This window comes from Micromonospora sp. WMMC264, from assembly GCF_027497275.1.
Classification (GTDB): Bacteria; Actinomycetota; Actinomycetes; order Mycobacteriales; family Micromonosporaceae; genus Micromonospora; species Micromonospora chalcea.
Genome location: NZ_CP114907.1, coordinates 6,236,017 through 6,462,798, shown reverse-complemented (window position 1 = coordinate 6,462,798; position 226,782 = coordinate 6,236,017). Strand labels below are relative to the sequence as shown.

Genomic DNA, 226,782 nt, shown 5'->3' with positions numbered 1-226,782 from the left:
GGCGGAACTCCGGCGGCCCGGACCCCTCGATGCGGTGCCGGTAGTCGCCGTCGGCCACCTCACGCACCTGGCCGACCAGGGCGGCCAGCGGGCGGATCAGGATCCGGTCCAGCGAGAGCAGCATGACCACGCCGGCCGTCGTGACCACCAGCGCGGCGATGATCAGCAGCACGACAAGCGTGTTGCTCGTCGCGTTGACGCGGTCGGCGGTCTCCTGCCGGACGGTGAGGATCTCGTCCTGGAGCGTGTTCACCGACGAACGGATGCCGTCGAACTGCTGCCGCGTCGCGTCGGTGATCAGCGCCTGGCCCGCCGCCGCGCCGTCCCGCTCGACCGTGCTGATCACCGGCTCGGCCACCTGGCTCCGCCACTGCGCGGTCTTCTGCTCCACCACGTCCAGCGACCGGCGCACGTCCGGGTAGTCGGCGGAGAGATCGCGGATCGAGGCGGCCAGGCTCTGCTCGCGCTTCACGCCCTCCTGGTACGGCTCCAGGTCGGTACGGTCGCCGTTCACCGCGTACCCGCGCACCGAGGTCTCCTGGTCGAGCAGCGCGCTCATCAGCTCCTGCGCCTGCACCCGCAGCGGACCGGTCTTGAGCAGCACCGCGTCGATGTTCTGGCGGTTCTGCGCGGCGACCGCCGCCTCCGCGCCGGCCAACCCGAGCAGCAGCACCACCACCACGCCGAGCAGCGCGGCCACCCGCCGCCGCAGGGTCCACCCCTGCTGGTACGCCTTCACCGGTTCCTCCCCGTCGCCCTTCGCGCTCGCGCTCACCGGCCGCTGCCCCGCGTGACCAGCAACATCGCCACGTCGTCGGCCAGCGGGCCACCGTTTATCTGCTCGGCGCGCCCCACCAGCCAGGCGGGCAGCTCGGACAGCGGCACCGCCCGGTTGGCCGGGTCGGCGAGCAGATCGGTCAGACCGGGCACGTCGAGGCGTTCGTCACCGCCGTCCACCCGGCCCTCGATGAGGCCGTCGGTGTACATCAGCAGGGACCAGTCGTCGGTGTCGAACTCCAGGTCGAAGGCGATCGGGCGGCGCGGCCGTACGCCCAGCAGCAGCCCGCCCCTGGCCGGCACCGGCGCGACAGTGCCGCCGCTGAGCAGCAGCGGCGGCGGGTGACCGGCGAGGCGTACGGTGGCCCGCGCCGACGCCAGGTCGAGCCGGGTGGTGGCCACCGTCGCGAAGATCTCCTGGAGGCGGCGCTCGCTCATCAGCACCTGCTCCAGCGCGGGCAGCACCTCGTCGTCCGGCACCCCGGCCAGCACCAGCGCCCGCCAGGCCACGCGCAGCTCGACGCCGAGCGCCGCCTCGTCCACGCCGTGCCCGCAGACGTCGCCGACGATCAGGTCGATCCGGTCCGGCCGGGTCTGCACCACGTCGTAGAAGTCGCCGCCGATCAGCGCGGCGTGCCGGCCGGGCCGGTAGAACGTGTGCACCGACACCTCGTCGGTGGTCATCAACGGCTGCGGCAGCAGGCCGCGCTCCAGGCGGGCGGACTCGGCCTGGCGCAGCTCCACCTCACGCAGCCGGCGAGCGTTCTCGTCGGCCCGCTTGCGCTCCACCGCGTACCGCAGCGCCCGGGTCAGCAGGACCCCGTCGACCTGGCCCTTGACCAGGTAGTCCTGCGCGCCCTCGGCGACCGCGACGATGCCCAGGTGCTCGTCGGACCGGCCGGTCAGCACGCAGACCGCCGCGCCGCTGGCCATCTCCAGCACCCGGCGCAGCCCGTCCAGGCCCTGCGCGTCGGGCAGGCCCAGGTCGAGCAGCACGCAGTCCACGCCCATCACCCGCTGCCGGGCCTCGCTGAGACTGGTCGCCACCAGCAGGTCGATCATCGAGTTGGTCTCGGCGAGCAGCTCGCCGACCAGGAAGGCGTCGCCCTCGTCGTCCTCGACCAGCAGCACCCGTAGCCGCTCGCCCGGCGGTACGCCGCCGTGCAGCCCCGCCCCGGCCGACGGCACGTGGACGGCGCCCGATGCGCCGGAACCCCGCTGCGGTCGGGTAACCGCCGCGAGTCGCGGGAGTTCGCTGGTGATGTCGGGCTCCTTCCGAATGCCCTGCTGATCCTGACTCAGACCACAGTCATACACAACGCGGCCGACACCGGCGCGGCGGAGCGGGTGACCGGTCCACCTCCACAGCGGCACGGTCGACAGACGATGTTACGCCGGGAGCGCTGTCACGCCCGCAGCGCACCGTCCGAGGACTGCCGCCGCAGCCCCCGGGGGTGCAGGATGATGCCCACCCCGTTGATCCACCCCGAGGAGTCCCCGTGGGCGCACCCCCCACCCGTCCCGCCGACCGGGCGCTCACCAAGCCCCGCCGCCGGCTGACCAGCGCCGTCGCCGCGCTGATCGCGCTGCTCGCCGTCGGGGCGGGCGTCCTGGTCGGCCTCTCCACCCCGGCGCCGGCCCCGGCGGACGCGCCCGAGCGCGAATTCAGCGCCGCCCGGGCGTACCGGAACGTCGAGGTGATCGCCGCCGAGCCGCACGTGGCGGGCAGCGCCGCGAACGACCGGGTACGCGAGCACCTGGTGGCGACGCTGCGCGGGCTGGGCCTGCAGACCGAGGTGCAGGACGCGGTGGCGCCCGAGGCCGGGCAGCTGTCCGGCGCGGCCGGCGGGGCCACGCTGGCCCGGGTCCGCAACGTGGTGGCCCGGCTCCCCGGCACCGACCCGACCGGGAAGGTGTTCCTGGTCTCCCACTACGACTCGGTGCAGACCGGGCCGGGCGGCAACGACGACGCCGCCGGCACCGCCACGATCCTGGAGGTGGCCCGGGCGCTCACCACCGGCCCGCGCCCCCGCAACGACATCGTCTTCGTGCTCACCGACGCGGAGGAGGCGTGCCTGTGCGGGGCCGCCGGGTTCGCCGGCGACCACCCGCTCGCCCGTGACGGCGGGGTGGTGCTCAACCTGGAGGCGCGCGGCTCCACCGGCCCGGTGATCATGTTCGAGACGTCCCGGAACAACGCGAAGCTGGTGGAGGTGTTCGGCAAGGCCGCGCCGCACCCGGTGGGCACTTCGTTCGCGGTGGAGATCTACCGGGCGCTGCCGAACGACACCGACTTCACCGCGTTCCTGGACCGGAAGTTCGTCGGGCTCAACTCCGCGTACATCGACGGTGGCGCGATCTACCACACCCCGCTGGACGTGCCGGCCCGGGTGGACCGGGGCAGCCTCCAGATGCACGGCGACAACGCGCTCGGCCTGGCCCGCGAGTTCGGCCGCACCGACCTGGGCGACCTGAGCGCCGGCCACGACGACACCTACTTCCCGGTGCTCGGCGGGCTCGTCCGCTACCCCGGCTGGCTGACGCTGCCGCTCGCCGTCGCCGCGCTGCTCGCCGTCGGCGCGCTCGGCTGGCTCCTGCGCCGCCGGGGCCGCGCCACCGCCGGCACGCTCGCCGCCGGCTTCGGCCTGACCCTGCTGCCGGTCGTCGTGGCGCCGCTCGGCGCGTGGCTGCTCTGGGCCGCGATCACCACGATCCGCCCCGGGTACGCCGAGTTGCTCGACCCGTACCGCCCGGTCTGGTACCGGCTCGCCGTGGTGGCGCTCTCCGCCGCGGTGCTGTTCTGCTGGTACGCGCTGCTGCGCCGCCGCGTCGGCCCGGCCGCGCTGGCGTTCGGCGGGCTGGCCTGGCTCGCCGTGTTCGGAGTGCTGCTCGCGGTGGCGGTGCCCGGCGGGGCGTACCTGACGACACTGCCCGCCCTGGCCGGCGCGCTCGCCGGTTTCGCCGCGCTCGCCACCCGGCGCGACGGACCGTGGCCGGTGGTCGCGGTGACGCTCGCCGCCGCCGTGGCGGTGGTGATCCTGCTGCCGCCGGTGGTGCTGCTGTTCCCGGCGCTCGGCATGGGCATGGGCGCTGTTGCCGCGCTCGTCGCGGTGCTGCTCGGCCTCGCCGTACTCCCGGTGGTGGACCTGCTGCACCCCCGGGCCGGCGGCCAGCGCGGCCTGCTCGCGCTGCGCGCACGCCGGCTCGGCGCGCTGCCCGCCGCGGCCGCCGCGCTGGCCGCGGTGGTGCTCGCCGGGGTCGGCCTCGCCGTGGACCGCTTCGACGCTGCGCATCCCGTGCCGACCCACCTGATGTACGCGCTGGACGCGGGCACCGGGAAGGCGGCTTGGCTCACGCGCGAGGAGAAGCCGCAGCCCTGGACCGACGGCTACGTCGACCGGAGCATCGCGGTGGCCGACGACTTCCCCGGGCTGGGCAACAGTGAGATGCGCGCCGGGCCGGCCGCCGCGGCGCCCCTGCCCGCCCCGAAGCTGGACCTGCTCTCCGACACCCGCACCGGTGACCAGCGCGTGCTGCGGGTGCGCGTGACGCCGCAGCGGCAGGTACGCCTGCTCACGCTGCACGTCGACACCAGCACCGCCACCGTGCGGTCCGCCTCGGTGGCCGGGCGGGACCTGCCGGTCGAGCCGGGCGGCGGGAAGTGGGGGTTCGGGATCGTGTTCCACGCCCCGCCGCCGGAGGGTGTCGAGGTGACGCTGACGCTCGTGCCCGGCGCCGGCGCCGTTTCGGTGCGCGCGATGGACGCCAGTGACGGGCTCTCCGGGGTGCCCGGGTTCCGGGAGCGGCCGGAGGGTGTGGGCGTGGTCGGCTCGCACAGCTCGGAGATGCTGGCGGTGGCGCGCACGTACCCGCTCTGACCGCCACTTACTTGCACCACCTCGCCGAAGTGGCGGTATCCCCGCGCCGGGATACCGCCACTTCGGCGTACTGGAGTGGATCAAGCTAGAGCAAGCCGCGCCCGATCGTGCTGACAGCGATGGGGCGGCCGGTAAACGGCCTGATGTTGAACGGCACTCTCCCCCGACTGCGCCATTAGCCATCCAGGAGTGCCTGAGCGCAACAACCAGGAAATGCTTACGAGCGGTAGCGCTTCGTGACAGACATCATGCCCTTGCGCCCGCTCATCTTCCTCGATAGCTTGCTACGAGCAACGGGCACCGGCCGCTCACGGAAGGTGTGTGGCCCAACTATCGGGGGATTCCTTGCGTCTGATTAAATTGCGGTCCGCTGTTGCGTCGATTCTCATAGCCGCAGGTCTGGTTGGAGTCGCGTCTCCTGCGAATGCCGCCGCAACCGCTTACCTGACCAAGTCGACGAAGCTTGCGCGGATCCCGGCGGAGGGCATGGCCACTGCGTGCATCTCCAGGCAGATCCAGCTCGCCTCGGGTACCTACTCGTGGGGTCACGTCATGCTCAACCAGGAAGGCTATCAGGAAAGAAGTATCTATCTCACTGCCGCGAACTACAACTGGAAAGAGTGCATTGATCCGCGTTCCGGATACTACACTCTCACCGGCTCCCTGCAAGTTATCGTAGACTCGGACCCCCTTCCGGCGGCCCACCTCGAACCGCTCGATATTGATATCCGCGGCATGAGCGATGAAGACCAGAATTGGACCTGGGGTAGCTACATAAACCCCAAGTTCTGACACGGACGGCGGTACGTGCCGGAGCACCCGGAAACGGCATGATCTTGCTTTCGGCCCCCTCTGAACGACCCAGGGGGCATGCCGGTTCTACTTCCAGCGGAAATGCACGAACAAACGGCCGAAGTTCTTCGAGTCCTTCTCGACCCGGTGGTAGAGCTGCTTCACGTCCTTCTGGTCGAGGAACCGCAGCACCTTCTTCTTCAGCGCGCCCGACCCCTTACCCGGGATGATCTCCACGAGGGTGGCCTTCTTCGCCACCGCCTCGTCGATGATCCCGCGCAGTGCACGATCGATGTCGTGGCCCTTGTTGTAGATGTCGTGGAGGTCGAGCTTGAGCTTCACGGTCCCATCCTAGGTACGCGGAAGGGCAGCCCGGGCGGGCTGCCCTTCCGCGTGATCAGTCAACGGCCGACCTTGCCCTCCACCCGGCGCAGCGCGGTGGCGTAGTCGGTGTTCGTCGAGTACATCGCGGCCGCGATGCGCAGGTGCCGCAGCGCGTCCACGGGCCGGTTCATCCGCTCCAGCGTGCGGCCGAGCACGTGGTGCGCGTAGTGGTCGCTCGGGTCCCGGTCGACCAGCTCGCGCAACTGCTCCTCGGCCCGGTTGAGCTGAGCCGACTGGAAGTAGGCGCGGGCCAGCAGCTGCCGGACCGACGAGTTGTCCGGCTCGGCCTCGATGATCGGTTCGAGCAGCCGGGCCGCTCCGGTCGGGTCACCCGCTTCGAAGAACATGGTCGCCCGCCGGTACTCCGCCAGAAGATCCACTCGACCCACCTCCTCGTGTCGCGCCAGGCCCTTGGTCCGACGCTGGCACAACACCGGCGGGAGCGCGAGTGTTCCTGCGGGGCGAAAGATCAGGTTGTGGGGTCGTACCGGCCGCCGACCAGGTCCCAGGCCCGGACACCGCCCACGATTCCGGCCGTGTTCGGGACGATCACCACGTCGTCGCCCATCCGGGCCACCTGCTCGGGCCGGATCAGCCGGGAGTTGCCGCCGCCGAGGTAGAGCCGGTCCCAGCGGAACACCGGCCGCAGGCCGTCCACCACCTGCCGGATCCGCCGGGACCAGAACGCGTCGCCGAGGCGCCGCCGTTCCGGCTCCCCCACGTACGTGTCGTAGGTGGTGTTCCACCGCACCGGCGCGTGCGACAGCTCCAGGTGCGGCGCCAGCACCCCGCCGTCGAACAGCGCGCTGCCCAGCCCGGTGCCGAGTGTCAGCACCAGCTCGCAGCCGGCCCCGGCGACCACGCCCGCGCCGTGCACCTCGGCGTCGTTGAGCACCAGCGCCGGTACGCCGAACGCCTCGGCCAGCGCGGTGCGCGCGTCGTAGCCGGACCACTCGGCCAGCAACTCGGGGTCGACGCGGCTGCGCGGCCCGGAGCGGGTCACGTAGTGCGGCGTCGCCACCACGACGCCGTGCCGGATCATGCCGGGCATGCCGACGGTGAGCCGGTCCGCCGTGGGCAGGCGGGCGCCGAGATCCAGCAGCGTCTTGACGAACAAGGCAGGCGGCAGCGGGTACGGCGTGGGCACGCGCAACGGCCGCGCGCGCATGGTCCCGGCGGCATCCAGCACGGAGGCCTTGATCCCGCCGCCACCGCAGTCGATCGCCAGTGTGGTCACCACGGCTGTGAGTCTCCCTCAGATCGGTGCCGCCGCAAGCGTGGGTCGCGGTAATCCGGATGCGCACGCCGGTAGGCTCGGTGCCCTGATGAGCGCCACGTTGATCGCCAAGGACCTCACCGCCGGCCACGGTGACCGCCTCCTCTTCGAAGACCTCGACCTGGTCGTCGCGCCCGGCGACGTGGTGGGTCTGGTCGGGGTCAACGGCGCGGGCAAGTCCACGCTGCTGCGTACCCTCGCCGGGCTGGTCCCACGCGAGCAGGGCACGGTCTCGCTCAGCCCGCCCACGGCGACGGTCGGCTACCTGCCGCAGGAGCCGGAGCGCCGGCCGGGCGAGACGGTCCGCGAGTTCCTGGCCCGGCGCACCGGGGTCAGCGCCGCGCAGGCCGCGCTCGACGCCGCCACCGAGGCGCTCACCGCCGGGGCGGCGGGCGCCGACGACGCGTACGCGAATGCTCTGGAACGCTGGCTCGACCTCGGCGGCGCGGACCTGGACGAGCGGGCCGCGCAGGTCGCCGCGGAGCTGGGTCTCGACGTCGGCCTCGACCATCCGATGACCGGCCTGTCCGGCGGGCAGGCCGCCCGCGCCGGGCTCGCGTCGCTGCTGCTCAGCAGGTACGACGTCTTCCTGCTCGACGAGCCCACGAACGACCTCGACCTGGCCGGGCTGGACCGGCTGGAACGCTTCGTCACCGGGCTGCGCGCCGGGACCGTGGTGGTCAGCCACGACCGCGAGTTCCTCACCCGCACCGTCACCCGGATCGTCGAGCTGGACCTGCATCAGCGGCAGGTCAACCACTTCGGCGGTGGCTACGCGGCCTATCTGGAGGAGCGGGAGGTGGCGCGCCGGCACGCCCGCGAGGAGTACGAGGAGTACGCCGACACGAAGGCCGACCTGGAGGCGCGCGCCCGCACCCAGCGGGCGTGGATGGAGAAGGGCGTCAAGAACGCCCGCCGCAAGGCCACCGACAACGACAAGATCGGCCGCAAGTTCCGCACCGAGTCGACCGAGAAGCAGGCCGCGAAGGCCAAGCAGACGGCCCGGCTGATCGAGCGGCTGGAGGTGGTCGAGGAGCCGCGCAAGGAGTGGGAGCTGCGGATGGAGATCGCCGCCGCGCCCCGCGCCGGCGCCGTCGTGGCCTCGCTGCGAGGAGCAGTGGTACGCCGTGGCGGCTTCACGCTCGGCCCGGTGGACCTGCAGATCGACTGGGCCGACCGGGTGGCGATCACCGGGGCGAACGGCTCCGGCAAGAGCACCCTGCTCGCCGCGCTGCTCGGGCGGCTCCCGCTGGACGAGGGGCACGCCGCGCTCGGCCCCGGCGTGGTGGTCGGCGAGGTCGACCAGGCCCGGGGACTCTTCCTCGGCGACCAGCCGCTGCTCGACGCGTTCGGCGCCGCCGTACCCGATCTCGCCCCGGCGGACGTGCGGACGCTGCTGGCGAAGTTCGGGCTGCGGGCCGACCACGTGCTGCGGCCGGCGGCGACGCTGTCCCCCGGCGAGCGGACCCGGGCCGCGCTGGCGCTGCTGCAGGGGCGAGGCGTGAACCTGCTGGTGCTCGACGAGCCGACCAACCACCTCGACCTGGCCGCGATCGAGCAGCTCGAATCGGCGCTGGCGAGCTACCCGGGCACGCTGCTGCTGGTGACCCACGACCGGCGGATGCTCGACGCGGTGAGCGTCAACCGGCGGCTGCGCGTGGCGGACGGACGGATCGCCGAACACTGATCCATGCCGAGTCGCGCGTGCGGGTCCACAATGAGCGCATGCTCAAGTGGGAGTACGCGCTGCTGGTCCGTCGTCGTCAACCCGCGTCGACCGACCTCGGGTTCGAGGTCGTCTTCATCTGGTACGGCCCGGACGGCTCCATGATCGACGTGACACCGTACGGCGACACCGCGCTGGCCCACCTGAACCGGGCCGGTGACCAGGGCTGGGAACTGGTCGCGATGAGCGAGGACCCGTCGCTGCCCGGCAACAACGAGCTGCACCGCTACCACCTCAAGCGCCCGAAGGCAGCGGCCGCCCAGCCGCGCCAGCGGATGCGCAGCTCCCGCACCATCCGCCGAACCCTCTCCCCCTGACCCTCCTCCCTCCCTCCCTCCCGCCCGCCCGCCGCCCCTCCCTCCCCGCCCCTCCCGCCCCTCAGCGCGTCGATCTTGCAGTTGCGGCCCCTCGCCTGCCCCTTTTGCGAGCTTGGCCCGGGCCACAACTCCATGATCGACAGCGCCCGCCCCCAAGCCTCCCGTCGGAGCGTGCACCCCGCCCCGAAACCGGCGGTGATCAAGGAGTTCGTGTGGACGTCGCCCTCGAAAAAGGACACAAACTCCTTGATCAACGGGGTGGGGGGTGGCCTCTCGCGATCGAGGAGTTCGGGTCCATCCACGCCGACGCCAGCACGAACTCCTTGATCCCCGAGTCGCGGGAGATCTTGGAAGGAAAGTGCCCCCATGACGGCCGAAATCTTCCAAGATCTCGGGCGCGCCCCGGTGATCAAGGAGTTTGTGTCCTCGCGGGCGTCTTCTGGTGACACAAACTCCTTGATCAACGGGGTGGGGCGGGGCGGACGGCGGGACGGGGTGGAGGAGGACGGCGGACGGGTCGGGGCATATTGGGGTGAAATGGGGGTAACGGGCCGCCGGAGGTGGCGCATGGTGGCGATGGGGCAGACCGCGCTCTCGGGTGAGCGACTCCGGCAAACCGACGAGTTTCTCGCCGAGGCATGGGCCGACCTGGTCCGGCACGACGAGCGGCTACGCGGGACGACCGTCGAGGTGCGCTTCGACCGGGGGGTGGCGCACCTGACCGGCGCGGTCGCCGACCCGGCGCAGTTGCGGCTGGTACGGGAGTTGATCGGCCGGCTGTCGGGCGTACTCGGGGTCTGGTGCCGGGTCGCCGTGGGCGGGCGGGCGCCGGTGGTGGTCGACCTGGGCTGCGGTGCGACCAAGCAGTGGCCGGGCAACCTGGGGCTGGACATCTATCCGGCGCCGGGGGTGAACGCGGTCGCCAATCTCGCCGGCTCGCTGCCGCTGCGCGACGCCTCGGTGGACGTGTTCTTCGCGGTGCACATCGTCGAGCACCTGATCGACTTCCTGCCGCTGTTCGACGAGTGCCACCGGGTGCTGCGGCCCGGCGGTGTGCTCCACGTGATGAGCCCCTGGTGGCGGCACGTGAACGCGGTGGCCGACCCGACCCACGTACGCCTGCTGGACGTGCAGACGTTCAAGGGCATCTGCGGTCAGCGCCCGCCGGGTACGCCGCGCTGGTATCCGCTGCACGTCGGCTGCGACGGCGCGTCGGTCTTCGCCGACCTCACTCCCCTGCCCCCGGACGCGCCGCCCCCACCCGCATCCCACCTGGCCCGCTTCTTCGACTGACCCCGGCCGAGCCGGCCCCACCCCGGACCCGGACCCACCCCGTCGATCATGAAGTTGGCGGCACTCAAGGAGATCGACATCGCCGCCAACTTCATGATCGACGCGGCTGAGACGCGGCCGGGACGCGGCTGGGACGCGGCCGAGACGCGGCCGAGACGCGGCTGAGACGCGGCTGAGACGCGGGGCTAGAGGGGGGCGGACTCTCGCAGGGCTAGGTGGTGAGGGGTTACCAGCTCGCGGGGTGGGGAGTCGCGGTCGGGGCCGAGACGTCCGGCCAGGAGCTCGACCGCCAGGCGGGCGATGCGTTCCTTGTCGGGGGCGACTGTGGTCAGCGTCGGGATCGAGAAGCGGCCGTCCTCGATGTCGTCGAAGCCAGCCACCGCGACGTCCTCGGGCACGCGCAGGCCCGCCTCGTGCAGGGCGCGCAGCGCGCCGAGCGCGAGCGTGTCGTTGAAGCAGAAGACGGCGTCGGGGCGTACCCCGGTGGCGAGCAGGTGCCGCATGGCGGCGGCGCCGTCCGCGCGGTGCCAGGCCGGCGCGGGCGCCACCAGGCGGTCGTCGTACGCGATGCCGGCCTCGGCCAGCGCGGCGGTGTAGCCGGCCAGGCGGAGCCGGGCGCTGGCGCCCTCGGGGGTGCGCTGGGAGCCGATCGCGGCGATCCGGCGGCGGCCGAGCCCGATCAGGTGGGCGGTGATCTCCCGGGCGGCGGCCACGTTGTCGATCATGATGTGGTCGGCGGGGCCGTTGTCGACCCGTTCGCCGAGCAGCACCACGGGCAGGCCGTGCAGGGCGGCGAGGTCGTCGGAGGTGAGCGCGAGCGGGCTCAGGATCAGGCCGTCGATCATGTGGTCGCCGATGCCGCTGGCGGCCTTGCGCTCCTGCTCGGAGCCGCCGCCGGTCTGGTGTATGAGCACCGTCCAGTCGTGGTCGGCGGCGGCGGTGACGACGTGCCGGGCCAGCTCGGCGAAGTAGGGGATGTCGAGCTCGGGCACGGCCAGGGCGATCACCCCGGTACGCCCTTTGCGCAGGTTGCGGGCCGACAGGTTGGGCCGGTAGTTGAGCGCGGCGATGGCCTCCTCGACCCGGGCCCGGGTGTCGGCGCGTACGTGCTGGTAGCCGTTGACGACGTTGGAAACGGTCTTCACCGACACTCCGGCCCGCTCCGCGACGTCCTTGAGCCTGTGCCGCACTGAACTGTCCTCCCGGTGAACGCTGGCCGCACTGTACCGCCTCACGACGACGTGACGACCTCTTCACACGGAGAGTTACAACGTTGCAGAAATTCACGGTCGATCAGGGCGGAGCCCTCCCGACCCGCGCGTCGGGAGGGCTCCGCGGTGCCCGCCTCAGGGGGTGGGGGCGGGCTCGGGGGTGTCCGAGTGCTCGCGCCGGGCGAGCCGGTTCTTGCGGTGGCCGTACCCGAAGTAGATGACCGCGCCGATCAGCATCCAGGCGAGGAACCGCAGCCAGGTCTCCACCGACAGGTTCAGGCTCAGGTAGAGGCACGCCACGGCGGTGAGGATCGGCAGCACCGGCGAGAACGGCACCTTGAACGGCCGCTCCAGGTCGGGCCGGCGCTTGCGCAGGATCGGCACCGCGATCGCGACCAGCGTGAACGCGCAGAGCGCGCCGATGCTGACCAGGTCGGCCAGCGCCGACAGCGGAAGGAAACCGGCGAGCAGCGCCACCGCGACGGTCATGATCCCGGCGATCCGGTACGGGGTACCCCAGCGCGGGTGCACCTTGGCGATGGCGGGCGGGATGAGCCCGTCCCGGGCGATGGCGAAGCCGATCCGGCCCATGGCCACCAGGTCGACCAGGATCACGCTGGTGAGCCCGGCGACGGCGGCGATGGAGACGAGCACCGCGGCCCAGCCGGCGCCGACCGCCCGGAACGCGGACGCGATCGGCGCGCCCTCGTCGATCTCGGTGTACTTGACCATGCCGACCACGACCAGCGAGACGCCGATGTAGAGCACCGTGGAGATGAGCAGCGTGCCGAGCAGACCCAGCGGCAGGTCCCGCTTGGGCTTGCGGGTCTCCTCACCCAGGTTCGCCACGGCCTCGAACCCGGTGTACGCGAAGAACACCACTGCGGCGGCGGTGAGCACCCCGACGAAACCGAAGACGGAGGGCTCCAGCCCGAAGATGACCTGGGTGACCGGCTGCTTGATGCCGTCGTCCCCGGCGCCGGCCGGCTCGGCGGCCGGGATGAACGGGCTGAGGTTGGCCGCCTTGACGAAGAACAGCCCGGCGATGATCACGAAGGCGCAGATCGCCACCTTGACCAGCACCAGCAGGTTGGTGACCCGGGCGGACTCCCGGATGCCGACGATGGCGACCACGCCGAGCACCAGCACGATGCCGATCGCGCCGAGGTTGACGACGCTGCCCTCCTCGGCGAACCAGGCGCTGGGCAGGCCGAACAGGTCGGCGAGGTAGCCGGACCAGCCGCGGGCCACCACCGCCGCGCCGAGCGCGAACTCCAGCAGCAGGTCCCAGCCGATGATCCAGGCGACGATCTCGCCCATCGTCGCGTACGCGTAGGTGTAGGCGCTGCCGGCGGTCGGCACGCTGCTGGCCAGTTCGGCGTAGCAGAGCGCGGCGAGCAGCGCGACCAGGCCGGCGATGCCGAACGAGATCACCACGCCCGGCCCGGCGCTGTTGCGCGCCTCGACACCGGTGAGCGTGAAGATGCCGGTGCCGATCACGATGCCGATGCCGAAGCCCATCAGGTCGACCGCGCCGAGCCGGCGCCGCAGTCCCGGCTTGCCGTCCTCGCCGTCGGCGTCGCCCTGGGCGAGCACGTCCCCGATCGGCTTGGTTCGCAGGACCGACATCTGATCACCTCCCCCGCCGTGTGGCCGCCACGGTGGCGGTCTGTGACCGGGCTAGCTACCCAGCCGTTTTCCGCTCCAATCCCGCACGGCAGGTATCGGAATCGTCACGATCCGGCCGAGGTCGGACGGCGCGGGACATCGATCACCGGTCAAGGTCTTGCGCCGGACACGGATAGATGAAAGTTTCCTACCGGAGGCGTGGGCAGTGCGGCGAATCTTGCCGCAACCCCGCCCGCCGATCGTCCCCCCGGACCCGACGAAGGGACCGCACCGCATGAAGGCAACTCGGCTCGGAGCCGCCGCGCTGGCCGCGGCGCTGCTCAGCGCGCTGGTCGCCGGCACGCCGGCGCAGGCCGCACCCGACGACACCAGCACCGCCACTTCCCCCTCCACCGACTGCGTCACCGACCCGGCCACCCCCAAGCGCCAGTTCCGGGCCATGTGGATCGCCTCGGTGACGAACATCGACTGGCCCACAAAGGACTCCTGGACCGCGCCGGACCAGGTGGCCAAGCAGAAGGCCGAATACCTGGCCTGGCTCGACCTGGCCCAGAAGCTCAACCACAACGCCGTCGTGGTCCAGGTCCGCCCGACCGCCGACGCGTTCTGGCCCTCGCCGTACGAGCCGTGGTCGGAGTACCTGACCGGCGTACGCGGCAAGAACCCCGGCTGGGACCCGCTGGCCTTCCTGGTCGACGAGTCACACAAGCGGAACCTGGAGTTCCACGCCTGGTTCAACCCGTACCGCGTCTCCATGCCCGCCCCCGGCGGCGCCGGCGCCGACCTGTCGCAACTGGCCCCGGACAGCCCGGCCCGCCAGCACCCCGACTGGGTCTTCGCCTACCCGCCCGCCGGCGTCGCCGGCAGCCGGCTCTACTACAACCCCGGCGTCCCCGAGGTCCGCGAGTTCGTCCAGACCGCGATGATGGACGCGGTCAAGCGGTACGACATCGACGGCGTGCACTTCGACGACTACTTCTACCCGTACCCGAGCGGCACCTACCAGGTGCCCGACGACGCCACGTTCGCGGCGTACAACAGGGGCTTCACGGACAAGGCCGACTGGCGGCGGGACAACATCAACCTGCTGATCCAGGAGATGAACGCCAAGATCAAGGCGGTCAAGCCGTGGGTGAAGTTCGGCGTCAGCCCGTTCGGCATCTGGCGCAACGCGTCGGCCGACCCGAACGGCTCGGACACCACCGGCTCGCAGTCGTACGACATCATCTCCGCCGACTCCCGCAAGTGGGTCAAGGAGGAGTGGATCGACTACATCGTGCCGCAGCTCTACTGGTACATCGGCCAGTACCCGGCCGCCGACTACGCCCGGCTCGTGCCGTGGTGGGCCGAGCAGGTGCGCGGCACGCGGGTGCAGCTCTACATCGGCCAGGCCGACTACAAGAGCGGTGACCCGGCGTACGGGTCGTTCTGGATGAACCCGCAGGAGCTGTCGAACCACCTGACGCTCAACCGGTCGTACCCGGAGGTGCTCGGCAACGTGCACTTCTCCGCGGTGCAGGTACGGGCGAACCGGCTTGGCGCCACCGACATCTACGCCGTCGAGCACTACTCCCGCCCCGCGCTGGTGCCCACCATGACGCACCTGCCGCGCAAGCCGCTGCTGTTCCCGGTGGTCACCAAGGCCCAGCGGGAGGCGGACGGGGTACGCCTGAGCTGGCGTCAGCCGGCCGACGGCAAGGGCCCGCTCGGCACCGCCGCGTCGTACGCGATCTACCGGTTCGACGGGCACGGCCTGGCCGGGCGCTGCGACTTCGCCGACGCCTCGCACCTGGTCGGCACCGTGCGGGCCACCGACGGCACCGTGCAGTCCTGGGTGGACACCACGGCGGCCGACGGCGCCCGGTACACCTACTACGTGACCGCGCTGGACCGGCTGGCGAACGAGAGCCCGGCGAGCCCGCCGCGCTTCGTCCGCTGATTCACCCCGAATGCCCCCGGGCCGCCTCGCCGGTCCGGGGGCATTCGTCTGTTCAGGCGGATGTCAGCGAGCCGTTCCCCGGGGCATCGCCCCAGCTCACCCCTTTGATCGACACTTGTCGACACCCGGAGATCCCGGCCACCACCACGCGGAGGTTCCCGTGTCCCGTCGCCTCGCCACCACCCTCGCCGCCGGCGCACTCGCCCTGCTCACACTGCTCGGTCTGGCCACGCCGGCCGCCGCCGCGGTGAGCACCCAGCAGAAGCTGTCCGTCCTGACCAGCTGGACGCAGACCAGCGCGTCCAGCTACAACGCCTGGAACAGCGCCCGGCAGAACCGGTCCCCCTGGACCGAGTACGGCTTCGACTGGTCCACCGACTACTGCTCGTCCAGCCCGGACAACCCGATCGGCTTCAACTTCAAGCTCTCCTGCTACCGGCACGACTTCGGCTACCGCAACCACAAGGCGATGGGCGTCTTCTCCGCCAACAAGGCCCGTCTGGACAACGCCTTCTACGCCGACCTGAAGCGGGTCTGCGCCACGTACAACGCGGTGGTCCGGCCCGCCTGCTACAGCCTCGCCTGGACGTACTACCAGGCGGTGAGCGTCTTCGGTTCGGTCGCCGCCGTGTCCCCGGCCGACCTCGACCGCGCCGCCCGGATGAAGGCCGACGCCGAACGCCACGCCGCCGCCCGCGCCTGACGCACCACGCGGGGAGTCCGCCGCACGGCGGGCTCCCCGGCGCAGTACGGAACGGTCGCCCGCCTCAGCCCGCCGTGCTGCGCGGCTGGAACGCCGGCCAGGAGCCCTGCGCGGGAACGCCGAACCGGGGCGAGTCGGCGGCCAGGTCCGGATGCTCGACGTGCAGCGCCAGCGCAGCCACCTCGTCCAGCCGCAGCCCCGCCCCGGCGCCGTAGGCGGCGTCGAACGCCTCGTCGCCGAGCACCCGGCGCAGCTCCGCCTGCCGGGCCGCCCAGTACGGGCCGTATATCCCCGGCGTGGCCCGCAGGTTCGACCGGGTGGCCTGCGCCGCGCCGAACAGCCGGGCCGCGGAGAGCGCGTCCCCGGCCAGCGCGCAGCGCACCGCTATCGCGTTGATCGTGTCGCAGGCCCGGCCCAGGTAGCCGTGGCTCATCCGCGACCGCAACGCCACCAGCAGGTGCTCGTGTGCCGCCACCAGGTCACCCCGGGCCAGCGCCACCATCCCGAGCAGCATGTCCACCGAACGGCCGCCCCGCTCCGCCGGCCGCGACGCCTCGACCGGGCGGGCCGCGGCGAGCACCTCGGCGGCCTCGTCCAGCGCGCCCCGGCGCCAGAGCAGCTCGGCCAGGTTGTAGACGGCGAGCAGCGCGTCCCCGACCACGTCCTGCGCGTACGCCCAGTCGATCACCTCGCGGCAGACCCGCTCCGCCTCGGCGAACTGGCCCATGTCGACGAGCGGCGCGGCGCGCCCGGCCAGCACCCGGGCCAGCAGCCCCCGGTCACCGGACTGCCGGGCGGCCGCCTCGGCCCGCTGCGAGTACCGCAGCTCCTCGCCGAACTCGCCGTCCGCGCCCGCGTGCAGCGAATGCATGTGGTACGCGGCGGCCAGCTCGGCCTCCGGCATCACCTCACCGGTCTCGGCGAGCCGGCCGTAGAGCCGGAACAGCCAGAGCCGCCCCTCCCGGGCCAGCCCGCGTTCCCGCCACCACTGGTCCAGGTCGCCGGCCAGGCGCAGCCCCGCCCGGGCGCTACCGCCGGTCGCGCACCAGCGCAGCGCGGCCCGCAACTCACCGGCCAGCGGATCCAGCGCGTACAGGGAGAGCGTCACCGGACGGCCGTCCGGCCCGAGGCACGCCCGGTCCAGCGCGTGCCGGCACCAGTCCACGTGCCGGTCCCGGGCGCTCTGCTCCTCGCCCGCCTCGACCAGCCGCCGGGCCGCGTACGCCCGGATCGGGTCGAGCATCCGGTACGTGCTGCCCGAGGCGTGCGGCTCGGCCAGCACCATCGACTTGTCCACGAGCACCGAGAGCGGGTCGAGCGGGTCCTCGCCGAGCAGCCACTGCACGGTGGGCAGGTCCACCGGTCCGGCGAACACCGCCATCCAGCGCAGCAGCCGGGCCGAACGCGCGCCGAGCGTCCGGTACGACCAGGTGACGGTCGCCTGGATGGTCAGGTGCCGCTCACTGGCCGAGCGCTGCACCGCGCGGGTCGCCGGCGTGGGCGGTGCGGCGCCGGTCGCCGCGGCCACCAGGTCCACGGTGTCCTGCTGGTTGCCGCTCCAGCCCGCCTCCACCGGCGGCGGCTCCGCCGTCTCCCGTCCCGCGTCGAGCGTGCCCAGCATGTCGTCCAGCCGCTCCGCCAGCTGCCCGGCGGAGAGCACCCGCAGCCGGGCGGCGGCCAGCTCTATGGCCAGCGGCAGCCCGTCCAGGCGGCGGACCACCCGGTGCAGGTCGGCCTGCTCGGCCGCCTCCGGCGCCCGCCCGCCCCGGGCCACCGCCGTGCGGTCCAGCAGCAACGCCACCGCGTCACTGCCACCGTCGGGCCCCTCGTCCACCGACAGCGGCGGGATCCGCCACACCACCTCACCGGGTACGCCGAACGACTCCCGGCTGGTCGCCAGCACCCGTACGCCCCGGCCACCGGCCAGCAGCCGGCTGATCACCTCGGCCGACGCCGCGGTCTGGGCGTCACAGGTGTCCAGCAGCACGAGCATCCGGCGCGGCGCCGCGTACTCGACGAGGGTGTCGAGCATCGGCCGGCCGGGCTCCGGGCGGAGGCCGAGCACGGCGGCGATCTCGAACGCCACGAGCCCCGGGTCGGTCACCGCGGCGATGTCGACGAACCAGACCCCGTCCGGGTAGTCCTCCACGATCCCGGAGGCCAGCTCCACGGCCAGCCGGGTCTTGCCGGCGCCGCCCGCGCCGAGCACCGTCACCAGGCGGTACGCCTCGACCAGCCGGCCCAGCTCGGCGCGCTCGGCCTGCCGGCCGACGAACGAGGTGACCTGGGTGGGCAGGTTGTGAGCCGCCGCGTCGGCGGTACGCGGGCGCGGGAAACGCCGCTCCAGACCGGGCGCGACGAGCTGGAACAGCCGCTCCCGGTCGTCGAAGCCACGCAGCCGGTGCAGGCCGAGGTCCAGCAGGGACACACCGTCCGGCAGCGGTTCGGCGTGCTTGGCGGTGGCGGCCGAGCAGAGCACCTGCCCGCCGTGCGCGGCGGCGGCCACCCGGGCGGCCCGGTGCACCTCGGGGCTGGCGTACTCGCCGTCGCGCGGCTCGGCGTAGCCGGTGTGCAGTCCCATCCGGACCCGGGGCGTGGCGTCCGGGTTGGGCCAGTCGTGACCGGCGAGCGCGCGCTGCGCGGTCAGGCAGGCGTGCACCGCGGCGGCGGCGTCCGGGAACGCGAGGAAGAACGAGTCGCCCTCGGTCAGCAGCTCGGCCCCGTCGGTGCCGGCGAGGGTGTCCCGCAGCAGCCGGCGATGCTCGTGCAGCACCGGCCGGTAGACCGGGCCCAGCATCCGGGCCAGCCGGGTCGAACCTTCGATGTCGGTGAACACGAAGGTCACCCACCCGCTCGGGAGGTGGTGTTCTGGCGACATACGTCGAACCTCCGCCCGCTGACGTCGGATCCATGCTGCCCTATGATCGCGCCGTCACGCATCGTGAGAACGGTTGGGCGGATTCCGACCCAAGGTGCCAAAAGATCACACGGGCGGCAAGAGCCGGTTCGACCCGCGGGACGAGCGGCGGAAACTCAGCAGCCGCAGGAGCCGCCGCAGCAACCTCCACCGCTGGGAATCCCACCAGTCGGGCCGGAACCACCACGCCCGGTGACGGCGACAGCGGAGAGCAGCTTCACCGTGTCGGCGTGACCCCGCGGGCAGGTGGCCGGCTGGGCGGCCTCGGCCATCGGGCGGTTGACCTCGAAGGTGTCGCCGCAGGCGCGGCAACGGAACTCGTACCGGGGCATGACATCAGCGTACGGCGGACCTGACGCCGTCACACGGATGGGTGATACTCGACGGGTGGTGGACGGCGAACGGCGAGCGACGGCCCGGCCCCTGCGACCCGCCGTGCCGCCCGACGGCGACGCCCGGCCCGTCCCGCGTCCCCGCCGCGAGCGCGACCCCATTCCCCCGAAGCCGCCCGCCGGCCCGGCCCGCGACCCGGACGCCACGGCTGGCGAGCCGAGCACGGACCCGGGCGCGAAGCCGCAGCCCGAGCCGGACGCGAAGCCGGGGCGCACGCCCGACGCCGGAGCCGACACGGACACGAAGGCTGACGCAGGCGCCCCGTCCGGCGAGAAGCCGGAGGCGAAGGCCGAGGCGGCGGACGACGCGCAGCCGGCCGGCGGGCGACGTCGGCGCGTGCCGTTCGCGCACGCCGTCCGCACCCGCCCGCGGCAGCTCGCCGTCGGCGCGGCCAGCGCCACCCGCGCCTGGTCCCGCCGCCCCGCCGGGCGGACCACGCTGCCGGCGCTGTTCCTGCTCGCCCTGGTCGGCGCCGCCACCACGGCCGGCGCGGTGATCGTGCCGGCCGCCGTCGGCAGGCCGGCGTCGGTCGACGAGGCCCTGCCGGAGCCGACCGTGGCGCGGACCGCCGCGCCCGCCGCGACGCCCCTGTTCCCGGACCCGTCCGGGCTGTCCGGCACCGCCGCGCCGACCGGAACGCCGCTGCCCGGCGGCGTGACTGTCGCACCACCCACCGGTCGTCCCGCCGACGCCCTCGCCGACTGGGCGAGGCGGGTCAGCGCGGTCACCGCCATCCCGGTGGTGGCGCTCCAGGCGTACGCCTACGCCGAGCTGGTGCTCGCCCAGACCAACCGTGCCTGCCAGCTGAGCTGGACCACGCTCGCCGCCATCGGGCACGTCGAGTCCGGGCACGGCTCGGCCAACGGCGCCACGCTCGGGCCCGACGGCCGGGCCCTGCCGGAGATCAAGGGGCAGCCGCTCGACGGGCAGGGCGGCCGGTCCCGGATCCTCGACACCGACCAGGGGCAGCTCGACGGCGACCGCGTCTACGACCGGGCGCTCGGGCCGATGCAGTTCATCCCGACCACCTGGCAGGAGATCGGCGCCGACGCGGACAACGACGGCGTGAAGAACCCCCACGACATCGACGACGCGGCGCTGGCCGCCGGCCAGTATCTGTGCAAGGGCGGCCGGAACATGACCATCCCGGGTGACTGGTGGGGGGCCATCCTCTCGTACAACGATGTGCGCCGGTACGCCCAGGCGGTCTTCGACAAGGCCGACGAGTACGGCAGGCTCAGCCGCAACGTGAGGTGACCGCTCGCGTACATTCGCGGACTGAACCCTTCCCCCCGGCAGCGGTTGACGGCAAGCTAGACGGGTGATGGTGCGCGAGTGGAACCCTCGGACCGCCTCGTCCGCCGAGATCGCGTCCCTGCTGGACACGCTGAACGCGGTCCTGGCGGCCGACCTGCCGCAGGACCCGCCCTGGCAGGAGAGCTCCATGCGGGAGTACCTGTCCGAGGTGATGCCCGGCGAGCGGCGGATCTCCTGGGTGGCGCAGGAGGACGACGCTCCGGACGGCACGCCCGGAGCGATCGTCGGGCATGTGCACGTGCTGCTGCTGGGCGGCATCGGCGTACTGGAGGTGCTGGTGCATCCGGCGGTCCGGCGCACCGGGCTCGGCCGTGAGCTGGTCCGGGTGGCCGCCCGCCGGGTGTGGGACGAGGGCTTCCAGTCGATCGGCGTGGAGGTGGTCGGCGACACCCCGGCCGTGGCGTTCTACGAGTCGCTGGGCTTCACCCGCGACTATGTGGAGACCCGCAGCGTGCTCGACCTGCGTACGGTGGACTGGCCGGCGCTGACCGAGATGGCCGCCGAGGTGGGCGCGGGCTATCACGTGGAGTTCTGGCCCGGCGGGCCGCCGGACGAGCTGCTCGAGGCGTACGCGCGGGCCAAGGCCGAGGTGCGCGACTCCGACGACGTGGAACTGCGGCCCAGCTCCTACGACCCGGACCGGCTGCGGGACAGTCTCGCCACGTTGCACCGGCGCGGCATGAAGCCGTACATCGTGCTGGCGTTGCACGAGCGGACCGGGGACGTGGCCGGGCTGACCGAGGTGGTGGTGCCGGCGCAGCACCCGACCCGGGCCGACCAGTACGACACGATCGTCGTCCACGACCACCGTGGTTACGGCATCGACCGGGCCATCAAGGCGCGGATGCTGCTGGAGCTGCGCTCGGCCGAGCCCCAGCTGGTCGAGGTGCAGACCTGGAACGCGCAGGACAACGAGTCGATGCTAAAGGTCAACGCCGAGCTGGGTTACCGCCCCGACCGCGACTGGTGCGAGTACGGGGTGGACGTCGCCGAACTGGTGCACCGGCTGGACAGTCACCGCTGACCGTTCACCGGACGGCCACCGAAGGGCTGGACGGTGGACCCACGAGACCCTTAACGTTCGTTAGTTCCTGTCCACCCACCGTGGAGGCCCCATGCGCCCGCGCCGCACCCTCGCCGCGCTCGCGACCACCGCCGCCGTCACCCTCACGGCGATCGCTGTCGCACCCCCCGCGGCCAGCGCCGCGCCCACCGACCTGCTCATTTCCGAGTACGTCGAGGGGTCGTCCAACAACAAGGCCGTCGAGCTGTACAACGGCACCGGCGCCCCGATCGACCTGGCTGCCGCGGGCTACCAGCTCCAGCTCTACTTCAACGGCGCCAGCACGTCGACGAACATCGCGCTGACCGGCACCGTCGCCGCCGGGGACGTGTTCGTCTTCGCCGCCGCGTCGGCCGCGCCCGCGATCCTCGCCCAGGCCGACCAGACGTACGGCGGGTCGCTGTTCAACGGCGACGACGCGATCGTGCTGCGCAAGGGTGACACGGTGGTCGACTCCCTCGGCCAGGTCGGCGTCGACCCGGGCACCGAGTGGGGCAGCGGGCTCACCAGCACCGCCGACAACACGTTGCGCCGGCTGCCCTCGGTGACCGCCGGCGACACCGACCCGGCGGACCCGTTCGACCCGGCCGCGCAGTGGGCCGGCTTCGCCACCGACACGTTCGACGGGCTGGGCAGCCACACCGTCGGCGGAGGCGGCCCGGTCGACCAGCCGCCGACGCTGGCCTGCGGCGGCGCGCTGACGCTGTCGGCGGGCGCCACCGCGACCCGCGAGGTGACCGCGACCGACGCCGACGACACGATCACCGACCTCGCGGTCACCGCCGTCGTGCCGGCTCCGGCGAGCGGCTCGATCAGCCTTACCGCGTTCACCCCGGCGGCCGGGGACGGTGGCACGGCCACCGCCACGCTGACCGCCACCGGCCTGCCGGCCGGCAGCTACGCGGTCACGGTGACCGCCACCGACGACGACGGCGACACCGCCACCTGCACGCTCTCCGTGCAGGCCACCAGCGTGCTGTCGATCGGCGAGGTGCAGGGCCGCACCGGCGACGACGAGGACGGCCGCGCCGACCGGTCGCCGCTCGCCCCGGCCAGCGGCAACGGCACCAGCTCCCAGTTGTACGACGTGCGCGGCGTCATCACCGGCATGTCGCTGACCCGCAGCTCGGCCGGGGCCGACCAGTGGGGCTTCTACCTGCAGAGCCGGCTCGGCACCGAGGACGGCGACCCGCTCACCTCCGACGGGCTGTTCGTCTTCATGGGCTCGTTCACCACGCTGATCGGCGGGTACGCCCCCACCGTCGGCGACGAGGTAGTGCTGCGCGGCCGGGTCTCCGAGTACTTCAACCAGACCCAGCTCTCCGGCGCCTCGCTGGTCCGCAAGCTCGACTCCGGCCTCGACGTGGACACCGCGGTCCGGGTCGACGACGCGGTCCCGCCGGCCGAGGCGGCCGCCGCCGACCTGTACTGGGAGCGGCACGAGGGCGAGCGGATGCGGGTACGCGCCGGCAGCGGCGTATCCGCGCCCCGGCACATCTACTCCTCCACCGCCGACTCCGAGATCTACGTGCTGGACCGGGAGGACCCGGTCATGAAGCGGTCCGACCCGTACGCCCGCCGGGTGTTCCGGGACGCGCACCCGCTCGACGACATCCCCGGCACGCTCTTCGACAACGGCAACAACCAGCGCATCCTGCTGGGGGCGGGCGGCGTGAAGGCGGCCGCCGGTGACTCCCGCGCGCTGCTGCCCGAGGCGCGCACGTTCGACACGCTGACCGAGGACGCCTACGGCTCCGTGTCGTACGCGTTCAGCAAGTACAGCGTGCAGCCCGAGCAGCTCACCCTGACCGGTGGCGCGGACCCGGCCGCGAACCACCCGCCGCAGCCGGCCGACCGCGGCAGCGAGGTCGCGATCGCCACCTACAACGTGGAGAACCTGTACGACTACCGGGACGACCCGTTCGACGGCTGCGACTTCGCCGGCAACACCGGATGTACGGGGGTCAGCCCGCCGTTCGACTACGTGCCGGCGAGCCAGGAGGCGTACGCCGCCAAGCTGGCCGCGCAGGCCCGGCAAATCGTCAACTCGCTGCACAGCCCGGACCTGATCCTGGTGCAGGAGGCCGAGGACCAGGACATCTGCTCGGTGGTCGACGGCGCCCTGGCGTGCGGTGACACGAACAACGCCGACGGCGCGCCGGACACCGTGCAGGAGCTGGCGCTGGCCATCGCGGCCAACGGCGGCCCCGCCTACGCCGCCGCGTACGACCGCACCGGCGCGGACGCCCGCGGCATCGCCTCGGCGTTCCTCTACCGCACCGACCGGCTCACGCTGGCCGAGGCGACCGCCGCGGACCCGCTGCTGGGCTCCGCGCCGACCGTCCAGTACCGCTCGGCGGCGCTCGCTTCCAACGCGGACGTGCAGAACCCGAAGGCGTTCAACGCGGTGCTGCCCGCCGACGTGGACCGGTCGACCGGCGTGGACGGCAGCAACGTCTACACCCGCGCGGCCCAGCTGGCCCGGTTCACCGTCAAGGCCGCGCCCGGCTCGACCGAGCGGTTCGCGCTCTGGGCGGTCGCCAACCACTTCTCGTCCGGGCCGGACAGCCGGGTCGGGCAGCGCCGCGAGCAGGCCGCGTACGGCGCCGCGATCGTCGCGGCGGTCGAGGCGAGCGACCCGAACGCCCGCGTGGTCTACGGCGGCGACCTGAACGTGTTCCCCCGCCCGGACGACCCGATCGCCACCGCACAGAACCCGACTCCGTCGGACCAGCTCGCCCCGCTGTACGAGGCCGGGCTGCACAACCTCTGGGACGACCTGGTGGCGGACGCGCCCGCGTCGGCGTACTCGTACACCTTCAGCGGCCAGGCGCAGACGCTGGACAACCTGTTCGTGAACGACCCGATGCACGACGACCTGGTGCAGGTACGGACGGCGCACATCAACGCCGACTATCCGACCGACGCGCCGGAGCTGGGTGACCGGGGCGCCAGCGACCACGACCCGCAGGTGGCCCGGTTCCGGTCGCGCGCCTCGCTGCGGGTGGCCGACACCTCGGTGGCAGAGGGCGACAAGGGCACCCGCGCGATGACGTTCACCGTCACCGTGTCCCGCCCGCTCTCCGAGCCGGCATTGATCTGCGCGACCACCTACGGCACGACCGCCCAGGCCGGGTCGGACTACGACCCGTACGTGGGTTGCAAGCTGCTCCCCGCGGGCCAGACCTCGCTGGCGTTCCCGGTCACCGTTCGCGGCGACCGCAAGCGCGAGGCGGACGAGAAGCTCACGCTGTACGTGGCGGGTGTGCCGGGCCTGCGGCTGGCCGACCCGTCCGGCGTCGGGACGATCCTGAACGACGACTGACAGGTGTTCCGGGCGGCGGCCCGTCGATTCGCTCATGGGCGGATCGGCGGGCCGCCGCGGTATCCGCACCGCTGCGGATCGGGCGGGGGCGGCACGTTCCGGTACTTGGCCACCCGCACCTCCCACTGGCTGCGGCGGCGCAGCGCGTCCCGGACCGCCGGTCGCGGTAGAAGGTCTCCGGCGGGCGGGCCAGCCCGTACCGGTCGGCCCACCACTCCCCCGGCTCCGGGTCGGTGACGACGTCGAGGTGGGACGGGTACCGCCGCTCCGCGCCGTCACGCAGGTCGGCCCGGTCACGCATCGGCTTGAGCACCGTGCCGGCCTCGTCGACGACCACGAGCCGGAAGCCGGCCGTGCCCACGATGCGCGACAGCATGGCCAGGCTCGGCGTCAGGCTGCCCGCCTCGATCCGCCCGACCGTGCTCGGATGCACCCGGGCGAACCCCGCTCCGCACCCCTGTGGAAAACCTGGAATCCGCCGCCCGACCAGACCTCGCCGTGCGTCAACCGCCCCACTCAAGGCACACGGAGCGTGACATCACTGTGCGTTAGCCAGTACTGCCGAAGCGAACGCCGCACACTCAAGACAAATAACAACCAATCCGGACACGACGCTCGGAATAGCCGAGCCAAGGAAGACCACCTCAGTCGACTTTGCTCTGCAGCCTTCGAAGCGCTGCTTACGCTTCGTGACAGTTGCACCCGTGGCTGCAGAGCAAAGTCGGCTGAGGGGCATAGCGCCTGCCGCCCTGAAAACTACTGTGAGCTACCGCGTCTGGCTGTGGACAACTTGAGGCAACGCACCGCCCGCGGATCTCACCGACGCGCCACAACACGCGCGCCGGCGCCAGCCCGCCCCGGGTCCGACGCCGGGCGGCCGGGTGGGGGTCAGTAGCGCTCGCGCAGCAGCTGGGCCGCCTCGACCGCCCAGTAGGTGAGGATGATCTGCGCGCCGGCCCGGCGGATCGAGGTGAGCGTCTCCAGCATCACCCGCTCCCGGTCGATCCAGCCGTTCGCGGCGGCCGCCTCGACCATCGCGTACTCGCCGGAGACCTGATAGGCGGCGACCGGCACGTCCACCGCGGCCCGGACCGCAGACACCACGTCGAGGTAGGGCAGCGCGGGCTTCACCATCACCATGTCGGCGCCCTCGGCCACGTCCAGCTCGACTTCGCGCAGCGACTCGCGCAGGTTCGCCGGGTCCTGCTGGTAGGTACGCCGGTCGCCCTCCAGCGCCGACTCCACCGCGTCGCGGAACGGGCCGTAGAAGGCGGAGGCGTACTTCACCGCGTACGCGAGCACCGAGACGTCCTGGTGCCCGGCGGCGTCGAGCGCCTTGCGGACCACGCCGACCTGGCCGTCCATCATCCCGGACGGGCCGACCACGTGGACCCCGGCGGCGGCCTGGGCCACCGCCATGTCGGCGTACGCGGCGAGCGTGGCGTCGTTGTCGACCCCGCCGTCCGGGGTGAGCAGGCCGCAGTGCCCGTGCGAGGTGAACTCGTCCAGGCAGAGGTCGCTCATCACCACAGTCGCGTCACCGACCTCGGCGACCACGTCCCGGATCGCCACGTTCAGGATGCCCGCCGGGTCGACACCGCCGGAGCCGGTCTCGTCGCGCGTCGCCGGCACCCCGAACAGCATGATCCCGCCGACCCCGGCCTGGACCGCTTCGACGGCGGCCTTGCGCAGCGAGTCCCGGGAGTGCTGGAGCACTCCCGGGAGCGACGCGATCGCCCTCGGCTCGGTCAGCCCCTCCTTGACGAACATCGGCACGACCAGTTCGGCCGGGTCGACGCGGGTCTCGGAGACCAGCCGCCGCACGGCCGCGTTGCGACGCAGCCGGCGGGGCCGGATCTCGGGGTACGGCATGAGGGAGCCTCCTGTCAGCGGAACCTCAGGGCGGTCGGGCCCTGCACCTTGGAGCCCCGGCGCTGCTTCGCCGGCATGGCGGCGAGCTTCTCCCGCAGTTCGACGGCGTAGGCGGCGAGCGCCTCCACCAGGTCGGGCACCGAGGCGTGCGGCGGCTGCACGTCGACCCGCAGGCCGAACTCGGTGGCGGTCTCCGCCGTCTTGGGCCCGATCACTGCAACAACCGTGCGCGCATGCGGCTTCCCGGCGATACCGACGAGGTTCCGCACCGTGGACGACGAGGTGAACAGCACGGCGTCGAACCCGCCCGACTTGATCGCGTCGCGGATCTCGGCCGGCGGCGGGGCCGCCCGCACCGTCCGGTACGCGGTCACGTCGTCGACCTCCCAGCCCCGCTCGGTGAGCCCGGCGGCAAGCGTCTCGGTCGCGATGTCGGCGCGCGGCAGCAGCACCCGGCCGACCGGGTCGAGGACCTCGTCGTGCGGCGAGAACTCGGCCAGCAGGCCCTCGGAGGACTGCTCCCCGGAGGGGATCAGCTCCGGCTGGATGCCGAACGCGCGGACCGCCTCAGCGGTGGCGTCACCGATACAGGCGATCTTGACGCCGCCGAAGTGGCGGGCGTCGAGGCCGTGCTCGGCGAACTTCTCCCACACCGCCCGGACCGCGTTGACCGAGGTGAAGATCACCCAGGCGTAGCGGCCGTCGACCAGGCCCTTGACCGCCCGCTCCATCTGCGCCGGGGTACGCGGCGGCTCGACCGCGATGGTCGGCACCTCGCACGGGATCGCCCCGTACGCGCGCAGCCGGGCGCTCATCACGCCGGCCTGCTCCTTGGTGCGGGGCACCAGCACCTTCCAGCCGTACAGCGGGCGGTTCTCCCACCAGCTCAGCTTGTCGCGGTCGGTGACGGCCGCGCCGACGGTGAGCACCACCCGGCCGGTGAAGCCGAGCGCCGCCGCGACGAAGGAGTCGACAGTCGACGTGGTGGTGTACTGCGTCTCGCCGGTGCCGTCGCCGGTCACCCCGACCGCTGTGGTGCCGTCGACGCCGGCGGCCAGCAGGCCGTCCCGGACAGCGGCCAGGTCACCGGCGTCCACGGCGAGCGCCAGCGAACCCCGGCCCACGGCCGTGGCGAGCGCGTCGAAGTCGAGCGCGGTGACGTCCTCGACGTCGGCGGCGGTGCGTACGCCCGGCAGCGGGACGCCCGCGTAGGTGGCGACGCCCTCGGCCTGGCCGACGCCCGGCACCACCTCGAAGTGCGCTGCGGTACGCGCGACCGCCTGCACCTCCTTGACCACCGAGTCGTGGCCGAACGGGTCACCGGCGACCAGGTGCACGGCGTTCTGCCCGGACCGGGCCGCGGAGATCAGCACCTTCGCCACGTCCCCCGGCACACCCTCGGCGGGGCTGAACTCGGCGTCGGGCCGGGCCTGGGCGCGTACGTGCGCCAGGAGCGACTCGGGTACGCCCCGGTCGTAGACCACCTGGTCGGCCTCGACCAGGGCGTCCAGCGCCCGGCGGGTCAGCAGGCCGGGGTCGCCGGGACCGGCCCCGACGAAAGCGATCTGGCCTACGGGCTTACGGGTGCGGGTCATTCTGTGCTCCCAAGTTGCTGGGTCCCCGGGCCGGCCTGTGCGTCCTGGCCGAGGATCGAGTCGGCGCCGAGTTCGAGGAGTTCGGCGGCGAGTGCCTTGCCGATCTCCGCCGCGTCGGCGGGCGTTCCGGTGCGGGACAGCCGGAGGTCACGCGAACCGTCCGGGCTGATCACCGCACCGCGCAGGTAGATCTCCTGAATCACGTCGCCCTCGTCGGTGGGCTCGCCTTCGGCGAGGACGGCGTACGCGGCCACGGGTGCGCTGCATCCTGCCTCCAGGGTGGCCAGCAGCGCCCGTTCCGCGGTGATCGCGGCGCGGGACGGCTCGTGGTCGAGCAGCGCGAGCATCTCGATCACGTCCTGGTCGTCGGCCCGGCACTCGACGGCCAGCGCGCCCTGAGCGGGCGCGGGCAGCATGAGCATCGGGTCGAGCGTCTCGGTGATGACGTCGGCGCGGCCGATCCGGTTGAGCCCGGCGCGGGCCAGCACGACGGCGTCGAGGTCGGCGTCCGGGCCGAGCACCCGGCTGAGCCGGGTGTCGATGTTGCCCCGGATCGGGGTGACCTCCAACTGCATGCCCAGCGCGTGCAGCTGGGCGATCCGGCGCAGCGCGCCGGTGCCGACGCGGGCGCCGGGCGGCAGCTCGGCGAGCGTACGGCCGTCGGTGGCCACCAGCGCGTCGCGCGGGTCCTGCCGGGGCGGCACGGCCGCGACGTGCAGGCCGGGCGCCGCCGCGGTGGGCAGGTCCTTGTACGAGTGGACGGCGAAGTCGATCTCACCGGCGGTCAGCGCGTCGCGCAGCGCGGACACGAACACGCCGACGCCGAGTCGCTGCACCGGGGCGGTCGACTTGTCCCCGGCGGTCACCACCTCGACCAGCTCGACCGGGCGGCCGGTGGCCGCGGTGAGGGCTTCGGCCACGTGGCCGGACTGGGCCATCGCCAGGGCGCTGCCCCGGGTGCCGAGGCGCAGTGGGGCGGTCATCGCGCACCTCCGGTGGGCGGGATGTCGGCGGCGTCGAACGACGGCCGCCCGTCGAGATCGGTGGCGACCACGTCGGGAACGGTGTCGACCGGGGACGTCTGCGGAACGTCCAGGTCGAACAGCTCGCGCAGCAGCGCCGCGTACTGGTCGCCGCCGGGCTCGGCGGCGAGCTGGCGGACCCGTACGGTCGGCTGGTGCAGCAGTCGCTGGACGACCCGGTGCACGGTCCGGGCCACCTCGGCGCGCTGGTCGTCGCTGAGGTCGGGGCGGCGCTGGCCGAGCCGGCGCAGCTCGGTGGCGACCACGTCGTCGGCCCGGCCGCGCAGGGCGGCCACCGTCGGCGCCACGTCGGCGCCGCGCAGCCAGCTCAGGAACGACTCGACCTCACCGGCCACGATCCGGGCCACCTCGGCGGCGTCGGCGGCGGCCGGCCCGTCGGCGAGCACGGCGGCCATCCGGTCGATGTCGACGACCTCGACGCCGGGCAGCTCGGCGACGCCGGGCTCGACGTCGCGCGGTACGGCCAGGTCGAGCAGGACCAGCGGGCCGCGGTCGGCGTCCCGGCGGGCCAGTGCCCGGGTCACCACGTCGCGGGTGAGCACCGGCTCGGTGGCGGCGGTGGCGGCGACCACGACGTCGACGTCGGCGAGCGCGGTGATCAGCTCGGCCATCGGCACGGCGGACGCGCCGTACGACTCGGCGAGCCGGACGGCACGGGCGGCGCCCCGGTTGGTCACGGTGAGCGGGCCGGCGCCCAGCCGGGACAGCGTGGCCACGCCCAGCGAGCCCATCGCGCCCGCGCCGACGATCATCGCGGGCCGCCCGGCCAGCTCGCCGTCGAGCATCTCGGCGGCGAGGTCGAGGGCGGCGGTGACGACGCTCTGCCCGGCCCGGTCGATGTTGGTCTCGGCGTGCGCGCGCTTGCCGACCCGCAGCGCCTGCTGCATCAGCTCGTGCAGCAGGCGGCCGGCCGAGTCGGCGCCACCGGCGGAGTGGTAGGCGTCGCGGAGCTGGCCGAGGATCTGCGCCTCGCCGACCACCATCGAGTCGAGCCCGGCGGCCACCCGGAAGACGTGGTCCACGGCGGCGGCGTCGTAGTGCACGTAGAGGTGCGGGGCGAGCGCCGCCGGCTGGCAGCCGGCCTGATCGGCCAGGACCGCGCAGATGTCGCCGAGTCCGCCGTGGAACCCGGAGACGGCGGCGTAGACCTCCACCCGGTTGCAGGTGGAGACCAGGACGGCCTCGGCGACGTACGGCTGGGCGATCAGGCGGTCCAGCGTCCGGGTGAGGTCGGCGGGCGGGACGGCGAGCTGTTCCAGGGTGGCGACCGGGGCGGTGCGGTAGGACGCGCCGACGACGAGCAGTTTCACGTGCCGATCGCCTCCTGGGTGTCGGTGGCCGCGAGTCCGCCGGGCAGGGCGGTGAGGGCGGTCCCGCCGGTGGCGGGGAGCGCGGTCAGCGACGCCTTGCGGTGCTCGTGGAAGGACAGGATCTGCAGCTCGATGGCGAGGTCGACCTTGCGCACGTCGACCCCGTCCGGGACCGAGAGTACGCAGGGCGCGAAGTTGAGGATGCTCGTCACGCCGACGGCGACCAGCTGATCGGCGACCGCCTGGGCGGCCGGGGCGGGCGTGGCGATGACGCCGATCGAGATCGATTCCTCGGCGACCACCTGGGGCAGGTCGTCGATGTGCTGGACGACGAGTCCGTTGATCCGCTCGCCGACCCGGGACCGGTCGGCGTCGAGGAGCGCGGCGATACGGAAGCCGCGGTTGGCGAAGCCGTCGTAGCCGGCCAGCGCGTGACCGAGGTTACCGACGCCGACGAGCGCGACGGCCCGGCACTGGGTGAGGCCGAGCACCGAGGAGATCTGGTCGACCAGGAGCGCCACGTCGTAGCCGACGCCCCGGGTGCCGTACGAGCCGAGGTGGGACAGGTCCTTGCGGAGCTTCGCGGAGTTGACGCCTGCCGCGTTGGCGAGCCCTTCGCTGGACACCGTCTCGTGCCCGGAGTCGGCGAGCGTGTGCAGCGCACGCAGGTATTCCGGGAGCCGGGACACGGTCGCCTCGGGCAGGTCCGGAAGCGCCGGTACGGCACCGGTGCGGCCGGGCGCGCCTGGTTGACGGTGCTGACTCATGAGACTCCGTGCGGTGCGATCCTCGACCAGCGACGGGGGCCGGTCGTTTCGGGACTCCCGCTGGCGACCGAGATTGCCGGCTGTGCTAGCAGGGCGCGTCGGAACTACAGAGTAGGCGCTTGTGAAGAGGTGCACAAATCGCGATCTTGAAAGCTCGCGACGCGCCTTCACCTGCCCCTCCATTCCCGCAAGATCGATCGACCGCCTCCCTTGGCGGCGCGTGGCGATTATTGCTCAATCCCGACTTCCCTGACCAATCGCGCGCGGCTCGTAGCGCTCCGTCACCGGCGTGGCGAGGCGAGTCTCACGTTTTGCAGTAGGGAGAACCCCACCCCCAAGAGGCCAGCGTGCGGGATGGGTCGGCGGGGCACGCGCCCATAGCCTCGAACCATGACCGCCGCACCACTGGCCACCGCGCCCACTCCGCTGTCCCCCGTCCACGGGCTGCTGCGCCGCCTCGCCCGCGACACCACCTACGTACTCGTGGGCTTCCCGCTGGCGATCGTCGGCTTCGTGCTCGCGGTGGTGGGGATCTCACTCAGCGCCGGGCTGCTGGTGACCACGCTCGGCCTGCCGATCCTCGCCGGCTTCCTCTACGCCGCCCGTGGGCTGGCCGACATCGAGCGGCTCCGGCTCGCCGCGGTGCTGGACCGGCCCCGGGTACGCCCGGTCTACCGCCGGCCGGAGCCGGGCGCCGGGTTCTGGCGGCGGGTGTTCACCCCGATCCGGGACGCGCAGTCGTGGCTCGACCTGCTGCACGCGTTCGTCCGGCTGCTGGTGGCCCTGCCCACGTTCGTGCTGCTGGTGGTCTGGTGGGTGCTGGCCCTGGGCGGCACGCTCTACGTCGTCTACGACTGGGCCATCCCGCGCGGCGTCGACGACCAGGACCTGAGCCAGCTCCTCGGGATGGGTGACGGCGCCGGCGCCCGGATCGCCCTGAACACCGCGATCGGGCTGTTCGCCCTGTTCACGCTCCCGCTGGTGGCGCGCGGCTGCGCCCGCCTGCAGGCCGGGCTGGCGTACTCGCTGCTCACCGGCGTGGCCGAGATGCGGCAGCGGATCATCACGCTGGAGGAGCAGAAGCGCGCCGCCGCCTCGGCCGAGGCGGTCGCGCTGCGCCGGCTGGAGCGCGACATCCACGACGGCCCGCAGCAGCGGCTGGTCCGGCTCGCCATGGACCTCGGCCGGGCCCGCCACCAGCTCGCCGACAACCCGGACGCGGCCCGGCAGACGCTCGACGAGGCAGTGGCCCAGACCCGGGAGACGCTGGACGAGCTGCGCGCGCTGTCCCGGGGCATCGCGCCGCCGATCCTGGTCGACCGGGGCCTGCCCAGCGCGCTCGCCGCGCTGGCCGCCCGGGCGCTGGTGCCGACCGAACTGGTGGTGGACGACGACCTGGGCACCGCCGCCGGCCGGCTCGATCCGGGGCTGGAGAGCACCGCGTACTTCGTGGTGGCCGAGGCGCTGACGAACGTGTCGAAGCACAGCCGGGCGAACGCCTGCCGGGTGGAGGTCACCCGGAAGGTGGGCCGGCTGGAGATCACCGTCACCGACGACGGCGTCGGCGGCGCGCACCTGGCCAAGGGCCACGGGCTCAACGGCATCGCCGACCGGGTCCGGGCGGCCGGCGGCACGCTGGAGGTGACCAGCCCGGCCGGCGGCCCGACCCGGGTCCACGCCGAACTACCGAGGTGATCCGGACCACCGGGTCGGGGCGTGATAGACACCGGACCCATGCGGGTGGTGATCGCGGACGACGCCGTACTGCTCCGGGAGGGGCTGATCCGGCTGCTGACCGAGTACGGGCACGAGGTGGTGGCGGCCGTCGGTGACGGTGACGCGCTGGTCGAGGCGGTGGTGGCGCACCGGCCCGACGTCTCGGTGGTGGACGTGCGGATGCCGCCCTCGCACACCGACGAGGGACTGCGCGCCGCGGTGGAGGCCCGCCGCCGGGTGCCGGGTACGCCGATCCTGGTGCTGTCCCAGTACGTCGAGGTGTCGTACGCCGACGACCTGCTGGACACCGCGGGCGGGGCCGGCGGCGGCATCGGCTACCTGCTCAAGGACCGGGTCGCCGCGATCGACGAGTTCCTGGACGGCCTGGCCCGGGTGGCCGCCGGCGGCACCGTGCTCGACCCGGAGGTGATCAGCCAGTTGCTGGTCCGGCGGCGGCGCGACGATCCGCTGGCGTCGCTGACCCCGCGCGAGCGCGAGGTGCTGGCGCTGATGGCCGAGGGCCGCTCGAACACCGCCATCGCCCGGGCGCTGGTGGTCAGCGACGGCGCGGTCGAGAAGCACGTCCGCAACATCTTCACCAAGCTCGACCTGCCGCCGGACGCGACCACGCACCACCGCCGTGTCCTGGCCGTCCTGGCCCACCTGCGCGCCTGACCGGGCCGGGTCAGGCGAGCGTGCGGGCCAGCGCCACCGCCTCGGTGAGCGTGTCGGCGGCCGGGTGGCCGCTGCCGCGCAGCCGGTCCGGGTCGGACAGGCCACCGGTGTAGAGGACGCAGCGGGCGCCGACCGAGGCGGCCGCGTCGGCGTCGTCGAGCGAGTCGCCGATCAGCACCACCTCGTGCCCGCCCAGCCCCAGCTCGGCCAGGTGCTTCTCCAGCCACTCGGCCTTGTGCCCGCCGCCGACTGTGGCACGCAGCCCGTCCACCCGGCGGAAGTGCGGCGTCAGCCCGTACGTGTGCACCGTCGGCACCAGCTCGTCGTGGAACCACATGGACAGCAGCGACTGGCTGCCCTCCCAGGACTCGATCGCGGTGGTGGCGTCGGCGGCCAGGGCGCAGGTGGTCAGCCCGGCCCGGTAGGCGTCGTGGAAGACCCGGTCCAGCGTGCCGAACGCCTCGGCGTCCACGGCCCGGCCGAGCATCTCGGCGTAGTAGTCGGCGATCGGCCGCCGGAACCGGACCCGGTGCTCGGCCGCGGTGACCGCCGGCCCGCCGGCGCTGGCGAAGGCCACGTTCGTGGCCTGGACCACCAGGTCGAGGTCGTCGAGGAGCGTTCCGTTCCAGTCCCACACGAGGTGGCGTCGCATACCCGTCACCCGAGCACTCTAAGGCTAGAGCTGCGGCGTGGTCAGGTCGCGCAGCAGCCGGTCCTCCTCGACCCGCCAGTAGCCGTGTTCCTTGCCGTCGAGCAGCACCACCGGCAGCCGGTCGCCGTAGTCGCGCTCCATCTCCAGGTCGCCGGTGACGTCCCGCTCCACCCACCGGTCGCCGGTGACCGCGACCACCCGGTCGAGCGCGGCCTTCGCGTCGTCGCACAGGTGGCAGCCGGGCCGGGTGATCAGGATGAGCCTCGGGTCACTGGACATCGGATACCTCCGTGCGGATCTCGGTCGGCGACGCCGGCGACGGCACCACGGGCGCCGGGCGCAGCTCGGTCTTGCGCACCTTCCCGATCGCCGAGTACGGCAGGCTGTCGACGAACTCGACGGCGGTCGGGCACTTGAACCGGGCCAGGTTACGCGCGCAGTGGGCGAGCAGGTCGTCAGCCGTCACCGGCGGACCGGCCGCCCGGACCACGTACGCCCGCACAGTCTCGCCGGTCCGCGGGTGCGGCACGCCGAGGACCGCCGACTCGGCCACCCCGGGGTGCGCCTGGAGCACCAGCTCCACCTCGTGCGGGTAGACGTTGAAGCCGTTTACCAGGATCAGCTCGCCGAGCCGGTCGACCAGGAACAGGTCGCCGTCGCCGTCGGCGTACGCGACGTCGCCGGTGGCCCACCAGCCGTCCGGGTCCGGCCCGCCCCGCCCGGCCGGCCAGTAACCGGCGAACAGGTTCTCCCCGCGTACCATGATCTGCCCGGGGTCGGTGCCGGCCAGCTCGTCGGAGAGGTCCATCTCGTCCTCGTCGGGGGCGTCGGCTGGCACTCCGTCGCGCCACAGCTCGACGCCGTCGGCCCCGGTCAGGCGCAGCTCGACGCCGGGCAGCGGACGGCCGATCGAGCCGGGTTTCGGCTCGCCGCCGACGAGCGTCGACGTGAGCACCGGCGCGGTCTCGGTGAGCCCGTAGCCGACGTGCACCGGGTGCCCGGTCAGCTCGGTGAAGCGCGCCCCGACGGCCGGCGGCAGCGGCGCCGCGCCGCACACCGCGACGCGCACCGAGGCGAGCGCCGCGGCCGGGTCACGCTCCGCCTCGGCCCAGGTCAGGAACATCGACGGTACGCCGACGAGCACCGTGACCCGGTGTCGGGCGATCTCGTCCAGCGCCCCGGACGGGCCGGGCTCGTCGACGAGCACACCCGTCGCGCCGTGCCGCACCACGGCGCCGAGCACCGTGTTCAGCCCGTACGCGTGGAACAGCGGAAGGGCGAGCAGCACGACGTCGTCGGGGCCGACCACCGGCGGCTCGATCCGGTCGGTCTGGTCGTGGTTGGCGGCGAGCGCGCGGTGCGACAGCATCGCGCCCTTGGGCCGTCCCTCGGTGCCGGAGGTGTAGAGCAGGACGGCGAGGTCGTCGCCGGCGCGGGCCGGGAACCCGTCCGGCCCGGTGTCGCCGCGTACCGGCGGCGCGGTGTGCACGGCGCGCAGCCCGGGCAGCTCGGCGCGGTCCACCCGGGCGGTCACCTCGGGGGCGCCGACCAGCACCGTCGCGCCGGAGTCGGTGAGCACGTGCCGCAGCTCGCGGGCGGTGAGCGCGGGGTTGACCGGTACGGCGACCAGGCCGGCCCGGAGCGCGGCGAGGTAGGTGACCACGAAGTCCGGGGTGTTGCCGAACGCGACAGCCACCCGGGGCGGATGTCCCGGTCCGGCGGCCGGCGGCGCCTCGGCGAGCAGCGCGCGGGCGGTGGCGGTGACCGCGTCGTCCAGCTCGGACCAGGTGAGCGTCCGCTCGCGCCAGCGCAGCGCGGCCCGGTCGCCCCGTTCGGTGGCGGCCCGGCGGAGCCGGTCGGCGAGGTTCGGCGCGGAGCTTTCGGCGGCGTCCTGCACGGTGGCTGAGTCTGGCACAGCGGCGTCCGCCGGACCATGCCCGGACACGGCACCGGGTCCGCCACACGGGACTGGGAATGCAGTACGGTGGGATTCCCGAGCGCGGGATAACGATCTCCAGCGGCACGAGCCGAGCGACCCGGGGCGACCCGTGCGAGCCGCCCTCGCGACACGCCGAGCGGAAAGAAAATCCGCTCCGACCAGGACTTTCCACTGCGGACCACGATCCGGCGCGAAAGTCAACCACACGCGACGGACAACGGGTCCGCCATTCGTGCGATCCGGCGGGAAATACTTCCGCTCTGTGTAACGGACTTGCCACGCGTGGGTGACGTTGGCCCTATCATCACTCGGGTCGGCTCACCCCATTTGCCGTGAGTCGACACCCCTCAGCCCGAGGAGGCCCCCGTGCCCGTCAGCGCATTGGACCAGCACCTCAAGGGGATCTGCCGCCCGTCGGCACGTCCCGACCCGGCCGTGCCCGGCCGGGTTCCACCCGGTCCCCCGGCACCACAGTGGCGCCCGGTGCGGTCGCTGCCCACTCGGACCGGGGAGGCGCGGTGACCACCTTCGGTTACGCCGAACGGCCGGCCGGCGTCACCGGCCCGACCCAGCGCAACCCGCTCAACGAGCGCGCGGACCCGCCTCCACGCAGCGCCGAGAGCCAGCTCGCGGTACGCGGCGAGGGGCGGCGCGTACGCAGCCGCGCACACCACACGAACGAGGCGCCGGCGCGTCCCGCGACGCCCGGCGGCAACGCGAAACCCGCGGCCGGCCGCCTCGGCAGCCCGGCCCGCCCGACCATGCCGGCCCAGGCCCGGCGCGGTGACGCGGCCACCGGCGCGGAGCCGTCCGCCGCGGAGACCGCGATCCTGCCGGCGGTGACCACAGGCGACACCGCCGTCCTGCCCGCCGTGCCGGCCGCCACGCCCGCCACCGGATTCCCCAGCCGCCCCGACCCCTCCGACCCGGCCACCGAGGTGTGGACGCTCGTCGAACGCGCGCAGGCCGGCGAGTCCGAGGCGTTCGGCCTGATCTACGACAGGTACGTCGACACCGTCTTCCGGTTCGTCTACTTCCGGGTCGGCAACCGCCAGCTCGCCGAGGACCTCACCTCCGACACGTTCCTGCGCGCGCTCAAGCGGATCGGCAGCTTCACCTGGCAGGGGCGCGACCTCGGCGCCTGGCTGGTCACCATCGCCCGCAACCTGGTCGCCGACCACTTCAAGTCGGGGCGCTACCGGCTGGAGGTGACCACCGGCGACGTCCTCGACGCCGACCGGGAGGACCGCGGTCCGGAGGGTAGCCCGGAGGCGGCGGTGGTGGAGCACATCACCAACGTCGCCCTGCTCACCGCCGTCAAGCAGCTCAACCCGGAGCAGCAGGAGTGCATCGTGCTGCGGTTCCTCCAGGGCTTCTCGGTGGCCGAGACGGCCCGTGCCATGGGCAAGAACGAGGGCGCCATCAAGGCCCTCCAGTACCGCGCGGTACGGGCCCTGGCCCGCCTGCTGCCCGACGGCTTCCACTCCTGACCGGCAGCCACCGTCCCGTTTCCTCACCGGCGCCACCGCCGGGCGCTGTCGCGTGCCCGACGCCCCACGCAGGCCGATCACTCTTGGTGATTTCGCCGCCGTCCCAGCCGTAACCGGCGACCGGCGCGGTCCGTTTCTCCGGGTGCGACCAGTGGTTGTCCCGGCGTCCCCCGGGCCACCCGGTCCGGCGGGTCGGGTCGGCCGTTCCGGTCGACTCGGTGCCACACGCTGCCACCGGTCGCTGGTGACGACGACGGCCGCCCGGCCGTGACCAGCGAGAGGGGGTGCCGCGGTGGACAGCGACCTCTTCTCCCGTCGGCGGGCCGAGCGCTTCGCGCAACTCCTCGACGAGGCCAACGGCGGACGCCGGCACCACGTCCGGTCCAAGGCGGACGGTGAACTCACCGCGCTCGTCGAGGTGAGCCGCCGGCTCAGCGCCGAACGGCCCGACGTCGAGCCCGGCGCCGAGTTCCGCACCGGACTGCGGGCGATGCTCGTGGCCACCGCCGAACGTGAGGGCGTCGGCACTCCGGCCAAGACCACCACCGGGGTACGCGGAACGCTGCTGCCCGCGATCACCGGACGCCGGGCGCGGGCCCGGGGCGCGATCCTGGTCGGCGTGGCCGCCGGCGCGGTCGCCCTCTCCGGCATCTCCGCCGCCAGCGAGAACGCGCTGCCCGGTGACGCCCTGTACGGCATGAAGCGCTCCACCGAGCGCGCCCAGCTCGCGCTCGCCAGCTCGGACATCAGCCGTGGGCAGCTCTTCCTCGACTTCGCCCGCACCCGGCTGGACGAGGCCGCCTCGGTGCGCGGCGACCGGCTCGGTTTCAGCGCCGTCCTGGACGACATGGACGCGGACACCCGGCAGGGCGTACGCCTGCTGACCACGGTCGCGGCGCAGCGTTCCGACCCGGTGGCGCTGGACGCGGTGGACACGTTCCTGGCCGGCCAGCGCCGGGTGGTCAGCGGCCTGCTGGACCGGCCCGACCACGCCGAGCGGGACCGCACCCGCCGCTCGCTGGCGCTGCTCGACGCGGCCGGCAAGCGCGCCGACGCGCTGCGCGAGGCGATCGCCTGCGGACTGCCCGCGCCACAGGCCAGCGACGCGCTCGGGCCCGCCCCGGCGGCCTGCCCGGCCGACCGCTGAGCGCGTACGCCGACCGCGCCACACTTCTCCCGGCGGACACCCACCCGTCACACCGTGCCGGATACGCTCGACGCGGAGGGCGTACGCGGTCGTCGAGGCAGGGAGGTCACCGTGGCCGGAACCCGGAAGGTGACCGTCAGCACCGACGCGCACGGGCACACCACGGGCTGGTCGGAGGCCCCGTCGGCGCCCGCGACCACGATCCCGCCGGACCCCACCGCCGCCGCCTTCTTCGACGTGGACAACACGATGATGCAGGGCGCCTCGATCTACTGGTTCGCCCGCGGGCTGGCCGCCCGGAAGTACTTCACCACCGGTGACCTGGCCCGTTTCGCCTGGCAGCAGGCCCGGTTCCGGCTGCTCGCCACCGAGCACGCGGGCGACATGTCCCAGGCCAAGGAGGCCGCGCTCGCGTTCGTGCAGGGCTGGCGGGTGGACGACATCGAGCGTCTCGCCGACGAGATCTTCGACGAGCTGATGGCCCCGCGCATCTGGGCCGGCACCCGCCGCCTCGCCCAGCGTCACCTCGACGCGGGCGAGCGGGTCTGGCTGGTCAGCGCCGCCCCGGTGGAGATCGGCCGGGTGATCGCCGCCCGGCTCGGCCTTACCGGCGCGATCGGCACGGTGGCCGAGGTGGTCGACGGCGCGTACACCGGACGGCTGGTCGGTGACCTGATGCACGGGCCGGCGAAGGCCGAGGCGGTGACCCAGCTCGCCGCCGTGGAAGGGCTGGACCTGGCCCGCTGCGCGGCCTACAGCGACTCGGCGAACGACCTGCCGATGCTCTCCGCCGTCGGCCGTGCGGTCGCGGTGAATCCCGATCCGGCGCTGCTGCGGCAGGCCCGCGAGCGGGGCTGGGACGTGCGCGACTTCCGCACCGGGCGGCGGGCCGTACGCATCGCCGTGCCCTCCACCGCCGCCGCCGGGCTGCTGGCCGGCGCGGTCACGGCCGGACTGGCGCTGCACCGGCGCCGCCACCGCGAGGCCTGAGCCGGCGCGCGTTCGCTCAGGGCCCGAACGGGTCGGGGCGGCGTTCGAGCAGCTTGTGCAGCGTCTGCTGGATCGTCTCCCGCACCTGGTCGGCGAGGTTGAACACCACGAGCGGGTCGTCGGCGGAGTCACGCAGGTGCGCGGTCGGGATCGGCGGGCAGAACTCGATCAGCCACTTGCTCGGCAGCGGCACCATGCCCAGCGGCCCGAGCCAGGGGAACGTCGGCGTGACCGGGAAGTACGGCAGTTTGAGCAGCCGCGCGAGGGGCTTGATGTCGGCGAGCATCGGGTAGATCTCCTCGCCGCCGACGATCGCGACCGGCACGATCGGCGTGCCGGTGCGCAGCGCGGCGGAGACGAATCCGCCCCGGCCGAAGCGCTGGAGCTTGTAGCGGTCGGAGTAGAGCTTGCCGACCCCCTTGAAGCCCTCCGGGAACACGCCCACCAGTTCGCCGTTGCCGAGCAGCCGCTCCGCGTCCGGGTTGCAGGCGACGGTGCCGCCGGTCTTGCGGGCTATCTCGGAGACGACGGGCATCCGGAAGACCAGGTCGGCGCCGAGCAGCCGCAGGTAGCGGCGCGCCGGGTGCCGGTCGTGCAGCGCGGTGGAGAGGATCAGCGCGTCGAGCGCCACGGTGCCGGAGTGGTTGCCCACGACCAGGCCCGCGCCCTCGGCCGGTACGTGCTCGATGCCGCTGACCTCGGTGCGGAACCAGTCCCGGTAGAGCAGCCGGACCAGCGGGTGGACAACCGCGTCGGTCAGGTCGGGGTCGAAGCCGAACTCGTCGACCTCGTAGTCACCGGCGAGCCGCCGCCGCAGGAACGCCAGGCCCTGGGCCACCTTGCGGTCCCAGTGGTCGCCCGGCCGGTCGGCCACCGCCGGTCCGGGCGGCGTGTCACCGGCCGGCGCGTCGCCGGCCACGGCCTTCTTCGCCACGGCCTTCTTCGCGACCGTCTTCTTGGCCACGGTCTTCTTGGCCACCGTCTTCTCGGCCGTCGGGCGGTGCGCGGCCGGACCCGGGGCGGCCGACCCGGCCGGGGTGCCGGGCTCGTCGGCGGAGGTGTCCGGCTCGACCGGCGCGGCCGGGCGGGCGGACGGCGCGGTCACCCGGCGGTGTCCGTTGCGCCGTGCCGGCTCCGCGCCCGGCCCGGGCACGTCCAGCGGTACGTCGTAGCGCGCGTCGCGCCGCTCCTCCGGGCTGGTCACGAACGCTCCCGTACGGTCGAGCGGACCTGCCGGATACTCTCCAGCACCAACCGCTCGGCCGCGGCCAACTGGTCCCGGGTCACCACGACGCCGCCGTGGTGGGCGCGGATGAAGTCCTCGAACGCGGCGGCGGTCGAGCGGGGCGTGAAGCCGAACTCCCGCTCCAGCCGGCTGGTGTCCACCACCCGGCCGTGCACGAACAGGTCCACCTGGTCCAGGCCGTACCGGCCGAAGCCCAGGCTACGGGCGATCGCGGCGACCCCGGCCAGGCCCGGTTCCAGCACCGGCACCGCCACCCGGCCGGCCCGGCGGATCGCCTGCGACAGCGACAGCACGCCCGGCCCGGCGACGTTGTACGTGCCCGGGTGGTCCTCGGCGACCGACCGGTGCAGCACCTCCAGCGCGTCGTCGAAGTGCACGAACTGCAGGCGCGGGTCACGGCCGAAGACGGTGGGCACCACCGGCTGGGAGAAGTAGCGGGTGAGCGTGGTGTCGGCGGCGTAACCGATGAACGGCGCGAAGCGCAGCACGGTCGCGGTGACGTCGGGCCGGCGGCGGCGGAACCCGCGGACGTACCCCTCGATGTCGAGTATGTCGCGGCCGAAACCGCCGCGCGGCACCTCGCGCGGCTCGGTCTCCTCGGTGAAGACGGCCGGATCGCGGAACGACACCCCGTACGCGGCGGTGGACGATCGGACCACGAGCTTGCGCAGCCGGGGCGCGCGCTGCGCGGCGGCGAGCATCTGCATCGTGCCGATGACGTTCTGTTCCTTCATCGCCGACCGGCCGCCCTGCTGCGGGTCGGGGGACGTGACGAGCGCCAGGTGCACCACGGCGTCGACGTCGAGGTCGGCCAGGAGACCGCCGAGCGAGTCCAGGTCGAGACGGACCCGTTCCACGTCGGTGAGCAGGTCGGCCAGCTCGGGGTTGGGCGGCGCCGGATCGACCCCGATGACCCGCTCGATCCGCGGGTCGGCGGCGAGCCGCGCGGCGACGTGCGCGCCGAGCCAGCGACCGACCCCGGTCACGACGACGACCCCCGGGGCACCGGAGGTGTCACCGGGGGTCATGTCGTGCGCCTTGCGCGGCAGGCGGGATCGAGCCGGGACGTCCACGGCCTGATCACCTGAGCCTCCGAGGGTCGACAGTTGGCAAGTGGTGCCGGGTGCCGGGCCAGTGCCCGGCCCCGGTCACTTGCCGAGACGGCGACGCTGGACGCGGGTCTTGCGCAGCAGCTTGCGGTGCTTCTTCTTAGCCATGCGCTTGCGGCGCTTCTTGACCACCGAGCCCATACGACAGCCTTTCGATGCAACGTTCGGGGCGGACCGGAAGACGCCACCGCCGGTGGCGTCTTGACCGCTTGCGGACAACGGACCGGACCAGCGTGGTGGGCAGGGCACACCAGAGGGCGATCACGGTCGTGGTCCAGCCTAACCGGAGTGCGTCAGCAGGACCAACGCGCCCCCGTCGATGCCCCTTTTCGTCGCACTCGGCGGACCGGCACGCCGAGTGCTCAGGCGGACTCCTGGAAGGCGCCCCGGAGGTATTCGTGCACGGCGTGCTCGGGCACCCGGAACGAGCGGCCGACCCGCACCGCGGTCAGCTCACCGCTGTGCACGAGACGATAGACAGTCATCTTGGAGACCCGCATGACCGTCGCCACCTCGGCGACGGTCAGGAACCTGACATCCGACAGCCGTGCGTCGGACTGCGACCCGGCCATGGCTCACCGACCCATTCCCGTGCCCGGCGCGTGTCACCGGGCAGGTGCTCCCGCCTCGACGAGCGACGCGCGTGTAACCAGTACGGTAGCGGGACGGCTGTGACCTGCGCGATCCCTTCCACCCTTTGATCATGGCGGGACAGCCGTTCACCCGATGTCCACCAGGGGTTTTTCGCCCGGACGGGTGTCTCGTCCGTAACGCCTACTCGGCGCGCAGCGCCACCACCGGGTCGAGCCGGCCGGCCCGCTGCGCCGGCACCACGCCGAAGACGATGCCGACCGCCGCGGAGACGCCGAACGCCAGCGCCAGCGACCACCAGGTGATCGCCGCCGGGATCGGCGAGAGCGCGTCGACGAGCAGCGCGGTGCCCACGCCCAGCGCCATCCCGGTCAGGCCGCCCACCGAGGTGAGCAGCACCGCCTCCAGCAGGAACTGCACGCCGATGTCCCGGGGACGCGCGCCGACCGCCTTGCGCAGGCCGATCTCGCGGGTCCGTTCGCGTACCGAGACCAGCATGATGTTGGACACGCCGACGCCGCCCACCAGCAGCGAGATGCCCGCGATGGCGGCCAGCACACCGGTGAGCACGCCCAGGATGTCGCCGAGCACGCCGAGGATCTGCCGCTGGGTGACGGCGCTGAACTCGGTGTCCGGGTGCCGGCGGGACAGCTCCGCGACGATCCGCTCGCCGAGTTCGTCGATCCGCTCCCGGTCCGGCGCCTTCACCGCGATGCCGTCGATGCGCTGGGTGCCCCACAGCCGTTGCGCCGCCGTCACCGGTACGTGCACCTCGTCGTCGCGGTCCACGCCGAGGCTCTGCCCGAGCGGCGCGAAGACGCCGATCACCCGGAACCGCACCCCGGCCAGTGTGACCTGCTGGCCGAGCGGGTCCCGGTCGGGAAACAGCGCCCGGGCGACCGAGTCGCCGAGCACCGCGACCCGGCGGCTGGTGTCGACGTCCGCCCCGGTGAGGTAGCGGCCCCGCGACAGCGACCTGGTGAACACCGACGGGGTGGTCTCCAGCACGCCCTGCACGGTGGTGAAGTCGGACCGGTTGCCGGCCCGCGCGGTCGCGCCGGAGGCCACTGTCACCGCGACCCGGTCGGGATCGCCGACCACGCGGGAGACGGCGTCCGCGTCGCTGAGGTCCAGCGGCGAGACCACCGGCGCGTTGCCCACCTCGATCCGGCCCGGCACCACCAGCAGCAGGTTCGATCCGAGCCCCTCGACCTGCTGCTCGACCTGCTGTTTGGTGCCCGTGCCGATGGCCACCAGGATCACCACCGAGGCCACCCCGATGATCACCCCGAGCATGGTCAGCACGCTGCGCAGCCGGTTGGCCCGCAGCGCGTCCCACGCCACCCGCCACGCCTCGGCCAGCCTCATCCCGCGTTCCCGCCGGCCCGCGGAAGGCGCTGCTCGGGCCGCGGAAGGCGCCCGGTGGCACCGGCGGCGCCACCGGAGCCACCGGGCGGGTGCCCCGGGCCGCTTCCGGACACGGACCGGGGCTCCGCGCTGGGAGCGGGGTCCAGTGTCGCAGGTACGCCGGAGCCGTCCGACGGCGGTCGATCATGAGCGCTGTCCGAGCGGATCAGGCCGTCCCGCACCGCGATCCGCCGGCGCGCCCGGGCGGCCACCTCCTGGTCGTGGGTCACCATCACCAGCGCCACCCCGGACTCGGCGTTCAGCTGTTCCAGCAGCTCCAGCACCGCCTCGCCGGTGGCACTGTCCAGATTGCCGGTCGGCTCGTCGGCGAGCAGCACCGCCGGTTCGGTGACCAGCGCGCGGGCGATCGCCACCCGCTGCTGCTCGCCGCCGGAGAGCTGGTTGGGCCGGTGGTGCAGCCGGTGGCCGAGACCGACCCGGCCCAGCATCGCCGCCGCCCGCTCCCGCCGCTGCCGCGCCCCGACGCCCCGGTAGACCAGCGGCAGCGCCACGTTGTCCACCGCCGACGTACGAGCCAGCAGGTGGAACGCCTGGAACACGAAGCCGATCGTCTCGTTGCGCAGCGTCGCCAGCTCCGGGGCGGTGAGCGTGGTGACGTCCCGGCCGCCGATCACCAGCCGGCCGCCGCTGGGCCGGTCCAGCCCGCCGAGCAGGTGCATCAGCGTCGACTTGCCCGAGCCGGACGGGCCGATCACCGCCACGTACTCGCCCTGGTCGATGGTGAGCGACACCCCGCGCAGCGCGGACACCGAGACGCCGTCCAACTCGTACGTGCGCCAGACGTCGACCGCCTCGATCGCCGGTTCGGTCACGGGAGTTCCTGGCCGTCGCGGACCTGGTCGGCGCCGCGTACCACCACCCGGTCGCCGGCCCGTACGCCGTCGACGATCTGCACCAGGTCCTGCCCCTGCACGCCCACCGTCACCGGCACCCGGTCGGCGCGACCGTTCCGCAGCACCCAGACCGCGTCCCGCCCGTCGGCGGAGAACACCGCCGACGCCGGCACCGCCACCGCGTCGGCGGCCTCCCGCACCCGCAGCCGTACCACAGCGTTCATGCCGGGGCGGGGCGCCGGAGCGGCCTCGGCCTCACCCATTCGTCCGGCACCGAGGTCGAGCCGGACCCGGTAGGTGACGCCACCCCGCGCCGAACTGGTCGGCAGCACGTCCACCGACCGCACCGTGGCGTCGTACGTCGCGCCGGTCACCGCGTCCAACTCGACCGAGGCGGGCCCCCCCGCCCGCACCAGCAGCACGTCCGTCTCGTCCACCTCGGCCAGCAGGCCGAGCCGGCCGGTGTCCACCACAGTCAGCACCGGCGTGCCGGCGGTGACCCGGCCACCGGCCGGGATCGCGTCGTCCACGCCGGGCGGCGGTCCGCCCTGCCCGCCCGCGCCGAACGCCGACGGGTCGAGACCGGGCACCGCAGCGCCACCGGCCGCACCGAGCAGCCCGGCCAGATCGGCCGGCGCCGCCGCCCGGGTGCCGCCCGGCTGCACCACACCGGAGATCGGCGCGCGCAGCGTCAACGCGTCCACAGTCGCCTTCGCCAGGTCGTACGCCTGCTGGGCCTGGAGTCGCTGCGCGGCCGACAGCGCGCCGACGGCGCTGTTCAGCCCGGCGACCCCGCGCTGCACCTGGGCGACGGCCCGGTCGGCGGCGCGGGCGGCCGACTCGTACTGCCGCTGCGCCGAGGAGACCTGGAGCAGCAGCGCGGCGCGTACCTGCGGGTCGCCGACCTTTCCCGCGGCGGCGCGGGCGGCGGCGAACGCCTCGTCGGCGGCCCGGTCGGTGCCCCGCCGGCTGCCGCCCAGGTCACCGGTGCCGGTGCCCCGGCCGGCCCGCTTCGCCGCGCGCAGCGCCTCCCGGGCCTGCGCCAGGCGCTCCCGGGCGGACGGCGAGTCGATCACCGCGAGCACCTGCCCGCGGCTGACCCGCGCGCCGGGGGCGACCCGCAGGCTGGCGAGCGTGCCGCCGGCGGGCGCGGTGAGCGTGGCCGCGGCCCGTGCGGTCACTGTGGCGGGCGCGTCGATCACCTCGCTGACCGGGGCGCGGCCCACCTCGGCGACAGTCACCGCCGGGGCGTCGTCGCCGCAGGAGGCGGCGGTCGTGCCGGTCAGGGCGACGACGGCGAGCAGCGCGGTGACGAGACGGGGGCGGCGGGCCGCGGGCAGCCGCGGCGAGGGAGTGCGGGCCACCCGGCCCATGCTACGACCCCGTCGACAGGCGTCGACGTGTCAGCCGACGACGGCCCGCACGTACGCGACGCACTCGTCGTGCAGCATCGACCACGGGTCGCCGAGCACCTCGTCGGCGGCCTGCGCCGGTGACCGCCGCTCGTGCACCACGGCCCGGTAGAAGTCGAGCATCCGCTGCTCGCCGTAGCGGTCGACCAGGTGCCGCACGGCCAGGTAGCCGACGCCGTAGGCGCCGCCGACCCGGCTGTCACTCGCGTCCGCCTCCGGCGCCACCGCCTCCAGCCGCCCGGACCAGCCGCCGCGCAGCAGATCGCGCACCTCGGTCAGTCCCTCGTAGCGGTGGACCGGCTGGCCGTCGGCCCCGGCGTACTCGGCCAGCCCCTCCACCAGCCACCAGTCGGCGCGGTCGGCGTACCCCCGGTCGGGCAGCGAGGCGGCGTGGGTGAGTTCGTGCCGCAGCAGGTCGTCGACGCCGTCCGGGGTGAGGGTCTGGGCGTTGAGCACGACGTCGTGGCGTCCACCGCCGACGCCGACCGCGTACCCGGCGGTCCACTTCGGCCGGCCGCCGCCGTACCAGCGCCGCCACTCGGTCTTCCCGGCGTAGTAGACGAGATACCGGTCCGGCCGCGCGTCGCCGACCGCGTACCGGTCCGCGACCCGGGCGGCCGCCTCGGCCTGGGCGAGCAGGCCGGGCAGCTTGCTCCGCTGGGCGGTGGTGGTGGCCACCACCACCCGCTTCCCGACCGTCACGGCCAGGTCGTTCGCCTGCCACGGCCGGACGCCGGCCGGGTCCGTGCCGGACGGTTCCAGCGCGGTCAGCCGGGGCTCCTCCCCCACCAGCCGCCAGCGCGCGTCCAGCTCCACAGTGCTCGGCGCGCAGTCCGGCGCCACGAAGCAGTACCCCACTGTGATCGTCTGCCGCCACTGTCCGGGCTGCCCGTCGGCCGCCTCCGGCACCCCGTCGGCGGCCGGCCGCCACACGGTGACGCGCAGCGCCCGCAGCGCCGCGTACCGCCGGCTCAGGGCCGGCCGTGCCGCCGGTTCGGCGATGGCGAGGAAGCCGGCCCGGTCGGCGCCGACGAGCGCGGTGGCCTGCCGGTCCAGCAGCGCGAGCATCCGCTCGCCGAGCCGCCGCTGCGCCGCCGTGCCCGGGTCGCTCTTCGCGGCCGACCGTCCGGCCGCGTCCGGCGCGGGCCCGCGCAGGAGTACGCCGGGCACCGCGCCCGCCACCAGGCCGAGCGCGAGTCCGAGCGCGGTCCAGAGCGGCCAGCGCCGCCGTTTCCGCACCGCCCGCGTCGGCTCGCCCACGTGCGCCATTGGTACGGGGTACGGCGCGGGTACCGCGACGGGGTGCGGCAACGACGCCGCGTCCGGTGCCGGTGCCGGTGCCGGTGCCGGTGCCGGTGCCGGTGCCGGTGCCGGTGCCGGTGCCGGTGCAATGGTGTCAACGGCGGCGTCCACCTCGGCGCTGTCGGCGCCGGCGTCAGCCGCGCGGGCGGTCTCGGCGCGGGTGTCGTCAGCGCCGGCGTTGGCGCTGACGTTGGCCGCGACCACGTCGGCGGCGCTCGCCTTGTCGACGGCATCGACGGCATCGACGGCATCGACGGCATCGACGGCATCGACGGCATCGACGGCGGGACGATGCTCGTCGCCGTCCGTCGTCCGGCCGGGAGGCTGCTCGTCGCCGTCGGTCACCGGCGAAGGGTACGACCAATCGGGCGTTCCGGGAAAGAGTCCCGCCGCTGTTCCGCCGCGCTCCGAGATCTTGGAAGGAAAGGGCCCCCAGAGGGACTGTTCAGTCCCATGACATCTGTCAGCGTTGAAGTCCCGATACATGTGTCACGTGGTAGGGATCTTGGGTCGGGTGGTATGTGCTGCCGGGCATGGCTTCTCGGCGGCATGTGATGAACCTGCTGGACGCGCTGCTGGCGGCGGGGGTTCGGGTGAACGCGGCCGAGTTCGCGCGTGAGCACGGGGTGTCGGTGCGCACGGTGTACCGGCACCGCGCACGTATCCGGGCCGAGGGTCAGTGGCAGGAACGATCCCGGCGGCCGCGTACCAGTCCGCGGGTCACGCCGCCGGAGGTGGACGCGTGGATCTGCAAACTGCGCGCTGAACTGGGCCCGGACAACGGGGCTGACTTCATCCGAGACGCGTTGGACGATGTGCGCCGGCGCACCGACGCGTCCTGGTCGGTGCCGTCACGCTCGACGGTCAACCGGGTGCTGGCCCGGCATGACCTGCTCGTGGCTACTCCGGCTAAACGACCGCGTAGCTCGTGGCGGCGTTTCAGCTATGCCCGGCCCCGCGACTGCTATCAGATCGACGCCACCGAAGTGAAACTCGCCGACGGCCGCACTGTCGTCGTCTTCGACGTCCTGGACGACTGCACCCGCACCCTGGTCGCCTGCCACGCCGCCGCCGCGGAGACCGCCCGAGCCGCGATCACCGCGATCAGACAGGCGTTCACCGCCTACGGCGTGCCGGCCATCGTGCTCAGCGACAACGGCATCGCGTTCACCAGCCGCCGCACCCGACCCGGATCAATCTCCACCTTCGTGCAGACCCTGATCGACCACGGCACCCGCCCGATCAACTCCAGCCCCTACCACCCACAAACCTGCGGCAAGGTCGAACGCCACCACCAAACCCTCAAAAAATGGCTGAGCACCCAACCCCCACCACAGACCCTCACCGCCCTGCAAACACTCCTGGACACCTACCGCCGCTACTACAACACCCAACGCCGCCACAGCGCCCTACCCCACCGCACCACACCCGCCCACGCCTGGACCCACGCACCCACCCTCGGCGGACCCACCAGCCCACCCCTGCAAACCGACGCCACCCTGCACCACTGCCCCGTCGCCAGCAACGGCGCCATCGCCGTCGCCGGACACCGCACCAGCGTCGGCACCACCCACGCCGGCACCACCGTCACCGCCATCCGCGACAACAACCACGTCACCATCTACCACCCCGACGGCCAACCCATCGGCTACCTCCACCTCAACCCCGACAAGAACTACATCCCCCTCACCCCCACCCCCACGATCCACAACCCCTGACACATCTATCGGGACTTCCCGTTGACACATGTCCCGGGACATGACAGCCCCCAGAGGGACCGAATTCTTCCAAGATCTCTCAGATCGGGGTGCCGGTCAGCGTCAGCGTGGCCTTGTCGGCTGCCCAGAGGGCCACCAGGGCCACGCCGGGTGCGGCATGACCGGCCAGGGCGAGCAGCACGCCGCCGGTGAGGAAGCAGGCGGCCTGGACGGCGAGCTTGGCCGGGTCGGGCAGCGTCACGGCGGCGCGCGGTGAGCAGAACAGTCCCCACACCACGGCGATCACCAGCGGCGCGCCGAGCCCGGCCAGCAGGCGCAGCGGCCAGCCGGCGTCGAGCGTGAAGCCCCAGTACCCGGCCGAGCCCAGCAGGGCCAGCTCCAGCAGGAAGATCACGCCCAGCAGCAGCGCGGTCATCGGTCTCCCCAGGAACGGTAGGCGCGGTCCAGGCCCGCGATCAGCTGGTCGAAGGAGCGGTCGGTGTCGCGGGGCAGCCCGAATCCGCCGGCCGCCTCCAGCGCGACGAAGCCGTGCACGGCGGCCCGGAACATCCGGATCGCGTCGATCGCGTCGTCGCCGTCGAGGCCGTACCCGAGCAGGATCGCCCGGATCGCGCCGACCGCGCGCTCACCGGCGGCGAGGTGTTCGGCGTCGGCCGGGTCGGGCGCCCGCTGGGCGGCCGGGTAGCGGCCGGGGTGCTGCCGCGCGTACGCCCGGTAGGCGGCGGCGACGGCGCGCAACGCGTCGCCGCCGGCCCGGCCCGCGGCGGCGGTGGTGAGCACGTCGGCGATCTCGGCGGTGGCGAGCACGGCGAGCTGCTGGTGCAGCGCGTCCACGCCGCGCACGTGCTTGTAGAGGCTGGGCAGCGCGACGCCGAGCCGGGCGGCGAGCGCGGCCAGCGTCAGCTTCTCGTAGCCGACCTCGTCGGCGAGCACGGCCGCCTCCCGCACGACTGTGGCCGGGGTCAGGCCGGCCCTAGGCACGCGCGGTCACCGCCAGGAACTCGACCAGGTCGGCGGCGGTGGCGTCGGGCTGGTCGGCGTGCGGGTAGTGGCCGGAGTCGGCGATCATGCGCGCCTCGGCGACGGCGAACAGTCGTCGCGCGGCCCGCGCCTCCGCGCCCGGGTCGGGGAAGTCCGGGTCCTTGGTGCCCATCAGCACCAGCACCGGACGGCGCACGTCACGCGCCCGCGCGGTCCAGTGCGGGTCGGCCGGCGCGACCACGCCGCGCACGGCGGCCATCCGGCCGCGCAGCTTGGCGACCAGCTCCTTGCGGTACGCGGCGTCGTCCGCCGGGCGTCCGCAGGGGAACAGCGTGCGGTGGAACAGCCCGAACAGCCGAGGGCTGCGCAGCACGACGGCTTGCGCGACCCGCATCAGCGGGTTCGGCTTCGGCGTGCCGACGAACGCGCCGATCTGCACGATGCCGCTGACCAGTTCCGGCGCCTCGGCGGCGGCGAAGACGATCGCGGCGGCGCTGGACGAGCTGCCGACCAGGGTGGCCGGGCCTCCGCCGAGCGCCCGCACCACGGCGAGCAGATCACCGCCGACGTGCTCCGGGGCGTACGTGGGCCAGCGCGGGCTGGAGTCGCCGTGCCCGCGTACGTCGACAGCCGCCACCCGGTAGCCGGCCGCGACCAGCCGGGGCGTCAGGTGCCGGAAGGCGGCCCGGTTCTCGCCCATGCCGTGCGCGAGCACCACGAGCGGGCCCGATCCGTGCACCTCGTACGCGATAGTGCCGCCGTCCCGCGCCAACTGGCTAACTGTCATAGCCTTAAAGCTAATGCTATTAGCCAAGACGCGTCAAGCTTGACCTCAACCCGGGATGAGGTCGCACGATCCCGCACATGCCGATCACCGCCGACACCCACGTACGCCTCGCCCGCCCGAGCCGCGACCTGGTGATGCTCGGCCTACCCGGGGCCGGCTGGCACCTGGAGCTGGTCGGCGGCTCGACGCTCGCGGTCGAGCCGCGCCCCACCGGCGAGGACCTCTTCGTGCTCTACCTCGACGGACCACCCGACGACGAACTGGTCCCGAGACTGGAACGGGCCGGCGGGACCAGGGTCTCCGCCGGCCCGTACTGGGACAGGTGGGGTGTCACGTTCGCCGACCCGGACGGCTACCGCCTCGTGCTGTGCACCCGGGCCTGGTCGAACGACTGACTCACTTCTTCGACAGCACCGCGCGGCCGAAGAACGCCAGGTTCGCCGGGCGCTCCGCGAGCCGGCGCATCAGGTAGCCGTACCACTGGTCGCCGTAGGGGACGTAGGTCCGCACCGTGTAGCCCTCGCCGACCAGGCGCTGCTGCTCCTCCGGCCGGATGCCGTAGAGCATCTGGAACTCGAACCGGGCCGGGTCGCGGTCGAACCAGCGGGCGCGGTCCTCGCCGATCGCGATCAGCCGCGGGTCGTGCGTGGCGAGCATCGGGTAGCCGTCGCCGGACATCAGCACGTTCATGCAGCGCACGTACGACTTGTCCACCTCGCGGGCCGACTGGTACGCCACCGACTCCGGCTCCTTGTACGCGCCCTTGCACAGCCGCACCCGCGACCCGGCGGAGGCCAGCTCCCGGCAGTCCGACTCGGTCCGCCGCAGGTACGCCTGGAGCACCGCCCCCGTCGACGGGTGGTCCTTGCGCAGCTTCGCCAGGATGTCCAGCGTCGAGTCGGTGGTGGTGTGGTCCTCCATGTCCAGCGTGACGGTGGTGCCCGCCGCGTCGGCCGCCGCGCAGATCGCCCGCGCGTTGTCGTACGCGAGCTGCTCGTCGAACATCTGGCCCAGCGCGGACAGCTTCACGCTCACCTCGGCGGCCGGGGTGAGCCCGGCGGCGCCGAGCCGGCTCAGCAGCGTGAGGTACTCGTCCCGGGTGGCGTTCGCCTGCTCCGGGGTGGTGGTGTCCTCGCCCAGGTAGTCGAGGGTGACCGCTTGGCCGTCGGCGACCAGCTCGCGGGTGGCGCGCAGCGCGTCGTCGGTGGCGGCGCCGGCGACGAACCGGCGGACGACGTCCCGGGTGAACGGGGCCGTCGCGACGAGCCGCTCCACCTGGGAAGACCGGGAGGCGGCGAGGATGACGGAACGGAGCATGAGCCGAGCGTAACGCTCATCACCGGCCCTCCGCCGGGCGCGTCCGAGGCCCGCTCGGGTCGGCGCGCGGACCCGGGGCGGGCACCCCCGGCTGGCGTCGATCGGCTACAACGTTCACGTGGATCGACGACACCCCCGGCGGCGGCTCCGCTCGGCCTCCGTGCAGCTCGGCGCGCTGACCGCGCTCGCCCTCGCGCTCTCCGGCTGCAACAACGGCTACGACGACGACGATGACGACTGCGCGCTCGGACCGGCCGGCGGGGGCGGCGACACCGTCGCGGTCGCCCTGCGTGTGCCGGCGACCGCCACCGCCGCGCGCGGCGAGCCGGCCCCGACGACCGCCGCGCTGCCCGAGCGCGGCGGCTTCGGCAGCCACCTCGCCTCCTGCGGCGGCTGACGTGCGCCGCGAGGCCAGCACGCCGCGCCCCGGCTGGGACGAGACCATCCGGGCCCAGGGCCTGGTGTACGTCGACACCGAGCTGCCCGACGGCAACGTCATGTCGTACTGGGACGAGACGGCCGCGTACTCGTTCACGCTGGACGAGGTGCTCCGCCTGGAGGAGGCGACGGAGGAGCTGCACCGGATGTCGGTGGCCGCCGCCGAGCACGTGGTGGCCCGCAACCGGTACGCCGAGTTCGGCATCCCCGAATGGGCCGCCGAGGCGGTCGCCCGCTCGCTGCGGGAGAGCCCGCCGACGCTGTACGGCCGGTTCGACCTCTGGTACGACGGCAGCGGCCCGCCGAAGATGCTGGAGTACAACGCCGACACCCCGACCGCGCTGGTCGAGGCGAGCATCGTGCAGTGGTACTGGCTGGAACACACCCGCCCGGACGCGGACCAGTGGAACAGCCTGCACGAACGGCTGGTCGGCGCGTGGGCCAAGATCGGCGCCGGGCTGCACGAGCGCCGGACGCACGTGCTCTGGTCCGAGGAAGAGGAGTCGGGCGAGGACCAGATCACCGCCGGCTACCTGGCCGAGACGGCCCGCCAGGCCGGGCTGGACGTGACGCTCATGCCGATCCAGCAGGTCGGCTGGGACGGGCGGCGCTTCGTCGACGCCGACGACCGCCCGATCACCACCTGCTTCAAGCTCTACCCCTGGGAGTGGATGCTGGCCGAGCCGTATGGGCGCCCGGCGCTGGACCCGGGCACGCCCACCACCTGGATCGAGCCGGCCTGGAAGCTGCTGCTGTCGAACAAGGCGCTGCTGGCGGTGCTCTGGGAGCTGTACCCGGGGCACGACTACCTGCTGCCCGCGTACCTGGACTCACCGCGCGGCATGACCGAGTACGTGGCCAAGCCGCTGCTCGGCCGCGAAGGCGGTTCGGTACGGATCGTGACCGCCGACACGGAGATCACCAACCCGGGGATCTACGGCGACGAGGGCTTCTGCTTCCAGGAGTTCCGCGCGTTGCCCGAGTTCGAGGGCAACCGGACGGTGCTCGGCAGCTGGATCGTGGACGGCGAGTCAGCCGGCGCCGGCGTACGGGAGAGCGAGAGCCTCATCACTGACGGTTACGCGCGGTTCCTGCCTCACTACATCGACGCACCGCGTCTGCCGTGAGTCGTCTACCGTTGGTGTCGTGAACTTCGACGCGTACGCCCGGACCGGGGTCGAGCTCGTCAACGCCCGGCTAGACGACCTGGACGGCCTACGGGCTGTCTTCTCGGACGAGCAGGGCTGGATGCGCGACGAAGTCGCGGAACGGGACCTGGCGATCTTCCGGCGGGCGCAGAAGCGACTCCGGGACGTCTTCGAGTACGGCACCTCGGGCCGGGACAACGAAGCGGTGGCGGAGCTGAACGCGCTGCTGGAGGCGTTCCCGGTGCAGCCGCGCATCTCCGGCCACGACTCCTCCGACTGGCACATGCACGTGACCAGCCGGGGCGCGTCGGTCTCCTCCGAATACCTGGCCGGGGCGGTCTGGGGGCTGTCGGTGTGGCTCTGCGAGTACGGCAGCGCCCGCTTCGGCGTCTGCGCCGACGACCGCTGCGGCAACGTCTACCTGGACACCTCGTCCAACTGCTGCCGGCGGTTCTGCTCCGAGCGCTGCGCCACCCGCTCCCACGTGGCGGCGCATCGGGCCCGCAAGCGGGCCGCGGTCGGCGAGCAGGCCGTCCCCGCGCAGCCGCTGTCCCCGGTGAGCTGACCTCCGGGGCGGCGCGCCCCGGTCAGGCGTCGACCGGCGAGGCGGCGGTCAGGTTCGCCCGGGCGAACTCCAGCGACTCACGCAGGTCCGCCTCCCGGACCGCCCGGCTCTTCGCGCCCCGGGTGGTCACCTCTACCGCCACCGTGCCGCTGAACCCTCGGCCGGCGAGCGAGCGGAGCATCTCCGCGCAGGGCTGCCCGCCGCGACCGGGCACCAGGTGCTCGTCACGCCCCTCGCCGGTGCCGTCGCCCAGGTGCACGTGCGCCAGGCCGGAACCCATCCGGTCGGCCATCGCCATCGCGTCGGTGTGCGACGCAGCGCAGTGCGACAGGTCGAGCGTGTACGAGGCGTACCCGATCTCGGTCGGGTCCCAGCCCGGCGCGTACGGGACGAACTGCCGCCCCGCCATCCGCACCGGGTACATGTTCTCCACCCCGAAGTGCAGGCCGCCGAACTGCCCGGCGATCGTGTCGAGCCCGTCGGCGAAGGTACGCGCGTAGTCACGCTGCCAGGTGAACGGCGGGTGCACCACGACGGTCGGCGCCTCCAGCGTCTCGGCCAGCTCGGCGGCCTTGCGCAGCCGCTCCCACGGGTCGGGGCTCCACACCCGCTGGGTGACCAGCAGGCAGGGGGCGTGCACCGACAGCACCGGGACGCCGTAGTGCTCGGCGAGGCCGCGCAACGCGCCCGCGTCCTGGCTGACCGGGTCGGTCCAGACCATCACCTCGATGCCGTCGTAGCCGAGTTCGGCGGCGAGCTGGAACGCCGCCGCGGTCCGTTCGGGGAAGACCGAGGACGTGGACAGGAGTACCGGAACGCGGTAGGTCACGCCTCCGAGGGTAGCTCCAACCGCCAGCGAGCATCGGGACGAGCAACCGCAAAGCAACCCAGAGCGCTCGTACGGTCACATTGGCGCGAGCTGATCCAGCCGACGCAGGATGACGCCCTCGCGCAGCGCCCACGGGCAGATGTCCACGCCGTCCACACCGAGCCGCCGCATCACCGCCTCGGCCACCACCGCGCCCGCGAGCAACTGGTGCGCCCGCTGCGCGCTCACCCCCTCCAGCTCGGGCAACTGGGCCGGCGGGATGTGCCTGATGAACCCCAGCACCTGCCGCAGGCCGGTACGGGTCAGGCTGCGCCGCGCCCACAGGCCCGCACCGGAGGGAGCGGCCCCGGCCAGCCGGGCCAGCGTGCGGAACGTCTTCGAGGTGGCGACCGGACGCTCCCAGCCCACCGCCGTCAACTGCTCCACCACCGGGTCGAGCTGCGCGTCCACGTACGCCCGCAGTTCCTCCACGGCCTCGGCCGACGGCGGCGCCGTGCCGGCCGGGTCGACCGCCAGCCGCTCCCGGCTCAGCCGGCCCGCGCCGAGCGGCAGCGAGATCGCCACGTCCGGGTGCTCGTCGATGCCGGCCGCCAGCTCCAGCGAGCCGCCGCCGATGTCCATCGCCAGCAGCCGCCCGGCGGACCAGCCGAACCACCGCCGCACCGCGAGGAACGTCATCCGCGCCTCGTCCGCCCCGGAGAGCACCTCCAGGCGTACGCCCGTCTCGTCGCGGACGCGGGCCAGCACGTCGGCGGCGTTCGTGGCGTCGCGAACAGCGCTCGTGGCGAACGCCAGCAGATCCTCGGCGCCCAGCCCGTCCGCCGCCGCCCGGGCCATGCCGACCGCCTTGACCAGGCCGTCCGCGCCGCCGACTGTGAGCGCGCCGTCCGGACCGATCTGCTCGGCCAGCCGCAGCACCACCTTCTCCGAGTGCGCCGGCCAGGGATGCGCGCCGTGGTGGGCGTCGACCACCAGCAGATGCACCGTGTTGGAACCGACGTCGAGGACACCCAGTCGCATGGGAAAGACCCTAGGGCCAACACGTTTCGTCGGCTCGGCGGCCGGGCGGGGTCACCGCGCGTACGCTGGTCCGAGTGACAGGGCAGATCGAGCTTCACGTGCTGGTGGACGACCCCGAGGACCCGCGCAGCCGCGAGGTCGGGCTGGACTTTCCCCGGGAGTGGATCGAGTTCGTCGACCCGGCCGACCCGAAGCACGTCGTCCGCGCCGACCTGACCTGGCTGCTCTCCCGCTGGACGTGCATCTTCGGGCAGGGCTGCCACGGCATCATCGCCGGACGGGCCGCCGACGGGTGCTGCTCGCACGGCGCGTTCTTCACCGACTCCGACGACGAGAAGCGGGTCCGGGCCGCGGTCAAGCGGCTGACGCCGGAGACGTGGCAGCACTTCCGGCGCGGGTTCAAGAACTGGACCGAGAACGACACGGTCGACGGCAAGACGCCGGCCCGGCGTACCGCCACCCGCGACGTGGACGCCCCGTGCGTGTTCCTCAACGACGCCGACTTCGCCGGCGGAGGCGGCTGCGCGCTGCACGCCCAGGCGCTGCGCGACGGGGTGCACCCGCTGGAGTACAAGCCGGACGTGTGCTGGCAACTGCCGGTACGCCGCGACCAGGAATGGCACAAGCGGCCGGACAACACGAAGGTGCTGATCTCCACGCTGGCCGAGTTCGACAGGCGCGGCTGGGGCGCGGGCGGGCACGACCTCGACTGGTGGTGCACCTCCTCGACCGACGCGCACGTCGGCGCCGAGCCGATGTACGTCTCGTACGGGCCGGAGCTGACCGCGCTGATCGGCGCGCCCGCGTACGCGAAGCTGGCCGAGCTGTGCGCCGCCCGGCAGCGCCAGGGTCAGATCGCCCCGCACCCGGCAAGCGAGTGAAGGCCGGCACCCCGTCTCGGGGTGCCGGCCTTCGTATCTCTTACTTGTTCCAGTGCTCGGCGACCAGGTCGGCGGCCTGCTGCTCCCACTGGGCGTAGTGGTCCGGGTACGCGGACACCTGGACGGTCTGGGCGGCCTTGGTCAGCGGCATGTCCTGCCAGCCGTCGACCTGCTTGAGGCCCTTCAGGAACGCGGTGGTGGAGTACTCGGGGTCGGTGATCTGCTCGACCGTGCCCCAACCGCTGGAGGGGCGCTGCTGGAACAGGCCCTGCGAGTCGTGGTCGTTACGGTCACCGAGGTGGCCGAGGTTCTCCAGCTTCGACTCCTGCAACGCGGTAGCGATCGACACGACCGCGGCACGCTCGTCCATGCCGGCCTTCTTCGTCGCGGCAATGATCGCCTTCACGTTCTTGGTCTGCTCGTCGTCGAGGTCGATGCGGGACTGGGCGCCCTGCACGCCGTGCGGGATCAGCTTGTCGGACTGCACCGTGGCCGTGACCGGCTTGACCGCGTGGGTGGTGTCAACGGCGTGAGCGGCGACCGGGCCGGCGAACACGCCACCGGTGAAAGCCAGACCAGCAATACCCAGAACGCTCTTACGCAGAATCGTGTTCATGATGGGGGCTCCATTCGGGGGTCGACACACCCCCCGGGGGGACCGGGGGTGCGTGGGCACCGTCAGGCGCTCAAGAAAGTCTCAAGGGGGATCCCGGCTGCTCGCGGGGCGGGGGCCTCTACGCGGCGCCGGAAGGATGTCCAACGACCATCGGCCCGGCATCATTCCCGGGCCAGCTCACGCTGTCGGGGGTACGGCGCGGGGCTCACGTCGTCGGAACCATGCTCAACGACCAGCCGGGCGGGATCATTCCCCGCGGCTCACGCCGCCGCACGTACTCAACGGCCTGAGGTCTGTCCCCACAGCCGACGCGCTCGGGGGCGCGGCCTTGCTCGGTCGTTCACCCGGTTACAACGCCACCGGCCCGCCCACGATTCCGCCACCAAAGTGCCGCCCACCACCCCCAAACCCGACACCCCGCCCACACACGCCAAACCCCACCGCGCCCAGCCCGGCCGCCTCGCTCCACGCCCTGTTGATCAAGGAGTTTGCGGCCCTTTCCGGCACCCACGAGCCCACTAACTCCTTGATCACCGCGATCTTGGAGTTGCGGCACCTCACGAAGGGCGTCAAGCCGGGCATCCCGGGCACCACAACTCCAAGGCCCAACAAACCTCCACCAGGCCCCCACACCGGGTTGATCATGAGGTTAACGGCGACAAACCGGACACCAAGTGCCGCCAAGTTCATGATCGACGCGACCGGGCAGGACGGTGCGTTGGGCGGGAGCGAAGCGGCCGCGACCGGTCCCGCGATCTTGCAGTTCGCGCCCTCCGAGCACCCGATTCGCCCGGTTTGCGGGGCACCAAAGTGCAAGATCGCGCGATCGAGGGAGGGTCGGGCGGAGAGTGGGGGTCGAGACCCCCCCGGGAGGCCCCGAGGGTCGGCGATCTTGGAGTTGTGGTGCCTCGCGAAAGGCGTCAAGCCGGGCATCCTGGGCGCCACAACTCCAAGATCGACGGGGGCGTGGACGGGTGGACGGCGTGGACGGGGGACCAGGGGACGGGGCGGGGGCGGGGGTTGGTCAGGGCTCGAACTTGTAGCCCAGGCCTCGGACCGTGACGATGTAGCGCGGCGCGGACGGCTCCGGCTCGATCTTGGAGCGCAGCCGCTTCACGTGCACGTCCAGCGTCTTGGTGTCGCCCACGTAGTCGGCGCCCCAGACCCGGTCGATCAACTGCCCGCGGGTGAGCACCCGCCCGGCGTTGCGCAGCAGCAACTCCAGCAGCTCGAACTCCTTGAGCGGAAGCTGCACCCCGGCGCCGCCGACCGTCACCACGTGCCGTTCGATGTCCATCCGGACCGGGCCGGCGGCGAGCGTCGGCGCGCCCGTCTCGTTCGACTCGGCGCTCTGCCGGCGCAGCACCGCCCGGATGCGGGCGACCAGTTCACGCGGCGAGTACGGCTTCGTCACGTAATCGTCGGCGCCGATCTCCAGGCCGACCACCTTGTCGATCTCGCTGTCCCGCGCGGTGACCATGATGATCGGCACGTGCGAGCGCTGGCGGAGTTGCCGGCACACCTCGGTGCCCGACATCTCCGGCAGCATCAGGTCGAGCAGCACGATGTCGGCGCCGGTCCGGTCGAACTCGGTGAGGGCGTCGGTGCCCGTCGCGGCGACGGAGACCTCGAAACCCTCCTTGCGGAGCATGTAGGACAGGGCGTCGGAGAACGACTCCTCGTCCTCGACCACCAGTACGCGGCTCAACGGGTGTTTCCTTTCCTGTGGTCAGACCTGCCGGAGCTCGGCCGGGCCGGCCTCGATCCCAGCGGAGGCGAGTGTCGTCTCCAGGTCGTCCGGGGGGCGGGCGGGCAACCGGAGGGTGAACGTCGACCCCCCACCAAGAGTGCTCGACACGTCCACCCGGCCGCCATGGTTGCTGGCGATGTGCTTGACGATGGCCAGTCCCAGGCCGGTGCCGCCGGTCGCGCGGGAACGGGCCTGGTCGGCGCGGTAGAACCGCTCGAAGATCCGGTCCACGTCGTTCGGGGCGATGCCGATGCCCTGGTCGGCCACGGCGATCTCGACGTGTTCGTCGGTTCCGGTGACCGTCACCCGGACCGTGGTGTCCTCGCCGGAGTAGGTGATCGCGTTCTCCACCAGGTTCGCCACCGCGGTGGCGAGTTGGCTGTCGCTGCCGTACACGGTCAGGCCCCGCTGCCCGCCGACGGCGATCTCCACCCGGCGGGCGGCGGCCGCGGTGCGGGTGCGGTCGACGACCTCGGCGAGCACCCAGTCCACCGAGACCGGCTCGGGCGCGGGTTGCGGCTCGGCGCCCTGGAGGCGGGTCAGTTCCAGCAGCTCCTGCACGAGGCGGCCGAGCCGGGTCGACTCGTGCTGGATCCGCTCGGCGAACCGCCGCGCGGCGACCAGGTCCTCGGACAGGTCGGGCGCGCCGTCGGAGGCCGGTTCGGTGGCGTCGACGAGCGCTTCGGCGAGCAGTTGCAGCGCGCCGATGGGTGTCTTCAGCTCGTGGCTGACGTTAGCCACGAAGTCCCGGCGTACCCGGGCGAGACGGTGCGACTCGGTGACGTCGACCGCCTCGATCGAGACGTAGCCGGAGCCCAGTCCCATCGCCCGCAGGTGCACGCCGAGCGGGTTGTCGCCACCGCCGTCGCGGCCCCGGGGCAGGTCCAGCTCGATCTCGCGCCGCACGCCCGTGCGGCGGACCTGCCCGGCGAGGGTACGGATCAACGGGTGCGCCGCGATCGAGCCGGGTGTCGCCCCGGTACGCAGCAGACCCATCGCCCGGGCGGCCGGGTTGACGAGGACGGGCACGTCGTCCGGGCCGAGCACCACCACGCCGGCACGCAGCGAGTCGATCGTCTTGCGTCCGAGCCCGGATAGGCCCCCCTGCTGGTCGTCCGGAATCGTCGGCCTCCCTGCGTCACGACGGGTGGTCCCGCCGCCCCGCGACGCCCGCCGGCGCCGCCACTGCTCAACCGGTCCGGACAGCGTCGCCCCGGCGACCAGCCCGGTCACCAGCGCCACGGCCACCGCGACCGCCACCGCCCATTCCACCCGGCGATCGTAGGGTCATTGTTAACCCAGGGATCGGGCACAAAGGGACGAACCACTCTCGCTTCCGGCAAAGTTCACCTGCGGGCCCCGCGTCGTTCACCCACGTTCATCCTGGTGCCGACCGTTCGGCCTAGCGTGGGGCGCGCACCTGCTCCCGCCGTACCCCTCGGGGTCACGGCCACCGACCTCAGGAAGTGACGATGCGCGACGAGTTCCGGGCCGACCTGCAGATTGTCAGCCAGTTGCTGGTGGACATGGCCGAGGCGGTACGCGCGGCCATGCGGCAGGCCACGAAGGGTCTGCTGACCGCCGACCGGACGGCCGCCGAGACGGTGATCGCGCGGGACGCCGAGATCGACGAGCTGTACCGGCACGTGGAGGAGCGGGTCTGCGACCTGCTGGCCCGGCAGGCGCCGGTCGCCTCCGACCTGCGTGCCATGATCACCGCGCTGCACGTGGCAGCCGATCTGGAACGGATGGGCGACCTGGCCGACCACGTGGCCAAGACGGCGCTGCGCCGGCACCCGTCCCCGGCCGTCCCGGCGGAGCTGCGGCCGGTCTTCACCGACATGGCCGGGATCGCCGACCGGATGGCCGAGAAGATCGGCGCGGTGCTGGCCAAGCCGGACGCCGACGTGGCCGCCGAGCTGGACGGCGACGACGACGCGATGGACGACCTGCACAGGAGCCTGTTCGGTGTGCTGCTCGGCGACGACTGGCCGTACGGGGTGGAGACGGCGATCGACGCGACGCTGCTGGGCCGCTTCTACGAGCGTTTCGCCGACCACGCGGTGAACGCGGGCGAGCACGTGGTCTACCTGATCACCGGTTCGACGTCCGCCTGACCTGCCCCGCGTGCAAGGAAGGGCCCCTTATTAACAGCGAGCGTTAATAAGGGGCCCTTCCTCTACCGCAGACGTTAAAAAGGGGCCCTTCCTTACACCAAGCTCAGCGGCCCTGGTTGGCTACCGCGGCGGCGGCGTCCTTCGCCGCGTCCGGGTCCAGGTACGTGCCGCCGAGCACCTGGGGACGCAGGTCGGCGTCCAGGTCGTAGCGCAGCGGGATGCCGGTGGGGATGTTCAGCTTGGCGATCGCCTCGTCGGAGATCTGGTCGAGGTGCTTGACCAGGGCGCGCAGCGAGTTGCCGTGCGCGGCCACCAGCACCGTCCGGCCGGCCAGGATGTCCGGCACGATCGAGTCGTACCAGTAGGGCAGCATCCGGTCGACGACGTCCTTCAGGCACTCGGTGCGCGGCATCAGCTCGGTCGGCAGCAGCGCGTACCGGGGGTCGCCGACCTGCGACCACTCGTCCGCGTCGTCGATCGGCGGCGGCGGCGTGTCGTACGACCGGCGCCAGAGCATGAACTGCTCCTCGCCGTACTCGTCGAGGGTCTGCTTCTTGTTCTTGCCCTGCAGGGCGCCGTAGTGGCGCTCGTTGAGCCGCCACGACCGGCGCACCGCGATCCAGTGCCGGTCGGCGGCGTTCAGCGCCAGCTCGGCGGTGCGGATGGCCCGGCGCAGCAGGCTCGTGTGCACCACGTCCGGCAGCAGGTCGTGCTCGCGGAGCAGCTCGCCGCCGCGCCGCGCCTCGGTCTCCCCCTTGGCGGTCAGGTCGACGTCGACCCAGCCGGTGAAGAGGTTCTTGGCGTTCCAGTCGCTCTCGCCGTGCCGCAGCAGGACCAGCGTCCCGACGGTGGGCCCCTCGCTCGCAGTCATGCCGATCATCCTGCCGTACCGGGGCGACGGGCACGCGCCGACCTGTGGTGACGACCACCACGTGGAAAACCTGATGACCACGGCTCCGGCCCGGCACTAGGTTGTAAGGCGTTCTAAACAGATCGGTCATTACCACACGGGGGCGTCGGGATGCGGACGGTACGAGGCTGGTTCCAGGACACGGCGGGTGGCCTGCCACGGACGTTCTGGTACCTCTGGGCCGGCACGCTGATCAACCGGCTCGGCTCGTTCGTCCTGATCTTCCTGGCCATCTACCTGACCCAGGAACGCGGCTTCTCCGCCGCCCAGGCCGGTCTGGTGATCGGTCTCTGGGGCGCCGGCGGCGCGGTCGGCACCACCATCGGCGGCACCCTGACCGACCGCTGGGGACGGCGGCCCACGCTGCTCGTCGCGCACGTCGGCGCGGCGGGCATGATGATCGCGCTGGGCCTCGCCCGGCCGCTCTGGGCGGTCGCCGTGGGCGCGCTGCTGCTCGGCGCGTTCGCCGAGGCGGCCCGCCCGGCCTTCGGCGCGATGATGGTCGACGTTGTGCCGGACAAGGACCGGCTGCGCGCCTTCTCGCTGAACTACTGGGCCATCAACCTCGGTTTCGCCTGCGCCGCCGTGCTCGCCGGCTTCGCCGCCCAGGGCAGCTACCTGCTGCTGTTCCTGGTGAACGCGACCACCACACTCGTGACCGCGCTGATCATCTTCGCCAAGGTCGGCGAGACCCGCGGCCCGGTCACGGTGCTCCCGGTCAAGGGGATGCCGGCGCCGGCCGGCGCGCTGCGCACCATCCTCGCCGACCGGGTGTTCCTCGGCTTCGTCGCGCTCAACCTGCTCGCCGCGCTGGTGTTCCTCCAGCACATCTCGATGCTGCCGATCGCCATGGGCGACTCCGGGCTCAGCCCCGCCACGTACGGCTCGGTGATCGCGCTCAACGGCGTGCTCATCGTGGTCGGCCAGCTCTTCGTACCCCGGCTCATCAAGGGCCGCAGCCGCTCGCACGTGCTGGCGCTCGCGTCGCTGGTGATGGGCGCCGGTTTCGGGCTCACCGCGTTCGCCGACACGGTCTGGCTCTACGGCCTGACCGTGCTGATCTGGACTGTCGGCGAGATGCTCAACTCGCCGTCCAACGCCACCCTGATCGCGGAGCTGTCGCCGGCCGCGCTGCGCGGCCGCTACCAGGGCGTCTTCTCGCTGTCCTGGCAGCTCGCCGGCGCCGCCGCGCCGATCCTCGGCGGCCTGGTCCGCGAGCAAGCCGGCAACAGCACGCTCTGGCTCGGCTGCGCGGGCATCGGCGTCGTGGCGGCCGTCGCCCACCTGATCTCCGGCCCGGCCCGGGAGCGCCGCGCGCTCGCGCTGCGCGCAGTGGGCACGCCGGTCGCGCCGGTCACCGCCACCGCATCCCCGGCGCCCGAGGCGGCCGAGGCCGCGGCCACCGCACCCGCCGCGCCGGTCCGGGCCGGTTCCTGAGTACGCCCCGACGCGACCGCCCCGAGGCGGGTGGATACCGTACGGGACGGAATCGGTAAGGAAACCTTCCTGGAGGACTGGTGCACGGCCTGCGGCGCTGGTGGGACGACACGGCCGGCGGGCTCCCCGCCACGTTCTGGTACCTCTGGTCCGGCCTGCTGATCAACCGGGCCGGCGCGTTCGCGCTGCTGTTCCTGTCGCTGTACCTGACCGTCGCGCGGGGCGCCCCGCCGTCGCTGGCCGGGCTGGTGGTCGGCGCGTACGGGATCGGCGGCGCGGCCGGCACGCTGCTCGGCGGTGTGCTGGCGGACCGCTGGGGACGGCGGGCCACGCTGCTCGCCGCCCACCTGGTCGCCGCCGGGCTGATGGCGGCGCTGGCGTTCACCACGCACCTGGCGGTGATCGCCGTACTCGCCACGCTGGTCGGGGTAGCGCACTCGATGCCCAGCCCGGCGTTCGTGGCGGCCATCGTGGACGTGGTACCCGAGGCGCGCCGCTCCCGCGCGTTCAACCTGCAGTTCTGGGCGTTCAACCTGGGCATGGCGGTGGCCTCGCTGCTGGCCGGAATCCTCGCCGAGGCCAGCTTCACCGCGCTGTTCCTGGTCGACGCCGCAGCCACGCTGGCGGCGGCGGTGGTGATCGCGCTGAAGGTGCCGGAGACGCTCACCCGGCGGCCGGCGCTTACGCCACGGGCAGTGATGGGACGCCGTCCCGGGCTGCACACCGCGCTCACCGACCGCACGTTCCTGGTGTTCGTCGGGCTGACGTTCCTGCTGGCCGTGCTGACCATGCAGACCTCGACGATCATGCCGCTGGCGATGCGCGCGGACGGCCTGCGCCCGTCGGCGTACGGGCTGGTGGTGGCGCTCGGCGGGGCGCTCATCGTGGTCGGGCAGCTGTTCGTGCCCCGGCTCATCGAGCCGTACCGCAAGTCGACGGTGCTGGCCGCCTCCACCGCTCTGATGGCGCTCGGGTTCGGCACGCTGACAGTCGCCGACGGGCTGCCGCTCTACCTCGGCGCGGCGGTGGTCTGGACGGCCGGGCAGATGCTCGCCGCACCGCCGAACGCGCAGATCAACGCCGACCTCGCCCCACCCGAGCTGCGGGCCCGCTACCAGTCGGTGTTCTACCTGACGTTCCCGGCCGCGTCGTTCGTCGCGCCGGCGCTGGGCGGGCTCAGCCTGGAACATCTGGGCGAGCGGCACTGGCTGGTGGTCGGCGCGCTCGGGCTGCTGGCCGCCGCCGGGCACCTGCTCGCCGGGCCGCCCCGGGAGCGCCGGGTCGCCGCGCTGCGGGCGGCAGCCGTGGAACCGGTCTCGTCTGCCCGCTGAGCGCCGACAACGGCAGAGCGCCCATCCCGACCCCCGTCGAGATGGGCGCTCTGACCGTACGCCCGGCGGCGGCGGGCGACACTCACCCCCGTAAGCGTCGCCCGCTCGCGCCGCCGGTTCCACGGGTGGCACCGTCCCCCAACGGCGTGCTCCACCCGATCTTCGCATCTCGCCTGCGCGGATCTGATCGATCCACCGCTCCCCCGAACGGAAACAAGCGTGACGCGGTGCAATAAAGTTAGTTCGCCCAGATTCCGGATTCAACCCAGATCGCTGTCTTGCCCGTCACAGCGTCCGTGTCGGGAATCCGGCTGTCCGTGCTGCGGTCCCTGGGATGGCAAACACCGGGTTCCCGGGGTCCATTCCCGTAAACCTCAGCCGTCCTCGCGATTCGGGTTCTCGGTCCGGAAGAAGTTGCTCTGCCGCCCGTCCCGCATCTGCTCCTGGTAGATCAGGTTCAGCCGCCGCAGGTCGAACGTCCGGAACCAGTCGTCCCAGGTGATCTCCCGGATCCGGCTGCTCTCCCGGTAGCCGGGGATGTTGAACGTCAGCACCCCGGGCCGGCCCGCACGTTCGGTGCCGGCGATGGTGGCCGGCTTCGCGCCCCGCGCCCGCGCCCAGCGCTGGATCACCTCGTGGTTACGGGTGACCAGGCTACGGCCCGGACGCTCCGGCCGGTCCGCGAGCGACGTGATGAGCTGCGACGATCCGATCGACCGGCTGGACGCCGGCCCACGGGTCGGCGCGCTCTGCGCCCGAGCCGACGTCGCCTTCCGGGCCGGTGCCGCCTTGGCGCGCGAAGGAGCGGCCTTCGCCCTCGACGGAGCCGCCTTCTTCGCCCGGGCGGGCGCGGCCTTCGCGCGGGACGGAGCCGCCTTCGCGCGCGTCGCGGTCGCCCGCGACGAGGTGGCCTTGGCGCGGGCGGGGGCCGCCTTGCGCGTACCCGTCGCCTTGGCCCTGGCACCGGTGGCCCGCGCGGCCGGCGCGGACTTGGCCGGCGACGTGGCCCGGCGGGCAGTGGTCTTCTTCGCGGCGGTGCTCTTGCGGGTCGCGGCCGGCCGCCCGGCCGGTCCGGAGCTGCGCCGCGCGGCGCCGCCCTCCCCGCGCATCGTCCGCGCCAGGGTCTTCACCAGTTCCGGCTTCCGCAGCGCGGAGATCCCGGAGACCCCGCGCCGCTTGAGCTGGCTGCGGATGTCGTCCACCTTCATCCGGGAGATCGCCGACTCCGACACCCTCGGGGTGTTCGGCGTCTGGTTGCCGCTTTGCCGCTTGGTCCGGGTCGCAGTCGTGCCGCGACCTGAGCTGTTGCGCTGAGCCATGGGACACGCTCCTCGACAGTCCGTCCTCGGCCCGCGGTGGGTCCCAATGCTCCGCACCGCGCGGGGCGGCATACCCGTCAGGAGGGCTCCGAACCTCCGGCGGGCGATCCGGCAGTGGCGGACGGCTCGAAGAGGTGCGCGAACGCGGCCAGGTTGGCAGTCGACTCGCCGCGCTTGACCCGCCACTCCCACTCCCGGCGGATCGCCGTGCCGAAGCCGATCTCCAGCATGCTGTCGAACGACTCGTCGGCGTACGTCAGCACGGAGCCCAGCAGCCGGTCCAGCTCGTCGGCGTCGACCCCGGCCAGGTTGACCCGACCGGTCAGGTAGACGTCGCCGACCGCGTCGATGGAGAACGAGACGCCGTACATGCGGGCGTTGCGCTGCAGCAGCCAGGCCCACAACTCCTCGCGGCGCTCGTCGGGCTGGCGCATCACGAACGCCTCGACCCGCAGCGCGTGCTCGCCCACGATCAGGTTGCAGATCGTCTTGAGCTTGTGCGTGCCCGGCAGGGTCACCGCGTACGACGCCTCGCCGGTCGACTCCCACTCCAGCTCGCGCTCGGCGCAGACGGACTCGATCAGCGCGGCGACCTCACTCCTGCGGCTCATCGCACCCACTCTACGACCGGTCGACCGGGGCCGCCGGACGGGTGATCACCAGGAGCACAGCATCGCCGGGTCGCCGAGCCGCCGCGCCAGCCGGGCCCGGTGCTCGGTGATCGCCTCCCCGTAGACAGCGAGCAGGCCGGAGGCGGTGCGGTGCCAGGAGAAGTCCCGGGCGTGCCGCTCGGCGCCCCGGCCCAGCGCGGCACGGCGTACCGGATCGGGCAGCAGGCGCGCCAGCGCCCGGGCCCAGTCGACCGGGTCGTGGCCGTCGATGAGCATGCCGCTGACGCCGTCGCGTACCGCGGTGACCAGGCCGCCCACGGCGGCGGCCAGCACCGGCGTGCCGCACGCCTGGGCCTCCAGCGCCACGAGGCCGAACGACTCGTTGTGCGACGGCACCGCGACCAGGTCGGCGGCGCGGTAGAGAGCGGGCAGGTCCGCGCCGGTCTGCGGCGGCAGGAAACGCACCCGGTCGGCGATGCCGAGCGCGTGCGCCAGCTCGATCAGGGCGGTGGGCCGGTCCAGGCCACTGCCGCTGGGCCCGCCGCAGATCACCACGGTCAGCTCGTCGGCCAGCGCCGGATCCCGTTCACGCAGCGCGGCGGCGGCACGGACCAGCACGTCCGGCGCCTTGAGCGGCTGGATGCGGCCGACGAACGCGACCACGTACCCGTCGGCCGGCAGGCCGAGCCGGCGGCGTGCGGCCCGGGTCGCGGCGTCCCGGTCACCGACGGCGGGACGGAACCGCTCCAGGTCGACGCCGGGTTCCACGATCGCCACCCGGTCCGGGTCGGCCGCGTACCGGTCGAGCAGGTCACGGGCCTCGACCCGGGTGTTGGCGACCAGCCGGTCCGCCTCGGTGACCACCTGCTCCTCGCCGATCACGCGGGCCTTCGGCTCGGGGCGGTCCCCGGCGGCGAGGCGGGCGTTCTTGACCTTCGCCAGCGTGTGCGCGGTGTGCACCAGCGGTACGCCCCAGCGCTCCTTGGCCAGCCAGCCGACCTGGCCGGAGAGCCAGTAGTGCGAGTGGATCAGGTCGTAGTGGCCCGGCGGGCGGGCCGCCTCGGCGCGCAGCACACCGGCGGTGAAGGCGCAGAGCTGACCCGGCAACTCCTCCTTGGTCAGCCCCTCCAGCGGCCCGGCGGTGACGTGCCGGACGGACACACCGGGCGTCACCTCGACCACCGGGGGCAGGTCACCGGCGGTGGCCCGGGTGAAGATCTCCACCTCCACGTCGGCCTCGGCCAGCCGCCGGGCCACCTCCAGGATGTAGACGTTCATGCCGCCCGCGTCGCCCGTGCCGGGCTGGTGCAACGGCGACGTGTGCACCGAGAGCGTGGCGATACGGCGCGGCCGCGGCCACGGCAGGGCACCTCGCTGACGACCGACACCGGTGTGCAAATCCGCCACGTCCGCTCCCTCTGTCACGGTTGATGCCGTCCCGCACGACCGGCGCTTCTCGGTCAACCCGTGTGCCGGATCTCATCTTCCCCATCGGGGTTCGGAAATGCCCTTCGCCGGGTCCCCGGCGTGACGGACCTCATCACCGCGCGCGGCCGGGCGGCGGTGGACAATGTCCGGATGACTTCAGTCGCCATCGTCACCGGGGCGTCCAGCGGGATCGGCGCGGCCACCGCCCGCCGGCTCGCCGCCGAGGGATTCCACGTGCTCGCCGCCGCCCGGCGTACCGACCGGCTCGCCGCGCTGGTCGCCGAGATCGAGGCGGCCGGCGGCGCGGCGAGCGCGGTGGCCTGCGACGTGACCTCGGACGAGTCGGTCGCCGGGCTGGCCGCCGCGGCCGAGGCCGCCCCCGGGCCGGTCACGCTGCTGGTGAACAACGCCGGCGGCGCGCGCGGCCTGGACCCGGTCGAGACGGCCGACGTGGGCGACTGGCAATGGATGTACGACGTCAACGTGCTCGGCACGCTGCGCGTCACCAAGGCGCTGCTCCCGGCGCTGGAGCGCTCCGGGGCCGGCACCGTCGTGATCGTCAGCTCCACCGCCGGGCACGTCGTCTACGAGGGCGGCGGCGGCTACACGGCCGCGAAGCACGCGCAGACCGCGGTCGCCGGCACGCTGCGGCTCGAACTGTGCGGCCGACCGGTCCGGGTGATCGAGATCGACCCCGGCATGGTGAAGACCGAGGAGTTCGGCCTGGTCCGCTTCGGCGGTGACGCCGACCGGGCCGAGGCGATCTACGCCGGTGTCGCCGAACCGCTGGTGGCCGACGACGTGGCCGACTGCGTGGCCTGGTGCGCGACCCGCCCGCACCACGTCAACATCGACCGGCTCGTGGTCCGCCCGCTGGCCCAGGCCGCGCAGCACAAGGTGCACCGGGCGTCCTGATGGAGCGTCCGCTCGGCGTGGCCACCCGGGGCACCACCAACCCCAACCGGCTCCGGCGGGTGGACAACTGGATCGTCGAAACCTGCGGCGACGCGCTGCGCGCCGCCGCCGACCCGCTGGTGGTGGACCTCGGCTACGGCGCCACCCCGGTCACCCCGGTCGAGCTGCGGGCCCGTCTCGCGGCCGGGGTCCGCGCCGACGTGCGGGTGGTCGGCCTGGAGATCGATCCGGTACGCGTGGCTGCCGCCCTGCCCGCCGCCGACCCGCCCGGCCTGACGTTCGCCAGGGGCGGCTTCGAGCTGGCCGGACTGCGTCCCGCGCTGGTGCGGGCGTTCAACGTGCTCCGCCAGTACGACGAGAGCGAGGTGGCCGCCGCCTGGCACACAGTCACCGGGCGGCTCGCGCCGGGCGGGCTGCTGGTCGAGGGCACCTGCGACGAGCTGGGGCGGCTCGGCTCCTGGGTGCTGCTGGACGCCACCGGCCCTCTCACGCTCACGTTGTCGGCGAAGCTGACCACGCTGGAGAGCCCGGCCACGCTCGCCGAGCGGCTGCCGAAGGCGCTGATCCACCGCAACGTGCCGGGCGAACGCATCCACGACCTGATCGAGGCGCTGGAGCAGGCGTGGCGCGCGGCCGCCGGCTACGCCCCGTTCGGCCCCCGGCAGCGCTGGCTGCGGACGGTAGAGGCGGTGAAGGAGTCAGGCTGGCCGATCCAGGACAGCCCTCGTACGTGGCGCCACGGCAACCTCACGCTCCCCTGGCCCGCCATCTCCCCCCGCTGACCCCGCCCCCACCGCCCCGCCGATCTTGGACTTGTGGCGCCCACCTTGCCTCGTTTGGCCCAGTTCACGAGGCACCACAACTCCAAGATCAAGGGAGACGTCACCCCTCCCCTGGAACCCTCGGCGGGACCCTTCGAGTCCAGCGTTGATCTTGCACTTGCTGCCCCGGCAATACGGGTCAGACCGCTCGGACCGAGGGCCGGAAGTGCAAGATCGCGGGGGTGGGAGGGGGAGTGGGAGGGGGCGGGGGCGCGGGTCAGATGGTGCAGTTGACGAGGACTGGTTCGGGGTGGAGGGTTACGCCGAAGCGGGACTGGACGCCGTCTCGGATCTCGCGGGCCAGCGCCACCAGCGCGGCCGTGCTGGCGCTGCCGGAGTGGTTGGTGAGCGCGAGCGTGTGCTTGCTGGAGATGGCGACGCCCTCCGGGCCCGCGTACCCCTTGCCGAAGCCCGCCTTGTCGATCAGCCAGGCGGCGCTGACCTTCACCGTGCCGTCGGCGCCCGGCCAGTGCGGCGGCTCACCCACCTCGGCGGCGCGTTCCCGTACCTGCTCGAACACCTCGCCCGGCAGCACCGGGTTGGTGAAGAACGAGCCGACCGACCAGGTGTCCGGGTCGGCCGCGTCCAGCACCATACCCTTGCCGGCGCGCAGCTTCCGCACGGTGGCCCGGGCTTCGGCCAGCGGCACCCGGTCGCCGACCTCGACGCCGAGCGCCCGGGCCAGTTCGGCGTAGCGGACCGGGCCGGAGCGCGGGGACCGGGTGAGCCGGAAGTCGACCGAGAGCACCACCCAGCGGTCGCTGTACTTGAAGATGCTGCCCCGGTAGACGAACCCGCAGTCGGCCGCCGCGATCCGCGCCACCCGGCGTTCGGTCCGGTCGTACGCCTCGACGGCGACGATGGTCTCGGCGACCTCCTGGCCGTACGCGCCGACGTTCTGGATCGGTGTCGCGCCGGCCGAGCCGGGGATGCCGGAGAGGCACTCCAGCCCGGACCAGCCGCGCTCGACGGTGGCGGCGACGAAGTCGTCCCAGGGCTCGCCGGCTTCGACACGTACCGTGACGGTGTCGCCCTCCTCGGCCACGGCCTGGAACCCGCGCGAGCGGACGAGCACGACGGCGCCGGGGAAGCCCTGATCGCCGATCACGACGTTGCTGCCGCCCGCCAGCACCAGCACGGCCTGCTCGCGGGCCTCCGCTTCCTGCACTTTTCGCACGATCTGGGCGGCGTCCTCGGCGATCTCCAGCCGCCCGGCGGGTCCGCCGAGCCGGAGCGTGGTGTAGCGCGCCAGGGTGGCCGGATCGGTCGGTTCACCGGCAGTAGCCGGTTCGGCGTAGACGTCTGACACGCCTTTCACCCTAGGCTGAGGGGTAGCCGGCGCACCCACTGGTGGCCCGGTCACCCCCGGGAGGATGGCGATGAGCAGACTGCACCACACGAAGGACTTCTGGATCGGCGCGCTGCGCACGGAGGGTCCCGCCTTCGCCGCGGCGGTTTCGGAGGCGCCGCCCGAGACACCCGTGCTGTCCTGTCCCGGCTGGACGGTCACCGATCTCGCCCATCACCTGACCCGCGTGTACGTCTGGGCGGGCACCGTGCTGACCGCCGGTGGCACCACCCGCCCGGAGCGGCACGACCCGGAGCCGCCGGCGGACCTGACGCCGGCCCAGTGGTACGTGCGGGAGTACGAGCGGATCACCGCGCTGCTGGAGGCGGCGGATCCGGAGGCGCCGGCCTGGAACTTCGCGCCGCAGCCGAAGAAGGCGGCCTTCTGGCCGCGCCGGATGGCGCACGAGACGGCCGTGCACCGCTGGGACGCCCAGCTCGCGATCGGTGCGGGTGATCCGATCGAGGCGAAGCTCGCGGCCGACGGGGTGAGCGAGGTACTGGACACCTGGCTGCCGGCGGGCCGGCGGGTGCAGCCCGGGCAGTGGCGCGGCGTGGTGCAGCTGACCGCGACCGACGCGGCCCAGGAGTGGTACCTGCGGTTGCGGGGTGAGGGGGTCGCGCTGCTGGACACCGCGACGATCCTGGACCACGACGACCACCGGGCCCGGGCACAGGTGGCCGGCACGGCGAGCGATCTGCTGCTGGCGCTGATGGGCCGGATCAGCTTCGACGCGCTGGACGTGGCGGGCGACCCGGCCCTGCTGGGGGGCCTGCGGGTCGGCTGACGACGGGCACCGGACGGAGAGGGGCGGCGGCCGCCCCTCTCCGTTTCTTTTCGGACAGCTCTGAGAGCGCTCTCTTGACAAGGTCCGTGACCCTCCACCACGCTGTCGTGAGAGCGCTCTCTAAGTTCCGGAACCGCCTTCCACCACCCGTTTCGACGACCCGAGAGGTCAGGACAGCATGCTCACCTTCACGCGCCGCCGCCTGGCGGCGGTTGCAGTGGTCGCCGCCACCGCGCTGCTCGGCACCACCGCCTGCGGCGGCGGCGACGATGCCGCCGCCGACGGGCCGATAACGCTCACCGTCGACGTCTTCGGCCAGTTCGGTTACGCCGATCTCTACCAGGAGTACATGGCCAGCCACCCCGGCGTGAAGATCGTCGAGCGCGGCACCGGCGGCAACCTCGACGAGTACTCCCCGAAGCTCACCCAGTGGCTCGCCGCGGGCAAGGGCGCCGGCGACGTGGTCGCCATCGAGGAGGGCCTGCTCGTCGAGTACAAGGCCAACCCGCAGAACTTCGTCAACCTGCTCGACCACGGCGCGGCCGACCTGAAGGGCAACTTCCTCGACTGGAAGTGGAACCAGGGGCTCACCGCCGACGGCAAGCAGCTCATCGGCCTCGGCACTGACGTCGGCGGCATGGCGATGTGCTACCGCACCGACCTGTTCGCCAAGGCCGGCCTGCCCACCGACCGGGAGGCCGTGTCCAAGCTCTGGCCCACCTGGCAGGACTACATCAAGGTCGGCGAGCAGTTCACCGCGAAGAAGACGGGCGCGTCGTTCCTGGACGCCGCGACCAACACCTTCAACACGATCCTGCTCCAGACCGCCGGCAACAGCAGCGGCTACAGCTACTACGACACCAGCAACAACCTGGTCGTCGGCAGCAACCCGGCGGTGAAGCAGGCGTACGACACCACGATGGACATCATCGACTCGGGGCTGTCCGGCAAGTACGGCTCGTGGTCCGAGGAGTGGGTGTCGGCGTTCAAGCAGTCGAAGTTCGCCACCATCGCCTGCCCGGCCTGGATGACCGGCGTGATCGAGGGCAACGCGGGCGCGGGCGCCAAGGGCAAGTGGGACATCGCCCAGATCCCCGGCAACGGCGGCAACTGGGGCGGCTCGTTCCTCGCGGTGCCGAAGCAGAGCAAGCACCAGGCCGAGGCGATCGAGCTGGCCAAGTTCCTGACCAGCGCCAAGGGTCAGATCGGCGCGTTCAAGGCGAAGGGTCCCCTGCCCTCTTCGCCGCAGGCGCTGGAGGACCCGGCGATCCTCGACTCGAAGAACGCCTACTTCTCCGAGGCGCCGGTCGGGAAGATCTTCGCCGAGGGCGCCAAGAGCCTGAAGCCGGTCTACATGGGACCGAAGAACCAGGCCGTACGCACCGAGGTCGAGAACGCCGTCCGCAGCGTCGAGCTGGGCAAGCGCTCCCCGGAACAGGGCTGGAGCGACGCGGTCGCCAACGCCGAGAAGGCCGCCGCCAAGTAACCCGAGCAGCGCGTGCGGGCGGCCACCCGGCCACGGGGGCCGCCCGCACGGCGGAAAGGAGTCCCGGGTCATGGCCGTCCAGCTCGACGCCCGCCCGCCGGTCGCACCGGCACCCCGCCCCACCCGTCCCGGCCTGGGCAACCGGCTCAGCCGACTCGACACGAAGTACTCGCCGTACCTGTTCATCGCCCCGTTCTTCCTGCTGTTCGGCGTCTTCGGGGCGTACCCGCTGGCGTACACGTTCTGGGTCTCGCTGCACGACTGGGACCTGCTCGGCGCCGAACACCCGTACATCGGCTTCGACAACTACACCCAGCTGCTCGCCGACTCGGACTTCTGGCACTCCGTGGTCAACACGCTGGGCATCTTCGTGATCTCCACGGTCCCGCAGTTGCTCGCCGCGCTCTGGCTGGCCAACCTGCTCAACCGGCAGTTGCGCGCCCGTACCACCTGGCGGATGGCGGTGCTGATCCCGAACGTCACCTCGACCGCCGCCGTGGCGATCGTGTTCGCAGTCCTGTTCGGCCGCGAGTTCGGCATGATCAACTGGCTGCTCGACCACGTCGGGATCAGCGCGATCGACTGGAAGGCGAACCGGTTCGCCGCCTGGGTCGCCATCTCCACCATGGTCGACTGGCGCTGGACCGGCTACAACGCGCTGATCTTCCTGGCCGCCATGCAGGCCATCCCGCGCGACCTGTACGAGTCGGCGGCGATCGACGGCGCCGGCCGGGCCCGCCAGTTCTGGTCCATCACGGTGCCGCTGCTCAAGCCCACGATCATCTTCGCGGTCATCATCTCCACCATCGGCGGCCTTCAGCTCTTCACCGAGCCGCGGATGTTCAACTCCGGCACCAACGCGATCCGCGGCGGACCGCTGCGCGAGTCGCAGACGGTGACCATGTACATGTTCGAGAACGCCTTCGCGCCGCACTACAACTTCGGCTACGGGTCGGCGGTCGCCTGGCTGCTGTTCGCGCTGATCGCCGTGGTCGCGGCGATAAACGTCCTGCTCCTGCGCCGGCTCGGCGGCGGCTCCCGCAAGGAGGTCTCCCGATGACCCGCCTCTGGTCGGCAAGCCGGCTCACCTACCTGGCGCTGACGCTCTCGGCCGTCCTGTCGATCTTCCCGATCTACTGGATGTTCGTGGTGGCCAGCCGCACCAGCGACACGATGGGCCAGGTGCCGCCGCCGCTCACCCCCGGCGGCAACCTCGGCGCCAACATCGCCCGGCTGTTCGACAACACCGACGCGTACTTCCTGACCGGCCTGATCAACTCGGCGATCGTGGCCACCACCGTCACGATCTCGGTGGTGTTCTTCTCCACGCTGGCCGGGTTCGCGTTCGCCAAGCTGCGCTTCCGGGGGCGCAACGCGCTGCTGCTGGTCATCGTCGCCACCATGATGGTCCCGACGCAGCTCGGCGTGATCCCGCTCTACCTGCTCATGACGAAGCTGAACTGGAACGACCGGCTGCCCGCCGTGATCGTGCCGGCGCTGGTCACCGGCTTCGGCGTGTTCATGATGCGCCAGTACGCGGGCCAGGCGGTCAGCACCGAACTGATCGAGGCGGCCCGGATGGACGGCTGCAACACCGCCCGGATCTACTGGAACGTGGTGCTGCCCGCGCTGCGCCCGGCCGCCGCCGTGCTCGGCCTGCTCACGTTCATGACCACCTGGAACGACTTCCTGTGGCCGTACGCGGTGCTGAACGACCCGGAGAACCCGACGGTGCAGCTGTCGCTGCGGGCCCTCTCCGACGGGTACTACCAGGACATGTCGCAGGTGTTCACCGGCACGGCCATCGCCACGCTGCCGCTGCTGCTGGTGTTCATCGTCTTCGGCCGCCAGATCATCGGCGGCATCATGGAAGGTGCGGTCAAGGCATGAGCAACGTCCGATTCCCGGAGGGCTTCGTCTGGGGCGGGGCCACCGCCGCGTACCAGATCGAGGGCGCCGCCCGCGAGGACGGTCGCGGTCCGTCGATCTGGGACACCTTCAGCCGTACGCCGGGCGCGGTGTTCGCCGGCCACACCGGCGACGTGGCCTGCGACCACTACCACCGGTACGCCGAGGACGTCGCGCTGATGGCCGAGCTGGGGCTGCGGGCGTACCGGTTCTCGGTGTCCTGGCCCCGAGTGCGGCCGGACGGCACCGGCCCGGTCGAGCCGCGCGGGCTCGACTTCTACGACCGGCTGACCGACGCGCTGCTGGACGCCGGCCTCGACCCGATCGTCACGCTCTACCACTGGGACCTGCCGCAGGCGCTGGAGGACCGGGGCGGCTGGACCGTCCGGGAGACCGCCGAGCACTTCGCCGAGTACGCGCTCGCCGTGCACGGCCGCCTCGGCGACCGGGTCCGCACCTGGACCACGCTCAACGAGCCGTGGTGCTCGGCCTACCTCGGGTACGGCTCCGGGGTGCACGCGCCGGGGCGGCGGAACGCCGGTGACGCGTTCCGGGCCGTACACCATCTGCTGGTCGGCCACGGCCTGGCGGCGCGGGCGCTGCGCGCGGCCGGCGTGGAGACGCTGGGGATCACGCTCAACCTGGCCGACGTGCAGCCGGCGGACGCCGCGAGCGCCGCTGACGCCGAGGCGGTACGGCTGGTCGACGGCCTGCACAACCGGATCTTCCTGGACCCGCTCACCGGCGGTGGCTACCCGGCGGACGTGCTGGCCCACGTCAGCCGGATCGTCGCGCCGGACTTCATCAGGGACGGGGACGAGAAGCTGATCGCCGCGCCGCTGGACCTGCTCGGCCTGAACTACTACGCGCCCACCTACGTGGCCGGGCGGGCGGGCGGCGCGGGCGGGGACGCGTACCCGGGCACGGCCGGGACCGTCGAGTTCCTGCCGCCGGCCGGGCCGCTCACCGACATGGGCTGGTCGATCGAGCCGGCCGGGCTGACCCGGCTGCTGGAACGGGTGGCCGCCGACCACCCCGGGCTGCCCCTGATGATCACCGAGAACGGCGGGGCGTTTCCGGACACCGACCTCGACGAGCAGGGCGGGGTGGCGGACACCGACCGGGTCGCCTACCTCGACGGGCACCTGCGCGCCGCGCACGAAGCCATCGCCCGCGGCGTGGACCTGCGCGGTTATCTCGTATGGTCGGTGCTGGACAACTTCGAATGGGCCGAGGGTTACCGGAAGCGATTCGGGATCGTCCACGTCGACTACCTGACCCAGCGGCGCACACCAAAGCACAGCGCCCGCTGGTACCAGGAGGTGATCGCCCGGAACGGGCTGTGACGAGGTGGTGGTTACGGGGATGACGACGGCACAGCGACCGACCCTGGAGGCGGTGGCCCGGCTGGCCGGCGTGTCCCGGGCCACCGTCTCCCGGGTGGTGAACGGCTCGACCACTGTGGCCGAGCCGATCCGGCAGGCGGTACGCCGGGCGGTCGAGGAACTCGGGTACGTCCCGAACCTCGCCGCCCGCAGCCTGGTCACCCAGCGGACCGACTCGGTGGCGCTGGTGCTGCCCGAGGCGGCCACCCGGGTCTTCTCCGACGACCAGGTGTTCCCGGGCATCATCAGGGGCGCGGCGCAGGAGCTGGAGGCGGCGGACAAGCAGCTCGTGCTGATGCTCGCCGGCTCACCGGCCGGACACGAACGGGTCGAGCGGTACACCACCGGGCGGCACGTCGACGGGGTGCTGTTCGCCTCGCTGCACGGCGAGGACCCGCTGCCCGGCCGGCTGGCCCGCCTCGGCATCCCGGTGGTGTGCAGCGGACGGCCGCTGGACGGCGCCGACGTGCCGTACGTGGACGTCGACCACGAAGGCGGCGTGAGCACGGCGGTCCAGCACCTGATCGCGAGCGGACGCCGTCGGATCGCCACCATCGCCGGGCCGCAGGACATGGTCGCCGGAATCGAGCGGCTGATCGGCTACCGCAGCGCGATCACCGAGGCCGGGCTGCCGGAGCTGGTCGCGTACGGCGACTTCACCCGGGAGTCGGGCACCGCCGCGATGCGCGAGCTGCTCGCCGCCGACCCGGAACTGGACGCCGTGTTCGCCGCCTCCGACCTGATGGCGCACGCCGCCCTGCGCACGCTGCGGGAGGCCGGGCGGCGGGTGCCCGAGGACGTGGCGGTGATCGGGTTCGACGACATCGAGACGGCCGCGTACACCGAGCCGCCGCTGACCACCGTGCGGCAGCCGATAGTGGAGCTGGGCCGGTCGATGACCCGGCAGTTGCTGCGCATAGCGGCGGGCGAGGAGGTCGAGCAGGCGCTGGTGCTGCCCACCGAGCTGGTGCTGCGCGAGTCCGCGTAAGGAAGGGCCCCCTCTTAACGCCTCAGGTAGAGGAGGGGGCCCTTGTTAACAGCCCGCTCCGCGTTAACCGGTCGCGGGGCGGGTGGCGGCGGGTCTAGGGTCCGCCGGATGAACGCAGCCGAGATCCGTCCCGCCCGCCCCGACGACGCGCCCGCCGTGGTGGCGTTGCGCGCGCTCGTCTTCCCCTATCTGGTGCGCGGCGTCGAGTCGACCCGCCGCATGATCGCCGAACCGCCGCCCGGCGAGGACTGGGCGGCCTGGGTCGCCGAGGCGGACGGCGAGGTCGTCGGCTGGGCGTCGGCGTACCGCAACACGCAGACCTCGACGCCCGGCGTGGGGATGATCTCCCTGCTGCACGTACACCCGGCGCATCGCCGCCACGGCACCGGCGCGGCGCTGTTCGACACCGCGCTCGGGCACCTGCTGACGCTCGGGTCCACCGAGGTGCTCACCTACGCGCATACCGAGTCGCTGCCGTTCGCGCAGCGGCACGGCTTCACGCCCAGCCGGGAGGTGCGTTACTCGGCACTGGACCTGAGCACGCCCCCGCCGATGCCGCAGCCGCCGCCGGGCGTACGGCTGGTGTCCGCCGCCGGGCTCGACCCGCGTCTGGTGCACCGGGTCGACGCCGAGGCGTCCCGGGACGAGCCGGGGGACGTGCCGACGGACTCGCTCGGCTTCGACCTGTGGCGCCACGAGTGCTGGGACAACCCCGGGCTGGACCGGGCGGCCAGCACGCTCGCCGAGGTGAACGGGGAACTGGTCGCGCTGAGCCTGGTCAAGCGGGACGGCGACCGGATGTGGTCGGACTTCACCGGCACGCTGCCCGCCTACCGGGGCCAGGGCTTGGCCCGGCTGACCAAGCAGGCCGCGCTGCACGCCGCCGCCGCTCGCGGGGTACGGACCGCGTACACCTCAAACGACGAGGCGAACGCGCCGATGCTGGCGGTGAACGAACGGCTCGGCTACCGGCCGGTGGACAGCCAGTGGTCGTGCCGGCGCGCGCTCAGCTGAGCCCGGCGGCCACCCGCACCGCAGTGGCGTACGTATCGGCGCCGAACAGCACCAGCCGCGCCTCGGTGACGTGCGCCGGGGTGGCCGCGTGCAGCACGGTGAGCGCCTGCGCCACCGCGTCGTCGACCGGCCAGCCGTAGATCCCGGCGGAGATCAGCGGGAACGCCACCCGGGTCGCGCCCAGCCCGTCGGCGACGCGCAGGCTGTTGGCGTAGCAGTCGCGCAGCAGCGCCGAACGGTCCTCGCGCGGCGAGAAGACCGGCCCGACCGTGTGCACCACCCAGCGCGCGGGCAGGTTGCCGGCGGTGGTGGCGACGGCCTGGCCGGTGGGCAGCCCGCGCCCGTACCGGGAGGCGCGCAGCGCCCGGCACTCCTCCAGGATCGCCGGGCCGCCGCGCCGGTGGATCGCGCCGTCCACGCCCCCGCCGCCGAGCAGCGACGAGTTGGCGGCGTTGACTATCGCGTCGACCTGCTGCGCGGTGATGTCCCCCTCGATCAGGACCGTGTCCATCTCAGCTCTCCTCGATCGGCTGGCCCAGCGAGCGGCGGGCCAGCAGCGCGGCGCCGGCGACGGCGGCCGGCATCACCAGCACCGCGCCGAGCGGGATCAGGAAACACAGGAAGACCGCCACCCCGAAGCCGAGCACCGTCGGCCGGTCGGCCCGCAGCCGCGACCGCCGGTCCGGCAGCCGCATCCCCCGCCGGTAGAACGGCGCGCCGACCAGCTCCAGCGCCAGGAACCAGCCACCCACCAGGGCACCGACCACCGGGACCACCGTCTGTCCCACCACCGGGATGAAACCGGCGGCGAACAGGGGTACGCCGATCAGCGCGGACAGCGCCACCAGGCGCAACGAGTCGGCGAGGCTGCGCCGCAGCGAGGACCAGAACGGCACGTCCACCGCGCCGGGGGTGCCGCCGAGCCGGTCCTCGACCCGCTCCGAGATCGCCTCGTAGAACGGGTCGCCGACGACGAGCGTGACGGCGGTGAACGTGAGCACCCCGACCAGCCCGGCGACCCCGACCACCGCCAGCCCGGCGGCGACCCGCAGCAGATTGCGCCAGGGCGACGACCAGTCGTCGGCGAACGGGGTGAGCCAGCCCGCCAGGTCGCCGACGAAGTAGAGCAGCGTGGCGAACAACGCCACGTAGAGCGCGCCGGTGATCAGCGCCGGGATCACGCCGAGCAGCATCAGCTTCGGGCTGCGGACGTACATGCCGAAGCCGCGCAGCAGCAGCCCGGCGCCGCCGAGGAAGCGGGTGGCCGCGCCGGTGACCGGCGCGATCGTACGGGAGGCGTTCACGACGGCACAGCCTAATCTGCCGGTGCACCACAATGGGCCGGTGCGTGCGTCCCGGCTGATCTCGCTTGTGCTGCTGCTCCAGTCGCGGGAGACGATGACCGCTGCCGAGCTGGCCCGCGAGCTGGAGGTGTCCGAGCGGACCGTCTACCGGGACGTGCTGGCGCTCTCCGCCGCCGGTGTCCCGGTGTACGCGGACCGGGGCCGGGCCGGCGGCTACCGGCTGCTGGGCGGCTACCGGACCCGGCTGACCGGGTTGAGCCGGGACGAGGCCGAGGCGCTGTTCCTGGCCGGGCTGCCCGGACCGGCAGGGGACATGGGACTGGCCGACTCGGTGGCCGCCGCCGAGCTGAAGGTGCTCGCCGCGCTGCCGCCGAGCCTGCGGGACGCGCCCGCCCGTACCGGGCAGCGGTTCCACCTGGACGTCCCCGGCTGGTTCCGGGAGACCGCGCCGCCGCCCGCCCTCGCCGAGCTGGCCCGGGCCGTCTGGCGGGACCTGATGGTGGAGCTGCGCTACCGGCGCGGGGACCGGGAGGTGACCCGCACGCTGGCGCCGTACGGGCTGGTGCTGAAGAACGGGGTCTGGTACCTGGTCGGCCGGGTCGGTGACGGCTGGCGGACGTACCGGGTGGACCGGGTTGTCTCGGCCGAGGTGAGCGCCGACGGCTTCGACCGGGACGAGGACTTCGACCTCGGGGCGTACTGGCGGGAACAGGCCGGCGCGTTCCTGCGCGAGCTGCTGCGGGAGCGGGTCACCGTGCGGCTCGGCCCGGCCGGGCTGCGGGCGCTTCGGCACCTGGTGGACGCGCCGTTCGTCTACACCGAGGCGGTCGACGCGGCCGGTCCGCCGGACGAGCAGGGCCGGCTGGTGCTGCGGCTGCCGGTCGAGTCGGTCGACGTCGCGTACACCCAGTTGCTGGCGCTGGGCCCGGAGGTGGAGGTGCTGGCGCCGCCGCAACTGCGGGCGCGCTTCGCCGAGGCGGCCCGCCGCGCGGCGGCGCTCTACACCGATCCGCCGTCAGACGGTCAGCGGTAGCCGTCCGGGTCGGCCGGCTTACCAGGCTTGACCACCTCCTCGTAGTAGCGGGCCCAGTGCGGGCGGCTGCCGTCGACGTCGGTGAAGCCGTACACCTGGGCCAGACCGCCGCTGTCCAGCGACTTGCCGTTCCAGCGGGCCCGGTCCGGGTCGGCGGCCAGGGCCGCCACCGCGCGCCCGACGAACGCCGGCGTCTCCGACATGACGAAGTGGGGCTCGGTCTTCGCGCCGTCACGCCAGTTCGCCTCGGTGACGCCGTAGTGTTCGAGCATCGCCTCCGAGCGCAGCCAGCCCGGCGTGAGCGCGACGGCGGTGCAGCCGTGCGGGGCCAGCTCGTGCGCCTGGCTGAAGCCGAGCCGGTTCACCGACACCTTCGCCAGGTCGTAGAAGACCGACAGGCGGTACTCGCTGTCGTTGTGCTCCTTGGTGCCGTCGCCGACCTCGACGACCAGGCCGCCCGGATTGCGGATCAGCAGCGGCAGCGCGAAGTGGCTGGTGATGATGTGCGTGTCGACAGCCAGCCGCAGCGTACGGAAACCGGCGTCGAGCGGCTGCTCCCAGACCGGCTTCTCCCAGGTGATCAGCGGGTCGGCGCCCCAGACGTCGTTCACCAGCACGTCGAGGCGGCCCTGCTCGGCGTCGATCCGCTCGACCAGGGCGCGTACCTGCTCGGGGTCGAGGTGGTCGACAGCGACGGCGATTCCGGTGCCCCCGGCGGCCGTGACCAGCTCGGCGGTCTCCTCGATGGTCTCCGGCCGGTCCATCTCGGAGCGGCGCTCGCGGGTGGTGCGGCCGGTGGCGTAGACGGTGGCCCCGGCGGCGCCGAGCTGCACGGCGATCTGCCGGCCGGCGCCCCGGGTAGCGCCCGCGACGAGCGCGACAGTTCCGGTCAGTGGTGAGTTCATGGGATCACCGTGTCAGCGATACCTGACAACGGAAGTCCGGTTTCCCGAACGAACCGGATGGGCGATCATCACCGGTATGCACCTGCTGCTGTCCGGGATCGTCGGCTCGGTCGCGTACGGGCTGGCCGGACCCGGCTCGGACACCGACCGGCTCGGCGTGTTCGCCGCGCCCACAGTCGCGTTCCACGGCCTGCGCCCGCCCCGCGAGTCGGTGGTCACCACCGACCCGGACGTCACGCTGCACGAGGCCCGCAAGTACGCGCTGCTGGCGCTGAGCGGCAACCCCACCGCCACCGAGCTGATGTGGCTGCCCGACGACTGCTACGAGACCCGTACCGGGTTCGGTGAGGAGCTGATCGCGATCCGGTCGGCGTTCCTCAGCGCGCCGCGCGTCCGTGACGCCTACCTCGGGTACGCCGCGCAGCAGTTCCGCAAACTCGCCGGCCGGCCCGCCGACGCCGGTGGGCGGCTGCGCTCGGCGAAGCACGCCCGGCACCTGGCCCGGCTGCTGCACCAGGGCCGGGTGCTGTACGCGACAGGCGTACTGGAGATCCGCCTCGCCGACCCGGAGTGGTTCCGCGCGTTCGGCGAACGGGTTTCCGGCGGCGCGCTGGAGGAGGCGCAGGCGCTGGTGGCGGACGCCGAGGCGGAGTTCGACCGGATCCGCTCACCGCTGCCGGAGCGCCCGGACGAGGAGACGGTGGAACGCTGGCTGCTCGCCGTCCGGGCGGCGTACCTGCCGCGCTGAGCGGGTCAGTCCGCCAGGCGTACGCGTACCCGGCGGTTGGCCCGCCCCTTGCTCTCCACCTTGACCACTTGGACCTTGCCGATCTGGGCGGTGGAGGCGACGTGCGTGCCGCCGTCGGCCTGCACGTCCAGCCCGACGATGTCGACGATCCGCACCTCCTGCTCCTCCGGCGGGATCAGGTTCGACTGGGTACGGATGATGTCCGGCAGCGCGAGCGCCTCGGCGCGTGGCAGCACCCGCACCGCCACCGACCGGTCGGCGGCCACCTCGGCGTTCACCAGTTCCTCGATGCGGGCCTTGAAGTCCGGCGGCACCTCGGGCAGGTTGAAGTCCATCCTCGCCTCGCCCGGCTCCATGTTGCCGCCGGTGACGAGCGCGCCGAAGTCACGGAACACCACGCCACAGAGCACGTGCAGCCCGGAGTGGGTACGCATCAGCATGGTCCGGCGGGCGTCCTCCACCGCGCCGACCACCTCGGTGCCGACCGGCGGCACCGGGTCGCCCTCGGCCGGGATCAGCCACAGGTCGTCGCCCTTGCGGGTGCCGACGATCCGGGTCTGTACGCCCTGCCAGAGCAGCACCCCGTGATCCGGCGGCTGCCCGCCCCCGCCCGGGTAGAACGCGGACCGGTCCAGCACGATGCCCTGCTCGGGATCGGCCGCCAGCACCCGGCAGGTCCACTCGCGCAGGGTCGGGTCGGCGAGGTCGAGCCGGTGCGTACGGCCGTGGTGTGTGACGCCCATGGACGGCGACGTTACCCGTTCAGGAACTCCGAGACGCGCCCCCGCAGGTCGGCGCGTTCGGTCCAGAGCACGCCGGGCCTGTCGTACACGTGCAGTGTGGCGTTCGGGAGCGCGGCGGCGAGCCGTTCGGCGACGGCGACCGGGTGCAGGTCGTCGTCGGCGGCGGCGATGACCAGCGCCGGCGCGGTGACCGCGGCGAGCGACCCGGCGTCGTCGAGCGGGGCCTGGGCTGGCAGGTCGGCCAGCCCCGGCGCAAGCCCGTCGCGCAACAACTGGTCGAGCCGCTGCCGCAGGTAGGCCCAGCCGGCCGGGGTGTTGCGCACCGACGGCGGCAACTCCAGCGACACCACGTCGGCCAGCGCCGAGGCGTCGCCCTCGGCCACCGCGTCGAGCAGGCCGGTGAGCCGGGCGCGGGCCACCTCGCCGCGCGGTGTGTCCAGCACGGCGGGCAGGAAGAAGACGAGTCTCTCGAAGCGTTCCGGGCTCTCCGCGAGCAGCCGGCAGAGCGCGCCCGCGCCGAGGCTCGCGCCGAACGCCCGGGTCGCGCCGCTCAGGTCCGCCATCGCGCGCAGGTCACGGGCGAGGTCCAGGTAGGTCCACGGGCCGGGCGGGGAGTCGGAGCGGCCGTGCCCGCGGAACTGGAAGAAGACGCGCCGCCCGGCGACGCCGCTGCCGAACGGGCGGGTGGTGGCGATGCCACTGCCCAGCCCGTGCGCGAACACGGTGACGGGGTCACCCGTGCCGGTGACCAGCCGTTCCAGGCTCACCCCGTGCGGGGTGGCGACCAGCTCCGTCTCCGGCTCGGGCAGCGCGGGACGCCCGGTTCGGGGCGCGCCGGGGCCGGGCCCCCAGGTGCGGGGACCGCCGTCCGGCGGCGGAGGCCAGCGGAAACCTCTCACCAGGACCCTCGGCCGTCGTGCAGGTCCCGCAGGCCGGGCCGCACGTCGAGCAGGTAGATCAGACCGGCGGCGATGCCGATCAGTCCGAACAGGCTGATCGGGCCGAAGCCGAGCAGGGTCAGCAGCAGGCAGACCGCCAGGATGGCGACCCAGCCGCCCTTGGGCAGCGTGCCGAGCGCGGCGAAACCGTCGCCGCGCTGGGTGACCGCGTGCACCAGCGCCACTCCCTGTACGACCAGGGCGAAGACGAGCAGGATCAGCTGGATCACGTCTTGGACTGCGAACGCGAAGATCGGCGCGGCGATGGCCATGGGGGCAAGCTTATGCCGAGACCCCGGAAACGTCCGACAAGACGTTGTCCGGGGTCCGGTGGAGCATCAGGTCACTCGGCGGCCGGGCGGGTCCGCTTCGTGGCCTTCGGCAGCTTCGCCGACGGGGTGGCCGGCTTGGTGGCCTTGGTGGCGGTCGTCTTGGCGACGGCCTTGGTGGCGGTCGCCTTGGTGGCGCGGGTGCGCTTCACCGCGGCCGGCTTGGCGGCCACCGCCTCGGCCACCTCGGCCGGGCTGGGCACATCGGTCGTCGCGGCCGCGGTGTCCGGCTTCGCGGCCACCTCGGTCTTCGTCGCGACCGCGACCTTCGGGGTGACCTCGGCCTTCGGGGCCACGTCGGTGCCGGTGGCCTCGGTGGCCTGGATGTCGGCGTTCACCGTGTCGGCGGCCTCCAGCACGCCGGCGCCGACGACACGCTCACCACGGGCGACCAGTTCGGCGTACGCGGCCAGCGCGCGCTCCTGCGCGGCGTGCGCGCCGGCCACCACGACGGCGGCGTTACGGGTGGCGGCCTCGCGCAGCTTGTCCAGGTTGGCGGCCTCGCGCAGCTTCTCCAGGTTCGCCGCCTCGCGCAGCTTCTCCAGGTTGGCGGCCTCGCGGAGCTGGTCGAGGTCGGTGGCGACGGCGCGCTCGCGCAGCCCGGTCGCGGTCTGGTTGGCGGTCTTCAACGTCTCGGTGGCCTTCTGGCGCAGCTCGAAACCGGTGACGACGGCCTTGCCGCCGAGGTCGGTCACGACCCGGGTGCCGAGGCCGCTGACCACGGTGGGCAGCTTGCGCAGCTGCTCCAGGGCCAGCTCACCGGCGCCGGCGGCGGCGTAGAGGGGTGCGGGGATGCGGTTGGTCTTCGGCTGGGTGGTCATGACTGCTCCTCTTCGGCCGCACCGGCGGCCTTCCGGGCCGCCCGGCGGGCGGCCGTGTCCTGCTGGGCGGCGGTGGTCGGGGCGGGCGCGGTGGTCGGGGCGGGCGCGGTGGTCGGGGCGGGCGCGGTGGTCGGGGCGGGCGCGGTGGTCGGGGCGGGCGCGGCACCCGCTTCGGTGACGGCTACCGATTCGAGGACCGCCTCGGTCGGCGTGCCCTCCGGCGTGACCGGACCGGTAGCGGCCGCCGCCACTGTCGCCGGGGCCTCCGGCGCGGTGGCCGGCTCGGTCGCGGCGGCCTTCTCGGCCGTCTCCGCCGCCCCGGCGGCCTCGGTCGCCTCGGCCAGGCGGGCGTTCTCGCGCCGGAACGTCTCGTAGATCTGGGTGAGCGACTGCTTCTGGGCCATGGTCAGCTCGGGGTCGACGGCGATCGCCGCGAGCACGCCCTGCCCCTCCTTGTCGTCCAGCAGCCCGGCCCGCAGGTACATCGCCGGGGTGGAGACGCGCAGCGCGCTCGCGAGCTGCTGGAGCACCTCGGCGCTCGGCTTGCGCAGCCCTCGCTCGATCTGGCTCAGGTAGGGATTGCTGACACCCGCCTGCTCGGCGAGCTGGCGCAGTGAGATCTTCGCGTTGCGCCGCAGGTCGCGAATGAACCCGCCGACATCGGGAAGGTCCTTGCTGGTGGCCATGACTCAACGCTAGCTCGGTCCGCTAACTGCTGCAAGCAAAACGCTAGCCAGAGTTAGCAGGGTCACCGATGGCGGGTTGCGGAGCCCATGTCCGTTCCGTACGGTTCTCCCCCGTGACCAAGATCGATATCAACGGTGCCCAGCTCGCGTACGACGAGAGCGGCACCGGCACCGCCGTGGTGCTGCTGCACGCCGGCATCGCCGACCGGCGGATGTGGCGCGGGCAGATCCCGGCACTCGCCCAGCGGCATCGGGTGATCGCGCTGGACCTGCGCGGCTACGGAGAGTCGGAATTGCCGCCCGCGCCGTTCGCCCACCACGACGACGTGATCGGGCTGCTCGACGCGCTGGGCATCGAGCAGGCCGCGCTCGTCGGCTGCTCGTTCGGCGGCCGGGTCGCGGTGGACACCGCGCTCGCCCACCCGCAGCGGGTCTCGGCGCTGGCGCTCTTCGGCGCGCCCGTCTCCGGCAACGAGTGGTCCGAGGAGACCGAGCAGCTCTGGGAGGACCTGGTCGGCGACGTGGACCCGGAGGACTTCGCCGCCACCGCCGCCGGGGAGGTGCGGTTCTGGGTGGTCGGCCCGACCCGCCGCCCAAAGGACGTCGACCCGGAGCTGATCCGGTTCGCCGAGGAGATGGACCGCCGGGCGCTCGCCGCCGAGCAGGCGCTGAGCGCGGTCGACGTCGACGAGCTGGACCCGCCGGCGATCGACCGGCTGGGCGAGCTGCGCGTACCGGTGCTGGTCGGCACGGGCGCCGACGACCTGGCCGACATCCGCCGCCTGGCCGACCGCATCGCCGACGAGGCCCCCCGGGGCATACGCATGCCGGACGTCCCCGACGCGGCCCACCTGCTCCCCCTGGAGCGCCCCACCGAGACCAACACCGCCCTCCTGCCGTTCCTCCCCTCCTGACCGCCCCGCTCCTCTCCCCTCGCCGCGTTGATCTTGCACTTGCAGCCCTCGGCACGCCTGGAATGCGCATTTCGCCGGGGCAGTAAGTGCAAGATCGCCGGGGGTAGAGGGCGGGGAAGGGTTACCAGGTGGGGCGGATGGCTCCTACCGGGAGGCCACCGCCGAGCAGGGGCGGTTCGGCGTACTCGGTGAGGATGGGGGCGCGCACGTCCAGGCGCGCCAGGGCCGACACCAGGACGGGTGTGCGGGCCCTCGCGGCGCCGTCGTCGATCTTCAGCGCGACCGCGCCGACCCCCGGGACCGCCGCCGCGATCACACCCTCCGCGCCGATCTTGGCGAGCAGACCGGGTACGCCGCGCATCAGCCGCGTGTCCTCGGCCTGGGTACCGCCGACCAGTTCCGGGTACGTGCGCATCGCGTCCGCCACAGTCCGCTCGACGGCGCCCGGCTCGGCGTCGACCAGCCGCAGGAACGCCCGCGCCAGCCCGGTGAGCGAGACGGCGAGCACCGGCGCGCCGCAGCCGTCCACCCCGACCGCCGCCGCCCGCTCCCCGGTGAACTCCTCGATCGTGGCGGTCAGGCGCTGCTGGAGCGGGTGCTCGGGCCGCCAGTAGCCGTCCAGCGGCCAGCCGGCGGCCAGGCAGGTGCGCAGCATGCCGGCGTGCTTGCCGGAGCAGTTCATCAGCACCCGGGCGGGACCGCCGCCGGCCCGCAGCACCGCCTCCCGGGCGGCTTCGCCGACCGGCAGGTCCGGCGGGCAGTGCAGCGCGTCCCCGGTGAGGCCGCCGCCGCGCAGCAACGCGGTGACCCGCTCGATGTGGAACTCCTCACCGGCGTGGCTGGCCGAGACGAGCGCCAGGTCGGCCGGGTCGGTGAGCGGCAGCCCGGCCCGCAGCATCCCGATCGCCTGCATCGGCTTGTTGGACGAGCGGGGGAAGATCGGCGAGGTCACGTCTCCGGCCCCGGCGACAGGCGCTCCGGCGGCGTCGAGCACCACCACGGAACCCCGGTGGAAGCCCTCCACGAAACCGGACCGGACCACCTCGGCGAGCGGCGCGCCGCCCTCGTACGTCTTTCCCACGTAATGGACCGTACCGATGGGGCGGGCCCGGCCGACGGCGGGGTGACCTGCGGCGTCGCCCGGGGCCGTACAGGGCCGCCGGCCGGTACGCCGCTTACCGGCCGGTGGCCGGAAGACCGAGCAGCGTACGGGCCTCGGCGGTGGTCAGCGGAGGCCGCTGGGCGAGCTGGGCGAAGCCGACCGCCCGCGCGACGAGCTGCATGTTGGACTCCACCGGGCGCCCCTTGGCGTACGTGACCGTGTCCTCCATGCCGACCCGCAGGTGACCGCCGGCCGACAGCGAGGCCAGCATCACCGGGATGGTGCTGCGCCCGATGCCGGTGGCCGCGAATGTGGTGCCCTCGGGCAGGTCACGCAGCATCTGCTGGGCCGCCACCAGGGTCGCCGTGGTGCCCGGCATGCCACCCGGCACCCCCATCACGAAGTCGACGTGCACGTGCCCGCCGTGCGGCAGGCCGTACTTGCCGAGCAGCCGCTGCAGGGCGGTGAGGTGGCCCAGGTCGAAGATCTCGTACTCGGGGACGACGCCGCGTTCCTGCATCCGGGTGTGCAGGTCGACGATGAACTCCCACCGGTTGAGGAACACGTCGTCGCCGAAGTTGACGGTGCCCATGGTGCAGGAGGCCATGTCCGGCGCGGCGTCGAGCACCGCCAGCCGGGCGGACTCCGGGTCGGTCACCGCACCCCCGGAGGAGAGCTGCACGATCAGGTCGGTGCTCTCCCGCAGCGCCGCCACGGTGTCGCGCAGCCGCCCCTGGTCGAGCGTGGGCCGCGCCTCGTCGTCGCGGATGTGGACGTGGATCACGGCGGCGCCGAGCGCCTCGCACTCCTTGGCGGTCAGCAGCAGCTCGTCGAGCGTCACCGGCAGCGCCGGCACCTCAGCCTTCGCCGACTCCGCGCCGGTGGGGGCAACCGTGATCAACGTCCCTGTCGTCATGCCCCGGATCCTAGACCGGTGCCCGACGTCGGGTCGACCGGAGGATTTCCGGTGCGGGCGGCGTTAAGAAGGGACCCTTCCTCTACCGGAGGCGTTAATAGGGGGCCCTTCCTTACACGTCGATGGCGGCGGCGCTCTCGCCCACGAGCAGGCGGGCATCGTCGGGCGTGTTGCGCTTCAGCACCGCGAGCGCCACCTGACCCAGCTCGAAGTGCTGCACGGCGGTGCCCACGAAGCCGACCGTCCGGCCGTCGAGCGTCACCGGCGTACCGGCCACCGGCGGCTGGTCGCTCGCCACGCCGTCCAGATGCAGCAGGACCAAGCGGCGGGGCGGCTTGCCCAGGTTGTGCACCCGGGCCACCGTCTCCTGGCCCCGGTAGCAACCCTTGTCCAGGTGCACGGCCGGGGCGATCAGGTCCACCTCGGCCGGGATCGTGCGGTGGTCGGTGTCCACCCCGGCCCGCACCTGCTTGGCGGCGACCCGGACGGCCTCGTACGCCCACAGCCCGGCGACCGGCACCCCGGCGCCGCGCAGTTCGGCGACCACCCCGTCCGTGGCGGCGCGGGGCACGAGCAGGTCGACGCCGAGCGCCACCCGGCGGGCCCAGCCGCCGACCGGTAGCGGCTTGACGTCGTACACCACGGAGGGCCGCGCGGGCAGCTCGCCGGAACGGAACTTCGGACCCGGCACCGCGGCCACGTCGGGAGCGGCCAGCCCGGTCACGCCGAGCATGTCGAGCGCGCCGGGCGCCTCCGGCCCGACCAGCGACAGCAGCGCGAACTCGGCGGTGGCGTCGCGCGGGTCGACCTTGCTGAAGAACCGCATCTTCTCCAGGTACGACAGCAGTCCGCCGGTCATGCCCGGCTCGGTGTCCAGCCAGGTGGTCTCGCCGTCGTCGGCGACCATCGCGTGCTGCTCGACGTGCCCGTGCGGGGAGAGCACCAGCAGTTCGGTGCCCTGCCAGGGGGCCAGCGCGGCCAGGTGCTGGCTGGTGAGCGTGTGCAGCCAGCTGATCCGTTCCTCGCCGGGCACCGCGACCACGCCCCGGTGCGACCGGTCGACCAGGCCCACGCCGGTGGCCAGGAGCCGCTGCTCACGCATCGGGTCGCCGTAGTGCGCGGCCACCGGCGCGACACCGGCCGCCCGGTGGGCCGGCTCGGGCTGGTCCCTGGTCTGGTCGTCGATGCTGTCGGTGGTCACCGCTCCGGCGATGTCGATCATGCGTGTTCCCCGTTCAGTGTGCAGCGGCCGCAGACTCCGAAGAGCGCGACGTGCCCGATGTCGACCTGGAATCCGCGCTGCTCGGCCAGCTGGTCGGCGAGCGGGCGGAGCATCTCGGGTGAGATCTCGTCGATCGCCCCGCACTCCCGGCACACCAGGTGCACGTGCTGGTGCTCGCCGGCCGCGTGGTAGGTGGGCGCGCCGTGCGAGAGGTGCGTGTGCGTGACCAGGCCGAGCCGCTCCAGCAGCTCCAGGGTGCGGTAGATGGTGGTGATGTTGACGCCGGCCGCCACCTCGCGGACCGCCGTGTGTACCTGCTCCGGGGTGGCGTGCCCGAGGTCGAGGACGGCCTGGAGCACCAGCTGCCGCTGCGCCGTCAGCCGCAGCCCGCGCGCGCGGAGCATTTCCGCGAGGGAGGATTCGGACACCCTTCGATCATAGTTCGGCCGCCGCGCCGGTCCGTCCGCCGCCGGGGTACGCCACTACGCTGCGCCCGTGGAGGCGACGCGGGTGGCGGTGCTCGGCCGGGGGCTCGTACCGGCCGGTGAGCCGGTGCTGCGCGGCGACGACCGGGGTGTGCTGCACGGCGACGGCCTGTTCGAGACGCTGCACCTGCGCGACGGGCTTCCCTGGCTGCTGGAGCCGCACCTGGCCCGGCTGCGGGCGGGCGCGGCGGCGATCGACCTGCCGCTGCCCTCGGACGACGCGCTCGTCGAGCTGCTGGACGCGGTCCGCGCCGGCTGGCCGCCGGAGACCGAGGGCGCGTTGCGGCTGGTGTGCACGCGAGGGCCGGAGGGCGGCGGGCGGGCCACGGTGTACGCCACGCTGGGCGAGGTGCCCGCCGCCGCCCGGCTGGCCCGGCGTACCGGGGTGACGGTGGCCACGCTGCCGCTCGGGGTGGCCGCCCGGTCCCGCCCCGAGCTGGGGTGGCTGCCGAACGGCGTGAAGTCCACCTCGTACGCGCTCAGCACCGCCGCCCGGCGCTGGGCGCAGCGGACGGGCGTGGACGACGTGCTCTGGGTCTCGACCGACGGCTACGTGCTGGAGGGACCCACCGCGAACGTGGTGTGGCTGCGCGGCGGGACGCTCTGCACGGTGCCGGCGGCGCAGACCGGAATCCTGCCCGGCGTGACCGCCCACCACCTGCTGAGCCGCGCCGGAGAGCTGGGCCTGACCCCGGCCGAGCACCTGCCGACAGTGCCCGACCTGCACGCCGCCGAGGCGATCTGGCTGACCAGCTCCCTACGCGGCCCCACGGAGGTCACAACCCTGAACGGAACCCCCCGCCCGAGTTCCCCCCTGACCCCCCGCATCCAGGCCCTCCTGAACTTCCCCCGGCCCTCCCCCCGTTGATCATGAAGTTGGCGGTGACAAATCGGGCAGCCGACGCCGTCAACTTCATGATCGACCGGGGAAGCGGGACGGGTCAGCCGGCCACCCGGGTGAGGCGGGCGGAGAGGTGCGGGCTCAAGGGCTGACCCACGGCGGCCATCTCCTGCGCGTACAGCAGAGCGCCCTCGACGATGCCGAACAGCCGGGCGCCGGCGGTGACCTCCTTCGCCGTCGCGGTACGCACGACCGCGTCGGTGGCGAACTCGATCTGGGTGCCCTTGCGCTTGCCGATGTGCAGCTCCATCACGCCGGTCGGCGTGGTCATCAACGCCTCCAGCTCGTCGGTGACCCGCTCACCGTCGAGCACCGGACGCCACCAGCCCACCTCGCGGCCGGCCGGCCGGACCGGACGGCTCTGCTCGTCCAGGATCCAGGCCCGCGACTCGTAGAACAGGAACGGCCGGCCGTCGTGGCTGATCCGGATCTCCTGCGCGTAGTCGAAGTCCTCGATCGTCGGGAACCCACCCCGGCCCCGGCCGCGCCACACCCCGATGTACGGCAGCAGGCCGTCCAGGCTCGGGTGCAGCTTCGGGCCGACGCGCAGGTCGTGGCTCTCCTCGTACGGGTACTCCTCGACCGGCGGCGCGTTCAACCACGGCGGCTGAAGCGGATTCTCACTCACAGATTCACCACTTACCTCTAGCTATGCGGACCGCGAGATAGGCCAGGCCACCGGCGAGCGCGCCCAGGCCGGCGACCAGCAGGCTGACGAACCCGATCTCGGTAACCATCCGGACCATCCTATGCTGGGTGGCATGGCGCGCTCTCTCGTCGTCAAGGCCACCGCCGGCGCGGACTCCCCGGAACGCTGCGCCCAGGCGTTCACAGTCGCCGCCACCGCCGCCGCGGCCGGGGTGGACGTCTCGCTCTGGCTCACCGGCGAATCGACCTGGTTCGCGCTCCCCGGCCGGGCCGAGTCGTTCGAGCTGCCGCATTCCGCGCCACTGGGCGAGCTGCTGCACGTCGTCCTGGCCACCGGCCGGGTGACCGCCTGCACCCAGTGCGCGGCCCGGCGGGACATCGGCACCGGCGACGTCATCCCCGGCGTACGCATCGCGGGCGCAGCCGTGTTCGTCGAGGAAGCGATGACCGAGGGCGCACAGGCGCTGGTCTACTGACAACCGGCCCGGGTTGTCCATTCTGCCCAGTGCGCCGATCCTGACCCGGCATGTCCGGATGCTGCCTACCATGCGAATGTGAGTCAGGCCATCCAGGAGTTCTTCGCGTCGCTGCCGGCGCGTGCCGCAGCCGTTCTGAACAGCCCGATCGGCGGGACACTCCAGATCGACCTGGCCGACGGCAACCGCACCGAGCACTGGTACGTGACGCTGGCCCCCGGCACGGCACAGGTGAGCCGGGAGGAGCTACGGCCGGCGGACGGCGTGCTGACGCTGTCCACCGAGCTGTTCGAGAAGCTCGTCACCGGGCGGGCGGCCGGCATGGCGGCGGTGCTGCGCAACGAGGCCACGTTCAGCGGCCACGTCGTGCTGTTCCTGGCGTTCCGCCGATTCCTGCCGCAACGGCCCGACGTGCGGGACCCCCGGGACGCCGCCCGCGAGCACGTCCGGCGGCTGGTGTGAAGGACCGGGTCAGCATCCTCGACGGCAACACGTTCCTGGTCAGCGACGATCGCGGCAACATCGAACCGTCGTACGACTTCCCCACCGGGCTGTTCTCCTTCGACACCCGGTTCCTGTCCACCTGGTTCCTCACCATCGACGGGCAACGTCTGCACGCGCTCTCGATCGACGACTCGCTGTCGTACAAGACGCGGTTCTTCCTGGTCCCCGGCGAGCCGACGCACTACCTGGACGCCAACGTCTCGGTGATCCGCAGCCGCGCCATCGGCGGCAGCCTCGACGAGGAACTGACCGTGCTCAACCACTCCGAACAGGAACAGGAGTTCCACCTCCGGCTGGACATCGGCTCCGACTTCGCCGACCTCCTGGAGATCAAGAACCGGCGCGACAAGAAGGGACTCACCACGCCGACGGTGGAACCGAACGGCCTGCGGCTCACCTACCGCCGGGAGGCGTTCCGCCGCGAGACGCTGGTGACCAGCAGCGCGCCGGTCGAGGTCGACGCGGACGGGATGACCTTCCGGGTCCGGATCAGCCCGCACGGCGAGTGGACCACCCGGCTGCACGTCAGCACCATCATCTACGGCGCGCGTGGTGAGGACATCCGGGCCATCCTGCCGCTGGGCGGCCAGCGCACGGCGGCCGAGATCGAGGCCGAGCAGAGCGCCCTGATCAGCCGTGCGCCGAAGCTGGGCTGCGACTGCGAGCCGCTGGCCAGCGCGTACCGGCGCAGCCTCAACGACCTGGCCGCGCTCCGGTACGAGTCGATCACGCTCGGCGTCCGGCTGCTCGCGGCCGGCCTGCCCTGGTTCATGACGCTGTTCGGCCGCGACAGCATCTTCACCTCGCTCCAGGTGCTGCCGTTCCTCCCCGACCTGGTCAAACCGACGATCATCATGCTGGCCGGTCTTCAGGGCAGCCGGGTCGACGACTTCCGCGACGAGGAGCCGGGCAAGATCCTGCACGAGCTGCGCTACGGCGAGAGCGCCGGATTCGAGGAACAGCCGCACTCGCCGTACTACGGCGCGGCCGACACGACGGCGCTGTTCGTGATCCTGCTCGACGAGTACGAGCGGTGGACCGGGGACGCCGATCTGGTACGCAAGCTGGAGTACGAGACCCGGGCGGCGCTGACCTGGCTCGACACGTACGGAGACCTGCTCGGCACCGGCTACGTCTGGTACATGTCCCGCAACCCGGAGACGGGGCTGCCGAACCAGTGCTGGAAGGACTCACCGGAAGCCATCTCCTACGCCGACGGCCGGATGCCGGAGTTCCCCCGGGCCACCTGCGAGATGCAGGGGTACGCGTACGACGCCAAGATGCGCGCCGCCCGCCTGGCCCGCACCTACTGGCAGGACCCGGCGTACGCGGACCGGCTGGAGCAGGAGGCGGCGGCGCTGAAGGAACGGTTCAACCGCGACTTCTGGATCGCCGACCGGGAGTACTACGCGCTGGCGCTCGATCCGCGCGGGCGGCAGGTGGACGCGCTCTCCTCGAACATCGGCCACCTGCTGTGGAGCGGCATCGTGGACGAGTCCCGGGCCCCCGCGGTCGCCGCCCATCTGCTCGGCCCGCGCCTGTTCTCCGGCTGGGGGGTACGCACGCTCGCCGACGACCAGGGCCGGTACAACCCGGTCGGATACCACGTCGGCACGGTGTGGCCGTTCGACAACTCGATCATCGCCTGGGGTCTGTGGCGGTACGGCTTCCGGCAGGAGGCCGGCCGGATCTGCGACGCGCTGCTCAGCGCGTCGCACTTCTTCGACGGGCGGCTGCCCGAGGTGTTCGCCGGCTACGAACGTGGCCTCACCGACTACCCGGTGGAGTACCCCACCGCGTGCAGCCCGCAGGCGTGGTCCGCCGGTACGCCTCTGCTGCTGCTACGGGTGATCCTGGGACTGGAGCCGCAGGGCGAGCACCTGATCATCGACCCGGCCGTACCGCCGGGGATGGGCCGGGTGGAACTGCTCGACATCCCGGGCCGCTGGGGCCGGGTGGACGCGCTGGGCCGCAGCCGGGAACCGCACGAGGAACCGGCACCGCCGCCGCTCGGGCTGCCCGGCCGGTGAGTCAGGCCGGGCAGGGCGTGGTCACCGCCACGCGCACCCGCTCGTCGGCCCGCTCGGCCAGCACGGCCGGCTCGCCGGGGCGCGCGTACCGGTCGGCGGAGTCCACCACCGGCGCGACGCCACCGCCGAACGCGGCGGCGAGCGGCTGATCCGCCGGCGCGGCGGCCTCACCCCGGGCGGTGCGGGCCGCGCCCCCACCGGGGCAGGGCGCGGTCAGGACCTGGACCGCGCCGGTCGCGCCGCCCCACCGGCCCAGCGCCGACGCCAGCGCGGCGGCTTCGGCAGCGGCGTCGGCGGTCGGCGCGCGGTAGCCGGAACCCAGCGGCCGGCAGCCGGTCGCGGCGGTCAGAAGGATCCGGCCCGGGCCGCCGGCCCGGCCCTCGACCGCGACGAAGTCGCCCGCGTCGGCGCGCAGCAGCGGCTCGCCGTCGAACGTCGACACGCCCGCCCGCCACGCCTGCGGCAGCCGGTCGGCCACGCGTCGCAGCACTTCGCGTACGTCGTCGCCGCCGATCGCCACCTCGACGCCGCGCTCGAGCGACGCGCCGGAGTCCATCGGCGTGATCCGGCAGCCTCGTTCCAGGCGGTCCGGTACGAGCGCGGGTACGCCGTCGGCGCCGACCGCGCCGGTCAGCTCGCCGATCGCCCGGTCCACCACCGGACCGGCCTGGTCCAGTGAGCGCTGCTCCTTGACCGTCGGCGGGTCGGTCCGCACCGACCACCAGGTCAGCCCGGCCAGCAGCACGGCCCACGCCACAGTGGCGGCCGTCAGCCAGCGCAGCCGACGCCGGCCGGCACCCGGCTGATCTCCAGGGTTGGGCGGGGCGTAGCCCGTCTCGACGGCAGTCACCCGGCCATGGTGTCACGTGCCGGCGAGGCACCCGGCCGCGCCTCGGCACGCCCGGTCAGGCCGGGACGGACCGGCGGGACAGCAGCCACAGCAGGTAGAAGGGGCGCTGCCGCAGCTCGCCGCGACGGTCGGCGTACTGGTCGGCGGCGAGCACCGCGGAGAAGAACCCGCCCGCGCCCAGCATGCCGAGCACCGGCGCCAGGTGGGTGCCCTCGACCGCCACCAGCGTCGCGGCGACGGTCGCCACCGCGGCGCCCGCAGCCTGCACGGCCGAACGCCGGGCCACCCGGGCGACCTCGGAGCGAGCCGCCCGCACCCCCTCCTGGATCTCCGCGTCGAGCTTCGCGAGCTGCACCAGCGCCTTGTCCGGATCCGTGTCGACGTCCAGCATCCGACCGCGCAGGTACGCCTGGGTCGCGGCGAGCGCGTCGCTCTCCTGGGTCAGGATGGCGCAGTAGTCCCGCAGCGAGGTGCCCTCCAGCATCGGCAGGTCGAGCTGGAGCAGTGGGGTCACCAGCCGCGCCTTCACCGGATCCCCGCTCGGCACGTCGACGACCCGGTGCCCCTTGACGATCAGGTCGAGTGTGCGGTCCGGGTTGTCGCCCAGCTCGATCCGGCCCATCGTGTCGAACGGCGAGGAGGTCGACTGGGCGTCCGGCGCGCGCGACTCCAGGTGGGTGCGGCGGAAGGTCTGCGGGAAGTAGACGAGCTGCCCCAGCTCCAGCAGCGGCGCGCAGTCCCGCAGGTACGCGCCGAGGCGGTCCAGGTCGTCGCATTCGGCGTAGAGCTGGTCGATTCGGATGTCCTCGTACCGGCAGCGCGGGTCGCAGTGTTCCGGGTCCTTGCCGCACCTCTTGCAGGTCTCCCGGTTGGCCAGGTAGCAGTGCTTGCCGCCCGGCTGGGAGAGGACCAGCTTGCCGGTGACGAGCGTGGCCCGCTTCGTGAGGAACGACAGGTCCGTGTCGAGGCTGGCGACCGAGACGTCGAACGGGCGCGCGCGGCCGGACCCGGCGGTGCGCTGGAGTTCGCGGGCGATCTCCTCACCCCGGTTGCCGTCGATGAAGTCGATCAGATAGCGAACTGCGTGGGCGGCGGCGTCGTCGGGCACCTGATCCCCCTCCGGCGCGTCCGGGGCGCGCCGCCGTCCAGCCTGCCAGCCACGGGCAAGCCGCACAGTCACCGGAACGGCTCGTGGCCCGCCACCCGGCTGGGGTGGCGGGCCACGATCAGAGCGTGGGTCAGGCGGCGACCGAGACGGTCACCTCGTTGATCCCGCGAGCCGCGGCGACGGCGGTGTCGCCGTTGCCCTGGCGGGACAGCGCCCGCAGCGTCCACGAGCCCGGCGCGGCGAAGAACCGGAACTGCCCGGCCGGCGACGTCACCACCTCGGCGGTGAACTCACCGGTGGAGTCGAGCAGCCGCACGTACGCGCCCGGCACGACCTCGCCGGACTCGGACAGCACACGGCCGGTGATGACGGTTTCCTTCTCCAGGTCCAGGCTGGCCGGGAGGGGGGCGGCCTGGTCCGGCGCGGCGCAGCCGGCGGCAGCCGTCGAGGCGGCGGAGGTGGCGGAGGTGGCGGTCATCAGGCCTCCCCCGGCTCGTCACCGAGCGCCACCGGCACGCCGACGAGCGAGCCGTACTCGGTCCAGGAACCGTCGTAGTTCTTCACGTTGCGGTGCCCGAGCAGCTCCTGGAGCACGAACCAGCTGTGCGAGGAGCGCTCGCCGATCCGGCAGTACGCGATCGTCTCCTTGCTGTCGTCCAGCCCGGCGTCGGCGTAGATCTTGCGCAGCTCGTCGTCGGACTTGAACGTGCCGTCCTCGTTCGCCGCCTTGGACCACGGCACGCTGATCGCGGTCGGGATGTGGCCGGCCCGCTGCGCCTGCTCCTGCGGCAGGTGGGCGGGGGCGAGCAGGCGGCCGGCGAACTCGTCGGGGCTGCGCACGTCGACCAGGTTCTTGGTGCCGATCGCGGCTACCACCTCGTCGCGGAACGCGCGGATCGAGGTGTCCGGCTCCTGCGCGACGTACTGCGTCTTCGGCCGCTCCACCACGTCGGTGACGAGCGGACGGGCGTCCAGCTCCCACTTCTTGCGGCCGCCGTCGAGCAGCTTGACGTCGCCGTGGCCGTAGAGCTTGAAGTACCAGTACGCGTACGCGGCGAACCAGTTGTTGTTGCCGCCGTACAGGATCACGGTGTCGTCGTTGGCGATGCCCCGGTCGGACAGCAGCGCCTCGAACTGGCTCTTGTTGACGAAGTCCCGGCGGACCTGGTCCTGCAGGTCGGTGCGCCAGTCGAGCTTGACGGCGCCGGCGATGTGCCCGGTGTCGTAGGCCGAGGTGTCCTCGTCGACCTCGACGAAGACGACGCCCGGGGCGCCGAGGTTCTTCTCGGCCCACTCGGCCGAAACGAGTGCGGTGTCGCGACTCATCAGATCACTCCCTGGTGAGGATGGTTGGTGAGCCTGCGCGCGGAGATCGATGTCGATTGTTGTCGCACCACGCGCGGGACCCAGAGCTAGGAACGGATCACGGGTACGTGCGACGGCGCCGCTGCCGGGCGTTGAGGGGAACCGGGAAAGGTTCGTGGACCCTGGGTGGCCGCCGTTCAGGCGGCCGGAGACAGCCCCGCCGTCAGATGACGGGGCGACACAGGCAGGTGGCCACGCGGCACAGGTCGACCGCGCGCCGTTTGGTGAGGTGGGTCCCCATGGGCAGGGAGATTACCAGCCCACGCCACAGCTGCCACCAGGCCGACCAGCATCCGGGACGGCCGGCCCGCTCCCCGGACCGGCCGTGTACGGCTTTCAGCCGGCGGAGTTGATGGGCACGTTCGCCGCGTCCGCCGTGACCACCAGGCCCTCCGGCTTCGGCTCCACCTTGCGCAGGTTGAGCTGGAACGGCAGCTCCGGCAGCGGCACGTCGATCGAGATGCCCTGCGCGTACCGGGTGAGCGCGGCCCGGGCCAGCGGCACGTTCGGCAGGCCGTCGGCGGTGAGGTCGTTGAAGCGCAGCGCCACCTTGCCACCGGCCACCGTGACGTCGGCGGTGCCGTTGACGGTGAGCTTGACGCCGAGGATGTCCACCGGGGCGGTGACGGCGAGCTTGCCGTTCCGCTCGCCGAGCGTCAGCCCGGGACGGTCCAGCAGCTTGGCCAGGCTCTCGTAGGTGACGGTGCCCCGCCCGTCCACGCTCTCGGCCACCACGTCGCCCCGGCCGGAGCGCAGCGTGTCCAGCGACGCGGTCACGTTGCGCGCGTCCACGTCCAGCTTCGGCACCTCCACGGCGTCACCCTGGACGGCGCCCCGCACGTCGGTGAGCTGGATCGAGATGCGCTCGTACCGGCCGTCGAGCACCTGGGTGAGGAACGGGAAGCCACCCACCTCGACCTGCGGCGCGGCGGACTGCGCGTCCTGCTTGGCGATCTCCTGCCGCACCTGGTCGGCGATCGCCCGCTCGGCGACCCCGGCGGCGACCCGGTCGGCGACGACGAGCAGCCCGACCAGCACCAGCAGCAGGACGACGAAGCCGATCAGCACCTTCCGGCCGCGTCGCCGCGGTCGGCCCTCCGCCGGATACGCCTCTGCCACGCCGCCTCCCGTCCTCGCCGCCGTCACCGCGTCTCGCGGCGCAACCGTACTTACCCGAGGCGAATCTTCCCCAACCGCGTCAGAGGAACAGCACGCACATCGCGTACGCGGCCGGCGCGGCCAGCGCGAATCCGCCCAGCGGCCCCTGCATGTGCCGGGCCACCCACATCGTCGGCGGTTCACCGGCCATCAGGCGGCCCGCCTCGGCGTACCCCACGGCGAGGTCGGCCAGGACGGCGGTGGCGGCGCTGACCACGCCGACCAGGGCGGCGCTGGTCGGGGTGAAACCGACCAGGTAGCTGCCGAGCAGGGCGCTGGTGAGGGTGCCGAGCATCGCGCCCGCGACCACGCCGGCCGCGCCGCGCGGCACCTGCGGGGCGAGCCGCGGCCACGGCGCCACCGCGTCGGTGAGCCGCGCCACCAGCAACGCCACCCCGGCGGCGGTGAGGCAGACCGTGATCGCCTGGGTGCCCTTGGGAATCCGGCTGAGCACGACGAGCGTGCCGAAGGCGACCACGCCCACCACGATGAGCAGGGTGCCGCCGAGCGAGTCGGTCACCCGGACCCGGTCCACCCGCCGGACGAGTTGCCCCAGCACGGCGAGCAGCAGCCCGGCGGCCGCGGCGTAGCCGAGCGGGGCCAGGCCGGCGATGTCCGACTGGACCGCCGCGACGTCGGCGATCACGGCCGTGCCGGCGCTGACCAGGGCGACGACCAGCAGGGCGGGCGGTCGCATGGCCATCGTCCAGGCGAGCACGAAGAGCATCTGGACGCCGAAGATGATGGCCGCGAACGGCAGCCGGTGCCCGGGGCCGGAGGTCTGCGCGCCGAGCACCAGGCCGACGCCGAGCAGCGCGGCGAAGCCGGCGACGGTGAGCGCCAGTGGCCGGCGGACCGGGACCGGTGGCATCTCCTCCTCGGGCGCCTCGTCGGACTCGTCGTCGGCCCGCCGGCCGGGTCCGCCCTTCCGTAGCCGACGCGGTCCCTTCCGCTCCGGCCGGTCGCCCTCCTCGTCGGCGGGGCCGGTACGCGGGGCGGGCGGGTAGCCACGGGCGGGGCCGGAGGGCCCGGCGGACGGGTCGTCGGCCCACGGTTCACGACCGGTGTCGCGCGAGGTGGAGGGAAACACGCCCCGATCGTGCCAGACCCGGGCGGCTCGGCGGAGGTCCCGGTTTCGGTGACGTTAAAACCTGCACCGCGATCAAGGGCAGAAGGGGCAAACGGGAAAGCACCCCGGAGGTGACGGCGGGTCCATCGGTTACGCTCAGGCCGTTACCCGCCCGTCAGCGACGCCGGGACCCACGCAAGTTCACAGCGCCGCCCTCACCCAGGCGTGTCGCTGGTCGCGCGCGGCCGAAGGGCCGCCGGGACGGAGGTGATCGTGGAGCTCCTGCTGCTCGTGACCGCACGGGCCGGTGAGCCGTCGGCGGTGTTGCCGGCACTCGACCTGCTGCCGCACTCGGTCCGCACCGCACCCCGCGACGTCCGCACGCTGGTCTCCGGCCCCACGCCGGACGCCGTCCTGGTGGACGCCCGCTCCGAACTGAGCGAGGCGCGCGCCACGTGCCGGATGCTGCACGCCACCGGGCTCGGCGTACCGCTCGTCGCGGTGGTCACCGAAGCGGGCCTGATCGCGCTCAACGCGGACTGGGGTGTCGACGACGTGATCCTGGCCGGCGCCGGGCCGGCCGAGGTGGAGGCCCGGCTGCGGCTCGCCGTCGGCCGGCTGAGCAACGCGACCGCCGGCGCCGGCGGCTCGATCCGGGCCGGTGAGCTGAACATCGACCCGGACACCTACGCCGCCAAGCTGAAGGGCCGCCCGCTCGACCTCACGTACAAGGAGTTCGAGCTGTTGAAGTTCCTGGCCCAGCACCCGGGGCGGGTGTTCACCCGGGACCAGCTGCTGCGGGAGGTCTGGGGTTACGACTACTTCGGCGGCACCCGCACGGTCGACGTGCACGTGCGGCGCCTGCGCGCCAAGCTCGGCTCGGAGTACGAGTCGATGATCGGCACGGTCCGCCAGGTGGGCTACAAGTTCGTCGTCCCGCCGTCGCGTTCGCTGCCGGAGTCGGAGCCCGCGCCGCTGCCGGTCTGACCGCCCACGCCCCACTCCGGTAGGGGGCATTTCCGCAGAACGCCCTTTTTGCCCGATCAGTCAGACATATCCTGACTGCCGGATTTACCGGGCAAAGGGGGCGGCGGTGCGTGCGGTGAACACGGGGGCGACGAACGGCCGGTGCCGCTGATGCGGGGCCCGACGCTGCGCGCCACCGGGCTCGTGACCGTGGTGCTCGCGGGCCTGCTCGGCTCGGCGTTCGCGCTGGGCCGCAGCCTGGTCCCGGAACACCCGCCGTCGAACGCCGGCGCCACCACCGCGCTCAACGGACCGCGCTACGCCGACCAGCCGCCCAGCACGGACTTCCCCGGCGGCCGGGCCACCGCCGGGCCGAGCCCCGACGCCGCGCCGGACGCCGCCCCGGTCGAACCGGGCGGCGACGGCCCGTACGGCAGCCTGGTCGTCACCGGCTCGTCCCGGGTCGCGCTGACCTTCGACGACGGCCCCGATCCGCGCTGGACCCCGCAGGTGCTCGCGCTGCTGGCCCAGTACGGCGTGAAGGCGACGTTCTGCGTCGTCGGCGAGAACGCCGAGGCCCATCCGGATCTGATCCGGTCGATAGTCGCCGAGGGGCACACCCTGTGCAACCACTCCTGGGAGCACGACGTCGACCTGGGCAAGCGGTCCCCGGCGACGATCCGGGCCGACATCCTGCGCACGAACGACGCGATCCTGGCCGCCGCGCCGGGGGCGCGGATCGCGTACTACCGGCAGCCGGGCGGGGCCTGGACGCGCCCGGTGATCTCGGCCTGCGCCGACCTGGGCCTCACCCCGCTGCACTGGAGCGTGGACCCGTCGGACTGGAGGGCGCCGGGCGCGCTCACCATCGAGTCGAGGATCCGCACACAGATGGGGCCGGGGGCGATCGTGCTCATGCACGACGCGGGCGGGGACCGTTCCGGCACGGTCGCGGCGTTGCAGCAACTCCTGCCCGAGATACTGGCGCGGTTCGAGCTGGAGTCGTTGCCCGTCGGCCCGCAGTGACGAGCGCCACCGACCGCCGCCCTCGTCCGGCGCGAACCGCCCCCGGACGGCGGCTACCGTGACTCAGATGAGCCCCGAGCCGACCAGTGGCCCCGCAACCGACCGGACGGACCGGCTGACGCCGGCCGAGGTCGCGGAGGTGCTGGCGCTGGCCCGCGCCGCCGGGGACACCGACGGCGCCGACCCGCTCGACGAGCACGTGCTGCTGCGGCTGCGCGACCCCGAGGCGCCCGCCGTGCACGTCACCGCCCGCACCGCCGACGGCACACTCACCGGGTACGCGCATCTCGACGTCACCGCCCCGGCCGAGGGCGTCGGCGCCGAACTGGTCGTGCATCCCGCGTACCGGCGGCGCGGCGTCGGCCGGGCGCTGGCCCGGGGCGTGGTGGACGCCGCGCCCGGTCCGCTGCGCGCCTGGGCCCACGGCGACCACCCGTCGGCCGCCGCGCTCGCTGTCGACCTGGGCTTCGCCCGGGCGCGGGTGCTCTGGCAGATGCGCCGTCCGCTGACCCCCGAACTGCCCGAGCCGGTGGTGCCGGACGGCGTGACGCTGCGCGCGTTCCGCCCCGGCGAGGACGACGAGGCGTGGCTGGCGGTGAACAACGCGGCCTTCGCCCAGCACCCCGAGCAGGGCAAGTGGACACTCGACGACCTGCGCGTACGCATCGCCGAGCCGTGGTTCGATCCGGCCGGCTTCCTGCTCGCCGTCGACTCCACGACCGGGCGGCTGCTCGGCTTCCACTGGACCAAGGTGCACGAGCGGCCGGGCTCGGCCCGTATCGGCGAGGTCTACGTGCTCGGCGTCGACCCGTCCGCGCACCGGGGCGGCCTGGGCCGGGTGCTCACCGCCGCCGGCCTGACCCACCTGCGCGACGAGCGCGGGCTGGACCGGGTGATGCTCTACGTGGACGAGAGCAACACCGCCGCGGTCGCGCTCTACGAGCGGCTGGGCTTCGCCATGTGGTCCGCGCACGTCAACTACCAGCGCGGCTGAGCGTTCCGCGGCCCCGGAAAATCGCTATAAAGGCGATACCAGGCTGCTAGTTCACGAAATGGACAACCCTTCCTCAGCGTACGGCCATCTCGTCGGCTGAACGTGTTCACCGCGCGTTCACTTGCGTCCGGCGAACCGTCCACCTGGCCCTCCTACCTTTCGTGTCAGCCGGTCAGCGCCGGCCCCCGGCACTCCGGGCGACCTGACCAAAGACGTGAAGGGAAACCCCTGAAGTGAAGCTCCAGCGGCACGGCGCCATCGCCTGTCTCGCTCTTACCGCGGTTCTCGGTCTCAGCGCCTGCGGCTCGGACAACAACGAGCCCGCCGGCGCCTCCGGCTCCACCGCCGCGGTGGACTGCGCGACGGGCACGCTGAACGCGCAGGGCTCCTCGGCCCAGAAGAACGCCATGGCCGAGTGGATCAAGGCGTACCAGCAGAAGTGCGCCGGCACCACGATCAACTACGAGCCGAGCGGCTCGGGCGCCGGCATCCAGGCCTTCATCGCCGGTACCGCAGACTTCGCCGGTTCGGACTCCCCCCTCAAGCCGGAGGAGCAGCCGCAGGCCGACGCCAAGTGCGTCGGCGGCCAGGCGCTCAACCTGCCGATGGTGATCGGCCCGGTCGCCGTGGTCTACAACGTCAGCGGCGCGGACAACCTCCAGTTCAGCCCGGCCACCCTGGCGAAGATCTTCGCCGGCAAGGTGACCAAGTGGGACGACGCGGCGATCAAGGCCGACAACCCGGACGCCAAGCTCCCGTCGACCGCGATCCAGGCGGTGCACCGCTCCGACGAGTCGGGCACCACCGACAACTTCACCAAGTACCTCTCCAAGACCGCCGAGGCGGACTGGACGCTCGGCAACTCCAAGGCGTGGAAGGCCCCGGGCGGCGTCGGCGCGGCCAAGTCCGACGGCGTGGCCAGCAAGGTCAAGAGCACCGACGGCACCATCAGCTACGTCGAGTGGTCGTACGCCGAGAACTCCGACCTGAAGATGGCGAAGGTCAAGAACGGTAACGGCGAGTTCGTCGAGCTGACCGGTGACTCGGCCGGCAAGACCATCGCCGGCGCCAAGTTCGAGGGTCAGGGCAACGACCTGAAGATGTCGATCGACTACAACACCAAGGAGGCCGGGGCGTACCCGATCGTCCTGGCGACCTACGAGATCGTCTGCAGCAAGGGCCTCGCCGCCGACAAGCTGCCGCTGGTCAAGGGCCTGCTCGGCCACGCCGCCAGCGCCGAGGGGCAGAAGGAGCTGGTCGAGCTCGGCTACGCCCCGCTGCCCGAGACCGTCCGCACCAAGGTCGAGGCCGCGGTCAAGAGCCTCTCCTGACGCTCCCGACCGACACCTCCTCAACGCGAAGCGAGCGAGCAGATGGGTGACACCCCTCAGCGCTCGGCCCACGCCGGCACCGGCGGAACTCCCGTGGCCACGAGCCACGAGGGACCCGCCGGTGCCTCGGCGCGTGTGGCCGAGCGCCCCGGTAACCCGGGCCGCCCCGACGGTGGCCTCGGCGGCGGCGGCGCCCTCCCCCGGGCCCGCGCCTTCGGCGCGGAACGGGCGTTCCGCGGCCTGACCCTGGCCGCCGGCACCACGGTCCTGGTGGTCATCGCGGCCATCGCGATCTTCCTGGTCGCCAAGGCCGTCCCGGCGTTGCGGGCGAACACCGAGTCGTTCTGGACGTTCGAGGGCTGGTTCCCGAACGACAACCCGCCGCAGTTCGGCATCGGCGCGCTCGCCTTCGGCACCGTCCTGAGCTCGCTGCTGGCGCTGCTCATGGCGGTGCCGGTCGCGCTGGGCATCGCCCTGTACCTGTCGCACTACGCGCCCCGGCGGCTCGGCAACGCCCTGGGCTTCCTGATCGACCTGCTGGCCGCCGTGCCGAGCGTCGTCTTCGGCCTCTGGGGCCGGGACTACTTCGCCCAGCCGGTCGCCGACCTGTCCGCCTGGCTGAACAGGTACTTCGGCTGGATCCCCATCTTCGGCGACGGCCCGTACGGGAACTCGATCCTGCTCGGCTCCGTGGTGCTGGCGATCATGGTGCTGCCGATCATCACCTCGCTGTCCCGCGAGGTGTTCCGGCAGACCCCGACCGCGAACGAGGAAGCCGCGCTCGCGCTCGGCGCCACCCGCTGGGAGATGATCCGCACCGCCGTCCTGCCGTACGGGCGTCCGGGCGTCATCGCCGCGGTGATGCTCGGGCTGGGCCGGGCGCTCGGCGAGACCATCGCGCTGGCGCTCACGCTCGGCTCCACGTACGCCATCTCGTTCAACATCCTGGCCAGCGGCGGCAACTCGATCGCCGCGAACATCGCCAACCGGTTCGCCGAGGCGAACGACACCGGCCGGGGCGCGCTCATCGCCTCCGGCCTGGTGCTGTTCGCGATCACGTTGATCGTCAACATCACCGCCCGGGCGATCATCTACCGGCGGCGCGAGTTCACGGAGTCGGCCGCATGACCACCACCCTCACCCCCCGCCGCCCGCGCCCGCCGGCCCAGCCGGCCACGCTGCGGGCGAGGCGACTTCCCGCGTACGCCGCTCCGGCCATCGCCGTCGCGGCGCTGCTGCTCGCGGCGGGCATCGTGTACGGCGCCGGCATCGGCGGCCCGGTCCTGGTCGTGGTGGTCGGCGCGCTGCTCTACCTGGCCGGTCTGTTCGTCGCGGCGAACGCGGTGGAGGGCCGCCGGTCGGCCCGCAACCGGACCTGGAGCGCGCTGATCCACTCCGCCTTCGTGCTGGCCGTGCTGCCGCTGGCCTCGGTGGTCTGGACGCTGGTCAGCAAGGGCTCCGAGCGGCTGGACGCGAACTTCTTCGGCACCTCGATGAACAACATCGGGTCGCGGGACGCCAACGGCGGCGCGTACCACGCGATCGTCGGCACGCTGCAGCAGGTGGGCATCGCCACGCTGATCACGGTGCCGCTGGGCGTGCTCTGCGCGATCTACATCGTCGAGTACGGCCGGGGCCGGTTCGCGTTCACCATCCGCTTCTTCGTGGACGTGATGACCGGCATCCCGTCGATCGTCACCGGCCTGTTCGTGCTGGCCTTCTGGGTGCTGATCGTCTCGCCGTGGTTCAACGACGGGCGGCCCGGTTTCTCCGGCTTCGCCGCCGCGCTGGCGCTGAGCGTGCTGATGCTGCCCACAGTGGTCCGCTCCACCGAGGAGATGCTCCGCCTGGTGCCCGCGCCGCTGCGCGAGGGCGCGTACGCCCTGGGCGTACCGAAGTGGAAGACCATCCTGCGGGTCGTGCTGCCGACCGCGCTGCCCGGCATCGTCACCGGCGTCATGCTCGCCATCGCGCGGGCCGCCGGTGAGACCGCGCCGGTGCTGCTCGTCGCCGGCGGCGGCGCGGCGATCAACTTCAACCCGTTCGAGAACAACCAGTCGTCGCTGGCCCTCTTCGTCTACCAGCAGGCCGGTGAGGCGTCGAGGTACTCGCCGGCACGGGCGTGGACCGCCGCGCTGACCCTGGTCGCCCTCGTCCTCGTCCTCACCGTGGCGGCGAAGCTGCTGTCCCGCCGCAACCGGCTCGGCCGATGAACCCCGGAGGTACCGCCACCATGGCCAAGCGCATCGAAGCCACGAACGTGACCGCCTACTACGGCGGGTTCAAGGCGATCGAGAACATCAACCTGACCGTCGAGCCGAAGACCGTCACCGCCCTGATCGGGCCGTCCGGCTGCGGCAAGTCCACCTTCCTGCGGTCGATCAACCGGATGCACGAGGTGCTGCCCGGCGCCCGGGTCGAGGGCAGCCTCACCATCGACGACCAGGACATCTACGACCGCGACGTGGACGTCACGGCGGTCCGCCGGATGATCGGGATGGTCTTCCAGCGGCCGAACCCGTTCCCCACCATGAGCATCTTCGAGAACGTGGTGGCGGGCCTGCGGCTCAACGGCGTGCGGCGCAAGTCGATCCTGGAGGAGGCGGCCGAGCGGGCGCTCCGCTCGGCGAACCTGTGGGACGAGGTGAAGGACCGCCTCGCGAAGCCCGGCGCGGGCCTGTCCGGCGGTCAGCAGCAGCGGCTCTGCATCGCCCGCACCATCGCGGTCGAGCCGCAGGTGGTGCTGATGGACGAGCCCTGCTCGGCGCTGGACCCGATCTCCACGCTGGCCATCGAGGACCTGATGTTCCAGCTCAAGGACAAGTTCACCATCATCATCGTCACGCACAACATGCAGCAGGCCGCGCGGGTGTCGGACCGGACCGCATTCTTCTCGATCGAGAAGACCGGCGACCCGGGCCGCCTGATCGAGTACGACAACACGCAGAAGATCTTCAGCAACCCGAGCCAGAAGAAGACCGAGGACTACATCACCGGTCGCTTCGGCTGAGGCGGAAGCTGGGCTCGGCGCCGTCCAGTCCCTCGATGTACGGCAGGATCGGCGTACCCGGGTCGCGCTCCGCCGCATCCCGCGCCACGCCGCCGAGGTCGCCCGCGGCGGCGACCTCGGCGAGCGTGACCATGGTCGGCGGCAGCATGGTCAGCTCGCCGGCCTCCGCGCGGGCCAGCGCGTCCGCCGGGCGCAGCCACAGCGTGTGGTCGGCCTCGCCGGACACGTCCCGGGTCCGCTGCCCCTCGGGCAGCAGGGCGACGAAGAAGTACGTGTCGAAGCGGCGCGGCTCGAACTCCGGGGTGATCCACCGGCTCCACGGCAGCAGCAGGTCGGACCGGAGCGTGAGGCCGCGCCCGGCCAGCAGGTCCGCGAAGCCGACCCGCCGTCCCTCCAGGTCCTGCCGGGCCGCCTCCCAGTCGTCGCCGCTCACGTCGCCGACCACCGTGTCGGGGTCCGGCCCGGCGAGCAGCACGCCCGCCTCCTCGAAGACCTCGCGGGCGGCGGCGCACACCACCGCCTGCGCGGCCGCCGGGTCGAGTCCGAGCCGCACACCCCACGCCGCCGGGTCCGGGCCGGCCCAGCCGAGGTGCGCCTCCGAGTCGGAGCGGTCCACGCCGCCGCCGGGGAAGGCGTACATGCCGCCGAAGGTCATCGCCGCCACCCGGCGGATCATGTAGACCTCGAACCCGTCGCCGGCCGGGCGGAGCAGCAGCACGGTGGCGGCGACCCGGGGCACGGCCGGTACGGCGCCCTCGGCCCGGAACCGGCGAGCGTGCTCCACCAGGGCGGGGGGTGCGGCGAAGCCGTCGATCGTCATGCGGCGAGCCTAGTGCCGTAACGGGCGACGCCGCCCCGCCGCCCGATGCCGCCGCCCTCCGCCGATTGCGCCGATTGCGCCGATACTCCTCGGATGACGGATCTCAACAATCAGGTGGGGTATTGGAACTCCAAGGGTGCCGCGAAGATTTTCGGCCACCCGGTCGCACTTCCGTGGCTGAACGGCATCGATCGGCGGGCACGCGTTCTCGACTACGGGTGCGGTTACGGTCGGCTGGCGGGGCTGCTCGTGCAGCAGGGCTTCGAGAATGTCGAGGGGGTGGATGTCGCGCCCCGTCTCGTCAGCCGCGCGAAGAACGAGCAGGCCGGCGCGCAATTCACGGTTCTCACCAATCCTCCGCAGCTCGACCACCAGGCGGACAGCGTCGACCTGGTGCTGCTGTTCGCGGTGTTGACGTGCATACCCGACGACGCCGGACAGCGGGAACTGGTGACGGAGTTGCGTCGGGTGCTACGGCCGGGCGGGCTCATCTATGTCAGTGACCTGTGCCTGCAGGAGGATCACCGTAACCGTTCCCGGTACGAACGGTTCGCAGCCAAGTACGGCACCTACGGGATATTCGAGACCGACGACGGGGCGGTGTGCCGACACCACACCACCGACTGGCTGGACCATCTCTTTGGCGATTTCCACCTCGTCGCCAGCCGCGAAGTCGCAGTGGAGACGATGAACGGCCGTCCGGCCCGGGCGAGCCAGCGGTTGGTGGCCACGCCGCAGCCCGGGGCATCCAGGGCCGGGCGCGATGGCACGGGAGACGCCTGACGTTCCTACGGGCGGCGTGCCGGGCATGACACGGTGGGCAGTCCGGTCGCGCTCGCCGGGGCACGCGGGACCCGCGCTCCCCAGCGGGCGACCCGATCACACTGGGTAGTATTTTCGCCCGACCAGGGGTCACTCCTCCGCCGACTTTGCTCTGCAGCCAGATCCGCATCGGCGACCTTCCGTGAACAGTGTGCATGCGGCTGCAGAGCAAAGTCGGCGAGAGGCGACTGGGTCAGCCCGAAAGAGAGCTGTCTTATGTCCGCCTGGTCGCTTTTGGGTGCCCGACTCGGCGATCAGGCGAACGAAAGCCATCACTCTCAGCAATCTTTACGCTAAGTGGTCACCATGGAGCGACTTCAGCCGCCCGGAAGCGGGCGCAGCCGGAGCATCGGCGCGTGCGCTCAGCCGTGCGCCGCTGGACCGCGGCGCAGCCACCGGCAGGCACGGGGCAGCGTGCGCCGGCCGCGCCTGGCAGGGTGGTGACCTGTGATCGACGACTTCGCGAAGCAGTATCTGCACAACGACCTGCGTCAGATCCGCGAGGTGCTGTTGTGGAAGCTCGACGGGCTGTCCGAGTACGACGTGCGCCGCCCCCTGACCGCGTCCGGCACCAACCTGCTCGGCCTGGTCAAGCACCTGGCGTTCACAGAGGCCCGGTACTTCGGCGAGGTGTTCGGCAGGCCGTTCCCGGAACCGCTGCCCCGGTGGGACGATCCGGACCCGGACGGCGCCGACATGTGGGCGACCGAGCACGAGACCCGCGAGGAGGTGATCGGCCGCTACCGACGGGCGTGGGAGCACGCGGACGCGACCATCGAGGCCCTCCCCATCGACGCGCCCGGCCACGTGCCGTGGTGGCCCCGCCCCGACGTCAAGCTGTTCAACGTCATGGTCCACGTGCTGGCCGAGACCAACCGGCACGCCGGGCACGCCGACATCCTGCGGGAACAGCTCGACGGCTCGACCGGGGCATGGGCCGCGTACGCGCACCTGGAACCCGACCGGCCGACGCTGGCGACGCGGCGGGCGACGATCGAACTGGCCGCCCTGGCCGTCGCCGACACCCCCCGCTGAGCCGTCCCGACCGGTGGATCACCCTGCCGGTCCCGCAGCGGGAAGGGATAGCGTGCCGGGCATGACGCGTTGGGGAATCCTGGCCACCGGAAACATCGCCGCCCGCTTCGCCGAGGACCTGCGGCTGGTGCCGGACGCCGAACTGGTCGCGGTCGGTTCGCGTACCCGGGAGAGCGCCGAACTGTTCGCGCGCCGGCACGACGTGCCGCGGGCGTACGCCTCGTGGGCGGAACTGGCCGCGGACCCGGACGTGGACGCGATCTATGTGGCCACCCCGCACGCGGCGCACCACGAGGCGGCGCTGGCGTGCCTGGCCGGCGGCAAGGCCGTGCTGGTGGAGAAGCCGTGCACGCTGGACCTGCCGACCACCACCGAGCTGGTGGAGACGGCCCGTGCCCGGGGCCTGTTCCTCATGGAGGCCATGTGGATGCGGACCAACCCGCTGATCCTGCGCGTGCTGGAGCTGATCCGGGACGGCGCGATCGGCGAGGTGACGCACGTACGGGCGGACTTCGGCGTGGCCGGCCCGTTCCCGCCGGAGCACCGGATGCGGGCCCGCACACTCGGCGGCGGCGCGCTGCTCGACCTCGGCGTCTATCCGCTGAGCCTGGCCCACCTGGTGCTCGGCGTGCCGCAGCACGTGCAGGCGTGGGCGAAGCTGACCCCGGAGGAGGTGGACGAGAACACCGGCATGGTGCTCGGCTGGGACTCCGGCGCGGTGGCGACGCTCAGCTGCGGCATGGTCGGCGCGACAGCGATCACCGCGTCGATCACCGGCACGACCGGCCGGATCGACCTGCCCGAGCTGTTCTTCCGGCCCGCGCACGCCGTGCTGCACCGGGCCGGCGCCGAGCCGGAGACGATCCCGGCGGACCTGACCGGCGGCGGCTACCAGTACGAGGCGATCGAGGTGCAGCGCTGCCTGGCGGCCGGGCTGACCGAGAGCCCGCTGGTGCCGCACGCCGCCACGCTCGAGGTGATGGGCCTGATCGACGACATCAAGGCCCGGATCGGCGTCTCCTACGCGTGAGGGGTTCCCCGCCACGGCGGGGAACCCCTCGACGTCGTTGCGCGGGAGCTCAGAACAGGGGGCGGACCAGCAGGTACGCGAGGCAGGCGATCGCGGCGGCGGCCGGGAACGTGATGATCCAGGCGATCACGATGTTGCCGGCCACGTTCCAGCGCACCGCGGAGAGCCGTTTCGTCGCGCCCACACCCATGATCGCCGAGGTGATCGTGTGCGTGGTGGAGATCGGCGCCTTGAGCACGAGCGCGTTGAAGTAGAGCACCGCGCTGGCCACGGTCTCGGCCGCGAAGCCCTCCGCCGGGCCGAGGTCGATGATCTTCCGGCCGAGCGTCCGGATGATCCGCCAACCACCCGCGTACGTGCCGGCGGCCAGCATCGCCGCGGAGGTCCAGAAGACCCAGCCCGGGATGTGGGTCTTGCTCTCCTGGAAGCCACCGGTGTAGAGCGCCAGCACGATGATGCCCATGGTCTTGGCGGCGTCCTGCATGCCGTGGCCGACCGACATGGCGGCGGCAGACGCGGTCTGCGCCCAGCGGAAGCCGCGGCTGAGCTTGCCCGGCTGCCCCTTCCGGAACAGCCACATGATCGCCAGCATCACCAGGAAGCCGAGCACCAGGCCGACCACCGGCGAGAGCACCATCGGGATGAGGACCTTCTCGATGATGGTGCCCCACTGGACGATGCCGTCGGCGGCGAACAGGGTCGCGCCGACCAGGCCGCCGAAGAGGGCGTGCGAGGAGGAGGACGGCAGGCCGAAGTACCAGGTGATCAGGTTCCAGATGATCGCGCCCAGCACGCCGGCGAAGACCACGCCGAGGCTCTCCACCCCGGTCGGCAACGTGACCAGGCCGTCGCCGACCGTCTTGGCGACGCCGGCGCCGAAATGCGCGCCGACGAAGTTGCCGACGGCGGCCAGCGCCAGGGCGATCCGGGGAGTCAGCGCCCGGGTCGAGATGCTGGTGGCGATCGCGTTCGCCGCGTCGTGGAAGCCGTTCGTGTAGTCGAACGCCATGGCGACCGCGATCACCGCCAGCACGGCGATGAGTTCGGGACTCACTGGATCAGGACTCCTTGACCGCGATGGTCTCGACGGTGTTGGCGACGTGCTCGAAGGCGTCGCAGGCGGCCTCCAGCTCGTCGGCCACCTCCTTCATCTTCAGCACCGTGAGCGCGTCGTACTCACCGGAGAAGAGGCGTACCAGCAGCATCCGGTACGCCTGGTCGCCGTCGTTCTCGAGCCGGTTGCACTCGATCCAGTAGTCCTCAAGATCCTTCATCGACTTCAGCCGGGGCATCGCCTCGGCGGTGAGCTTGGCCTGCAGGTCGAGCACGTTGACCAGCTCGTGCAGCTCACGCGGAAGGGACGGGAGCTTGGTCAGGCCGTACAGGTAGAGCAGATTGCCGACCGCCTCCAGGTGGTCCATCACGTCGTCGAGCAGCGAGCCCAGCCGGTAGATGTCCTCCCGGTCGAACGGCGTGATGAACGTGGAGTTGATCTTCTTGTAGAGCTCGTGCGTGATCTGGTCGCTGTCGTGCTCGATGTCGGTCAGCCGCTCGCTGATCGACTGCACGTCGGCGCCGGGCAGACCCAGCTCGTTGAGCAGGTCGGTCCCCTTGACCAGGTTCTGCGCGGCCCTGGTGAAGAGCTCGTAGAAGGCGCCCTCGGTGGGACGGAAGGAAAACTTCACAGCACGGACCTCGTCGTGTCGGTGGAAGGGTGGCCGTCGCCGCCCGGGCGTCTGCATTGCGCATGCTAGGGATCGCGTCCAGGCGGCTTTCGATCGGCCCACCCCTGGTCAAGCCCGATTCACCGCTCGTTCACCTTCCGTTCACCTGATCACCCGCCGAGTTGGCTCCGTAACCGGTCACGCTCCCGTTCAACGTCGAAATCGGCAGGCGGATACCCCAGATGCAACTCGTCGAACGTCTCGCGCAGCAGGTGGGCTACCGCCCAGTCCCGGTACCACTTGCGGTCCGCCGGGACCACGAACCAGGGCGCGTCGTCGGCGCCGCACCGCTCGATCGCCTCGGCGTACGCCGCCTGGTAGTCGTCCCATCGTGCCCGGGTGTCCAGGTCACTGGGGTTGTACTTCCAGAACTTCGTCGGGTCGGTCAGCCGCTGCATCAGCCGCTCGCCCTGCTCCGCGTACGAGATGTGCAGCATGACTTTGATCACGGTCACCGCCTGCTCGGCCAGTTCCCGCTCGAAGTCGTTGATGATCGCGTACCGGGACCGCCAGGTCGCCTCGTCGACAAGCCCTTCGACCCGGGCGATCAGCACGTCCTCGTAGTGCGAGCGATTGAACACGCCCACGTACCCGGGCGGCGGCAGCGCCCGGCGTACCCGCCACAGGAAGCCGTGCCGCAGCTCCTCCTCGGTGGGCGGCCCGAACGAGCGGATGTGCAGCCCGAGCGGGTTCATCGCGCCCGCCACCCGCTTCACCGTGCCGTCCTTGCCGCCGCAGTCCATCGCCTGGAGCACCAGCAGCAGCCGGCGCGGCCGGCCCTCACCGAGCCCCGCGCCCGCCTGGGCCGGCGCGCTCGTGGCACCGCCCGGTCCGGCGGCGCCCTGCGCCGAGGCGTACAGCATCTCCTGCTGCCGCCCCAGTTCCGCGCCGACCAGCTCGACCTGGGCACGTGCCCACTCCTTGCGCGCGGGCCCGCGCCCCGCCACCGCCGGCAGCCCGGGCGTCGACCGGGGGTCGATCGCCGCCAGATCCACCGCCCCCGGCCCCACCCGCAGCAGTTCCCGCATCGGCCCGCCCTCGGGCCCCACCACCTCACTCATCCCCCGATCCTCACCCCCGAAGCCCTTTCCCGCCCGCCCCACCCCGCTGATCTTGCAGTTGCGGCCCCTGGTGCATCCGGAAAGCGGCTTTTGCCGGGGCGGCAAGCGCAAGATCGGCGCGGGTGGGCGGCGGGGTGCCGGGGCGGGTGGTGGGGCGGGAGAATGGGTGGGTGGATGAACGTACGGGGGAGTTCGAAGCGGAGCGGGGGCATCTGCTGGCGGTCGCGCGGCGGATGCTCGGCAGCCGCAGCGAGGCCGAGGACGCCGTCCAGGAGACCTGGCTGCGCTTCTCCGGCGCGTTGAGCGACCCCGAGCAGCGCGCCCGCGTACGCGATCTGCGCGGTTGGCTCATCACCACCTGCTCGCGGATCTGCCTGGACGTGCTCCGCTCCGCCCGGGTGCGCCGGGAGGCGTACCCGGGTCAGTGGCTCCCCGAGCCGATGGTGACCACCGTGCCGGCGGCGGACGGGTTCGCGCCCGACCCGGCCGAGCGGGCGGTACGCGCCGACCAGATCGGCACCGCGCTGCTGGTGGTGCTGGAACGGCTGACGCCGGAGCAGCGGGTGGCGTTCGTGCTGCACGACGTGTTCGCGGTGCCGTTCTCCGACGTGGCGGACGTACTGGCGGTCACGCCGGAGGCGGCGCGTCAACTCGCGTCGCGGGCCCGGCGGGCGGTGCACCGGCCGGACGCGCCGCAGCACAGCGCCGACCTCGCCGAGCAGCGACGGGTACTCACCGCGTTCGTCGCCGCCGTGGAGTCCGGCGAGCTGGAGCAGTTGGTCCGGGTGCTCGCACCCGACGTGGTGGCGATCGGCGACTCCGGCGGCCACTTCCCGGCGGCCCGCCAGCCGGTGGTCGGCGCGGAGGCGGCCGGTCGCCTGCTCCTCGGCCTGTTCAACCAGGCCCGCAAGTGGGGCGCGATGCGGGTCCGGCCGGTGGTGGTGGACGGCACGCTGGGCTGGCAGTCGGAGGTCCCCTACCGGGACGGGCGGACCATGCGGATCGTCACCTCGTTCGCCGTCCACGAGGGGCGGGTCACCGGGGTGTTCAACCAGCTCAACCCGGACAAGGTCGGCGAGCTGCCGCCGCTGGGGCCGGACGCCGCCTGGCCGCCGCGCTGGTGAGCCGGCTCAGACCACCAGCGCCAGCCACTTCCGGTACGACGTGGCGAACGGCTCGGTGCCGTCGCCGAGCGCGCCGAGCAGCCAGCGGGCGGCCGCCTCGGCCTCGGTGACCACGTCGTCCGGGTAGCCCCAGCGGGCCCGGTGCTCGGCGAACTCGTCCTCGTCGCGCAGCTCGACCACTGCGGTCTCGCGGCGGCGCACCACGTCAAGGTCGAGGTCGATCAGGTGGACCGTCTCCGCGCCCTCCCAGCGGGCCGGGGTGGCGATGTCGCAGTAGACCTCGCTGGTGCGCGGCGGCGGGTTGAACATGCCGGTCCACCAGCCGTGGTGGGGCACCAGCAGGACGAACGGGATCTGCTCGACGGACGGGCGGCCGTGGTAGACGGATTCGGTGCCGGCGGGCACGCCGAGCCAGACGCCGAGATCGTCCTCGGCGAGGCGGCGGGCCGGGTAGTCGCGGTGGGCGCTGCCGTCGTACTTGCGGTAGATCACGCGGACCACGTCGCTCGGCATGCCTGGCACCCTAACCGATTCCGGCCACGCCACGCGATCGGGAGGTAACCGGACGCGACCCGCCGTCCCGCCACGCCGCCGGAGCGACCGGACCCCCGTCGGTGCCGGCGGGTACGGTCGCACGGTGACCCCGTCCCGCACCGCCACCGGCCCGGCCGTCCCGAAGAAGCGCCGCAGTGGTCGCGCCGGCGCCGGGGAGCTGCTGACCGCCGCGGTGGGCGCGGTTCCCGGCGGCGCGGCCCGGCCCGGTCAGCAGCAGATGGCCGAGGCGATCGAGCGCAGCATCGCCTCCGGCGAGCACCTGTTGGTGCAGGCCGGCACCGGCACCGGCAAGTCCCTGGCCTACCTCGCGCCGGCGCTGACGGTGGACGGGCCGGTGGTGGTCTCCACCGCCACGCTGGCGTTGCAGTCCCAGCTGGTCGAGCACGACCTGCCCCGGCTGGCCGACGCGGTCGAGCCGGTGCTGGGCCGGCGCCCCACGTTCGCCGTGCTGAAGGGTCGCCACCACTATCTGTGCCTGGCGAGGTTGGACAGCTCGGTCGAGGACGAGCCGGACGACGCGCTCTTCGACGCGCCGCGCCCCGGCAACGGCGGCACCAAGTGGCTCGGCGAGGCGGGCCGCCTGGGCAAGCAGGTGCAGCGGCTGCGTGACTGGGCCGAGGAGACCGCCACCGGCGACCGGGACGAGCTGGATCCGGGCGTGGACGACCAGGTGTGGCGCACCGTCTCCATGCCGGCGCGCGAGTGCGTGGGCGCGAGCCGCTGCCCGTTCGGCCAGGAGTGCTTCGCCGAGGCGTCCCGGGCGCGCGCCCGCGAGGCGGACATCGTGGTGACCAACCACAGCCTGCTCGCCGTCGACATGCTCGCCGGTCGGCACATCGTGCCGCCGCACAAGCTGCTGGTGGTGGACGAGGCGCACGAGCTGGCCGACCGGGTCTCCTCGGCGGCCCAGGCCGAGCTGGTGCCGGAGCTGATCGACAGGTCCACCCGCCGGGCCCGGCCGCTGCTGCGCCCGGACCTGGCCGAGCGGCTCACCGAGGCCGGTGACGCCCTCGCCGTGGGGCTGGCCGAGGCGCCGGCCGGGCGGCTCACCGCCGGTCTGCCGCCCGCGCTGCGCGAGGCGTGCACGCTGCTGGACTCGGCGACCCGGGCCGCGCTGGAGGCGATCGGCGACGTGAAGTCCGACGACCCCGACCCGGTACGCAAGCAGCAGGCCAAGGCGGTGCTGGACGAACTGTCCACCACCGCCCAGCGGCTGCTGGAGGAGGCCGACCACGACGTCGCCTGGGTCGAGAAGCCGGACAACGGCAGCCGCCGGGCACTCGTGGTCGCGCCGCTGTCGGTCGCGGGCACGCTCGCCACCCACCTGTACGACGAGCGCACGGTCGTCGCCACCTCGGCGACGCTGGCGCTGGGCGGCCGCTTCGACACGGTGGCCCGGGCGCTGGGGCTGGACGCGCCGCCGCCCGCCCCGCCGTCCCCGGCCGCCGCCGCGATCGCCACCGCTGCCGCCGCGGGCCGCACCCCGGTCACGCCGCCGGTGGCCGCTGCCGAGGGCAGCCGGGCGTCGATCGGCACCGTGCCGGCCACCGAGGGGCCGGGCTGGAGTTCGCTGGACGTCGGCTCGCCGTTCGACTACGCCCGGCAGGGCATCCTGTACGTGGCCGCGCATCTGCCCCGCCCCAGCGTCTCCGGGCTGCCCGGGCCGGCCGGTGAGGAGCTGCTGGCGCTGGTCGGGGCGCTCGGTGGTCGTACCCTCGGGCTCTTCTCGTCGCGACGGGCCGCGCAGCAGGCGGCGGAGCTGGTCCGCGCGCGGACCGACCTGCCCGTGCTGCTGCAGGGCGAGGAGGCGCTGCCGCTGCTGGTGCGCCGGTTCCGCGAGGTGCGGGAGAGCTGCCTGTTCGGGGTGATGTCGCTCTGGCAGGGGGTGGACGTGCCGGGCGACGCCTGCCAGCTCGTGGTGATCGACAGGTTGCCGTTCCCCCGGCCGGACGAGCCGCTCGCCGCGGCGCGCGCCGCGGCGGTGGACGCCGGTGGCGGCTCGGGTTTCGCGGCGGTGAGCGTGCCGATCGCGGCGGTCCGGCTGGCCCAGGGCGTCGGCCGGCTGATCCGGGCCACCGGCGACCGGGGCGTGGTGGCGGTGCTCGACTCGCGGCTGGAGACGGCGCGCGGGTACGGCCCGTTCCTGCGCCGTTCGCTGCCGCCGTTCTGGTACACGACCCGGCCCGAGGTGGCCCGGGGCGCGCTGGAACGGCTCGCCAAGAGCTGACGCCCGCGCCTCCCCGGGCGGGGCGACACGGGCGTCAGGGGGTCGTGCGGGTCAGGGCGCCTGGGAGGCGACCACCACCGCGTCCGGTGGGGTGTCCGGCACGGTACGCGCGGCGAGCCGCCGGACCGCGGTGTTGAGCACGGCGATCAGCGGCACCGCGACCAGCGCGCCGGCGATGCCGGCCAGCACCACGCCCGCGGCGATGCCGATGATCACGGCGAGCGGGTGGATGGCCACCGCCCGGCCCATGATCAGCGGCTGGAGCACGTGGCCCTCGACCTGCTGCACCCCGACCACCACGCCGAGGATGATCAGCGCGGTCACCGGGCCGCTGTCGACGAGCGCGACCAGCACTGCCACCACGCCGGACAGGAACGCGCCGACGATCGGGATGAACGCGCCCAGGAAGACCAGCGCGGCCAGCGGGAACGCGAACGGGATGTCGAACAGCACCAGGAAGATGCCGATGCCGACCGCGTCGATGAAGGCGACCAGCACGGTGGCCCGCACGTACGCGCCGAGCGTCGCCCAGGACGCGCGACCGGCGTCGTCGACCTTCCAGCGGGCCGCGACCGGCAGCAGCCGGACCAGGAACCGCCAGATGGAGTTGCCGTCACGCAGGAAGAAGAACGTGGCGAACAGCACGAGCACGGTGCCGGTGAGCACCTCGGCCAGCGTGGCGGCGGTGCTGAGCGCACCGCTGGTGAACCGCTCGGTGTTGCCGTTGATCCAGTTCTGCGCCTCGTTGATGTAGCGGTCGAGCTGGCTGTCGGACAGGTGCAGCGGGCCGGTCTTGAACCAGTCCTGGATCTGCCGGATGCCCTGCGAGGACTTCTCGCTCAGCTCCGGTACGCCCTTGATGAACTCGTTGACCACCAGCGTCAGCGTGCCGACCACGGCGGCCAGGCCGCCGACGAGCACCACACCGGTGGCCAGGGAGCGGGGCAGGCGGGCCCGGAGCAGCCAGCCGACCGCCGGGGCGAGCAGCGCGGAGAGCAGCAGCGCGACGGTCAGCGGGATGATCACGATGCTGATGGTGCCGATGATCTTGATGAGCGCCCAGGTCACGATGCCGATCACGATCAGCCGCCAGCACCACGCGGCGGTGATCCGCAGCGCGTGCGGCACCTCGGTGTCGTCCCGGCTCACAGTCGAGGAGTGCATCGCGGCCGGCGGCTCGACGCCCACCACAGTCGCCTCCGGCGACGCCGACGGTCCCGGTGACGCGGGCGAGGCCACTCCTGCCTCCCCCGGCGCCGCTTCCGGGTCGGCCCGGCGGGTCCGGGCGGCCTCCCGGCCCGACTCGTACGCGCGGCGGAGCCGTCCGCGCATCCGCTCGAAGCGGCTCAAGCGCACCTCCGGCAAAGTCGGCCCCACCACGTCGCAGGGGGCACAGGATACGTCTGCTCGCCCCACCCTAGGGCGGCTCGGCCACACATTGCCCGCCCGGCGCTCCTGCGAACCACGGCGGAATCGACAGCCGGGCACGCGGTAGCGTCTTCGCGTGACCGCCGACCAGAGTCTCGACGCCGGGCTGCCGATCCGCCTGCTGCACGACCGCGTGCTGGTACGCACCGAGGGCGCCGAGGGCGAACGCCGCTCCACCGCCGGCATCGTGATCCCCGCGACCGCCGCCGTGGGCAAGCGGCTGGCCTGGGCGACAGCCGTCGGCGTCGGGCCGAACGTCCGCTCGATCGTGGCCGGCGACCGGGTGCTCTTCGACCCGGACGACCGCTCCGAGGTCGAGTTGCACGGGCGGGCGTACGTGCTCCTGCGCGAGCGGGACGTGCACGCCGTGGCGGCCGAGCGGGTGGAGAGCACCGCCGCCGGCTCCACCGGTCTCTACCTCTGATCCGGCTCTCCACCCTCTGACCCGGCATCGGCGCCGTTTGCGGCGCTTCCCGGCGGGAAGCCCAGGCACCTGAGCGCCCTGGGGAGGGACACCATGCCGGTAGTGATCAAGAAGATCCTCGCCTGGGGATTCCTCGCGTTCCTGATCTACTTCATGGCGTTCCGTCCGGACGGGGCCGCGCAGGTGTTCAGGGGGATCGGGGCCGCGCTCATGGCGATCGCCCAGGGGCTCGGCGACTTTCTGACCGGCCTGATGAGCTGACCCGTCAGCGCCCGGGATGCCAGGGCGCGCCCGGGCCGTGCCAGCCGCCCGGGCCGTAGCCGGGCGGCGGGTACGCGGGCGGCGCGGCGAGCACCACCGGGATCGGCACCACCGGGTCGTCGGGCGCCTCCACCGGGCGCTGCGAACCGTCCGGGAACCGCAGGTGGTAGCGCTGACCGTCCCAGACCCCGACCGGCGCCTGCGGGTCCCGGCCGACGAAGAACGACCGGTACGCGGAGATCGCCTCCAGCAGTTCCCGTTCCTCCCGCGCTGTCCGTTCCCGCTCGGCGGGTTTGCGGTCCAGTCCCCGGCGCATGCCGTCGCGCAGCAGCGCGAGCCGGGTCGCGGCGAACTGGTAGCCGCGCATCGCCTTCACCCCGCCGTCACCGGCGACCCGCCGGGCCCACGTACGCGCCGCGTGCCGGCGACCCAGGCTGCCCAGCGCGGCCACCTCGGGCGGGGTGAGCCAGCCCGCCCGCACGTAGTCCGGCAGCGTGCGCTCGGTGAGGCGGCCCTCCCAGGCGCGCAGCCAGATCGCCAGCCCCACCATGGCGAAGAAGATCGGCACCATCACGCCGATGTACCCGTAGAGCACGATCACCGTCTGCCCGGTGGCCTGGGCCAGCGAGGGCAGCAGGTTCCAGGTGCCGTGCAGGATCATCGCCAGCAGCAGGCCGGCCAGCGGGGCGAGCACCCGTACCCGCCGGTCGGCGGTACGCGCCGCGACGCCCAGCCCGACGCCGGTCATCGAGGTGAACAGCGGGTGGGCGAAGCCGAACAGCAGGATCCGGACGATGAAGATCGCGATCACCTGCTGCGCGCCGGTGGCCGGGCCGTACTGCTCCACGCCGGTGCGGTAGCCGTACCCGCCCAGGTAGAGGATGTTCTCGACCATGGCGAAGCCGACCGCGGAGAGCCCGCAGTAGACCAGGCCGTCGGTGATCCCGGAGAACTCCCGGCGCCGGAAGATCAGCACCAGGAGCGGGCCCGCCGCCTTGGTCAGCTCCTCGATGAACGGGGCGACGAGCACCGCTGTCAGCGCGGCGGGCAGCCCCAGGTCGTCGAACAGCCGCGCGCCGGTCTCGTTGACCAGCAGCGAGATCGCGGTGGAGACGAAGGCGCCCCACGCGAAGCAGAAGATCAGGTATTTCAGCGGCTCCGGCTCGTAGCGGTCGAGCCACAGGAAGCAGGAGACCAGCACCGGCACCGGCAGGATCGCCGCGACCAGGCCCACCAGCAGCGCCTCGGCGCCGAGGCTCTCGCCCAGCGTGAAGACCATGAACAGCGCGCCGGCCGCGATCAGCAGCACCACACCGGCCAGCGCGAGGAAGCGCCGCCAGCCGAGCCGGCGCAGCGGCATCCGGGGCGTCGGCGCCCCCGGCGACGGGGCGGCGGGCGCGGGCGGCGGCGGCAGGGCTCCGCCGGGCGGGGTGTCGGCCATGCGGTCAGCGTAGTCACCCGCGACCCACTGGTCCGGGCCGAACGCTACGGCTATGCTCCCGAACAGGTCACGAGCGCCAGCGTCAAGCCCCGGCTTGCTGGCCGGCAACCCTCGTCGAGGTTCGCGGTGGGGTGCCCCGGGTGATGACCGGGCCCAGCGCCGCGCCGCGTGCTGGGCAAGCGCGGACCCCGTCCCGGCACCACCCGGGGTCCACCTGTGACCCGGGAGGCTCCGGCATGACCCTCACTCTCGTACCCCCGTCGCCAGTGCTGCCCGCGCCGGTCCGGCCCGACCCGCTCGGCGTGCTCGGCGTACCGGGGGAGATCAACCTGGACCACGCCGCCAGCGCGCCGTGCGCGCGGGCCGCGGCCGACGCGGTGGCCGGGCTCCTTCCCTGGTACGCGAGCGTGCATCGCGGCGCGGGCGCGCTGTCCCGGCGCTGCACGCTCGCCTACGAGCAGGCCCGGCAGACCGTCGGCGACTTCCTCGGCGCCCGCCCCGACGACCACGTGATCTTCACGCGGAACACCACAGACGCGCTGAACCTGCTGGCCCGTGCGCTGCCCGCGGGCACCACGGTGATCACGTTCGGCGGCGAGCACCACGCCAACCTGCTGCCCTGGCCGCGCGGCTCGGTACGCCTGCCGGTGCCGGACAGCCCGGCCGGCGCGGTCCGGTCCCTCGCGGCGGCGCTCGGCGAGCTGGCCCGCGACGCCCGGCCCGGCCTGCCGGTGCTGGTCGCGGTCACCGGCGCCGGCAACGTCACCGGCGAGGTGTGGCCGGTCGCCGAACTGGCCCGGGTCGCGCACCGGCACGGCGCCCGCATCCTGGTCGACGCCGCGCAGCTCGCCCCGCACGCCCCGGTCGACCTGGCCGCGCTGGACGTGGACTACGTGGCGCTGTCCGGCCACAAGCTGTACGCCCCGTTCGGCGCGGGCGTGCTCGCCGGGCGGGCGGACTGGCTGGACGCGGCCCCGCCGTACCTGGCCGGTGGCGGCGCCACCAGCCACGTCGGCGCGGCCACGCACGAGGTGCGGTGGACCACCGGCCCGGCACGGCACGAGGCCGGCACCCCGAACCTGCTCGGCGCGGTGGCGCTGGCGGCGGTCTGCGCCGCGCTCGGCGAGGCCGACCGGCAGGCGCTGCACGTACGGGAACAGGCGCTGCTGACCCGGCTGCGCCGCGGCCTCGCCACGCTGCCCGACGTGGTCGAGCTGCGCATGTTCGGCCCGGACGCGCCCCGGGTGGGGATCGTCAGCTTCGTGGTCGCCGGGCGGGACTCGGCCGACGTGGCCGCGCATCTGGCGAGCCGGCACCGGATCGGGGTACGGGACGGCCTGTTCTGCGCCCACCCGCTGACCCGTCGCCTGCTGGCCGAGGCCGCCGCCCGTACCGGCCGCACCGACCTGCCCCCGACCGCCCTGCGCGCCAGCCTGGGCCTGGGCACCACCGAGCCCCAGGTCGACGCCCTCCTGACCGCCCTGTCCCACCTCCCCTAACCCAACCCCCTCCCCCTCCCCCTCCCCCTTCCGCCCAAGAGCAACCGGCCCGTCCGCACCCACGACAGCCAGAGATCTTGGTACGGGGACGCCCCGGTGGGGGCTGTCATGTCCCGGGACATGTGTCAACGGGAAGTCCCGATAGATGTGTCAGGGGTTGTGGATCGTGGGGGTGGGGGTGAGGGGGATGTAGTTCTTGTCGGGGTTGAGGTGGAGGTAGCCGATGGGTTGGCCGTCGGGGTGGTAGATGGTGACGTGGTTGTTGTCGCGGATGGCGGTGACGGTGGTGCCGGCGTGGGTGGTGCCGACGCTGGTGCGGTGTCCGGCGACGGCGATGGCGCCGTTGCTGGCGACGGGGCAGTGGTGCAGGGTGGCGTCGGTTTGCAGGGGTGGGCTGGTGGGTCCGCCGAGGGTGGGTGCGTGGGTCCAGGCGTGGGCGGGTGTGGTGCGGTGGGGTAGGGCGCTGTGGCGGCGTTGGGTGTTGTAGTAGCGGCGGTAGGTGTCCAGGAGTGTTTGCAGGGCGGTGAGGGTCTGTGGTGGGGGTTGGGTGCTCAGCCATTTTTTGAGGGTTTGGTGGTGGCGTTCGACCTTGCCGCAGGTTTGTGGGTGGTAGGGGCTGGAGTTGATCGGGCGGGTGCCGTGGTCGATCAGGGTCTGCACGAAGGTGGAGATTGATCCGGGTCGGGTGCGGCGGCTGGTGAACGCGATGCCGTTGTCGCTGAGCACGATGGCCGGCACGCCGTAGGCGGTGAACGCCTGTCTGATCGCGGTGATCGCGGCTCGGGCGGTCTCCGCGGCGGCGGCGTGGCAGGCGACCAGGGTGCGGGTGCAGTCGTCCAGGACGTCGAAGACGACGACAGTGCGGCCGTCGGCGAGTTTCACTTCGGTGGCGTCGATCTGATAGCAGTCGCGGGGCCGGGCATAGCTGAAACGCCGCCACGAGCTACGCGGTCGTTTAGCCGGAGTAGCCACGAGCAGGTCATGCCGGGCCAGCACCCGGTTGACCGTCGAGCGTGACGGCACCGACCAGGACGCGTCGGTGCGCCGGCGCACATCGTCCAACGCGTCTCGGATGAAGTCAGCCCCGTTGTCCGGGCCCAGTTCAGCGCGCAGTTTGCAGATCCACGCGTCCACCTCCGGCGGCGTGACCCGCGGACTGGTACGCGGCCGCCGGGATCGTTCCTGCCACTGACCCTCGGCCCGGATACGTGCGCGGTGCCGGTACACCGTGCGCACCGACACCCCGTGCTCACGCGCGAACTCGGCCGCGTTCACCCGAACCCCCGCCGCCAGCAGCGCGTCCAGCAGGTTCATCACATGCCGCCGAGAAGCCATGCCCGGCAGCACATACCACCCGACCCAAGATCCCTACCACGTGACACATGTATCGGGACTTCAACGCTGACAGATGTCATGGGACTGAACAGCCCCGGTGGGGGCGTCCCCGTACCAAGATCTCGCCCCCTCGGGGGCCCCATCGGGGCGATCATGAAGTTAGCGGTAACAGAAAGCGCTTTCCCGCCAGCCAACTTCATGATCAGCCGGCCCTATGGAGGTGATCAAGGAGTTTGGGTCCGAGTTGACCTCCGGGAGGGACACAAACTCCTTGATCAACGCGGCGGGCAGGAGGCGGGGCGGGCCAGGCGGGGCAGGGCGGGCAGGCGGCGGGCCGGGCGGCGGGACGGGGACGGGTCAGCCGACTGGGGGGGCTGTGGGAGGGTGGGCGGCGGGGTTGCGGTCGGTGGGTGGGCCGGTGCGGTGCTCCTTCTCGCCGAACGCCTGCCGGACCAGGCGGTTCGCCTCCTCCTGCTCGATACCGGAGGCCACCATCAGGTCGCTCGCCGTGGTACGCACCTGCGCGATCACCACGCTGCCGGAGAAGCCGACCCCCTCGGCGTACGCCCGGCCGGCCTCGCTCACCGCGCGCAGCGACCGTTCGCGGGCCTCCTGCGGCTCCTGCCCGGCGGCGAACTCATGGCGGAGCAGGCGCACCGACTCGGCCAGATGACCGATCGCGTCCGGCATCGGCTCGGGGGCCGGTTCGTCGTCCTCGATCATGGTGACCGCGCGGCGGATCAGCGTGCCGGTGTTGCGCATGGCCCGGTCGATGGGGTCGGCCGCCTCCGCGTAGTGGGTCAGCTCGCCGCGCCGGTGCCAGCGGGCCGGGGACAGCGTGCTGGTCTCCTTGGCGCCCTCGATCGCCTCGGAGAGGGCGGCCAGTTCCTCCTTGTTCTCCCGCAGCCGGAACAGCGCGCGCTGGGCCGCCTCCCGGTCCTGGTTTCGCAGCGCCTCGGCGCAGGCGTCGAGCTGGTCGGCGAGGAGGTCCAGCGCGGGCCGGGCGGCCCGGTTGATCACCCGTAGCGGGTTGAGCGGCAGCAGGATGGCGGTGACGAGCAGCGCGATGCCGCCACCGAGTAACGCGTCGATGAAGCGGGGGAATTCCAGGTTCTCGGTGGACGGGCTGAGCGTCACGATCAGCACCGCGGTGGCCGCGGCCTGGATCACGATCGCCACGCTCGCCCCGGCGAAGATGCTCAGCAGGATCGCCGAGGTCACCACGAGCGCGAGCTGCCAGGCGCCGGTGCCGACGAAGTAGATGAGCGCGTCGCCGACCAGCACGCCGACGGCCACGCCGGCGATCAGCTCGACCGTACGCCGGAACCGCTGCCCCACCGAGGCGGCGAGCGTGCCGACGGCGGAGATCGGGGCGAAGACCGGCTGGGGGTTCTTCAGCAGCCGGTGCGAGATCAGGTACGCCAGGCCGGCGGCGAGCCCGGCCTGCACCGCCAGGCCGAACGCGGTCCGGACCCGGTGCAGCCGGTCGTGCAGGGTCGCCTTGCCCCGGTGCCGCAGCTCCTCCATCGCGGAGGCGATCCGCTGCCCGTCGCGGTCGGCCCGCCCCTCACGCAGCTTTCCGCGACGCAAGAACTGCAGTCGTCCGTCCCGGGCCATGGCCGGTACTACCCGTACCGCCCCGGCTGAATCCCTCTACCCGGGCCGAAGGGGGCAGACTGCATCCGATGGACGACCTGACGGCACGGTGGCGGGAGACGGCGCGGGCGGCGGGCGCGACCGATCCGGCGGCTGTCGAGCGGGCCGGCGCCCGGCTGCTGGCGGGCTGGCGGGAGCCGCACCGGCGCTACCACGACGAGGCGCACCTGCGGGCGGTGCTCGACGTGGTCGACGCGTACGCCGGGCTGGCCCGCGACCCCGACCTGGTCCGGCTCGCGGCGTGGTGCCACGACGCGGTCTACGACCCGCGCGCGGCGGGTGACGCCAACGAGCGGGCCAGCGCCGACCTCGGCGGCGAGCTGCTGGCCGCCGCCGGGCTCCCGGCCGCGACGGTGACCGGGGTACGCCGCCTGGTGCTGCTCACCGCCGGTCACGCGGTCGGGCCGGACGACCCGGACGGCGCGCTGCTCTGCGACGCGGACCTGGCGGTGCTGGCGGCCCCGGCGGAGCGCTACGACAGGTACGCCGCCGCGATCCGCGCCGAGTACGCGCACGTGCCCGACCCGGACTTCCGCGCCGGCCGGTCGGCGGCGCTGCGGCACCTGCTCGCGCTGCCGGCGCTGTACCGGCTACCCGAGCCGCACGCCCGCTGGGAGTCCCGCGCCCGGGCCAACCTGTCCCGGGAGCTGGCCGCGCTGGCCTGAGAAGCGGTGCTTCGGACGGCGCAGGCCGGTGTCCCGCAGCAGCCGGACGATCTCCCGCGAGGGCACGACAGTCGCGCCCAGCCACACCGCCGCCCGGAACCGTTCGGCGGGCACGTCGTAGTGGTCCCGGTCGAAGCCGCGCCGGGGCGCGCCGAGCATCTCCGCGAACGCGTGCAGCTCGGCGTACGAGACGTCGCTGATCAGGTGCGACCAGAGCCGGCCGCGCCAGGGCACGGCGGGCGGGTCCAGGTAGAGCACGGCAACAGACGGTACGCCGGTAGCCTTCCCGGCATGGCCGCCCATCCCCTCCTCGACGACCTGCGGGGCGCGCTCGGCGACGCCGCCGTGCTGACCGACCCGGACCTGCTGGCCGGGCACGCCCGCGACGAGGCCGACCTGTGCGACTCGGGCGTCCCGCTGGTGGTGGTCCGGCCCCGTGACACCGAGGGCGTGGTGGCGGTGGTCCGGGCGGCGGGGCGGCACGGCGTACCGGTGGTGCCGCAGGGCGCGCGGACCGGGCTGGCCGGCGCGGCGAACGCGGTGGACGGCGCGGTGGTGGTGAGCACCGTGGCGATGAACCGGGTCCGCGAGATCGACCCGGTCGGCCGGATCGCCGTGGTGCAGCCCGGCGTGGTCAACGCGGCGCTCGCCCGCGCGGTGCGGGAGCACGGCCTCTGGTATCCGCCGGATCCCGGCTCGTGGGAGTCGTCCACGGTCGGCGGCAACGTGGCCACCAACGCCGGTGGCATGTGCTGCGTGAAGTACGGCGTGACCGGCGAGTACGTGCTGGGCCTGGAGGTGGTGCTCGCCTCCGGCGAGGTGCTGCGCACCGGGCGACGTACCGCGAAGGGGGTCGCCGGGTACGACCTGACCCGGCTCTTCGTCGGTTCGGAGGGCACACTCGGCGTGATCACCGAGGTGACAGTGGCGTTGCGTCCGGCCCCGGAGCAGTCACTGACCCTGGTCGCGCTCTTCCCCACGGTGGCCACGGCCGGTGGCGCGGTCGCCGGGATCGCCGGGCGGGGGCTCACCCCGAGCCTGCTGGAACTGCTGGACCGGACCCATCTGCGGGCGATCGAGGCGTACCGGCCGATGGGTCTGCGCACTGATGCCGAGGCGCTGCTGCTGGCAGCGGTGGACACCGGCGCCCGGGCCGCCGACGACCTGGCCCGGCTGGCCGAGGTGTGCACGGCGGCGGGCGCCGACGAGGTCTACGCGGCCGGCGACGCGACCGAGGCGGCGGCGCTGCTGCAGGCCCGGCGGCTGGCCCACCCGGCGATGGAGCGGTTCGCGGCGCAGACCTACCCCGGCGGCAACGGTGGCCTGGTCATCGACGACGTGGCGGTGCCGCGCGCCCGGCTGGCGGAACTGCTGGACGGGGTGGCCCGGATCGCCGAGGCGTGCCGGGTGCCGATCGGCGTGGTCGGTCACGCGGGCGACGGCAACATGCACCCGAACATCGTGGTCGACCGGGCCGACCCGGACAGCCTGGCCCGGGGGCGGCGGGCCTTCGACGAGATCATGGCGCTCGGGCTGGAACTGGGCGGCACCTGCACCGGGGAGCACGGCGTGGGGCTGCTCAAGCGGGACTGGCTGGCCCGCGAGATCGGCCCGGTGGGCGTACGGGTGCACCAGGCGATCAAGGGGGCGCTGGACCCGGCCGGGCTGCTCAACCCCGGCAAGGTGTTCTAACCCTTGTCCTCGGCGGGCGTGGCCTGGGTGACGAGCAGCAGCACGTCGTAGGCCACCTTCGGCTTCGGCTCGCCCGGGCAGTCCTGGATGGTGACGGTCAGGCCGGGCGGGACGAGCAACGTCGAGGTCAGCACGCCGATGCAGCCCTGCTTGTAGCCGCGGGCCTCGTCGGTCTCCTTCGCCAGCGCCGGGTCGGCGAGCATCCGCTGGAGCCGCCGGCTCTGCTCGGGGCTCAGCGTGCCGGTGGCGTCCACGCCGTCACCGGCGCAGTCGCGGCACTGCCAGCGGCCGGACGGGTCCACGTCGAGGTGGCGGATCGGGCCCTCGTCGCCGAGCTTCTGCACCAGGGAGACGCGCTTGCCGGCCGGGGTGGGGCTGGCTGTTCCCGCTGCTCCGGGCGCGGTGGCGCCTTCGGCCCGGCCGAAGGCGCATCCGGTCAGAGCGGTCGCCAGCAGGACGGCAGCGGACAGGGCGGGGACGCGCGACGACCATGATGGGCGGACCACGCGGGGAAACCTACACTTCCGTAGGTAGCGCGCACTAGCGGCCGAGCGGCCCGGGGTGGGGATCCCCTACCTGGGGGAGGCCGGAAGTTCAACGCCCGGGCCGTCGGTCCCTCGGTCTGCTGCGAAACCACGCACATCGGGCGCGCCGAGGCGGGCCGCGTCGGCGGCGATGTCGTCCGTCATGAGCTGCGACTCCCGCTCGGCCAGCACCCGCGCCCGGTAGTGGGCCACCTCCCGGTCCCGGGTCGCCGCGTCCCAGCCGAGCACCGCGCCCATCAACTCCGCGGCGTGCTCCGCCGACTCCAGACCGCGGTGGCTGGTCTCGATCGAGATCCGGGTACGCCGGGTGAGCACGTCCTCCAGGTGCAGCGCGCCCTCGGCGCGGGCGGCGTACGTCACCTCGGCGGCGAGGTACTCCGGCGCGCCGGCCAGCGGCGAACCGAGCAGCGGATCGGCGTCGACCAGGGCGAGCAGGTCCAGCGTGAGGTTGCCGTATCGCTCCAGCAGGTGCTCGACCACGCCGACCGCGACTCCGTGCCGGCGGGCCAGGTCGGCCCGGTCCCGCCACAGGGCCGCGTACCCGTCGGCGCCCAGCAGCGGCAGGTCGGCGGTACGCGAGGGGCGGGTCCGGCCGAGCCGGTGCATCGCGCGGTCGACCACGTCCGACGCCATCACCCGGTAGGTGGTGTACTTGCCGCCGGCCACCAGCAGCAGGCCGAGCATCGGCTCCACCACGGCGTGCTCGCGGGACAGCTTCGAGGTGGAGTCCGCCTCGCCGGCCAGCAGCGGGCGCAGCCCGGCGTAGACGCCCTCGATGTCGGCGGTGGTCAGCGGCCGGTCCAGCACCGTGTTGACCTGGGAGAGCAGGTATTCGATGTCGCTGGCGGTCGCGGCCGGGTGGGACCGGTCGAGTTGCCAGTCCGTGTCGGTGGTGCCGATGATCCAGTGCCCGCCCCAGGGGATCACGAAGAGCACGCTCGTGGCGGTACGCAGGATCAGGCCGGTCTCGCCGACGATCGCCGAGCGGGGCACCACCAGGTGCACTCCCTTGGAGGCCCGGACCCGCAGCTTCGGGCGGAGCCCGACGTCGTTGAGCATCCGCGACATGTCGTCGCTCCACACGCCGGTGGCGGCGATCACGGTGCGCGCGCGTACCTCGAACTCGGCGTCCGGCGAGCCGGCCGGCGCCTCCAGATCGCGTACCCGCACGCCGGTGACCTCGCGGGCCTGGCGGGTCAGGCCGACCGCGCGGGCGCTGGTCACCACCGTCGCGCCGAGGCTCGCCGCGGTACGCGCCAGCGTCACCACGAGACGGGCGTCGTCGACCTGACCGTCGTAGTAGCGGATCGCGCCGGCCAGCTTGTCCGGACGCAGGCTCGGGAAGATCCGGCGGGTGCCCTCGCGGCTCAGGTGCCGGTGCAGCGGCATCCCCCGCCCGCCGCCGAAGACCCCGGCGAACGCGTCGTACGCGGCCACGCCGAGCCCGTAGTAGGAGCGGCGGAAGAACCGCCGGGGCAGGTCCCGCGCGCCGCCCTCGGCGGGCAGCGGAACCAGGATCGGCACGGGGCGGACCAGGTGCGGGGCGAGCCGGGTGGCGAGCAGTCCGCGTTCGGTCAGCGCCTCGTGGACCAGGTGGAACTCCAGCTGCTCCAGGTAGCGCAGGCCGCCGTGGATCAGCTTGCTGGACCGGCTGGAGGTGCCGGCGGCGTAGTCGCGCGCCTCCACCAGGGCGACCTTCAGCCCGCGGGACGCGGCGTCGAGCGCGGCGCCCGCTCCGGTCACCCCGCCGCCGATGACCAGGACGTCGAACCGCTCGGCCCGGAGCCGGCGCAGGTCGTCGGCGCGGCGCTCGGCGGAGAGCTGGCCGGCCACGGATCGGGACACGTTGGGGTCGCGCACCCGTCCACGGTAACCGTCCGGGGCGCGCGGCGACACGGCCCGGCCGTACCGTGATGACCATGCTGACCGGCCCGCCGTTCGCGCCCGTACCGCCGCCGCCACCGCGTGAGACCGGGCCGTGGCCGGTCGTCGCGGCCGTGCTCACCGGGTTCTGGGTCGTGCTGGTGACCGTTCCGGGTCAGGTCGGCGGCTGGCTCGTCGAGCAGGTCATGCTGGTCATGGGCCTGGACCGTGCGGTGGCGGTCTGGCCGGTGGTGGCGGTGGTCACCGTGCTGCTGGCCGGGGCGCCCTCGCTGGCGCTGGCGCTGGCGCCCCGCTCCCCCGCGCTGCGGGCGACCGGCCGCGCCTGGACCGCCGCCGTGGTCGCGCTGGGCGCGACGACGCTGCTGCGGACGGTGCCGCCGGTGCACCACGAGGCGTACCTGGCCGCGCTGGCGGTGACCGCCGCGGTGCTCGCGTTCGTCGCCGCCCGGCTGGCCCGCGTGCGTCCGCCCGTCGCCGTGGACGCGGTCCCGGAGGGCCGCTTCGGGACGGTGTCGCTGCTGGCGGTCGCGGCCGGGCTGGCGTCTCTGCTGCCCTGGGCGTGGGTGGGCGCGCTGGGCGGGGCGCTGGAGACGGTGCTCGCCGGGTTGGCCGCCGCCGCGCTCGGCACGCTCGCCGGGGCGCTGCTCGGCGCCCGGTTCTGGGCCGCGTTCGGGCCGGGTCCGGCCCGGTTGGCGCTGGTCGGCGGCCTGGTCGCGGGCGTCGCGTTGACGCCGCTCGCGGCCGCCGCCGGGCAGTCCGGCGTACAACTGCCGGCGCTGTTCCTGCTTCCGCCGCTCGGTTTCGTGCTGGCCGCGCTGGAGGCGGCGGCCCGGCACTCGGGCCGCCCGGCCGGACCGGCGCCGGTGCGCTGGCTGATCGGGCTGGCGTTGCTGGGGCCGCTGGCGTTCACCGACCCGGACGAGATCACCCTCCTGCTCGCCACCACCCGGGACACGCCGTTCTGGGTCGCCGTGGGCACCGGCGTCGCGTTCGCCGTCGCGGTCCTGCTCGCCCTCGGGTACGGCGTGCTGCTCGCCCGGTCCCGCGCCCGCGCGCCCCGGCGCGGTCCGGCCGCGCTCGCCGCCGCCGCGCTGCTCGTCGCCGTCGCCGTGGTGTACGTGGTCCCCGGCCAGCCGGGTCTGCACGGCGAGCGGCTGCTCGTGGTGCTGCGCGAGCAGGCCGACCTGACCGGGTTGCCGGCCGGGACGCCGGGACGGGCCGGGCGGGACGCCCGGGCGACCGAGGTCTACCGGCGGCTGGTCGCCACCGCCGACCGCACCCAGGGCGACCTGCGCCGCACGCTGACCGACATGCGGCTGAAGCCGACACCGTACTACCTGGTCAACGCGATCGAGACGGACGGCGGCCCGGCGGTGCGGGCCTGGCTGTCCGGCCGGCCCGAGGTGGCCCGGGTGCTGGTCAGCCAGCGGCTGCGTCCGCTGCCCGCGCTCGCCCCGACGGCGCGCGGCGACGCCCCGGCGCCGACCGGACCGGCCTGGAACATCTCGCTGATCGGGGCGGACCGGGTCTGGTCGGAGCTGGGCGTCACCGGCTCCGGCGTGGTGGTGGGCAGCTCCGACTCCGGAGTGGACGGCCGGCACCCGGCGCTCGCCGGCGGCTTCCGGGGCGGCGACGACTCCTGGTACGACCCGTGGGAGGACCGCCGCGCCCCGGCCGACCGGGGTGGCCACGGCACCCACACGCTGGGCAGCGCGGTGGGCCGGGACGGCATCGGCGTGGCGCCCGGCGCGAGCTGGGTCGGCTGCGTCAACCTGGACCGCAACCTGGGCAGCCCGGCCCGCTACCTCGACTGTCTCCAGTTCATGCTGGCCCCGTTCCCGCCGGGCGGGAACCCGCTGACCGACGGCCGTCCGGCGCGCGCCCCGGACGTGCTCACCAACTCGTGGGGCTGCCCGCCGCTGGAGGGCTGCGATCCGGGGGCGCTGCGCCCGGCGACCGCGGCGCTGACCGCGGCCGGCATCCTGGTGGTGGCCGCCGCCGGCAACACCGGCCCGTCCTGCGGCTCGATCGTGGACCCGCCGGCGCCGTACCCGGACGTGCTGACCGTCGGGGCGGTGGACCGGCAGCGCCGCGTCACCGACTTCTCCAGCCGTGGTCCCGCGCCGGACGGCGTGGCCAAGCCGGACCTGGTCGCCCCGGGCGCGGCTGTGCTCTCCGCGATGCCCGGCGGCGGGTACGCGACGCTGGACGGCACCTCGATGGCCACGCCGCAGGTGGCGGGCGTGGTGGCGCTGATGTGGTCGGCGAACCCCGCGCTGGTCGGGGACTTGGAACGGACCCGGGCCATCCTGCGCGACACCGCGCAGCCGGTCCCGCAGCCCGCCGAGGCCTGCGGCGGACCGCGGGACGTCTCCGGCGCCGGGCTGGTCGACGCGTACGCGGCGGTACGCGCGGCCCGGGCGGCCGCCACCGGTTAACAACCCTGTCCATTGGCCTGCCGATGCCCTACTGTCGGCGTCCATGGACGTGGAGATCATCGAGCTGGGCCGGGACCGGCTGCCCGAGGTGGTCGAGTTGTGCCGCGTGTCGCTCGACCTGCCGGAGGACGCGGTCGAGGCGTCCGCGGTGGTGGTCACCGTGGCGGAACGCGCCGGGGCCGACCGCCCGGTGCTGCGGCTCGGCGCGGTACGCGACGGCGCGTTGATCGGGGTGCTCGTCGGGTCGCTGTCGGCAGCCGATCCGCAGCTCGGCCACGTCGACCTGATCGCGGTCGCCCCGCCGGAGCGCCGCCAGGGCGTCGGCGGGGCGCTGCTGGCCGAGGCGGAGAGCCGGCTCGGCGCGCTCGGCGCGGCCGAGGTGCTGCTCGCCGGCAACCCGCCGCACTACGCCTGGCCCGGCATCGACGTGCGCTACACCCCGGCGGTCTGCGCCGCGCAGCGGCTCGGCTACCGGCAGGACCGGACCGCCTGGAACATGACCGCCGACCTGTCCGAGGGGTCGGTGGCGCTGCGTCCCACCGAGGCCGCCGAGCGGCGGCTGGCCGGGCGGGGCGTGACGGTACGCCGGGCCACCCCGAACGACCTGCCGGCGCTCGCCGCGTTCGCCAGATCCACGTTCGGCGGCACCTGGGACGGTGAGCTGGCCGGTTCGGTGGGGCGGCCGGACGCGGGCGTGCACCTGGCCGAGCGGGACGGTGAGATCCTCGGTTTCGCCGCCTACGGGTCGGCCCGGCCGAGCTGGTTCGGGCCGATGGGCACCGCGCCGGCGGCGGAGGGCTCCGGGATCGGTGGTGTGCTGCTGCGCCGCTGCCTGCGTGACCAGGCGGCGGCCGGGATCGGCGCGGCGCAGATCGGCTGGGTGGGGCCGGTGCCGTTCTACTCGAACGCGGCGGGGGCCCGGATCGAACGGGTGTTCTTCCTCTACCGGAAAGCCATCAAAGGGGCATAGACGCTAATAGCGCCATTCGGCCTCCTTCGTCATCGACCGGGCTCTACGGTCGGGGCAGAGGAGGCGGTGCATGACCACGAATGACGAACGGGCCGAGGAACCGTACGACGAGCTTCCCGGCCAGCTCCCGTTCGACCGGCTCGACATCGGCGACGCCGAGCAGCTCGCCGAGCTGACCGGCGCGGACCGGCCACCGGTGGAGGAGCAACGGCAGCCGGTGGACGAGCCGCGGCGGCTGCCGCCGTACGACCGGACGCACAAGCGACGCAACCAGCGCCCGCTGCCCACCTGACACGCACACGGAAAGGGGCGGACCGCTGACGCGGCCCGCCCCTTTCGGCGTACTGGGTGGAGCTGGACTCAGAAGTCCATCTCCCCGCCACCCGGGCCCGCCGGAGCGGCCGGGGTCTTCTCCGGCTTGTCCGCCACGACGGCCTCGGTGGTGAGGAACAGCGCGGCGATCGACGCGGCGTTCTGCAGCGCGGAACGGGTCACCTTGGCCGGGTCGATGATGCCCGCGGCCAGCAGGTCCACGTACTCGCCGGTCGCGGCGTTGAGGCCGTGACCCGGGTCGAGGTTGCGAACCCGCTCGACGACGACGCCACCCTCCATGCCGGCGTTAACGGCGATCTGCCGCAGCGGGGCGTCCAGCGCGATCTTGACGATCTGCGCGCCGGTCGCCTCGTCGCCGGCCAGGTCCAGCTTGTCGAAGGCGGTCTTGCCGGCCTGCACCAGCGCGACGCCACCACCCGGGACGATGCCCTCCTCGACGGCGGCCTTCGCGTTGCGGACGGCGTCCTCGATGCGGTGCTTGCGCTCCTTCAGCTCGACCTCGGTGGCCGCGCCGACCTTGATCACCGCAACACCGCCGGCCAGCTTGGCCAGACGCTCCTGCAGCTTCTCCCGGTCGTAGTCGGAGTCGCTCTTGTCGATCTCGGCCCGGATCTGGTTCACCCGGCCCTGGATCTGCTCGGCGTCGCCGGCGCCGTCGACGATGGTGGTCTCGTCCTTGGTCACCACGACCTTGCGGGCGCGGCCCAGCATCTCGAGGCCGGTCGCGTCCAGCTTGAGGCCGACCTCCTCGCTGATGACCTGGCCACCGGTGAGGATGGCGATGTCGGTCAGCATGGCCTTGCGGCGGTCACCGAAGCCCGGCGCCTTGACGGCGACCGACTTGAAGGTGCCACGGACCTTGTTGACCACCAGGGTGGCCAGGGCCTCGCCCTCCAGGTCCTCGGCGATGATCAGCAGCGGCTTGCCCGACTGCATGACCTTCTCCAGGATCGGGAGCAGGTCCTTCACCGACGAGATCTTGCTGTTGACGATCAGGATGTACGGGTCGTCGAAGACGGCCTCCATACGCTCCGGGTCGGTCATGAAGTAGGCGGAGATGTAGCCCTTGTCGAAGCGCATGCCCTCGGTGAGCTCGAGCTCCAGGCCGAAGGTGTTGCTCTCCTCGACGGTGATGACACCTTCCTTGCCCACCTTGTCCATCGCCTCGGCGATGATCTCGCCGACGCTGGGGTCGGCGGCGGAGATGGAGGCGGTGGAGGCGATCTGCTCCTTGGTCTCCACGTCCTTGGCGAGCTTGAGCAGCTCCTCCGAGACGTTGGCCACGGCGGCCTCGATGCCCCGCTTCAGGGCCATCGGGTTGGCGCCGGCGGCCACGTTGCGCAGACCCTCACGAACCAGGGCCTGGGCCAGGACGGTCGCCGTCGTCGTGCCGTCACCGGCGACGTCGTCGGTCTTCTTCGCGACCTCCTTGACCAGCTCGGCGCCGATCTTCTCGTACGGGTCCTCGAGCTCGATCTCCTTGGCGATGCTCACACCATCGTTGGTGATGGTGGGGGCACCCCACTTCTTCTCGAGCACGACGTTGCGGCCCTTGGGGCCGAGCGTCACCTTCACGGCGTCGGCGAGCTGGTTCATGCCCCGCTCGAGGCCGCGGCGCGCCTCTTCGTCGAACGCGATCATCTTGGCCATACGGCGTTGTCCTCCTGGACACTCACGGGCCACCCGGGATGCCCGGATGGGCCGTCTGGTGTACGCACCTTGGGGACGTCGCCACCTGGCGACGACGACGTCTCCTCGGTCGGGCCGGACAGCCCGCGACGACCGGCCCCGTACCGCTCCGGCGCCACCTGGGACACCGGTGCGGCCGTGGCCCTACCGCCCCGACCTTCTGGCACTCACCGTATGCGAGTGCCAATGACTTGTTTAGCACTCTCCCTAGCCGAGTGCAAGCACGACCGCCCCGCTCAGCCGAGTTCCGCCGCCAGCTGAGCCGCGGTCACCGGGCCTTCCTGGGCCCGCTGCTCGGCGTACGTGACCACCAGCCCCACCTGCTGCGCCAGGTAGGTCGGAGCCGCCACCACGGCGCTGAGAACGGTGAGCGTCACCGCGCCGATCGCGGTGCCCACGGCGCCCATCGGCTCGAGCCCGAAGAGCGCCCCGCTGATCCCGCTCAGCACGACGTCCAGCAGCGTCGCCACGACCAACGCCGCCACCACCAGCGCGACCCGGCCCAGCACCATGCCGAACCGGCTGTGGAACATCCGCCACGACCGCCCGACCGGATCCCGCCGCTCGAACAGGTAGACCGGACCGAACAGGGCGAGCGCGAGCGCGGCGTAGAGGCCGGGCAGCAGGCAGAAGCAGGCGCCGAGCGTGACCAGCAGCGACACCACGATGGTCCAGCCCCAGAGGCCGAGGGCTCGGCTCAGCCCGTACCGGAAGGCGGCGCCGAGCCCGGCCGGCTGACCGGCCGCCTGCCGGGCGATCACCCAGGTGCCCGCCGCCCAGCCCATCGCCTGGAGCGCGCCGAAGATCAGCCCGGCGAACAGGATCGCGCCGTAGAAGCCGAGCGTCTGCGCCCAGAAGTTCTCCGGCAGCACCGGCGACCCGTCCGGCGCGGTCGCCATCTGCCCGTCGGGGCTGAGGACGAGCGTGAGGACGCCGATCACCATCGCCGGGGGGACCTGGGTGAGCAGCACGATCGGCAGGAGCTGCCGCCAACCGCGCCGCAGCGCCCCCCAGCAACGGGCGAACCATGGGCCGATGCCCGCGTGCGGCGGGTTGACGAGCGGGTCCTGCGGGTCGATGCCGGGGAACCAGCCGGCGTACGCACCGGGTCCGGCGGCCACCGGGTAGGCGGCGCCCGGCATCGGATGAGCCGGGTACCCGGGCCAGCCCGCCTGGGGAGGACCAGCCGGGTAGCCCGGCATCGTGGGGTAGCCCGGCGGCGTGGGGTAGCTGGGGGGCGGGGCGGCACCCGGCGCGGTCCAGCCGGCCGGGTCGCCCCCACCGGGCGGGGTGGCCGGGTCGGCGGGAGTGGCCGGGCCGGACGGGTTCGGGTGGGCGGGCTGCGCGTCGTACCCGGGTTGTTGCGGAATGCTCGGGCCGTAGCCGGTCTGGTCGGCCCAGGGATCGGCGGGCGCCGGGCCGGGAGCGGGCACGGACGGGCCGGCGCTCCCCGACGACGCCGGATCGGTGGCCGGAGGCGGAGGCGCGGTCGGGTCGGCCGGAGAGCCGGACGGCGTCGGCGACACCGGTTCGGTGGAACCCGGCGGAGGCAGATCGGACATGGGCCCTCCTCAGCGGCTACGGCTGGAACGGCTCATGATCTTCCATGGTGCACGCTCACAGCGCAGCCCCCCGGTCGGCGGACCCGGCTGCGGAACCGCCCGGCGGGCGGAGGTCAGGCGATGACGCGGACCCGCTCGGCCTGCGGACCCTTCTGCCCCTGCGCGATCTCGAACTCGACCCGCTGGCCGTCGTCCAGCGCCTTGTAACCGTCCATCTCGATCGCGGAGAAGTGGACGAAGACGTCCTGCCCGCCGTCGACGGCGATGAAGCCGTAGCCCTTTTCGGCGTTGAACCACTTCACGGTGCCCTGTGCCACGGTGCACTTCCTCACTCTGCGCGGCGTTCCAACACCCGGAAACCGGCGGACCGGCACCGGTAGCACACCGGTTCAGCGATCGGCGACGACCACTGAATTCGGTGACCGAAATCGCACGCTACACGAGGCGTGACGACGGCGCACGACCACAAATCGGGCATATTCCGGGCGGTACCCGGCCCCGGTCACGCGCCTGCGCCGGCCCGTCCGGTATGCATGCGGCATGACCAGCGCGCCCACCACGACCACCGTTCGCCGGGTCCGGCCGACCGACGCCGCCCGGATGCGGGCGCTGCGGCTGGAGATGCTGGCCGACTCCCCACTGGCCTTCCTGGAGACGGTGGCCGAGGCCGCCGCCCGGCCGCACGCGGAGTTCGCGGCCCGGGTCGCGGCCGTCTCCCGGGGCGACCACACCGCCCAGTTCGTGGCCGACCCGGGCGGCCGGCTGGTCGGCCACGCCGGTGGCACCGCCGCGCCGGACGAGCCGGGCCTGACGCTCGTCTACGCGGTCTACGTGACGCCGGCCCGACGGGGCAGCGGTCTGCTCGCCGCGCTCGTCGACGAGGTGGCCGCCTGGTCGCGCGCCTGCGGACGGCCCGAGCTGATGATGGAGGTGGTGGTCGGCAACGACCGGGCCTACCGGGCCTACCAGAAGCTGGGCTTCGTGGACACCGGCGTACGCGTGCCGCACCCCAGGATCCCCCGCCTGCACGAACTCCAGATGCGCCGCCCGGCGTGAGGCCGACCGGACGCAGTTGTTAAGAGGGGGCCCCTCCTATACCGGAGGCGTTAAGAAGGGGCCCCTCCTTTCAGGAGTGGCGGCGGCTCTGGACGATGCGGAACCGGTTCGCCACGTACGCGCCGTCGGTCAGCGCCGAGTTGGCCGCCGCGTTCGCGCCGGAGCCGTGGAAGTCGGAGAACGCCGCCGACTGGTTGACGAACACCCCGCCGGTGAGGTTGCAGGACAGGTGCACCCCGGCGTCGATGGCCGCCTTCTCGGCCTCGTCCAGCACGGCCTCGTCGGTGGAGTAGACGCCCGCGGTCAGCGCGCCCTTCTCGCCCACCGTCTCGCGCAGGATGCGCAGGCTGTGCTCGGTCGAGTCGGTCGCGATGGCGAACGAGATCGGCCCGAACCACTCCCGCGAGTAGGTGGCGGTGTCGGAGGCGTCCAGCTTCACCACAGTCGGCGTACGCACCACCGCGCCGGGGAAGGACGGGTGCTCGACTACGCGCGACTCCAGCACCGGCTCGCCGACCTTGGTGACCTCGTCCAGCCGCTCCAGCACGCCGTCGTTGACGATCGCGCCGGTCAGCTCGACGCCGCGGGCCGGGTCGGCGGTCAGCTTGGCGACCGCGCCGGCGATCCCGGCGGCCACCTCGTCGAAGCTCTTGTGCCCCTGGTCGGTCTCGATTCCGTCGCGCGGGATCAGCAGGTTCTGCGAGGTGGTGCACATCTGGCCGCTGTACAGCGTCAGCGTGAAGCCGAGGTTGCGGCAGAGCCCGGCGAAGTCGTCGGTGGAGTCGATCACCACCGTGTTCAGGCCGGCCTTCTCGGTGTAGACGGCCGCCTGCCGGGCGTTCGCCTCCAGCCAGTCGCCGTACTCGGTGGAGCCGGTGAAGTCGACGATCTTCACCGCCGGGTCCAGGGCCAGCGTCGTGGCGAGCTTCTCGCCGGGCGCCTCGGGCGCGAGCTGCACCAGGTTCGGGTCGAACCCGGCCTCGGCGAGCACCTCGCGGGCGTACTTCACGGTGATCGCCAGCGGCAGCACCGCGCGCGGGTGCGGCTTCACCACTACCGGGTTGCCGGTGGCCAGCGAGGCGAACAGACCGGGGTACGAGTTCCAGGTGGGGAACGTGTTGCAGCCGATGACCAGCGCGACCCCGCGCGGCACCACGTGGAACGTCTTGGTCATCCGGAGCGGGTCGCCCTTGCCCGCGGCCTTCTCCCAGCCGGCGGTCCCCGGGTGGCGGGTCATCTCGGCGTACGCGTACGCGACCGCCTCCAGCGCCCGGTCCAGCGCGTGCGCGCCACCGGCCTGGAACGCCATCACGAACGCCTGGCCGCTGGTGAACTGCACCGCGTTCGCCAGCTCGAAGACGTTCTTGTGCAGCCGGGCGAGGATCTCCAGGCAGACGCCCACCCGGGCCTGCGGGCCGGCGTCGCGCCAGGCGGGCAGCGCGGCGCTCGCGGCGGACACGAGCTGGTCGGCGCCCGCGTGCGGGTAGCGCACGTCCAGCGCCACGCCGAACGGGCTGACCTCGGTGGCGACCGTGCTGCCGTCACCGGCCTGGTCGAGCGGGAAGTCGCCACCCAGGTACGCCTCGAAGGCGGCCTTGCCGTCGGCGGCGGCGGTCTCGCCGTACACCCGGGGGCTGGGTGACTCGGGGTAGGCCGACCAGTACCCGCGCTCCGCGATCGCGGTCAGCGCCCGGTCGAGGGTCTCGCGGTGCCTGTCGTACAGGGGGTGCGGGGTCTCCGTCATGCCCGCCATCATGCAACAGAAAGGCACCAGATCAGTAGGGGCGTGTCACAACTCAGATCGTCAACTGCCAGTCGACGGAACCGGCGGCCGGGCGGAAGCCCAGTTGCTCGTTGATCGCGATCATGTGCCGGTTCGCGACCGCGTTCCAGGTGTCGACGGCCCGCAACGCCGGTTCGTGTGTCAGCGCGTACTCCAGGTTCCCGGCCTTGCAGAGCAGGCCGAGCCGGTGGCCGCGGTGGCCGGGGTCGACGAGGGTGATCTCCTGCCAGGCGTGGTCGGTGCTGCTCGCGTCCAGGCCGAGCTGGGTCCAGCCGACCAGGCGGCCGGTCGCCTCGTGCACCACGCCGGTGTTGTACCGGCGTACGCCCCGGGCATCGAGCGCCCGCTCCGCGTCGCGTACCCGCGCCGCGTCCATCCGCTCCGGCTTCCAGTCCAGCTCACCCATCGGCGCGTCGAGCAGCAGCCGGCCCTGGAGGTAGGCGACGTCCGCGACGTACTCCTCGGGGGTGTGATCGCGCCACCGCACCGGCCGGTATCCGGTGGCCGCGGTGCGGGCCTGGGCCAGCAGCGCGGCGAGCCGGTCACGGTCGAGCCCGGTCACGTCGAGGCGGCGGCGGACGTCGGCCAGCGCCGGCTTGGCGCCCAGGGCGGCGGCGAACGCGGCGCCGGGGAAGACCCGGTCCTCCTCGCCGGGCAGCGCGGCGGTGGTCGAGCCGACAAGGCGTTTGCCGCCGTGCTCGCGGAGCAGCCGCACGCCGTGCTCGTGCAGCACGCGGCCGATGCCGCGCCTCCGGTACGCCGGGTCGACGGTCAGTTCGACTGTCGCGTTCTCGGTGTTCTCGATCGTGTGCAGGTGCAACCGGAGCCAGCCCACCGGCAGCCCGTCCAGGCGGGCGACGAGCCAGCGTCCCTCGATGCCGGGCATCGGGTGCGACAGCAGCGCCTCGAAGCGGCGGCGGCAGATCGGCGGGAGGTCCGGCTCGTCGACGGCCTGGGCGGCGCAGGCGATCCGGTACGCCGCGTCGAGCGTCTGCCGGTCGGCGGGATCAAGCGGCGTCACGGTCAGCGTCATGTCACCCAGGGTGCGCCGGACACAGCGAAGAGGCCAGCGGTTTTCCGCTGGCCTCTTCGGACGTTGGTCGGGAGGGACGTCCGCACAACGCCTCCGGCGTTGGGTCGCAAGAACTTGAAAAGTCTCCGGCGGATGCCCTCCCGCACGAAGCATCTTGCGCCGTCCGGTTCCTGCCGTCAAGTCCTTGAGGGTGGTTTTCTGGCACTCACCGCACATCACCGGTTACCCACCGGTCTCACCCGATCCCCCACCCGGGCGAGCCCCACCTCCCCCACCCGGCCGAGGCGCCGGGCTCCGGGTCAGGACAGCAGGCCGGCGTCCCGGGCGGCGCGCAGGGACGGCTTGATGCGGTGGGTGGGGCCCACCTGGGCGGCCACCGCGTCGAGCGTCTTCAGGCCCTCGCCGGTGTTGAACACGACCGTCTCGGCGGACGGGTCGAGCCGGCCCGACTCGACCAGCTTGCGCAACACCGCGACCGTCACGCCGCCCGCCGTCTCGGCGAACACCCCGGTGGTACGGGCGAGCAGCCGGATGCCGGCGCGGATCTCGTCGTCGTCGGCGTAGTCCATCCAGCCGCCGGTACGGCGCACCGCCTCCAGCGCGTACAGCCCGGCGGCGGGGTCGCCGATGTTCAGCGACTTGGCGATGCCGGTCGGCTTGACCGGCGTGATCGTGTCGGTGTCGCCGTGCAGCGCGGTGGCGATCGGGTTGCAGCCGGCCGACTGCGCGCCGAACACCTTCCAGCCACCGGCCGGCGCCTCGACCAGGCCGATCTCGACCAGCTCGGCGAACGCCTTGTCGATCTTGGTGAGCAGCTCGCCGCTGGCCATCGGGATGACCACCTGGGCCGGGATCCGCCAGCCGAGCTGCTCGGCCACCTCGTAGCCGAGCGTCTTGGAGCCCTCGGCGTAGTAGGGCCGCACGTTCACGTTGACGAACGCGGTGTCCTCGAACTCGTCGGTCTCCACCAGTTCGCCGCAGAGCCGGTTCACGTCGTCGTACGAGCCGTCGATGGCGACCAGGTCACCGCCGTAGACAGCGGTGGTGACGACCTTGCCCTGCTCCAGGTCGCCGGGGATGAAGACGACAGACGGCACGCCGGCCCGGGCCGCGTGCGCGGCGACGGAGTTGGCGAGGTTGCCGGTGGAGGCGCAGGCGTAGCGGGTGAAGCCGAGCTGCCGGGCCGCGGTCAGCGCCACCGAGACGACCCGGTCCTTGAACGAGTGGGTGGGGTTCGCGCTGTCGTCCTTGACCCACAGCGGCGCGGTGAGTCCCAGCTCGGCGGCGAGGTTCGGGGCGGCGACCAGCGGGGTCAGCCCCGGGTCGAGCGTGACCCGGGTGTCCGGGTCCTGACCGGCCGGCAGCAGCGCCGCGTACCGCCAGATGTTCGCCGGACCGGCCTCGATCTGCTCCCGGGTGACGGTGGCGAGCGCGGCGGTGTCGTAGTCGACCTCCAGCGGCCCGAAGCACTCGTAACAGGCGTGCTGGGCGGCCAGCGGGTAGCGCGCCGAACAGGCGCGGCAGACCAGGGCGCGGGCCGGGCTGAGGGTCGTGTCGATGCCGGTGGCGGCGGGAAGCGTCGACGTCATGTCGAGGATTTCCTCTCATCTTTCCCCGCATCGCCGGGTGCGGCGGGGACGGAATTGGCACCTGCCCGCTGTCGCTCGTCGTCGAGCGTGCGGGTGGTTGCCGGGGCGTCGTCGGGCCGTATCCCTCAGCCCCTCTGGATGAGGTATTCAGTTGTGCCGCCGAGTCTATGCGCTGCTCACGGCCGCGCCACCCCGGGATCCCACGCTGTGGGCCGGCTCAGCGTCCGACCACCGCGGCCGGCTCCACCACGGCGGGCCGGTCCACCACCGCGAGCGGCTCCGGCGCCGTCGTGGTCACGGCTGCCGGGCGGGTACGGGTGACCAGGTTCGCGGCCACCAGGGCGGCGATGGTCAGCCCGGCGCCCACCAGCTCGATCGCGACCGGCCGGTACCCGCGCAGGATCTGCACCGCGAACGTGACCACCGGCACCAGGTTCATGAACAGCGCGGCGTCGGCCGGGCCGAGTCGCCGTACACCGGTGTTCCAGGCCAGCACCGCGAGGACGGCGGCGATCAGCACCGCGTACGCCAGTTGGGGGGCGACCGCGACGAGGTCGGCGGCGGCCGGCGCGTGCTGGAGCCCGGTGAGGTCGGCGACGGCGCTGGCGGCGAGCATGGCGAGCATGCCCGTGACGGCGGTCAGCGTGGTGTAGCGCAGCGCCGACCATTCGGGGAACCGGCTCGCGCCGTGCGTGTAGAAGGCCCAGCCGATCACCGCGCCCAGCATGAGCAACCCGCCGACGCCGAACTGTCCGAGCCCGTCCAGCCGGCCGCGGGTGATCACCAGGCCGACGCCGACCAGGGCCACCAGTGCCAGGCCGAGCAGCGCCGGGCGGGGGCGTACGCCGTCGCGCGCCCAGCGGACCAGCTGGGTGATCAGCGGCACGGTGGCGCCGAACAGCGCGATCTGCTGCGGGGTGGCGTGGCCGAGGGCGAGGTTCGTCAGCGTGTTGAAGCCGGCGAAGCCGAGTGCGCCGAGCAGCCACACCTCGGCCGCGCGCCCGCGCGTGGCGAGTGCGGCCAGCCCTTCGCGGGCCAGCAGCAGGGCGACCAGCACGGCGGTGGCGAGGACGTACCGGGTGGTGGTCAGGTTGAGGGCGTCCACCCGGGTCAGCGCGCTCGCCAGCACGGGGAACATGACGCCCCAGCTGAGCACTGCGAAGATCGGGAAGGCGGCGGAACGGAAGCGCATCCCAGCTCCTATGTTCGAGTATCGTCGAACCAAACGCCACGACTCTAGGAGCTTGTTCGACGATTGTCGAACATGGGTTATCGTAGTCACATGGAGCTGCACGAACCCGAGCTGCGCGAGGTCCCGGTCACCGCCGTGCTGGCGGCGCTGGCCGACGACGTGCGGCTGCAGATCGTGCGCGCGCTCGCGCCGGGCGGGGAGCACGCCTGCGGCTCGTTCGAGTTCGGCGTCTCCAAGGCCACCCGCAGCCACCACCTGAAGGTGCTGCGCGAGGCGGGGCTGACCCGCACCCGCATCGCGGGCACCACCCGGTACGTGCGGCTGCGCCGCGACGAGCTGGACCGCCTCTACCCGGGCCTGCTCGACGCCGTCCTCACCGCGCCCGCCCGGCCGCAATGATCAGCCTCCCCCGCCACTCCCGGCGGGATGACATGATCGCCTGATGCGGAAGGCGACTGCCCGGATCGGGCTCCTCGCCGGCGCGGCACTGCTCGCCGGCTGCACCCCGGCACCGGCCCCGGTCGACGGGCCGCCGTCGGCGCCACCCCGGCCCGGCGCCGAGCCCGCCGCCACGTGCTCCCCGGAGGGCATCCGGATCACCGGGCTCGGGGTGAGCGCGGCGATGGGGCTGCGCGCGATGGGCCTGGACCTGGTCAACTGCGGCGACCGCCCGTACGAGCTGCGTGGCTATCCGGCGGTCGCGCTCCGGGACGCCGACGGGGACGCGATAGCGGTACGGATCATCCCGGGCGCCGCGCCGATCACCGCCGGCTTCGACCACCCGCCCACGCGGATCGTGCTGGCGCCGGGCGAACGGGCCGGCGCGGCGCTGATCTGGCGCAACCTCGTCACCGACCCGACCGTGGTGGCCACCGCGGGCGCCGAACTCGACGTCGCCCCGTCGACCGGCCGGCCGGCGTACCCGGTCGAGCTGGACGGGCCGATCGACCTCGGGAACACCGGCCGGCTCGGCGTCAGCGCCTGGAAGCGCCGCGACGCCGACCCGGCGACGCAGGCGCCCCCGCGCTCCGATCCACCGGCCCCCTCGACCTCGCCGGTCAACCCGCTCTGACTCAGATCGCGGCACGGAAGCGCCCTCCCGTACCGCGATCTCGCCGGGCGGCGGATCAGACCGGAACCGAGGCGGGCGACGCGGTGGCGGGCTCGGCCGGGGCGGCGCGGCGGCGGGCGAGCAGCGCGTCCAGCGCCCAGCTGCCCGGGCCGAGCACGGCGACCAGCAGGAACGACCAGCAGAAGAGCGCCGCCAGTTCGCCGCCGTTCTGCAGCGGCAGCAGGTTCTGCGGCTGGTGCACAGTGAAGTACGCGTACGCCATCGAGCCGGAGGCGAGCAGCGCCGCCGGACGGGTGAGCAGGCCGACGAGCACCAGCACGCCGCAGACGAGCTGGATCAGCGCCGCCCACCAACCGGGCCAGGTGGCGAACGGGACGGCCTCGCCGGAGCCTCGGTTACCGCCGAGGACGCCGAATATCGACGCCGCGCCGTGGCATAGGAACAGCAGCCCCACAACAGCGCGGAACAGGGACAGGACAGGGCCGCTGAGCTGGGTCGGAATCATGTGTGACCTCCTGGGGCGGGTGTTTGACCGCTCCAGGATGGCGATTGCACGTATCGATGTTAATCAATTTCTTTGCAGGCGGGACAATTGCATGGGAACGCTCCCATGATATGGGCGGACGCGCCAATGCGGGTACCCCCGACAGTCACCTCAGCTGGTGACGTCCTTGCGGGTGAAACGCCAGAAGGCCAGGCTCCAGAACAACGTGGCGTAGACGATTGCCGAGAACGCGCCCTTGACCACGTCGTCGGTCTGCATCGGCGTGGACAGCAACCCCAGCCAGGCGCTGCTGTAGTGGGTGGGCAGCAGGTTCCGCAGCCCGCCCAGCGCGGTGATCTGATCCAGGATGCTGGACAGGATCCAGAGCAGCACCGCGCCACCGACCGCGCCGAGCGCGGCATCGGTGGTCACCGACAGCAGGAACGCCAGCCCGGCCACCACCAGCAGCACCACCGCCAGGTACCCGAGCACCCCGAGCAGCCGCAGCAAGCCGTCGGCCGGGGCCAGCTCGGCCGAGACCTGGCTGCTCAACGGCTTCCAGCCGTACCGCAGCGTGCCGACCAGCAGCGCGGTGCCCGCGAGCAACAGCAGCGCCAGCCCGGAGTACGCGAGCGCGACGACCAGCTTCACCGCGAGCAGCCGGGCCCGGGGCACCGGCACCGCCAGCAGGTAGCGCAGGCTGCCCCAGCTCGCCTCGCTGGCCACCGTGTCGCCGCAGAACAACGCCACCACCACGACCAGCAGGAACGACGCGGAGACCAGGATCGAGAACAGGGTGAAGTTGAGCCCGCCCGAGGTGGCCAGGTCGGCCAGGCTGGAGAACTCGCCCCGCCCGCCGCGGTCGTCGTCCCCGGAGTCGAACTGGAACGCCACCAGGATGATCAGCGGCAGCAGCACCATGAACCCCAGCGCGAGCTGGGTACGCCGACGCGACGCCTGCCGCCGGAACTCCGCGGCGAACGGAAGCGTGGCCGAGGGCCGGTAACCGGCCGCCGCACCGCCCGCGCCGGGCCCGGACGTGCCGTTACCAGGCGACGATGCCACAGACGAACCCGCCATCACCGGTCCCCGCTTCCCCGAGAGTTCTCGCCGACCAGGGCGAGGAACGCGTCCTCCAGGCGGCGCCGGGGCACCACCCGGTCCACTCCGATACCGGCCCGGACCAGCTCGGCCACCACCTCGCTGCGCGCGGTGCCGTTGGTGTCGACCACCAGCGCGCCCTCGGCGTCGGGCAGCACCCGTACACCGTCGAGCCGGTCGAGCACCGTACGCGCCGCGTCCGGGTCGCTCACCTCGAACAGCACGCTCGGCGACTCGCCGACGATCTCCTCGACCGGACCCGAGGCGACGATCCGGCCCTTGTTCACCACCACGGCGTGCGTGCAGGTCTGCTCCACCTCGGCCAGCAGGTGGCTGGAGACCAGCACCGCTCGGCCGTCGGTGGCGTAGCGCTGGAGCACCCGGCGCATCTCGGCGATCTGCGGCGGGTCCAGCCCGTCCGTCGGCTCGTCCAGCACCAGCAGCTCGGGCAGGCCGAGCATGGCCTGGGCGATGGCCAGCCGCTGCCGCATGCCGTGGCTGTACTTCCTCGTCCGCCGGTGCACCGAGTCGCCCAGGCCGGCGATCTCCAGCGCCTCGTCGAAGTGCGCGTCCTCCCACGGCCGCCCGGTCGCCCGCCAGTACGCCTTGAGGTTGTCCAGGCCGGACAGGTGGGGCAGGAAGCCCGGCCCCTCGACCAGCGCGCCGATCCGGGACAGCACCGGCGAGCCGGGCACCAGCCGGTGCCCGAAGACGTAGATCTCCCCGGCGGTGGGCTGGGTCAGCCCCATCAGCACCCGCAGCGTGGTGGTCTTGCCCGCGCCGTTGGGGCCGAGCAGGCCGACCACCTGCCCGGGGTGCACCTCGAAGTCGACGTCGGAGACCGCGACGAAGCCGTCCGCGTACTCCTTGCGCAGGTTGCGCACGGCGAGCGGGACGCCCGCGTACTCCGGGTGCACGGAGTTGTCCTGGCGGCGGTGCCGGCGGCGGGTGAGCAGCACGACCACGACGAGCCCGAGCACGATTGCGGCGAGCAGACCGGCCAGCGCCCAGCGCCACACCACTGCCGTGGTGGGGATGGGCGTGGCCTCGACGGTGGGCAGCGTCAGCGGCCCGTCGGCCAGCGCCACCGTGTGCACGGCCGGCTCGGCCGGCGAGGCGTACGCCTGGTCCGACGTCGCCACCACGAGCCGCAGCCGGTGCCCGGCCTCGACCCGCCGGACGATCCCCGGCAGCGTGACGGTGACCGGCGTGGCCGCGTCGACCGAGCTGGGCAGGCCGGTCAGGCGCACCGGCGCGACCAGGCCGGACGGCAGCGTGGCCGCCCCCTGCGGGTCGACGTCGTAGAGCTTCACGAACAGCACCGCCTCGCCGGTCGGGGAGGCGGCCCGGATCCGCACGGTGGGCGCGCCCACCACGTCGACCGGCTCGTCCAGCGGCGCGGACTCGAAGCGGGCGTGCTGGCCGGGGATGTCACCGGCCACGCCGTCCAGCAGCGAACCGAGCGCGCCGGCGAACGGCACCGAGGAGATCGCCGCCGGGTTGCCGTTGGGCGGTACGGCGACCGGCTGGGGCGGACCGGCGAGCGTGACCTCGCGGCGGTCCTCCCCGGCCAGGCCCGGATAGTCGGCGGTACGGAAGCCGGTGGCGACCAGGCCCCGGTCGAGCGCGTCGAACCCGGCGATGCGGGAGAACGTGAACGTGTCGCCGGGCGCCGCCCCGTCCCCCTTGACGTAGTGGTCGAGCCACTGCGCGGTCAGGAACTTCACCCGGTCGGAGTCGGAGGTGGGTCCGGAGCCGCCGTCGTGGCCGCCGGTAAACCAGGCGACCCGCACCGGCGTGCCGGCGGCGGCGATGCCCCGGGCGTTGGCGTCCGCCTCGGCCAGCGGGAAGAGCGTGTCCGCCTCGCCCTGGACCAGCAGCGTCGGGGACTTGATCCGGTCCAGCACGCCGGCCGGCGACGACCGGCGCAGCAGCTCGACCGCCGCCGCGTCGGCCCGGCCCGTGGTCGCGATGCGCAGGTACGCGGCGCAGACGTCGGCGGCGAAGCGCCCGCAGGACGGGTCGGCGGCGCCGGCCGGCGCGCGACCGGAGCCGGTACCGGGACCGGCGCCCGGCTGCGGGCTCGGCGGTCCGGCCGACTCGGGCGCGCCCTCCGGCGCGGCGGCGGTGGCCCCGGAGAGCCCGGCCGGACCGGAGCCGGCGTTCCCGCCGCCACCGAAGAAGATCCCCGCCCAGCCCTTCTTGAACACGCCGTCGGTGGGCTGCCGGCCGGTGCTCTCCGGCAGGAACGCGCGGGACAGGTCGTTCCAGGTGATCATCGGGACGATCGCGTCGACCCGCTGGTCCTGCGCGGCCAGCAGCAGGGCCAGGCCGCCGCCGTACGAGCCGCCGACCACGCCGACGCGGGGGTCGCCCGGCGAGTCGAGGCGGATGTCCGGCCGGGCCGCGAGCCGGTCGAGCAGGCGCTGGGCGTCCCGCACCTCGTAGTCGGGGCTGTCCAGGTGGATCTGGCCGCCGCTGCGCCCGAAGCCGCGGGCGGTCCAGGTGAGCACCGCGTACCCCCGGGCGGCCAGGTCCTCGGCGTCGGAGCGAGCCGAGTCCTTGGTGCCACCGAACCCGTGCGCCAGCAGCACCGCCGGCACGCGGTTCGCTTCCGACGCGCGGTCCGGCAGGTAGAGCGTGGTGTCCAGCTCGACCGGCTCGTCACCGGAGGGCCCGGAGCGGACCGTCACCAGCGCCGACTCGGTGCGGAAGTCCGGGCTCTGCGGCCGGGCCACCCAGACGAGCGCGGCGGCGACGAGGACTACCACCGCCACGACGGCGACGATCCGGCGTGGGCGTCCGGCCAGGGCGCGCCGGATCCGCGCGACTGGTGATCTCATGCGGCACACGGTACGGGCCGATCGCTGTGCATTCGCTGAGATCCGCCGTACGTCCGTCCGGTTGCGCCGTTCGTCGATCGCCCACCGTCGTCCGCCAAAGGTCCAGAGCATCCCAGCGGCACATGTTCGGATCATGTGAATTCACATCTACACGCGCAAACCATCGTCGATGTCACTTCTCGGCAACATGATCGGACGCTGAGTGACGTCGAAGCTCACTCAGCGTCGCCCAGAATGGACTGACGTGAAGCCGACTCATCGGCCGAGGTTGCACAGACGTCCGGTTCGGCTACTTTTCCGGTCCGGTGCACGGGACTGCGTACGGCGACCTCCCGGGGCACCGAACGCCCCGCCGTCGCCGGAGGAGACACACCATGACAGTCCCCGCGCCGCGGGTCCGTCGGCGGCCCGCCGTACCGGGCCGCACGCTTCCCCTGCTGCTGGTGCTGGCGCTGCTCGTACCGCTCGGGTTCATCTTCGCCCAGTCCGAGAGCAGCGCCGCGGACGACCACGACCTGGCGAGCCGGGAACGGCTCGGTGTGCGCTACCTGCGCGCCCTCGGCCCGATCACCGACGCGCTGGTGGAGGCCCAGGCGATAGCGGTCGCCGAGGGAGCCGTCTCCCGGGGCGCGCTCACCGCCGCGATCGAGGGCGTCGCCGAGGTGGACAGCGCCGTCGGCGACGAGTTGCGCACCCACGAGCGCTGGGCCGGGCTGCGGGCGAAGCTCGAGTCGCTGCCGGACCGCGGGCTCGGCGACCCCGAGGCGGCCTTCCGGGCCTACGGCGAGGCGTCCGACCTGCTCCTGGCCCTCTACCGCAAGGTGCGGGAGAGCTCCGGGCTGATCCGCGACCCGCGCTCGGACTCGTTCTTCCTCCAGGACGGCATCGGCGGTGACCTGCCCACCGCGACCGTGCTGGCCGGGCGGCTCGTCGACCTGGCCCGGCTGGCGGCCAAGCGCCCCGCCGCCGAGCGCGCGCGGACCGGCGCGGAACTGGCCGAGCTGCGCGTCGCCGCGCTCGGCCCGGCCACCGACCTCGTCGCCGACCTGCGCTCCGCCGTCGACAGCTCGGAGAGCACCGACCTGGGCGCCAACGTGCTCACCCCGCTGGACACCTACCAGCGCTCGCTGGAGACGTTCTCGGTCTACTCGGCGCCCGGCGGCGGGCGGTCCGCGCCGAGCACCGACCAGCTCACCCAGGCCGGCATCACCGCGCAGAACGCCGCCAAGCAGCTCCGGACGGTCATCCTCGACCAGCTCGACGCGCTGCTGAAGGAACGGCTGGACGCGATCGACCGGGACCGCCTGCTGGGCCGGGCCGCGGCCGGCACCGCTGTCGCGCTGCTCGCCGGGATCGCCGCGCTGCACCTCGCCGCGCTACGGCGGGCGCGGGCCGCCGGCCCTCCCCCGGCGCGCCGCACGCCGGCCGAGGCCGGACCGCCACCGGCGGTCCACGCTGACCCGCCGATCACCGTGTCCGAGGGTGACCGCCAGCCGGTCGCCGTCGGCCGGGGCGGCGACGCCGACCGGTGGAGGCCGTTCGATGCTGCTCGCTAGGTTACGGATCCGGGGCAAGCTCGCCCTGCTGGTGATCATCCCGCTGCTCAGCATGGTCGGGCTGGCCGTTCCGGTGGTCATCGACCGGGTGGCCGCCGCGCAGCGGGCCGCCGACACCGCCGAGACGGTCCGCATCGCCAGCCGGGTCGGCAGCCTGGTCCAGGATCTCCAGCAGGAACGCCTGCTCTCGGTCGGGCTGCTGCTCGGACGGGTGTCCCGCACCGAGCTGATCCAGAAGTCGGCCACCGTCGACGACCGGGTCGCCGATCTGCGCGCCGAGACGCTGCCGGCGACGGTCCGCGAGAGCCTCGACGGGGTACGCAAGCTGGACGACGTCCGCACCGCCACGCTCGCCGGCCGGGCCAGGCCGGACCAGATCCTGACCGCGTTCAGCGAGGTCGACACCGCCCTGATCGACGCGCTGCGACTGCCGTACCAGGTGGACACGGACACCGCCGCCGGGCGGCAGGTGCTCGCCCTGGACGCGTTGCTGCGCGTCGACGAGGCGCTCAGCTCCTGCACCACCCAGATCGTGCTGGTCAAGGCGACCGGCGACCCGCGGATGTCGCGGTCGTTCGTGGCGTGCATGGCGGCGCTCAACGTCGACAACCGGCGCTTCCGCCGGCTGATCACGCCGGAGCAGCTCAAGGTGGCCGAGCTGGACGACGCGGCGGTGGCCGCGCGGACCAGCCCGACGTTCCTGGTGGACAGCCTCCGGGACCCCGACGCGGCGATCGCGCCGGTCTCGCTGGACGTGCTCTTCCCCGCGTCCCGGTCGATGATCACGCTGGGCCAGTTCGTCGAGAAGAAGGTCGTCGCGGACGTCATCGCGGAGACCCGCGCCCGGGAGCGGGAGGCTCTGACCGCGGCCTGGCTGGTCACCGTGGCGGCAGGCGTCATCCTGCTGGTCGTGGTGCTGCTGAGCATGACGGTGGCCCGTACCGTCGCCCGCCCGCTGAGCCGGCTCACCCGCTCCGCCGAGCGGGTCGCCCGGGTCGCCGAGGCGGAGCTGACCCGGGTCGCCGACGACGAGTCCGAGAGCGTGCCCCCGGTACGCCTCGACCCGGTGGAGGTGAGCGCCCGGGACGAGATCGGTGAGCTGGCCCGCGCGTTCGACCGGGTGCAGCACACCGCCGCCCGGCTGGTCGAGCGGCAGGTGGCCGGACGCCGCAACGTGGCGCAGATGTTCGGCCACGTCGGACGGCGTACCCAGAACCTGGTCGGCCGCCAGATCGCGCTCATCGACCGGCTGGAGCGGCAGGAGACGGACCCGGGCCGGCTGGAGCACCTGTACCGGCTGGACCACATCTCCAGCCGTCTGCGCCGCAACGCGGGCAGCCTGGTGGTGCTCTCCGGCGCCACCGGCTCGGACGGCCACGTGGCGCCGGTCCCGCTGGCCGACGTGGTCCGGCTCGCGCTCGGCGAGATCGAGGACTACACCCGCGTCGACGTGGAGGTGCCGCCCGGCGTCGCGGCGGCGCCGGCGATCGTCGGCGACCTGGTGCTGACGCTGGCCGAGCTGATGGAGAACGCCACCTCCTTCTCGGCGCCGCACACCCGCGTGGTGGTGACCGGCGAGCTGACCGACGGCGGCGCCCGGCTCGTGGTGGTCGACCACGGCATCGGCCTGACCGAGGAGCGGATGGCCGAGGAGAACGCGCGGTTCGACCGCCGGGAGCGGCTCGACCTCGCCCCGACCGAGGTGCTCGGCCTCTTCGTCGTCGGCCGGCTGGCCCGGCGGCACGGCTGGCACGTCCGGCTGACGCCGACCCCCGGGGGCGGAGTCACCGCCACCCTGGAGGTCCCGGCCGACTCGCTCGTGGTCCGCCGCCCCGAGCCGGTCTTCGCCAACGCCACGCTGGCCGCTGTGCCGCCCGGCGGGCACGAGCACGGGACGGCAGCGGTCGAACCGCCCGCCGGCTTCGACGCGGAGCTGCTGAGCCGGGCCACCCGCAGCATGTCCAGCGGCGACCCGTGGAACGCCTTCGGCAAGCGGGACGACGCTCCGGAGCCGGCCGAGGATCCGGGCCTGCCCACCGCCGGCGCGCCGCCCGCCTGGCCGCCGGCCGCAGGTGCGCCCGCCACCCGGCCGGCCGGGCCGGTGGCGCACCCCGGCCGTACCTCCCCGCCGACACCGGTCGTCGGCCCGGTCCCGGTCGCTCCCCCGGCCGCCGGGCCGACGACCGGCCCGACCCGCACCGCGCCGGCCGGCCCAGCCCTGACCCCACCGGCGGGTCCGGCCCTGACGCCGCCCGCCGGCCCGGCCCTCGCACCGGCCGCCGGGGCCGGCCTGGCCGTCGGGCCGTCGTCGCCACCGGCTGTCCGGCCGGCGCGCACGCCGACCGTCGGGTCCGCGCCCGTACCGACCGCCGGACCGGCGTCGGCCCCGCCGGTCGGTCCGGCCCGCACGGCACCCCCCGCCGGTGGTCGCCCGTCGGTCCCGGCCGGGCCGGAACCGGTCGGCCCGCCCACCGGACGGCCCGGCACGCGGTCGCCGATCCGGCAGCGGGTGCCCGGCGCGAACCTCCCGGCCCCCGCGCCCACCACCCCGGCCGCCCCGGCGACCGGCGGGCCGCTGATCGGCGTACCGGCCGATCCGGCCTCCGTCCGGGCCCTGGTCGAGGCGTTCCAGGACGGCGTACGCCGGGCCGAGGGCCACACCACCCTCGTCCCGCCCGCAACGGAGCGTCCCCGGCTGAGCCGGCGGGTGCCGGGCGCGAACCTAGCCGACACCCCGGTCCAGTCCACGCCCCCGGCCAGCTCCGACCCCGGCGACCCCGTCGAGGTCCGCAATCTCGTCAACGAATTCGAGGCGGGCGTCGCCCGCGCTCTGCGCGAAGTCAGCCCAGACCGTCATTACGAAGAGGACCCATCACGGTGACCAGCCCCTTCTTGCACGACAACATCGAACAGAGCGCCGCCGGCGACCTCAGCCCCGAGGCGCGCACCTTCAACTGGCTGCTCGACTCGTTCACCTCCAGCACCGCCGGGGTGATGGAGGCGATCGCGGTCTCCTCGGACGGGCTGCTGATGGCCATGTCCGCCATCAAGGACCGGTCCAACGCGGAACGGCTCGCCGCCGTGGTCTCCGGCATGACCAGCCTCGCCGGAGGCGCCGCGAGCTGGTACGCGCTGGGCGCGCTCAACCGGGTGATCGTCGACATGGCCGAGGGTTACCTGCTGATCAGCGCGATCAGCAGTGGTTCGGTCCTCGGCGTCGTCGCCGACCGGACGGCCAACCTGGGCACCGTGGCGTACGAGATGACGCTCTTCGCCGGCCGGGCCGGCGGCGCCCTGAGTCCCCGCCTGATCGCCGAGCTGAAGAACGCCGTTCAGCAATGATCCCGGGGGCCGCCGGCGCGGACCCGGAGCCGGAACCCGGCATCCGGGTCCGCCCCTTCCTGCACGCGTCCGTTCCGGTTCCGGAGCCGGACGCGGGCGACGGGGAGCCGACCGGCCCGCGCCCGTTCGTGCTGACCGCCGGACGAGTGGACGGCGACCCGGCGATCGGTCTGGAGACCCAGGTCACCGCTCGTCCGGGCAGCACCTCGTGGGCGGTGACGGCCCGGCTGTCCCCGGAACTGGCGGCGATCGTCGCGATCTGCGCCGAGCCCGTCTCGGTGGCGGAGATCTCCGCCCGGACCCGGATGCACTTCGGTGTGACCCGGGTACTCGTCGGCGACCTCCGCGCCGCCGGCCATCTCGACGTGCACGTCGCGGACGGCGACGACGCCCTCGATCCCGACATCATCCTGCGAGTGATTGATGGACTTCGTGCGATCTCCTGAATGGCCGGCGGCGGCCCTGGGCGGGCCGTCCGCGAACAGCGCCCCGAGCCGCTACGGCGGACCGGCCCCGCTGATCGGCCGCGCCACACCGCCACCGCCCACCCCGCCGCTGCCGTACCTGCCGCCCGGGGTGCCGCCCCAGGAACCGGCCCCGATCGTGAGCCGGGTCCCGGCGCCCCGCCCGCCGATCCCGGTCAAGATCCTGATCGCCGGCGGGTTCGGGGTCGGCAAGACCACCACGGTGGGGGCGATCTCGGAGATCGCGCCGCTGACCACCGAGGCCGAGATGACCACCGTCGGGATCGGCATCGACGACCCGGGCGGCGTCGCCGGGAAGACCACCACGACCGTCGCCATGGACTTCGGCTGCGTCACCATCGACCGCAGCCTCAAGCTCTACCTCTTCGGTACGCCCGGTCAGGCGCGGTTCGGTTTCATGTGGGACGACCTGGCCCGGGGGGCGCTCGGCGCGCTCGTGGTGGTGGACAGCGCCCGCCTCGACGACTGCTATCCGGCCATCGACTTCTTCGAACGTTCCGGGTTGCCGTTCGCCGTCGGCGTCAACGCCTTCGACGGGCGGCTGGCCCTCGACCTGCCATCGATCCGCTGGGCGCTGGCGATCGCGGAGCACGTGCCGCTCGTGCAGTTCGACGCCCGGGACCGGCTCTCCGTCCGGGACGCCCTGCTGGTCGTCCTGGACCGGGCGCTGGACCGGGCGGCCCGTTCGGGGCGGCGCGGCGACGGGCCCGCCCCGCAGCCACGGGCGGGCTGAACACCGACAGTCGTTTCGATCCGTTGTCTGGCGAAGGGGTGGACGCCATGAGAGGTGATCTGGACGAGACACTGGCCCGGATGGCGCGGCGCGAGGAGGCGATGCGCCGCCGGGCGCCCGGCGAACCGGCCGGCGGGACCGACCAGGACGTGGTCCCGGAGGAACTGCCCGCGGAGCCGGGCAACGGGCGGGCGGGCCACGGCGCGTACCGGCTGCGGGGCGGCGCGGCGCCGGCGCGGCGTGACCCGGTCGAGGAGGTCGCCGACGCGGTCCGGCGGGTCGTGGCCGACCACCCCGGGGTCGCCGTCACGCTGCGGGTGGAAGTGGGCGACCAGGCGTACCCGCTGCGGGTCTCCTGGTCGGGCCCCGCGGTCACGGTGGGCCCGGCCTCGGCGCCGACGCCCCCGCCGGCGTGGCCCATGTCGGTGAAGACGGTGCCCGCCCCCGGGCAGGACTCGGTCGAGTCGGACCCGGCGGCCCGGCTGGCGGAGATGATCCGGCGGGATCCCTCGCTGCTGGACGGCCCGGACCCGCGCTGAGGCGGCACCTCGTGGTCACGGCGGCTACTGTCGGCGGGTGGCGGAACCCGATCTGACCCTGACCGCGACGCTGCGGCCGGCCGCGCTCGACGCCCGCCGCGGCGTGGTACGCCTGCACCCCGAGGTGCTCACCGCGCTGGCGCTGCGCCCCGGCGATCCGGTGCGGCTGACCGGCCGCCGGACGACCGCCGGCATCGCGGCCGCCGCCGACCCGGGCACCAGCGGCGTCCTGCTGCACGCCGACGACCTGCTGCTCGGCAACCTGGGGCTGCGGGCCGGCGGCCAGGTGACGGTGAGCCCGCTGCCGGCCACCCCGGCGCGCCGGCTCACGCTGGCCGGCCCGGCCGCGGTGGTCGCCGCGGTCCCGCCGGAGATGCTGCGGCTCGCGCTGCTCGGCAAGGTCGTCACGCCCGGCGACGACGTCTCGCTGCTGCCGCAGGACGTGCTCCCGGACGCCGCCGTGCGCGGCCTGATCGAGGCCGCGCGGCGCAGTCTCGCCAGCTCCGTCGGGTACGCCTGGACCAGCACGCTGCTCAACGTCGTGTCCGTCGAGCCGGCGGCCGGCGCGCTCGTCACCATGGACACGGTGGTGGGCTGGGAGCACGGTCCGGCCACCCGGGGCTCCGGCCCGGTGTCCCCGGGCGCGCCCGTCTCCGCCCCCTCGGCCGCGCCGGCCGGGACGGAACGGGCCGAGGGCCTGCTCGGCCCGGAGGACGCCCCGGACGTCGACGAGCTGCCCGGCCTGCGCGCCCAGGCCGAGGAGCTGACCGAGCTGCTCGACCTGGGCTTCCACCACCGTGAGGTGCTGGGCCGGCTCGGCACCACCGTCTCGCTCGGCGTGCTGGTGGAGGGACCGGCGGGCTCAGGCAAGTCAGCGCTCGTGCGCGCCGTCGCGGCCCGGGTCGGCGCGGGTCTGCGCCCGCTCTGGGCGCCGGAGCTGGCCGCGCTCACGAACGACGCGGCAGCCCGCAGGCTCCGCGAGGCGGCGTCGGCGGTACGCGCCGGCGGACCGGCCGTGCTGCTGGTCACCGACGTGGAGGCGATCGCCCCGGCCGACGAGCCGGGTCCGCTGGCCACCGTGTTCCGCCAGGTGGTCGCCGAGGCGCTGCGGGCCGGCGTGGCGGTGGTCTGCACCAGCGGGCGACCGGAGGCGGTGGACCCGGGACTGCGCGGCCCGGATCTGCTGGCGCTGCGGATCACCGTGCCGCTGCCCGACGCGGCGCTGCGCCGGGAACAGCTGACAGTGCTCACCCGGCAGGTGCCGCTGGCCGGCGACGTACGGCTGGACGAGGTGGCCGGCCGTACCCCCGGGTTCGTCGCGGCGGACCTGGCGGCGCTCGTCCGCGAGGCCGGGGTACGCGCGGCGCTGCGGCAGAAGACGGCGGAGACGCCGACGGTGGCGATGACGGACTTCACCGAGGCGCTGGAGGTGGTCCGGCCGACGACGATGTCCGCGTCCACGCTGGAGCTGGCGTCGGTGACGCTCGACGACGTGGGCGGACTGCACGACGTCAAGCAGACGCTCACCGAGTCGGTGCTCTGGCCGCTCACCTACCCGGACACGTTCGCCCGGCTGGGCGTGACGCCGCCGCGCGGGGTGCTGCTCTACGGGCCGCCCGGCTGCGGCAAGACCTACCTGGTCACCGCGCTGGCCGGGTCCGGGCGGGCGAACGTGTTGTCGGTGAAGGGCGCCGAGCTGCTCTCCAAGTGGGTGGGTGAGAGCGAGCGGGCGGTGCGGGAGCTGTTCCGCCGGGCCCGCCAGGCCGCGCCCACGCTGGTGTTCCTGGACGAGGTGGACGCGCTGGCCCCGGTACGCGGGCAGGCCAGCGACGGCGGCACCACCGACCGGGTGGTGGCGGCGCTGCTCACCGAGCTGGACGGGGTGGAGGCGCTGCGCAACGTGGTGGTGGTCGGCGCGACGAACCGGCCGGAGCTGGTCGACCCGGCGCTGCTGCGTCCCGGCCGGCTGGAACGTCTGGTCTACGTGCCGCCGCCGGACGGGCCGGCCCGCGCGGAGATCCTCCGCGCCGCCGCCCGGGGCGTACCGCTCGCGCCGGACGTCGACCTCGACGCGCTCGGCGCCGAGCTGGACGGCTTCTCCGCCGCCGACTGCGCCGCGCTGGTACGGGAGGCGGCGCTCGCCGCCATGCGGGAGTCGCTCAACGCGAGCACCGTGACTGCCGCGCACGTCGGTGCGGCCCGGGACCGTGTCCGGCCGTCGCTGGACCCGGTGCAGCTCGCGCACCTGGAGTCGTACGCCGCCGGCCGGTCCTGACCGGTCAGCGCTCGTCGCGGCGGCGGGCACGCTCCGGTGCCGTGAGGACCGGCTCGTCGGCGTACTCGTCGTCGGCGAAGTCGTTGCCCTCGTCGTAGGCGGCGTACTCGTCGTCGGCCGGCCCGGTCTCTCCCCGCTCCTCCCGGAGCGCGGTCTCGTGGTCCTTGACGACCTGGGAGTCCTCGATCTCGCCGCGCCAACCCTCGACCGCGTCCGGGTCGAGCACGGTCCGGGTCATCACGTGCCGGACGAAGTGCTTCAGCTCCAGCCGGACCCGGCGGCCCTGGGCCCGCCACAGGTTGCCGGTGTGCTCGAAGAAGCCCTGCGGGTGGTACTGCAGCACGACCAGGATCCGGGTCAGCTCCGGGGCGACCTCGTGGAAGCTGACGCTGCCGTCGACCGAGCCCTTCTCGCCGGTGGACCGCCAGTGGATGAGCCGGTCCGGGATCTGCCGCACGATCGTCGACTCCCAGGTCCGGTGCGACCAGAGCACCTGCGCCTTCCAGGTCATCTTCTCGTCGTCGCAGTCGGCCTGTTCGACCTTCTGCATGAAGCTCGGGAAGTCGCCGAACGTCGTCCACTGGTTGTAGGCGACCCGGACCGGTACGCCGACCTCGATGGTCTCGACGATGTTGGTGACCTTGAGCTTCCGGCCGCCGTCGCCGCCGCCCTTGCGGCCGAACGCCGCCATCAGCTTCTCCCTACCGCCGGCCACGCCGGCATGGAACATGGCCTTCACCGGGGAGCTGCCCTCGGCGAGCTTCCGCGCGCCGGTGGCGGCGGCGACCAGGCCGGGGTCGCCGCCCTGCTGCGCGTACTCGCTGAGTCGTCCGGTCGCGGCGGTGACCCGGTCGCTGATCGCCTGGACGGCCCGTTCACCGAGAGCCGCGGCGAGGTTGCGCAGCTCGCCGCCGATCTCGTCGCGTACCCGGCCGGTCAGATCGGTCGTCGCCATCGTCACCGCCCCCGCTGCTGTCGGTCCGGCGCCTCGGGCTGCTCGTCCAGCTCCGGTTCCTCGTCCGGCGCGGAACGCTCGGCGTCCGGCCGGCCCGGGCCGCTCCGGCGGCGCAGCGCGTCGGCCCCGTCGCGCAGCCGGCCGCCGATCGCGTCGATGCCGCTGCCGGCGGCGGCGGTCGCCGCGGCCCGCCCGGCCGCCACCAGCGGCGGCGCCAGCCCGCCGAGGTTGCGCAGCTGCGGACTGGCGCCCATCAGATCCGCGCCGAGCCGCTTGATGCCGCCGGGACGCTGGCTGGCTCGCCCGGCGGCGACCGCCGCGGCGAGCGTCAACGCGGTACGCATCTTCCTCCGGCGACCCAGCAGGTAGCCGAAGCCCACCGCCAGCGCCACCCGTGCTCCGCTTTTCATCCGCTCTCCTCCGCACTCCCCGGGGCGCGAACTACCCGTCACCCCGTTGGGAAAACATTTCCTCAGAGGAACGGAAAAGGCGGCCGAAACTTCACGTCAAGCGTCAGGGAGCTGCAAGAACGGGTTTCAGCGGATCGGCAGCGCCGAGTCGAGGCACATTCGGGCGTGCACTTCTCCGCCCTCCTCGCGCAATTCCGCACCGCATTTACGAAGAACGGAGAGAGCGCCCGCGTTGTCCGGCGTGGTGTCCGCGACCACTGTGTGCATCCCGGCCGCCGCGGCGGTGTGCAGCAGCTGCCGCAGCGCGGCGGCGCCGAGACCCCGGCCCCGGGCGGAGCGGCCCAGCCACATGCCCGTCTCCACAGTGCCGGGCTCGTCCCGGCGGGTCATCCGGATCATGCCGACGACCTCGCCGCCGGAGACGATCGCGTACATGGCGGTGCGGGTCGGGCCGTCGAGTCCGCCGAGGTTCGCCCGGTGGAACTCCCGGAACGCGTCCCGGCGGGCGAGCGACCAGCCCGCGGGCGCCTGCACCGGAGGCATCACGTCCTCCGGTTCCGCCTCCGCCGCCGCTACGGAGAGCAACGGTTCCAGGTTCCGCTCGTCCACCGGCTCCAGCCGTACCGCACCCGTCACGAGGCGCAGTCTGCCGCTACCTGTCCGGGCCGTCCACCCCTTTGGGCCCGGAATGCCGCTATGGCCGACCGCCTCGGCCGGTCGTACCCCCGGGGTGTTCCGCCTCACGCTGCGTTGTCATCCGACCGGGTGTTCCGGCGTGAGCGTGCTCACGCCGGAGGAGCGAACTCGCACAGCACCACCGAGGCGTCGTCGGTGCGCTTGCGCCGCCGCAGCCGCTCCGGGTGGTCCCGCTCGGCCGCGCGGACCCGGTCGATCAGCCCTTCCGGGCCCGCCACGGTCAGCACCTCCAGCAGCCCGGCCCAGTCGAACAGGCCGAACTGGTCGACCGCGCAGGAGGCGCCGTCGCTGAGCAGCGCGGCCCGGCGCAGCGCACCCGGACCGCGCAGCGGAAGCGTGCCGGTCAGCGCGTGGTACGCCGCGTCCGGGTCGCTCGCCGCCGCCCAGTAGCCGTGGGTGCGGTTCATCCGGGTCCGCTGCACCGTCGTCGCCCGCCGGAACCGGGTCGCCGGGTCGGTCTCGCCGTCGGGCAGCGCGGCGGCGTTGCGCCGCAGGTCGGCCACCGCGTCCGCGAGCCGGTCGTCGGTGACCACCTCGATCCCGCGGTCGGTGTCGAGCACCAGCGGGCTGTCGCAGAGCACCAGGTAGTCGACCCGGTCGCCGCTTTCCCGCAGCAGGCAGACGGTGGACGAGGGGGTGCCGGGATGGTCCAGGTCGCACGTCCCGCCGTGGTCGGCCCGGACCGCGAGGATCGCCGCCGCGAGGCTGCTCATCAGCGTGGCGGCGGGCCGGGCCGCGATCGCCAGGCCGATCCGGGCGGCCAGGTGCCGGACGTACCAGGCGGGACCGTGCACGCATCCGGTGTCGAAGCCCTCCGGCACGGTGGCCCCGTCGAGGACGCCGACGAGCGGGCCGATCCGGAAGACCACGTCCTCGTTCTCCGGGCGGCCCGGTGCCGGGTCGGAGGCGGAACGCACCCGCATCACCGGCGCCTCCCCGGCCGGGCGGGCCGGCCTGCTGCCGATCGCGTACCGGCGGTCCGGTGCTCCCATCGTCGCCTCCGTTCGTCGTCGCCGGCCGCCTACCCGGCCCGCGCCAGGTCATCCGCCACCGGCCCGATCGTGGTAACCCTGCGTCATCACTCCCGCACTTTCGGTAGCGTCGAACGCGACCGGGTCGGTCCCGGTGACAGGGGGATTCGAGATGTTGGAGCGGTTGCACGAGGGCGGCATCCGGGCGGAGCACGCATACCTCGCCGGGTTCGTCAGCATCGGCCTCTCGGTCACCAGCTGGTTCCTCTCCAAGCACATGGAGCGCGCCGGAGTGGCGCGGGCGGACCGCTGGGGCATCTTCATCGGCGAGTGGGCGCCGACGTTCTTCGCCATCGGCAACGGGCTGCGCACGTACGAGAAGTGAGGCGGGTCAGCGCCGCCGGTTGCGGGCCCGCGACGAGCGCAGCCGGCGCAGCCGGCCGATCAGCACCGGATCGGCGGCGAGCGCGGCCGGGTGGTCGAGCAGCGCGTTGAGCAACTGGTAGTAGCGGGTCGCGGAGAGCCCGAACGTGTCCCGGATGGCCTGTTCCTTGGCTCCGGCGTGCTTCCACCACTGCGCCTCGAAGGCGAGGATCCGCTGCTCCCGCTCGGTGAGGCCGGCCGGCGTCGTGCCCGCGGCGCCCGTATCCGCCGCTTCCGGACCGGGCTGCTCGACCGGCGCGGTGGACTCGACGGGCGGCGACCCGGGCCGGACGGACTCCGACGGCTCCGACGGTGCGGTGGACTCGACGGGCGGAGCGGTGCGCGGTGGCGGAACCGTCCCGCCCGCGTGGCGCGTACCCGCTGCCGGGCCGGACGGGTCGACGGCGGCCCGCTGCGAGGCGTCGGCGGACATGGCGCTCCTCTCCGACGGCAGGTGACCGGCACGCGGAGCGCGCCGGCCGGGGGAGCCCCAGCGTAACCAGGGCCGCCCCCGGCCGCATCGGACGCGGGGTCCGCGCCGCCGGGGGGAGCCGGCGGCGCGGACCAGGTCAGGCGATGTCCCGCCGCCGCATCGTCCAGAACGCGGCCACGACCGCGCCCACCAGGGCCACGCCGAACACCACAGCCGACTGCTGCCAGGTGACCACGTACGTGGCCGGCTCGCAGGCGCCCTGGGAGAACTGACAGGTGTCGTAGTCGAACAGTTCCGCCTGCTTCAGGAACCACGACTGGGCGTACGTGGAGAGCACGTACCGGTCGCCGAACTGCACCCCGAGCACGGCGACCGCGATCCGGATGCCGATCTCACTCACCGCGAAGATGCCCACCGCCGCGCCGAGCGCCATCGCCGTGTGCCGGCCCAGCGAGGCCAGCGCGAACCCGACCGCCGCCACGAGGAGCGTCATGCCCAGCGCGCGCAGCCCGTCCAGCCCGATCGACTGCCACACCCCGGCGGTCATCTTCGCGGTACTGCCCCGCTGGCCGGCGATCAGCCAGAACGCCGCCGTCCAGAGCGCGCCGAGCACCACGGTCAGGCCGAACACCGTGGTCAGCAGGGCGGCCAGCTTCGTGCCCAGCACGGTCAGCCGCTTCGGTCGCCACAACAGCAGGTTCATCATCCCGCCGGTGTTCCACTCGGCGCCCACGAAGGAGGCGCCGACGATGAAGCCGAACAGCGCCACGGAGGCGGCGAACACGGCGATGAACATGGGGAACTCGGCCCGGAAGTCGAACTGGTAGGGCAGGTTCCACTTCGGGTCGAACATGTCCGGCTGCGGCGCGTAGTCCTTGCCACAGTTCGGGCCGTACTCCTCCTCGGTCTGCTCACCGCGGGCCTGCGCGGCCTCGCACGCGGCGACCCTGCGCTTCCACCCCTCCGTCGCCTGCTGGTACTGGGCCCGGGAGTCGGCCTCCGCCGCCGCCACCACGTCCGGCGAGAGCTTCTGACTGGAGAAGCTGAACGCGGTGGCCACTGTGGCCAGGCCGACGAGCAGCAGGACGAGCATCAGCCGGGTCAGCCGGCGCTTGCCGAGCCGGCGCAGCTCGGTGACGAACAGGCTCATGCGCCCCAACCTCCTGCGGTGCCGGTCTGGTCGACCTTGGCGGACTGATCGACCTGACGGTGCTGGCCGGGGACCGGCGCGGTGGCGGTCAGTTCGAGGAAGACGCTCTCCAGGTCGACGGCGACCGGGGTGAGCTCGCTGACGTACAGGCCCTGCTCGGCGAGCAGGCGGCTGACGGTGGCCGGCTTGTCCACACCGGACAGCATCAGGTGGTCCGGCTCGGCGGTCACGCCGACCCCGGCACGGCTGAGCGCGTCGGCGGCCTGGGGCAGGTCGTCGACCGCCTCCAGGCGTACCCGCACGGCGCCCTGGGAGTGGGCCGCGAGCACCTGGTCGACCGGTCCGAACGCGACCCGGCGGCCGAGCGAGATGATGGTGACCGAGTCGCAGATGAGTTGGATCTCGCCCAGGATGTGGCTGGAGAGCACCACAGTCATCCCGGCCTCGGACAGCTCCCGCATCAGCCCGCGCATCTCCCGGATGCCGCCCGGGTCGAGGCCGTTCGCCGGCTCGTCGAGGATCAGCAGCTTGGGGTTCTTGAGCAGCGCGGACGCGACCGCGAGGCGCTGCTTCATGCCGAGCGAGTAGGTCTTGACCCGCTCACCCGCCCGGTCGCGCAGCCCGACCAGCTCCAGCACCTCGTCCACGCGCTGCTTGGGCAGCTCACCCGCCTGGGCGAGCAGGCCCAGCGTGTCCCGCGCGCTGAAGTGCGGGAAGAACTGCGGACTCTCCACGATGGCGCCGACCTGCCCGGCGACGGCCGGCAGCGCGTGCGGCAGCTCCTGACCGAGGATCGCCATCCGGCCGCCGTTCGGCTTGATCAGGCCGAGCAGCGTACGCAGCGTGGTGGTCTTGCCCGAACCGTTCGGGCCGAGGAAGCCGTGCACCTGGCCGGCTTCCACTCGCATGTCGAAGCCGTCGAGCGCGTGGCGGACCCCGCGCTTCCGGCTCCGGTACGTCTTGCGGAGACCTTCGATCTCCAGGACAGCCGACACAGCTGACCTCCCCCGATAAGTAGGCGTCAGCGACACCATACGCGGTATGCACCGGATGGCAATACCCGGTATGCAGTGTCGGCGTGTCGAGGCGCGTCGAGGCGCGTTAAAAAGGGGCCCCTCCTCTACCGCAGGCGTTAAGAAGGGTCCCTTCCTTGCGCCGTCAGGCGCAGACGACGTGGACGCCGGCCTCGCGGAACGCCGCCACCACGTCCGGGGACGCGCCGGAGTCGGTCACCAGCGTCTCGACCCGGTCCACCGGGCAGATCCGGGCGAACGCGTGCCCACCGAGCTTCGAGGAATCGGCTATCACGACGACCCGCTTGGCGCGGGCGACCATGAGACTGTTCATGGCCGCCTCCCCCTCGTGGTGCGCGGCGGCGCCGAGCTGCGGGTCGATCGCGTCCACGCCGAGCAGCGCGACGTCAAGCGTGACCTCACGCAGCAGCGCCCCGCCCAGCGGGCCGACCAGCTCGAACGACTTGGGCCGGACCACGCCGCCGGCCACCACCACCTTCATCCGCGAGCGCACCAGCAGCTCGTTGGCGATGTTCAGCGCGTTGGTGACCACGGTGAGCTGGGCGCCCTCCGCGCTGGTGTTGAGGTCGGGGCGTACGGCCAGCGCCCGCGCGACCTCGGTGCTCGTGGTGCCGCCGTTGAGGCCGACCACCGTTCCCGGGGAGACGAGGGCGGCGGCGGCCGTGCCGATCCGCTGCTTCTCGGCCGAGTGCTTCGCGGTCTTGTAGCGCAGCGGCAGGTCGTAGGAGACGCCGTTGGCGACCGCGCCACCCCGGGTGCGGGTGATCATCTGCTGCTGGGCGAGCTGGTCGAAGTCACGCCGGATGGTGGCCTGGGAGACGTCCAGCCGGTCGGCCGCCTCCTCGACGGTGACCCGGCCGCTGTCGGTCAGCATCTCCAGCAGCGCGTTCCAGCGCGCGTAGCGGTCCACCGCTGGGGCCTCCCTGACTATGCGTGAACGGTGATCGGTTGCGTGCACACTAGTGCGCGAAACTCAGTCCGCGCAAAAGCCTTCGCTGCGCGAACTTGGAGACAGTTGCCACAACCACGCCGCTTCGCGCAGAATGACGCGCGAAAGACGGCAGTATCGCGCCGTATTGCGCAAGGGTTTTTCCCGGCGAGGAGTTGTCATGGCGTACGTGCACGCGGAGATCGCGAGCCAGCCCGACTGCTGGCGGGAGGCGGCGCGACTCGCTCCGACCGTCGCCGAGCGCCTGCCGCGCCCCGGCGAGCGGGTCGCGGTGGTCGGTTGCGGCACGTCGTGGTTCATGGCCATGGCGTACGCCGGGCTGCGCGAGGCCGCCGGCCACGGCGAGACCGACGCCTTCCAGGCCAGCGAGTTCCCCACCGGCCGCCACTACGACCGGCTCATCGCGATCACCCGCTCCGGCACCACCACCGAGGTGCTCGACCTGCTCGCCGCGCTGCGCGGGCGGATCCCCACCACGGTCCTCGTCGGCGACCCGGACTCGGCCGCCGTCGCGTCCGCGGACGCCACTGTCGCGCTCCCCTTCGCCGACGAGCGGTCGGTGGTGCAGACCCGCTTCGCCACCACCGCGCTCGCGCTGCTGCGCGCCCACCTCGGCGAGGACCTCAGCCGGCTCGCCGCCGACGCGGAGGTGGCCGTCCGGGCCCCGCTGCCGATCGACCCGGCCGGCATCGAGCAGGTCACCTTCCTCGGCCGCGGCTGGACCGTCGGGCTGGCCCAGGAGGCCGCGCTGAAGTGCCGCGAGGCGGCCACGTTCTGGGCCGAGGCGTACCCGGCGATGGACTACCGGCACGGCCCGATCTCGGTCGCCGCCCCCGGCCGGCTGGTGTGGGCGCTCGGCGAGATCCCGGACGGCCTGCCGGAGGACGTGGCCGCCACCGGCGCCGCGTTCGTGCACAGCCGCACGCACGGCTGGCGCACGGTGCTGACGAGCTGGGCGGCCGGGCGCAACCCGGTCGACCCGATGGCCGACCTGATCCTGGCCCAGCGTTTCGCGGTCGCGCTCGCGACCACCCGTGGCCTCGACCCGGACGCGCCGCGCCACCTGACCCGGTCCGTGGTCCTGGCATGAGCGAACGCACCGAGCGCAGCGAGGGCCGTGAGCGCATGCCCAGTCAGCACGGCGTGAGCGAGCGAAGCGAGCCCACGGCGTGAGTGGAGGCGACGAGGTCGTCGTCGCGCTGGACGTGGGCGGCACCGGGATGAAGTGCGCCCTGGTCCGGCCGGACGGCACGACAGTGCACACCGAACGGCACGACACCGGCGCGCAGCGCGGCCCGGAGGCGGTGGTCGGCACGATCCTCGACGTGGCCGAAGGGCTGGCCGGCAAGGCCCGCGCCGACGGCCGTGCGCCGGTGGCCTGCGGCATCGCCGTACCCGGAGTGGTCGACGAGGCGCGCGGCGTGGCGGTCTGGTCGGCGAACGTGGGCTTCCGGGACGTACCCCTGCGGGAGCTGGCGGGCACGCGGCTGGGACTGCCCGCGGCGCTCGGCCACGACGTGCGTGCCGGCGGCCTGGCCGAGGCGCGCCTCGGGGCCGGGCGGGACGCCGGCCACGTCCTGTTCGTCGCCATCGGCACCGGCATCGCCGCCGCCCACGTGGTCGACGGGTCGGCCGCCACCGGCGCGCACGGCGCCGCCGGGGAGATCGGCCACATCCTGGTACGGCCCGGTGGGCCGCGCTGCGGCTGCGGGCGGACCGGCTGCCTGGAGGCGGTGTCGTCGGCCTCGGCGATCGGACGCCGGTACGCGGAGCTGTCCGGCGCGCCCACCACCGCCGCCCAGGTTGCCGAGCGCGCGGCGGCCGGTGAACCGCTCGCCGTGGAGGTGTGGCAGGACGCGGTCGAGGCGCTCGCCGACGGACTGGCCACCGGGCAGGCGCTCTACGATGTGTCGACAGTGGTGCTCGGCGGCGGGCTGGCCCAGGCCGGCGCCCGGCTGTTCGACCCGCTGCGGGCGGCGCTGCGCGAGCGGCTGACGTTCCATCGCGAACCGCGCCTGGTCGCGGCCGACCTCGGCGACGAGGCCGGCTGCCTCGGCGCCGCCCTGCTGGCCCTGGACACCCTGGTGAAGGAGAGTCGATGACCCGGCGCGTGACCGGCAAGGTGGTGACCCCGACCGGCGTCATCCGGCAGGGCTGCGTGGAGATCGCGGACGGGCGGATCACCGCCGTCGCCGAGTATCCGTCGGTGCGCGACGGGCACTGGATCGTGCCGGGCTTCGTGGACATGCACACCCACGGCGGCGGCGGGCACACGTTCACCACCGGCGACCCGGAGGCGGCGCGGCAGGCCGCCGCGTTCCATCTCGGGCACGGCACCACCACGCTGCTGGCCAGCCTGGTCAGTTCCCCGTTCGAGCTGATGCGCGACGCCACCGCCGCCTACCGCCCGCTGGTCGAGTCCGGCGTGCTCGCCGGCATCCACTTCGAGGGCCCGTACCTGTCTGCCGACCGCTGCGGCGCGCAGAACCCGGAGTTCCTGCGGGACCCGTCCACGGCCGAGCTGACCGAGCTGATCGAGCTGGGCGGCGGCGCGGTACGCATGGTCACGCTCGCGCCGGAACGCGACGGCGCCACCAAGGCGATCGAGCTGCTGGTGTCGCACGGCGTGGTGGCGGCGGTCGGGCACACCGACGCGACCTGGGAGCAGACCCGCGCGGCGGTGGCCGCGGGCGCGACGGTCGGCACCCACCTGTTCAACGGGATGCGCCCGGTGCACCACCGTGAGCCCGGCCCGGTGGTGGCGCTGCTGGAGGCCCCGAACGTGGTGTGCGAGCTGGTCGCCGACGGGGTGCACCTGCACGACGGGATGCTCGGCTTCGCCACCTCGGTGGCCGGCCCGGAGCGGGCCGCGCTGATCACCGACGCGATGGCCGCCGCCGGCATGCCCGACGGCGAGTACGAGCTGGGCGGCCAGGCGGTCACCGTGGCCGGCGGGGAGGCCCGGCTCGCCCACAACGGCGCGATCGCCGGCAGCACGCTCACCATGGACGCCGCGCTGCGGCACGCGGTCGGCGCGGGCGTGGCCCTGCCGGACGCCTGCCGCATGGTCGCCACCACCCCGGCCCGCGCGATCGGCCTGGGCGACCGGGTCGGCGCGCTGGTCGCCGGGCTGCGCGCCGACCTGGTGGTGCTTGACGACGACCTGAACGTGGTGCGGGTGATGCGCGGCGGCAACTGGGTGGAGTGACCCGCCCGGCGGTCAGGCGGTGGGCACCTCGACGCCGAGCACCGCCTGCTCGTCCGGCCGGTGCACCAGCACGTCCGCCAGGTACGACTGCACCGCCCGGCGCATCCCCACGTCCCGCCCGGCCTGCTCGGAGAGCAGCCACTTGTGCTCGATGATCTGGGCGAACAGCTCCTGCGGCTCCAGCTTGCGGCGCAGGTGCGCGGGCACCGCCCGGACCACCGGCTCGAAGACCTCGGTCAGCCAGCGGTGCGCCGCCTGCTGCTCGTCGGTCAGGTCGCTCTCCACCCGGTAGGCGTCCAGGTCGTTGAGGAGCCGGCGGGCCTGGTTCTCCTCCGCGTCCAGGCCGGTGAGGCGCAGCAGCCGCCGGGTGTGGTAGCCGACGTCGACCACCTTCGGCCGCACCAGGTAACGCCCGTTGTCGACAGTGGACATCGCCACCTCGGCCACGTCGAAGCCCAGCTCGTTGAGGCGGCGGATGCGGCGCTCGATGTCGTGCCGGGCGGCGCGCTCGACCTGCTGCTCGTAGGTGATCTCGTGCCAGAGCTGCTCGTAGCGCCGTACGACCTCCTCGCAGACCACCTCCGGGTCGATCGACTCGTGCAGCAGGCCGGCGGCCTGCAGGTCGAGCGCCTCGCCGAAGATGTTGACCCGGGCGATCTCCAGGTCCTCGCCGCGCTGCCCGTTGGACAGCGACGGGTGCAGCGCGCCGGTCTCCGCGTCCACCAGGTAGGCGGCGAACGCGCCCGCGTCCCGCCGGAACAGCGTGTTGGACAGCGAGCAGTCGCCCCAGAAGAAACCGGTCAGGTGCATCCGGACCAGCAGCACCGCGAGCGCGTCGAGCAGACGGTTCATGGTCTCCGGCCGCAGCGTGCGGGAGAACAGCGCCCGGTAGGGCAGGGAGAACTGGAGGTGGCGGGTGATCAGCACCGGGTCCAGTGGCTCGCCGTCGTCGCTCTGCCGGTCGGCCACGATGGCGACGGCCTCCACCGACGGGAAGTCGATTCGCTCCAGCGCCCGCAGCAGGTCGTACTCGCGCTCGGCGACCCGCTCGCCGGTCTCCTTCACCGCGTAGACGTACCCGCCGAGCCGGACGAACCGCACGATGTGCCGGGAGATGCCCTGCGGCAGCGCCACCAGGTGCTCGGCAGGCCACTGCTCCAGCGGGGTCGACCAGGGGAGGTCGAGCAGCGCCGGGTCGACGAGAGCCGAGGTGATCCGCACGGCAACCAGTGTGACCGCTCACCCCCGCGCCGCGCTTCCCTTCGTGGCTCGGCACACAGCCGCCGATGCCCGCGCCGCCCCGACGCGGTCGGCGGCCGGTAGCGTGGTCGCGTGCGTCAGACCTCAGGGGTACGCGGTGACCTGCGGCTGCGGCCGGTCCGGCCGGCCGGGTGGTGGTTCGACGGGCTGCTGCTCGCGTCAGTGGTGGCGATCACCGTGGCGCTCGCCTCCGGGCACCTGTTCGGGCTCGACCGGGCGGTCGCCGACTGGTCCGACGAGCACCGCCCGACCGCCGCCCGCTGGGTGGCGATGACGCTCAACCTGCTCGGCCAGGGCACCCCGCTGACGCTGCTCGCGGCCGGACTGGGCGTGCTGCTGGCGCTGCGGCTGCGCTCGGTGCGGCCGATCCTGCCGCCGGTGGTCGCGTTCGTGCTGACGTTCTTCACGATCGGGCCGCTGAAGGTGTGGACGGCCCGGCCGGCGCCGAGCGCCTCGGTCAAGGAGCCGTTCCTGTCGCCCGAGCAGACGCTGCCGCTGTTCCAGCACGACCTGCCGGTCCGCTTCGCCCAGTCGTACCCGTCCGGGCACGTCGCCAACGCGATCGTCTGGTACGGCGTGCTGGCCCTGCTACTGGCCCCGCTCGTGCGCACGGTCGGCCGGACCGTGCCGCCCCGGCTGGTCACCGTGGTCCGGGTGGTGCCCCCGGCGGTGGTCTTCTGCACCACCGTCTACCTGGGCTGGCACTGGCTCACCGACTCGATCGCCGGTCTGCTGCTCGGCCTGCTGCTGGACCGACTGCTGCGCCGGGTGCCCTGGGACGACCTGCCGCTGCCGCGCCGGCTCGGCGACTGGCGGCGGCCGGTCGACTGGTCCGCGCCGGGCTGACCGGGCGACCGCACCCGCTGTTCACCGCACGCTCCTAGGCTGCCGGTGTGGAACAACTGGCGCGGCGACTCGGCGTACCCGACGCGGTCGTCATCGGTCTCGGCTCGATGCTCGGCGCGGGCGTCTTCGTGGTCTTCGCCCCCGCCGCGGCGGCAGCCGGCGGCGTCGGTCTGCTGGTCGCGCTGGCGGTCGCCGGCTTCATCGCCTACTGCAACGCCACCAGCTCGGCCCGGCTCGCCGCCCGCTACCCCGAGTCCGGCGGCACCTACGTCTACGGCCGGGAACGGCTGCACCCGTTCGCCGGTTTCCTGGCCGGCTGGGGCTTCGTGGTCGGCAAGACCGCGAGCTGCGCGGCCATGGCGCTGACCGTCGGGGCGTACCTGTGGCCGGGGCGGGCGCGGCTCGTCGCCGTCCTCGCGGTGGTGGCGGTGACGGTGGTGAACCTGCGCGGCATCGGCAAGACCGCCGCCGCCACCCGGGTGCTGGTCGCGCTGGTGCTCACAGTGCTCGCCGTGGTGGCGGTGACCGGCGCCCCGCAGGTGGCGGCCGACCGGCTCACCGCCCCCGCCGACCTCGGGGTACGCGGTGTGCTCACCGCCGCCGGGCTGCTGTTCTTCGCGTTCGCCGGGTACGCGCGGATCGCCACGCTGGGCGAGGAGGTACGCGACCCGGAGCGCACCATCCCGCGCGCGGTGCCGCTGGCGCTCGGCGCGGTGCTGGCGATCTACCTGACGCTGGCGGTGGTCGCGCTCGGCGTGCTGGGCGCCGACCGGCTGGCGTCCACCGACGCGCCACTGGTCGAGGTGGTGACCGCCGCCGGGCACCCGGGGCTGGCCTGGCTGGTCCGGGCCGGCGCGGCGGTAGCGGTGACCGGGGTGCTGCTGTCGCTGCTCGCGGGCGTCGGCCGCACCTCGCTGGCGATGGCCCGCCGCCGGGACCTGCCGCGCGCGCTGGCGGCGGTGCACCCGCGCCACCGGGTGCCGCACCGCGCCGAGCTGGCCGTGGCCGCCGTGGTGATCGCCGTCGTCGCGGTCGGCGACGTCCGGGGCGCGATCGGCTTCTCCAGCTGCACCGTGCTGGTCTACTACGCGATCACCAACGCGGCGGCGCTGACGCTCGGCCCGGACCCGGCCCGGCGTGTCCCGGCCCGGCTGCTCGCCGCGCTGGGGCTGGTCGGCTGCCTGGTGCTGGCGGTCAACCTGCCGCTGCCGAGCGTGCTCGCCGGGTTCGGCGTGCTCGCGCTCGGCGCGCTCGGGTACACGGTCCGCCGCCGTCGTCGACCTGCCTGACGCGGCCGGTCACTCCTCCGGGCGGCGCGCGGCGGGTGGACCGGCGGGCGCCGGCGGCGGCGCGGGCGTGGTCTCCCGCAGCAGCGCGGTCAGCCCGGCCCGCCGGGCCACCACAGTCAACCGGTCACCGGCCTGGATCACCATCCGCGGATCGGCCGTCCAGTCGGCTTTCTGGTTCGGCCGGGTGTACGCGAGCAGGCGTACCTCGCCGGGCCGGGCCACCGCGCTCAGCGGACGCCCGTCCAGCGGTGAGCCCGCCACCACCGGCACCTCGGTGACCAGCAGCGCGTGCCGGTCGACCGGGATGGTGGCGACGACCGCGCGGTCCAGCAGCGCCGCCGCGAACGACGGCGCGGCCAGATAGGACACACTGCGCGAGATGCCGATGCCGAACGCCTGCTGGATCCGCTCGGCGAAGTCGCCGTCGAACAGCCGCAGCACCACCCGCAGGTCCGGGTCGAGCGACCGGGCGATCAGCGCGGCACGCAGGTTCGTCCCGTCGTCGGTGGAGACCACCACCAGCGCCTGGCAGGTGTCGACGGACGCGGACCGCAGCGTCTCCTCCCGGCCCGCGTCGCCGACGATCAGCGGCACCCCCAGCCGGTGCGCCAGCGCGGCGCCCCGCGCGTCCGCGTTCTTGTCGATCGCCACCACCTCGACGCCGAAGTCGTGCAGCTGGGCCATCACCCGGGTGCCGATGTTGCCCAGCCCGACCAGCACCACGTGCCCGGAGCGGTCCGGCTGGACCCGGCCGGCGTGCAGGGCCAGCCGGGCGTTTACGACGCCGTCGACCACCGCTGCGGTGATCAGCGGGATCAGCGCCAGCCCGGCCAGGTTGAGCACCACCTGCATGACCTGGGCGGCGACCGGCTTGTTGACGTCCGGGTCCTGGCCGGTGAGCGTGGTGACCAGCGTCAGGTAGACCGCCTCGCTCCAGCTGACGTCGGCGGCCCGCGCGTTGAGCCAGCCCAGCACCGCGATCACCCCGAGCAGCACCAGCACCGCGATGCCGATCTTGCGGGTGGCGAAGTGGCGGACCGCGCGCAGCAGCACCGCCGCCGGCTGCCGTCGCCGCCGCGCCCGCACCAGCCGCCGCGCGGCCACCTCCGTGCCCGCCGGCCGGCCGGTCGCCTCGGCCAGCACCACGTCGGCCGCGGCCTCGTCGGCGGGAAGCACCCGGACCAGGTCCGGGTCCGTGGTGACGGCCAGGCCGCAGACCACGTCCTGGGGGCGTACGTCGTCGCGCCGCGCCACGTACAGCGTGCGCCCGGCGTGCCGGAAGTGGGTCGGCGCCACCTCGCCCAGCGCGGCGGCGACGAAGGCGGGCGCGGCCATCGAGGCGTCGGAGAGCACCGCCGAGTCGGGGAAGAGCTGGCGCAGCCCGTCCGCCAGGTTGGTGTTGAACATGCGCACCACCAGGCGCAGCCGGGACTCGACCTCCTGGGCGCAGAGCGCGGCGTGCATGTTGCCCACGTCGTCCTGGTTCAGCAGCGCCAGCCCGGCCGCCCCGGCCAGTCCGGCCCGGCGGAACGCCGCCTCGTCGAGCCGTTCGGCGGTGACGACCCGTACCCCCGGCACGTCCCGCCCGTCCGGGCCCTCGGACCGGCGGCGGGCCGGCACCACGAGCGTGACCCGCACCCGCCCGTCGGCGCTGTCGGTGGCGAGCAGCGACCGGACCACCCAGTAGGCGAGCGGATCGGAGCCGCAGACCACGAAGTGGGGGCGTTCGTCCCCGTTCATCCGGAGCCGCCAGCCGGTCGCGCGGCGTGCGCGGTCACGCAGGGGCTCGGCCATGTCCGGATGGTAGTCAGCCGCTCGCGGTACGCGCAGCCCCCTCGATCATGAACGCATGGCGTGGCCGGGTACGGGTAGAGCACCGGCATGCAGACGTTCCTGCCGTATCCGGACTTCCTGGCCAGCGCCCGGACGCTGGACCAGAAGCGGCTGGGCAAGCAGCGCGTGGAGACGATCCAGGTGCTGCGCGGCCTGACCCGGCCGGACTACGGCTGGCGCAACCATCCCGCGGTGAAGATGTGGGCCGGGTACGAGGAGGCGCTGACCCGGTACGGGCTGGACATGTGCGCGGTGTGGTGCGAGCCGGGCCGGGCCGACACCTGCGCCGGCACGCTCGCCACCGACCTCGCCACCGCCTGCGGCATCGCCGTGATCCGCACCCAGGACGAGCTGGCCGCCGCCGGTGAGCTGCCGCCCTGGCTGGGCCGCGACGACCTGCACCGCAGCCACCGGTCGTCGCTGCTGCGCAAGGACCCCGTCCACTATGCGCGGCTGTTCACCGACGTCTCCCCCGACCTGGAGTACGTCTGGCCCCCCTCCGACCGCCCCCGCCACTGCCTGGAGTGAAAGGAAGGGCCCCTTTTTAACGCCTCCGGTAGAGGAAGGGCCCCTTGTTAACACCTCCCCCGCGCCCCTGCGCGGCGCACTCGACGCGCGGGCGGCCGGCGCGCGGCGCGGACGTAACCGGGCCGCCCGGCGTTAAGAAGGGCCCCCGCACATCCGTATGCGTTAAAAAGGGCCCCTTCCTTTCACCTCGGGCAGACTGGGGGGACCACCGACTGAAGGATGCCCCGTGAGTCTGTCGCAAGTGGTAGGTCGCCTGATCGGCGTACGCGAGCACGTGGTGGACCCGGGCGGCGGTGGCGCTCCCCGCGTGTCGCGACCGGTCGCGGCACTCGTGGTCGGCGGCGGCATCGCCGGCATGTCGGCGGCGGTGGTGCTGGCCGAGCGCGGAGTGGCGGTGACCGTGCTGGAGGCCGCGCCGCACCTCGGCGGCCGGCTCGGCGCCTGGCCGGAGGAGCTGCCCGACGGCGTCCAGCGCAACGAGCACGGCTTCCACGCGTTCTTCCGGCAGTACTGGAACTGGCGGTCGATCCTGCGCCGCGTCGACCCGGCGCTGGGCTTCCTCAAGCCGATCCCGGGGTACCCGATCCTGTCCGAGCAGTGGCCCACGGAGGAGTTCGGCAAGCTGCCGCCCGCGCCGCCGGCGAACCTGCTGGCGCTGCTGCTGCGCAGTCCGAGCCTGCGCCTGGCGGACCTGCGCACGATGGATCGGGACGCCGCGCTGCCGCTGCTCACCTACGACCCGGTGCGCACCTACGAGGAGTTCGACGAGCGCACTGCCGACGAGCTGCTCACCTCGCTGCGCCTGCCGGACCGGGCGCGGGCCATGCTCTTCGAGGTCTTCTCCCACTCGTTCTTCAACCACGAGGCGGAGATGTCGGCCGCCGAGATGATCGCGCAGTTCCACTTCTACCTGCTCGGCAACCCGGAGGGGCTGGCGTTCGACTGCCCGGACCGGGACTACGCGACGGCAATCTGGGAGCCGCTGACCCGGCACGTGGAGAAGCACGGCGGCCGGGTGCTGACCGGCGCTCCGGCGGCCCGGCTGGACCGTACCCCGGCGGGCTGGCGCGTCACCGGCGCGGACGGCGACGCCTGGGAGGCGCCGCACGTGGTGCTCGCGGTGGACCCGCCCGCGCTCGCCGCGCTGGTCGCCGCCTCGCCCGGCCTGGTCGCGGCGGCACCCGAGCTGGTGGCGCGGATGCCCGCGTTCGGCACACCCGGGCCGCCGTACGCGGTGGCGCGGTACTGGATGGACGGGGACGTCCGCCCGGACCGGGCGGTGTTCAGTGGCGTCTCCCGGCAGCCCACGCTGGACTCGGTGACGCTCTACCACCGGCTGGAGGACGAGCCCCGCCGCTGGGCCGAGCGGACCGGCGGCTCGGTGGTGGAGCTGCACGCGTACGCCTGCGAGCCGGACGTGCCGGCCGACGAGCTGGCCGCCCGGATGCTGCGGGAGCTGACCGCGCTCTGGCCGGAGGTGGCCGATCTGCGGGTACGCGAGTTGCGCGCCCGGGTCGAGGCGCAGGCACCGGCGTTCACGCCGGGTAGCCACGCCGGGCGTCCGGGGGTGAAGACCGACGCGGCGGGCCTCTACCTGGCCGGCGACGGCATCCGCACGGAGTTCCCGAGCGCGTTGATGGAACGGTCGGCGGCCACCGGGATCATCGCGGCGAACCACATCCTGCGTGCCGAGGGGGCGGCGGCCGAGCCGGTCCGCTCGATCCGTCCGCGCGGCCTGCTGGCCGGCAGGGTGAACCCGAAACGGTCATAGGCGGGCAAAAACGCCTCTACGCTCGACTGATCCGGTGACACGGGAGGTCGGGCGGTGAGCACCGCGACGCGCGAGCGGCGCGACGAGGAGCACGGGACACCACGGGACGAGCGGACCGCGGTGGTCACCGCGCTGCGACTCGGCTGGTCGATGGCGGACGCCTACCACCACGCGCAGACCGCCGACCTGACCGACGGCGGGAACCGGCCGGTGGCCGCGCCGCCGAAGCTGTCGAACCTGACCGAGTTGGCCGGGTGGCACCGGCTCGGCATGTACCTGGACGGCGTGGACGTGGCGCTGGCCCAGATCGCGCCGCTGACCCCGGCGGGCCGTACCGTGCCGTCCACCGCCGCCGCCCGCCGCGCCACCGGCGCCGACCGGGACCCGTTGCTGCGGGCGCTCGACGACCTCAACATCGACGTGCTGCGCTGGACGATGGCGACGAACCACCGGGTGGGCGTGGCGTACCGGCTCGGGCGCTCACTCGCCGACACCGTACGGCGCGGCGACGCCGACCGGCTCCCCGGCCGGTTCGGTGGCCGGCACCTCCAGATCAGCAGGTGGCTGGACGAGCTGGCGAGCGTGCTGCCGCCGTACTCGGCCGCCGTGGTGCGCCGCTCGCTCGCCGCCTGGGCCACGGCTGTCGGCCGGGCCACCGTCGGCGACCCGGGCGAGGCCGGACTCGCCGACCTGGCCCGGGAGCTGCGCAACCAGGGCGACCTGTGGCAGGACGTGCTCACCGGTGGGCTGCATCCGCGCGACCTGCTGGACGAGGAGAACTGGGCGGTGATCGCCCGCAACGTCGTCATCCGGGACCGGAAGCTGGTGGCGCAGGCGGCCCGGGGCATCTTCTGGCCGGTGCTGGCACCACTGCTTGTGGTGCTGCTGGCGGTGGTGGGCGTCAGTGCCGCCGCGGCGGCCGGCTCCCCCACCACCCGGGCGGCGGTGGCGCTCGTCGGCCTCGGCGCCGGGCTCACCGCGATCTGGCGGTCGATCTCCACGCCGACGCTGTCGGTGGCCGCCGAGGTGAACCGTCCGCTGCTGGACAGCGAGCTGGTGGTGCAGATGACCGCCCGGATCGACCGGCCGCTCGCCGCCGCGCGAAGCGCCGGCCGGGCCGGACGGCAGCGGCGACCCACCGAGGACGGATCGAAATACGTTGGCCACGATTCCCGAATCGATCTACCGTGAGCGCGCAAGGTCAACCACCGTTCCAGGAGCCGTCGATGTCGCTGCGATACGCCACCACGATGACGTCGTGGCTGCTCGGCGACGGCTGCCGGGAACACGGTCCCTGGCCCGGAGGGCACGACTGACGCGCGTCGCGCGTCCCCGTCGTCGCCGCCCGGTCCCGTGGACCGGGCGGCTTTTTCGTCGCCGTACCGCCGATCGTGAAGGGAGAGCCCGGTGGACGCCGTCCTCGTCATAAACGCCGACCTCGGCCCGCTGCACCGGGTCACCGTCAAGCACGCGATCCGGATGCTCTGCCGCCGGGTCGCCGAGATCCACGAGGCCGAGCCGGACCGGGTGATCGGCGTCTTCCCGCTGCCGCGGGTGGTCCGCCTCGTCCGGTACGTGGTGACCCGCTGGCGGTTCAGCGCCGGCCCGGCCTGGTCCCGGGCCGGGGTGCTGGCGCGCGACCGGCGGCGGTGCGCCTACTGCGACGGCGCGGCCAGCACGATCGACCACGTCCTGCCCCGCTCGCGCGGTGGCCGGAACACCTGGGGGAACACCACCGCCGCCTGCTACGCGTGCAACCAGCGCAAGGGTGACCGGACCCCGGCCGAGGCGGGCATGCCGCTGCGGCGGGCTCCGGTGACGCCGAGCTGGGCCGCGCTGGCGCGGTGACGGACGGCCGGCGGGCACAGGGGGCGGTGTCGGGGGTACGCCCCGGCGCCGCGCCCGCCGGTCCCACCAGTGCGCCTACCTGTCGAGACGCCGGGCCAGCCCGTCGAGCAGGAGGTCCAGCCCGCCGCCGAACTCGTCCTCCGGTACGACCACGCCGGCATCGCGCGCGGTCGCGGCGAGCAGGGGGAACTCGTCGCGGGGCAGCGCCGCGATGACAGCCGTGCCGGGCCCGGCCAGCGCGCCGAGGTGTTCCATCTGGATCGCGCCGACCACGTAGCCGAGCAGGGCACGGAACGCGATCACCCGTCCGGTGCCGGTGAAGCCGGCCCCGGTCAGCACCGCGAGCACCGCCTCGCCCCAGCGCAGGATCGTCGGCGAGCGGTGCCGGTACGCGGGGAGCAACGGCACCACTGCCGGGTGGAGACCGACCGCGCGGCGTACCCGCTCGGCCAGGTCCCGGATGCCGTCCGCCCACGGGACGTCGGGCGGCGGGCGGGTGTCGACCGGTTCGAGGACCCGCTCGACGACGAGCGCTTCCAACTCGTCGCGGTCGGCGACGTAGCGGTAGAGGCCCATCGTGCTGGTGCCGAGCTGCGCGCCGACCGCGCGCATGGTGAGGCCGGCGAGGCCGTCCCGGTCGAGCACCGCGAGCGCCGCGTCGGCGAGCTGGGCCGGGGTCAGGGAACGGGGACGGGGCATGGCCTTGACAGCGTACAAGATACGCCTACGGTTGTAGGAGTACGTCGTACGCCTACAACGGGAGCGCGCATGGACGTCGTCACCCCTCGCCATCTCACCAGCGTGACCGGTGCCCAGGTCGCCCTGCCGGACCCGGACCGCCTCATCCACCTCCAGTTCCGTCGCTTCGCCGGCTGCCCGGTCTGCAACCTCCACCTGCGCTCGATCGTCCGCCGGCACGCCGAGATCGAGGCGGCGAGCGTACGCGAGGTGGTGCTCTTCCACTCCCCCGCCGACGAGTTGCGCGAGCACGTCGCCGACCTGCCGTTCGCCGTGGTGGCCGATCCGGACCGGCGGCTCTACCGGGAGTTCGGGGTGGAGTCGGCGCGGCGGTCGCTGCTCGACCCGCGCGCCTGGCTGCCGATCCTGCGCGGCGTGGCGATCAGCACCTGGCACATCCTGCGCGGACGGGAGCGGTCGCCATCCCTTACGCCGCACGGCGGCCGGTTCGGGCTGCCGGCCGACTTCCTGATCGCGCCGGACGGGCGGGTGCTCGCCGAGAAGTACGGCGAACACGCCTCCGACCAGTGGTCGGTGGACGAACTGCTGGCCCAGGTCAGCCGGAGCCGGTCGGCGCGGTGACCGCTGGATCGCCGGTCGGGACGTACCCGCCGAGGGGTGCCGGGCAAACGGCGGTCAGTGGGCGGTCGGCGGGGTCCAGCCGAAGCGCGGCGGGCGGCGCTCGTTCATGGCCGCCACCCCCTCGCGGGCCTCGCCGCTGTCCCGCACCTGGCCGTGCCACCACGCGAGCCGGTCGGCGTCGGCGCGCCCGTCGACGATCTCCTTCGCGGCGGCCACCGTGAGCCGGGAACGCTCGGCGATGGTGGCGGTCAGCGTTGTCACCCGCCCGGCCAGCTCCCCGGCCGGCAGCACCTCGTCCACCAGGCCGATCCGCAGCGCCCGCTCGGCGTCGACCAGCTCGCTGCTGAACAGCAGGTGCTTGGCGGCGGACGGACCGACGAGCGCGGCCAGCCGGCGGGTGGTCGGCGCCGGGTAGACCAGGCCGAGCCGGGCCGGGGGTACGCCGAACCGGGCCTCCGCCGAGGCCAGCCGCAGATCGCAGGCGACGGCGAGCTGGCAGCCGCCGCCCACGCAGGCGCCCTCGATCGCGGCCACAGTGGGACGGCCGAACGCGGCGAGCCGTTCCTCGGCGGCCACCGCGATGCTGCCGTCTCCGGCGGCCAGCAGCTCGTCCAGGTCGCCGAGGTCGGCCCCGGCGCAGAACGTGCCGGCCGCGCCGGTGAGCACCAGCACCCGTACCGCAGGGTCGGCCTCCAGACCGTCGAGCAGCACCGGGAGCTGCCGCCACATGGCCGGGGTCATGGCGTTGCGCCGGGCCGGGTTGTGGATGACCACGGTTGCCACCGGGCCGTCCACCCTGACCGTGAGTTCCGCGTCGGACATGGTGCGACCGTAACGGGCGGGGCCCGGCGGCCACCCGCGTGGGGTGGCCGCCGGGCCCCGGGGTCGGGCGGTCAGGTCAGGAGACGTTGACAGCGGTGTCGTCGAGCACGAACGACGTCTGCAGGGAGACGTCCTCGGTGCCGGTGAACTTCAGCGTGACGGTCTGCCCGGCGTACGACGCCAGGGAGAACGACTTCTGGCTGTAGCCGCTGGCCTTGTTCAGGTTCGAGTAGGTCGCCAGCGTGGCCAGCACCGAACCGGAGGAGTTGAGCACCTGCACGTTCAGCTTGTCGTACTGGACGCTGCTGGTGGTCTCGGCCGAGTCGATGTGCAGCCAGAACGAGAAGGTGTACGTGGAGCAGCCGCTCGGCAGGCTCACCGACTGCGACAGCGAGTCGGTGCGGGTGGTGCCGTAGCCGTTGAGCCAGGCGTTCCACGTACCGGTGCGGGTCGGCTGGCCCTGCGAGCCGTACTGGCCGATCACGCCGGAGGTGGAGGTCCAGACCGTGTTGCCGGACTCGAAGCCCGGGTTGCCGAGCTTCTGGCCCGCGCCGGTGCAGCCGCCGCCGGTGCCGTTCACCGTCAGCGAGAACGTGGCGGTCTTCGTGCCGGACGCCGCGCTGCCGGTGACGGTCACCGAGTAGGTGCCGGTCGGCGTGCTGGAGCTGGTGGAGATGGTGAGCGTGGACGAGCCGCCCGAGGTCACCGAGGAGGGGCTGAACGACGCGGTGGCGCCGGTCGGCAGGCCGGACGCGGAGAACGTCACGGTCTGCGCGCTGCCGTTGGTGGTGGCCGTGGCGACGGTGGCGGTGACCGAACCGCCCGCGGTGACCGAACCGGCGGTCGGCGAGAGCGAGACGGAGAAGTCGTTGCCGGTGGAGCTGCACGGCGCGTCGTTACCGGCGACGTTCACCGCGGTCCAGGCGGCCTGGACGGTCTTGTACTCGGTGGAGCAGTTGCCGTACAGGTCGGTGGCGGCCCGCAGGGTGTACGCGCGGGCGGTGTTGGCCGGGTTGCTGGTGTTGACGTACGAGGTGTTCGAGGTGAAGTACACGTCGAGCGCCCGGTACCAGATCTTCTCCGCCTTGGTGCGGCCGATGCCGGTGACCGCCGGGGCCGAGCCGCAGACCGGCGAGGTGCCGTACGCGGTGGCGCCGGTGCCCTCGGCGAGGTTGAAGAAGAAGTGGTTGCCGACGCCGGAGGAGTAGTGCACGTCCTTGTTCTTCGTGCTGGTGGACCAGCAGGAGTCGGACGAGCCGTCCAGCGACGGGTTGTACATGTAGCGCAGCGGCGTACCGTTGCCGTTGATGTTGATCTTCTCGCCGACCTGGTAGTCGCCCGGGTCGCTCGGCGCGGCGGCGTAGAACTCCACCATGTTGCCGAAGATGTCGCTGGTGGACTCGTTCAGGCCACCGGACTCACCGGAGTAGACCAGCCCGGCCAGCGCTTCGGTGACGCCGTGGCTCATCTCGTGGCCGGCGACGTCCAGCGAGACCAGCGGGCGGGAGTTGCCCGAGCCGTCGCCGTAGGTCATCTGGGCCCCGTCCCAGAAGGCGTTGACGTAGTTGTTGCCGTAGTGCACCCGGCTCGGCACGCCCTGGCCGTTGCCGAAGATGCCGTTGCGGCCGTGCACGTTCTTGAAGTAGTCGAACGTCTTGGCGGCGCCGAAGTGGGCGTCCACGGCGGCCGACTGCCGGTTCGAGGTGGCGCCGTTGCCCCACGCGTTGTCCGCGTCGGTGAACGTGGTGCAGGTGGAGGTCCCGTTGTTCATGTCGCAGGTGCGGCCGTTGCCGCGTACCGGGTCGATCATCTGGTACGTGCTGCCGGAGAGCGTGGTGTCGATGGTGACCGAGCCGGTGTAGATGCCCTGGCCGGTGCCGGCCACCGTCTCGATCTCGTCGTACGAGCCGATCACCTTGCCGGTGGTGGCGTCGGTGACGACGTGCAGCTTCGACGGGGTCTGCTTGTCCGCCTTCCAGCCCGTCGCGACGGTCTCCCAGGCGAGGCGGCCCTTGCCGCTGCTGGCGTCGACGAACAACTCCGGCGTGCCGACCGAGGTGAGCGAGCCGGAGAACGTCTTGCGGGCGCTGGCCTTGGCCGCGTCCGCGCCGACCTTCGCGGTGGTGCTCAGGGTCAGCGGGGCGTCGAGGCTGACCGACGCGCTGGTCATGGTGCCGTTGGGGGCGGTGTGGATGACGAAGTCACCGCCGTACACCCGGAGACCCTGATAGGTCCGGCTGTACCGGGTGTGCGCCGCCCCGGAGGGGTCGACCTTGGTGCGGACGGCCTGATAGGCCTCACCGCCGGCGCCCTTGACGACGCCGGGATTGGCGCGCAGCAGGCTCGCGGCCTTGGCCGCGGCCGAGGTCTCGGGGCTGGGGGCGGTTGGCGCTGCCGCTTGCGCCGAGGTGGTGACGCAGGCCAGCACGCTGCTGGTGAGCAGCGCTGCGCTGACGGCGGCGACGGATCTTTTCACGGGCCCTCCTGGAAGGCGAATGTTGTGACGGGGGTAGTCACTGATGTAGATATAGCGATACATCGACGAACGTGAAAGAGGCTGGCGGGAACCCGCCGGAGACACTGACCGAACGGATGAGGAGGACCGGTGGACCGGAACCGGGTGGTCCCGTCGCGCGTCCGAACCGGTATGAGAGCTGCCCCCGCCGTGGCGGCCGTCGCCGCCCTTCTCGTCCCGCTCGCCGGCTGCGCCCGCACCGACGCGCCACCCGTCGTCACGGACGGGCCCTCGCCGCTGGCCACCGAGGTCGTGCTCGTGAAGTCGGGCGGCATCGCCGGGCTGACCGACACCGTCCGGGTCGGGCCGGACGGCCACTGGACCCGCACCGACCGCGCCGGCGCCTCCCGAGAGGGGCAGCTCGCCGCGGAGAAGCTCACCCGGCTGCGGCAACTCGCGGCCGACCCCCGGCTGGCCGCCGAAGCCGCCGTCACCGCACCGGCGACCATGTGCGCCGACGCGTTCAGCTACCGGCTCACCGTCGGGCCCAACCAGGTCAGCTACGTGGACTGCCCGCCGCAGGCCACGCCGCCCGCCGTCACCGCGCAGGTGGTGGACCTGCTCAACGGCGCCACCGGCTGACCGGCGCCGACTTCAAACCCGTTCCGGCTGTGACATCGGCCTATGGCCGGCCGGCCCGCGGCGGGGCCAGCATGGAAGGCATGACTCGCGCACTCATCGCCCTGACCAGTCACTCCGAGCTGGGCCGCACCGGCCGCTCGACCGGCTACTACGTCGGCGAGGCCGCCGAGCCGTGGGAGGTGTTCCGGGCCGCCGGCTACGACGTCGACCTGGTCTCAGTGGCCGGCGGCGAGCCGCCGGTCGACGGGCGGGACGAGAACGACAGCACCCAGAACGACTTCCTCGCCACCGCCGGCGTCACCGACACCCCGAAGGCCGCAGACGTCGACCCGGCCGGGTACGACGTGATCCTCTTCGCCGGCGGTCACGGCACCATGTGGGACTTCCCCGACGACCCCGACCTGGCCCGGATCGCCCGCTCGGTCTACGAGCGCGGCGGCGTGGTGGCCGCCGTCTGCCACGGCCCGTCGGCGCTGGTGAACCTGACCCTCACCGACGGCTCACGGCTCGTCGCCGGCAAGCGTGTCGCCGGCTTCACCAACAGCGAGGAGGCGGCCGTCGGCCTCACCGACGAGGTGCCGTTCCTGCTCGCCGACAAGCTCACCGAGGCCGGCGCGCAGCACGTGCCGGCGCCGGACTTCACCGAGCACGTGGTGGTCGACGAGCGCCTGGTGACCGGCCAGAACCCGCAGTCCGCCCGCGCCGTCGCCGACGCCGTGGTGAAGCTGATCGCCTGAGCACCAGGTCAGAACCGGTAGTCGTCGGGCAGGCCGGTGGCACGCAGCTCGGGCGGCAGGTGGGCGACGTCGTTGAGCGCGACGAGCGTCGGCGGGCCGCCCGAGCTGTAACGGATCACGGTGAGCCCGCAGTTCTGGTGGTTGAGCCCGATCCAGCGGTGCGGCGGCGCCTCCAGCGCGTGCAGCACCAGCCAGGCGACCAGGAAGTTGTGGGTGACGACCAACTCGCGTACGTCACCCTCCGCGGGGGCGGCGGCGAACCGCGCCACCGCCTCCGCGGTCACACGCGGCCCGTCGCGCCGCTCCCGCTCGGTGAACCCGGCCAGGAACTCCGCGTACCGCTCGGGCAGGTCGGCCGGGTCGGTGTCGTGCGGCACGTGGTCGCCGGCGCGGTCGTCCTCGCGTACCGGAACACCCGGCAGCGACGCCGCGACCAGCGCGGCGGTCTCCGCGGCCCGGCGGGCCGGCCCATGGTGTACGGCGGCGAAGCGCGTGCCGCGCAGCCGTTCACCCAGCAGCGTCGCCTGCCGCCGGCCGCGCTCGGACAGGCCGGTGTCGGCCTCCTCCTCCGCGCGGTCCTGCTCGCCGTGGCGGACCAGGTAGAGCAGGCGGCTGGGCATCGGCGCCTCCACGGTCGGGGACCGCGAGACTAGCCCGCCGCCGCGCCGTTCACTGCCCCTGGCGCATCTGCCCGATCCGGATCCGGTTGCCGAACGGGTCGCGGATGCCGAAGTCGATCCCGTACGGCCGGTCGGTCGGCTCGTCGGTCACCTCCACACCCTTCGCGACCAGATCCGCGTACGTCTTGTGCGCGTCGTCGGTGGTGAAGAAGAGGAACCCGCCCGCGGCGCCCTTGGTCAGCAGCTCCCGGACCTGCTCGGCGGTCTTCGGGTCCAGGGCCGGCGGGCCCGGCTTCTCCAGCAGGATCTCCCGGCCCGGGTCCCCCGGCACGTTCACGGTGAGCCAGCGCATGAAGCCGAGATCCTGGTCGGTGCTGACCTCCAGGCCCAGCTTCCCGACGTAGAAGTCGAGCGCCTCGTCCTGGTCGAGCACGTAGATCTGCGAGCGGGAAGTCGAAGTCATCGTCATGCCGACGACGCTAGAGCAGCGGCCTGACCTGCTGCTTATCCAAAACTGCTCGGTCTGGTCCAGGACTTGGCGAAGCAGCTCGGCACGTCCGGCGGCGCGGCCCGGCGACGCCGGAAGGCCGAGGGCGACGCACCGACGATGCCGTGGAACGTCCGGCTGAACGTGCCGAGGCTGTTGAAGCCGACGGCGAGGCAGATGTCGGTGACGTCGCGGTCGGTCTCCAGCAGCAGGGCCATGGCCCGCTCGACCCGGCGGCGTTGCAGGTAGCGGTGCGGGGTCTCGCCGAAGGTGGCCCGGAAGGTACGGATGAAGTGCGCCTCGGACACGTGGGCGATCCGGGCCAGCGCGGCGATGTCCAGCGGCTGCGCGTACGCCCGGTCCATCGCGTCGCGGGCCCGCAGCATCGCCCGATTGGACTCCTCGACCGCTCTGCTCACGCCGTCCCCCCGCCGGCCAGCCTACCGAGACGTCGATCGGCGGCGCGCCCGCCGACACTCCGGTCGGAGAACTGTGTACGCCGCTGTCATCCGGCCCGCGCGACGGCTCCTGCGATCACGAGGCGCAGGTGTTGAGCATGCTCTGCAGTGCGGACTTCTCGGATGATTGGAGCGTCAGGCCCCAGTTGTACTTCACGGTGATCCACATCTTGCTGTAGGTGCAGCGGTACGACGTCAGGGGCGGCTGCCACGTCGAGGGGTCCTGGTCCCCCTTGGCCTGGTTGACGTTGTCGGTGACCGCGATCAACTGCGGGCGGGTCAGGTCGTTGGCGAAGCTCTGCCGACGGCTCGTCGTCCAGGAGTTGGCTCCGGACCGCCACGCCTCCGCCAGGGGCACGACGTGGTCGATGTCGACGTCGGAGGCGGCGTACCAGGTCGCACCGTCGTAGGGGCTGTACCAGCGGCCGGACGTAGCGGCACAGGAGCTGTCGACCACGACGGACGTGCCGTCCCGCTTGAGGACCTGCTCGCGGGTGTTGCAGGCGCCGGTGATGGTGATCCAGTGGGGAAACAGGTCCCGCGAGTAGCCGGCCATCGAGCCCTGTGCTGCCACTGTCAGGGCGTTGAGCTGCGACTGCGCCGTTGCCCGGGAGGGAATGCCGGGAGGGGTGGCCGAGGCCGGCTGCGCGTTCACGGCGGCGAGAACGGCGGCTGCGAGGGCGGCGGCGGTGATCGCGGCGGCACGGCGCCAGGCACGCGGGGTGAGGGTGACGGACGTGATCGGCATGACGGCGACCCTTCGTCGAGGAAAGTGACAGCAACCTTCCCTGACGATCATGTCCATCGATCGGCGTCCCTGTAAAGAACAGCTGTCCGGTTGTCGAGCATCGAGCCGCCCCGCACCGCCGACGTGCCGACTCCGCCGGCGTCACTCAGGGCAGCGGCGGCGTGACGGTCGCCGTGGCCCTGACCGTGGTGGGCGTGACCGGCATGTTCCTCACGGACCAGGGCAGGTCAGCTGACCTGCGGTGTTGTCGGCATCTTGTCCGGAGTGCGAGGTACAGGTCCGTTAGCTGCCGTCCACCGGGTCGTCGTACGGCGGCGACACCTCGTCGTTCCAGGAACGTTTCACGTAACCTCCGGTGAGGTCCTGGAGCTGTAGGTTGACCTCGATCAGGGTGTTGACTTCCTGGAGCACCTCGTCGAGATCGTCGAACGTGACCTGGAACCGGCGGTCGTAGGTAGCCATCTCGGGGATGCCATAGTCCTCGGCGACCTCAGCGGCCTCAGCGACAATCCGTGGCCCCGCGTCGAAGGTCACCTCCAGCTGGGGACCATCGGACCATTGGACGGTGAATCGGTCGCTCTCCTCGGCCACCACCATCGACTTCAGGCGCTGCACGGCGTCGGCAAGGGTGAGGGACCCGGTGAAGTAGACCCGGAACCCATCGCGCGGCCAGAGGTGAGACGAAACGGGATCGTCCAACAGCAGATCGACCGCAGCGTCGATCCTGGACTCAGCTTCGGTCAGCGGCACACCCAGTTGCGAAACATGGGCGACCAGGCCCGTCGCGTCCGCCACCACGTGCCCGATCCGGTACATGGTCCGGACGAGCCCTTCAGCATCCACGTCACTGCCACTGTGCCAGAACGGCAGATTGATGGCCGTCTCACCGGACCGGTAGCGCACCGTAATGCCGCTGGGCTGGTGCGTCAGCGTGCGGCTCGGGCCGTCCTCGCCCAGAACCACCTCGCCGACGACGTCCCGTACGCCGGAAACGATGGCGTCCCATGCCTGCGAGTCGGACGGCTCACCCGCACCCTTCCGTTCGCCGTCCGACGCCTTCAGCGAGGGCTGTCCGACGGGCTCGGGTAGCAGGATGAGATCAAGAGTCATGGCCGTCAGGCTAGGGCCTGTGACGGGCGGTCGTGACCCTCGTTGCTGTCATCCGGCCAGATCGCAGCGGCTGCCGCCGCGAAACGCCTGATGGAATTGGAGCCCCCGGCCGGGATCGAACCGGCGACATCTCGCTTACAAGGCGAGTGCTCTGGCCAGCTGAGCTACAGGGGCGCGTGCGTCGGGCTCAGCATAGCGACTGAGCCCCGGAAATCCCGCCTCGCAGGGCTCCCGAGCACGGAAAACGTCGGCATCCCGACCGGTGCGGCCGATGGATCATCGCCCGGGCGCGCTCCCAGCGGGGAGATTGATGCCTCGCAGTGCCCGACTGACCGTTATGCGTATGCCGTCCATCCCACCCGGAGCGACACGTCTTGGCACGATCGCGAAAGCCGTTTACCGTGCAGTGACACGGACGACACTCCGGCGGGCTTCGGCTGCCTGAGCGACGACCCCGTTGGCCGGTGCCTTGGGCGCCGGTCGCTCCTTCACTCGGATCGTCCGGCACGTTCCTGCCGGTGAAAGGAAGCGCTCCATCATGGCTACGGTCACCTACGCGAAGGCGTCCCGGATCTACCCGGGCACCGAGCGCCCCGCCGTCAACCAGCTCGACCTCCAGATCGGTGACGGGGAGTTCCTCGTCCTGGTCGGTCCGTCCGGCTGCGGCAAGTCCACCAGCCTCCGGATGCTCGCCGGCCTGGAGGACGTCGACGACGGCGCGATCTACATCGACGACCGCGACGTCACGCACCTCCCCCCGAAGGCCCGCGACATCGCGATGGTCTTCCAGAACTACGCCCTCTACCCGCACATGACGGTGTACGAGAACATGGCGTTCGCGCTCAAGCTGCGCAAGACCTCGAAGTCGGAGATCGACCGGCGGGTCAAGGAGGCGGCCGGGCTGCTCCAGCTGGAGGAGTTCCTCAGCCGCAAGCCGAAGGCGCTCTCCGGCGGTCAGCGCCAGCGTGTCGCCATGGGCCGCGCGATCGTCCGCGAGCCGCAGGTCTTCCTCATGGACGAGCCGCTGTCGAACCTCGACGCCAAGCTGCGTGTCCAGACCCGTACCCAGATCGCCTCGCTGCAGGCGAAGCTGGGCGTCACCACCGTGTACGTCACCCACGACCAGGTCGAGGCCATGACCATGGGTCACCGGGTGGCGGTCATGCTGGACGGCGTGCTCCAGCAGGTGGACACCCCGCGGGCGCTCTACGACACCCCGGCCAACGTCTTCGTCGCCGGCTTCATGGGCTCCCCGGCCATGAACATCAAGACGGTGAAGCTGACCGAGCAGGGCGGCGCGTTCGCCGAGATGATCGTGCCGCTGACCCGCGAGCAGGTCCAGGCGGCCAGCGCCGAGGGCGGCGACGGCAAGGTCACCGTCGGCTTCCGGCCGGAGGACTGCGACCTGGTCAGCCCGTCCGAGGGCGGCATGCCGGTGGTGGTCGAGCTGGTCGAGGACCTGGGCTCCGACGCCAACGTCTACGGCCACGCCGCGCTGGAGGGCCACAACGAGCGGTTCGTGGTCCGTACCGACCGGCGCAGCATGCCGAACATGGGTGACACCGTGTTCGTCAAGCCGCGTACCGGCCGCAGCCACGTCTTCCACTCCGCCACCGGCCAGCGGATCTGACGTACCCGAGAAAAGGGGCGGCCCGCCACGGCGGACCGCCCCTTTTTCGTACTCTCGATCAAACCTCGACGGACCGGCGGCGCGCGACCTCGGCCAGCGTGACGGCGGCGGCGACGCTCGCGTTGAGCGACTCCACGTCGGAGACCATCGGGATGCTGACGGTCAGGTCGCAGGTCTCGCCGACCAGGCGGGACAGGCCGCGCCCCTCCGAGCCGACCACCACGACGAGCGGGCCGACGGCGGCCTCCAGGTCGTACAGGTCGGTCTGCCCGTCGGCGTCCAGGCCGACCACGACGAAGCCGGCGTCCTTGCACGCCTTGAGCGACCGGGTCAGGTTGGTGACCTGGGCGACGGGCACGCGCGCGGCCGCGCCGGCGCTGGTCCGCCAGGCGGTCGCGGTGATCCCGGCGGCACGCCTTTCGGGTACGAACACACCCTGCGCGCCGAACGCGGCGGCCGACCGGATGACCGCGCCGAGGTTGCGCGGGTCGGTGACGCCGTCCAGCGCGACGAGCAGCGGGGCGGCCTGTTCCAGCGCGGCGGCCACCAGGTCGTCGAACGGCTCGTAGGCGAACGGCGGCACCTGGAGGCCGACGCCCTGGTGCAGCACCCCGCCGGTCATCCGGTCCAGCTCGGCGCGGCTGACCTCCAGGATCGCGATGCCCCGGTCGGCGGCGGTACGGACGATCTCCTTGACCCGGTCGTCGACGTCGATGCCCTGCGCGGTGTAGAGGGCGGTCGCCGGCACCTGGGTGCGCAGCGATTCCAGCACCGGGTTGCGCCCGACCAGCAGCTCAGGGCTGTCCTTCGCCGGGTTGGCCTTGCGGCCCGGCGCGACCCGGGGGCCGCCCCGGCCGGCCGGCTTTCCGCCCCGCCCCTTCGTCGTGGGCGTGCCCCGGCCACCGCCCTTGCCCCAGGTGGTGTCCTTGGTGCCGGGCTGGCCGATCTTGGGGGCGCGGCCCTCCTCGGCGGCGGCGCGGCGCTCCTTCTCCTGCTTCCAGGCGGTGCGCTGGGGCAACTTCTCGGTGCCCGAGTACGCCTTGTGCCACGGCCGCTCGTCGGCGGGCAGCGTGCGCCCACGCCCGGCGAGGGAGTCCTTGTTCTTGCCGCCGGTGCCCTTGGGGGCGCCCGCCTTCGGTGCCAGTCGCCGGCCTCGGCGCTGTGAGTTGCCGGCCATCAGTCCTGCTCTCCAATAGTCCAACGCGGGCCCTGGGGGGTGTCCTCGACGACCACGCCGGCCTGCTTGAGCTGGTCGCGTACGGCGTCGGCGGCGGCCCAGTCCTTGCGGCCGCGGGCCTGCGCGCGCTGCTCCAGGGCCAGCGCGATCAGGGAGTCCACCACGCCGCGCAGGTCGTCCGTGCGGCCGCCGCCGGTCCAGGCCGGGTCCAGGGGGTCGACGCCGAGGATATCCAGCATCGCCCGGGTGGAGGCGAGCGTCGTGCGGACGGTCACATCGTCACCGGCGGTCAGCGCGGTGTTGCCGTCGCGGACCACCTCGTGCAGCGCCGCGAGCGCCGCCGAGGTGTTGAGGTCGTCGTCCATCGCGGCGACGAAAGCGGCCGGCAGGTCGCCGGGCCGGCCGCCGCCGACCCGCTCGGCCGCCCGCTGCACGAAGCCCTCGACCCGCCGGTACGCCACGGCGGCCTCGCGCAGCGCGTCCTCGGAGTAGTCGATGCGGGACCGGTAGTGCGCGGCGACGTAGTAGTAGCGCAGCTCCACCGGGCGCACCCCGAGCGAGGCCACGTAGTCGAGGTCGAGCGTGTTGCCCAGCGACTTGCCCATCTTGGTGCCACCGATGCCGAGCAGACCGTGGTGCACCCAGTAGCGCGCGAACGGCAGGTCGGCGGCCTGCGACTGGGCGATCTCGTTCTCGTGGTGCGGGAACGTCAGGTCGAGCCCGCCGCCGTGGATGTCGAACTCGGGGCCCAGGTAACGCCAGCACATGGCCGAGCACTCGATGTGCCAGCCCGGCCGGCCGCGACCCCACGGCGACGGCCACGAGGCGTCGGCCGGCTCGTCCGGCTTGACGCCCTTCCAGAGCGCGAAGTCGCGCGGGTCCCGCTTGCCCCGGTCGGGGGCGTCACCGGCCGGCTGCATGTCCGCCGGGGACTGGCCGGACAGCGAGCCGTACGCCGGCCAGGAGGCCACGTCGAAGTAGACGTCGCCGGAGCCGTCGGTGGCCGGGTAGGCGTGACCGGTCTCGATCAACCGGGCGATCAGCTCGTGCATCTCCGGGACGTGCCCGGTGGCCCGCGGCTCGTACGTCGGCGGGAGCACGTTGAGCGCCCGGTAGGAGGCGGCGAGGATCTGCTCGTTGGTGTACGCGATCGACCAGAACGGCCGGTCCTGCTCCATCGCCTTGGCCAGGACCTTGTCGTCGATGTCGGTCAGGTTGCGGATGAACGTGACCTCGAAGCCCTTGTCGAGCAGCCAGCGGCGCAGCACGTCGTAGTTGACGCCGGAGCGAAGGTGGCCGATGTGTGGCGGGGCCTGGAGCGTGAGACCACACAGGTAGACCCCCACCTTGCCGGCTTCCCGCGGGACGAAGTCCCGCACCGATCGGGTGGCGGTGTCATACAGGCGTAGCGTCACCTCACAAGGGTAGCCGTCCGCACATTTCGAGGTTGGCCGGAGCCGGGTCGTACGCTGCGTGCTGTGGACACGGCGGCGCGCACGGGAGAGACCGCACAGACCCTGGACCGGGGTCTGCGCCTGCTGCACCTCGTCGCGGACGCGCCGGGCGGGCTCACCGTCACCGAGGCGGCGCACCGGCTGGGCATCGGCCGCGCCGCTGTCTACCGGCTGGTCGGCGCGCTGACCGGCCACGGCATGCTCCGCCGCGACGGCGAGGGCCGGCTGCGCATCGGCGTGGGCGTGCTGCACCTGGCCCGCCGCGCCCAGCCGCTGCTCGCCGAGGGCGCGCTGCCGGCGCTGCGCCGCCTCGCCGAGGGCACCGGGGCGACGGCCCACCTGACCGTGGTCGAGGGCGGCGAGGGGGTGGCGCTCGCGGTGGTCGAGCCGAGCTGGACGTCCTTCCACGTGGCGTACCGGACCGGCACCCGGCACCCCCTGGAGCGGGGCGCCGCCGGCCGGGCCGTGCTGGCCGGGCGGGCCGGCGATCCGGGGCCGGTGAGCACCAGCGGTGAGCTTCAATCAGGCGCGTACGGGGTGGCGGCGCCGGTGCTGGGTGTGCCCGGCCTGGAGGGCAGCGTCGGGGTGGTGTCGCTGACCCCGCTCGACGTGGCGGACATCGGCGCCCAGGTGACGGCCGCCGCCGAGGCGGTCGCCACCGCGCTCTCCTGACCCGCGCGCGCCCTTTACGCCAGCTCGGCGAGGTGGCTGCATCAAGCGGCCCGGACACCACCACCTCCCCGAGGTGGAGTGGATCATGAGCAGGTCGAAGGCCATAGCACGCGGACAGGCCGCGCGGGGGTTGTCCACAGGGCGCGGAGGGCGGCACGGCTGCGGCTGTCCACAGGGGTATCGATCTCGACCCGTGCGCCGCCACGCTCGTCACATGCCACCTCATCCTCATCGCCCACCGGAGCTGGCCTGGCAGGTCTTCCGGGGCTCGGAAGCTATCCGGCACGGGCTGCTGTCCCGGCACCATCTGCGCGGCGCGTCCTGGGTCCGGCTCCGGCAGGACGTCTACGCCGACGCGCGGCTCGACCGTGACCACGCGCTGGCCTGTCGCGCGGCGCTGCTGCGCCTGCCACCCGGCGCGGCGATCGCCGGCCCTTCGGCGGCCTACCTGCACGGGGTCGAGCACGCCGCGGGCTTCACCGACGACGTGCACGTCCTGCTGCCGGCCACGGTCCGGGCCGACTCCCAGCCGGGTGTCCGGGTGCACCACGCCCCGATGTCGAGCACCCGCAGCGGCCTCCTGGTCCCCGTCGGCGCCGCCGCACCCGCGCGCACAAGCCCACCCACCGGCACGAGGTCGCCCGCCAGGACGAGCCCACCCGACGGCACGAGCCCATCCGCAGGCACACGCCCTGCCACCGGCACCAGGTCGCCCGTAGCAGCACCGCCTGCGGCGGACCGCCTCCCGGGCACACCGGGCCGGACCAGATCGCCGGATCCGGCCCACCCCCACAACCGCCCCGGACCGCCCGGCCCGGCCGACCCGCAGAACTCAGCCGCATCGAGCCCGTTCACAGAGTCGTCCCCCGGCGCGGCGTTGACCCTGGCCGGGCCGCCGCCACGCACCGAGCCGGCCGCCTGTGCCTGGGAGACAGCGGTCTGGGCCGATCCGGTGAAGGCGGTCGGCATCATCGACGGGCTGCTGCGTACCGGTTCGGTGAACCGGTCGGCGCTGGCGAGCGAGGCGGCCCGGAACGCCTGCCGCCCCGGTGGGCGGCGGGCGGCGTGGGTGTTCGGCCTGACCGACGGGCTGGCCCAGTCCCCGCCCGAGTCCCACCTGCGGGTCCGTCTCGCCCTCGCCGGCCTGCCCCGCGCGGTGGCCCAGTATCCGGTGCGGGTGTCGACCGGCCTGATCCTGCACCCCGACCTGGCCTGGCCGGAGTTCCGCGTCGCGGTCGAGTACGACGGTCAGTGGCACTCCGACGCGGACCGGATGCACCTCGACCGGCGGCGGCTCAACCAGCTCGTCGCGGCCGGCTGGCTGGTGCTGCACGTGACCGGCCGCCGCCTGCGCAAGGAGTTCCCCGACCTGGTGCGGGAGATCCGCGCCGCACTGGTGGCCCGGGGGTGGCGCCCGTGACACCCGCCGGAACGCCGAGGTGGCGGCGTCCGGGTGATCCGGACACCGCCACCTCGGGGAAACGGTCGTTACGGTCGTACGTTCGGCTTGACCGGGGTCTTCACCGCGGCGTAGGCGTCGACGATGCCGTAGCCGTAGAAGCCGTTGAAGTTCAGCGAGCCCGCGCAGTACGCGTCGAACTCGGCGCTCCGGCCCTCGTTGGTGTAACTCTGCAGCCGCGGCTCCGGGCAGGCGTGCTCGGCCGCCGTCCGGTAGAGGTGCTGCTCGACCAGGTTCGGCGCCATGCCGTAGCCGTTGCGGCCCTCCTTCTTGCCGTGCTTGCTGACGATCAGCGCCGCCACGCCCGAGACGTGCGGGGACGCCATCGAGGTGCCCTGGAGGTAGGTGTAGTAGCCACACTCACCCTTCGCGGTGCACTGCTTGAACACCGAGTTCTCGAAGCCGGCGACGATGTTGCCGTTCTCGTCGACCGACCCCTCCTCCTGGAGCACCTTCTTCGGGTACGTGGAGAGGATCATGTTGGCGTCGGTGCGGTACGTGTCGGTGCCGAAGCCGTCCCGGAACCAGCCACCCGGCGCCGCCACCGAGATCTGCTCGGTGCCGTAGTTCGAGTAGTCGGACTTCTTGCCGGACGGCCCGACCGCCGACACGCCGATCACGTGCGGGCCCTCGACCGGCAGGTCCCAGCAGGTCGCGTTGTCGATCGGGCGCGGGTACGGGTCGGCGCCGTAGTCCGGGCTGCTCACGTCGGTGCGCGGCGCGCCCAGGTCCTCGTGGTTGTTGCCGAGCGAGCCGACGAGCGTGACGCCCTTGCGGTGCGCGAAGTTGAGCGCCCGCTTCATGGCCTCGATGACGGTGCGCTGCTCGGCCTGCGCCTCCGGCGAGTCGGCCGGGTTGGCGGTGCAGTTGTAGAGCCACGGGTCGACGTAGAAGGACATGTTGACCACGTCCAGGCCGGAGCGGCCCGCGTGCACCAGGGCGTTGACCACCGGGTTGAGGAAGAAGTAGCCGCTGTCCTGACCACCCTTCAGCTCGACCAGGGAGACGTTCGGGGCCACGCCGGACAGGCCGAAGCCGTTGGCGGCGGCGCCGATGGTGCCGGCCACGTGGGTGCCGTGCCCGCCGTCGTCGGTGCCGACCGGGTCGAGGCAGCTGGCCACCTCGCACGGGCCGTCGACCTCGGGGATGTCCGGGGCGAAGTTGCGCGACAGTGCCCAGTTGAAGTTCGGTGCCAGGTCGGGCTGGCTGGCGTCGACGCCGGTGTCCAGGATGCCGACGGTCACCCGGCGGTCACCCGGCTCGATCTTGCGGGCCTTGTCGGCCCGGATCATGTCCAGACCCCAGAGCTTGTCGTCGAGCGGGTCCATCTTCTTGCCGTTGTTCTTGGCGGCCTTGCCCTTGGTCGCCGCGGCGGCCAGCAGGTGCTCCTGCTCGACCCGGTCCAGCTTCGGCTTGCGGCCGATCGCCTTCTCCTCGGCCGCGCCGACCAGGGCGCCGGCGGCGGTGGCCCGGCTGGCGAAGTCCGCCCGGTCGCTCGTGACCTGGAAGAGGCCGACATCGTCGGTACGGGCGACGACAGTGCCGCCGGCGGCGGTGATCGCGGCGATCGCGGCGTCGGTGGACACACCGCTCTCGGCCAGCACGGTGAAGGTCCGGGTGTCCGACGGCGCGGCGTTCGCCGGGATCCCCAGGCCGGTCACCGTGAGTGCCAGCGAAGCCGCAGCCGCGACCGCGCCGACGGTGAAGCGCTTGCTCACCACATCAGATCCTCTCGTTGAGGGACGTGGTGTCATCCCACATCACGGGAGCGGGTTCCGCCAGATCGACGTCCGTTATCGGCCGCAACTAGGCATTCGCGCTTGTCAAGGTGTTGAGCACCGTGGACAGTCCGGCGAGCGTGGACACCTCGGCGTCCGGTTCGAGGCCACGAGGCCGGGGAAGGCCGCCCCGGTTGAGCCAGACGGCACGCAGTCCGGCCCGCTGGGCGGCGACCACGTCGTGCTCCGGCGAGTCGCCCACGTGCACGATCCGCGCGGCGGGCAGCCCGGCGGCCGCCACCACGGCCGCGAAGAACTCCCCGGCCGGCTTCTTCGGCAGGCCGCCCTCGTGGGCGTACAGCTCGAAGGCGAACTGCCCGGCGAGGCCGCAGCGTTCGGCGCGGCTGTTCCCGTTCGTGGCGAAGCCCAGCACGTGGTGCGGGCGCAGTGCCGCCAACGCGGGCAGCGCGTCGGGGAAGGGCCGGCTCAGCGCGTACCGGCGGGCGAAGAACAACTCCGCCAACTCGTCCAGCTCCGTCTCCAGCCCGGCCCGGGCCAGCGAGCGGGCCAGCGCGGCCCGCCGGATCTCCTGCACCGGGGCGGCGCTGAGCGCGCCGAAGACCGCACCCCAGTCCCCCTCCAGGTCCGCGAGCGACACCCCGGCCGCCGCCGGGGTCCGCCGCCGCATCTCCTTCAGTACGGCGACGAGCGCGCCGGTGACCGCCGGGCGCAGGTCGACGAGTGTCTCGTCGGCGTCGAAGACGACAGCGCTGCGCGGCCCGCTCACCGGTCGCCTGCCAGCACCGGCTCGGCGGACGTGGCCGCCGAAGGTGTGCCGCGCAGTTCGTCCGCCCGGACCAGGGCGACGCCGCCGAGGATGAGCACCCCGCCGGCCAGCTGGATCAGGCTGGGCAGTTCGTCGAGCACCAGCCAGGCGATCAGCACCGCGAACATCACCTCGGTCAGCCCCACGAAGGAGGACAGCCGGGCCCCGAGCAGCCGGGTGCCGGCGACCCCGGCCAGGTACGCGACCACGGCGGCGATCAGCGACAGCCCGGCGATCGGCACCAGCCAGCTCACCTGGTGCCCGGCGAAGGTGACGTCGGCGGTGCCGGCGGCGAGCGGCAGCGCGCCGATGCCGCCGAGCAGGAGCAGCACCAGCGCGCCGACAGCCATGCCGCCGCTGGCCATCACCACCGACGGCAGTTCGGCGTCGATCCGGCCGGCGATGACGAAGTACCCGGCCAGCCCGACGCCCGCGCCGAGACCCCACAGCACGCCCACCGGGTCCAGGCGGCCGGCTCCGGTGAGGTCGAGGACGAGCGCCAGCCCGCACAGGGCGGTGACCGAGCCGGCCACCGTCAGCGCTCGCGGGCGCTGCCCGTGGACCAGCCACATCCATCCGACCACCAGCACGATGCCGAGGTATTCCAGCAGCAGCGCCACACCGACCGGGAGGTAGCGGACCGCGTTGAAGAAGCACGCCTGCGCGGTGGCGACGCCGAGCAGCCCGAACAGCAGCACCGTGACGCCGTTGCGCCGCAGCACCGACCACTTGCCGCGCAGGGCCAGCAGGGCGGGCACGGCGAGCACCAGCGCGGCGATGCCGACCCGGGCGATCACCACCGCGACCGCCGACCACTCGCCGGTGATCAGCGGGCGGGCGAACGTGCCCGAGGTCGCGAACGTGATCGCGGAGAGCAGTGCCAGACCGAGCCCGACGCCGGATCGTTCACGCATCGACAGCTCCAGGTCATGAGTGAAGGACGGTTATGCTGATGACGCTAGGCGGAGCCCCTGACAGGAGTCAAGTTGCTTTTCGCTCATGACACCGAATGCGCGCTGGTCGGTGCCGCCGCACTGGTGAACACCGCCGACGGCGACCGGGAAGGGCTGCCCGACGTGGCCGCCCTGGACGCCTTCTTCACCACCCACGGGTGGAGCGGCCGGCACGAGCACACCGAAACCGAACTGCGCCAGGTCCGCGCGCTGCGGCCCCGGCTGCGCCGCATCTGGTACGCCGACACCGACGAGGTGGTGGCGATCGTCAACCGGCTGCTGCGCGAGTCGCACGCGCTGCCGCAACTCGTCCGGCACGACGACGAGCCGTACCACCTGCACGCGGTGCCGCGGGACGCGCCGCTGGCGACCCGGATGGCGGTCGAGGCCGCGATGGCGATGGCCGACCTGGTACGGATGGGCGAACTGAGCCGGCTGCGGCACTGCGACCACCCCGACTGCGACAACGTGCTTGTCGACCTGTCCCGGAACCGCTCCCGCCGGTTCTGCGACGCCGGCTGCGGCAACCGGGCCGCGGTGAGCGCCTACCGGGCCCGCAGGGCGGCGTCCCAGTCCTGACGGGTCGCGGGCCAGTCCTCCCGGGACAGCTCGTACTCCACCTCGCCGTGCTCCGTACCCGGGATCGGGTCGTCGAACGCGAGGTGGAACGTGCGGACGTAGCGCAACCCGGCGCGGGCCATGACCGCCCGGGAGCGGTCGTTCACCGCCATCGTCTGCGCCCACACGCGGCGGACGCCGACCGTGTCGAACGCGTGCCGCACCAGCGCCCGCGCGCCCTCGGTGGCCAGCCCGTGCCCCCAGGTCGCGCGGCGCAGCCGGTAGCCCAGCTCCGCCTCGGCGCCGTCGTCGGACGGGTCGAGCGAGTGCCAGCCGAGGAACTCGCCGGTGAACCGGTCGAGCGTCGCCCAGCGGCCGAGCCCGGGGTGCCGGGTGTACTGCGCGAGCACCCGGGGCAGCACGTCGTCCCGGAATGTCGTGGCCGGGGTCGGCACGCCGCCGGTCAGGAAGCGCATGACCTCCGGGTCGGCGTCCAGCGCCACCAACCGGTCCACGTCGTCCATCGTGAACCGGCGCAGCGTAAGCCGCGCGGTCTCCAGCAGCACCCCGCCGTCGTCACGCACCGTCGGATCATGCCGCGCCCACGGTGACGGGTCGAGGCAATTACCGGCGCCGGTCTCAGGGGTGAGTCATCCGGAGCAGGTCCAGCGCCTCGTCCAGCTGGGTCTCGGTGAGCTTGCCCGAGTCGACGTGACCTCGGGAGATCACCACCTCGCGGATGGACACCTGCTTGGCCAGCGCCTCCTTCGCGATCGAGGCGGCCTCGTCGTACCCGAGGTGGCGGTTGAGCGGGGTGACGATCGACGGCGAGCCCTCCGCGTACGCCAGGCAGACCTCGGCGTCCGCGACCAGGCCGGCCACCAGCCGCTCGGCGAACAGCCGGCTGGACGCGGCGATCAGCTTGATCGACTCCAGCAGGTTGCGGCCCATCACCGGAAGCATCACGTTCAGCTCGAAGTCGCCCTGCGACCCGGCGAACGCCACCGCCGCGTCGTTGCCGACCACCTGGGCGCAGACCTGCCGCATCGCCTCGGCCACCACCGGGTTCACCTTGCCGGGCATGATCGACGAGCCGGGCTGGAGGTCGGGGATGCGCAGCTCACGCAGGCCGGCGCGCGGGCCGGAACCCATCCAGCGCACGTCGTTGGCGATCTTGTAGAGACCGACCGCGACGGTACGGAGCTGGCCCGAGGTCTCCACCAGCGCGTCCCGGGCGCCCTGCGCCTCGAAGTGGTTGCGCGCCTCGGTCAACGGCAGCCCGGTCGACTCCCGCAGCTTGCCGATCACCCGCTCGGCGAACCCCAGCGGCGTGTTGATGCCGGTGCCCACGGCGGTGCCGCCCAGCGGCAGCTCGGCCAGCCGGGGCAACGCCGACTCCAGCCGCTCGACGCCGTAGCGGACCTGCGCCGCGTAGCCGCCGAACTCCTGCCCGAGCGTGACCGGCGTGGCGTCCATCAGGTGGGTACGCCCGGCCTTGACCACCGTCTCGAACTCGGCCGCCTTCTCCTCCAGCGCGCCCGCGAGCTGCTTCAACGACGGGATCAGGTCCTCCACCACGAACTGCGTGGCGGCCAGGTGGATCGAGGTGGGGAACACGTCGTTGCTGGACTGCGACGCGTTGACGTGGTCGTTCGGGTGCACGTCGCGGCCCAGCTCGCGGCTCGCGAGGGTGGCGATGACCTCGTTGGTGTTCATGTTGGACGACGTACCGGAGCCGGTCTGGAACACGTCCACCGGGAACTGGTCGTCGTAGCCGCCCTCGGCGACGTGCGCGGCGGCGGTGGCGATCGCCTGCGCCACGTCCGCGTCGATCACCCCCAGCTCACCGTTCACCAGTGCCGCCGCCCCCTTGATCTGCGCCAGGGCCTTGATCTGGGCCGGTTCCAGCCCGCGCCCCGAGATCGGGAAGTTCTGCACCGCGCGCTGGGTCTGCGCCCGCCACAGTGCCTCGGCGGGCACCTCCACCTCGCCCATCGAGTCGCGTTCGATCCGGTAGCCGGTCGCCTCTGGAGTCGTCACGCCTACCATCCTGCCGCGCCGCCGGTCGGAGTGCAGGGAAAGTGGCGGCCCCCTCAGCCCAGCTCGACCAGCAGCTTCTCGGTGTCCCGCTGGTCCGGCGTCTCGACCTGACGGAACAGCGCCAGCGCACGCCCGGCGTACCGGCGGGCCTGGTCGGGGTCGTCGTGGCGCAGGCATCGCGCGAGGCCGTCCAGGGCGCGGGCCTGCTCGTAGCGCAGGCCCAGCCGCTCGGCGTCGGCTAGCACCCGGCGGTGCAGGTCCAGCGCGCTGGCCACGTCACCCTGGTCGAAGATCGCCCGGGCCAGCAGGTTCCGGGAGGCGCACTGCCCGACCAGATCCCCGGCGTCGATCATGGCCACGAGGGCGTCCCGGTGCAGCGAGGCGGCCAGCTCCGGCCGGCCCTCCTCGCGCTCCATCATGCCCAGCTCGTTGAGCAGCTCGCCCTCGCCGTACCGGTTGCCCACCCGGCGCTTGAGCCTCAGGCCGGCGCGCAGGAGCCGGCGCGCGGGCCCGTGCTCGCCGCGCCGGTGCCGCGCCATGCTGAGGTGCCCGATCGAGTTGCCGAGCTGCCGCAGGTCGCCGGCCTGCCGTGCGACAGCCATCTGGTTGCGGCACATCCGCACAGCCTCGTCGTACCGGCCGTGCGAGATCAGGGTGAACGAGAGGTTGTTCAGCAGGTTGGACAACCACGACGACTCGCCCGACCGGCGGGCGATCGCCGCGGACTCGGTCAGGAGTTCGATACCCCGCTGGTGCTGCCCGTCGACCGCGTACGCGGTGCCGAGGTTGCCCAGCACCTTGCGCAGCTCGCCCGGCCGGTCGAGCCTGCGGTAGATACCGACCACCGCCTCCAGCCGCCGGATGGCCTCGGCGAACCGCGCCCGGCGGTAGTCCGCCGAGGCGAGATAGTTGAGCATCGTCGCAACGGCCTCCTCGTCGCCCAGGCGCTCGGCGGCCCGCAGACCGATCTGATGCGTCTCGATCAGGTCGTCCAGGCGACCGCCGTAGAAGTTGCTGACCCAGGCGACCCGGGCGAACTGCCAGCTCTGCCGGAGAAAACCCTCGTTCTCCGCCAGCCGGACGAGCGCCGTCAGGGTCGAGCGGTTCTCCTCCAACCATGCTCGGCCGAGGCCGACAGTGGCTGCCACCAGGTCGGGCCGCGCCGGCTCCGGCAGGTCGAACAGGGACGGCTCGGCGCCCGTCTCCATCGACCGCCCGATGGACGCGGTGACCTGAAGATGGAAGTCGATGAGACGGCCCACCGCCGCCCGCCGCTCGTCGGCGGTCTCGCGTCCGGCGCCGAGCGTGCGCGCGTACTCGCGGATCAGGTCGTGCAGCTGGTAGCGGCCCGGTTCCACCTCCTCGACGAGGTGCGCGTCGACAAGTTCGTCGAGCGCGTCCTGCGCCTGCGGCAGCAGCAGGTCGGCGAGCGCGGCCGGCACCCGGTTGTCGACACACTGACCCGGGTGCAGGCCCAGCAGGCGGAAGACCCGCTGCGCGAGCGGCGACACCTGCTCGTACGACAACGCGAAGGCGCCGGCCACCGACCGCTCTCCCGCGACCAGCTCGGCCAGCGGGTCGGACGCGCCGGCCAGCCGCTCCGCCAGGTCGGCCACCCGCCACCGCGGCCGGTGCGCGAGCCGGGCCCCGGCCAGCCGCAGGGCCAGCGGAAGGTGTCCGCAGCGGCGGGCCACCTCCATCGCCGCCTCGGGCTCGGCGGCCACCCTCTCCGCGCCGGCCACGCGGGCCAGCAGCTCGACCGCCTCGTCGGCGTCGAGTACCGGCAGCGAGGACGGGCGGCCCGAGTCCAGGCCGATCAGGCGACGACGGCTGGTGATCAGTATCAGGCAGTCCGGACCGTTGGGCAGCAGCGGTGCGACCTGGCCGGCGTCGGCCGCGTTGTCGAGCACCACCACGGCCCGACGCCCGGCCAGCTCGGAACGCCACATCGCCAGCCGGTCCGTCGGGTCGGCCGGCACCCGTTCAGCCGGCACGCCGAGCTGCCGGAGCAGGGTGGCGGCGGCCACTGTCGTACTGAGCGGGCTGCGGTCGCTGTGCCCGTGCAGGTCGATGAAGAGCTGCGCGTCGGGGAACCGGCCGGCCACAGCGGTCGCCACCTGCACGGCGAGCGTGGTCTTGCCGCTGCCCGCCATGCCGTCGACGAGCTGGACCCGGCTACCCTCCTCGACCTCCCGCACCAGCCGGGCCACTGTCTGCTGCCGCCCGGTGAAGTCGCTGATCGCGCGCGGCAGCGCCCGCACCGGCGCGGCAACCCGGCTCTCCGGGCCGCTCAGCGCCAGGTCGCCGGCGAGTATCCGCTGGTGCAGCTCCTGCAACGCGGCGCCCGGCTCGATGCCCAGCTCCTCGGCGTAGATCCGCCGCCCTTCCCGGTAGACAGCCAGCGCGTCCGCGTGGCGGCCGACCGCCGACAGGGCCAGCATCAACTGCCCCCGCAACCGTTCCCGCAGCGGCTCGCGCTCGACCGCCTCGGTGAGCTCGTCGACCAGCTCGGGCGCCCGGCGCAGCCGCAACTCGATGTCGACGCAGTCCTCCAGCGCGGCGAGCCGCTGTTCGTCGAGCGCCTGCGCCCGCCGCCGCACGCTACGGGCGGGGATGCCGGCCAGCACCGGCCCACGCCACAACGCCAGCGCGTCCCGGTAGTTCTGACGCGCCTCGATCAGCCGGCCCGCTTCGGCGTTCCGGCGGGCCGTCTCCACACCGTTGGCGAACACCTCTGCGTCGAGATCGCCCGGCTCGATCCGGATGCCGTATCCGGCCGGGTCGGTGACGATGGTCACGGTGGGCAGGCCGAGCGCCGCGAACCGCTGCCGCAGTCGAGACACGCAGATCTGGAGCTGGGTCCGCGCGGTCGCCGGGGGACGGTCCTCCCACACGGCGTCGATCAGGTCCTCGGTCGGCACCACCAGGCCCGGACGCAGCAGAAACATGGCGAGGACGATTCGATCTCGACCCGCGGTGACGGTGGCTTCACCGCCGCCGACCCGCAGGGGCCCCAAGATTCCGAACCGCACCGCGCTCCCCCGACCGCCGTATCAACCCTGCAGCAGCGTAGCCCGGCGGTCACCGAGCGCCGCGCCGAGGCGATAGCGATCCGATAGCGGCGGCGCACAGACTCGGTGCGGGTTGCCGATGACGGCATCCGACGGGGGCGGTGCGCCTGTCCGGTGGTCCGACCGGGCAGGCGCACCGATGTCTGTGCGTCTGAACTCAGCGGCGGCCGACGGTGAGCACCGGCTTGGTGACCTCGGCGAAGAAGTCGTTGCCCTTGTCGTCGACGACGATGAAGGCGGGGAAGTCCTCCACCTCGATCTTCCAGACCGCCTCCATGCCCAGCTCGGCGTATTCGAGCACTTCGACGTGCTTGATGCAGTCCTGGGCGAGGCGGGCGGCCGGGCCACCGATCGAGCCGAGGTAGAACCCGCCGTGGGCCTGGCAGGAGCGGGTCACCTGAGCGGACCGGTTGCCCTTCGCGAGCATCACCATCGAGCCGCCGGCCGCCTGGAACTTCTCCACGTACGCGTCCATCCGGCCGGCCGTGGTGGGACCGAACGAGCCGGAGGCGTAGCCCTCGGGGGTCTTCGCCGGGCCGGCGTAGTAGACCGCGTGGTCGCGCAGGTACTGCGGCATCGGCTCGCCCGCGTCCAGCCGCTCGGCGATCTTCGCGTGTGCGATGTCCCGCGCGACGACCAGCGGCCCGGTGAGCGACAGCCGGGTCTTCACCGGGTACTTCGACAGCTCGGCCCGGATCTCGTCCATCGGCCGGTTCAGGTCGACGCGGACGACCTCCTCGGTCTCCAGCGTCTCGTCGGTCACGTCGGGCAGGTAGCGCGCCGGGTCGGTCTCCAGGCGCTCCAGCCAGACGCCGGACGGGGTGATCTTCGCCACCGCCTGCCGGTCCGCGGAGCAGGACACCGCGATCGCCACCGGGCAGGAGGCGCCGTGCCGGGGCAGCCGGACCACCCGTACGTCGTGGCAGAAGTAGCGGCCACCGAACTGCGCGCCGATGCCGAAGTTGCGGGTCAGCTCCAGCACCTCGGCCTCCAGCTCCAGGTCGCGGAAGCCGTGCGCGCTCATCGAGCCCTCGGTAGGCAGCGCGTCGAGGTACTTCGCGGAGGCGTACTTGGCGGTCTTCAGCGCGTACTCGGCCGAGGTGCCGCCGATGACGATGGCCAGGTGGTACGGCGGGCAGGCCGCGGTGCCGATGAGCCGGAGCTTCTCCTCCAGGAACTGCATCATCCGCGTCGGGTTCAGCAGGGCCTTGGTCTCCTGGTAGAGGTAGGACTTGTTGGCCGAGCCGCCGCCCTTGGCCATGAAGAGGAACTTGTACGCGTCGGCGTGGCCGTCCGGGTCCTCGGCGTACAGCTCCACCTGGGCGGGCAGGTTGCTGCCGGTGTTCCGCTCGTCCCACATGGTCAGCGGGGCGAGCTGCGAGTAGCGCAGGTTCAGCCGGGTGTACGCCTGGTAGACGCCGCGCGAGATCGCCTCCGCGTCGGTGCCGTCGGTGAGCACGTGCCGCCCGCGCTTGCCCATCACGATCGCGGTGCCGGTGTCCTGACACATCGGCAGCACACCGCCGGCCGCGATGTTGGCGTTGCGCAGCAGGTCGAGCGCGACGAACCGGTCGTTCGGCGAGGCCGCCGGGTCGTCGATGATCGAGCGGAGCTGGGCCAGGTGGGCCGGGCGCAGGAAGTGGGCGATGTCGTGCATCGCCTCGGCCGTCAGCGCGGTGAGCGCGCCCGGATCGACGGTCAGGAACCGGCGGCCACCCGGGCCGTTGACGACGTCCACGCCCTCATCGGTGACCAGGCGGTATTCCGTCAGGTCGGGGCCGGTCGGCAGCAGGGGTGCGTACGAGAAGGCGGCGGCACTGCTCATGACCGAAAAGCCTAGGGCAGAGCCGTCGATCGGTGACACCCGCAGGTGGGGTCGTGACCCGACCTCTCACCCGCTGTCACTTGCCGTCGACGCAGAGTTCCCGCTTCGGGCCGCAACTGCCCTGGTCGCCGGGCGGCTGCCAGCTGCCCCCGGGGTTCGGCGCCACCGGCGCGTCGCCCTGCCCCGGCCCGGGCGCGCCGGTCGTGCCGGCGCCCCAGCGGACGTACCCGATCTCCCGGCCCTCCCCGATGATCATGCCGTTGGGGCCGACCGCCAGCGCGTTCGCCGCGGTCCGCAGCTCGACCAGGACGCGGCCCTCGCGCGGTTCGACCGCGATCAGCCGAGACGGCTTCTCCTCGCTGATCAGCGCCGCGTACGGGGTGAGCGCGGCGCCGCTCTTACCGCCCGCCGGCCGGGTCCACCGGGTCCGGTCCGCCGACAGCTCCCGCCCCAGCAGCGACTCCTTGTCGGCGCTGCGCACCACGGCGTAGCGGTCGTCCACGGCGAGCAGCTTCTCACCGTCCGCGCCCACCTGGAGCAGACGGCCGTCGTACCCGTCGAGCACCGCCTCGCGCCCGTCCGGGGCGACACCGATCAGGACGTTGCGCGCGCCCTGCGGGTCCTCCCGCTGTACGCAGCCGGCGTAGTCGGCCGTACGCAGGTTGATCCCGGTCCGCCGCCACACCTGCTGACCCGTCGCCGGGTCGACTGCCGTGACGGTGTAGTAGCAGCTCCCGTCGCGGGAGGTGGCCGCGATCCGGAGCAGCCGGCCGCCGACCACCGCCAGCCGCTCCTCCCGGCCCGGCTCGACGTTCTGCAGCACCCGGCCGGTCGCGGTGTCCACCACGTGCACCCGGCCGTCGACCGGGAAGCCGAGCAGCGGCGGTACCGCCTCCGGCCCGGCCACCCCGCCGTCGATCCGGGTGGCGCCCAGCCGCCGCGTACCGAGCAGCTCCGGGTTGTCGGCGAGCACGCCGCTGTGCACGCCGGGCAGGAACGCGCTCCACAGCGGAGCGGTGCCGCGCGGCTCCCAGGCCCGCAACGTGCAGTCCGTGGCCCGCACGCAGTAGGCGTCCAGCAGCAGGTTCCGGTACGTCCAGACGGCGATCGCCCGATCGTCGCGACGCCGGGTCACGCCGCTGACCGGGTCGAGCACCTCGTACCCCTTGTCCAGCAGCTTGCCCACGGCGACGACCGGGTCCCGGTCGCCGCCCGCGACCGCCGACCAGTCGGCCTTGCGCTCCCAGAGCTGGCGGCCGTCGGCGAGGCTGCGCGCCTCGACGCGGGTGCGCTGCTCGACGATCACCGTGTCGCCGGCGATGGTGACGCTGCGCGGGGTGCCGCCGACGCGCTGCTGCCAGACCACGTCCGGCTCGGAGATCGGCTTGCTGCGGTCGACCCAGTCCCACAGCGCCGGGAACGGGTTCCAGACGCCTGTCGCCGCGAGTACGACCACGGTGACGAGCCCGAGCAGCAACCAGCCGCGTACCCCTAGGCCCTTCACACCGCACACGGTAGCGACGATCACCGGTCCCCCGGGTCGCGCGCGGGGCGTGTCGCAGCGCTTCTTGCCCGGGCAGGTGTTAATAAGGGGCCCTTCCACCTCCGCAGGCGTTAACAGGGGGCCCTTCCTTACCCCCGGGCGGCGGAGCGGACCAGCGGCAGCGTGCGGTACGGGATCTGCTCGGCCAGCGCGATGATGGTGGACGCGCGCCGGATGCCCTCGGAGGCGACGATCTGGTCGATGACCCGCTGGAGGTCGGTGTTCGACCGGGCGACGATGCGGCAGAGCAGGTCGCTGGAGCCGGTGATGGTGTGCGCCTCCAGCACCTCGGGGATGGCGGCCAGGTGCGCGGTGACCTGGTCGTGGCCGTGCCGCTGGCTGATCTCCAGCGTGACGAAGCTGGTCACCCCGAAGCCGATCGCGGCGGGCGTGATGTCCGGCCCGAACCCGGTCACCACGCCGCGGCCGACCAGCTTGTCCAGCCGGGCCTGGACCGTGCCGCGGGCCACGCCGAGCCGCCGGGAGCACTCCAGCACCCCGATCCGCGGTTCCTCCGCCAGCAGTTCGATCAAGCGCGCGTCCAGCTCGTCCAGCTGTACATCCTGACCAGTGTTCATGGTGTCCGACGGTACCGAATGCACAACCTGACCAGGAATAACGCCAACTGTTGCCCAACTCACCGTGCGCCGTAGATCCTCCCCGGAAGAGCACATCCACGGCGGCCCACGAGGCCGGCCGGTACGCGAGGGAGGCCACCATGACCCAGGCGATCGACCGACCCCAGTCGACCGAGGAGGTCGACGTCGACGCTCTCGTCGGCGCCGTCGACCACGACATCAGCCGCGACCCGTTCCCGGTCAAGGGCATGGACCACGTCCACTTCCTGGTCGGCAACGCCAAGCAGGCCGCGCACTACTACTCGACCGCGTTCGGCATGACCTGCGTGGCGTACCGGGGGCCGGAGCAGGGCTACCGCGACCACGCGCAGTACGTCCTGACCAGCGGTTCGGCCCGCTTCGTGCTGACCGGCGCGGTCCGCCCGGACGCCGACGGCGCCGAGCACGTGGCGAAGCACAGCGACGGCGTCTCCGACATCGCGCTGGAGGTGCCGGACGTGGACGCCGCGTACGCGCACGCCGTCGCGCAGGGCGCCACCGGCCTGGTCGAGCCGCACGACGTCAGCGACGAGCACGGCACCGTGCGGATGGCGTCCATCGCCGCGTACGGCGACACCCGGCACAGCCTGATCGACAGGTCCCGCTACACCGGCCCGTTCCTGCCCGGATTCGTCGCCCGCGGCCCGATCGTGGACCGGCAGCCGATGATCGACGCCGGCCTCCAGCCGAAGCGGTTCTTCCAGGCCGTCGACCACGTGGTCGGCAACGTGGAGCTGGGCCGGATGGACGAGTGGGTCGAGTTCTACAAGCGCGTCATGGGCTTCTCGAACATGGCCGAGTTCATCGGCGACGACATCGCCACCGACTACTCGGCGCTGATGAGCAAGGTCGTCGCCAACGGCACCCGCAAGGTGAAGTTCCCGCTCAACGAGCCGGCCGTGGCCCGCAAGAAGTCGCAGATCGACGAGTACCTGGAGTTCTACCAGGGCCCCGGCGCCCAGCACATCGCGGTGGCCACCAACGACATCCTGGCCAGCGTGGACGCCATGCGCGCGGCGGGCGTCGAGTTCCTGGACACCCCGGACTCCTACTACGAGGACCCGGAGCTGCGCGCCCGCATCGGCAACGTCCGGGTGCCGATCGAGGAGCTGCAGTCCCGCAAGATCCTGGTCGACCGGGACGAGGACGGCTACCTGCTCCAGATCTTCACCAAGCCGGTGCAGGACCGTCCCACCGTCTTCTTCGAGCTGATCGAGCGGCACGGCTCCCTCGGCTTCGGCAAGGGCAACTTCAAGGCCCTGTTCGAGGCGATCGAGCGGGAGCAGGAGAAGCGCGGCAACCTGTAACACTGTCGGCGTGACCCAGCCTCCCCCGAACCCGACGCCGCCGCCTGCCGGGCCTGCACCCGCGGGCGGCGGCTTCGCGCCGCCCACCGGGCCCGCGGTGCCCGCGCAGCACGTTCCTCCGGGGTACGCCGGCCCGCCCGGCTACCCGCCGCCCGGTTACCCCCCACCGGGGTACGCCCCGAGGCCCGTCCCGCCCCCGCTGGCGCCGAACGGGCAGCCGCTGGCGAGCTTCGGTGACCGGCTGATCGCCTACCTGATCGACACCGCCGTCGCGATGGCGGTGACGATGGTGCTGTTCCTGCCGGTCTTCGCCCTCGTCTTCGTCCGGATGATCGACGAGATCGAGCAGGCGGGCCCCAACGGTCCCGAGCCGGCCGAACTCTGGACCGGCGTGTTCCTGCCGCTGCTCGCCGCCGAGCTCGGGGTCCTGCTGCTGATGCTCGTCTTCTACTGGGTCTACCACGTCGAGTACGCCCGCCGGACCGGCCAGACGCTGGGCAAGAAGGTGATGAAGCTGCGGATCGTGCCGGTGCAGCCGGACGCCGCGCTGAGCCGGGGCATGCTCGGCAAGCGCTGGGCCGTCGAGTTCGCCGGCGGGATGTTCGTGCCGTTCCTCAACTACCTCGACGGTTTCTGGCAACTGTGGGACAAGCCCTGGCAGCAGTGCCTCCACGACAAGTTCGCCGGAACGGTCGTCGTTAAGGTTGGCCCGTGAGCGCGAGGAGTGAGCCGGGCCTGCGAGCCCCGCAGTCGGGAACAAGGACGGCGCTGTGAGCTTGGAACCTGGATGGTACGTCGACCCCGCCGACCCGGAGACCCGCCGCTGGTGGGACGGCGAGGGCTGGATCGGCGCGCCGATCCCGGTCGACGTCACCCCGCCCGACGGTCCACCGCCCGCCGAACCCGAGCCGGCCGCCGCCGCGACGCCCGGTGCCGGGACGGGTAGCGGGTCCGAGGTCGCCCCGTCGTCCGGCGCGCCCGCCCAGCCGGGCGGACCGTGGCCGGGCCAGCCGGGTCAGGCCGGCCCCTGGCCCGGACAGCCCGGTCCCTGGCCGGGACAGCCCGGGCAGCCCGGGCAGCCGGGGCCGGGCGGCCCGTGGCCGCGGCAGCCCGGTCAGGCCGGGCCGGCGCCGCAGGGACCGCCGCCGGGCTGGCCGTACCCGCACTGGCCGGGCGCACAGCCCATTCCGCGCCCGCACGGGCTGCCGCTCGCCTCGTACGGCGCGCGGCTGGTCGCCCGCCTGATCGACTTCGGCGTGGTGTTCCTGCTCAACGCGGTGGTGAACGGCTGGTTCGTCTGGCGCTACTTCGAGGCCGTCGCGCCGTACCTGCGTGAGTCGGTGCGCCGCGCGATGAACGGTGACACCTCCACCGAGGGGCTGCCCCAGATCGACGACCAGGCCGGTGGCCTCCAGATCGCCATCCTGGTGATCGCCACCGCGCTCTGGTACGCCTACGAGGTGCCGTCGATGGCGGCGCGCGGGCAGACGTTCGGCAAGCGGCTGATGGGCGTACGCGCGCTGCCGGTCGAGGCGGACCAGCCGCTCGGCTTCGGCCGGGCCACCCGGCGCTGGAGCACGCTCGGCCTGCCCACGCTGCTCTGGTACTGCTGCGGGCTCGGTCTGCTGCTGCAGCTCATCGACGCGGTCTCGCCCCTGTTCGACCAGCCGCTGCGCCAGGCCCTGCACGACAAGCGGGCGCAGACGGTGGTGGTCCAGCTTCCCCGTAAGCGGCCCGACCCCCGTACCACCCCGCGCGACCGCGCCGACACCCCGGGAGACACCCCATGACCGAGACCGGACGCCACCAGCCTCCGCTGCGGCTCACCCGCGCCGACCTGGACGCGTTGCCCAACTACGTGCCCGGCCGCAGCCCGGCCGACCTGGCGCGGGAGCTGGGTTTGCCCGAGGCGATCAAGCTGGCCAGCAACGAGGTGCCCTACGGCCCGCTGCCCGGCGTGGTGGAGGCGGTCGCCGAGGCGGTGGCGGGTTCGCACCGTTACCCGGACATGGGCGTGGTGGCGCTGCGTCAGGCGCTCGCCGAGCGGTACGGCGTGGACGCCGACCGGATCGCCACCGGCTGCGGCTCGGTGGCGCTGGCCGAGCACCTGGTCCGCGCCACCTGCCTGCCCGGTGACGAGCTGCTCTACTCGTGGCGCTCCTTCGAGGCGTACCCGATCATCGCGGCGACCAGCGGCGCGACCAGCGTGCGGGTGCCGAACGACGCCGGCCACGGTCACGACCTCTCCGCGATGGCGGCGGCGGTGACCGACCGGACCCGGATGATCCTGGTCTGCAACCCGAACAACCCGACCGGTACGGCGGTGCGCCGGGCGGAGCTGGACCGCTTCCTCGACGCGGTGCCGGACGACGTGCTCGTGGTGATCGACGAGGCGTACCGGGAGTTCGTCACCGACCCGGAGGTGCCGGACGGCCTGACCTACCTGGACCGGCCGAACGTGGCGGTGCTGCGCACGCTGTCCAAGGCGTGGGGCCTGGCCGGCCTGCGGATCGGCTGGCTGGTCGCGGCGCCGGAGGTGGCCGCCGCCGTGCGCAAGGTGGTCACGCCGTTCTCCACCAGCATGGCCGCCCAGGCCGGCGCGCTGGCCGCGCTGGCGCAGGCCGACGAGGTGGAGCGGCGCTGCGCGCTGGTAGTGGCCGAGCGGGACCGGGTCACCGAGGCGCTGCGCAAGTTCGTCCCGGACGTGCCGGAGAGCCAGGCCAACTTCGTCTGGCTGCCGCTCGGCGAGCGGGCGGTGGAGTTCGGCCGGGCGTGCGAGGCGCGCGGCGTGATCGTCCGCCCGTTCCCGGGCGACGGCGTCCGGGTCACCATCGGCACCCCGGCCGAGAACGACGCGTTCCTGGCGGTGGCCGAGTCCGCCCTGGCCTGACCGGGGCGCGCCCGGGGCCGGTCCGTCAACCCCCTACGGACCGGCCCTGGGCGTCTCATCCGACAACAATAGTGGCTTTTGTCCGTTTTGCTGGCCGAACCGCCGGTCAGGTGGCGGCAAGCAGCACCGGCTCGGCCATCAGGAAGTAGCCCTGGTCGTCGTCCTCCGGCGTGGCGCTCTCCCGCAGCCGTTCCACGGCGACGTAGCCGTCCACCGCGTACGCCCGGCCCGGCCGCCAGCCGATCCCGTCCCGCCCGACGTCGAGCACGAAACTGGACCGGGTCGCGCCGGTGAGCGGGTCGACAGTGACCAGCTCCCGCCGGTCGGTCAGCAGGTGCACCCGCCCCGGCTCGGTCGCGAGCACCCGGGCCGGGTGGATGTCCGCCCTGCGCCACAGCTCCGCGCCGGTACGCGCCGAACGCCCGACCACCACCGGGCCGGACGTGTCCACCACCCGCTCGCCGTCCAGCACCGTGTCCATCGCGTCCAGGCCCGGCGCGGCGCTCGGCTCGCCCGGGTCGGTCACCAGCCAGCCCTTGCCGCCCGCACCGCCCGGCCCGGCGGTACGCAACCCGCGGCAGCCGGAGTGCCCGTGCGGGCAGCCGACCGGCGTGACCACGAGCTGATCCGGCGCGTCCGGGGGACGCCAGCGGGTCCGCACCGTGCCGGTCGCCGCGTCCCGCAGCTCGACCACGGGCGGCCCCTCGCAGCTGTCCACCCCGACCACATCGCCGCTGGCTGTCGTACCCACGTCGGCCCGGCAGTCGCGGGGCAGGTCGGCGCGCCAGAGCCGGCGCCCGTCGGCGAGGTCGTACCCGCCGACCCCGCCGGGACCCGCCGACACCAGCACGGATCGGCCGGCGGCACGAGCGACGTGCAGCCCGGCCGGGTCCCAGACCGTGCCGGCGTAGGTCCGCCTCGGCTCCGGCACCGGCCCCGGCTCCGGGCCGTCGGCCCGCCAGGCGACCCGTCCGGTACGCGCGTCCAGCGCCACCAGCTTCCCGTCGGACCAGCGGCTGACCACAGTGGTGTCCTGGGCGAGCACCGCGGTCAACGTGGCCGGCCAGCGACGGTACGACCAGAACGGGGTGACCCGGTGCCGCCCGGTGACCGGCTGGTCCGCGTACACCTGACGGGCGCCCGCGTAGACGCGCAGCCGGCCGTCGACGACGAGCGGCGCCACCGGCAGCCGCCCGATCACCCCGGCGGTCGGCGCGGGCGCCGCCGGGTACGGCTCCCGGGCGACGGTCTCGACCTCGGCCGGCGCCAGCACCCGGACCACCACGGCGACCGTCGCCGCGACGGCGAGTACCGCCACCAGCGCAACCACGGCCCGCCGCCTCGCGGCCTTCGCCATCCGTCACCTCCGACCCGGCACCCTACCGGCCAGGTCCGGGCCGGGCGCGGCGAGCGGCCAGGTCGGCTCAGGCGGCCTCGGAGGACCGGGCCGGTCCGGCGGCCAGCGCCAGGTCGGCCAGGTCGCGTCGGAGCGCGCCCTCCACCGCGCGGGCGGCCAGGCCGCCGAGGATCAGGGCCAGCACCCGGCCGTACGGGCGGGTCGGCGCCGCCTCCTGCTCGACCGTGACCTCGGTGCAGCCGCGGCGTCGCCGCTCGACGGTGCGCAGCGTCCAGGTGATGCGGTAGTCCGCGCCGGCGCCGCGCGAGCCGAGCACCAGCCGGCTCGGGGCGACCGCCTCGATCACCGCGAACTCCTCCGGTTCGGCGCCGCCGTCCGGCCGGACGCGGGTCTCCCGCCAGGTCGAGCCGGGCCCGAACCCGCCAGCGCCGAGGACCTCGACCGCGCTCACCGCCGAGAGCCAGTCGGCGCGGGCCGGGAGGTCGGTCAGCAGGCGCCACAGGTCGGCGGCCTGCGCTTCGATGAATGCGGACACCGTGACCGTCGACATGGCACCTCCCGTGTCGTACACGGTACGGGCCGTGACGGGAAACGGGGAGCCTCGCTGTGACATTTCCACCGCCGGTGCCCCGATCGTCGGGGCACCGGGGTGTGGCACTGACGGTCAGCCGCGGAACGAACCGCCCCGCAGCGCGGTGACGAACGCGGCCCAGCCCGGGGGGCTCACCGCGAGCGCCGGGCCGTCCGGGTCCTTGGAGTCGCGTACGCCCACCACGCCGTGCGCGGCGACCACGTTCGTCGCCACCTCGACGCAGAGGCCCTGATCGTTCGAGCGGCTGCTGGTGCGCCAGACGGCGCCGGTCAACTCGGTCATGCTCGTCCTTCCTGTTCGGCTACCCGGGTACGCCCCCCGACCCGGCACCATCGGCGGCTCCGTTCCGGCCGGGAGCCGCCGTCCGGGGCGTACGTGATCCGGAGCGATAAACGCGGAAGGAAACGGCCCCGGTCGCACATCGGGTGCGACCGGGGCCGTTCGGGAAGGCAGAACTCAGCGGGCCGGGAGGATCGTCCCGGTGACCTCGCCCAACGCGACAGTGGTGCCGTCCGGGCCGGGCGCGGTGGCGGTGATCGTCACCGTGTCGCCGTCCTCCAGGAACGTCCGCTCGCTGCCGTCGGCGAACTTGACCGGCTCGGACCCGCCCCAGGTCAGCTCCAGGAACGACCCGACCTGGCCGCGCTCCGGCCCGGAGACGGTGCCGGAGGCGTAGAGATCACCGGTACGCAGCGACGCGCCGTTGACGGTGAGGTGGGCGAGCTGCTGCGCCGGGGTCCAGTACATGCCGGCGAACGGCGGCTCGGCGACCCGCTCGCCGTTCCACTGCACCGACAACGTCAGGTCCAACCCGAGGTGCGGCGTGTCGCGCAGGTAGTCCTGCACCGGCGGGTCCTGGTCCGGCGCGGGTACGAACGCGTCGGCGAGCGCCTCCAGCGGCGTCACCCAGGCCGAGACGGACGTGGCGAACGACTTGCCGAGGAACGGCCCGAGCGGCTGGTACTCCCACGCCTGGATGTCCCGGGCCGACCAGTCGTTGACGAGCACCACGCCGAAGACGTGGTCGGCGAAGTCGGCCACCGGCACCCGCTCGCCCAGCCGGCTCGGTACGCCCACCACGAAGCCCACCTCGGCCTCGATGTCCAGCCGTACCGACGCGCCGGTGGTCGGGCCCTGCGCGCTCGCCCGCTGCCCGGTCGGGCGTATCACCGGGGTGCCGGAGACGACCACGGTGCCGGCCCGGCCGTGGTAGCCGATCGGCACGTGCTTCCAGTTCGGCAGCAGCGGCGGCTGGCCGGGCCGGAAGATCTGCCCGACGTTCGAGGCGTGGTGCTCCGAGGAGTAGAAGTCGACGTAGTCGGCCACCTCGAACGGCAGCGCCATCTCGACCTCGCGCAGCGGCACCAGCAGCGGCTCGACCGCCGCCCGGTGCTCCGGTTCGGTGAGCAGCTCGACGACCCGCTGCCGGACCGCCGTCCACTGCGGGCGGCCGAGCGCCATGAAGGCGTTGAGCGTCGGCCGGCCCAGCGCCCCGCCGGCCAGCACCAGACCGGCGGCCTCCGCGCCGGCCAGGTCCAGCGCGAAGTCACCGATGCGGACGCCGATACGCGGCTCGCCCTCGCCGTGCCGGAACACGCCGTACGGCAGGTTCGTCACCCCGTACGGCGACCCCGCCGCCCCTGGTACCCAGGTCATGCCAGCACTCCGCTCCGCTCGGTGCGTTCAGTCATGCCGTGCAGACTGGGCACGCCCTCACGGCCCTCGCTCCGCTCGGTGCGTTCGGTCATGCCTCGAAGCCTCCGTTCACCAGCCCCAGCCGGATCAGATCGGTAAGTGGTTCGGAGATGCTGCACGAGCCGTACCCGACCCAGAGCGGGCGCTCGGCGTCGCGGTGCGCCCGCGCCGGCTCGACCACACGGACCGGGTCGGTGGCGGCGAGCAGTTCGGCCACGCCGTCCACCTCGGCGCCCCCGACGGCGGCGAGCGTGGCGCCCAGCACGTTGACGAAACCGTGGTGGTTGAAGCCGGTCTCCGGGTCGCGGTGCCGGATCGCGTGGTGCAGCCCGGCGGTGAGCTTGAACGGCAGCTTACGGTCCCGGCAGGCGCAGATCACCGCGGCCAGCTCGACCGGGGTGGGGAACAGCTCGGCGGCGAGCCCGCCGGTACGGAACTTGGCGGCCACCGGCAGCCCGCCCGCGCGCGCCTCGGCGAGCGTGTCGAGCGCGCCCATCAGCCCGAAGGTCAGCGGGATCTCCGCGTAGACGGCGGTGCCGTCGAGCCGGTCGGCGAGCGCGACCAGTTCGGACAGCCCGGGTTGCGGGTCCTCGCCGCGCTTGGCGACCGGCGCCTCGATCTGCCGGGCGGTCACCCCGTCGGGCGCGAGCGCGTCCAGCGCCTGCGGGAGCTGGTCCAGGCCGGTGTCGCCGATCAGCCCGATGACCAGCCCTTCGGCCGGGTCCACCAGGCCGCGCAGCGACCCGCGCTGGATCTCCGAGGCGGGCAGCAGCAGCGGGCCGACCATGTCGGTGTACCAGGCGGCGCGGTGGGTGCGGTGCGCGGTCACCGCGTCGGGCAGCGCGGCGTTTCCGGGCGGAAAGACCGCGGCGTCGTCCACCAGGCCGGAGAGGAGGCGGGGCACCTGCGTTGACACGAGACAAGAATGTACGGGACGCTACGAGGAACGGACAACAGCGTCCGATTATCGGACGCTACCGGCCGGAGAACGGGACATATCGGGAGGCGAGATGCCGTACTACCGCAGCGTCGGCGACGTGCCGCGCAAGCGCCACACCCAGTTCCGCCAGCCCGACGGCACGCTCTACGCGGAGGAACTGGTCGGCCAGGAGGGCTTCTCCTCCGACTCGTCGCTGCTCTACCACCGGCACGCGCCGACCGCGATCCTCGCCGCCGAGGAGTTCGCCCCGCCCACCGTCACCCGCGTGCCGAACCTGCCGCTCAAGCCGCGTCACCTGCGCACCCACAAGCTCGACGGCACCGGCGCGGACCCGGTGCTCGGCCGGCAGTACCTGCTCGCCAACGACGACGTACGCATCGCGTACGTGCTCGCCGACCGCCCGTCACCGCTGTTCCGCGACGCCACCGGCGACCACTGCCTCTACCTGGAGGCCGGGTCGATGCGGGTGGAGTCGCCGTTCGGCGTGCTCGACGCGGTCGCCGGCGACTACGTCGTCATCCCCACCTCGACCATCCACCGCCTGGTGCCCACCGGCGACGAACCGACCCGGCTGCTCGCCGTCGAGGCGTCCGGCCACATCGGCCCGCCCAAGCGCTACCTCTCCGTACGCGGACAGTTCCTGGAGCACGCGCCCTACTGCGAGCGCGACGTCCGCGGACCGGACACGCCGCTGCTCGTCGACGGCGAGGAGGTGGAGGTGCTCGTCAAGCACCGCCGCGGGTGGACGAGGTACGTCTACGCCAACCACCCGTTCGACGTGGTCGGCTGGGACGGGCACATGTACCCGTGGGCGTTCTCCATCCACGACTTCGAGCCGATCACCGGGCGGATCCACCAGCCGCCGCCGGTCCACCAGACGTTCCAGGGCCCGAACTTCGTGATCTGCTCGTTCGTGCCGCGCAAGGTGGACTACCACCCGGCCGCCATCCCGGTGCCGTACAACCACCACAACGTCGACTCCGACGAGATGCTGTTCTACACCGGCGGCAACTACGAGGCCCGGCGCGGCTCCGGCATCGAGCAGGGCTCGATCTCGCTGCACCCGTCCGGCTTCACCCACGGCCCCCAGCCGGGCGCGGCCGAACGCTCGATCGGCGCGGAGTTCTTCGACGAGCTGGCGGTCATGGTGGACACGTTCCGCCCGCTCGACCTCTGCGACGCGGCCGCCGACTGCGAGGACGACGGCTACGCCTGGACCTGGGCGCGCAAGCCCTGACGTACGCGAAAAGGGGCCGCGCCCGGCACGGACGCGGCCCCTTCGCACGCGGTCGTCAGAACGTGGACGCGTCGATGACGAAGCGGTAGCGCACGTCGGAGGCGAGCACCCGCTCGTACGCCTCGTTGATCTTCTCGGCTCCAATGACCTCGATCTCGGCGCCCAGCCCGTGCTCGGCGCAGAAGTCGAGCATCTCCTGGGTCTCCGCGATGCCGCCGATGTTCGACCCGGCGAACGAACGGCGGGCCGGGATCAGCGAGAACGCGTGCACCGACAGCGAATCCTCGGGCGCGCCCACGTTGACCAGCGTCCCGTCCACCGCGAGCAGCCGCAGGTACGCGTCCATGTCGAGGGTCGCGCTGACCGTGTTGATGATCAGGTCGAACGAGTTGGCCAGCTCACGGAACGTCTCCTCGTCCGAGGTGGCGTAGTAGTGGTCGGCACCGAGCCGCAGCCCGTCCTCCCGCTTCTTCAGCGACTGCGACAGCACAGTCACCTCGGCGCCCATCGCGTGCGCCAGCTTCACGGCCATGTGGCCGAGGCCGCCCATGCCGATCACCGCAACCCGGGTGCCCGGCCCGGCGTTCCAGTGCCGCAGCGGCGAGTACGTGGTGATGCCGGCGCAGAGCAGCGGCGCGGCGGCGTCCAGCTCGATGCCGTCCGGGATGCGCAGCACGAAGTCCTCGGTGACCACGATGGCCTGCGAGTAGCCGCCCTGGGTCGGCTTGCCGTCCCGCCCCACCCCGCCGTACGTGCCGGTGCTGCCCTTCAGGCAGTACTGCTCCAGCCCCTTGCGGCAGTTGTCGCACTCCCGGCAGGAGTCGACCAGGCAGCCGACGCCGACCCGGTCGCCGACGGCGAACTTCGTGACCGCCGAGCCGACCTCACGCACCACGCCCGCGATCTCGTGGCCGACCACGATCGGGTAGCGGGTCGGGCCCCACTCGCTGCGCGCGGTGTGGATGTCGGAGTGACAGATGCCGGAGAACTTGATGTCGATGAGAACGTCGTCCGGGCCGAGATCCCGCCGCTCGATGGTGGTCGGGACGAGCGGTTCGGTCGCGGACGTCGCCGCGTAGGCATTGACGGTGAGCACGGGTCCCCGCATTCCTTGAGCCGGTGTTTCCGGTCCTCCTACCCTCTCACCGGCGAGCGAACGCGGTGAGTCCGGCCACCACCGACGCGGTCACCACCCCGGCCAGCGGCCACGGGCTGCCGACCAGCGCGTACACGAGAAGCAGCAGCACCGCGGCGGCGGCCGCCCAGACCGGCACGGCCAGGCCGCGCGACATCGCCTCCCGCAGGCCGGGCCGCCACGTCGCCGGACGCCGCAGCAGCACCGCCACGCCGGCCACCGACAGCGCCGCGAACAGCCGGGACGCGCCGGACGAGGCCGGGGCCAGGACGCCGGCCAGCAGGCTCGCGAGCAGCGACCAGCCGGCCACCGACAGCAGGAGCCGCCGGATCCCGTCGTCCACGGTCCGGACCGGGTCGGGCCGGGCCACCGGCAGGTCCGCCAGCGCGGTCAGGTGCTCCAGCGTCTCGGCGTAGCGGCGTCGCTCCAGCCGGGCCACGCCCACGTCCTGCCCCGCCTCGCCCAGCTCCGGGTCCAGCCGCAGCGCCTCCCGGTAGGCCCGCTCGGCCAGGTCGAACAGTTGCAGCCGCACCGCGACCAGGCCCAGCACCAGGTGCGCCTCCGGCTCATCCGAGGCCAGCTCGACACCCCGCCACGCCGCGTCCAGCGCCGCCTGCCCGTTGCGCGACGCGGAGAGAATGGCGGCGGCGCTGCGCTGCGCGTACGCGTCGCCCGGACCGCGCGCCAGGATCTCGTCGGCGGTGGCCGCTGCGGGCTTCCAGCGTTCGAGGTCGAGCAGCGCGAAGCCACGGGCCACGAGCACCGGCAGGACACCCCCGGCCGTGTCGGCGGCACGCGTCCCGGACGTCTCAACGGCAACGGGCGGCTCGACGGCGGACGTTTCGCCGTCGGCTGTCACGGCGTCCGGAACTGGGGTCACGGCCGTCTCGGCGACGGCCAGCGCCTCCGCCGGACGCCCGGCGGCCAGGTGCATCCGGGCCAGCATGGTCAACGCGGGCAGGTGCCCGGGCTCGTCCGCGAGCAGCGCGGTGAGTTCGCCGACGCCCTCGTCGTAGCGGCCCAGCTCGGCGAGGAGATGGGCGCGTTGCAGGTAGCCGTCGGCGGCGGACTGGTCGGGTGCGGCGTCACTCGGCATCCCGGCGAGCGTATCCGCCCCGGCCCACCAGCTGCCGACAGCTCCCGTCGTCAGGAACTCCGGCAGGCGACGCCCGCCCGGCCGCCACACGTCCCGAGGCTGCACCACCGGCGCAGCCCGCTCTCGTCCAGGAACAACCACCCGCAGCTCCGGTCCGGGCAGGCCCGCACGGTGAACCGGGCCGGATCGGCGAGCAGTTGCGCGCCGCTGAACGCAGCGGCGTGCACCGGCACCCGAAGGCCGGCGGCGAGGTCCGGCCACCAGCGACCGCGTCCGTCGACCGCGCGCCGGAACGCGAGCGTACGGGCGGCGGCCTCGGCGGCCCGGGCGACCGCTTCGAAGGCCGGGCCGTCGTCCGGGTCGACCAGGCTGGCGTAGAGCGCGGCGCGGAGCGTACGGGCCTCGTCGAGCACCACCTCCGCCGCGCCGGGATCGCGCCGGGCGAGGTGAAGCAGACGGTTCATCGACACCTCGTCCACCAGCCCGACATGGCCGGCCCAGACAGCAAGGGTGCGATAGCCGCGCAGCCACTCGGCGCCGGGCAACGGGGACTCGCGCCCCCAACCGGCGAGGGTGTTGCAGAAGTCCAGGGCCGGGTGGCCGCCCACGCTCCACGGCAGGCTCTCGTCGTTCACCCGGATCTCGTGCATCGGCCGGCCGACCCGGTCCAGGCGGTCGTCGCCCGCGAGCACCCGCCGCTGCACCTCGCGGAGCCGGGGCCCCGGCTCGACACCGAAGTCGGCCACGAGCAGGTCCCGCGTGGCGCGGTAGAGGCGCAGCGCGTCGGCCCGCCGGGCACCCCGGTACAGGGCGGTCATCAGGACCGCCACGAGGTGTTCCCGCGTCGGGTGCTCGGCGGCCAGCGGCAGCAGTTCGGCGATCGCCCGCGTGTGCTGGCCCAGCGCGAGCTGCGCCTCGGCCCGTAGCTCCACGGCCACCAGGCGCAGCTCCTCGACAGTGCCGTGCAGCCGGTACCGCAGCTCATCGTCCGCCGCGTCGGCGAGCAACGGCCCGCGCCAGAGAGCCAGCGCCCGGTCGAGCGACCGCACCCGCTCGGCGGGATCGGCGGCTCTCCCGGCCCTCCGGACCAGTTCGGCGAACTCGTCGACGTCGACCCGGTGCCCGTCCTCCTCGACCACGTAGCCCTCGCCCCGGGTGCTGATCCGCACCCCGTACGCGTGGAGCGAGCCCCGCAGCCGCCCGACATACGTCTGCACCACGCCCCGAGCGGCGGCCGGCGGCCGGCCGTTCCAGAGCAGGTCGATGAGGCGGTCGGTCGGCACCACGCGCCCCACGTCGAGCAGCAGCATCCCGAGCAGGCATCGCTCCTGGCGTCGGCTGCCGACCTCGACCGGCCGACCGTCGTGGCGGGCCTCGAACGGCCCGAGCAGGCGGAACTCCATACCGAACAGGACCGGTCGATCCGGGCCGGAGGTTGCCGTGCGGCGGTGATCGCATGGTCAGCCGTCCGGTCGTCCGGTCCGCCCGCTCGGAACAGCTCCGCACAGTGCGGTCAGCCCGTGGTGAGCCGGCCCGGCGATCCTGACCGCCCTGACCACCGACGAGATGGAGAGCGGACATGCGTTTCAGGATGAGCGTCGCGGTGGCGGCGGTTGTGGCAGTGGTTGTCGCGGCGCTACCCGGCTCGGCGACCGCCGCGCCGGACCGGCACCACGGCGTCGGCGCCTGGGAGCCGGCCCCGCAGGCGCCATTCGAGTTGCCCGCCGGCGCGCGGTGCGAGTTCGCGGTACGCGTGGAGCCGATCGTGGACGAGGTGCGCAAGTTGACGCTCGCCACGTATCCGGACGGCGCACCGAAGCGGGAACTGTTCACCGGCGCCCTGATCAACCGGGTGACGAACCTGGAGACCGGCGCCACGTCCACCGCTGACGCGAGCGGCACCTCGCTCGTCGACTACCGCACCGACGGCTCGATGACCTGGTACGTGACCGGGCCGGTGCTGCTCGGCTTCCGGGAGAACGCCGGCACGCTGCCGAAGGGGCTGTGGATCGTCGACGGCCAGTTCCGGGTGGAGTTCTCCCCCACCTACGACAAGACCATCACGATGCTCCACGGCACGACCCACAACGTCTGCACCGACGTCGACTGATCGGGTGACGCGGCGACCGGCGTCCCCTGGTCACCGCGTCAGTCGGCCGGGGCCTCGTAGACCAGGGCCACCGCGATCCCGGCCAGCCCTTCCCCACGCCCGGTGAAGCCGAGGCCGTCAGTGGTCGCAGCGGACACGGTCACCGGCGCGCCGACCGCCTCGGAGAGCACCCGCTGCGCTTCCTCCCGGCGCGGCCCGATCTTGGGGCGGTTGCCGACGACCTGCACCGACACGTTGCCGATCTGGAAGCCCGCCGCCCGTACCCGGCGCGCGCTCTCGGTCAGCAGCGCCACCCCGGAGGCACCGGCCCACTCCGGCTGGTCCACCCCGAAGTTCGCGCCCAGGTCACCGAGGCCGGCGGCGGAGAGCAGCGCGTTGCAGGCGGCGTGCGCCGCCACGTCGGCGTCGGAGTGACCGGCCAGGCCGTCCTGGTCCGGCCAGTGCAGGCCCGCGACCCAGCAGGGTCGCCCGGCCGCGAACGCGTGCACATCGGTGCCGACGGCCACCCGAGGAACGATCATGACCAGAGGGTACGCGCTGCGCCTTGACGGCCGCCCGGGCTGTGGTTAGCTTGGTTTCTGTACGCCCCAGTGTCGCCTCTGCCTCGCGCATGCGCCTGGGGCTCTTTCTTGCCGTCGGCGCGCCGGACAATCCGCCGCGATCGTCACGCTTAGCATCCAGTCCGTGACGCCACACCCCCATGCGCGAACCGTGCATCACTGGATCTCCCTCGGCAGGTTCCATCCCTATCTGGCTGCCGCCGGTGGCGACGAGAGCAAGGCCTGTGAGCTTTACGAGTGGAGCGTCGCCCTGACGGGCGCGTCGTTCGAGGCGTTTCACTACGTCGAGGTCGTCACCCGCAACGCGATAGATCGGGAGATGAGGGTGCACCTCAACGAGCCGGGCCGCGGTATCCCATGGTTCCTTCTGACGGTCAGCGCTAAGCGCCAGGTGCAGGATGGAATCGATCGAAACGTCTCCGAGGTCCGCGCGCGCTTGCGTCGAGAGCACTCCCAGAAGGAAACCCGCGACCAAATCATCGCGGGCTTGAGTTCGGCTTCTGGGTCTCGATGTTGGGTTCGGAGCACGAGCAACTCTGGCGGGAGGCCCTGCACCGCGCCTTCCCTTACTCGTCCGGCAAGCGCCACGATGTCGCCAGCGCGATGAACGCCCTCCGGGTGTTCCGCAATCGGCTGGCTCATCATGATTCGCTTCTCGCCACCGACGTGCCGTTCCGCCTCAGCCAGATGATCGATGTCGTCGCGTGGGCGGACCCGGACGCCGCCCGCTGGCTCAGGAGGATCGAGCGGGTGACCGAGGTGCACCGACTGCGCCCAGCCACCCGCAACGACACCGTGGTGGTCCCCGCCAGGAACGCATGGGGGCTCTATCAGTCGACGCGAGCGTACGTCTGCCAGGCGGGCAGATCATTTCAACCTGTGGATCATCTGGCCTTCTACTCTCAGCGCCAGATCCTTCCAGAGGTGCCCAAGATTCTCTTTCGGCTCGACAACGTCGATTGGACAGTCGGTGAGGTGAACCGGCTCCGAGCGACGGGCGAACGGCGCGACGCCCTCCTCGCCGACATCATCGAGGTCAGCCGCAAGCAGGGGTGGACCGAAGGGCGCTATCAGGTATTCGGCCTTACCGCGCCAGGTTCGGCTGGCCACCTGACGCTACCGACGCCCATCCCGCATCACAGCCGAGGCAGAGGTAGCGCCTTCACCCAGGGTCAGCGGTATGTCGTCCGAGACCGCCTGCGCCGGGCTCGATCCACCGCCGACCTGTGAGGAGTACGTCAGACGCCGGTGGACAGCAGGTGTTCGGCCAGGGACAGGTCGAACGGGCGGGTGATCTTCAGGGCCAGCTCGGAGCCGGGTACGCAGGTGACCGCGATCCCCTGCTTCTCGACCAGCCCGGCGTCGTCGGTGAGCGCGTCACCCGCCGACCGGTGGGCCGCGAGCAGTACCGAGCGGCGGAAGCCCTGCGGCGTCTGGACCGCCCGCAACGCGGACCGGTCGACGGTGCCGAGCACCCGCTCGGCCGCGTCGACCTCCTTGACGGTGTCGACCACCGGCAGCACCGGGATCACCGCGTCGTGCCCGTCGCGGACCGCCGCCGCCACCGACTCGACCAGGCCCGGCGGGGTGAGCGCACGGGCGGCGTCGTGCACCAGGACGATCTCCGGACCGGCGGGCACCGCTGCGAGAGCCGCCGCCACCGACGCCTGACGCTCGGCGCCACCGGGCACCACTGTCACCGGCGCCACGGGCGCCAGCATCGCGTGTACCGCCTCGACCTCGGTGGCCGGTGCGGCCACCACGATCGTGTGCACCGAGGGCGCGGCGGCGACCCGGCGGACGGCGTGCACGAGCAGTGGTTCACCGGCGAGCGGGCGGAGCGCCTTGGGGGCGCCGGGTCCGAGGCGTACGCCGGCACCGGCCGCAGGAACGAGGACCGCGACGTCACCGCGCGGATTGAGCTGCGCGGTCACGTCGCGGTCCTCGGATTCGTTCGCTGCGGGGTGGGTAGAGGCAGAGGTGTGGATCAGGCCTCGGTCAGCACCTTGTCGAGCAGCGTCTCGGCCTCGTCCTTGGTGCTCTTCTCGGCCAGCGCGACCTCGCCGACGAGAATGTCACGAGCCTTGGCGAGCATCCGCTTCTCGCCCGCCGACAGGCCCCGCTCCCGCTCCCGGCGCCACAGGTCGCGGACGACCTCGGCCACCTTCAGCGGGTTACCGGAGGCCAGCTTCTCCAGATTCGCCTTGTAACGCCGCGACCAGTTGGTCGGCTCCTCGGTGTGTGGTGCACGGAGCACGTCGAAGACCTTGCCCAGGCCCTCTTCGCCAACCACCTCGCGCACACCCACGATCTCGGCGTTCTCGGCGGGAACCCGGACCGTCAGGTCACCCTGTGCGACCCTCAGGACGAGGTATTGCTTGGGCTCGCCCTTGATGACCCGAGTCTCGATTGCCTCGATGAGTGCGGCCCCGTGGTGGGGGTAAACAACGGTCTCGCCGACACTGAAAACCATAGGTTCGAAACCCCTTTCGCTGTGTCTAGGGTAACACGCTCAGGCAC

Annotated in this window: 216 protein-coding genes, 1 tRNA gene and 2 riboswitches (1 of these 219 only partly in view); of the genes, 94 read left to right on the top strand and 123 right to left on the bottom strand. The window is 73.1% G+C overall.

Features of this window, described 5'->3' with window-relative positions; translation table 11 throughout:
* On the bottom strand, positions 1–739 hold the 5' portion of the coding sequence (locus O7542_RS28880; protein ID WP_064446848.1) for a sensor histidine kinase. 989 nt of this gene lie to the left of the window's left edge; the window shows 739 of its 1,728 coding nt (coding positions 1–739); its start codon is at positions 737–739; its stop codon lies off the left edge, out of view.
* Positions 740–771: 32 nt separating this feature from the next.
* Entirely contained in the window at positions 772–1,965 is a 1,194-nt protein-coding gene (locus tag O7542_RS28875) for a fused response regulator/phosphatase (RefSeq protein WP_064446658.1), read from the bottom strand.
* Positions 1,966–2,276: 311 nt separating this feature from the next.
* Here O7542_RS28875 and O7542_RS28870 point away from each other — a divergent pair, with 311 nt between their 5' ends.
* Both O7542_RS28870 and O7542_RS28865 read left to right on the top strand, forming a co-directional pair.
* Positions 2,277–4,655, top strand: coding sequence for a M28 family peptidase (locus O7542_RS28870; RefSeq protein ID WP_281605471.1), 2,379 nt, complete (start codon positions 2,277–2,279; stop codon positions 4,653–4,655).
* A 552-nt stretch (positions 4,656–5,207) separates the two neighbouring features.
* Complete coding sequence (locus tag O7542_RS28865) at positions 5,208–5,447, top strand: hypothetical protein (RefSeq protein ID WP_147265155.1); 240 nt, start codon at positions 5,208–5,210, stop codon at positions 5,445–5,447.
* Between the two features lie 87 nt (positions 5,448–5,534).
* On the opposite strand, the gene O7542_RS28860 is transcribed toward O7542_RS28865, so the two are convergent.
* The 3 genes from O7542_RS28860 to O7542_RS28850 form a co-directional block, all read right to left on the bottom strand.
* Positions 5,535–5,789, bottom strand: coding sequence for a Smr/MutS family protein (locus O7542_RS28860; protein WP_064446661.1), 255 nt, complete (start codon positions 5,787–5,789; stop codon positions 5,535–5,537).
* 59 nt (positions 5,790–5,848) lie between these two features.
* On the bottom strand, positions 5,849–6,211 hold the full coding sequence (locus O7542_RS28855) for a tetratricopeptide repeat protein (RefSeq protein WP_018787684.1): 363 nt from the start codon (positions 6,209–6,211) through the stop codon (positions 5,849–5,851).
* Positions 6,212–6,300: 89 nt separating this feature from the next.
* Positions 6,301–7,071: an ROK family protein gene (locus O7542_RS28850; RefSeq protein WP_274476866.1), complete on the bottom strand. Its 771-nt coding sequence runs from the start codon at positions 7,069–7,071 to the stop codon at positions 6,301–6,303.
* Positions 7,072–7,156: 85 nt separating this feature from the next.
* Here O7542_RS28850 and O7542_RS28845 point away from each other — a divergent pair, with 85 nt between their 5' ends.
* From O7542_RS28845 to O7542_RS28835, 3 genes are all read left to right on the top strand, one after another.
* A complete protein-coding gene (locus tag O7542_RS28845) occupies positions 7,157–8,794 on the top strand; it encodes an ABC-F family ATP-binding cassette domain-containing protein (RefSeq protein ID WP_064446663.1) in 1,638 nt (545 codons plus the stop codon).
* Positions 8,795–8,832: 38 nt separating this feature from the next.
* On the top strand, positions 8,833–9,150 hold the full coding sequence (locus O7542_RS28840; RefSeq protein ID WP_043328117.1) for a hypothetical protein: 318 nt from the start codon (positions 8,833–8,835) through the stop codon (positions 9,148–9,150).
* 567 nt (positions 9,151–9,717) lie between these two features.
* On the top strand, positions 9,718–10,443 hold the full coding sequence (locus tag O7542_RS28835) for a methyltransferase domain-containing protein (RefSeq protein ID WP_043328114.1): 726 nt from the start codon (positions 9,718–9,720) through the stop codon (positions 10,441–10,443).
* Positions 10,444–10,628: 185 nt separating this feature from the next.
* Here O7542_RS28835 and O7542_RS28830 read toward each other — a convergent pair whose 3' ends face one another.
* Positions 10,629–11,633, bottom strand: a complete 1,005-nt coding sequence (locus tag O7542_RS28830) for a LacI family DNA-binding transcriptional regulator (RefSeq protein WP_113973489.1) — start codon at positions 11,631–11,633, stop codon at positions 10,629–10,631.
* Between the two features lie 156 nt (positions 11,634–11,789).
* Positions 11,790–13,283: an amino acid permease gene (locus O7542_RS28825; RefSeq protein WP_043328110.1), complete on the bottom strand. Its 1,494-nt coding sequence runs from the start codon at positions 13,281–13,283 to the stop codon at positions 11,790–11,792.
* 274 nt (positions 13,284–13,557) lie between these two features.
* Between O7542_RS28825 and O7542_RS28820 the strand changes: the two genes are divergently transcribed.
* Entirely contained in the window at positions 13,558–15,222 is a 1,665-nt protein-coding gene (locus tag O7542_RS28820; protein ID WP_281605470.1) for a family 10 glycosylhydrolase, read from the top strand.
* Between the two features lie 160 nt (positions 15,223–15,382).
* Positions 15,383–15,925, top strand: coding sequence for a phospholipase (locus O7542_RS28815; RefSeq protein ID WP_064446667.1), 543 nt, complete (start codon positions 15,383–15,385; stop codon positions 15,923–15,925).
* A 64-nt stretch (positions 15,926–15,989) separates the two neighbouring features.
* On the opposite strand, the gene O7542_RS28810 is transcribed toward O7542_RS28815, so the two are convergent.
* Positions 15,990–18,803 (bottom strand): adenylate/guanylate cyclase domain-containing protein, encoded by a 2,814-nt coding sequence (locus O7542_RS28810; RefSeq protein WP_069087771.1) that lies wholly within the window; start codon positions 18,801–18,803, stop codon positions 15,990–15,992.
* A gap of 155 nt (positions 18,804–18,958) precedes the next feature.
* Positions 18,959–19,174, bottom strand: coding sequence for a zinc ribbon domain-containing protein (locus O7542_RS28805; RefSeq protein ID WP_043328103.1), 216 nt, complete (start codon positions 19,172–19,174; stop codon positions 18,959–18,961).
* A gap of 37 nt (positions 19,175–19,211) precedes the next feature.
* Between O7542_RS28805 and O7542_RS28800 the strand changes: the two genes are divergently transcribed.
* The 3 genes from O7542_RS28800 to O7542_RS28790 all read left to right on the top strand — a co-directional run bounded on the left by O7542_RS28800 (position 19,212) and on the right by O7542_RS28790 (position 24,940).
* Positions 19,212–20,492 carry a murein transglycosylase gene (locus O7542_RS28800; RefSeq protein WP_281605469.1) on the top strand — a complete coding sequence of 427 codons (1,281 nt, stop codon included), beginning with the start codon at positions 19,212–19,214 and terminating at the stop codon, positions 20,490–20,492.
* Positions 20,493–20,559: 67 nt separating this feature from the next.
* Positions 20,560–21,576, top strand: coding sequence for a GNAT family N-acetyltransferase (locus tag O7542_RS28795; RefSeq protein WP_043328100.1), 1,017 nt, complete (start codon positions 20,560–20,562; stop codon positions 21,574–21,576).
* Positions 21,577–21,667: 91 nt separating this feature from the next.
* Positions 21,668–24,940: a lamin tail domain-containing protein gene (locus O7542_RS28790; RefSeq protein WP_281605468.1), complete on the top strand. Its 3,273-nt coding sequence runs from the start codon at positions 21,668–21,670 to the stop codon at positions 24,938–24,940.
* Positions 24,941–25,828: 888 nt separating this feature from the next.
* On the opposite strand, the gene hemB is transcribed toward O7542_RS28790, so the two are convergent.
* Genes hemB through O7542_RS28765 form a run of 5 tightly spaced genes read right to left on the bottom strand, consistent with a single transcriptional unit; the run spans position 25,829 to position 31,527 of the window.
* Positions 25,829–26,812 carry a porphobilinogen synthase gene (gene hemB / locus O7542_RS28785; protein ID WP_043328097.1) on the bottom strand — a complete coding sequence of 328 codons (984 nt, stop codon included), beginning with the start codon at positions 26,810–26,812 and terminating at the stop codon, positions 25,829–25,831.
* 14 nt (positions 26,813–26,826) lie between these two features.
* A complete protein-coding gene (locus O7542_RS28780; protein WP_030502883.1) occupies positions 26,827–28,407 on the bottom strand; it encodes a uroporphyrinogen-III synthase in 1,581 nt (526 codons plus the stop codon).
* Entirely contained in the window at positions 28,404–29,390 is a 987-nt protein-coding gene (hemC, locus tag O7542_RS28775; protein WP_064446671.1) for a hydroxymethylbilane synthase, read from the bottom strand. Before hemC ends, O7542_RS28780 begins: the two co-directional genes overlap by 4 nt.
* Positions 29,387–30,760: a glutamyl-tRNA reductase gene (locus tag O7542_RS28770; RefSeq protein ID WP_043328095.1), complete on the bottom strand. Its 1,374-nt coding sequence runs from the start codon at positions 30,758–30,760 to the stop codon at positions 29,387–29,389. Before O7542_RS28770 ends, hemC begins: the two co-directional genes overlap by 4 nt.
* Positions 30,757–31,527 carry a redox-sensing transcriptional repressor Rex gene (locus O7542_RS28765; RefSeq protein ID WP_043328093.1) on the bottom strand — a complete coding sequence of 257 codons (771 nt, stop codon included), beginning with the start codon at positions 31,525–31,527 and terminating at the stop codon, positions 30,757–30,759. Before O7542_RS28765 ends, O7542_RS28770 begins: the two co-directional genes overlap by 4 nt.
* A gap of 390 nt (positions 31,528–31,917) precedes the next feature.
* On the opposite strand from O7542_RS28765, the gene O7542_RS28760 reads away from it, so the two are divergent.
* Both O7542_RS28760 and O7542_RS28755 read left to right on the top strand, forming a co-directional pair.
* Complete coding sequence (locus O7542_RS28760) at positions 31,918–33,222, top strand: sensor histidine kinase (RefSeq protein ID WP_069087776.1); 1,305 nt, start codon at positions 31,918–31,920, stop codon at positions 33,220–33,222.
* Positions 33,223–33,261: 39 nt separating this feature from the next.
* Entirely contained in the window at positions 33,262–33,918 is a 657-nt protein-coding gene (locus O7542_RS28755; RefSeq protein ID WP_030502878.1) for a response regulator transcription factor, read from the top strand.
* Between the two features lie 10 nt (positions 33,919–33,928).
* Here O7542_RS28755 and O7542_RS28750 read toward each other — a convergent pair whose 3' ends face one another.
* Genes O7542_RS28750 through O7542_RS28740 form a run of 3 tightly spaced genes read right to left on the bottom strand, consistent with a single transcriptional unit; the run spans position 33,929 to position 36,515 of the window.
* A complete protein-coding gene (locus tag O7542_RS28750) occupies positions 33,929–34,570 on the bottom strand; it encodes an HAD hydrolase-like protein (protein ID WP_281606513.1) in 642 nt (213 codons plus the stop codon).
* Between the two features lie 24 nt (positions 34,571–34,594).
* Positions 34,595–34,849, bottom strand: a complete 255-nt coding sequence (locus O7542_RS28745) for a glutaredoxin family protein (RefSeq protein WP_013288752.1) — start codon at positions 34,847–34,849, stop codon at positions 34,595–34,597.
* A complete protein-coding gene (locus O7542_RS28740; protein ID WP_281605467.1) occupies positions 34,839–36,515 on the bottom strand; it encodes an AMP-binding protein in 1,677 nt (558 codons plus the stop codon). Before O7542_RS28740 ends, O7542_RS28745 begins: the two co-directional genes overlap by 11 nt.
* Before the next feature lie 512 nt (positions 36,516–37,027).
* Here O7542_RS28740 and O7542_RS28735 point away from each other — a divergent pair.
* The 3 genes from O7542_RS28735 (at position 37,028) to O7542_RS28725 (ending at position 40,136) form a co-directional block, all read left to right on the top strand.
* Entirely contained in the window at positions 37,028–37,999 is a 972-nt protein-coding gene (locus O7542_RS28735; protein WP_043328086.1) for an ECF subfamily RNA polymerase sigma factor, BldN family, read from the top strand.
* Between the two features lie 292 nt (positions 38,000–38,291).
* Positions 38,292–39,146, top strand: a complete 855-nt coding sequence (locus O7542_RS28730) for a DUF5667 domain-containing protein (protein ID WP_043328084.1) — start codon at positions 38,292–38,294, stop codon at positions 39,144–39,146.
* Positions 39,147–39,257: 111 nt separating this feature from the next.
* Positions 39,258–40,136 (top strand): HAD-IB family hydrolase, encoded by an 879-nt coding sequence (locus O7542_RS28725; protein ID WP_043328083.1) that lies wholly within the window; start codon positions 39,258–39,260, stop codon positions 40,134–40,136.
* Between the two features lie 16 nt (positions 40,137–40,152).
* Here O7542_RS28725 and O7542_RS28720 read toward each other — a convergent pair whose 3' ends face one another.
* From O7542_RS28720 to O7542_RS28685, 8 genes are all read right to left on the bottom strand, one after another.
* On the bottom strand, positions 40,153–41,010 hold the full coding sequence (locus O7542_RS28720; protein ID WP_030502873.1) for a lysophospholipid acyltransferase family protein: 858 nt from the start codon (positions 41,008–41,010) through the stop codon (positions 40,153–40,155).
* Positions 41,011–41,336: 326 nt separating this feature from the next.
* Positions 41,337–42,410 carry an NAD-dependent epimerase/dehydratase family protein gene (locus O7542_RS28715; RefSeq protein ID WP_064446676.1) on the bottom strand — a complete coding sequence of 358 codons (1,074 nt, stop codon included), beginning with the start codon at positions 42,408–42,410 and terminating at the stop codon, positions 41,337–41,339.
* A gap of 120 nt (positions 42,411–42,530) precedes the next feature.
* Complete coding sequence (locus tag O7542_RS28710; RefSeq protein ID WP_007465623.1) at positions 42,531–42,632, bottom strand: AURKAIP1/COX24 domain-containing protein; 102 nt, start codon at positions 42,630–42,632, stop codon at positions 42,531–42,533.
* A 221-nt stretch (positions 42,633–42,853) separates the two neighbouring features.
* Positions 42,854–43,063, bottom strand: a complete 210-nt coding sequence (locus O7542_RS28705; protein WP_013288759.1) for a helix-turn-helix domain-containing protein — start codon at positions 43,061–43,063, stop codon at positions 42,854–42,856.
* A 202-nt stretch (positions 43,064–43,265) separates the two neighbouring features.
* Entirely contained in the window at positions 43,266–44,450 is a 1,185-nt protein-coding gene (locus O7542_RS28700; protein WP_281605466.1) for an ABC transporter permease, read from the bottom strand.
* Complete coding sequence (locus O7542_RS28695) at positions 44,447–45,322, bottom strand: ABC transporter ATP-binding protein (protein ID WP_274476882.1); 876 nt, start codon at positions 45,320–45,322, stop codon at positions 44,447–44,449. Before O7542_RS28695 ends, O7542_RS28700 begins: the two co-directional genes overlap by 4 nt.
* Complete coding sequence (locus O7542_RS28690) at positions 45,319–46,716, bottom strand: efflux RND transporter periplasmic adaptor subunit (protein WP_281605465.1); 1,398 nt, start codon at positions 46,714–46,716, stop codon at positions 45,319–45,321. Before O7542_RS28690 ends, O7542_RS28695 begins: the two co-directional genes overlap by 4 nt.
* Before the next feature lie 30 nt (positions 46,717–46,746).
* Entirely contained in the window at positions 46,747–48,402 is a 1,656-nt protein-coding gene (locus O7542_RS28685) for a hypothetical protein (RefSeq protein ID WP_281605464.1), read from the bottom strand.
* A 188-nt stretch (positions 48,403–48,590) separates the two neighbouring features.
* On the opposite strand from O7542_RS28685, the gene O7542_RS28680 reads away from it, so the two are divergent.
* Positions 48,591–49,775, top strand: coding sequence for a DDE-type integrase/transposase/recombinase (locus tag O7542_RS28680; protein WP_083297081.1), 1,185 nt, complete (start codon positions 48,591–48,593; stop codon positions 49,773–49,775).
* Between the two features lie 79 nt (positions 49,776–49,854).
* On the opposite strand, the gene O7542_RS28675 is transcribed toward O7542_RS28680, so the two are convergent.
* From O7542_RS28675 to O7542_RS28665, 3 genes are read right to left on the bottom strand one after another with little or no spacing between them, the layout of a single operon-like run.
* Positions 49,855–50,190 (bottom strand): YrdB family protein, encoded by a 336-nt coding sequence (locus O7542_RS28675; protein ID WP_281605463.1) that lies wholly within the window; start codon positions 50,188–50,190, stop codon positions 49,855–49,857.
* Positions 50,187–50,756 carry a TetR-like C-terminal domain-containing protein gene (locus O7542_RS28670; RefSeq protein ID WP_069087782.1) on the bottom strand — a complete coding sequence of 190 codons (570 nt, stop codon included), beginning with the start codon at positions 50,754–50,756 and terminating at the stop codon, positions 50,187–50,189. Before O7542_RS28670 ends, O7542_RS28675 begins: the two co-directional genes overlap by 4 nt.
* Complete coding sequence (locus O7542_RS28665) at positions 50,749–51,543, bottom strand: alpha/beta hydrolase (RefSeq protein ID WP_281605462.1); 795 nt, start codon at positions 51,541–51,543, stop codon at positions 50,749–50,751. Before O7542_RS28665 ends, O7542_RS28670 begins: the two co-directional genes overlap by 8 nt.
* Positions 51,544–51,620: 77 nt before the next feature.
* Between O7542_RS28665 and O7542_RS28660 the strand changes: the two genes are divergently transcribed.
* The gene (locus O7542_RS28660) at positions 51,621–51,938 is read left to right on the top strand and encodes a VOC family protein (protein WP_281605461.1); all 318 of its coding nucleotides are present in this window, start codon (positions 51,621–51,623) and stop codon (positions 51,936–51,938) included.
* 1 nt (position 51,939) lies between these two features.
* Here O7542_RS28660 and O7542_RS28655 read toward each other — a convergent pair whose 3' ends face one another.
* A complete protein-coding gene (locus O7542_RS28655; RefSeq protein ID WP_043328076.1) occupies positions 51,940–52,860 on the bottom strand; it encodes a proline dehydrogenase family protein in 921 nt (306 codons plus the stop codon).
* Between the two features lie 118 nt (positions 52,861–52,978).
* Between O7542_RS28655 and O7542_RS28650 the strand changes: the two genes are divergently transcribed.
* From O7542_RS28650 to O7542_RS28640, 3 genes are read left to right on the top strand one after another with little or no spacing between them, the layout of a single operon-like run.
* Positions 52,979–53,257, top strand: coding sequence for a hypothetical protein (locus O7542_RS28650; protein ID WP_223201299.1), 279 nt, complete (start codon positions 52,979–52,981; stop codon positions 53,255–53,257).
* 1 nt (position 53,258) lies between these two features.
* Positions 53,259–54,425, top strand: a complete 1,167-nt coding sequence (locus O7542_RS28645; RefSeq protein ID WP_043328075.1) for a glutathionylspermidine synthase family protein — start codon at positions 53,259–53,261, stop codon at positions 54,423–54,425.
* Between the two features lie 19 nt (positions 54,426–54,444).
* Positions 54,445–55,011, top strand: coding sequence for a CGNR zinc finger domain-containing protein (locus tag O7542_RS28640; protein WP_018787720.1), 567 nt, complete (start codon positions 54,445–54,447; stop codon positions 55,009–55,011).
* Positions 55,012–55,033: 22 nt separating this feature from the next.
* Here the strand turns inward: O7542_RS28640 and O7542_RS28635 are convergent, their stop codons facing one another.
* Both O7542_RS28635 and O7542_RS28630 read right to left on the bottom strand, forming a co-directional pair.
* The gene (locus O7542_RS28635) at positions 55,034–55,840 is read right to left on the bottom strand and encodes a sugar phosphate isomerase/epimerase (RefSeq protein ID WP_064446686.1); all 807 of its coding nucleotides are present in this window, start codon (positions 55,838–55,840) and stop codon (positions 55,034–55,036) included.
* A 75-nt stretch (positions 55,841–55,915) separates the two neighbouring features.
* The gene (locus tag O7542_RS28630) at positions 55,916–56,860 is read right to left on the bottom strand and encodes a Ppx/GppA phosphatase family protein (RefSeq protein WP_043328071.1); all 945 of its coding nucleotides are present in this window, start codon (positions 56,858–56,860) and stop codon (positions 55,916–55,918) included.
* A gap of 74 nt (positions 56,861–56,934) precedes the next feature.
* Between O7542_RS28630 and O7542_RS28625 the strand changes: the two genes are divergently transcribed.
* Positions 56,935–57,741: a hypothetical protein gene (locus O7542_RS28625; RefSeq protein ID WP_043328070.1), complete on the top strand. Its 807-nt coding sequence runs from the start codon at positions 56,935–56,937 to the stop codon at positions 57,739–57,741.
* Between the two features lie 40 nt (positions 57,742–57,781).
* Here the strand turns inward: O7542_RS28625 and O7542_RS28620 are convergent, their stop codons facing one another.
* The 3 genes from O7542_RS28620 to O7542_RS28610 form a co-directional block, all read right to left on the bottom strand.
* Positions 57,782–58,357, bottom strand: a complete 576-nt coding sequence (locus tag O7542_RS28620) for a hypothetical protein (protein WP_281605460.1) — start codon at positions 58,355–58,357, stop codon at positions 57,782–57,784.
* A gap of 1,024 nt (positions 58,358–59,381) precedes the next feature.
* Entirely contained in the window at positions 59,382–60,065 is a 684-nt protein-coding gene (locus O7542_RS28615; protein ID WP_030504594.1) for a response regulator transcription factor, read from the bottom strand.
* 21 nt (positions 60,066–60,086) lie between these two features.
* Positions 60,087–61,379, bottom strand: a complete 1,293-nt coding sequence (locus tag O7542_RS28610) for an ATP-binding protein (RefSeq protein WP_043328065.1) — start codon at positions 61,377–61,379, stop codon at positions 60,087–60,089.
* A 200-nt stretch (positions 61,380–61,579) separates the two neighbouring features.
* Here O7542_RS28610 and phoU point away from each other — a divergent pair, with 200 nt between their 5' ends.
* Entirely contained in the window at positions 61,580–62,224 is a 645-nt protein-coding gene (gene phoU / locus O7542_RS28605; RefSeq protein WP_064446849.1) for a phosphate signaling complex protein PhoU, read from the top strand.
* A 103-nt stretch (positions 62,225–62,327) separates the two neighbouring features.
* On the opposite strand, the gene O7542_RS28600 is transcribed toward phoU, so the two are convergent.
* Positions 62,328–63,095 carry a phosphoglyceromutase gene (locus tag O7542_RS28600; RefSeq protein ID WP_043328063.1) on the bottom strand — a complete coding sequence of 256 codons (768 nt, stop codon included), beginning with the start codon at positions 63,093–63,095 and terminating at the stop codon, positions 62,328–62,330.
* Between the two features lie 150 nt (positions 63,096–63,245).
* Between O7542_RS28600 and O7542_RS28595 the strand changes: the two genes are divergently transcribed.
* Together O7542_RS28595 and O7542_RS28590 are read left to right on the top strand one after the other, a co-directional pair.
* A complete protein-coding gene (locus O7542_RS28595) occupies positions 63,246–64,571 on the top strand; it encodes an MFS transporter (protein ID WP_113973507.1) in 1,326 nt (441 codons plus the stop codon).
* A gap of 80 nt (positions 64,572–64,651) precedes the next feature.
* Positions 64,652–65,902 carry an MFS transporter gene (locus tag O7542_RS28590; RefSeq protein WP_043328060.1) on the top strand — a complete coding sequence of 417 codons (1,251 nt, stop codon included), beginning with the start codon at positions 64,652–64,654 and terminating at the stop codon, positions 65,900–65,902.
* Between the two features lie 374 nt (positions 65,903–66,276).
* Here O7542_RS28590 and O7542_RS28585 read toward each other — a convergent pair whose 3' ends face one another.
* From O7542_RS28585 to mshA, 3 genes are all read right to left on the bottom strand, one after another.
* On the bottom strand, positions 66,277–67,221 hold the full coding sequence (locus O7542_RS28585) for a hypothetical protein (RefSeq protein ID WP_281605459.1): 945 nt from the start codon (positions 67,219–67,221) through the stop codon (positions 66,277–66,279).
* Between the two features lie 77 nt (positions 67,222–67,298).
* The gene (locus tag O7542_RS28580; RefSeq protein ID WP_043328058.1) at positions 67,299–67,832 is read right to left on the bottom strand and encodes a YbjN domain-containing protein; all 534 of its coding nucleotides are present in this window, start codon (positions 67,830–67,832) and stop codon (positions 67,299–67,301) included.
* A 45-nt stretch (positions 67,833–67,877) separates the two neighbouring features.
* The gene (gene mshA, locus O7542_RS28575) at positions 67,878–69,239 is read right to left on the bottom strand and encodes a D-inositol-3-phosphate glycosyltransferase (protein WP_281605458.1); all 1,362 of its coding nucleotides are present in this window, start codon (positions 69,237–69,239) and stop codon (positions 67,878–67,880) included.
* A gap of 171 nt (positions 69,240–69,410) precedes the next feature.
* Between mshA and O7542_RS28570 the strand changes: the two genes are divergently transcribed.
* Together O7542_RS28570 and O7542_RS28565 are read left to right on the top strand one after the other, a co-directional pair.
* A complete protein-coding gene (locus tag O7542_RS28570) occupies positions 69,411–70,175 on the top strand; it encodes an SDR family NAD(P)-dependent oxidoreductase (protein WP_281605457.1) in 765 nt (254 codons plus the stop codon).
* The gene (locus tag O7542_RS28565; RefSeq protein WP_281605456.1) at positions 70,175–70,957 is read left to right on the top strand and encodes a class I SAM-dependent methyltransferase; all 783 of its coding nucleotides are present in this window, start codon (positions 70,175–70,177) and stop codon (positions 70,955–70,957) included. Before O7542_RS28570 ends, O7542_RS28565 begins: the two co-directional genes overlap by 1 nt.
* Before the next feature lie 256 nt (positions 70,958–71,213).
* Here the strand turns inward: O7542_RS28565 and O7542_RS28560 are convergent, their stop codons facing one another.
* Positions 71,214–72,305, bottom strand: a complete 1,092-nt coding sequence (locus tag O7542_RS28560; protein ID WP_281605455.1) for a UDP-N-acetylmuramate dehydrogenase — start codon at positions 72,303–72,305, stop codon at positions 71,214–71,216.
* Between the two features lie 70 nt (positions 72,306–72,375).
* On the opposite strand from O7542_RS28560, the gene O7542_RS28555 reads away from it, so the two are divergent.
* The 7 genes from O7542_RS28555 to O7542_RS28525 all read left to right on the top strand — a co-directional run bounded on the left by O7542_RS28555 (position 72,376) and on the right by O7542_RS28525 (position 79,912).
* Positions 72,376–73,131: a maleylpyruvate isomerase family mycothiol-dependent enzyme gene (locus O7542_RS28555; protein ID WP_043328053.1), complete on the top strand. Its 756-nt coding sequence runs from the start codon at positions 72,376–72,378 to the stop codon at positions 73,129–73,131.
* Between the two features lie 178 nt (positions 73,132–73,309).
* Complete coding sequence (locus tag O7542_RS28550; RefSeq protein ID WP_281605454.1) at positions 73,310–74,617, top strand: extracellular solute-binding protein; 1,308 nt, start codon at positions 73,310–73,312, stop codon at positions 74,615–74,617.
* 70 nt (positions 74,618–74,687) lie between these two features.
* The gene (locus O7542_RS28545; RefSeq protein ID WP_043328051.1) at positions 74,688–75,677 is read left to right on the top strand and encodes a sugar ABC transporter permease; all 990 of its coding nucleotides are present in this window, start codon (positions 74,688–74,690) and stop codon (positions 75,675–75,677) included.
* Positions 75,674–76,507, top strand: a complete 834-nt coding sequence (locus O7542_RS28540) for a carbohydrate ABC transporter permease (protein ID WP_030504579.1) — start codon at positions 75,674–75,676, stop codon at positions 76,505–76,507. The genes O7542_RS28545 and O7542_RS28540 overlap by 4 nt, the downstream gene beginning before the upstream one ends.
* Positions 76,504–77,871 carry a GH1 family beta-glucosidase gene (locus tag O7542_RS28535; protein WP_069087792.1) on the top strand — a complete coding sequence of 456 codons (1,368 nt, stop codon included), beginning with the start codon at positions 76,504–76,506 and terminating at the stop codon, positions 77,869–77,871. The genes O7542_RS28540 and O7542_RS28535 overlap by 4 nt, the downstream gene beginning before the upstream one ends.
* 19 nt (positions 77,872–77,890) lie before the next feature.
* On the top strand, positions 77,891–78,898 hold the full coding sequence (locus tag O7542_RS28530; RefSeq protein ID WP_166457603.1) for a LacI family DNA-binding transcriptional regulator: 1,008 nt from the start codon (positions 77,891–77,893) through the stop codon (positions 78,896–78,898).
* 108 nt (positions 78,899–79,006) lie between these two features.
* Positions 79,007–79,912: a GNAT family N-acetyltransferase gene (locus O7542_RS28525; RefSeq protein WP_281605453.1), complete on the top strand. Its 906-nt coding sequence runs from the start codon at positions 79,007–79,009 to the stop codon at positions 79,910–79,912.
* On the opposite strand, the gene O7542_RS28520 is transcribed toward O7542_RS28525, so the two are convergent.
* A complete protein-coding gene (locus O7542_RS28520; protein WP_281605452.1) occupies positions 79,905–80,423 on the bottom strand; it encodes an O-acetyl-ADP-ribose deacetylase in 519 nt (172 codons plus the stop codon). The genes O7542_RS28525 and O7542_RS28520 overlap by 8 nt on opposite strands.
* A gap of 1 nt (position 80,424) precedes the next feature.
* A complete protein-coding gene (locus tag O7542_RS28515; RefSeq protein ID WP_166457600.1) occupies positions 80,425–81,216 on the bottom strand; it encodes an EI24 domain-containing protein in 792 nt (263 codons plus the stop codon).
* Positions 81,217–81,256: 40 nt separating this feature from the next.
* Between O7542_RS28515 and O7542_RS28510 the strand changes: the two genes are divergently transcribed.
* On the top strand, positions 81,257–82,249 hold the full coding sequence (locus O7542_RS28510) for a YafY family protein (RefSeq protein WP_064446851.1): 993 nt from the start codon (positions 81,257–81,259) through the stop codon (positions 82,247–82,249).
* On the opposite strand, the gene O7542_RS28505 is transcribed toward O7542_RS28510, so the two are convergent.
* Complete coding sequence (locus tag O7542_RS28505; protein WP_064446698.1) at positions 82,240–83,154, bottom strand: SDR family oxidoreductase; 915 nt, start codon at positions 83,152–83,154, stop codon at positions 82,240–82,242. The two genes, O7542_RS28510 and O7542_RS28505, sit on opposite strands and share 10 nt — an antisense overlap.
* Before the next feature lie 76 nt (positions 83,155–83,230).
* Here O7542_RS28505 and O7542_RS28500 point away from each other — a divergent pair, with 76 nt between their 5' ends.
* Positions 83,231–83,902 (top strand): nucleotidyltransferase domain-containing protein, encoded by a 672-nt coding sequence (locus tag O7542_RS28500; RefSeq protein WP_113973518.1) that lies wholly within the window; start codon positions 83,231–83,233, stop codon positions 83,900–83,902.
* A 5-nt stretch (positions 83,903–83,907) separates the two neighbouring features.
* Here O7542_RS28500 and O7542_RS28495 read toward each other — a convergent pair whose 3' ends face one another.
* The 5 genes from O7542_RS28495 to O7542_RS28475 form a co-directional block, all read right to left on the bottom strand.
* Positions 83,908–84,645, bottom strand: coding sequence for an alanyl-tRNA editing protein (locus tag O7542_RS28495; protein WP_064446700.1), 738 nt, complete (start codon positions 84,643–84,645; stop codon positions 83,908–83,910).
* An 11-nt stretch (positions 84,646–84,656) separates the two neighbouring features.
* A complete protein-coding gene (locus O7542_RS28490; protein ID WP_043328034.1) occupies positions 84,657–85,544 on the bottom strand; it encodes an alpha/beta hydrolase in 888 nt (295 codons plus the stop codon).
* The gene (locus O7542_RS28485; RefSeq protein WP_013288803.1) at positions 85,541–85,855 is read right to left on the bottom strand and encodes a DUF2516 family protein; all 315 of its coding nucleotides are present in this window, start codon (positions 85,853–85,855) and stop codon (positions 85,541–85,543) included. The genes O7542_RS28490 and O7542_RS28485 overlap by 4 nt, the downstream gene beginning before the upstream one ends.
* Positions 85,856–85,926: 71 nt before the next feature.
* Positions 85,927–86,733, bottom strand: coding sequence for a hypothetical protein (locus tag O7542_RS28480; RefSeq protein WP_113973519.1), 807 nt, complete (start codon positions 86,731–86,733; stop codon positions 85,927–85,929).
* Entirely contained in the window at positions 86,730–87,419 is a 690-nt protein-coding gene (locus O7542_RS28475) for a helix-turn-helix transcriptional regulator (protein ID WP_281605451.1), read from the bottom strand. The genes O7542_RS28480 and O7542_RS28475 overlap by 4 nt, the downstream gene beginning before the upstream one ends.
* Before the next feature lie 113 nt (positions 87,420–87,532).
* Here O7542_RS28475 and O7542_RS28470 point away from each other — a divergent pair, with 113 nt between their 5' ends.
* Entirely contained in the window at positions 87,533–88,333 is an 801-nt protein-coding gene (locus tag O7542_RS28470; RefSeq protein WP_281605450.1) for an alpha/beta hydrolase, read from the top strand.
* Positions 88,334–88,454: 121 nt separating this feature from the next.
* Here the strand turns inward: O7542_RS28470 and O7542_RS28465 are convergent, their stop codons facing one another.
* The 4 genes from O7542_RS28465 to O7542_RS28450 form a co-directional block, all read right to left on the bottom strand.
* Complete coding sequence (locus O7542_RS28465) at positions 88,455–89,414, bottom strand: asparaginase (RefSeq protein WP_281605449.1); 960 nt, start codon at positions 89,412–89,414, stop codon at positions 88,455–88,457.
* Positions 89,415–89,508: 94 nt separating this feature from the next.
* Positions 89,509–90,351 carry a 3-keto-5-aminohexanoate cleavage protein gene (locus tag O7542_RS28460; protein ID WP_069087799.1) on the bottom strand — a complete coding sequence of 281 codons (843 nt, stop codon included), beginning with the start codon at positions 90,349–90,351 and terminating at the stop codon, positions 89,509–89,511.
* Between the two features lie 112 nt (positions 90,352–90,463).
* Positions 90,464–91,573: a folate-binding protein gene (locus tag O7542_RS28455; RefSeq protein ID WP_281605448.1), complete on the bottom strand. Its 1,110-nt coding sequence runs from the start codon at positions 91,571–91,573 to the stop codon at positions 90,464–90,466.
* Positions 91,570–91,977 carry a Fur family transcriptional regulator gene (locus O7542_RS28450; RefSeq protein ID WP_083296943.1) on the bottom strand — a complete coding sequence of 136 codons (408 nt, stop codon included), beginning with the start codon at positions 91,975–91,977 and terminating at the stop codon, positions 91,570–91,572. Before O7542_RS28450 ends, O7542_RS28455 begins: the two co-directional genes overlap by 4 nt.
* 91 nt (positions 91,978–92,068) lie before the next feature.
* On the opposite strand from O7542_RS28450, the gene O7542_RS28445 reads away from it, so the two are divergent.
* On the top strand, positions 92,069–92,926 hold the full coding sequence (locus O7542_RS28445; protein ID WP_281605447.1) for an aminotransferase class IV: 858 nt from the start codon (positions 92,069–92,071) through the stop codon (positions 92,924–92,926).
* Between the two features lie 73 nt (positions 92,927–92,999).
* On the opposite strand, the gene O7542_RS28440 is transcribed toward O7542_RS28445, so the two are convergent.
* Both O7542_RS28440 and mtfM read right to left on the bottom strand, forming a co-directional pair.
* Positions 93,000–93,587, bottom strand: coding sequence for an FABP family protein (locus tag O7542_RS28440; protein ID WP_030504451.1), 588 nt, complete (start codon positions 93,585–93,587; stop codon positions 93,000–93,002).
* Positions 93,588–93,591: 4 nt separating this feature from the next.
* On the bottom strand, positions 93,592–93,696 hold the full coding sequence (gene mtfM, locus O7542_RS28435) for a small membrane protein MtfM (RefSeq protein ID WP_043330899.1): 105 nt from the start codon (positions 93,694–93,696) through the stop codon (positions 93,592–93,594).
* A 12-nt stretch (positions 93,697–93,708) separates the two neighbouring features.
* Here mtfM and O7542_RS28430 point away from each other — a divergent pair, with 12 nt between their 5' ends.
* From O7542_RS28430 to O7542_RS28420, 3 genes are all read left to right on the top strand, one after another.
* Complete coding sequence (locus O7542_RS28430) at positions 93,709–94,083, top strand: DsrE family protein (protein ID WP_043328020.1); 375 nt, start codon at positions 93,709–93,711, stop codon at positions 94,081–94,083.
* A 78-nt stretch (positions 94,084–94,161) separates the two neighbouring features.
* Positions 94,162–94,545 (top strand): SCP2 sterol-binding domain-containing protein, encoded by a 384-nt coding sequence (locus O7542_RS28425; protein WP_043328019.1) that lies wholly within the window; start codon positions 94,162–94,164, stop codon positions 94,543–94,545.
* Entirely contained in the window at positions 94,542–96,617 is a 2,076-nt protein-coding gene (locus O7542_RS28420) for a glycogen debranching N-terminal domain-containing protein (protein ID WP_281605446.1), read from the top strand. Before O7542_RS28425 ends, O7542_RS28420 begins: the two co-directional genes overlap by 4 nt.
* Position 96,618: 1 nt before the next feature.
* Here the strand turns inward: O7542_RS28420 and O7542_RS28415 are convergent, their stop codons facing one another.
* From O7542_RS28415 to O7542_RS28390, 7 genes are all read right to left on the bottom strand, one after another.
* Entirely contained in the window at positions 96,619–97,467 is an 849-nt protein-coding gene (locus tag O7542_RS28415; RefSeq protein WP_281605445.1) for a hypothetical protein, read from the bottom strand.
* Positions 97,468–97,522: 55 nt separating this feature from the next.
* A complete protein-coding gene (locus O7542_RS28410) occupies positions 97,523–98,575 on the bottom strand; it encodes a hypothetical protein (RefSeq protein WP_187694022.1) in 1,053 nt (350 codons plus the stop codon).
* Between the two features lie 130 nt (positions 98,576–98,705).
* Positions 98,706–99,053 (bottom strand): DUF1416 domain-containing protein, encoded by a 348-nt coding sequence (locus O7542_RS28405; RefSeq protein WP_043328014.1) that lies wholly within the window; start codon positions 99,051–99,053, stop codon positions 98,706–98,708.
* Complete coding sequence (locus O7542_RS28400; protein WP_030504459.1) at positions 99,053–99,901, bottom strand: sulfurtransferase; 849 nt, start codon at positions 99,899–99,901, stop codon at positions 99,053–99,055. The genes O7542_RS28405 and O7542_RS28400 overlap by 1 nt, the downstream gene beginning before the upstream one ends.
* Before the next feature lie 202 nt (positions 99,902–100,103).
* Positions 100,104–100,181, bottom strand: a complete 78-nt coding sequence (locus tag O7542_RS30555) for an Ms5788A family Cys-rich leader peptide (protein ID WP_310503780.1) — start codon at positions 100,179–100,181, stop codon at positions 100,104–100,106.
* Between the two features lie 95 nt (positions 100,182–100,276).
* Positions 100,277–101,059: a DUF2993 domain-containing protein gene (locus O7542_RS28395; RefSeq protein ID WP_030504460.1), complete on the bottom strand. Its 783-nt coding sequence runs from the start codon at positions 101,057–101,059 to the stop codon at positions 100,277–100,279.
* A gap of 79 nt (positions 101,060–101,138) precedes the next feature.
* A complete protein-coding gene (locus O7542_RS28390; protein ID WP_064446713.1) occupies positions 101,139–102,188 on the bottom strand; it encodes a hypothetical protein in 1,050 nt (349 codons plus the stop codon).
* 246 nt (positions 102,189–102,434) lie between these two features.
* Here O7542_RS28390 and O7542_RS28385 point away from each other — a divergent pair, with 246 nt between their 5' ends.
* The 7 genes from O7542_RS28385 (at position 102,435) to pstB (ending at position 109,494) form a co-directional block, all read left to right on the top strand.
* Positions 102,435–103,154 carry a response regulator transcription factor gene (locus O7542_RS28385; RefSeq protein ID WP_176722767.1) on the top strand — a complete coding sequence of 240 codons (720 nt, stop codon included), beginning with the start codon at positions 102,435–102,437 and terminating at the stop codon, positions 103,152–103,154.
* Positions 103,155–103,304: 150 nt separating this feature from the next.
* Positions 103,305–104,159 (top strand): polysaccharide deacetylase family protein, encoded by an 855-nt coding sequence (locus O7542_RS28380; protein ID WP_043330897.1) that lies wholly within the window; start codon positions 103,305–103,307, stop codon positions 104,157–104,159.
* Between the two features lie 67 nt (positions 104,160–104,226).
* A complete protein-coding gene (gene mshD / locus O7542_RS28375) occupies positions 104,227–105,153 on the top strand; it encodes a mycothiol synthase (protein ID WP_281605444.1) in 927 nt (308 codons plus the stop codon).
* A gap of 233 nt (positions 105,154–105,386) precedes the next feature.
* Positions 105,387–106,484, top strand: a complete 1,098-nt coding sequence (gene pstS, locus O7542_RS28370; protein WP_274476916.1) for a phosphate ABC transporter substrate-binding protein PstS — start codon at positions 105,387–105,389, stop codon at positions 106,482–106,484.
* 42 nt (positions 106,485–106,526) lie between these two features.
* Positions 106,527–107,612: a phosphate ABC transporter permease subunit PstC gene (gene pstC / locus O7542_RS28365; protein WP_043328007.1), complete on the top strand. Its 1,086-nt coding sequence runs from the start codon at positions 106,527–106,529 to the stop codon at positions 107,610–107,612.
* Positions 107,609–108,697 carry a phosphate ABC transporter permease PstA gene (gene pstA / locus O7542_RS28360; RefSeq protein ID WP_274476917.1) on the top strand — a complete coding sequence of 363 codons (1,089 nt, stop codon included), beginning with the start codon at positions 107,609–107,611 and terminating at the stop codon, positions 108,695–108,697. The genes pstC and pstA overlap by 4 nt, the downstream gene beginning before the upstream one ends.
* Positions 108,698–108,717: 20 nt before the next feature.
* Complete coding sequence (pstB, locus tag O7542_RS28355; RefSeq protein WP_013288829.1) at positions 108,718–109,494, top strand: phosphate ABC transporter ATP-binding protein PstB; 777 nt, start codon at positions 108,718–108,720, stop codon at positions 109,492–109,494.
* Here the strand turns inward: pstB and O7542_RS28350 are convergent.
* Positions 109,475–110,314: an NUDIX domain-containing protein gene (locus O7542_RS28350; protein ID WP_104112849.1), complete on the bottom strand. Its 840-nt coding sequence runs from the start codon at positions 110,312–110,314 to the stop codon at positions 109,475–109,477. The two genes, pstB and O7542_RS28350, sit on opposite strands and share 20 nt — an antisense overlap.
* Before the next feature lie 93 nt (positions 110,315–110,407).
* Here O7542_RS28350 and O7542_RS28345 point away from each other — a divergent pair, with 93 nt between their 5' ends.
* The 3 genes from O7542_RS28345 (at position 110,408) to O7542_RS28335 (ending at position 113,201) form a co-directional block, all read left to right on the top strand.
* Positions 110,408–111,097 (top strand): class I SAM-dependent methyltransferase, encoded by a 690-nt coding sequence (locus tag O7542_RS28345; RefSeq protein WP_281605443.1) that lies wholly within the window; start codon positions 110,408–110,410, stop codon positions 111,095–111,097.
* A gap of 486 nt (positions 111,098–111,583) precedes the next feature.
* On the top strand, positions 111,584–112,171 hold the full coding sequence (locus O7542_RS28340) for a DinB family protein (protein ID WP_043328001.1): 588 nt from the start codon (positions 111,584–111,586) through the stop codon (positions 112,169–112,171).
* A 61-nt stretch (positions 112,172–112,232) separates the two neighbouring features.
* Entirely contained in the window at positions 112,233–113,201 is a 969-nt protein-coding gene (locus O7542_RS28335; protein WP_209963458.1) for a Gfo/Idh/MocA family oxidoreductase, read from the top strand.
* 49 nt (positions 113,202–113,250) lie between these two features.
* On the opposite strand, the gene O7542_RS28330 is transcribed toward O7542_RS28335, so the two are convergent.
* The 3 genes from O7542_RS28330 to O7542_RS28320 all read right to left on the bottom strand — a co-directional run bounded on the left by O7542_RS28330 (position 113,251) and on the right by O7542_RS28320 (position 115,986).
* Positions 113,251–114,255 carry an inorganic phosphate transporter gene (locus O7542_RS28330; RefSeq protein ID WP_030504472.1) on the bottom strand — a complete coding sequence of 335 codons (1,005 nt, stop codon included), beginning with the start codon at positions 114,253–114,255 and terminating at the stop codon, positions 113,251–113,253.
* Between the two features lie 4 nt (positions 114,256–114,259).
* Complete coding sequence (locus O7542_RS28325; protein ID WP_030504473.1) at positions 114,260–114,886, bottom strand: DUF47 family protein; 627 nt, start codon at positions 114,884–114,886, stop codon at positions 114,260–114,262.
* A 149-nt stretch (positions 114,887–115,035) separates the two neighbouring features.
* Positions 115,036–115,986 carry a PPK2 family polyphosphate kinase gene (locus tag O7542_RS28320; RefSeq protein ID WP_281605442.1) on the bottom strand — a complete coding sequence of 317 codons (951 nt, stop codon included), beginning with the start codon at positions 115,984–115,986 and terminating at the stop codon, positions 115,036–115,038.
* Positions 115,987–116,156: 170 nt separating this feature from the next.
* Here O7542_RS28320 and sigJ point away from each other — a divergent pair, with 170 nt between their 5' ends.
* Positions 116,157–117,110 (top strand): RNA polymerase sigma factor SigJ, encoded by a 954-nt coding sequence (gene sigJ, locus O7542_RS28315; protein WP_281605441.1) that lies wholly within the window; start codon positions 116,157–116,159, stop codon positions 117,108–117,110.
* A gap of 6 nt (positions 117,111–117,116) precedes the next feature.
* On the opposite strand, the gene O7542_RS28310 is transcribed toward sigJ, so the two are convergent.
* Positions 117,117–117,623 carry a DUF402 domain-containing protein gene (locus O7542_RS28310; protein ID WP_043327997.1) on the bottom strand — a complete coding sequence of 169 codons (507 nt, stop codon included), beginning with the start codon at positions 117,621–117,623 and terminating at the stop codon, positions 117,117–117,119.
* A gap of 124 nt (positions 117,624–117,747) precedes the next feature.
* Here O7542_RS28310 and O7542_RS28305 point away from each other — a divergent pair, with 124 nt between their 5' ends.
* On the top strand, positions 117,748–119,892 hold the full coding sequence (locus tag O7542_RS28305; protein WP_281605440.1) for an ATP-dependent DNA helicase: 2,145 nt from the start codon (positions 117,748–117,750) through the stop codon (positions 119,890–119,892).
* 51 nt (positions 119,893–119,943) lie between these two features.
* On the opposite strand, the gene O7542_RS28300 is transcribed toward O7542_RS28305, so the two are convergent.
* Positions 119,944–121,242 (bottom strand): AI-2E family transporter, encoded by a 1,299-nt coding sequence (locus O7542_RS28300; protein WP_231915501.1) that lies wholly within the window; start codon positions 121,240–121,242, stop codon positions 119,944–119,946.
* A 154-nt stretch (positions 121,243–121,396) separates the two neighbouring features.
* On the opposite strand from O7542_RS28300, the gene O7542_RS28295 reads away from it, so the two are divergent.
* Together O7542_RS28295 and O7542_RS28290 are read left to right on the top strand one after the other, a co-directional pair.
* Positions 121,397–121,744, top strand: coding sequence for a co-chaperone GroES (locus O7542_RS28295; RefSeq protein ID WP_043327996.1), 348 nt, complete (start codon positions 121,397–121,399; stop codon positions 121,742–121,744).
* A 93-nt stretch (positions 121,745–121,837) separates the two neighbouring features.
* On the top strand, positions 121,838–122,005 hold the full coding sequence (locus tag O7542_RS28290) for a hypothetical protein (protein ID WP_166457585.1): 168 nt from the start codon (positions 121,838–121,840) through the stop codon (positions 122,003–122,005).
* 4 nt (positions 122,006–122,009) lie between these two features.
* Here O7542_RS28290 and O7542_RS28285 read toward each other — a convergent pair whose 3' ends face one another.
* The gene (locus tag O7542_RS28285) at positions 122,010–123,446 is read right to left on the bottom strand and encodes a PrsW family intramembrane metalloprotease (protein WP_281605439.1); all 1,437 of its coding nucleotides are present in this window, start codon (positions 123,444–123,446) and stop codon (positions 122,010–122,012) included.
* Positions 123,447–123,511: 65 nt separating this feature from the next.
* A riboswitch (SAM riboswitch) is annotated at positions 123,512–123,634 on the top strand.
* A gap of 48 nt (positions 123,635–123,682) precedes the next feature.
* On the opposite strand from O7542_RS28285, the gene O7542_RS28280 reads away from it, so the two are divergent.
* Positions 123,683–124,945 carry an aminotransferase class V-fold PLP-dependent enzyme gene (locus tag O7542_RS28280; RefSeq protein WP_281605438.1) on the top strand — a complete coding sequence of 421 codons (1,263 nt, stop codon included), beginning with the start codon at positions 123,683–123,685 and terminating at the stop codon, positions 124,943–124,945.
* A 150-nt stretch (positions 124,946–125,095) separates the two neighbouring features.
* Here the strand turns inward: O7542_RS28280 and O7542_RS28275 are convergent, their stop codons facing one another.
* Together O7542_RS28275 and O7542_RS28270 are read right to left on the bottom strand one after the other, a co-directional pair.
* Complete coding sequence (locus tag O7542_RS28275) at positions 125,096–126,280, bottom strand: DDE-type integrase/transposase/recombinase (RefSeq protein WP_083297081.1); 1,185 nt, start codon at positions 126,278–126,280, stop codon at positions 125,096–125,098.
* A 357-nt stretch (positions 126,281–126,637) separates the two neighbouring features.
* Entirely contained in the window at positions 126,638–127,897 is a 1,260-nt protein-coding gene (locus O7542_RS28270; RefSeq protein WP_043327993.1) for an FUSC family protein, read from the bottom strand.
* Between the two features lie 68 nt (positions 127,898–127,965).
* Between O7542_RS28270 and O7542_RS28265 the strand changes: the two genes are divergently transcribed.
* Positions 127,966–128,601 (top strand): metal-dependent phosphohydrolase, encoded by a 636-nt coding sequence (locus O7542_RS28265; protein WP_030502765.1) that lies wholly within the window; start codon positions 127,966–127,968, stop codon positions 128,599–128,601.
* Here the strand turns inward: O7542_RS28265 and O7542_RS28260 are convergent.
* A complete protein-coding gene (locus O7542_RS28260; protein WP_043330893.1) occupies positions 128,527–128,859 on the bottom strand; it encodes a DUF4031 domain-containing protein in 333 nt (110 codons plus the stop codon). The two genes, O7542_RS28265 and O7542_RS28260, sit on opposite strands and share 75 nt — an antisense overlap.
* Positions 128,860–128,892: 33 nt before the next feature.
* Between O7542_RS28260 and O7542_RS28255 the strand changes: the two genes are divergently transcribed.
* Positions 128,893–130,293, top strand: a complete 1,401-nt coding sequence (locus O7542_RS28255) for an FAD-linked oxidase C-terminal domain-containing protein (RefSeq protein WP_281605437.1) — start codon at positions 128,893–128,895, stop codon at positions 130,291–130,293.
* On the opposite strand, the gene O7542_RS28250 is transcribed toward O7542_RS28255, so the two are convergent.
* Together O7542_RS28250 and O7542_RS28245 are read right to left on the bottom strand one after the other, a co-directional pair.
* Positions 130,290–130,799, bottom strand: a complete 510-nt coding sequence (locus tag O7542_RS28250; RefSeq protein WP_069087818.1) for a hypothetical protein — start codon at positions 130,797–130,799, stop codon at positions 130,290–130,292. The genes O7542_RS28255 and O7542_RS28250 overlap by 4 nt on opposite strands.
* Positions 130,800–130,865: 66 nt before the next feature.
* The gene (locus O7542_RS28245) at positions 130,866–132,683 is read right to left on the bottom strand and encodes a glycerol-3-phosphate dehydrogenase/oxidase (RefSeq protein WP_043330892.1); all 1,818 of its coding nucleotides are present in this window, start codon (positions 132,681–132,683) and stop codon (positions 130,866–130,868) included.
* A 68-nt stretch (positions 132,684–132,751) separates the two neighbouring features.
* Between O7542_RS28245 and O7542_RS28240 the strand changes: the two genes are divergently transcribed.
* The 3 genes from O7542_RS28240 (at position 132,752) to O7542_RS28230 (ending at position 136,422) form a co-directional block, all read left to right on the top strand.
* Positions 132,752–135,160, top strand: coding sequence for a S8 family serine peptidase (locus tag O7542_RS28240; RefSeq protein ID WP_281605436.1), 2,409 nt, complete (start codon positions 132,752–132,754; stop codon positions 135,158–135,160).
* Positions 135,161–135,203: 43 nt separating this feature from the next.
* Complete coding sequence (locus tag O7542_RS28235) at positions 135,204–136,130, top strand: GNAT family N-acetyltransferase (protein WP_281605435.1); 927 nt, start codon at positions 135,204–135,206, stop codon at positions 136,128–136,130.
* Positions 136,131–136,200: 70 nt separating this feature from the next.
* Positions 136,201–136,422, top strand: a complete 222-nt coding sequence (locus O7542_RS28230; protein ID WP_104112573.1) for a hypothetical protein — start codon at positions 136,201–136,203, stop codon at positions 136,420–136,422.
* Positions 136,423–136,490: 68 nt separating this feature from the next.
* Here the strand turns inward: O7542_RS28230 and groL are convergent, their stop codons facing one another.
* The 3 genes from groL to O7542_RS28215 form a co-directional block, all read right to left on the bottom strand.
* Positions 136,491–138,113: a chaperonin GroEL gene (groL, locus tag O7542_RS28225; protein ID WP_018787968.1), complete on the bottom strand. Its 1,623-nt coding sequence runs from the start codon at positions 138,111–138,113 to the stop codon at positions 136,491–136,493.
* 275 nt (positions 138,114–138,388) lie between these two features.
* A complete protein-coding gene (locus O7542_RS28220) occupies positions 138,389–139,714 on the bottom strand; it encodes a hypothetical protein (RefSeq protein WP_281605434.1) in 1,326 nt (441 codons plus the stop codon).
* Between the two features lie 113 nt (positions 139,715–139,827).
* The gene (locus O7542_RS28215) at positions 139,828–140,031 is read right to left on the bottom strand and encodes a cold-shock protein (protein WP_013288855.1); all 204 of its coding nucleotides are present in this window, start codon (positions 140,029–140,031) and stop codon (positions 139,828–139,830) included.
* A 223-nt stretch (positions 140,032–140,254) separates the two neighbouring features.
* Between O7542_RS28215 and O7542_RS28210 the strand changes: the two genes are divergently transcribed.
* Positions 140,255–140,770, top strand: a complete 516-nt coding sequence (locus O7542_RS28210) for a GNAT family N-acetyltransferase (RefSeq protein WP_043327984.1) — start codon at positions 140,255–140,257, stop codon at positions 140,768–140,770.
* 70 nt (positions 140,771–140,840) lie between these two features.
* Here the strand turns inward: O7542_RS28210 and paaN are convergent, their stop codons facing one another.
* From paaN to O7542_RS28190, 4 genes are all read right to left on the bottom strand, one after another.
* Positions 140,841–142,514: a phenylacetic acid degradation protein PaaN gene (paaN, locus tag O7542_RS28205; RefSeq protein WP_197494891.1), complete on the bottom strand. Its 1,674-nt coding sequence runs from the start codon at positions 142,512–142,514 to the stop codon at positions 140,841–140,843.
* A 52-nt stretch (positions 142,515–142,566) separates the two neighbouring features.
* A complete protein-coding gene (locus tag O7542_RS28200) occupies positions 142,567–143,586 on the bottom strand; it encodes a GNAT family N-acetyltransferase (protein ID WP_281605433.1) in 1,020 nt (339 codons plus the stop codon).
* A gap of 299 nt (positions 143,587–143,885) precedes the next feature.
* Positions 143,886–145,175, bottom strand: coding sequence for a threonine synthase (gene thrC / locus O7542_RS28195; RefSeq protein WP_064446731.1), 1,290 nt, complete (start codon positions 145,173–145,175; stop codon positions 143,886–143,888).
* 12 nt (positions 145,176–145,187) lie between these two features.
* A riboswitch (SAM riboswitch) is annotated at positions 145,188–145,320 on the bottom strand.
* 72 nt (positions 145,321–145,392) lie between these two features.
* On the bottom strand, positions 145,393–146,367 hold the full coding sequence (locus tag O7542_RS28190) for a DMT family transporter (RefSeq protein ID WP_166457577.1): 975 nt from the start codon (positions 146,365–146,367) through the stop codon (positions 145,393–145,395).
* Positions 146,368–146,457: 90 nt separating this feature from the next.
* Between O7542_RS28190 and O7542_RS28185 the strand changes: the two genes are divergently transcribed.
* Complete coding sequence (locus O7542_RS28185) at positions 146,458–146,766, top strand: helix-turn-helix domain-containing protein (RefSeq protein WP_210888451.1); 309 nt, start codon at positions 146,458–146,460, stop codon at positions 146,764–146,766.
* Between the two features lie 43 nt (positions 146,767–146,809).
* A complete protein-coding gene (locus O7542_RS28180; protein WP_113973541.1) occupies positions 146,810–147,439 on the top strand; it encodes a DUF4232 domain-containing protein in 630 nt (209 codons plus the stop codon).
* A gap of 55 nt (positions 147,440–147,494) precedes the next feature.
* Here O7542_RS28180 and O7542_RS28175 read toward each other — a convergent pair whose 3' ends face one another.
* From O7542_RS28175 to O7542_RS28165, 3 genes are all read right to left on the bottom strand, one after another.
* On the bottom strand, positions 147,495–147,944 hold the full coding sequence (locus O7542_RS28175; protein WP_064446733.1) for a DoxX family protein: 450 nt from the start codon (positions 147,942–147,944) through the stop codon (positions 147,495–147,497).
* A gap of 150 nt (positions 147,945–148,094) precedes the next feature.
* Positions 148,095–149,003, bottom strand: a complete 909-nt coding sequence (locus O7542_RS28170) for an ABC transporter permease subunit (protein WP_274476934.1) — start codon at positions 149,001–149,003, stop codon at positions 148,095–148,097.
* Positions 149,003–151,867 carry an alpha/beta fold hydrolase gene (locus O7542_RS28165; protein WP_281605432.1) on the bottom strand — a complete coding sequence of 955 codons (2,865 nt, stop codon included), beginning with the start codon at positions 151,865–151,867 and terminating at the stop codon, positions 149,003–149,005. Before O7542_RS28165 ends, O7542_RS28170 begins: the two co-directional genes overlap by 1 nt.
* Before the next feature lie 374 nt (positions 151,868–152,241).
* On the opposite strand from O7542_RS28165, the gene O7542_RS28160 reads away from it, so the two are divergent.
* Genes O7542_RS28160 through O7542_RS28130 form a run of 7 tightly spaced genes read left to right on the top strand, consistent with a single transcriptional unit; the run spans position 152,242 to position 160,797 of the window.
* Positions 152,242–153,423, top strand: coding sequence for a hypothetical protein (locus O7542_RS28160; protein ID WP_069088727.1), 1,182 nt, complete (start codon positions 152,242–152,244; stop codon positions 153,421–153,423).
* Entirely contained in the window at positions 153,410–156,304 is a 2,895-nt protein-coding gene (locus O7542_RS28155; protein ID WP_281605431.1) for a nitrate- and nitrite sensing domain-containing protein, read from the top strand. The genes O7542_RS28160 and O7542_RS28155 overlap by 14 nt, the downstream gene beginning before the upstream one ends.
* Positions 156,301–156,765: a roadblock/LC7 domain-containing protein gene (locus O7542_RS28150; protein ID WP_043327977.1), complete on the top strand. Its 465-nt coding sequence runs from the start codon at positions 156,301–156,303 to the stop codon at positions 156,763–156,765. Before O7542_RS28155 ends, O7542_RS28150 begins: the two co-directional genes overlap by 4 nt.
* Positions 156,762–157,211 carry a DUF742 domain-containing protein gene (locus tag O7542_RS28145; protein ID WP_043327976.1) on the top strand — a complete coding sequence of 150 codons (450 nt, stop codon included), beginning with the start codon at positions 156,762–156,764 and terminating at the stop codon, positions 157,209–157,211. Before O7542_RS28150 ends, O7542_RS28145 begins: the two co-directional genes overlap by 4 nt.
* On the top strand, positions 157,189–157,983 hold the full coding sequence (locus O7542_RS28140) for an ATP/GTP-binding protein (protein ID WP_281605430.1): 795 nt from the start codon (positions 157,189–157,191) through the stop codon (positions 157,981–157,983). Before O7542_RS28145 ends, O7542_RS28140 begins: the two co-directional genes overlap by 23 nt.
* 47 nt (positions 157,984–158,030) lie before the next feature.
* Entirely contained in the window at positions 158,031–158,522 is a 492-nt protein-coding gene (locus tag O7542_RS28135; protein ID WP_043330885.1) for a hypothetical protein, read from the top strand.
* Positions 158,523–158,559: 37 nt separating this feature from the next.
* Positions 158,560–160,797, top strand: a complete 2,238-nt coding sequence (locus O7542_RS28130; RefSeq protein WP_043327975.1) for an AAA family ATPase — start codon at positions 158,560–158,562, stop codon at positions 160,795–160,797.
* 4 nt (positions 160,798–160,801) lie between these two features.
* Here the strand turns inward: O7542_RS28130 and O7542_RS28125 are convergent, their stop codons facing one another.
* The 4 genes from O7542_RS28125 to O7542_RS28110 form a co-directional block, all read right to left on the bottom strand.
* Complete coding sequence (locus O7542_RS28125) at positions 160,802–161,752, bottom strand: SRPBCC family protein (protein ID WP_281605429.1); 951 nt, start codon at positions 161,750–161,752, stop codon at positions 160,802–160,804.
* A 2-nt stretch (positions 161,753–161,754) separates the two neighbouring features.
* A complete protein-coding gene (locus O7542_RS28120) occupies positions 161,755–162,162 on the bottom strand; it encodes a hypothetical protein (RefSeq protein WP_043327974.1) in 408 nt (135 codons plus the stop codon).
* A 126-nt stretch (positions 162,163–162,288) separates the two neighbouring features.
* A complete protein-coding gene (locus O7542_RS28115; protein ID WP_043327973.1) occupies positions 162,289–162,798 on the bottom strand; it encodes a GNAT family N-acetyltransferase in 510 nt (169 codons plus the stop codon).
* Between the two features lie 149 nt (positions 162,799–162,947).
* A complete protein-coding gene (locus tag O7542_RS28110; protein WP_187693789.1) occupies positions 162,948–163,850 on the bottom strand; it encodes a hypothetical protein in 903 nt (300 codons plus the stop codon).
* A gap of 151 nt (positions 163,851–164,001) precedes the next feature.
* On the opposite strand from O7542_RS28110, the gene O7542_RS28105 reads away from it, so the two are divergent.
* Positions 164,002–164,214 carry a hypothetical protein gene (locus O7542_RS28105; protein WP_013288875.1) on the top strand — a complete coding sequence of 71 codons (213 nt, stop codon included), beginning with the start codon at positions 164,002–164,004 and terminating at the stop codon, positions 164,212–164,214.
* A gap of 6 nt (positions 164,215–164,220) precedes the next feature.
* On the opposite strand, the gene O7542_RS28100 is transcribed toward O7542_RS28105, so the two are convergent.
* The 4 genes from O7542_RS28100 to O7542_RS28085 all read right to left on the bottom strand — a co-directional run bounded on the left by O7542_RS28100 (position 164,221) and on the right by O7542_RS28085 (position 167,779).
* Positions 164,221–164,685, bottom strand: a complete 465-nt coding sequence (locus tag O7542_RS28100) for a DUF3263 domain-containing protein (RefSeq protein WP_043327971.1) — start codon at positions 164,683–164,685, stop codon at positions 164,221–164,223.
* A 136-nt stretch (positions 164,686–164,821) separates the two neighbouring features.
* Positions 164,822–165,835 carry an ABC transporter permease subunit gene (locus O7542_RS28095; RefSeq protein WP_113973546.1) on the bottom strand — a complete coding sequence of 338 codons (1,014 nt, stop codon included), beginning with the start codon at positions 165,833–165,835 and terminating at the stop codon, positions 164,822–164,824.
* The gene (locus tag O7542_RS28090; RefSeq protein WP_043327969.1) at positions 165,832–166,830 is read right to left on the bottom strand and encodes an ATP-binding cassette domain-containing protein; all 999 of its coding nucleotides are present in this window, start codon (positions 166,828–166,830) and stop codon (positions 165,832–165,834) included. The genes O7542_RS28095 and O7542_RS28090 overlap by 4 nt, the downstream gene beginning before the upstream one ends.
* Positions 166,831–166,993: 163 nt before the next feature.
* On the bottom strand, positions 166,994–167,779 hold the full coding sequence (locus O7542_RS28085; protein WP_043327968.1) for a DeoR/GlpR family DNA-binding transcription regulator: 786 nt from the start codon (positions 167,777–167,779) through the stop codon (positions 166,994–166,996).
* 199 nt (positions 167,780–167,978) lie between these two features.
* On the opposite strand from O7542_RS28085, the gene O7542_RS28080 reads away from it, so the two are divergent.
* The 3 genes from O7542_RS28080 to nagA all read left to right on the top strand — a co-directional run bounded on the left by O7542_RS28080 (position 167,979) and on the right by nagA (position 171,026).
* Positions 167,979–168,908 (top strand): sugar isomerase, encoded by a 930-nt coding sequence (locus tag O7542_RS28080; RefSeq protein ID WP_043327967.1) that lies wholly within the window; start codon positions 167,979–167,981, stop codon positions 168,906–168,908.
* 79 nt (positions 168,909–168,987) lie between these two features.
* The gene (locus tag O7542_RS28075; RefSeq protein WP_104113966.1) at positions 168,988–169,920 is read left to right on the top strand and encodes an ROK family protein; all 933 of its coding nucleotides are present in this window, start codon (positions 168,988–168,990) and stop codon (positions 169,918–169,920) included.
* Complete coding sequence (gene nagA / locus O7542_RS28070) at positions 169,917–171,026, top strand: N-acetylglucosamine-6-phosphate deacetylase (protein WP_281605428.1); 1,110 nt, start codon at positions 169,917–169,919, stop codon at positions 171,024–171,026. Before O7542_RS28075 ends, nagA begins: the two co-directional genes overlap by 4 nt.
* Before the next feature lie 12 nt (positions 171,027–171,038).
* Here nagA and O7542_RS28065 read toward each other — a convergent pair whose 3' ends face one another.
* Positions 171,039–172,247: a DUF4032 domain-containing protein gene (locus tag O7542_RS28065; protein ID WP_030502801.1), complete on the bottom strand. Its 1,209-nt coding sequence runs from the start codon at positions 172,245–172,247 to the stop codon at positions 171,039–171,041.
* A gap of 111 nt (positions 172,248–172,358) precedes the next feature.
* On the opposite strand from O7542_RS28065, the gene O7542_RS28060 reads away from it, so the two are divergent.
* Both O7542_RS28060 and O7542_RS28055 read left to right on the top strand, forming a co-directional pair.
* Complete coding sequence (locus O7542_RS28060; protein WP_069088731.1) at positions 172,359–173,132, top strand: phosphatase PAP2 family protein; 774 nt, start codon at positions 172,359–172,361, stop codon at positions 173,130–173,132.
* A gap of 47 nt (positions 173,133–173,179) precedes the next feature.
* A complete protein-coding gene (locus O7542_RS28055; RefSeq protein ID WP_140946392.1) occupies positions 173,180–174,421 on the top strand; it encodes an APC family permease in 1,242 nt (413 codons plus the stop codon).
* A gap of 9 nt (positions 174,422–174,430) precedes the next feature.
* Here the strand turns inward: O7542_RS28055 and O7542_RS28050 are convergent, their stop codons facing one another.
* On the bottom strand, positions 174,431–176,161 hold the full coding sequence (locus tag O7542_RS28050) for an NAD-binding protein (RefSeq protein WP_043330881.1): 1,731 nt from the start codon (positions 176,159–176,161) through the stop codon (positions 174,431–174,433).
* 141 nt (positions 176,162–176,302) lie between these two features.
* Here O7542_RS28050 and O7542_RS28045 point away from each other — a divergent pair, with 141 nt between their 5' ends.
* The 4 genes from O7542_RS28045 to O7542_RS28030 all read left to right on the top strand — a co-directional run bounded on the left by O7542_RS28045 (position 176,303) and on the right by O7542_RS28030 (position 180,401).
* Positions 176,303–176,782 (top strand): MSMEG_6728 family protein, encoded by a 480-nt coding sequence (locus O7542_RS28045; protein ID WP_043327962.1) that lies wholly within the window; start codon positions 176,303–176,305, stop codon positions 176,780–176,782.
* Between the two features lie 226 nt (positions 176,783–177,008).
* Positions 177,009–178,553, top strand: coding sequence for an FAD-dependent oxidoreductase (locus O7542_RS28040; protein WP_281605427.1), 1,545 nt, complete (start codon positions 177,009–177,011; stop codon positions 178,551–178,553).
* A 54-nt stretch (positions 178,554–178,607) separates the two neighbouring features.
* Positions 178,608–179,744 (top strand): hypothetical protein, encoded by a 1,137-nt coding sequence (locus O7542_RS28035; protein WP_187693836.1) that lies wholly within the window; start codon positions 178,608–178,610, stop codon positions 179,742–179,744.
* Positions 179,745–179,960: 216 nt separating this feature from the next.
* A complete protein-coding gene (locus O7542_RS28030) occupies positions 179,961–180,401 on the top strand; it encodes an HNH endonuclease (protein WP_043327959.1) in 441 nt (146 codons plus the stop codon).
* Between the two features lie 75 nt (positions 180,402–180,476).
* Here O7542_RS28030 and O7542_RS28025 read toward each other — a convergent pair whose 3' ends face one another.
* On the bottom strand, positions 180,477–181,100 hold the full coding sequence (locus O7542_RS28025) for a TetR/AcrR family transcriptional regulator C-terminal domain-containing protein (protein ID WP_187693837.1): 624 nt from the start codon (positions 181,098–181,100) through the stop codon (positions 180,477–180,479).
* Between the two features lie 69 nt (positions 181,101–181,169).
* On the opposite strand from O7542_RS28025, the gene O7542_RS28020 reads away from it, so the two are divergent.
* Positions 181,170–181,721 (top strand): peroxiredoxin-like family protein, encoded by a 552-nt coding sequence (locus tag O7542_RS28020; protein ID WP_166457740.1) that lies wholly within the window; start codon positions 181,170–181,172, stop codon positions 181,719–181,721.
* Positions 181,722–181,775: 54 nt separating this feature from the next.
* On the opposite strand, the gene O7542_RS28015 is transcribed toward O7542_RS28020, so the two are convergent.
* A complete protein-coding gene (locus O7542_RS28015) occupies positions 181,776–182,543 on the bottom strand; it encodes an enoyl-CoA hydratase/isomerase family protein (RefSeq protein WP_069088738.1) in 768 nt (255 codons plus the stop codon).
* Positions 182,544–182,619: 76 nt separating this feature from the next.
* Positions 182,620–185,019 carry a M4 family metallopeptidase gene (locus O7542_RS28010; RefSeq protein ID WP_043327955.1) on the bottom strand — a complete coding sequence of 800 codons (2,400 nt, stop codon included), beginning with the start codon at positions 185,017–185,019 and terminating at the stop codon, positions 182,620–182,622.
* Positions 185,020–185,190: 171 nt separating this feature from the next.
* Between O7542_RS28010 and O7542_RS28005 the strand changes: the two genes are divergently transcribed.
* Both O7542_RS28005 and O7542_RS28000 read left to right on the top strand, forming a co-directional pair.
* Positions 185,191–185,640, top strand: a complete 450-nt coding sequence (locus O7542_RS28005; RefSeq protein ID WP_140946391.1) for a protealysin inhibitor emfourin — start codon at positions 185,191–185,193, stop codon at positions 185,638–185,640.
* An 80-nt stretch (positions 185,641–185,720) separates the two neighbouring features.
* Complete coding sequence (locus tag O7542_RS28000) at positions 185,721–186,377, top strand: type 1 glutamine amidotransferase domain-containing protein (RefSeq protein ID WP_233514730.1); 657 nt, start codon at positions 185,721–185,723, stop codon at positions 186,375–186,377.
* Positions 186,378–186,385: 8 nt separating this feature from the next.
* Here the strand turns inward: O7542_RS28000 and O7542_RS27995 are convergent, their stop codons facing one another.
* From O7542_RS27995 to O7542_RS27970, 6 genes are all read right to left on the bottom strand, one after another.
* Positions 186,386–186,997 (bottom strand): histidine phosphatase family protein, encoded by a 612-nt coding sequence (locus O7542_RS27995; protein ID WP_166457739.1) that lies wholly within the window; start codon positions 186,995–186,997, stop codon positions 186,386–186,388.
* A 49-nt stretch (positions 186,998–187,046) separates the two neighbouring features.
* Positions 187,047–187,466, bottom strand: coding sequence for a VOC family protein (locus O7542_RS27990; protein ID WP_043327953.1), 420 nt, complete (start codon positions 187,464–187,466; stop codon positions 187,047–187,049).
* A gap of 35 nt (positions 187,467–187,501) precedes the next feature.
* Positions 187,502–187,903 (bottom strand): AraC family transcriptional regulator, encoded by a 402-nt coding sequence (locus O7542_RS27985; protein ID WP_187693841.1) that lies wholly within the window; start codon positions 187,901–187,903, stop codon positions 187,502–187,504.
* Between the two features lie 115 nt (positions 187,904–188,018).
* On the bottom strand, positions 188,019–188,690 hold the full coding sequence (locus O7542_RS27980) for an HNH endonuclease family protein (RefSeq protein ID WP_281605426.1): 672 nt from the start codon (positions 188,688–188,690) through the stop codon (positions 188,019–188,021).
* Between the two features lie 282 nt (positions 188,691–188,972).
* The gene (locus O7542_RS27975; RefSeq protein ID WP_281605425.1) at positions 188,973–189,800 is read right to left on the bottom strand and encodes a hypothetical protein; all 828 of its coding nucleotides are present in this window, start codon (positions 189,798–189,800) and stop codon (positions 188,973–188,975) included.
* Positions 189,801–189,897: 97 nt separating this feature from the next.
* Positions 189,898–189,974, bottom strand: a tRNA-Thr gene (locus tag O7542_RS27970).
* A 364-nt stretch (positions 189,975–190,338) separates the two neighbouring features.
* On the opposite strand from O7542_RS27970, the gene ugpC reads away from it, so the two are divergent.
* Entirely contained in the window at positions 190,339–191,430 is a 1,092-nt protein-coding gene (gene ugpC / locus O7542_RS27965) for a sn-glycerol-3-phosphate ABC transporter ATP-binding protein UgpC (protein ID WP_043327950.1), read from the top strand.
* A gap of 58 nt (positions 191,431–191,488) precedes the next feature.
* On the opposite strand, the gene rlmB is transcribed toward ugpC, so the two are convergent.
* Both rlmB and cysS read right to left on the bottom strand, forming a co-directional pair.
* Entirely contained in the window at positions 191,489–192,607 is a 1,119-nt protein-coding gene (rlmB, locus tag O7542_RS27960) for a 23S rRNA (guanosine(2251)-2'-O)-methyltransferase RlmB (RefSeq protein WP_043327949.1), read from the bottom strand.
* On the bottom strand, positions 192,607–194,022 hold the full coding sequence (gene cysS, locus O7542_RS27955) for a cysteine--tRNA ligase (RefSeq protein WP_043327948.1): 1,416 nt from the start codon (positions 194,020–194,022) through the stop codon (positions 192,607–192,609). Before cysS ends, rlmB begins: the two co-directional genes overlap by 1 nt.
* 63 nt (positions 194,023–194,085) lie before the next feature.
* Between cysS and O7542_RS27950 the strand changes: the two genes are divergently transcribed.
* Together O7542_RS27950 and O7542_RS27945 are read left to right on the top strand one after the other, a co-directional pair.
* The gene (locus O7542_RS27950) at positions 194,086–194,733 is read left to right on the top strand and encodes a helix-turn-helix domain-containing protein (protein ID WP_043327947.1); all 648 of its coding nucleotides are present in this window, start codon (positions 194,086–194,088) and stop codon (positions 194,731–194,733) included.
* A 214-nt stretch (positions 194,734–194,947) separates the two neighbouring features.
* On the top strand, positions 194,948–196,153 hold the full coding sequence (locus O7542_RS27945; RefSeq protein ID WP_281605424.1) for a hypothetical protein: 1,206 nt from the start codon (positions 194,948–194,950) through the stop codon (positions 196,151–196,153).
* A gap of 68 nt (positions 196,154–196,221) precedes the next feature.
* On the opposite strand, the gene O7542_RS27940 is transcribed toward O7542_RS27945, so the two are convergent.
* The 3 genes from O7542_RS27940 to O7542_RS27930 form a co-directional block, all read right to left on the bottom strand.
* Positions 196,222–197,910: a S8 family serine peptidase gene (locus O7542_RS27940; protein WP_064446854.1), complete on the bottom strand. Its 1,689-nt coding sequence runs from the start codon at positions 197,908–197,910 to the stop codon at positions 196,222–196,224.
* 88 nt (positions 197,911–197,998) lie between these two features.
* On the bottom strand, positions 197,999–198,697 hold the full coding sequence (locus O7542_RS27935) for an HAD family hydrolase (protein ID WP_281605423.1): 699 nt from the start codon (positions 198,695–198,697) through the stop codon (positions 197,999–198,001).
* The gene (locus O7542_RS27930; RefSeq protein WP_281605422.1) at positions 198,694–199,650 is read right to left on the bottom strand and encodes an EamA family transporter; all 957 of its coding nucleotides are present in this window, start codon (positions 199,648–199,650) and stop codon (positions 198,694–198,696) included. Before O7542_RS27930 ends, O7542_RS27935 begins: the two co-directional genes overlap by 4 nt.
* A 72-nt stretch (positions 199,651–199,722) precedes the next feature.
* On the opposite strand from O7542_RS27930, the gene O7542_RS27925 reads away from it, so the two are divergent.
* Positions 199,723–200,268 carry a CGNR zinc finger domain-containing protein gene (locus O7542_RS27925; protein ID WP_069089593.1) on the top strand — a complete coding sequence of 182 codons (546 nt, stop codon included), beginning with the start codon at positions 199,723–199,725 and terminating at the stop codon, positions 200,266–200,268.
* Here O7542_RS27925 and O7542_RS27920 read toward each other — a convergent pair.
* From O7542_RS27920 to O7542_RS27895, 6 genes are all read right to left on the bottom strand, one after another.
* Positions 200,235–200,831, bottom strand: coding sequence for a GNAT family N-acetyltransferase (locus O7542_RS27920; RefSeq protein ID WP_281605421.1), 597 nt, complete (start codon positions 200,829–200,831; stop codon positions 200,235–200,237). The two genes, O7542_RS27925 and O7542_RS27920, sit on opposite strands and share 34 nt — an antisense overlap.
* 55 nt (positions 200,832–200,886) lie before the next feature.
* The gene (locus O7542_RS27915) at positions 200,887–202,296 is read right to left on the bottom strand and encodes a class II fumarate hydratase (RefSeq protein WP_176722885.1); all 1,410 of its coding nucleotides are present in this window, start codon (positions 202,294–202,296) and stop codon (positions 200,887–200,889) included.
* Positions 202,297–202,340: 44 nt separating this feature from the next.
* Complete coding sequence (locus O7542_RS27910) at positions 202,341–205,319, bottom strand: AfsR/SARP family transcriptional regulator (protein WP_281605420.1); 2,979 nt, start codon at positions 205,317–205,319, stop codon at positions 202,341–202,343.
* Positions 205,320–205,515: 196 nt separating this feature from the next.
* Positions 205,516–207,183, bottom strand: a complete 1,668-nt coding sequence (locus O7542_RS27905; protein ID WP_030502831.1) for a fumarate hydratase — start codon at positions 207,181–207,183, stop codon at positions 205,516–205,518.
* Between the two features lie 76 nt (positions 207,184–207,259).
* A complete protein-coding gene (locus tag O7542_RS27900; protein ID WP_140946390.1) occupies positions 207,260–208,696 on the bottom strand; it encodes a PQQ-binding-like beta-propeller repeat protein in 1,437 nt (478 codons plus the stop codon).
* Between the two features lie 119 nt (positions 208,697–208,815).
* Complete coding sequence (locus O7542_RS27895) at positions 208,816–209,304, bottom strand: Lrp/AsnC family transcriptional regulator (RefSeq protein ID WP_013288920.1); 489 nt, start codon at positions 209,302–209,304, stop codon at positions 208,816–208,818.
* Between the two features lie 140 nt (positions 209,305–209,444).
* On the opposite strand from O7542_RS27895, the gene hppD reads away from it, so the two are divergent.
* Genes hppD through hisC form a run of 4 tightly spaced genes read left to right on the top strand, consistent with a single transcriptional unit; the run spans position 209,445 to position 213,540 of the window.
* The gene (gene hppD / locus O7542_RS27890; RefSeq protein ID WP_043327937.1) at positions 209,445–210,650 is read left to right on the top strand and encodes a 4-hydroxyphenylpyruvate dioxygenase; all 1,206 of its coding nucleotides are present in this window, start codon (positions 209,445–209,447) and stop codon (positions 210,648–210,650) included.
* A 10-nt stretch (positions 210,651–210,660) separates the two neighbouring features.
* Positions 210,661–211,365 (top strand): RDD family protein, encoded by a 705-nt coding sequence (locus tag O7542_RS27885; protein ID WP_064446756.1) that lies wholly within the window; start codon positions 210,661–210,663, stop codon positions 211,363–211,365.
* A 55-nt stretch (positions 211,366–211,420) separates the two neighbouring features.
* A complete protein-coding gene (locus O7542_RS27880) occupies positions 211,421–212,440 on the top strand; it encodes an RDD family protein (protein WP_064446757.1) in 1,020 nt (339 codons plus the stop codon).
* A complete protein-coding gene (gene hisC, locus O7542_RS27875) occupies positions 212,437–213,540 on the top strand; it encodes a histidinol-phosphate transaminase (protein WP_166457730.1) in 1,104 nt (367 codons plus the stop codon). Before O7542_RS27880 ends, hisC begins: the two co-directional genes overlap by 4 nt.
* 106 nt (positions 213,541–213,646) lie before the next feature.
* Here hisC and O7542_RS27870 read toward each other — a convergent pair whose 3' ends face one another.
* From O7542_RS27870 to O7542_RS27850, 5 genes are all read right to left on the bottom strand, one after another.
* Entirely contained in the window at positions 213,647–214,897 is a 1,251-nt protein-coding gene (locus O7542_RS27870) for a PQQ-binding-like beta-propeller repeat protein (protein WP_281605419.1), read from the bottom strand.
* Positions 214,898–214,964: 67 nt separating this feature from the next.
* Positions 214,965–215,447, bottom strand: a complete 483-nt coding sequence (locus O7542_RS27865) for an SRPBCC family protein (RefSeq protein ID WP_166457728.1) — start codon at positions 215,445–215,447, stop codon at positions 214,965–214,967.
* Positions 215,448–215,561: 114 nt separating this feature from the next.
* Positions 215,562–215,771 carry a DUF397 domain-containing protein gene (locus O7542_RS27860; RefSeq protein WP_043327931.1) on the bottom strand — a complete coding sequence of 70 codons (210 nt, stop codon included), beginning with the start codon at positions 215,769–215,771 and terminating at the stop codon, positions 215,562–215,564.
* A gap of 174 nt (positions 215,772–215,945) precedes the next feature.
* The gene (gene fahA / locus O7542_RS27855; RefSeq protein ID WP_043330870.1) at positions 215,946–217,145 is read right to left on the bottom strand and encodes a fumarylacetoacetase; all 1,200 of its coding nucleotides are present in this window, start codon (positions 217,143–217,145) and stop codon (positions 215,946–215,948) included.
* Between the two features lie 88 nt (positions 217,146–217,233).
* Positions 217,234–218,100: a hypothetical protein gene (locus tag O7542_RS27850; RefSeq protein WP_166457726.1), complete on the bottom strand. Its 867-nt coding sequence runs from the start codon at positions 218,098–218,100 to the stop codon at positions 217,234–217,236.
* 94 nt (positions 218,101–218,194) lie between these two features.
* Between O7542_RS27850 and O7542_RS27845 the strand changes: the two genes are divergently transcribed.
* Positions 218,195–219,361 carry a homogentisate 1,2-dioxygenase domain-containing protein gene (locus tag O7542_RS27845; protein WP_043327929.1) on the top strand — a complete coding sequence of 389 codons (1,167 nt, stop codon included), beginning with the start codon at positions 218,195–218,197 and terminating at the stop codon, positions 219,359–219,361.
* Between the two features lie 55 nt (positions 219,362–219,416).
* On the opposite strand, the gene O7542_RS27840 is transcribed toward O7542_RS27845, so the two are convergent.
* Genes O7542_RS27840 through O7542_RS27830 form a run of 3 tightly spaced genes read right to left on the bottom strand, consistent with a single transcriptional unit; the run spans position 219,417 to position 222,995 of the window.
* Entirely contained in the window at positions 219,417–220,457 is a 1,041-nt protein-coding gene (locus O7542_RS27840; RefSeq protein ID WP_104114855.1) for an NAD(P)-dependent alcohol dehydrogenase, read from the bottom strand.
* Between the two features lie 46 nt (positions 220,458–220,503).
* Entirely contained in the window at positions 220,504–221,592 is a 1,089-nt protein-coding gene (locus O7542_RS27835) for a tetratricopeptide repeat protein (RefSeq protein ID WP_113973635.1), read from the bottom strand.
* 50 nt (positions 221,593–221,642) lie between these two features.
* A complete protein-coding gene (locus tag O7542_RS27830) occupies positions 221,643–222,995 on the bottom strand; it encodes a BTAD domain-containing putative transcriptional regulator (protein ID WP_064446762.1) in 1,353 nt (450 codons plus the stop codon).
* 176 nt (positions 222,996–223,171) lie between these two features.
* Here O7542_RS27830 and O7542_RS27825 point away from each other — a divergent pair, with 176 nt between their 5' ends.
* Positions 223,172–223,702 (top strand): hypothetical protein, encoded by a 531-nt coding sequence (locus tag O7542_RS27825; protein WP_043327926.1) that lies wholly within the window; start codon positions 223,172–223,174, stop codon positions 223,700–223,702.
* 38 nt (positions 223,703–223,740) lie between these two features.
* On the opposite strand, the gene ispF is transcribed toward O7542_RS27825, so the two are convergent.
* The gene (ispF, locus tag O7542_RS27820; protein ID WP_069089199.1) at positions 223,741–224,223 is read right to left on the bottom strand and encodes a 2-C-methyl-D-erythritol 2,4-cyclodiphosphate synthase; all 483 of its coding nucleotides are present in this window, start codon (positions 224,221–224,223) and stop codon (positions 223,741–223,743) included.
* Between the two features lie 549 nt (positions 224,224–224,772).
* On the opposite strand from ispF, the gene O7542_RS27815 reads away from it, so the two are divergent.
* Positions 224,773–225,492, top strand: coding sequence for a hypothetical protein (locus O7542_RS27815; protein WP_281605418.1), 720 nt, complete (start codon positions 224,773–224,775; stop codon positions 225,490–225,492).
* Between the two features lie 8 nt (positions 225,493–225,500).
* Here the strand turns inward: O7542_RS27815 and ispD are convergent, their stop codons facing one another.
* Positions 225,501–226,196, bottom strand: coding sequence for a 2-C-methyl-D-erythritol 4-phosphate cytidylyltransferase (gene ispD / locus O7542_RS27810; protein WP_281605417.1), 696 nt, complete (start codon positions 226,194–226,196; stop codon positions 225,501–225,503).
* 53 nt (positions 226,197–226,249) lie between these two features.
* Positions 226,250–226,735 carry a CarD family transcriptional regulator gene (locus tag O7542_RS27805; protein WP_007073334.1) on the bottom strand — a complete coding sequence of 162 codons (486 nt, stop codon included), beginning with the start codon at positions 226,733–226,735 and terminating at the stop codon, positions 226,250–226,252.
* Positions 226,736–226,782: the final 47 nt, after the last annotated feature.

Bases quoted from the DNA above. Each gene is read 5' to 3' on its own strand.
- O7542_RS28865 (WP_147265155.1), top strand. From the start codon at position 5,208: ATGCTCAACCAGGAAGGCTATCAGGAAAGAAGTATCTATCTCACTGCC.
- O7542_RS28845 (WP_064446663.1), top strand. From the start codon at position 7,157: ATGAGCGCCACGTTGATCGCCAAGGACCTCACCGCCGGCCACGGTGAC.
- O7542_RS28840 (WP_043328117.1), top strand. From the start codon at position 8,833: ATGCTCAAGTGGGAGTACGCGCTGCTGGTCCGTCGTCGTCAACCCGCG.
- O7542_RS28835 (WP_043328114.1), top strand. From the start codon at position 9,718: ATGGTGGCGATGGGGCAGACCGCGCTCTCGGGTGAGCGACTCCGGCAA.
- O7542_RS28825 (WP_043328110.1), bottom strand. From the start codon at position 13,283: ATGTCGGTCCTGCGAACCAAGCCGATCGGGGACGTGCTCGCCCAGGGC.
- O7542_RS28820 (WP_281605470.1), top strand. From the start codon at position 13,558: ATGAAGGCAACTCGGCTCGGAGCCGCCGCGCTGGCCGCGGCGCTGCTC.
- O7542_RS28810 (WP_069087771.1), bottom strand. From the start codon at position 18,803: ATGTCGCCAGAACACCACCTCCCGAGCGGGTGGGTGACCTTCGTGTTC.
- O7542_RS28805 (WP_043328103.1), bottom strand. From the start codon at position 19,174: ATGCCCCGGTACGAGTTCCGTTGCCGCGCCTGCGGCGACACCTTCGAG.
- O7542_RS28800 (WP_281605469.1), top strand. From the start codon at position 19,212: ATGGGTGATACTCGACGGGTGGTGGACGGCGAACGGCGAGCGACGGCC.
- O7542_RS28795 (WP_043328100.1), top strand. From the start codon at position 20,560: ATGGTGCGCGAGTGGAACCCTCGGACCGCCTCGTCCGCCGAGATCGCG.
- O7542_RS28790 (WP_281605468.1), top strand. From the start codon at position 21,668: ATGCGCCCGCGCCGCACCCTCGCCGCGCTCGCGACCACCGCCGCCGTC.
- hemB (WP_043328097.1), bottom strand. From the start codon at position 26,812: ATGCCGTACCCCGAGATCCGGCCCCGCCGGCTGCGTCGCAACGCGGCC.
- O7542_RS28780 (WP_030502883.1), bottom strand. From the start codon at position 28,407: ATGACCCGCACCCGTAAGCCCGTAGGCCAGATCGCTTTCGTCGGGGCC.
- hemC (WP_064446671.1), bottom strand. From the start codon at position 29,390: ATGACCGCCCCACTGCGCCTCGGCACCCGGGGCAGCGCCCTGGCGATG.
- O7542_RS28765 (WP_043328093.1), bottom strand. From the start codon at position 31,527: ATGAGTCAGCACCGTCAACCAGGCGCGCCCGGCCGCACCGGTGCCGTA.
- O7542_RS28760 (WP_069087776.1), top strand. From the start codon at position 31,918: ATGACCGCCGCACCACTGGCCACCGCGCCCACTCCGCTGTCCCCCGTC.
- O7542_RS28755 (WP_030502878.1), top strand. From the start codon at position 33,262: ATGCGGGTGGTGATCGCGGACGACGCCGTACTGCTCCGGGAGGGGCTG.
- O7542_RS28750 (WP_281606513.1), bottom strand. From the start codon at position 34,570: ATGCGACGCCACCTCGTGTGGGACTGGAACGGAACGCTCCTCGACGAC.
- O7542_RS28745 (WP_013288752.1), bottom strand. From the start codon at position 34,849: ATGTCCAGTGACCCGAGGCTCATCCTGATCACCCGGCCCGGCTGCCAC.
- O7542_RS28715 (WP_064446676.1), bottom strand. From the start codon at position 42,410: ATGACCCCCGGTGACACCTCCGGTGCCCCGGGGGTCGTCGTCGTGACC.
- O7542_RS28710 (WP_007465623.1), bottom strand. From the start codon at position 42,632: ATGGGCTCGGTGGTCAAGAAGCGCCGCAAGCGCATGGCTAAGAAGAAG.
- O7542_RS28705 (WP_013288759.1), bottom strand. From the start codon at position 43,063: ATGGCCGGGTCGCAGTCCGACGCACGGCTGTCGGATGTCAGGTTCCTG.
- O7542_RS28700 (WP_281605466.1), bottom strand. From the start codon at position 44,450: ATGAGGCTGGCCGAGGCGTGGCGGGTGGCGTGGGACGCGCTGCGGGCC.
- O7542_RS28690 (WP_281605465.1), bottom strand. From the start codon at position 46,716: ATGGGCCGGGTGGCCCGCACTCCCTCGCCGCGGCTGCCCGCGGCCCGC.
- O7542_RS28680 (WP_083297081.1), top strand. From the start codon at position 48,591: ATGGCTTCTCGGCGGCATGTGATGAACCTGCTGGACGCGCTGCTGGCG.
- O7542_RS28675 (WP_281605463.1), bottom strand. From the start codon at position 50,190: ATGACCGCGCTGCTGCTGGGCGTGATCTTCCTGCTGGAGCTGGCCCTG.
- O7542_RS28665 (WP_281605462.1), bottom strand. From the start codon at position 51,543: ATGACAGTTAGCCAGTTGGCGCGGGACGGCGGCACTATCGCGTACGAG.
- O7542_RS28660 (WP_281605461.1), top strand. From the start codon at position 51,621: ATGCCGATCACCGCCGACACCCACGTACGCCTCGCCCGCCCGAGCCGC.
- O7542_RS28655 (WP_043328076.1), bottom strand. From the start codon at position 52,860: ATGCTCCGTTCCGTCATCCTCGCCGCCTCCCGGTCTTCCCAGGTGGAG.
- O7542_RS28630 (WP_043328071.1), bottom strand. From the start codon at position 56,860: ATGCGACTGGGTGTCCTCGACGTCGGTTCCAACACGGTGCATCTGCTG.
- O7542_RS28620 (WP_281605460.1), bottom strand. From the start codon at position 58,357: ATGAACACGATTCTGCGTAAGAGCGTTCTGGGTATTGCTGGTCTGGCT.
- phoU (WP_064446849.1), top strand. From the start codon at position 61,580: ATGCGCGACGAGTTCCGGGCCGACCTGCAGATTGTCAGCCAGTTGCTG.
- O7542_RS28600 (WP_043328063.1), bottom strand. From the start codon at position 63,095: ATGACTGCGAGCGAGGGGCCCACCGTCGGGACGCTGGTCCTGCTGCGG.
- O7542_RS28595 (WP_113973507.1), top strand. From the start codon at position 63,246: ATGCGGACGGTACGAGGCTGGTTCCAGGACACGGCGGGTGGCCTGCCA.
- O7542_RS28585 (WP_281605459.1), bottom strand. From the start codon at position 67,221: ATGGCTCAGCGCAACAGCTCAGGTCGCGGCACGACTGCGACCCGGACC.
- O7542_RS28580 (WP_043328058.1), bottom strand. From the start codon at position 67,832: ATGAGCCGCAGGAGTGAGGTCGCCGCGCTGATCGAGTCCGTCTGCGCC.
- O7542_RS28570 (WP_281605457.1), top strand. From the start codon at position 69,411: ATGACTTCAGTCGCCATCGTCACCGGGGCGTCCAGCGGGATCGGCGCG.
- O7542_RS28565 (WP_281605456.1), top strand. From the start codon at position 70,175: ATGGAGCGTCCGCTCGGCGTGGCCACCCGGGGCACCACCAACCCCAAC.
- O7542_RS28555 (WP_043328053.1), top strand. From the start codon at position 72,376: ATGAGCAGACTGCACCACACGAAGGACTTCTGGATCGGCGCGCTGCGC.
- O7542_RS28550 (WP_281605454.1), top strand. From the start codon at position 73,310: ATGCTCACCTTCACGCGCCGCCGCCTGGCGGCGGTTGCAGTGGTCGCC.
- O7542_RS28545 (WP_043328051.1), top strand. From the start codon at position 74,688: ATGGCCGTCCAGCTCGACGCCCGCCCGCCGGTCGCACCGGCACCCCGC.
- O7542_RS28540 (WP_030504579.1), top strand. From the start codon at position 75,674: ATGACCCGCCTCTGGTCGGCAAGCCGGCTCACCTACCTGGCGCTGACG.
- O7542_RS28535 (WP_069087792.1), top strand. From the start codon at position 76,504: ATGAGCAACGTCCGATTCCCGGAGGGCTTCGTCTGGGGCGGGGCCACC.
- O7542_RS28530 (WP_166457603.1), top strand. From the start codon at position 77,891: ATGACGACGGCACAGCGACCGACCCTGGAGGCGGTGGCCCGGCTGGCC.
- O7542_RS28525 (WP_281605453.1), top strand. From the start codon at position 79,007: ATGAACGCAGCCGAGATCCGTCCCGCCCGCCCCGACGACGCGCCCGCC.
- O7542_RS28520 (WP_281605452.1), bottom strand. From the start codon at position 80,423: ATGGACACGGTCCTGATCGAGGGGGACATCACCGCGCAGCAGGTCGAC.
- O7542_RS28505 (WP_064446698.1), bottom strand. From the start codon at position 83,154: ATGAACTCACCACTGACCGGAACTGTCGCGCTCGTCGCGGGCGCTACC.
- O7542_RS28500 (WP_113973518.1), top strand. From the start codon at position 83,231: ATGCACCTGCTGCTGTCCGGGATCGTCGGCTCGGTCGCGTACGGGCTG.
- O7542_RS28495 (WP_064446700.1), bottom strand. From the start codon at position 84,645: ATGGGCGTCACACACCACGGCCGTACGCACCGGCTCGACCTCGCCGAC.
- O7542_RS28485 (WP_013288803.1), bottom strand. From the start codon at position 85,855: ATGGCCATCGCCGCGCCGATCTTCGCGTTCGCAGTCCAAGACGTGATC.
- O7542_RS28480 (WP_113973519.1), bottom strand. From the start codon at position 86,733: ATGACCACCCAGCCGAAGACCAACCGCATCCCCGCACCCCTCTACGCC.
- O7542_RS28475 (WP_281605451.1), bottom strand. From the start codon at position 87,419: ATGGCCACCAGCAAGGACCTTCCCGATGTCGGCGGGTTCATTCGCGAC.
- O7542_RS28460 (WP_069087799.1), bottom strand. From the start codon at position 90,351: ATGACGACAGGGACGTTGATCACGGTTGCCCCCACCGGCGCGGAGTCG.
- O7542_RS28455 (WP_281605448.1), bottom strand. From the start codon at position 91,573: ATGATCGACATCGCCGGAGCGGTGACCACCGACAGCATCGACGACCAG.
- O7542_RS28450 (WP_083296943.1), bottom strand. From the start codon at position 91,977: ATGCTCCGCGCGCGCGGGCTGCGGCTGACGGCGCAGCGGCAGCTGGTG.
- mtfM (WP_043330899.1), bottom strand. From the start codon at position 93,696: ATGGTTACCGAGATCGGGTTCGTCAGCCTGCTGGTCGCCGGCCTGGGC.
- O7542_RS28430 (WP_043328020.1), top strand. From the start codon at position 93,709: ATGCTGGGTGGCATGGCGCGCTCTCTCGTCGTCAAGGCCACCGCCGGC.
- O7542_RS28405 (WP_043328014.1), bottom strand. From the start codon at position 99,053: ATGACCGCCACCTCCGCCACCTCCGCCGCCTCGACGGCTGCCGCCGGC.
- O7542_RS28400 (WP_030504459.1), bottom strand. From the start codon at position 99,901: ATGAGTCGCGACACCGCACTCGTTTCGGCCGAGTGGGCCGAGAAGAAC.
- O7542_RS30555 (WP_310503780.1), bottom strand. From the start codon at position 100,181: ATGGGGACCCACCTCACCAAACGGCGCGCGGTCGACCTGTGCCGCGTG.
- O7542_RS28380 (WP_043330897.1), top strand. From the start codon at position 103,305: ATGCGGGGCCCGACGCTGCGCGCCACCGGGCTCGTGACCGTGGTGCTC.
- mshD (WP_281605444.1), top strand. From the start codon at position 104,227: ATGAGCCCCGAGCCGACCAGTGGCCCCGCAACCGACCGGACGGACCGG.
- pstC (WP_043328007.1), top strand. From the start codon at position 106,527: ATGGGTGACACCCCTCAGCGCTCGGCCCACGCCGGCACCGGCGGAACT.
- pstA (WP_274476917.1), top strand. From the start codon at position 107,609: ATGACCACCACCCTCACCCCCCGCCGCCCGCGCCCGCCGGCCCAGCCG.
- pstB (WP_013288829.1), top strand. From the start codon at position 108,718: ATGGCCAAGCGCATCGAAGCCACGAACGTGACCGCCTACTACGGCGGG.
- O7542_RS28350 (WP_104112849.1), bottom strand. From the start codon at position 110,314: ATGACGATCGACGGCTTCGCCGCACCCCCCGCCCTGGTGGAGCACGCT.
- O7542_RS28345 (WP_281605443.1), top strand. From the start codon at position 110,408: ATGACGGATCTCAACAATCAGGTGGGGTATTGGAACTCCAAGGGTGCC.
- O7542_RS28335 (WP_209963458.1), top strand. From the start codon at position 112,233: ATGACGCGTTGGGGAATCCTGGCCACCGGAAACATCGCCGCCCGCTTC.
- O7542_RS28320 (WP_281605442.1), bottom strand. From the start codon at position 115,986: ATGAGTGAGGTGGTGGGGCCCGAGGGCGGGCCGATGCGGGAACTGCTG.
- O7542_RS28310 (WP_043327997.1), bottom strand. From the start codon at position 117,623: ATGCCGAGCGACGTGGTCCGCGTGATCTACCGCAAGTACGACGGCAGC.
- O7542_RS28290 (WP_166457585.1), top strand. From the start codon at position 121,838: ATGCCGGTAGTGATCAAGAAGATCCTCGCCTGGGGATTCCTCGCGTTC.
- O7542_RS28285 (WP_281605439.1), bottom strand. From the start codon at position 123,446: ATGGCCGACACCCCGCCCGGCGGAGCCCTGCCGCCGCCGCCCGCGCCC.
- O7542_RS28280 (WP_281605438.1), top strand. From the start codon at position 123,683: ATGACCCTCACTCTCGTACCCCCGTCGCCAGTGCTGCCCGCGCCGGTC.
- O7542_RS28275 (WP_083297081.1), bottom strand. From the start codon at position 126,280: ATGGCTTCTCGGCGGCATGTGATGAACCTGCTGGACGCGCTGCTGGCG.
- O7542_RS28270 (WP_043327993.1), bottom strand. From the start codon at position 127,897: ATGGCCCGGGACGGACGACTGCAGTTCTTGCGTCGCGGAAAGCTGCGT.
- O7542_RS28265 (WP_030502765.1), top strand. From the start codon at position 127,966: ATGGACGACCTGACGGCACGGTGGCGGGAGACGGCGCGGGCGGCGGGC.
- O7542_RS28255 (WP_281605437.1), top strand. From the start codon at position 128,893: ATGGCCGCCCATCCCCTCCTCGACGACCTGCGGGGCGCGCTCGGCGAC.
- O7542_RS28240 (WP_281605436.1), top strand. From the start codon at position 132,752: ATGACCATGCTGACCGGCCCGCCGTTCGCGCCCGTACCGCCGCCGCCA.
- O7542_RS28235 (WP_281605435.1), top strand. From the start codon at position 135,204: ATGGACGTGGAGATCATCGAGCTGGGCCGGGACCGGCTGCCCGAGGTG.
- O7542_RS28230 (WP_104112573.1), top strand. From the start codon at position 136,201: ATGACCACGAATGACGAACGGGCCGAGGAACCGTACGACGAGCTTCCC.
- groL (WP_018787968.1), bottom strand. From the start codon at position 138,113: ATGGCCAAGATGATCGCGTTCGACGAAGAGGCGCGCCGCGGCCTCGAG.
- O7542_RS28220 (WP_281605434.1), bottom strand. From the start codon at position 139,714: ATGTCCGATCTGCCTCCGCCGGGTTCCACCGAACCGGTGTCGCCGACG.
- O7542_RS28210 (WP_043327984.1), top strand. From the start codon at position 140,255: ATGACCAGCGCGCCCACCACGACCACCGTTCGCCGGGTCCGGCCGACC.
- paaN (WP_197494891.1), bottom strand. From the start codon at position 142,514: ATGACGGAGACCCCGCACCCCCTGTACGACAGGCACCGCGAGACCCTC.
- O7542_RS28200 (WP_281605433.1), bottom strand. From the start codon at position 143,586: ATGACGCTGACCGTGACGCCGCTTGATCCCGCCGACCGGCAGACGCTC.
- thrC (WP_064446731.1), bottom strand. From the start codon at position 145,175: ATGACGTCGACGCTTCCCGCCGCCACCGGCATCGACACGACCCTCAGC.
- O7542_RS28190 (WP_166457577.1), bottom strand. From the start codon at position 146,367: ATGCGCTTCCGTTCCGCCGCCTTCCCGATCTTCGCAGTGCTCAGCTGG.
- O7542_RS28185 (WP_210888451.1), top strand. From the start codon at position 146,458: ATGGAGCTGCACGAACCCGAGCTGCGCGAGGTCCCGGTCACCGCCGTG.
- O7542_RS28180 (WP_113973541.1), top strand. From the start codon at position 146,810: ATGCGGAAGGCGACTGCCCGGATCGGGCTCCTCGCCGGCGCGGCACTG.
- O7542_RS28175 (WP_064446733.1), bottom strand. From the start codon at position 147,944: ATGATTCCGACCCAGCTCAGCGGCCCTGTCCTGTCCCTGTTCCGCGCT.
- O7542_RS28170 (WP_274476934.1), bottom strand. From the start codon at position 149,003: ATGGCGGGTTCGTCTGTGGCATCGTCGCCTGGTAACGGCACGTCCGGG.
- O7542_RS28165 (WP_281605432.1), bottom strand. From the start codon at position 151,867: ATGAGATCACCAGTCGCGCGGATCCGGCGCGCCCTGGCCGGACGCCCA.
- O7542_RS28160 (WP_069088727.1), top strand. From the start codon at position 152,242: ATGACAGTCCCCGCGCCGCGGGTCCGTCGGCGGCCCGCCGTACCGGGC.
- O7542_RS28155 (WP_281605431.1), top strand. From the start codon at position 153,410: ATGCTGCTCGCTAGGTTACGGATCCGGGGCAAGCTCGCCCTGCTGGTG.
- O7542_RS28145 (WP_043327976.1), top strand. From the start codon at position 156,762: ATGATCCCGGGGGCCGCCGGCGCGGACCCGGAGCCGGAACCCGGCATC.
- O7542_RS28140 (WP_281605430.1), top strand. From the start codon at position 157,189: ATGGACTTCGTGCGATCTCCTGAATGGCCGGCGGCGGCCCTGGGCGGG.
- O7542_RS28135 (WP_043330885.1), top strand. From the start codon at position 158,031: ATGAGAGGTGATCTGGACGAGACACTGGCCCGGATGGCGCGGCGCGAG.
- O7542_RS28125 (WP_281605429.1), bottom strand. From the start codon at position 161,752: ATGGCGACGACCGATCTGACCGGCCGGGTACGCGACGAGATCGGCGGC.
- O7542_RS28120 (WP_043327974.1), bottom strand. From the start codon at position 162,162: ATGAAAAGCGGAGCACGGGTGGCGCTGGCGGTGGGCTTCGGCTACCTG.
- O7542_RS28110 (WP_187693789.1), bottom strand. From the start codon at position 163,850: ATGGGAGCACCGGACCGCCGGTACGCGATCGGCAGCAGGCCGGCCCGC.
- O7542_RS28105 (WP_013288875.1), top strand. From the start codon at position 164,002: ATGTTGGAGCGGTTGCACGAGGGCGGCATCCGGGCGGAGCACGCATAC.
- O7542_RS28100 (WP_043327971.1), bottom strand. From the start codon at position 164,685: ATGTCCGCCGACGCCTCGCAGCGGGCCGCCGTCGACCCGTCCGGCCCG.
- O7542_RS28095 (WP_113973546.1), bottom strand. From the start codon at position 165,835: ATGAGCCTGTTCGTCACCGAGCTGCGCCGGCTCGGCAAGCGCCGGCTG.
- O7542_RS28080 (WP_043327967.1), top strand. From the start codon at position 167,979: ATGGCGTACGTGCACGCGGAGATCGCGAGCCAGCCCGACTGCTGGCGG.
- nagA (WP_281605428.1), top strand. From the start codon at position 169,917: ATGACCCGGCGCGTGACCGGCAAGGTGGTGACCCCGACCGGCGTCATC.
- O7542_RS28050 (WP_043330881.1), bottom strand. From the start codon at position 176,161: ATGAACGGGGACGAACGCCCCCACTTCGTGGTCTGCGGCTCCGATCCG.
- O7542_RS28045 (WP_043327962.1), top strand. From the start codon at position 176,303: ATGCAGACGTTCCTGCCGTATCCGGACTTCCTGGCCAGCGCCCGGACG.
- O7542_RS28025 (WP_187693837.1), bottom strand. From the start codon at position 181,100: ATGCCCCGTCCCCGTTCCCTGACCCCGGCCCAGCTCGCCGACGCGGCG.
- O7542_RS28020 (WP_166457740.1), top strand. From the start codon at position 181,170: ATGGACGTCGTCACCCCTCGCCATCTCACCAGCGTGACCGGTGCCCAG.
- O7542_RS28015 (WP_069088738.1), bottom strand. From the start codon at position 182,543: ATGTCCGACGCGGAACTCACGGTCAGGGTGGACGGCCCGGTGGCAACC.
- O7542_RS28005 (WP_140946391.1), top strand. From the start codon at position 185,191: ATGAGAGCTGCCCCCGCCGTGGCGGCCGTCGCCGCCCTTCTCGTCCCG.
- O7542_RS28000 (WP_233514730.1), top strand. From the start codon at position 185,721: ATGACTCGCGCACTCATCGCCCTGACCAGTCACTCCGAGCTGGGCCGC.
- O7542_RS27995 (WP_166457739.1), bottom strand. From the start codon at position 186,997: ATGCCCAGCCGCCTGCTCTACCTGGTCCGCCACGGCGAGCAGGACCGC.
- O7542_RS27990 (WP_043327953.1), bottom strand. From the start codon at position 187,466: ATGACGATGACTTCGACTTCCCGCTCGCAGATCTACGTGCTCGACCAG.
- O7542_RS27980 (WP_281605426.1), bottom strand. From the start codon at position 188,690: ATGCCGATCACGTCCGTCACCCTCACCCCGCGTGCCTGGCGCCGTGCC.
- O7542_RS27975 (WP_281605425.1), bottom strand. From the start codon at position 189,800: ATGACTCTTGATCTCATCCTGCTACCCGAGCCCGTCGGACAGCCCTCG.
- ugpC (WP_043327950.1), top strand. From the start codon at position 190,339: ATGGCTACGGTCACCTACGCGAAGGCGTCCCGGATCTACCCGGGCACC.
- rlmB (WP_043327949.1), bottom strand. From the start codon at position 192,607: ATGGCCGGCAACTCACAGCGCCGAGGCCGGCGACTGGCACCGAAGGCG.
- O7542_RS27945 (WP_281605424.1), top strand. From the start codon at position 194,948: ATGCCACCTCATCCTCATCGCCCACCGGAGCTGGCCTGGCAGGTCTTC.
- O7542_RS27930 (WP_281605422.1), bottom strand. From the start codon at position 199,650: ATGCGTGAACGATCCGGCGTCGGGCTCGGTCTGGCACTGCTCTCCGCG.
- O7542_RS27915 (WP_176722885.1), bottom strand. From the start codon at position 202,296: ATGGTAGGCGTGACGACTCCAGAGGCGACCGGCTACCGGATCGAACGC.
- O7542_RS27905 (WP_030502831.1), bottom strand. From the start codon at position 207,183: ATGAGCAGTGCCGCCGCCTTCTCGTACGCACCCCTGCTGCCGACCGGC.
- O7542_RS27895 (WP_013288920.1), bottom strand. From the start codon at position 209,304: ATGAACACTGGTCAGGATGTACAGCTGGACGAGCTGGACGCGCGCTTG.
- hppD (WP_043327937.1), top strand. From the start codon at position 209,445: ATGACCCAGGCGATCGACCGACCCCAGTCGACCGAGGAGGTCGACGTC.
- hisC (WP_166457730.1), top strand. From the start codon at position 212,437: ATGACCGAGACCGGACGCCACCAGCCTCCGCTGCGGCTCACCCGCGCC.
- O7542_RS27870 (WP_281605419.1), bottom strand. From the start codon at position 214,897: ATGGCGAAGGCCGCGAGGCGGCGGGCCGTGGTTGCGCTGGTGGCGGTA.
- O7542_RS27865 (WP_166457728.1), bottom strand. From the start codon at position 215,447: ATGTCGACGGTCACGGTGTCCGCATTCATCGAAGCGCAGGCCGCCGAC.
- O7542_RS27860 (WP_043327931.1), bottom strand. From the start codon at position 215,771: ATGACCGAGTTGACCGGCGCCGTCTGGCGCACCAGCAGCCGCTCGAAC.
- fahA (WP_043330870.1), bottom strand. From the start codon at position 217,145: ATGACCTGGGTACCAGGGGCGGCGGGGTCGCCGTACGGGGTGACGAAC.
- O7542_RS27845 (WP_043327929.1), top strand. From the start codon at position 218,195: ATGCCGTACTACCGCAGCGTCGGCGACGTGCCGCGCAAGCGCCACACC.
- O7542_RS27835 (WP_113973635.1), bottom strand. From the start codon at position 221,592: ATGCCGAGTGACGCCGCACCCGACCAGTCCGCCGCCGACGGCTACCTG.
- O7542_RS27830 (WP_064446762.1), bottom strand. From the start codon at position 222,995: ATGGAGTTCCGCCTGCTCGGGCCGTTCGAGGCCCGCCACGACGGTCGG.
- O7542_RS27825 (WP_043327926.1), top strand. From the start codon at position 223,172: ATGCGTTTCAGGATGAGCGTCGCGGTGGCGGCGGTTGTGGCAGTGGTT.
- ispF (WP_069089199.1), bottom strand. From the start codon at position 224,223: ATGATCGTTCCTCGGGTGGCCGTCGGCACCGATGTGCACGCGTTCGCG.
- O7542_RS27815 (WP_281605418.1), top strand. From the start codon at position 224,773: ATGTTGGGTTCGGAGCACGAGCAACTCTGGCGGGAGGCCCTGCACCGC.
- O7542_RS27805 (WP_007073334.1), bottom strand. From the start codon at position 226,735: ATGGTTTTCAGTGTCGGCGAGACCGTTGTTTACCCCCACCACGGGGCC.